The following is a 230,686-nucleotide window of genomic DNA, read 5'->3' as shown; positions in this document are numbered from 1 at the left end:
AAGGAGTACGGCGGAATTTCAACGACCTCGTTTTCATCAGGCAAATCGCCGCAAAAATGGATTAGCATCCCGGCGACCGTGTCGTAATCACCTTCGGGTAGTTCCCAGCCGTATTTGTCGTTCAAATAGTCGAGTTCGTGTCGTGCGCTGAGCATATAGGTATGCTCGTCGATCTGGCGCTCGGTCCAGTCCTCCGTGGTATCGTATTCGTCCTGGATTTCCCCGAAAATCTGCTCCACTACGTCTTCCACGCTTACCAGTCCCGAAGTTCCTCCGAACTCATCTACTACCAGAGCGATGCTGCGGCGCTCTTCGAGGAAGCGCAGCATGAGATCGCGCGCAGGCATGGCTTCGGGCACGATCAGGATGGGTGTGATAATGTTGCTGATCTCTTTCGGTTTTTTAAACAACGATAATGCATGGCAGTAGCCCAGCACCTCATCGACCGATTCCTTATGTACAATGATTTTCGAATGCCCGCTTGTCAGAAACGCGGTCCTCAAATCTTCTATACTTGCATTGACATTGACAGCTGAAATTTCCGTCCTTGGGATCATACAATCTCGGATGCGCAAATCCTTGAAGTCCAATGCATTGATAAACATCCGCTCTTCGATACTATGATCGTCGAAATCAGGGTCATCGGCTGAAATAATATCATCCCGCAGCGAAGGCGACAGGATGTTTTCCTTCACAAACGGCTCCACAACCCAGTATAGCGGCGTCATCAGCCATTCTCCGAAACGAACGGGGAATGCTTTCAAATCCAACGCCTTTGGAAAAGCCCGTCCAACTTTGACCCAGCTGGAATAACATGCCATCCACAACACCGCCAGCGCCGCAAACAAAGCGATAATCAGCAGCCAGTTTTGCACGCCGGTATTGGGAGAAAATAGTGGAAATACGGTTATTACAGCCATAAAACTGCCCAATGCGACCACCATCAGGCGGATCATCCGGAGTATCCGGCGCCAGTAGAGCGTCTGCTCAACCAACTCGTTTTTCTCGTGCCGGAGCGAATACCTGTCGATCCACACATCGAGCAACACCGATCGCACCGCGCCATAATAACCTGCCAGAATAAAGAAGACGATGGTGGTAACCAGGAATATCGGGTTCATTTCTTGGGCTTTTTACCAGGTTTGGAATGGAAGGCCGACTGCCGACTGCCGACCGCGGATCCCGCAGACGCTGCACCTGCAGACGCTGCACCGGATTTTTTGGACACAGCCTCCGGTTGCCCCGCCCCTTTGGCAAGCGCGGCTGCCTTCAACCGCGTGAATTGGAATAGCAAAAAACAAATGATGCACAATAGCAATAGCCAGTAGCTTTCGAAGAGCCCGGCGCGCCGGAATTCGAGCACCCAAAGCACCAGAAATCCGAATGCCAGGGCCAGGAAAATCGTCCGGATCAGTTTGGAATTCATTAATGAAGAATCTTCTTAAACATCGGGAGCCGCAACCCCACTTTTTCATTGATTTTCAAAGATACCACAGATTGCGCCAAAACGATCATTGCTGTATTAATCTTCGTTTCAACCTATAATAAACCATACATAGCTCGGCCATTTTGGCTAAAATAGCTAACTTGCAGGGATTGCCGTACAATTCCGGGCCGACACTTGAATTGTAAAATTAATTCTTGAAAAAATATCCTTTATTACTATGAGCGAAACGACAAAACGCTTTGCACCCGGTGTTGTAACCGGCGATGGAGTTAGTGAAATTTTCCGCCATGCCAACGAAAACAATTATGCCCTTCCGGCGGTTAACGTGGTAGGTACCAATTCGGTAAATGCGGTCCTGGAAACAGCCAAAACGGTTAACAGCCCTGTTATTATTCAGTTTTCGAATGGCGGTGCTATATTTTATGCAGGAAAAAGTCTTTCCAATGCCAATCAGCAGGCAGCTATTGCCGGCGGTATCTCCGGTGCGATGCACGTACACCAGATGGCGGCATTGTACGAAATCCCTGTAATCCTCCACACCGACCACTGCGCGAAAAAACTCCTTCCCTGGATCGACGGTTTGCTGGATGCGGGCGAGCGTTATTTCGATCAATATGGTAAGCCGTTGTACAGCTCACACATGCTCGACCTTTCGGAAGAGCCTATCGAGGAAAACATCGAGATCTGCGCTAAATATTTCGAACGTATGGCGAAATTAGGCATGACGCTTGAAATCGAACTCGGTGTAACGGGTGGCGAAGAAGACGGTGTCGACAACTCTGACGTTGACAGCTCGAAACTCTATACTCAGCCTGAGGAAGTGGCATTCGCTTACGAAGAACTGTTGAAAATATCTCCGAACTTCACCATTGCAGCTGCATTTGGTAATGTTCACGGGGTTTACAAGCCAGGTAACGTGAAGTTGGAGCCGAAAATCCTTCGTAATTCACAGAATTACATTAAGGAGAAATTCGGAACTGGCGACCTGCCCGTTAACTTCGTATTCCATGGAGGATCAGGCTCATCCCGCGAAGAAATCCGCGAAGCGATCGAGTACGGCGCGATCAAAATGAACATCGATACCGATATGCAATGGTCGACCTGGGAAGGTGTTCTCCAATATTACAAATCCAAAGAAGGTTACCTGCAATCACAACTCGGCAACCCCGAAGGTTCAGATTCCCCGAACAAAAAATACTACGACCCACGCGTATGGCTACGCAAAGGCGAAGAAAGCATGATCGCCCGTCTGAAAGTTGCGTTCGAAGATTTGAACTGCATTAATCAGCTGGGGTAATCTGCGCATTTTATTGAACTGTAAAAAGGCAACCTGTAATGGGTTGCCTTTTTTGTGTTGCTAATTCTGAAAAGATCTGAGCAGATACCAGCAAACAAATTCCCTGCTTCTCACCGTTCGGACATTTCCGGCTAACCTATCGATCAAGCGAATTCGCTCGGAACTACAAGACGACTATTTTGAGCAACATGAATACTATCAGGGCTCAAAATCAAATTCAGCGCTTTTATTTGCTTGACCTTCTTCGTGGCTTTGCTTCGTTTGCCGTTCTGATCTGGCATTACCAACATTTCTTTTTCGATAAGTGCAAACTTCGCCCAGGTTTTAACAGAGAAGAACAACCAGGCTACTTTATCTTAAAGCCTTTTTATGAATATGGAGATCTGGCCGTCTACCTCTTCTTTATTCTGTCCGGGTTCGTTTTCTTTTCTTTCTATTCTAACGGGATCGTTCGTCGGTCTGTATCGTTGAAAACCTTCGCATGGAATCGATTCTCGCGACTCTACCCCTTACATCTGCTAACGCTGTTGCTTACTGCCTCTCTTCAATTCGTTTATTATCAGCTTTTTAACTCGTATTTTGTATATGAACATAACGACCTTAAACATTTTATGCTCCAATTGGCATTCGCCTCTTATTGGGGTTTGCAAGACGGACATTCATTTAACGGCCCGATATGGTCGGTATCGATAGAAGTTCTCTTATACGCGTTATTTTTCGTCTTTTGCAAATTCGTACCATTGCGTCCCAGGTACGTTGCAATAATGAGTTTGATGGGACTGGCAATTGGCGGAATACACGTCGGTGCTGGTATTTTCTGTTATTTTCTTGGCGGTTTATTGTATTTGTTATTCGACCATCAGAGTACGAATTCATGTTTTGCCAGCAGCAAGCTTCCCGCGGTTGGTCTTTGCGTGGCTGGCATCGCCTTTTATCCATTTACTTTTATGCAACATCATCATCCAAAAGTATACGTCGCTTGTGTAACCATACTGCCAACATTCGTGTACTTTCTGACATGGCTTCAAGTTCGCTCTCCCGAAAGTGGAAAACTGTGGATAGGATTTGGTGATTTGACTTACAGTTCCTATCTGCTGCATTTTCCATTACAAATAGTGTTTCATTCTCTGTTTCTATTGTACGGAATACTTAATCCAACAAAAACGGAAACGCTGGTCATCTTCATTCTATCCACTTACACAACCTCCTACCTAATCTATCGGATTTTTGAGTTACCAGTCAAACACTTTCTTAGAAAGAAGCTAAGGCAAATTGCATGGTAAAGTGATGTGGTTTTAAATTATTTTATTCGACTGGGGTCATCATCCGCTTCCCATGCGACACGCCCCAGTCGCGTAGCCTCTTGATCACGATTTCTAGCGAATGCCTATACTCCGTCAGCGAGTACTCAAGCACGACAGGATCAGGCTAAATTTAAATGGAATGAGCGCGGCTCAATACCGAGCTCATCACACTAATCGTTAAATCTTAACTAGTCCAACTTTCGGGGTTCGATCCAGCGGGGGATACTTTTTTTATTTATAGTTCACTAGGGTTAGCCTTTTCAAAAGCGCCCCGTTTCTCGGAACTCTTTACTTTCACGATAACAACTCCGAAAATAGTTAAAAAGCCCCCTACAACTGTCATTGTCTTAACCATCTCTCCCTGTACCAAACCAGCTATAATAATCGTAACGAGTGGAATCAGGTACAAAAAAGTCGCGACCTTCGAGGCTTACATTCTCGACAATACATATGCCCAGCACAAATAGCCAATTATTGACGGGAAAATACCTAAATAAAGAACTCCCAGATTGGCAGATAATGATGCCTTTCCGAACGCGTATACTATTCCATTGGCAAATGGAAACATACAAATTGTTCCCGTCCAAATGCTGAAGCAAATCAGTTCGAATACTGAGTATCGGCTTAAAAGTGGTTTTTGAAGCACAAAAAATGCACTTTGGCATGATGGAGCCAAAAGTAACATCTATGATGATGGTATAGCCAAATGTCCTTCACCAATGGCAATTACACCAATTCCAAGAAAAGCTATCAATATCCCGACAGCTTGGCGGAATGTAACTTGTTCATTTAAAAATATTGACGATAGAATAGCCGTAAAGATTGGAGCTGTATTGACTACAAAACTGGCCGTACTACTTGACGCGAATTGCTTGCCATAGTTTAGTGTAATATTATAAAGCGCAATTCCTATCATACCCATTAAGACTATTCTACATGCATCACGTGTTGTAGGGGGTTTGAACCGTCGCCCAACGCTTAAAGGGCTAATATCGAGGAAGCTATCAGAAACCGAAGGAATGCGACTTGTGTTGGTGTGTATGATCCGAGCGCAACTTCTATTCCTATGAATCCAGAGGCCCAAAGAATGACAGTGGTAAATCCCGCTGCCAACAACTTATACTTAGATATAGATATTCCTTTTTCATTGCTTATACTACTGGCTGTATGTTATGTGTTTGACAAGTATTTTAAGACCTCGAATCAACTCTTCATCACTCCGAACATTTCCAAATGCAATCCGTAGTCCGCCAGGGCCCGGCACATTGCTAACCTGACAATCCCTGCTACCGAGAATATCAACTTCATCATTTTTGATACCTGTTACAATGCGGTCAATATTGGGTGCATTGAGCGGGAGCCAGATGTGGAAAGCAGAACTTTGAGAGACAAAATCATAACCATACAGAATTTCTCGCACTATTTGTTGCCTCCGATTTGCAACTTGTCTTTTCTTATAGGACAATGAATCGAGTAAACCGTTCTTAATCCATTCGATAGTCAGACGCTCGAAGAGCTGGCTAGGTTCGCCTGCCCCGAATTCAATAACACTGCGTGCCTTCAAATAGCATTCAGGGGGCGTATACAACAATGCAATCTTGAAACGCGGGTCCACTATTTTTGTAAGACTGATTATTGAAAATGTCCTTTCCGGAGCAAGATGCATAAATCGACAAGGTCCACCTTCAACTAAAAAAGCGTACGCGTCGTCCTCAATAATCCTAACGTTGAATTTGCGTGCGACTTGAACGATTGATTTCCGACGCTCCGCAGGCATTTGGAAGGCCACAAAGCGGATTATGGATAGTTGGTATCATATAAAATGCCTTTACGACACACCTCTCACAAATTGCGGTTAGTTCGTTCGGTACAAATCCTTGATCATCAATAGGACATACAACTAATCTGATCTTAGAAAGAAATGCCAGTCGGATAAAGCCATGATAGGTCAATGGATCAACCACCACTACTTGTCGCACAATATCAGCTACCTGCGCAATTACGGATAGCGCATGACTCCCTCCATGGGTCGTTAATATTTGGCTAGAGTTAACGCGGTGCTCTGGCTGGGAAAGCCACGTTGCTGCGTGAGCGGAAAGTGTTTGCAAATGTTGAAGCCTGTCAGCATTTGCCTTCCCAGCTTCAATAGCTAAACATTCACTTAAATGGGCATACTGACAATCCAGATGGGGATAGTTAAAGCGAAGGTCGATCAAGATGATTTTGTTTAAAAAGAATAGGCAATTTGAAATTCACAATTGGCTTCACTTACTTTTATCCAGCAAGTGGCACGTTTTAATTATCATGTGAAATAAATATTACCGGATCAACGTCAACGACCCCATCATTTCAGGGCTGTTCTCAGTAAGCCGGATCTTATACGCGTATACACCCGGCATTTGCAATGCCCCTGCGACCGTTCCGTCGAATGCATTTTGATAGCCGACGGAATGGAATATCACTTCGCCCCAGCGGTTGTAGATCGTCACCCGGCAATTGGGATAAATTTCAATGCCTTTTAATTCCCAGGTTTCGTTGATACCATCCTTATTCGGCGTGAATGCGTCGGGGATGAGGATATTTTCGATGATCTTAACCTTCACCTCGCGACGGCCTACGCAGCCGTACGCATTTGTAGCCGTAACCAAATAAGTAATGCCTGCGGAGGGCGTGCATGTGGGATTCGCGTAAGTAACGCTGTTCAAATAAGCAGGCGGTGTCCAGCGGTAGGCCACATCCAGCGAGTCTTTGACGCCAATGCGAATCGGCTTATCTCTTGAAGCATACAGAATATCTACCAGATCGATCACCGGCGTCTGACTCACAATGACATCGCGCTTCGCAACCGAAGTCGGGCAAGCCTCCGAGCCTTCGATCACGTATTGAATTTCGTGTGTTCCTTCACCGGCTATTTTCGGATCAAATGTATTACCCGTTACACCTGCCCCGGTAAATGTTCCGCCCGGCGGCGTCGCATTCAATACAAACGGAAGCGTTGTGTCGCAAATGGGCGGTATGCTATCCATCTCCGCACCGGAAGATGTGATGCTTACATTGACAGTTTCAGATTCGAAGGAATCCGGGCAACCGTTTATTTTCTTCACTAAAAGCTGATATTCACCAGCTTCCGAAATGGTAATGCTTTGCGCATTAGCGCCCCAGATGGTTTTGCCGTTTCTGGTCCATTGGAATTCCGGCTGCGGATTGGGGAAGGTTTGTTTGGAGGTTAATGTGGCATGCGAGCCTTCGCAGATGGTGAGGGTTTGGATGTCGGTGGTGTCTTTGTAAATGTCCTTATCCCATGCCTGCTGCTCGTTACAGTCCACGACTGTGAGGGTGTAATAGAAATTGACGGTGCCGATCTTCACTCCATTTCGATATTCATCGACAGAAATGCCAATAAAGTATTGGCCTTCCTCGCTGGGTTTGACCGTGAGTTCGCCGGTGTTTTCGTTGATGGTTAGGGCTGGGTTTCCATGCATTTGGTTTTGGTCGGTGTACCCATTTGCCCAAAATAAATCGCGGGTAGTTATTGTCTTTTGTGGGATACTCCGGCTGGCCATTACGATATAAGGCTTCGACAATTTGTATTTAAGATTATCGCCATCGCTATCGACTGCCGGCAATTGAATAGTTGCAAAATCATCGATGCATACGAAGAACTTGTTTACATTTCCGATTACAGGGCTCGAATTTCGTATGCTACCTCCATTCCTGGACATGGGGGGAATGAACGTTGTCACCCACTCAAACGAGCCTGTTGAATTAGTACAGTTATTATCCTTTCCATCACGAGTACCAATCGAATGCCAAGCTACGATAAAGCCGTTGTCCGAAGGTAACTTTTGCACGCCGGGAACCTGAATCGTTGTTTCGTAGATGTTCACGAACACATGTCGCTGCCCTTCGAAATCTTCCCAGGGGCCTGTTCCAGCGCAGGCAAGTGTATCCTGCTCAACTTCCCGCGAGGAAATTTTGTCCAAATAAAAGAGGCCAAAGTAGACCCACTGTCCAGCTGTCTCCCAGTGTTTGTCATCGTGAAAGAGGTAAATGTATTGTTGTTGCTGTTCCAATTCGATACTGGTCGCATCGAGATAGAGCGTTAATCTTACCTTGTATTCGTCATTTGAGCCCGGCACAGTTTGCCATTCGAGGTGGCTCCCCATAACAGAAAGACTAAATGCTTTTGAACAAATACACAGTAACACAATGATTTTGAAGAGCTTCATCATTTCCACTGACAGAGATTAAAACGTAATAGGTCGTAAAACCGAGGGTGAAAGTCGAGGGTGACATTCATGTACATTTTAATAAATCTGTTTGTGAAGACTTGAAAGCGATGTGCAATGGGGCCTTTTCAATTATCAGACATAGTCCGGCAATGTAATTTTACCGTTTGCTCATTTCCAGTTAGCCTGCTGATTACGCGAATTCGCCTGGGAGCATATAGCAATTACTTTCGAGGAAAATAAACCTACTTAGTTCGATGATCAAACTCTTCCTCAAAGCGACAATTCTACTGGTTGTCAGTCATCATGTCAATGCGCAAGAAACGTCAGGGCGAATAACCGCCAAAATCGCTAATAATGACCTCTTTATAGAAGCCTATGTCAATGAAAAAGGCCCGTTCAACTTTTTGGTGGATACGGGAGCATCCGGAATAGGCCGTATCGACGAGCGCATTGTAAAGGAGCTTGGACTCACCGCATCCGACTCAACGAAGAACTTTGACGGGAGCGGCAGATATAAGATTATACCTGTCTTCACGGTGTCGAGTCTCCGAGTTGCTGGATTGGCAGAGCAAAATGTTGAGCTTCTGTCCAGAAATTACAATGGCAATCGCAGCAACGGCAGAATGCTTATTTACGGAATTGTAGGACGAGACTTTTTCCGAGATTATCTCGTGACTATTGATTCTCCACGCGGAGAGATTACCTATTCAAGAGATTCTCTGAATGCCGCTAATGAGGGAGTGATTCCCTATCAAAATGGCTTTGAAATTAATGCAATGGTTGGAGACACGTCTGTAACGCTACATATTGATACCGGATCTACTCTTGCTTTACATTTTCCGAAATCCGTGATGGACAGGCTTTCTCATACTGATACGAAGAATAAATCTGTTGCCCGGCGAGCCAATTCCGAATACTTCATTCAGCAAACTATTCTGCATTCATCGGTTAACGTAAGTTCTGTCAGAACTAAAAACCGGCTCCTTAAAATTGAATAAACGAGGCCAACTTCTATTCCGCCACCATCATCCGCTTCCGATGCGCCACGCCCCAATCCCGCAGCGTCTTGATCACAACTTCCAACGAATGCCCATACTCGGTCAGTGAATACTCCACTACCACGGGGATCGAGTCGTAAACTGTCCGTTTTACCAGGTCGTTAGATTCCAGCTCGCGGAGTTCTTTCGAGAGCATTTTGTCGGTAATACCGGGCACTTCCTTCGCAATCTGCGAGAAGCGTTTGTTGCCAAACATGAGGGATATGATAATGGGCAGCTTCCATTTGCCGCTTAATACTTCCAATGCGTCGCGTACCGGGAGGATGCTTTTTGTGCATTCGCCGAGAGTGGGCAGGTGCGATTCCTTTGTCTTTTCCATAGCCGATTTTTCACTATCCTTTTGTATACTACTTACAAATGTATAGTAAATTTATTTAAGTTTGTATGCCGGTTAATCATTGGCGCACCAAACTTAGATAAAAATGAGCGAGTTAATAGAAAAATTGAACTGGCGATATGCCACCAAACGCATGAACGGCCAGACGATTCCCCAGGAAAAGCTGGACAATATCCTCGAAGCCATCAAGCTCTCGCCTTCCTCAGTAGGCTTGCAGCCTTATAATATTGTCATAGTAGAAGATAAAGTACTCAAAGACAAGATATACCAGGAGGCTGCAAGCAGGCAGCTTCAAATACCCGACGCTTCACATTTGCTGATTTTTGCAGCTTGGGAAAAGCTGACTTCGAAGCATGTGGACGACTTTATCAAACTTGTCGCTACCACACGGAACGTAAGCCTCGAATCGCTGGCCGCCTACCACAGCAGCATTAATGGCGGTATCCTCAGCCGTAGCGAGGATGTCAATTTCGATTGGGCTGCACGGCAGGCATATATTGCGCTTGGCCACGGACTGGTAGCGGCCGCCACGGAAGAGGTAGATGCTACACCGATGGAAGGTTTTGATGCTGCTAAACTGGATGAAATCCTGGGGCTTCGCGAGAAGGGGCTTCGAAGTGTGGTGATCCTGGCATTGGGTTATCGTGATCATGAAAAAGATCCGCTGGTAAATGCGAAGAAAGTGCGGCGGGCACATGACGAACTTTTTATATCCATTTGACCTTTTTGATAAGGTGAATAGTCAGGGATTATCAAGAGTGATCAGGTGTAATCAAGTATTGTTAGGACTTTCGGGCAACAAATTAAAGTCCCTGAAAACAGTTGACTAAAACGACAACACCTGACAACAAATGGCTCTCTCAAATGAAACAATAGAGAAATACGATATCATGAAAGTCGAAATATGGAGTGATGTAATGTGCCCGTTTTGCTATATCGGCAAGAGGCGGTTTGAGAGTGCATTGGCGGAGTTTCCACAGCGGGATCAGATTCAGGTGGAGTGGAAAAGCTTTCAGCTGAACCCGCAGATGAAAACGGAGCCGGGAAAAAGCATTAACGAATATCTGGCCGAAACCAAAGGCTGGACACCGGACTATGCACAGCAAATGAATGATCATGTGACCAATATGGCTGCCGAAGCCGGATTGGAATATAATATGGACAAAGCTGTACTGGCCAATTCGTTCGATGCGCACCGTTTTTTGCAGTTTGCCAAAACGAAGGGACTCGGCGACGCGGCGGAGGAGCAGTTGTTCAAAGCTTATTTTACGGATGGAAGAAATACGGCCGATCACGACACGTTGATCGAGCTGGGAACGGCGATCGGGCTGGATGGTGCTGAATTGAAGGCGATTTTGGAAGGCACTCGTTTCAGCGAGGATGTTCGTAAGGACATTTACGAAGCGCAGCAAGTAGGAGCCCGCGGCGTTCCGTTCTTTGTACTCGATCGCAAATATGCGGTTTCCGGAGCACAACACACCGAAACATTCCTCGGTGCATTGCAGCAATCATTTGGCGAGTGGGAAAAGGCCAATCCGAAACCACTCGTGAACCTGGCCGATGGCGCAAACTGCACCATTGACGGGGAATGCGATTAATAGCGTAATCCTCCTTCGAAAGCGGCATGTCGAACGTTCGGCGTGCCGCTTTTTTTTAGCGCGCCGCATCACTGGTACGGTTCTATATGTAAAGTCAATAGCGGGGTCTGGAATGTCATGTAATTTGTGCTAATTGCGATAATTTGTTGCACAAAATACCACGCCTCCAGTTACCGCTATCAGCACTTTATACCCGACTACATGCGTTTTCTAGCATTTATGCTCGTCTTTCTGGCTATGCAGCAGCTCTCCCAGGCCGGGGGGTTACGGGGACGCATTACCACAAAAAATGGCGAAGCACTTCCCTATGCGGGCATTACTGTGAAGGGCACAAGCAATGGTACAATGGCCAATGAAGAAGGCGAATATGAATTCGGTCTCGCGCCCGGCAATTACGAGATTATCTTCCAGTACCTGGGTTTCAAAAGTATTTCCAAAACGATAGCAGTCGGTAATGATTTTACCGAACTGAACGTGACGATGGAAGAACAGGCCCTCAGCTTGCAGGAAGCCACTATTGGGAAGGCAAAGGAAGATCCCGCTTACAGCATTATGCGCCGGGCGATTGCAAAAGCGCGTTTTCACCAGTTGCAGGTGCGTGGCTACACGGCGAAAGTATACTCACGAAGCACTGGCGTAGCGACCAAAATTCCCTTTCTATTACAAAAACGGCTGAAAAAAGAAGGTGTGCAGCAAGGCAAAGCTATTCTTAACGAAAGCGTAGCGGAAATCAAATACCGCCGTCCGAACAATTATAGCCAGCGCATTATCTCTACCCGCAACAGCCTCGATAACAGCATTCCTTCTCCGAATGAATACATACTGGCTAGTTTATACAGCCCCGAGATTGCGGGCACTATTTCGCCCCTGTCACCCAAATCGTTTGCCTATTACAAATTTGAATATGAGGGCTATTTTGAAGAAAGGGGCCAGATAGTCAATAAAATAAAAGTTATTCCAAAAGCTTACGGCGAAGGGGTTTTCAGGGGAAGTTTGTTTATCCTGGAAGACCGTTGGGCGATTCATAGCTACGATTTGCAAACTACTACCAGCGGTTTAAACATTTCGGCGAAACAGATTTTCAGCCCGGTGCAGGGCGTCTGGATTCCGGTGAACCAGCAGTTCCGGCTGAATGGCAGCTATCTGGGCTTTGCAGGCGAATTCCGCTACCTCGTTTCGCTTTCCTATGAAAAGCTCGACGTCGATCCCAGCCTGCGGGAAGATATTGTGATCGCCGACCATAAGAAAGAGGAAACGGCGAAAGTCAAAGGTGGCAAAGACCTTGAAAATCTGATCCAGGCGCAGAAAGAATTTTCCACCAAAAATTTCAGGAAACTCACCAAACAATACGAGCGCGAGCAGAAAAAAGAGCAGAAAGAACAGCTCGGCAACGACCGGCTTGTTCGGCAGGATTCCATCGTGATCGATTCCATGGCCAACAAGCGCGACACTACCTACTGGCAGGTGCTAAGACCGATTCCCTTGACCAAATCCGAGGTTTCAAGCTATGTTACACAGGATAGCATTAAGGTAGTCAAGGATTCGATCCGGGTCAAAACCAAGCCCGATTCAACCCACTTCAAACCCATTCACCTGTTAATCGGAAATACCTATGCATTGGGCAAGCGTAATTCTTTTTATTTCAAAAGTCCTTTGCTGTCCATTAGCTATAATTCGGTCGAAGGGAATGCCATAAATTTCATCACAGAATGGCAGAAGCGATGGAAAAAATCGTCGTATTTTAGTCTCCGGCCGCTGGTGCGTTACTCGTTTGGGCGTAAAAAGCTTTACGGAAATCTGGAAACGAACGTCGGCAATAACCGCTGGAACCTCTCGCTATCCGGCGGGGAAATGGCTTCTCAGTTCAACAACCGCGAACCGATTCCGCCATTGCCTAACAGCATAGCCGCTCGCTTTTTCGACCGTAGTCTCATGAAGGTCTATCAAAAACAATATGGTCATATTCAATACACGCTCCGGAACATTGGCGACATTCTGAGCTTGAATGCGAGCTTGGATTTCGAGCGTCGCAAAGAGCTTTTCAATCAGGAAAGTGCCCGGCCAATCATTTTTTGGAGCCAGTTCGGGTTCACGCCTAACCGGCCTTCTAACCGTGAACTTTCCAACACTGGTTTTGAAGATCACAACGCATGGCTGCTCGACCTGACGGCTACATTGCGACCATGGAGAAGATACCTCATCCGCAATGGCGAAAAACGCTATTTGAGAAGCAGAGGGCCTTCTTTTAGTATAAATTATAAAAGTGGATTGGGATTTGCAGGCGATGTGGATTATTCGTCGCTGCAAGGCACGATACGGCAGGATTTGAGCCTGGGGCCTCGCAGCAATCTGGAATATCTGGTCAACGGGGGCGGCTTTTTAAGTACTAAAAAAATGTACTTCCCCGATTACCAGCACTTCATGGGTAACGAATTCTTCTTTCAGTACGTCTACCCGCCCGACCAGTTCCGGATGCTGCCCTATTACCGGTACAGCACGTCGCAATGGTTTTTTCAGGCGCACCTTACATGGACCATGCAGCATTTCGCGCTCACACGCATCCAGTCTCTTCGTGTAACCGGACTTTCCGAAACACTCCAACTGCATTATCTGCGGGTGCCAACGATCCGAAACTATTCAGAAGTGGTTTATGGGATTGACAACATCATGCGGATCGTCCGCTTGGAGGCCGTTGCGCAATTCCATGGCTCCCATTTCGATGGGATGGGATGGCGCATCGGTGCCTCCTTTCGGTTCGGACGGTAATCATTTCGCTTTGTTGGCTTTGAAGCGCGGTGTTGTTTTTAGCACGGATGGCCAGACGTTGTTATCTGGATCGATGTCCGCCATGCGCTGGCTAGGGTCAATGACGATCGCATGAATGTCCGAAATGTTACGATCAATCGTGAACGAATACTCGGGATAGGTCCAGCCCCAGTCAACCATTTGTGTGGTTTTGGAATATAGCTTCTCATCCTTTTCACCGCGCATGATTTCAAGCGGAATATAAAAACTCTCCTGTGTACCATCTTTATAACTTACCACCACATCCAGGGGCATCGGTATCTGTCCGATCCTTTCGAGCACCACATCGGTCTTGCTTGCATTAGCCACCACTTCACGGATACTGTAATCGATCGTTTTGGTTGTTCCTGCAAAATTCTCCCAGAACCAATCCAGTTCCAATCCCGATTCCTTTTCCATAATGCGCTTCAGGTCCGTCGGGTTGGGATGTTTGAATTTCCATTCATTGAAATACCGCTTCATACCACGCCGGAATGTTTCCTTGCCCATAATGTAGTTCAACTGATTCAAAAAAACAGCGCCTTTGGAATAACTGGCAATGCTGTAAGCGCGATTGGTATTATAATGGTCGGCGTGGGTTGTCAGCGGCTCTTCCAGGCCCGATTTGACCAAGCTTACGTAGCTGGTCGTCGCAGCACGCTGAGGATCGCCTTTGGACGGGAACAACTCGGCCATTACGATGTTCTGCGCATAAGTAGTAAACCCTTCATCCATCCAGGAATATTTGGATTCGTTTGTTGCCAAAACACCCTGGAACCAACTGTGAATAGACTCGTGAACAGTGACGCTCGTCAACGCGTGCAGGCCGAGGCGGCCAGTGATCAGCGTCGCCATCGGATATTCCATTCCGCCGTCCCCACCTTGTATTACCGAATATTGTTTGTAAGGATAGCGCCCGAACTGCTCGTTCATAATCTTGAAAGAACGCACTGCGAGCGGCTCCATCTCCCTCCATGAATTAGCCAGTGTGTCGGTCTGGTAAAAGAAATGCAGGTCTAAGTTATCATCCACTTTTACAATGTCGTGCTTATAATCGCGGTCGGCGGCCCACATGAAGTCGTGAACTTCGGGTGCAACAAAATGCCATGTAATGCGATCGCCGGGTTTGTGGGTAATGTTTTTAGTAGAATAGCCATGACCTATTTTATCAGGGTTTTGCAGATAACCTGTCCCCGCAATGGTATAAGCCGCATCCATCGTAATCTTCACGTCAAAATCACCCCAGATTCCATAGAACTCGCGACCAATATAAGGATTAGAATGCCAGCCTTCGTAGTCGTATTCGCACATTTTGGGATACCATTGCGCCATCGAATAGTCGATGCCCTCGCTGTTGTTCCGACCGGTGCGGCGGATTTGCAACGGAACCTGTCCTTCGAACTCCATTTCAAATGTATGCTGCGATTTGGGAAGGATTTTCTCGTTCAAGGTCACTTCGAGGATCGTCCCTACGACTTCATATTTCAGCACTTTGCCGTTCTGTTTAAGGGAAAGCACCTTTTCATAACCGATTTCAGTCGGCGACAATTTCGAAATTAGGTCCTTTACACGGCTGTCCGGATCGCTGATAGAACGCGAGCGCACGTCCATCTGGCTTCCCGGCTGAAATGCATTGAGATATAAGTGATAAAATACCTTTTGAAGCGTATCGGGGGAATTGTTGATATAAACCAGCTTTTGGGATCCTTTATACTGGTGTTTGACCGCATCAAAATCAATCTCCATCTGATACTTCGCGCGCTGCTGCCAACGGTCACTTTGTGCTGAAACCCGGAACGCCAGCGTGACCAGCAACAGCACAGAAAATTTAAACTTCATTCGTAATCGGGTAATTTGGTTAAAATAAAATAACATAATTGGCGGGTGCCCGGAAACTAATTAACGATTTCACGGCGGCAGAAATTCAGAAAACATCATTTCAACACTTGGAACTGTGCATCATTCTCCACAAAAAACCTCATTTTTAATCGATTCCAGCAATCAGGCCGCTATTTGGAGCAAATTCGCCGCTGGCACAGAGTTGGTAATTATTGAATCAGAAATCAATATTCGAAAACCTAAATACTTGTCAATCATGCTAAGATGGACCGTAATTTTTCTCGTTATTGCTATCATTGCCGGTATCCTTGGATTCGGCGGAATAGCCGCAGGTGCAGCCGGAATTGCTAAAATTCTTTTCTTCGTATTCCTCGTTCTTTTCGTATTGAGCCTATTGAGCCGTGGTGTCGGGCGATCCTGACGGCATTCGGAGATATAACTAATGAAAAAGGCGGATTTAATATCCGCCTTTTTCATTTTATTCCCATTCAATCGTAGCAGGCGGCTTGGAGGAAATGTCGTAAACGACCCTGTTCACCCCTTTCACTTTATTAATAATGTCATTCGAAACTTCCGCAAGGAAATCGTACGGCAAATGAGCCCAGTCAGCAGTCATACCGTCTACTGACGTTACCGCGCGGAGAGCGACCACGCGCTCGTAGGTGCGCTCATCGCCCATTACACCTACGCTTTGCACAGGCAAGAGCATCGCGCCAGCTTGCCAAACGTCTTTATACAAATCCCATTTGCGCAGCCCGCCAATAAATATGGCATCCACTTCCTGCAAAATCGCGACTTTTTCAGGTGTAATGTCACCAAGGATACGGATCGCAAGACCGGGTCCCGGGAATGGGTGACGGCCAAGGATTTTTTCGTCGATCCCCAATGTACGTCCTACGGCTCTAACCTCGTCTTTGAACAATGTGTTCAGCGGCTCCACGATTTGCAATTTCATAAAATCGGGCAAACCACCCACGTTGTGGTGTGATTTGATCGTCGCCGACGGACCTTTCACCGAAACCGATTCGATCACATCAGGGTAGATAGTGCCTTGTCCAAGCCACTTCACTTCCTCGATCAGATGTGCTTCCTGATCAAAAATATCGATGAACGACTTTCCGATAGCCTTGCGTTTCGCCTCGGGGTCAGTCAGTCCCGATAATGATTCATAAAAGTGCGATTTAGAATCCACACCTTTGATATTCAAGCCCATATCTTCATAGGAATGCAGGACTTGCTCGTACTCATCCTTGCGTAGGAGTCCGTTGTCAACGAAAATACAATACAGGTTCTGGCCAATGGCGTGGTGGACCAAAGTAGCAGCAACTGTTGAATCCACACCGCCCGACAATGCCATTACGACCTTATCGTTCCCCAGTTTCTTGCGAAGCTGTTCAATGGTATGTTCTACAAATGATTCGGAAGTCCAGTCTTGCTTGCAACCGCAAATATTCACTACAAAATTATGCAGCAACTTCTTGCCTTCGGTTGTGTGCGTCACTTCGGGATGGAACTGAATACCGTAGGTCAATTCATCCTCCACTTTGAATGCAGCGACTTTCACCGATTCCGTAGAAGCGATCACGTGGAAATTCTGCGGTGCGCGGACGATCGTGTCGCCATGTGACATCCAAACCTGCGAAGATTCCGACAAGCCAGCCAACAATGAAGAATCGGAATCATCGATTTCCAGCCTTGCGCGGCCATATTCACGGTGCTGTGAGGGCTTCACATCGCCGCCAAGCTCCTGCGCGAGCAGTTGCGCGCCGTAGCATACGCCCAGCAGGGGTATTGTTTTGCGAAACTTATTGAAATCGATCCGGGGAGAATCCTCATCCCTTACCGAACAGGGGCTTCCTGAAAGAATTACGCCTTTGACGTTGGGAGTGAGATCGGGGAAGTTATTGTATGGGTGGATTTCACAATAAACATTCAGTTCGCGGACTCTGCGTGCAATTAACTGGGTGTACTGTGAGCCAAAATCTAAAATAAGAATTTGTTCAGTCATATATATGCTATCTAAAACGCAAAGGTAGGGAGATTGGAGGAAACGGAAAAATGAAGTTGAAAGATCGGCACTTCCGGTCGTTCAAACTGGTATTTCACCATTCAAACTTTTTTTTAACCCATATGCAACTTCCCTTTATCTCTTTGTATCTATAAGCCGAAGATAGACCACACACCATTTATATAGCATACCAACCATTTATGTAATCAAAGGTTCTATGCTATACCAGGTACCTATCTTTGCAGTGTACTCATCGGACAACATATCTCGGGTACACTGAACTTTAACTATTAGCCATGAAATTCTTAATGAACCTAACTGCAGCGCTGCTGCTGGGCAGTGGATTTGTGCACGCACAAGCTCCCCAGCCTCTTACCGGAAAAGGAAATATCACCGGCGCGGTGCTGGACGAAAAGTCGCAGCCGTTCCCGTTTGTGAATGTCTTGCTCTTGCAAGCCAAAGATTCGGTGCTAGTAAAGGGACTTGCAGCCGATGAAAGTGGCAAGTTTGCATTCGATCAGGTGGCCGCCGGCAAATACCTGACGCTCATTTCAATGGTGGGTTATCAGAAAAGTTACAGCGAGCCCTTCAACGTCAAAGATTCTCCCGTAAACCTGCCTGTTGTCACCCTTAAATCGGATACGCAATCGCTGAACGAGGTGACGGTCGTGGCGAAGAAACCATTCATCGAACAAGAAATCGACCGGACGGTTATCAATGTGGAAAATAGCATTGTCTCGGCAGGTGCTACGGCGCTGGAAGTGCTGGAACGTGCTCCCGGCGTGACGGTTGATCAGCAGAATGAGCAATTGAAGCTGCGTGGCAAAGAAGGTGTAATTGTGCAAATCGATGGAAAACAGACCTTTTTATCCCAACAAGAACTCATAACCTTGCTCCGTAATACACCAAGCGACAACATTGAGAAAATTGAGCTGATCACGAATCCATCGGCTAAATATGACGCGGCCGGTAACTCCGGGATCATCAATATTAAGATGAAGCGCAACAAGAACTACGGCACCAATGGGAATATCAATGTAGGCGGCGCCTGGGCCAAATACGGCCGCGCCAATGTAAACGGAACGCTCAATCACCGGGCTGGCAAACTGAGCTCTTTCATCAGTGCAGGCGCATTCTACAATAAAGGCTTCAACAACAACGACATTTACCGCCGGATTCCCTACGAGGACAAAGTGACAATCTTCGATCAGAAAACTGAACGGATCAATGAGTCGCAATACTATAATGTGCGTGCCGGGCTGGACTATTCTGCAACAGATAAAACTACGGTAGGCGTATTAGTTTCGGGGTTCTATAACGACTGGAGCAACCCGTTCGGACAGACCAATACCCGGATCCTGAATGAAGATCTAAGTCTGCAACGGACATTCCGGACGAACGTTTTCAATGGGGGCAAAATGAATAACATCAGCTCAAACCTAAACCTCAAACACCAGTTCAACAACAAAGGCAAGGAGCTGACATTCGATCTGGACTACGTGCATTATGGCGGCAAAAAGGAGAGTAATCTGGACACGCGTTATTTCAATGCAGATGGCACGCCCGATGCGGATGATACCGAAACTGTACGGAACGATATGCCTTCGGACATCAACATTGCCATGGCAAAGCTGGACTACACGCAGACCATCGGCAAAGGCAAATTTGAAACCGGCCTGAAATCAAGCTTCGTGACTTCGGATAATGATATGGTTTTCGAAACTTTTGTAGATACCTGGCAGCTGGATCCTACCCGATCCAACCGCTTCAAATACTCTGAAAATGTGAATGCGGGTTATGTGAATTACGCCGGTGCAATTTCAAAAAGGATCAAATACCAGTTGGGCGTCCGCGCTGAGCACACACATTCGATCGGCAACTCGGTTACATTAAACCAGAAACGCGACAGAAACTATATTAACCTGTTCCCAAGCGTGTTTTTGTCGAACCAGCTGGATACCAATAACGTGATCAACATCTCATACAGCCGCCGTATCGACCGTCCGAACTACCAGTCACTGAACCCCTTCGAGTTTTACCTCGACCCATATACATTCCAACGCGGTAACCCGAACCTTAAACCACAGTATACCAATTCATTCCAACTCGTACACGTTTACAAAAACACCATCAACACGACACTTGCTTACAGCCGCATCAAAGACATGATCGCGGATGAACTGCCCCAGCAGATTGCTTCGGAAAACAAAACATTTGTAACATCGGACAACCTCGACAACCAGGACAACGTCAGCCTGACCGTCTCGTTCCCGATACCGGTCACTAAGTGGTGGCAGGTGCAGGCGAACTTTACGGGTGTCTACAACCATTACAAATCATATTACCTGGAACAACAGCTCGAAATCAAGCAGGCGTCATGGAATATGTATGCAAGTAACCAATTTACTATCGGCAAGGGATGGTCCGCTGAGCTCTCGGGCTGGTATAATAGCAGGGCATTCTACGGATTGTATGCCGCGAAGCCGATGGGAATGCTCAATGCAGGTTTGCAGAAAAACATCCTGAACAAAAAAGGAACGATCCGTCTCAATGTTAACGACATCTTCTGGACCAACCGCTTCAACGGAACGGCCATCTATAAGGACATCGATTTCAAAGTACGTTCCGAATGGCCAAGCCGCCAGTTCAGATTGACCTTCACTTACAACTTCGGCAACCAGAATGTGAAGGGAGCCCGCCAGCGCAATACAGGTTCCGACGATTTGCAGAAACGCGCAGGTGGCAATTAAAAGTGGAATTCCGGTCAATCGTGACCAGTGTTCATAAATTAGTTAGGTTTGTTATGCAGAAAATCCATCCCGCGATGTGCGGGATGGATTTCTTTTTTGATATAACCTAAAAAAGTGAATGCTTATGCTTCCAGCGCAGCAACACCCGGAAGTACTTTGCCCTCCATGTATTCTAGCAACGCACCACCACCAGTCGAAACGTAGCTCACCCGATCACCATAGCCTGCGTTGTTAATAGCCGAAGCCGAGTCACCACCGCCGATAAGCGAGAATGCGTCGTTTTCTTCGGTTACTGCAACTACCGCCTCAGCGATTGCGTTGGTTCCTTTCGCGAAGCTAGGGAATTCAAAAACGCCCATTGGACCGTTCCAGAGAACAGTCTTGGAGTTCTTTATGATATCAGCAAAGATTTTCGCTGTTTCAGGACCAATGTCCAGACCTTGCCAGTCGTCGGGGATGTCGCCTGCCGATACCACTTTATGTTCGGCATCGGGCGCAAATTTGTCAGCGATTACGGTATCAACCGGTAGGATGAGGTTTACACCTTTATCCTTAGCTTTCTGAACCAGTTCGAGTGTCAGGTCTTGTTTGTCGGCTTCGAGGAGCGACTGTCCGATATTTCCACCTTGCGCTTTGGCAAATGTGTATGACATACCTCCGCCGATGATCAAGTTATCAACCTTGTCGATCAGACGCTCGATGATCAAAATTTTGTCGGAGATTTTAGCACCACCCATAATCGCCGTGAAAGGTCTTTCTGAATGTTCAAGAAGTCTTTCCGCGTTATCCAGCTCGGCTTGCATTACATAACCGCAAACTTTATCGGCAAAGAACTTTCCGATTACAGCAGTGGAAGCATGCGCGCGGTGTGCGGTACCGAATGCATCCATCACCCACACGTCGCCGAGTTTCGAGAGTTTCTCTGCGAATTCTTCGTTACCTTTTTCTTCTTCTTTATAAAAACGCAGGTTTTCGAGCAACAGAACCTCTCCCGGTTGTAATGCAGCCGCGAGCTCCGTTGCACTTTCACCGATGGAATCCTCGGCAAACTTTACCGTCTTTCCGAGGATAAGCGACAATGGGTTTACCAGGTGTTTCAGAGAGTATTTTTCGGTTGGACCGTCTTTCGGACGTCCCAGGTGTGACATTAAAATGACGGAACCGCCGTCATTAAGAATCTTGCTGATTGTAGGAATGGTCGCACGGATACGGGTATCGTCCGTGATCTCAAATTTGTCATTAAGCGGGACATTGAAATCCACGCGGACCAGGGCTTTTTTCCCTGAAAAATCATAAGAATCTAATGTTGTCATGGGCAGGTAAAATTGTTTTCCATAGAGAGCAAATGTAAACCAATTTCTTAATTATATACTATGCATTTCGGAAAAGGCGGCATTCATCATAGGCATAATCCAATTTTTACCTTTCATTTTTCTAAAAAATAAGCATTTAACCAAATTTTAATATAAATCATCCTGCACCAAGCATTTCATGCCGTCATCCTACTTTTTCCCGACAAAGCGCTGATAATTTTAATATCCGGAAATAGATATTTTTGGTAACTTTATTCCTTCATCAACTTAAAAATTAGCCGTTTTGTCTGCCGAGTTGCCCGATCCGTTTGCCCAGGAACAGGTGTTTCCCACGGATTTACCGCCCAAGTACTACCTCGATTATTTCAATTACGTGCTCGCTTTTGTACGCAAGCGCTATGCTCACATCCTGCACGAAAGCGAGCTGGAATTTCTGGACGATTATGCGTCGCTTTCGGAAGACGCGCAATGCCTTTTTATCCGTTTCAGCAACCGGCGAAAGTCTTTTTTCCGCAGTAATGCCCTCTCCTACTCCGAAATTGAAGACGTGGCTGCCGTGCTCACCGAGCTGCTGGATCGTGACTTTATCGAAACGCTTTGTGAGGCACACGAAAGCAGATTTGCCGAGGTGATCGACCTTTTCACCAAACCTGAACTACTGGAAGTTACGAAGCTTCTGGAACCGGATATTATGCCGGCCAAAAGCATTAAAAAGCCGGATCTCGTGCGCTGGCTGCTGCATGAATATGATTTTGCCGTGCTTTGCGAGGTTTTGAGCGAAATAGAGCCGGTTGTGAAGGTCTCGTTCGAGGCGGAAGTAATGCTGATGAAGTTCCTATTCTTCGGTAACCGCAATGCCGATATGACCGAATTTGTGGTACGCGACCTCGGGCATGTGCGGTTCCAGTCGTTCGATGAGCAGTTTTTGTCCATTCAATTCGATACCAGGAAGGATGCGGATGATACATTGATGGTGTCTTTGATGAAGGAAACTTTCGACGTCATCAAACACAACCTGCCGCCAGAGGAAATCTTCGACTGGTTTATGAACTGGCACGTCGTAAGCGGCACCGGGCTCAGTCATAAGGCATTACCTTCTTTCAACACATTTATATTGCGGGTAAGCGCCTGGCTCGAACGCAAGAAAATGCTTTCGCAGGCCCTCACTATTTACCAGCTTACCGGCGATGCGCCCGCCCGGGAGCGACGTGTCAGGCTGCTTTATAACCTCGGCGAGATCGACGAGGCGCTTGCATTGTGCGAGGAAATTTCCGAAAGTCCGCAAAATGCCGACGAGCGCTATTTCAGCCTCGATTTTTATGAAAAAATTAAAAATAAAAAAGCCCGGACCGTCAAGCGGACGACCCAGGCTTTGAAAGCTGCGGAGGCAATAGAAGTACCGGTTTCCTATCGTTTCCGGGTGGAATTCGGCGCGTTAACCTACTATCAATCGCAAGGCTATAATGCCTTTTTCAGCGAAAATGAACCCTGGCGCGCATTGTTCGGGTTGCTGTTTTGGGATATTATTTATGATACCAATGTGCAGACGATCCATAACCCGCTGCAACGCATTCCGTCGGATTTCTTCCTGCCCGATTTCTATTTCAAACGGGCTGAGCAATTGAAAGAGCGCCTCGCCGCGGCGCATTCACGTGAAATTATCGACGAGCTCGTTACTCGAACTTTTGCAGACAAATACGGCATTACCAACGTGCTCGTGCCCTGGTACGACGGCGCTCTGGAAAAGGTATTAACCCTGACTTCGCTCCTCAGCCCGGAAAAAATCCACAAGATCATGCTCGAAATGGCATTGAACCTCCGCGAAAACACCCGTGGCTTTCCCGATTTGCTCGTTTGGAATGATACTGACTATGCCTTCCTCGAAATCAAATCACCGACAGACCACCTCTCGTCACGGCAGCTGCATTGGCAGCACTTCTTTGCCGAACATGGCGTGCAAAGCCGGATTGTGCGGGTAAACTGGCTTCGCGACGAGGTTAGTCCAATGTAAACTCGGCCGTTACCGGCAAGTGATCCGACGCATATTTTTCGTCGATTACCGTCGTATTGGCGCTTTTGAGTTTGCTACCTTGCTTGTGCATAATGAAATCAATGGTCTTTTTGGGCTGCTCCACGGGAATGGTCGGCTTGCAATCGGTGCAGGTACGGGTGAAATACTTATCGAAATAGGCGATTACCGGGCTTTCGGGCGTCGCATTGAAATCCCCGGCAAGGATCATCGGCAGTTCTGTGTTGCCGAAATGCTTCATAATGGTTTCGGCCTGTTGAATGCGGTTCGGTTCTTTCAAACCCAAATGCGTGCTGGCGAAAATCAGCTTGCGCTTGTCGGGCAATGTTACCGTCACCGCTGCAATGGTGCGGTCCTCCTCTTTCAGTTCCGGGCGGATCGGCAATGCAAAACGTGCCGAATCAACGATCGGGAATTTGGTTAGCACAGCCACGCCATAGTCGCCACCCTGATGGTCGATGGCTTTCGAAAAATAGCACTTCATACCGGTAAGCTCCGCCAGTTGCTTCGCCTGGTTTTTGCCTTTCCCTGAACGCTCGGTATTTACATCCACTTCCTGCAACGCCACAAAATCCGGCTTTTCAGCATTAATAACTTTCGCAATGGCTTCCACATCGATCTTCTCCCCGGCCGACGGCGGGTTACAGTGATGAATATTGTAAGTCATTACTTTAAAACGCTGCTTTTTGGCAGGCTTGTCGGACAACGTACCTGCTTCTGCGTTAAGCGTTAGCAGCGTGAGTAAAGAAAATAAGTACTTTTTCATTGGGTGGTACAAAGGATTTAGATCAATAATGCGCCAAAAATAGCGTTTGAAATCAGAATTAATGCCGCCTGGCAATCCATTTAAGTTTATCATTTGATCAAATTTCGACCGGTCGGGCATTTTCCTTATCATTACACATTCATTAACAATCCCTGCTTCATGAAGCTCCGAAAATTACTGCTCGCCGCGGCTGCAATGTCCTGCCTCGGCGTCGCGCATGCACAAACCAAGCCGGAGGATGTGAAAACCTTCACACTGAACAACGGCATGAAATTCCTTGTCCTGGAAGATCATTCGATTCCCACCGCCAATATGTACCTTTTCTGGAAGGTGGGTTCGCGCAACGAAGTTCACGGCATTACCGGCCTCTCCCATTTCTTTGAACACATGATGTTCAACGGCTCGAAAAACTACGGCCCCAAGCAATTCGACCGTGTGATGGAGGCCAACGGCGGCTCCAACAATGCCTACACGAACGAGAACGTGACCGTATACACCGACTGGTTTCAGAAAGATGCATTGGAAACCATTTTCAAACTCGAATCCGATCGTATCGGCCATTTGTCCATCGACCCCAAAATGGTGGAAAGCGAGCGTGGCGTGGTGCTTTCCGAGCGCAGTACCGGACTAGAAAACAGCAATTACAGGCTATTGGGTGAACTGGTACAATCCGTTGCGTTCCAGGAGCATCCTTATATGTTCCCGGTGATTGGTTTTGAATCGGATATCAAAAGCTGGACACAGGCCGATTTGGAAAACTATTTTAAAACTTATTACTCGCCCAACAATGTGACCGTCGTGGTGGTAGGTGATATTAAACTTGATGCGGTAAAAAAACTCGCAGACCAATACATGGCACCACTTCCCGCACGCGGCCTGCCGCCTAAGATCCGCACAGTAGAACCGCCACAAAATGGCGAACGCCGCGTGACTACCTACAAAGACATTACCACACCGAATGTTCTCCTGGCATATCATGTCCCGGAAACCGCGCATGCGGATTACTATGCATTGGACCTGTTCAGCAGTCTGCTAAGCTCGGGCAACTCTTCCCGTCTGGTGAAGTCGCTGGTGATGGACACCACCCTTGCTTCCAGCGTGAGCACCGGTCTCGACAATGGTTTCGACCCGACGCTGTTCGCTGTTTTTGGCGTGGCAGGCGACAATGTATCGGCTCCCGATCTCGAAAAAGCGATTGAAAAACAGATCGATATGATCATTCAGAATGGCGTGACCGATGCCGAATTGCAGAAGGTCAAGAACCAAAAAGTGATGGAATTCTATCACACACTCGAAACCATCAACGGCAAAGCCAACAGCCTCGGGACGTATGATGTGTTTTTTGGTGATTATAAAAAGATGTTCGAAGCGCCGGAGAACTATAAGAAAGTGACGGCAGACGACATCAAGCGCGTGGCAGCCAAGTACTTTACCGACCGGAACCGCACCGTAGGTTACCTGCTTCCCGAAAAATCGAAATGACCAGCATTCAAATCTGAAATACAGAATGAAAAATATCATCCTTTTGCTACTGGCCTTTTGCCCCTTTTCGGCAATGGCGCAGAATAATTTTAAAGTACCGCCTTACGAGCAGTTCAAACTCAAAAATGGGCTCACCGTGTACCTCATGGAACAGCACGAGGTGCCGCTGATCAACGTTTCGGCCGTATTCGATGCCGGTTCCATTAACGACGGCGAGCGCTACGGCCTCGCGAGCCTTACCGCCGATGCATTGCTTTTCGGCACGCAGAAATATACCAAAGCGCAGATCGAGGAATTGACGGATTATGTTGGCGCCACCCTTTCGACTTACGCATCTAAAGACAATGCAGGACTTGCAGCTTCATTCGCGGTGAAAGATCAGGAAAAACTCTTCGAGATCATCCAGCAGGTGCTGATGTACCCCGTTTTCGACGCCACCGAATTTGACAAGCACAAACAACGCACATTGCTGGAGCTCGCCCAGGCCAAGGAAAGCCCTCGCTCGGTGATCGGCAACTATTATAATGCATTTCTGTTCAGCAATTTTCCCTATGCAACGCCCACGACCGGTAGCAAATCGACAGTAGAAAAGATCGACGCGGCTTCTGTAAAGGCATTTTACCAAAGCAACTACACCACGGGCAAAGGCGCGGTCGCCATTGTCGGCGATTTCAAAGCGGCGGAAATGAAGAAAAAGGTGACCGCATTGTTCGGTGAATGGAAAACCGCCCCCTCAAGAATGGTGAAACGAGTGGCGCCTAACCTGGAATTCGAAAAAAGCAGGGTATTGCTGGTTAACAAGGAAGACGCCCGCGAGACTACTTTCATGATCGGAGGTAAAGGGATCGACTACAATTCGCCCGATTATGTGCCGGTAGTGGTAATCAACACCATTCTCGGCGGCCGGTTTACGTCATGGTTGAATGATGCGTTGCGCGTCAATTCCGGACTTACATACGGTGCAGGCAGTCGTTTCAACCGCTACAAGTATGCGGGCACATTCGGGATCAGCACATTTACCAAAAACTCGACGACCGTTCCGGCGATCGACATGGCATTGAGCGTACTCGATAGTCTGCATAAAACGGGTATCAATGAAGAAATCCTTGCGTCGGCGAAGGCGTATGTAAAAGGAGATTTCCCACCAGACTATGAGTCGGCCGGGGCATTGGCGAGGTTGCTTACCGATATGTTCATCTACAATTTCGATGAAAGTTTTATCAATACCTTCCAGAGTAAAGTGGATGGATTGACGGTGGCACAGGCAAAGGACATTATTGCCACCTATTTCCCAAAAGACAAGCTGCAATTTGTGTTTGTCGGCAAAGCTTCCGAGATCAAAGAGCAGGTCAAAAAGTATGGCGAACTGAGTGAAAAGCAGATCAAGGCCGACGGATTTTAGTATATCAATAACAGGTATTGCTTTAAAGTAGGACCGGCTCACCGGATGACATGTTTTTGGCAATACTATCTAAACCATTCCATAACAATGACAATGAAAAAACTAATCGTTCTAGGCTGCCTGGCGGCTGCATTGCTGGCGGGCGAAAGCGACCTTTTCGCGCAGGGCAAGGTGTACACCGCGCCAATCGGCTTGCAGGCATATACTTTCCGCGGCAGTTGGGGCAAAGGCATCGAAGCGACGCTGGATACCATCAAATCTCTTGGAGTAACCGAGTTGGAAGGCGGCCCGATCGCCGGCATGACCACCGAAGAACTCCGTAAACAGCTCGACAAGCGCGGCATTGCAATGCGGTCGATCGGCGCGGATTATAAGAAATTGAGCGAAAGCGCCGAGCAAACCATTAAGGACGCCAAAATCCTCGGTGCGAAATACGTGATGGTAGCCTGGATTCCTCATGAAAAAGGCAATTTCAACCTGGAAACTGCGAAAAAAGCCGTGGCTGATTTCAACAAAGCCGGTAAGGAATTAAAAGAAGCAGGCATTGAGCTCACTTACCATAACCACGGCTACGAGTTCGTACCTTACGAGGATGGTACATTGTTCGACTACATTGTGAAAAACACCAATCCGGAATATGTGAACTTCGAAATGGATGTACTCTGGACCGCATTCCCGGGACAAGATCCAGCGAAACTACTCTTGAAATATCCCACCCGCTGGAAACTGATGCACCTCAAAGACCTCAAAAAAGGCGTAAAAGGCGACCTCTCAGGCGGCACACCCACCACCAACGACGTAGCATTAGGTACCGGCCAGATCGACATCCCGGCTACTTTGAAAGCTGCCAAAAAGGTGGGTATTAAGCATTACTTTATCGAGGACGAAAGTCCATCCTATCTGAAACAGATTCCGGTAACGATCGCTTATATAAAGAGCATTAAGGAATAACGAATTCAATAACTGACAACACCTGACCAAAAATGACTAAAATGTCATCATGGTCAGGTGTTGTCAGTTGTAGGTTCCAAAGTTTGCCAAGTCTGTGGATACTTTTTACTTTGCATCAAAAAAGCAATCAACATGGAACCAGCACTATTGAATGAGGTCCCTTCGCTCGATTTGGCCGATTTTACATCGGGAGATGCCCAGCGAAAGCAGCAATTTGTAAAAGACCTGGGTGCGGCGTTCACCAATATCGGCTTTGTAGCCATTAAAAATCACGGACTAAGCGACGCGCTGCGCGATGATCTTTACGCAAATGTGAAAGAATTCTTTTCACAGCCGGACGACATTAAGAGGAAGTACGAGTTCCCCGAATTGTTCGGCCAACGCGGCTATGTGGGCAAAGGTAAGGAAACCGCCAAAGGCTTTAAAGTGGCCGACCTCAAAGAATTCTACCACATAGGCCAGCCCGAACCGATCGGAAAAATGCCTAATAATATTTTCCCGGAAGAATTGCCTGCGTTCCGGAAATATACCCTGGAGGTTTATAATACTTTCGAGAATGCGGGCAAAACGCTTTTGCGTGCCATTGCCCTTTACCTGAATTTGCCGGAAGATTATTTCGAAGACAAAGTCAAAAACGGGGACAGCCTGCTTCGCGCATTGCATTATTTCCCTATCCCAAATCCCGAACTGGTGCCGGAAGGCGCGGTAAGGGCGGCTGCACATGGGGATATTAACCTCATTACATTGCTAATGGGCGCCAGTGCCGAAGGCCTCGAAGTGCTCCGCCGCGACGGCGAGTGGATCGCCATCACCGCCTTACCCGACCAGATTGTCGTGAACGTAGGCGACATGCTCGACCGTCTCACCAATCATAAACTCAAATCGACCATTCATCGGGTGGTAAACCCGCCACGTGAAAAACTGGGGACTTCCCGATACTCGATTCCGTTCTTCATGCATCCGCGTGCCGACATGGACCTGACCAGCCTCGAAAGCTGCATTACCTCTGAACATCCAAAGCTGTATACCGACATGACAGCCGGCGAATTTCTCGATGAACGTTTGCGGGAGCTCGGTTTAAAAAAATAAAAGTATCCTCAGCTTGTCTTACCCACCTATCCGTCGTTTCCGTTACATCATTTATCTGATGGACATTCTCCTGCTGTCGCTCACGGCATTCGGAGGACCACAAGTGCATTTAATGATGATGATTGAACGGCTGGTACACAAGCGCCGGTATGTAACAGAAGAGGAATTACTTGAATTACAAGCACTTTGCTCCATTCTTCCGGGACCCAGTTCAACCCAAACCGTCACGGCAATAGGCCTTAAAATAGGCGGGCAACCGCTCGCCTACCTTACATTGCTCGTGTGGTCGATCCCCGCTATGGCGCTTATGACACTCGCGGCCATTGGCATTCATTACCTCGAACGGCATGCCATTTCCCTGAATTTCACGCGGTTTGTCGGACCAATGGCTGTTGCATTTCTGATGTACGGTGCCTCCTCCATTGCACGGAAGGTCATTCACAACACGCAAGGCTGGACCTTCCTGCTCATTTCGACCATACTGGCATACCTCTATCCCTCACCTTACATGACACCGGTGCTGATCATTTGCGGCGGCGTTGCGGCGTCGCTCAATTTCAAAAAGCACGAGAAGATGGAGAAAGGTGAAATCCGCATCAAATGGCGGCCCATTATCTTCTGGATTTCGGTGCTGATCGTGGCTGCGGCGATCGGAAAGGTAACGAATTCGTTGCCGGTGAGGCTCTTCGAGAACTTTTACCGGAACGGCAGTCTGGTCTTCGGCGGTGGGCAGGTGCTGATTCCGATCCTTTACAACGAGTTTGTCACATTCAAGCATTACCTGACCGAACAGGAATTCCTGGCGGGCATGGCGCTCACGCAGGTCGTACCCGGGCCGGTTTTTTCCATTGCTACATTTGTCGGAAGCGTCTCGCTGCAATCGCACGGCTGGTTCGGGCAAATTGTGGGAGGGTTTGTGGCTACTGCAGGCATATTTCTTCCCGGCACGTTCTTTATCTTTTTTGCCTATCCTTTCTGGGACCAGCTCAAACGTTACCGTGGTATCCGCGCCTCGCTCGAAGGCATTCACGCCGCCAGTTGTGGCCTCACCATCGCCGCCGCCATCTCACTCTTCCAGCCAATGATGACGAGCATTCAACCTGTCGTGACGGTCATCGCAACGCTCATTGTGGTTGCTTTCGGCAAGGTTCCCTCATATTTGATTATCCTGGCGGGGTTGTTGCTTGGGCTGGTGTTCTAGCGCAGGGTTACTGGAAGAACCGAAATCGTTGTGTATATTTACTTAGACTTCATTAGTCCATCACTTAATTTTGAAATATGCTTTTGGGACTAAATGATAAAGTGGTCAACAGCACCGGGCTCAACGAAGACGAGTTACGGATAGAGTTGGCTGTGCGTTTGTATGAAGATGGAAAAATTACCGTTGGTCAAGGCGGCACTATGACGGGGCCTGGTCATGTAAGATTTTAGCGTGAGCTGGGAAAACGTAAAATTGCAATGCACTATGACACTGAAGATTTTGAAGCAGATTTAGAAACACTAACAAGGCTTTCTGGTGATAGTAGTAAGTGACCTCTGTTATCAGCGGACTTGTTCAATCGGGACATCTGCATGTCCTCCAAAATCTCTACAAGAAGATAATAATTCCGAACAAAGCGTTTCTGGAATTGCAAGACTTGAATGTCGCTTTCCGGCATAACCTTGCGTTCGACTGGATCGAGATTAAAGAAGTTTCAAACATTTCACTTTTAGATGAACTATCCGAAGTACCAAGAATAAGTATTCCCAAACCCAATGACCAGACACCACCTAGCCCTAGTTACACTCCTTTTCCTAACAGCATTTACCGCAAAAGCCCAGATCAGTACGCCTCCTACATTTCTGCACAAGAATAAGCAATGGGTGGATTCTGTTTTTGCTTCACTTACACCCGATGAACGCATTGCCCAATTGATCATGGTGGCGGCAGTTTCGGACACCAAACGTGCATTAATTGACCCCAAAACCAGTAACCCGACCGCTGTCGAGAAACTGATCCGCGAGAATAAGGTGGGTGGGATTGTTTTCTTTCAGGGAGGGCCAATGCCGCAGGCAAGGCTGACGAACTTTTACCAGTCCATTTCAAAAGTGCCGCTCTTGGTGGCGATGGATGCGGAATTCGGCCTGGCGATGCGGATCGACAGCACGGTCCGGTATCCCTACCAGATGACGCTCGGAGCTATTCAGGGAAACAACGATCTCATTTATGAGATGGGAGCACAACTGGCCAAACAAGCTCGTCGCCTGGGAATGCATATCAATTTTGCACCAGTTGCGGATGTGAACAACAACCCGAACAATCCGGTGATCAGCTTCCGGTCCTTTGGCGAAAACAAATACAAAGTCGCTGAAAAAGCTGTGGCGTATATGCGCGGAATGCAGGATAATGGTTTGCTAACCAGCGCCAAGCATTTCCCCGGTCACGGCGATACCGGCACCGATTCGCATTATGATCTGCCATTAATATCACATTCCGCAGCGCGCATCGATTCGCTGGAATTATATCCTTTCCGGGTGTTGATCAACAACGGCCTAAGCGGTGTGATGATCGCGCATTTGAGCATCCCGGCGCTCGATAAGACGCCTAACCTGCCGTCTACATTATCCAAACCGATCGTTACCAATCTGTTGCGCAGCCAGCTCGGCTTCGAAGGGCTGATTTATTCCGACGCCATGAACATGAAAGGCGTTACCAAATACTTCCCCGATGGCAAAGCGGACGCCATGGGCCTGGAAGCCGGAATGGACCTGCTGGAATTCACCGAAGACGTGAACAAATCCATCGCTGAGATCAAGAAGAGCATTGCCGAGGGCAAGATCACACAAGCGGAAATCGATTACCGTTGCCGGAAAGTGCTCGAAGCAAAGGCCTGGGCGGGTCTCAACCGTTACAAACCGGTTGACCTTAACAATCTTTACGAAGACCTGAACCCCAAAGCCGCTGAGCTAACAAACCGCCTGCTGACCGAAAAAGCATTAACCATCCTTAAAAACGATAACAATTTGCTGCCGTTGCGGGAGCTGGATACCCTGAAAATCGCGTCCATTTCGATCGGTGCCGATTCCATCACGACTTTCCAGAATACACTCGGACTTTATACAACCGTGGATCATTTTCAGATTCCCGCAAAGGCAACCACCGAGCAAATCGAAGCGGTCCGCTCCAAGCTGAATGCGTACAATCTCTTGCTGGTAGGCGTGCATTTAGGCAGCATTTCCCCTCGTAGCAACTATGGCCTTACCGAGCCGATGAGCAATGTTTTACAGGAACTGATCGCTACTAAAAAAGCAGTAGTGTCCGTCTTCGGGAATCCTTATGCTTTGAATAAAATGCCAAAAACCGACGATGCAAAGGCATTGCTCATGGCTTATCAACTCACGCCTTACACGCAGGATTTGTCTGCTCAACTGATTTTCGGGGCTATTCCGGCTCAGGGCAAGCTGCCGGTGACTGTCAATGCGCAGTATCCTTATCATACAGGCATCGATACTCCCGTGCTCGGACGTTTGAAATACACGATCCCCGAAGAACTCGGCCTGGATTCAAAGGTCATTACATTCAAAATCGACTCTATTGCCAATGCGGCCGTTACCCAAAAGGCAACTCCCGGCTGCGTAGTACAACTGGCGAAAGATGGCAAAGTGTTTTTCCGGAAGGCGTATGGCAAGCAGACCTACGAAGGCAATCACCCGGTAAAGGTGACGGATCTGTACGACCTGGCCTCGGTAACCAAAATCACAGCATCTACATTAGCGCTAATGAGTCTTTGGGACGCGAAAAAGTTCGATCTGGACGCGACGATGAAGGATTACCTGCCCGATTTCGAAGGTTCCAACAAGGCCGACCTACATTGGCGGCGCGTCCTCACGCACAGCGCGCGCCTGAAAGCGTTCATCGTACTGTGGAAAGAAGCACAAAAAGCGGACGGTAGCTGGAAAAAGAAAACTTTCAGTACCAAACTATCGAAACGCTATCCGACTTCCGTGGTGGGAGACAGCCTGTTTATTTTCAAAAATTATGATAAAACCATCTTCAAAGCGATCCGGGATTCGCCTTTAAATGAAAAGGAAGGCTATGTGTACAGCGACCTTTCGTTCATTCTTTACCCGCAGATTGTAAAGCGGCTTTCCGGGGAGAATTTTGAAGATTATCTTAAAAATCACTACTACCATAAACTCGGAGCCAATACACTGACGTTCAACCCAAAACGCTTCTACAAACTGGATGAAATCGTACCCACCGAGCGTGACACTTTCTTCCGGATGACGCAACTGCATGGCCAGGTGCACGATGAGGCGGCAGCGATGCTGGGTGGATTGAGCGGCCACGCGGGCCTTTTCGGCACTTCCAACGACGTCATGAAAGTATGGCAGATGTATTTGCAGAATGGTTATTACGGCGGTCAGCAGCTATTAAGCAAGGACGCATTGATCGAATTTACACGTTATCAATATCCTGAGGAAGGCAGCCGCCGCGGGATCGGGTTTGATAAGCCTACATTTAAATATTCGGGCAATGCGCCGCGGTATGCAAGTCCGTCGAGCTTCGGGCACACTGGATATACGGGCATTATGACCTGGGCCGACCCGGCGTGGGGCTTGAACTACGTCTTTTTATCAAACCGGGTGTACCCAACACGCGAGAACAACAAGATCTCAACCATGAACATCCGTACCTCCGTTATGGATGTGGTGTACGAGCAGCTATTAAAAAAGTAAACCGGTTACTCGTAGCGAGCTCTGATCTCGCTACCTTTGTACTACTCACGAACAACGTTATGGCAATGCACTATCGGTTTGACAAAGAAAAAGCGTCCCGACGGCCCGGAATCACGCCGTTGAAGGAAGCCATCGATCAAATGCTCGATAGGTACAAGCTCCGTAGCCGTTTCGACCAATCTTATGTGGTCGCGCATTGGGACAAGATCATGGGTTCGGCCATTGCCACCCGCACCAAAAAGGTCTATATCAAGGACGGAATCCTGTTTTTACAAATAGAGTCCGCCCCGCTGCGGAACGAACTGTTCCGCGCCAAAAGCAAAATCATCGAGCTGATCAACCGGGAAATGGGGAGCGACTTGGTGCAGGATGTTGTATTTATTTAAAGTTGCATATCAGGCGATCAGAATTCTTAGGAATGATCAGAGGTTGTCAGGACCAGTTTTTTTGAGAAAAGATGTAAATTCAAGTCTGGAATAGAATATTAAAAGACATGAATAGTCGCCTACAAAAAATGACCATTTTGCGGTTGCATTGCCAAAACAATTTTTGGTAAAAGTAACCTACCCACAATCCAAGTGAATGAACCCAATCCAATTTCCTGCATTTCTGAAACCCGGTGACCGAATCGGGATTGTTGCTCCTGCCAGCATTGTGAAATATGAGGACCTTGTCCCCGGCATCCAGCTTTTTACGGAGCAATGGGGGCTGGAAGTGGTCGAAGGAAAAACGCTCAGAACATCATTTAACCAGTTTTCAGCTTCCGACGAGGAACGCCTTGCTGATATGCAGCAGATGCTGGACGACCCTTCGGTAAGGGCCATTATAGCCGCGCGGGGAGGTTACGGATGCTCGCGAATCGTGGATCTGCTGAATTTTGAGAAATTTAAACGAAACCCGAAATGGATCGTCGGCTTCAGCGACCTGACAGCCTTTCTTTCCCGGACCTATCAACTCGGTTATGCCAGCATCCATGCGCCAATGGCTAAAACCATTACGGTTGCAGGCGCCGAAGCCGCGGCCGAATCACTCAGAAAGATGCTTTTTGGCGAGCTACCGGCATATGACGTCCCTGCTCATGCATTGAACCGCCCGGGACATGCCATAGCGCAGGTTATAGGGGGCAATCTTTGTCTTCTCGCACATCTGATAGGCTCGGAAACGGAAGTCGACACAACCGGCAAGATCCTGTTTATCGAAGATATTAATGAATATCTGTACAACCACGACCGTATGATGATCCAACTCAAACGGTCGGGTAAGCTGTCGGGACTCGCCGGGCTGATCGTGGGTCAGTTTACAGACATGAAGGATAACAGCAGCCCAACGTTTGGAAAGGATTCTTACGAAATCATTCACGAACATGTGGCGGAGTTCGGATATCCGGTCTGTTACAACTTTCCGGTTGGCCATGTTGGCGACAACCGCGCGATGGGCGTTGGAATGCAGGCGGAACTAATTGTGTCTCCGGACGCTGTGCATTTCCGTTTTTTACCAATCTCGACCGCTAACAGCTAGGAATATGACTGATTTCAAAGATAAAGTAGTCTGGATCACAGGTGCATCGTCGGGTATTGGCGAAGCATTGGCAATGGCTTTTGCGAAGGAAGGTGCACGGCTCGTACTCACTGCGCGTCGTCCCGAAGAACTTGAAAGGGTAAAGAGACAAACTACGTTACCAGAGGCCAATGTGCTGGTGCTTCCGATGGACGTCACACAGCTGGACCAGGCGAAACCCGCTGCCGAAAAGGTAATCGCCCATTTCGGCCGGATCGACATGATGGTGCATAATGCAGGCGTCAGCCAGCGCTCCTACGTCAACGATACGGATCTGGAAGTCTACCAGAGTTTAATGAATGTCAATTTTTTCAGCACGGTCGCGATTACCAAGGCCGTCCTGCCCTATATGATGGCCCAGCAATCGGGGCATTTTATTGTAATGAGCAGTGTAGCCGGGAAGATCGGCACCATCATGCGCTCGGGTTACAATGCAGCCAAGCATGCATTACAGGGCTTTTATGATTCGCTACGTGCCGAAGGTTATCAGCATCACGTCAAAGTCACCACAATTTGCCCTGGTTATATCCGGACAAACATTTCTTTAAATGCGCTGAATGCGTCCGGCGATAAGTTCGGCAAAATGGACAGCAACCAGGCGAAAGGTATTCCTGCCGATGTTTGCGCACAGAAAATACTGGCTGCCGTGAAAAAGGACAAGAAGGAAATCTACATCGGCGGTTTTAAAGAGGTGGCCGCCATTTATCTTAAAAGGTTCTTCCCGAACCTGCTGTTTGATCAGGTCAGGAAGAACATTCCGGAGTAACATTACTTGGTTTTCGCCTTGCTTTTTTCAAGATAATCGGTGGCCAGGCGGGCGATTGAGCGCACACCGAGCACGAGGCTACCTTCATCGACATAAAAATCCGGCGTGTGGTGCGGAGCGGCATCAGCTACACTTTTCCCTTTTGGCATACCTCCCAAAAAGAAGAACAGACCCGGTACTTTCTGCTGATAGTAGGAAAAATCTTCTGCGCCTGTTTTAGCCGGGATCACATTAACATTCTCCTTACCCGCTACATCTTCCAGCGTCGTGATCATTTTCGCCGTCAATGCCTCGTCGTTGAAGGTGACAGGGTACATAATATTGATATCGACTGATGCAGTTGCCCCGGCACTTTCGGCAATGTTTACCGAAATTTCATTGAGGCGCTTGTGTACATATGAATGCATCTTTTCGTCGAAAGTGCGGATGGTACCGATCATTTTAACCGATTCCGGGATGATATTCTGCCGTACCCCGCCGTGAATTGCGCCAATCGTTACCACCGCAGGTGCTTGTGTGATGTTCAGGTTTCTGCTCACGATGGTTTGCAATGCACTCACGATCTGTGAAGAAGTCACGATCGGATCGACGCCCGACCACGGGTAAGCACCGTGCGTTTGTTTTCCTTTTACATCAATACTAAAAAAATCCACCGCAGCCATTGTCGCGCCGGGGCGGTAGGCGATCTTGCCCACTTCGATCTGGGAGTCGATATGCAGGCCGAAAATTGCTTCGACCTTCGGATTGTCGAGCACTCCTTCCTTCACCATCAGTTCGGCCCCTCCCTCCTCTCCTTCCGGCGCACCCTCCTCGGCAGGCTGAAAAATAAACTTAATGGTACCCGGAAGTTCACTTTTCATAGACGCGAGCACTTCCGCAACGCCCATCAGGATTGCGATGTGCGTATCGTGCCCGCACGCGTGCATGACCCCGGTATTTTGTCCGTTGTATTCGGTGGTAACTTTGGATTTGAATGCAATATCCACCCGCTCAGCTACCGGCAAACCGTCCATATCGGCCCGCAAGGCAACGACGGGGCCTGGTTTGCCACCTTTCAGGATTCCAACCACGCCTGTATGCGCAACGCCGGTTTGGACCTCAATGCCTAGTTGTTTTAAATGATTGGCTACTTTCTCCGATGTTTTGAATTCTCTGTTACCCAGTTCAGGGTTCTGATGAAAATCGCGGCGCCAGTCGACCAGCTTCTTTTCGAGCGTCGCCGCCTTCTGGTCGATCGATTTCGAAAGCGGCGATTGCGCATGTACCATCTGCCCCGACAAGCTGACTATGAAGGCCGCAGCCGATATTTTAAAAATTTTGTTTGAAATGCTTTTTGTAAAGGGAGATCTCATATTGAATCGGCGTAATAACGAAGGTCAGATTTCAAGATCGGAAAGATAATCCACAAAAAAAAGGCCCTACCCGCTTGGGGTAAGGCCTTTTAGAGCTTTTGTTAAAATCAATGCTCGTCTTCCAGAAATCCGGTACGACGGTAACCTGCATATTCATACTGCTCTCCCGGCACGGTTTTGAATTCGAATTTTACATAAATCGAATCTGTTTTGTTGCCTCCGGGTGTAGTTGCTACGCCTTTGATAATCTTTCCATCCAGGATTGACACTGCGCTTTCGCCTGTATTCAGGTTAGTGAGGTCAGTCGTTGGATTAAAAGTCATCCCGCCAAGGCTAACTTTTGAAATAACCTTGATCGGAGGATACTCATAAGGGGTCAACAAGCCGTGATCGTCCATAATGAGGTCTGTCTCATTGTTGTCCGCAGTGTTTGCTGTAGTAACAAGGTGATATCCAAGACCCTGATCTTCACCTTCCGCGTAGACTTGTACCCACCATTCGCCGGCCATGGCTTTCAACTTTGTGCCCTCGATGTCGGGCTCGGTGCCAAGATCGCAGGATACAAGTGCAAACACCAATAATATCAGAGAATACTTTATATATTTCATAACGTTCATTTTATTGTTTTTCAAAAACACGAAGCGCTGTACCAAAGCCCGGATTAATCACTACCCAACTGTAAGACACGCCTTCTTTGATAGAAGCATTTGTTGCTTCAAATGCATTACCGGGTGTCAGCTGATAAGGTACACCAAGTTTCCCTTTATCAAAGTAATAAAAGAAAACCGCTTCGCTTGGTGAAGGCACTGCCACACCGCCCACGTTATCAGCCTTGTATAGATTACCAGCCACCCTTGTCACTTTTGAGACGCCGAACGCACCTGCATTTCTCTTATAGCTTCCCGTGATGTCGGCCGTCGCAGCAGGTGATATTACTCCAATATAACGGTACTCAACAGACGAATAACCATCTTTATTCACCGATTCGTATTGAATGACGTATACCCCAGGGGTTTTGGTATCTACCGATCCGCTCACCTTCACGTCGATCTCCGTTTCGCCTTCGGTCGCGATGGCACCAGGATCTGTGAAACTACCTCCCACAGCCACCTGATTCCATTGCTCACCTTTTAACGTGATAACAGGATAATTGGTGATTGTCGAAATACCTTCCGTAACCTTATCCTCTTCGCACGAAAACGCCGCAAATAAGGTCAAGGCTATCATTATAAGTTTTAGTCCTTTTTTCATAATATCAGTTATCAATGACCTCCAATTATTTCATCCACCAAACCTTGGCCGTAACCGGTACCAAAGGAGGGGTATTCACATTTCCGTCGCGCGAAGAAGAAGTATATGGAACACGCTTCGGAAGTGCGTTACCTACTACCGATTCCGCTGCAACAGTCCATTGTCCTGGAACGTAGCCGGCAGACGTAGTAGTAGCAACAGGTGATTTCTCAGGATAGCCCGTACGGGCCTGATCCCAGAATGCCTCATATCCCTGACGGAACATCGCGACCCATTTCTGGTAAATGATGGCTTTCAGCTTCGTCTCCAAGGTCCCGGTCGACGGGTACTCGTAAACTCCGCCTTTTGCAATCTTTTTCGTGTCGAATGCAATATTGAATTTCGCATATGCCTCAGCCACCGCCTTGTCATAGAATTCTTTCGCCTTGGCGTCGTTTCCGATGCGCAAGTATGACTCGGCAAGCATAAAATAAACCTCATCGATACTGAAAAAATAGAATGGGTCGGTAGCGGTCATTCTCGCTACGCTGGGCGTGTTAGGCCCAATGGCTGTATTGAGGAAATCCCCCTGTTCGAGACCTGACTGGCCTGTTGTGCCGGGCGTGAAGTAAGCAGCAAGCCTTGCATCGTCCGCGTTTGCCTGCAAGTAAGTTTGAAGAGTCCTACTCAAACGCAGATTAGACGACACGTTTAGTTGGCGTACATTATTCTCGTACAACGGATTGCTACGGTTGGGTTCGTCCACGAACTTGGTCACTGCTGCATCATCTTCCAAGAATGGTGTATTTGCATCGAGCATTGCTTTGATAGCCGCGATAGCCTGGGCAGAGTTAGCGCTGGCAGTCTGGCGCAGATACAATTTCAGCTTCAGTGTGTTCACAAAACGTTTCCACTGATCAATCTGATTTTCCGCGCTCAATCCCCCATAAACGAGGTCAGACGCTACCGCAGTTGATTTGCCGTCGCTGAAATCGAGTGCCAGAGCGGCATCGAGTCTTTTCAGCAATTCGGCGTAAACAGCCGGGCCTTCATCGTATTTCGGTGCTTTGATGGTCTCAACCTGCAATGCTTCGCTCAACGGAATTTTATCAAACCAGTCGGCCAGCATCTGATAACCATAAGTCTGCACAGCTACCGCCTGCAATACCATATTGTTGTTGCCGATCACGGTAGCCTTGTTCTTCACATCCTCAAGGTCGTTCAGCCCACCCGCATACAGCTCAGTCCATGCGATATTGTAATCTGATGGTTGGAGGTCGTACGAATCGATACCGCGGTACTGGGAACTTGCGTTGGATTGCGTCCAATGCTGCGCCCACAGACCACCGATGATCGCAAAATCCCCTCCGACGACCCCTACCACAGATGCCTGTGCAGCGGGGAGCACAAACTCGGGCGATACGTTGGTCGGATTGTTAGGATCTTCGTTTACATCCAGCCAGTCGTTGCAGGAGCCGAGTGAAAGCGCCGCAAGAAGCAGAATACTATTTTTTATTTTACCTTTCATTTGAATCCTAATTAGAATGATAGATTTAACTGAGCACCGTACGTTGCGGTAGATGGACCGGCTGCGAATTCACCATACAGGTTTTTCAGGCTGGTTCCGTACGTATTGGCTTCCGGATCAACGACGTGGTTTGCCTTTGGCGTCCACATGACCAGGTTACGACCAAAAATACCCACGGAAGCTCCTCTTATAGGCAGTTTTTCCAATGCTTTCTTGGGTATCGAATATGTGAGGGACACGTTTCTGAGCTTGAAGAACGTCTTCGGCAGAACGTGGTTGTATTCGTTGGCCGATGTAGATCCGCCATAGTAGGTGAAAACATCCGCACGCGATATAGGAGTAGTATTAGGCGCATAGCTATTCTCGCCAACCTTTACAACGGAACCTGGCACAACGAACGGCTCCCGATCATTGTATTGCGACAGATAGGAGTTCCCGTTGAAGTAGTTCAAACGAGCGGTATAGGAATAGAATACTCCTCCGTTACGATAATCACCATTTGCACTCAATTTGAAGCCCTTGTAATCCAGGTAAGTTGAAAGACCCAAGCTGTAGTTCGGGTTGACTGAACCTCTGTATGTTTCTTCGGAGCTCACCAGCGGAAGACCGTTTGCTGGGTTCACGATCGTGTTGCCGTTCGGGTCGCGCTGTACGTCGGGCGAGTAAATTGCTCCCAATGGCTTGCCTACCACCGCACGCAGTTTCACGTTATAGCTGCTGTTCAGAAGGATGTTCCCCGATCCGCCTTCAAGGCCAAGGGATTCAACTTCGTTCCAAATCTTGTTGTAGTTCACCGTCACGCCCCATTCGAATTTCTCAGTACGAACTGGAATGAGGTTCAAAGCCAATTCAACACCTTTGTTTCTCACGCTACCCAGGTTGACTGTCTGCGTGGTCGCACCCGTTGCAGGTTCAAGGGCGAGGCTGATGATCTGGTTTTTAGTCAGCTTGTTATAATAGCTCAGGTCGAGACCGATACGTCTTCCGAGAAATCCCAGTTCAAGACCACCTTCGTATTCGGTCGAGATCTCGGGTTTCAAATTCAGGTTTCCGAGGTTGTTTGAAACTTCATAAGCGTTCAAACCGCCAAACGGGAAGTTGATGTTACCAAAACCACCCGCACGTATCGAACCTGGCACGTATACCGAGTAAACCTGGTAGGGATCAGCGTCGTTACCCGCAGAAGCAGCCGCAAAACGTAATTTCACGAAAGGAATTTCCGCCGGCAGCTTGAATACATCCGATAACACGGCACTGATGCTCGCGCTTGGATAGAAGTAGGAATTTTTTCCTTTTGGCAGCGTGCTGGTCCAGTCGTTGCGAGCACCAACTGTCAGATACAACCAGTTGTCAAAACCGAATGTAGCCTGGCCGTAAATACCTACCAGACGACGTTTGGTCGTGGTAGCGAATGTTGTTGGCGTTACGGAGCTGTTCGACAGGCTATAAAACCCGGGAAGGTCGAGGTTGGTAACTTTCGCGAAGTTGGTCTGCCCGGTTCTTTCGTTGAGGTTATGTCCCAGGAACGCCTGCACATCAAACCGCGAACCGAAATTGTGTTTGTAGTTAAAGAGCAGATCGCTGTTGAACTGGCGGTTCTGTTTCGCAAGCTGCGAAACACCCCCAAAAACGTCGTTGGCAGTGCTGTTTGGGGTGCCGTCCGCGATTTTACCCACGTTACCCCAGTCTTTCTGGAATGCATCGGAATAGTCACCGCCAACTCTGAATTGTACATTCAGGTCTTTTAATAACTGATAACCGAACTCGATATTACCATAGATACGGTCTTCATCGTAATTGTTACCCTGATTGTACAGCGTCCAGTAAGGATTCTGAGCGTATGGTGTAAAATAGTTATCCAACGTCATGAATTTATAGTATGGGCTGCTGGGGTCCAGCAATGCTTTCGAGTCAACGATCGAGTGGTCGCGCGGAATCTGGATGATCTCCTGCCACACCACTTTACCGCCGCCCGCATCATCACCCTGTCCGGTCGCAACCGCTTTCTGGTTTTTGTGGACGTAGTTGATATTCGAGTTTACCCAGAATTTGTCCAGCTTCAAACCACCGGCCAAGCTCAACGTATTACGTTTGTAAGAGTCGGCATTGGTAGGAACTACACCGTCAGCAGTCGCATTCGAGTATGCCACGCGGTAGTTGGCAGTTTCGGTACCACCCGACACGGCAATGCTGTTATTCCATTCGTATCCTTTGTCGAAGAAATCTTTCAGGTTGTCTTCCTGTGCCGAGAAAGGTTTCAGCATCTGCGAATTATCGACCACGTTACCCCACAGACGGTTCTTGCCGTCGAGCCTGGGGCCCCATGAACCGTTTTCAATACGGTCGAACAAACCGCTCCAACCCTGGCCATAATTGTTTTGCAGGTGAGGAACGCGGAGTACCCTCGATTGCGCGAACGAAGATGAAATATCAACCTGGGTTTTACCGGATTTACCTCTTTTTGTAGTGATCAGGATCGCACCGTTGGCGGCACGGCTACCGTATAAAGCGGATGCCGAAATACCTTTCAGCACGGTCATGCTTTCGATCTCGTTGGGGTTGATATCGTTCATCTGGTTACCAAAGTCCATCGAACGGTTGAAGTCATCGTTAGCGTTTTGCGCGTTGCTTGACGAAGTGTTACCGCGGTTGTTCATCGGCACACCGTCGATGACAAATAGCGGCTGGTTGTTACCGGTCACGGAGTTGAAACCGCGGATGTTCAGTACCGTCGACGCGCCCGGTGCTCCTGAAGCGGTGTTTACAGAAAGACCTGGCACGCGTGCATTGAGCGCATCAAGCGGGCTGGTGTTTCTGGCTTCCGTAATAGAGGTATTGGAAATGGTGGCGGTACTGTACCCGAGTGATTTCCTTTCGCGGGAAATACCCAATGCGGTCACGACCACCTCACCAAGTTGCTGGGCATCCGAAACCAGCGTGACGTTGATGGTCGTTTTGGAACCGACCACGATACTCTGGCTCAAATAGCCCACGAAGGAGAACACAAGGGTTCCCGAAGAGGGGACTGAAATGGTGTACTTGCCATCGGTATCCGTAGTGATACCCCGCGTTGTACCTTTCAGGGTGACGTTTACGCCGGGAAGCGTGCTGCCATCGTCGGCCGTGACAGTTCCCGATACTTGTTTATCCTGAGCAAAAGCCTGCCAGCCAGGAATCAATAAGCACCCCAAGAATAGAAACAGTAGAGTCTTTCTCATACAAAGGATTAAAGTTTGTTTAAATAGGTAAAATAATTGCGTCAAGGTTACAAAACTAATTGTTGTCTAAATCATTTACAACGCCTTGCAAATCAATGTTCAGAATATAATTTGGCATAAACAAGTTTCCATTGCCAGATTGTTAGCCAGAACCAGAAAAATACAGACATAAACGTATTTGTTATAAGTTCATTTTTTCTGGCACAATTACCACCAAAATTGCAACATCCCTCACCTTTCCTTAAATAATTTTCAAACAATTCAAATATTTACTGAAAGTGGCTGACCCAGAAAGCATAGGTTTTTACCTTAAAAATACCTGTACTGGTCGAAAAATATTTCATTTCAAGCTACAAACAATATTGGAAAAATCCTAATATTTATTCAAAATAACTGCATCCGAAGCTCCCCTCGCCCCCGGCCAACCGGATACTGATTCAATTTAGATTCATTCTTAAAAAATGCTGCGTATACATATAGCGTGCTACACTGCGGCCATTTTGCACGGCTCCATAGCATTAACCTCTATTTATGCAAAAACCTCAAAAAAAGGAGCCTATCGTTAACATTTACATAAAATCGACCGACTTTTTAAAAATTTCACATATTTAAAAAAATTGCAAAAAAAGTCGACTTATGCATATAATATTTCCCCAATGAACCGGTCTAACCAAAGTAAATTTTGAAATTTCGCAATGAAAAGATTGTAATGGTTAAACTAATAGTTATTTTTGCAACATTATGTTTACATAACAAACCTAACTTTTAAATTAATTTATGAGGAAGACTTTATGCTCCTTAATGGGGTGTTTGCTGCTATTGCTGACGCAGCTTCACGCCCAGGATCTCGCAGTGACCGGCAAGGTCACCGCCGAGGATGGCTCGACACTCCCGGGCGTTAACATTTCTTTGAAAGGTACTACTCGCGGTACGACTACGGATACCGAAGGCAAGTACCAGATTTCATCCTCGACCGGGTCCACACTTGTTTTCAGTTTTATCGGTTTTCAATCACAGGAAGTCATTGTTGGGAACCAAACCGTCATCAACGTTTCACTAAAAAACGACGTTAGCCAGCTCCAGGAAGTGGTAGTAACCGCCCTTGGACAAGAGCGCAAGAGAAATGAACTTGTATACGCGGCGCAACAGATCAGCAGCGAACAAATTGTACAGGCGCGTAACCCGAACGTCATGAACGCGCTCGCGGGCAAAATTGCCGGTCTCGATATCAAAACCAACAACAACATGGGTGGTTCGACCAGCGCAATTATCCGTGGCTACAAATCCATTACCGGTAACAACCAGGCCCTTTGGGTAATCGACGGTGTGCCTGTGACCAACGCCAACAACAACACCTCCGACCAGCAAAGCGGTCGCTCGGGGACGGACTACGGTAATGCTGCTTCGGATATCAACCCCGACAACATCGCGTCCATCAACGTACTGAAAGGTGCTGCGGCTACCGCACTCTACGGTTCGCGCGCATCCAACGGTGTGATCCTGGTTACCACCAAGCAAGGCCGTAAAAACAGCTTTGACGTAACCGTAAACAGCGGCGTTACCTGGGGTAAGATCGACAAAAGCACTTATGTAAAATATCAGAAAGAATATGGTGCGGGTTATGGTGGCGACGGTGCGGCTGATCAATTCTACCGCGGCAACCTGGGTTCTGGAGAAGGTGATATCGCAGTATTTGATGCGGATGCCTCTTTTGGTGCGAAATTCGACCCAAACAGAATGGTATACCAGTGGGATGCGTTTGACCCATCCTCGCCGACATTTGGCAAAATGACCCCATGGGTTGCAGCCAAAAACGGCCCGGACGCATTCTTTGAGACCGCGGTAACTTCCAACCAGAGCATCAGCATCCTGGGCGGTGGTGAAAACACCACTTTCAAAGCAGGTTTTACCCGTAGCGACGAAAAGGGTGTTCTTCCCAACAGTAAGCTGGGCAAGAACCTGTTCAACTTTTCAGCATCATTCGATTTGACCAAGAAACTGACGATCTCTGCCAATGCCAACTACTCACAAGTAAAAGGCGTAGGACGTTACGGAACAGGTTATGACGGTAAAAACCCGAACCAGCAATTCAGACAGTGGTTCCAAACCAACGTTGATCTTCTCGACCAAAAGGCGGCTTATTTCAGAAACAGACAGGATGTAACCTGGAACTGGGGAAGTCCAACCAAGCCTTTCGATCAAAACGGTCCGATCTACTCTGAAAACCCTTATTTCTCCCGTTACGAAAACTTTTCGAACGACTCCCGCGACAACTTCTTCGGCTATGCTGCGGCGGTTTACAAAATCGCTCCGTGGGTTGACGTGACCACCCGTTTCGCTTACAACGGGACACAGGATCTGCAGGAAGAACGCATTGCATTCGGAAGCTCGGACCCTGCACAGTATAAGCGGTTTAACAGAGGATTTAACGAAACAAACCTTGATGTAATCGTTAACTTCCGCAAAGCCATTACCAAAGACATCAATTTCTCCGGTTTGGCTGGTGGAAGCATGCGCCGCTCGACAGAAAATTCGATCCGTGCCCAAACCAACGGTGGTATGGTCGTACCAGGTTTATACTCGCTTTCGAACTCGGCCAACCCGATCGAAGCACCCATTGAAGCTTACAGAAGAATCGGTGTCGACGGTATCTATGCACAGGCATCCTTTGGCTACAAAGACCTCGTAAACCTTGACCTGACTGCAAGACAGGACAAATCGACTACCCTGAGCAAAGACAATAACACTTACTTCTATCCGGCGGTCGGTGCAAACTTCAACATCTCTAACCTCGAAGGATTAAAGAGATTGAGCTGGCTGACCATGGCGAAAATCAGCGCCAACTACGCAGAAGTAGGTAACGACGCTCCATGGGGAAGTACTATTGACGTGTACGACAAACCAACCGGGCTCGGAAATGTTCCTTACTTTACGTTAAGAAACACAAAAAACAACCCGGACCTGAAATCAGAAAGAACGAAAAACTACGAATTCGGTCTTGAAAGTGCATTTCTTAACGACCGCGTAGGCTTTAACTTCACTTACTACCGCTCGGCAACGCTTGACCAGATCCTTCCAGTATCGATCACAGCTGCAACCGGCTATGCATTCCGTTATGTAAACTCAGGAGAAGTACAGAACAAAGGTATCGAGATCTCTGCTTATGTAACGCCAATTAAAGTGCAGGACTTCTCCTGGACATTGAATGTGAACTTCGCAAGAAACCGTAACAAGGTGATCAGCCTGTACGGCGAAGGTGCTACCAAAGTAACGAACGTACAAATTGCCAGCCTTCAGGGAGGCGTTTCCATTAATGCTGCGGAAGGTGAGCCATTCGGTATCATTCGCGGAACCGATTTCGAATATCTCAACGGCCAGAAAGTGGTAAGATCGAACGGTTTGTACGCTGCTACTTCGGCGTCGGACAAGATCATCGGTAACCCAAACCCGGACTGGATCGGCGGTGTAAGCAACACATTAAAATACAAAACGCTCGCATTGAGCTTTCTGCTCGATATCCGCCACGGCGGCGACGTGTGGTCACTTGACCAATGGTATGGTGAAGGAACCGGTTTGTACCCTGTAACCGCGGGCCTCAACGAACTTGGCAATCCTAAGAGAAACCCCGCCTACCTGTATGATAAAGATGGTAAAAAAACAGGCAACGCGCCTAATCAGGGCGGCGTGCTGTTCCCGGGTGTACAGGCAGACGGCACGCCAAATACCGTACGTGCTGAAAACATAGACGGAAACGGTGCTACCGCATACGGCTACCCTGGCAACCCGCCAAGAGCAATGTACATTTACGATGCGAGCTACATCAAACTGAGAGAAGTTGCGCTTACCTACGCGCTTCCGCAAGCTATCGTTAGCAAACTTCGCGCATTCAAAGAGATCGACATTTCGGTGATCGGTCGTAACCTTTGGATCATCCACAAAAACATGGACTTCCAGGATCCCGAAGAAGGATTGGGCTCAGGTCTGTTGAACGGTGCAGGTGGTTACCAAAGCGGTGCTTACCCGGCTGTAAGAAACTATGGTTTTAATGTTAAATTCCGTTTCTAAGCAATATGAAAAAATTAATCATTCTTTTTCTTCCGTTCCTCATGCTGACGGCCTGCGTCGACAGCTTGGACGACTATAATGTGGATACCAAACGCCCGTCCACGGCGCCGCCGGCTACCCTGTTCTCGAATGCGTTGAAGGGCCTGGCTGATACACTTACCAGCCCTAACGTCAATGTAAATAACTACCGTCTGTATGTTCAGCAATGGACTACAACCACTTACCTGGACGAGCCGCGCTACAACGTTACAGCCCGTATCATTCCGGAGTCGTTCTGGCGTGGACTTTACAAAGGTGTGATCTCCGATTTGAACGAAGCGAGAAGAGTAATCAACGCCGACGCGCTGATGGGACAAACAACGAAGGATGTTCAACTTGCGCAGATTGAAGTAGTGGAAGTTCTGACCTGGGCTGCATTGGTCAATACATTTGGCAACATTCCCTACTCGGAGGCAATGAACCCCGAGAACCCGCTTCCGAAATACGACGATGCTAAAACGATTTACGATGCGATCCTCGCACGCCTGGACGTAGCACTTCCAAAATTGCAAGCAGGCGGAACGCCAATCGGTGACGGCGATTTGCTTTACGAAGGCAACATGGCACAATGGGTAAAGTTCGGTAACTCGCTTAAACTGAAGCTGGCGATGATCATCGCCGACAGCGATCCCGAAAAATCGAAAAAATTGGTAGCGGAAGCGGCGCCGAAAGTCTTCACCAGCAATGATGACAATGCGAGATTCCCTTACATTTCGACCCCGCCTAACTATAATCCGATCGCGCAAAACCTGAACTCGCTTTACACAAGCCGTCAGGATTTCATTGCAGCAGAAACGGTGATTAACCCGATGAACGAACTGAATGACCCCAGAAGACTTCAATTCTTCACTACTGCTGGCGACACAGAAAAATATATTGGTGGTAAATACGGGATGCTCAACACTTATTCGAGCTTTTCACACGTAAGCGATCTCATTATCGAACCAGATTTCGAGGGGCTATTGCTGGACTACTCAGAAGTTGAGTTCCTTCTGGCAGAAGCGGTGGAGAGAGGTTTCATTGCAGGATCAGCTGCCGATCACTATAAAAAAGCGGTAACTGCCTCGATCGAATACTGGACAGCATTGGATCCGGACGAGAAAGTTTCATCAACTGGTCCAGCACGCGCCGCTGCATACCTTGCACAGCCTAACGTAGCTTACGCTACAGCAAAAGGTACCTGGAAAGAAAAAATCGGTTTTCAGAAATGGTTGGCCCTGTACAACAGAGGCTGGGAATCATGGGTTGAATGGAGGAGACTCGATTACCCGAAACTCTCCCCTCCGGCAGGCGGGAACGTACCGGCTGGCCTGACGATCCCTGTACGTATGATCTACCCGATCGTAGAGCAAACCCTCAACGGTGCTAACCGCGAAGCTGCGGCCGGTGCCATTGGAGGTGACCTTGCTACCACCAAATTGTGGTGGGATAAATTCTAACCAATTCGTTATTGGTAAATGGCAAAGGCGGGCTTCGGTCCGCCTTTGTTGTTTTACGGTTATTTCAAATTCTTGTGGTATAGTATACCGGTTAAAAATCCAGACCTGCCGCCTGCTGAATAAATGCTGGGTATGCCCCTTTGACGGTTGTAATTCGGAGTCATAAGGTTTTCGAAAACCCTTCACCACAAACCTGACTTTTGGATGAAATCACTTTTACTTGCATTTGCATTCGGGGTACTGCTATGCCCTGCGCATACCATCGCCCAGAGCCGTGAGATTACTGGAAAGGTAATGGCAGCCACCGACAGTTCCTGGCTCCCTGGCGTCTCCGTCAGAATCGCGGGAAGTCAATCGGGAACACTTACCAATGAAAACGGAGAATTCAGGATCAATGCGCGACAGGGGCAGACGCTGCTGTTTTCCTTCGTCGGTTTCCTCAACCAGAGCATCAAAGTACCCGCTTCCGGCCATGTGAACGTGAAACTCGACCAGGACGAACTCTCATTGAACGAAGTGGTCATCACCGCCGGCGGCCTCACTGCGCAACGCAGGGAACTGGGTAGCCAGTCGACAACACTGAAATCGCAGGAACTTACACAGGGCAAACCTACCAGCGTTGCCGCCAGTCTTGCGGGGAGAGTGCCTGGCCTCCTGGTAATGGGCGTCAGCAGCGGGATCAATCCTGCTTTCAGGCTCGTTCTCAGAGGCAACCGGTCGCTGACAGGCAACAATCAGGCATTGGTAATCATTGATAATATGATATCGACCAGCGACATTTTAGCCAATATCAACCCCGAGGATATCGACGACATCCAGGTACTCAATGGCGCGGGCGCAGCTGCATTATACGGGTCTGACGCTTCCAATGGAGCATTGATCGTCACAACCAAAAAAGGGAAATCGGGCAAAACCGAGATCAGGGTTTCGCATACCGCTACCATCGAAAAAGTTAGTTTTCTACCTCAGCTTCAATCCGGTTTCGGTTCTGGTACAACGCCAGACGACGTTCCCACCTACACACCTTACGAAAATCAGCAGTTCGGCCCTGCATTTGACGGCTCGATGGTCAACATCGGCAAACCTTTACAGGATGGATCCATTCAAACCGTTCCCTATTCGGCAAAAAACTCGCGTGAGGATTTCTGGAAAACGGGCCTCACCAATCAAACCGACCTTAGCATTTCATCGGGAGACGAAAAAAGCACCTATTATCTTTCAGCTCAATACACAAATCAGCATTCTACCATTCCCTATGAGGCCTTTAAACGTTACAGCGTCCGTGCCAACAGCAGCCGCCACATTTACAAAAACCTCACAGCCTCGTTCAACACGAACTTCGTAGCAACACGAAGCGATATGAGCAATGCAACGGCAACGGCGTATCAGAACCTGCTGATGTCGCCTTCACAAGTTGATGTAACGCAGTACAAGGATTGGCAAAACAATCCTTTCGGCAACCCCAATGGTTATTTCAATGAATATGCTCCCAACCCTTATTTTTCACTGGCCAACAACCGGGCATTGGCACGATATGACTATTTCCAGGGAAACATGGAATTGAAATGGAACCCGATAAAGCCTTTAAGCTTCCTCTACCGTGTGGGCGTGACCACAAAAAATTATTCGGGCAAGAGCCGCATCGGAAAATTCACCTACTCCGACTATACTAAAAGCATATCAGGAAGTTCCAAAACAGACATTCCGGGAAACGTGTCGGATTTCATCGGTTTCAATACACAACTTGTCAATGACTTTATTGCTGAATTTAAAACGAATCTTACCCAGCATCTCAGTTTTAGCTCTGCACTTGGTACCACCTTCCGGGAAAATGGCAACAAACTTGTGTTTGTTGCGGGGACGGGGCTGGTAATCAATGATCTCTATAACATCGGGAACAGCCTGAGCAATCCAGCGGCTGCAGAGGAAAACTACAAAACGCGCCAGATTGGCGTCTATGGTGAAACGAGATTCGGATTTAAGGATTTCCTTTATCTCCATATCACCGGCAGAAATGACTGGCGCTCTATCCTTTCCAAAAGCAACCGCTCGTTTTTTTACCCTTCGGCAGACATATCTTTCATAGCAACGGATGCGATACCCGCATTAGGCGAGTCCGGCTTTTTGAGAACACTTAAAATACGGGGCGGGTACTCCAAGGTTGGGCAAGTGAATCTCGGGAACGTGTTTAATCTGGGCGCCTATTCGCTAAACAGTACATTCTCTCAGGGGTTTGGTTATCCCTATTCGTCCGGTGCCGGCTTCGGTCTGGACAACAAGCTGGTGGCCGCTGATATCAAACCGGAAATGACGATTGGTTCAGAGGCCGGGATTGATTTCGAAATTGCGCCGCTTTCTGTTGCCGGTGGTGTTACTTTTTACAAAACCAACACTTTCAATCAAACCATTTCCGTCCTGGTATCCGCTGCCACAGGTTACCAGAGTCTGACCACCAATGTGGGAGAAGTACAGAACAATGGAATAGAAAGTTACCTGAATATCACGCCTGTCAAGCTAGCGAACGGGTTGGAGATTTCACTGGCCGCCAATTATACGTTTAATCGTAACAAAGTTTTATCACTCTCTGACCAGTCGGAACAATTGCCGCTTGCCAATGACGGAACGACCGCGAGGATTCTTGCCAAAGTAGGTTCGCCATTTCCCCTTTTGCAAACCACCCGGTACAACCGTGATCCTGAAGGCCGTATTATCGTAGACCCCGTAACCGGCTATCCCGCTACCAACGGCACTTTTTATGATGTCGGCATTACAAATCCTCCGCATATTCTGGGCGTAAACGGAACAATCAAATTTAGGAAGCTGCGCTTTAACGTGCTGTTTGAATACCGCAACGGGCATTATATCTATAATTCCATTTCTACCGGGTACGATTTTTCAGGCGCCGGGTTACGGACTGCCTGGTATAACCGTGATCGCTTTGTCATCCCCAATTCTTCCTATAAAAACGCCGACGGTCAGTACGTTGCCAATACCAACATTACCGTCAGGAGCGGGGGTGCCGATTTCTGGACTGATGCTACACGGAACCGTAGTATCGGTGAAAACTACGCCAATTCCGCAGGCTTCTGGAAACTCAGAGAGGCATCTCTTCGGTATGATCTCCCCGCCTCCCTACTTTCCAAAACCAGTTTCATTCATGGCATAACCGTCAGTGCACAGGGAAGAAACCTCTTCGTATGGGTTCCTAAGTCGAACCTGTACACCGATCCGGAGTATAGTCAGAATGGGGTCGATAGCAACGCGGTCGGTTTTACGAACCTGGCGCAAACACCTCCGGCCAGGTACTTCGGCGGCACTTTATCATTCACCTTCTAAAATCCTTGCAGATGAATAGAATACTTAAACATTGCGTGTGGGCCTTAATGCTGCTCGCAAGCTTTTCCTGCGATAGTTACCTTGATATTAATGAAAACCCGAATGCAGCCACGAGCGCGTCTGCCTTACTAGTCTTGCCGCAGGCCATAACAGGATCTGCCGCCCTCTCGAACGCCTATAATTCCTATGGGGCGCATTTCGGCGGATTCATGGCCAATGCGGGTGGTTTTTCCGGGTTTGGAAATCTCTTCAATTATCAACTCGTCCCTGGAGATCACAACACACTCTGGATCAGCACCTACGACAATTTACAGGATTTTCAATATGTGATTGAACAAACCACTGGTAACGATGAACTGGCCTACGCGAATGCAGCAGCTAAGATCATGACTGCCCTCACCTACCAACGGCTTGTGGACGCTTTCAACGATGTTCCTTATTCCGAGGCATTGAAAAGCAATGCGAACCTTACGCCCAAATATGATAATGCCGCTGTCATTTACCAGGACCTGATCGACAAACTGGATGAGGCGATCGGTGTCATTAATAATGCCAAATTCCCAAAAAACCTGAGTGCTTCGTCCGATCCGCTGTTCAGCGGTAATATGAACAAGTGGAAGCAATTTGCCAATACGCTGAAACTGCGGATGCTGATCAGAGTCTCCGGCGTTGCCACACTTTCTGATTTTGCGCAAAAGGGCATCAAGAATATTGATACGACCATCGGTTTTCTCACCGACGACGCCATTATCAATCCCGGATATGTGAAGGACAAACCCAATCCACTCTGGAACAGCTGGGCATATTCTCCCACAGGGACGCTTTCAAATTCCTCACGCACCGCTACCAAGTTTGCATTTGGTTTCTATAAAGGACAGAAATTGACCGACAATGGCCGGGGAAGCGTCATTTATAAAAATTTTGAAACCAATACCCCGGTAAACCAGCTAGGCAATGAAGTGGACGCCCCAACTGTCGTAACTAACTACTCCACCTGGTACACCGGTACATTCAGCAGCGCATCCAGTATTTCGTCATCATTGGGCGTCATGAAAGGACCATCGCAGGGACAGCCATTATTACTGGCAGCAGAAGCGCATTTCCTGCAAGCCGAAGCAAAACTCAAAGGTTATCTGACAGGAGAATTTGCCGATAGTTTCCAGGATGGAATAATTGCTTCCTTCCGGTTTCTGTACAAGGATGTCACTAATGTGGTTTCTACAACGAAAGACGTCAATGCGGATGCGGCCGCTTACAAAAAGGATAATCCCGACAGCTACCTTGTTAACCTCTCACTCGCAAAAACGTCCGCTGAGAAACTTGAAGCCATTATTACGCAAAAATATATTGCGTTGAACATGATCAACTCCGACGAAGCGTGGAACGAATTCCGGAGAACGGGATATCCTGTTACTAATCCCAACGGCGATGCTTACCACAATATAGCCTCGCTGCTTTCGAACTCTACCCGCCCGGATAAAATGCCTTCCCGCATTCTTTACCCCTCATCCGAGCAATCCTATAACACAGCCAATTACAAGGCCCTCAATCAATTCTCCGACCTCATTTTCTGGGACGCTAACTGATCAAACCATGAAGAGAATATTACAATGGACCATACTGATTGCCTTTTTTGGTGCTCATATATCCTGCCTCAAAGATGAAATGACGCTGGATCCCGATAAATCGGTTAATGTAATCGAATTCAAAAACCCGTCCAGTTTTGTCTCACCAGCGGGTAGCAAATATGCCTTGTACACGAAAGCATTCGATCTGGCGGATGAAAATGAGTATCCGATTACGATCAGTTACTCCGGCGCGCAAGTGGCCCCGGAAGATATCACCGTTAACCTGGGTATCGACGCCGCGGCTTTAAGCCAATACAATGCCGAGCAACATAAAGAATATGATCTGATCGACGAAAAACTATATACAATGGTAGCATCCGTAGTAATACCGAAAGGAGAACGAACTGTTGTCGCTAAACTGAAATTCAAAAGCAATGCATTCGATTTCAGCAAAAAATATGTGCTTCCGATTCAGATCCTGTCTGCCTCGACGGGCATTGTTAGCGGAAACTTCGGAACAATCCTGCTGAATGTGAACGCGAAAAACAAATATGACGGGGTATATTCTGCAACCGGCAAGATGTCCGACGCGACTAACGCTGCTTTTATAGGCCTATACACTGCAGGCAAGAAAGCTGAATACACGCTTGAAACGATTTCGGCAACGGAGTGCGTAATTACCGACCACATCAATTGGGGTGGTGCCGCATACGTGCCGTTCTGGACTGGGACGGGAATCAGCGGTTATGGTAGTTTTTCACCCGTGGTCGAGTTTGACCCCGCCACAAACAAAATCATCAGCGTCAAAAACTTTTATGGACAACCGGCCGCCAACACACGTTCGGCGCAGCTGAACCCTGCGGGAATCAACATTTACGATCCCGCCGCTAAAACCGTCAAAATCAGTTATTGGATGTTACAGCCCAGCGTAGTAGCGGCACCTCCTCACATCCGGACCACCTGGGAAGAGGAATGGAAATTTTCCCGTTCCAGATAATTACAAGTTTCCCTGTATTCTATTTTCAGCCGTGCGGATCGCGCGGCTGAACTTCCTTTTGTCGGAAATTTGGACAAAATCTGTAAAACAATGCCTCTATATCAATCCATCAGTGATTTTATTTAACTTTGAGGGTTATCCAACTCTTGAAAAAAATGGAATTTCTAAAAAGCGACCGTCTGAATCATCTGAAATACGAGATCCGCGGGGCTACCTACCAGAAAGCGTTAGAGCTTGAAAGCCAGGGCTATAAAATCCATAACCTGAACATCGGCAACCCCGCACCGTTCGGTTTCGATTCGCCCGATGAGATCGTCCACGACATTATCATGAACATCCGCAATGCGCAAGGCTATTCGGATTCACGTGGTCTGTTCGCGGCGCGGAAGGCGATCATGCACTATACACAAACGATTGGTATTCAAGATGTTGAAATCAATGATATTTTCATCGGAAACGGTGTCAGCGAGTTGATCCTCCTTTCTATGCAGGCATTGCTCAACCCGGGTGACGAAATCCTGGTGCCTTCTCCCGACTATCCGCTTTGGACAGCAGCGATCTCGCTCAGTGGCGGCACACCGGTACATTATATATGTGATGAAGAAGCAGACTGGAACCCCGATCTGGATGATCTTGAAAAGAAAATCACTTCCCGCACCAAAGGGATCGTGATCATTAATCCTAACAATCCAACCGGCGCAGTTTACGATAAAGAAGTACTTTCCCGTTTGGCCAAAATAGCCGAAGAGCATGGGCTAATTGTTTTCTCGGACGAGATTTATGATAAAATCCTCTACGATGGTGCCGAGCATTATCCAATGGGTTCGTTTGTGACTGATACACTTTGCGTGTCTTATGGCGGTTTGTCCAAAAACTACCGCTCCGCAGGTTTCCGAGGCGGGTGGATGATCCTCAGCGGCGCGAAACAAAAGGCTAAGTCCTATGCCGAAGGGCTGCTTCTGCTTGCAAGCATGCGCTTGTGCGCGAATGTGCCTACCCAATACGCGATCCAGACTGCCTTGGGCGGTTACCAGAGTATCAAAGAACATGTCGTACCGACCGGCCGTTTGTACAAACAAATGAACCTGGTTCACGACAGGCTGACGGCCATTCCAGGCATTACGTGCGTAAAACCCAAAGGCTCACTCTACGTTTTTCCAAAAATTGACCTGAAAAAGTTCGGATTCAAAGCGGATGACCAGTTTGTATACCAGCTCCTGGCCGACCAAAAGGTACTGGTTGTCGCCGGAACGGGTTTCAATTACCATCTGGAACCGCATTTCCGGATTGTGTTCCTGCCTACCATCGACGAGCTAAACCAGGCGATGGACAAACTGGAATTTTTCCTGACCAACCGCCGTGTAATGTCGACACGCACCGTTGAAGACATTATTGCGTGAACAAAATTTAAACCTAAACCTCCACTGAAAGTACATATTGCCCGATGACCATCCCCGACAGAACCATTCAGGAGGCCAAACGACAACGCCTGTTCCTCCTCCTTTGCGGTATCTTTTTGACCAACGCGCTCATCGCGGAGATCATTGGCGGCAAAATATTTTCAGTGGAGACACTTTTGGGCATTGCCCCGGCACAATTGCCGATCGGCGGTCAGAAGCTTGACTTTAACATGACGGCCGGGGTCATCAGCTGGCCGGTTGTGTTTATTACCTCGGATATTATCAACGAATATTTTGGGCGGAAGGGTGTCAAAAGAATATCCTACTTCACTTCGATCTTGATCGTTTACACGTTTCTGATCATTTTTACTGCCACAAAACTCCCGCCCGCTCAGTTCTGGCTCGACCTTAACAACACCGATACGCACGGTAACACATTCAATATCAATGATGCTTTTTCAAAAATCTTTAATCAGGGATTGGGGATCATGATCGGCTCGATTACTGCCTTTTTGCTTGGTCAGCTGCTGGATATCGTCGTGTTCTCCTGGCTTCGCAGAAAAACCGGCAGCCGCTTTATCTGGCTGCGGGCCACTGGTTCGACCATGTTCTCACAATTGATCGACAGCTTCGTTGTGATCGGGATTGCATTCTATGTTTTTGGAAACTGGGACCTGAAACTTGTCTTTTCCGTAGGGACGATCAATTACCTATATAAAGCAGTAGTGGCGATTTTGTTGACGCCGCTTTTGTACGTTGCACATTACTTTATCGACAATTACCTGGGCAAGGAATACGCCGAAGAGCTTTCGCACAAGGCCGCGCACGAATAGCAGGCGCTATACAGGCACCTGCCTTCTCATATTATCGAGCATAACGGCCGTCGCGATGCCGACATTGAGCGATTCGGCGGCTCCAAACCTTGGGATCATGATCTTGTCGGTCACAAAAGCCTCAACCTGATTTCCAATACCATTTGACTCATTGCCCATAACGATGATCCCGCCATTGGCCGGAAATGCAAAGTCATATAAGGAATCACCGCCCAGAAATGCCCCCATGACCTTTTGATCCAAGTCTTTTATTTTTTCAAAATATTCGGCCAAATCGGTGTAGTAGATGCTTACGCGGGTAAACGAGCCTTTGGCGGCGGCGATCACTTTGGGGTTGTAAAAGTCGGTGGTGTCACGCGAGCAAATTATCTTGGTAATGCCGTACCAATCGGCCACGCGGATGATTGTGCCCAGATTACCGGGGTCCCTGACGTCGTCCAGCACAAGCATATATTCAGTCGGCGCGGGAGACAAAAACACATTTTCCTTCGTTTTAGCCACAGCCAGGCAGGAATCATTTGTTTGAAAAGACCCAAGCCCTTCCAACTCCTGGATAGTCACCGTTTCAACGTCGGAGTTATGCCGGGTTAAAATACTTGAGTATTTTTGCTGAAATTCCTGTGTTACCAGTACAAACTCGGTTTCAAAATCAGAATCAAGCAGTTCCAGTACACTTTTGGCGCCTTCTACCAAAAAGGCCTCATGAAGCTGACGGTACTTCTTGATTTTAAGCGAGTTAATATATTTAATACGATTTTTTGACAACATTGAATATTAATTGTAGGACTATATACGGCTGGTTGATTTTCCTGATCCTGACGGGACTATTTTCCTGCGCCCCCAAACCCACTTCCAAAGGTTTTTTGCTCGGCAATTCTTCGATCAAAGGAAATCGCGTCGTGAGTGATTCAGAGCTCGACGCGCTGATTCCGCAGAGGCCAAACCGGCGGTTGCTGGGCTTCCCAATCTTCCCTTATCTTGGCCTTTACCGTTTCGGCGAACTGTTTTATAACCGTGAGGAAAAGCAGCGAAAGGTGATCGAGGTGACGCAAAATTACCAGAAAGAATCCCAGGATCATGCAAATTCACCCCGAAAGCTCGAAAGAATCCAGCGCAGGTACGCGAAGAAGCTGGAAAAAGCGCAAGCTCGGGCTACCCAGGGAAACTTCTGGATGCGCGTACTCGGCGAGCCGCCTGTATTTTACTTGCAGGCAGACGTTGTTCAGAATGCCGAGAAAATGCAGAAATACCTGTATAACAATGGCTTTTTCGACGCGAAAGTTACTTTCAAACCCGATACGATCTTCAAACGCATCCGGGTCGCTTATCTGGTTACTGAAAACCGCGCGACCATGATACGCAACCTGCAATATCAGGTCAATAGCGCTCTTGCCGATAGCCTGATCAAGGCCGATTCGAAGAATGCCGCACTACTGCCTCGCAAACGGTATGATGGCGATGCATTTGAAGAAGAACGCATCCGCATTGAAACGTTGCTTCGAAATGAAGGTTATATGGGCTTTTCGAGGCAGAATGTAAGTTATATCGTAAACGACACGGTGACCAGCCGTGCAACCGATAGTCTTTTCAAATCCGTGGATGTGACAGTGCTTGTCGACATGCCACCGGTGGCGGTGAAACGCTATTCGATTAATTCGGTCAATTTTGAGGTCCTTCCGCCATCCGGTGTGCCCGACTCTATTTTTCGAAAGGATACGAGTACGTTCGCTGGCATCAAATACATGTTTTCGGATAAAAAGTTCTCTACAAAAGTACTCGATACCAAAATTCAGGTCCGACCGAAAACATTTTATAGCCAGAAAAAGGAACGCGACACTCAACAGCAATTGTCGCTCACCGACCAGTTCCGTTTTGTGAATTACAATTATTCGCTGGACTCAACCGGCCAGGGTATTAACAGTTACTTTAAAGCGATCCCACTCGATAAATACCAGATTTCTACCGACCTCGGTTTAAACGTGATCCAGTTGCAGGGCACGCCGGGCCCGTTTGCCAACCTGTCGTACAAGATCAGAAATGTGTTCAATGGCATGGAGAACTTCGAAGCGAGCATACGCGGGGGGATCGAGCTGGTGCCGAATTTTGTAGGAAACCGGCAGATTTATAAAAGCGAGGAGATAGCGGTGAATACGTCGCTTACTTTCCCGCGCCTGCTCACGCCGCAGAACCTTTTCAAGCGAAAAACGGCCAACCTTAACCCCCGGACGCAGCTGAATTTGGGTTATAATTATGTGAACCGACCGGAATATACCCGGACGAATATTAAGATCAATACAACCTATTCCTGGCAGCCCACCACCACCACGCTCGTTAACGTTTCGCTGATTGACCTGAACATCCTGAACACGACCCGTAAACGGGGAGATTTTGATTCACTTCTGATCGCATTGAAAGATCAGGGTAACAACCTCATTTACAGCTTTAATCAGTCATTCGTATCGGATATTAACCTGAGTTTCGTTTACAATACTAACCCAATTGCAGGACCTCCGAAAAACGCGCAATATTTCCGGGTTGCGTTGGAATCTGGCGGAACGTCGCTGAATGTGCTACCGCGCCAGCAGGAAGTAATCAGAAATATTTTCGGCAACGATTCTCTTCAATTTTATAAATATGTTCGCTGGAATGCCGATTACCGCCGCTACTGGGCAACCGGCCGTCGTTCGTCCTTCGTTGCCCGCATCAACGCCGGGGCCATTTTCAGTTATGGCGACAGCACCAAAGTGCCGCCTTATGAGAAATACTTTTTCGCAGGGGGCTCAAACAGCTTGCGCGCATGGCTGCCTCGCAGGCTTGGTCCGGGTTCGGCTGCGCCTGTAACGTACAACAATCTATCTATTGAATCGCCAGGAGAGTTCCTGCTCGAAGGTAACCTGGAATGGCGCGGTTTTCTCGCGAAATTCTTTGGCGATATCAATTACGCATTGTTTATCGATGCTGGAAATGTATGGCGACTGGCCAATGCCACTTCGGATGATCAGAAGTTCAAAGCCAATAAATTACTGCGAGAAATGGCCGTCGGAACGGGCTTTGGAATCCGTTATGACCTTTCCTTCTTTGTCCTCCGCTTCGACTTCGGCGTAAAAGTGTACGATCCGGCGTTAGAGCGTTTCGTGCTCGACGAATTGAAATTCAAACACCTTTTCAGGCGCACGGAAGCCAATTCGCTGAATATCAACCTTGGCGTTGGCTATCCGTTTTGATCTCTCCCCAGGCCCTCCATTGTATGACAGTTTGTCAGTTTTCATCCAAATTTTCCTATCTTTGCACTTTGAGCGTTTAAGATTTCCTTCTCATGGAACAAAGAATTGCAGATTCACTAAAAATATTGACGGAGGCGGACAAGGAAGCCTGCGAAACAGTGCGAGTTTCGGAAAACGAACCGCTATCAGGAAAAAAAAGGCTGTTTATCGAAAGCTATGGCTGTCAGATGAATTTCTCAGACAGTGAGATCGTGGCCTCCGTGATGCGCGATGCTGGCTTTGTCACTACTTCGGACGCCAATAATGCGGATCTGATTTTTTTGAATACCTGCTCCATCCGTGATAATGCCGAACAAAAAGTAAGAAACCGTCTTAAACAACTCAATTTCATCAAAAAGAACAGGCCCGGAACGCTGATTGGCGTATTGGGCTGTATGGCGGAACGGCTTAAAACAAAGTTTCTGGAAGAGGAAAAAATGGTGGATATCGTGACGGGCCCTGACGCTTATCGCGACCTGCCGCGATTGGTGGAAGAAGCAGAAACAGGTCAAAAGGGCGTAAATGTGTTCCTTTCCCGTGAAGAAACTTACGCTGACATTTCGCCGATTCGCCTCAACTCCAACGGAGTATCCGCATTTATCTCGATCATGCGAGGCTGTGACAATATGTGCAGTTTCTGCGTGGTACCGTTCACGCGTGGCCGCGAACGCAGCCGTGACGCTTATTCTATAGTTAAGGAAGCCGAAGACCTGTTTCGTGACGGTTACCGCGAAGTAACGCTTCTTGGCCAGAATGTCGACAGCTACAAATGGAAGTCGGAAGGAAATGTGGTAGGTGAAACTTCCGGCCAAATGCTGGTGAACTTTGCCAATCTACTCGAAATGGTTGCCCAAATTAGTCCTGAACTCCGTGTGCGGTTCAGTACTTCGCACCCGAAAGACATTACCGACGAGGTGTTGTATACCATCAAAAAGTATGACAACATCTGCAACCACATACACCTTCCTGCACAAAGCGGCAACACCCGCGTGCTGGAAATCATGAACCGGACCTACACCCGCGAATGGTACATCGATCGCATTGATGCGATCCGCCGGATATTGGGCGATGACTGCGGTGTTTCGCATGATATGATTGCCGGATTCTGCACTGAAACCGAAGAAGAGCACCGGGATTCGATATCGCTGATGGAATATGCCAGATTTGATTTCGGTTATATGTTTACGTACTCTGAAAGGCCGGGAACATTGGCCGCAAAGAAGTTTTCGGACGACATTCCGGAAGACATCAAAAAGAGAAGGCTTGCCGAGATTATCGAAGTGCAGCGACGCCTTTCGCTCGAACGCAATCAACGACTGTTGGGTACCGTTCAGAGAGTGCTGATCGAAGGGCCTTCCAAAAAATCGGATGAGGACCTGAGCGGACGGAGCGACCAGAATAAAATGGTGGTGTTCCCACGCGAAAATTATGAAAAAGGGCAATATGTAAACGTGCTTATTACTGATTGCAACGCCGCTACCCTGCTGGGACGCGTGCTGCAACCCGAGCTAGTTTTGGGTTAATGCATTGTCCATTATTTTAAACCCGTTTTGACAATCAACTAAAGGCTTTCGGTCAGCCGGAAGCCCTCAGCTATTTTATGGATTCATCGGAAATACAAGCAATAAAAAACCGCTTCGGGATCATCGGCAGCTCGTCGGGGCTGAACCACGCGATCAATGTGGCCGTACAGGTCGCGGCGACCGACCTGACGGTATTGATCACCGGTGAAAGCGGTAGCGGAAAAGAATCATTTTCAAAGATTATACACAGCCTGAGTTCACGGAAACACGGTCCGTTTATCGCTATTAACTGCGGTGCGATACCTGAGGGCACCATTGATTCCGAGCTCTTCGGGCATGAAAAAGGGGCATTTACCGGCGCGTTGGATGCACGCAAAGGATACTTTGAGACGACAAACAGCGGGACGATTTTCCTGGATGAAGTGGGTGAAATGCCGCTTGGTACACAAGCCAGATTGCTTCGCGTCTTGGAAAACGGGGAATATATTCGAGTAGGATCGTCCAAAGTTTTAAAGACAAATGTCCGCGTTGTAGCGGCCACTAATGTCAACTTGCTCGACGCGGTGAATCATGGCAAATTCAGGGAAGATTTATATTACCGCCTGAATACCGTCCCTATTTACGTACCGCCTTTGCGCGACCGCGGGGAGGATATTTTACTTCTTTTCAGGAAGTTTACTAATGACTTCTCCGAGCGGTACCGCACCAAGCCGGTAAGGCTCGATGGCGAAGCACGTGATCTTTTGGTGCAATATGCATTTCCGGGAAACATCCGCCAGCTCAAAAATATCGCCGAGCAGATCACTATTCTGGAAACGGATAAAGAGCTCCCGATTAGCATCGGAACGCTGAACCATTACCTGAATCCAGTGCAGCCCGCGGGTCGGAAGGCATTAGTCCCATTACGCACCGGTGGCGACGATGCCACCTCATTTTCGGAGCGCGAGCTGCTATATAAAATTCTTTTCGACATGCGGCGGGATATGACGGAATTGAAAAAGCTCGTGAGGAATGTACTGGAAAATGAAAAATATGGTGGCGATATCCTCAAAGATCACCAGGAGCTATTCAGTTCGTTGAATAATTCCGAGCCGACCATTACCACTCCTACCATCGAACCAGCACGCCTGCTCACGCCGCCTCCCTCACGGACCGTCGACCTCGATCGATATTCTGACGAGCGCGACGAAATCGAGGACGTGACGCACGTAACCGCCGAGGAGGAATCACTTTCATTGGAAGACAAGGAGAAAGAAATGATCATTAAAGCGCTTCGTAAGAATAATAACAAACGAAAATATGCCGCGAATGCATTAGGCATTTCTGAGCGTACGTTATACAGGAAAATCAAACAATACGACATTGAAGAATAATTGTAATGTGCTTGCCAGATTTGGCCGGAGGTCGAGTCGGAAAGTGTGGGCGTTGGTCTTCCTGATTTGTCCGGTCTTCCTGTCGGGCTGCGGGGTATATTCATTTACAGGGACCAATCTCTCGCCTGACATTAAGACATTCAGCGTGCTGAACTTCACCATGGGCACTGCGGGCGGTCCAAGCGACTTGCCGCAGCGCGTTACGGAGGATTTGAAAGAATATTTCCAGCGAAATACCAGCCTCGTGAGCCAGCCGGGCGGTGGCGACCTTGTTTTAGAAGGGTCCATTACCGGCTATGACGTAACCCCGGCGGCGCCGACTGCAAATGACCAGGCAGGTCTGAACCGCTTGAATGTGACGGTACAAGTGCGTTACACCAATGCAAAAGACGAGACGAAAAACTTCGACCAGTCGTTTACATATTATGCGGATTTCCCTCAGGATCAAACACTTAACCAAAACGAAGCGCGACTCCTTCCAACCATTCGCGAAAACCTTGTGCAGCAGATCTTTAATAAATCCGCAGCCGACTGGTAGGAACCGCCCTGCCTGATCTTTCAATTTCAACATCTCGACTTTCTCATTAACACCCGGAACATGGCGCTCATCGATAAGGAAACATTTGATCAGTTGGTGAAAAACCCTGGCCTGATCACCGCCGATGTGATCCCGCAACTGGAAGCCACGATCAAGGCATTTCCTTATTGCCAGATCCCCTATTCGATGCTAGCCAAGGCATCGAGCCTAGCCGGAACCGAAAAGCTGGAACAAACCCGTCCGCGGGCAGCCGCTTACGCCCTCAGCCGTGTCGCATTGCAACAACTGGTCGAAAGCGATAATGAACGCTATGACGCTACTGTGGATGTGGACGACATTCTCGAACCACAGGCACCTGAGCCGCTCAATAGCGACGACATCCTTATAAGTACCGTAGAACAGCAGGCTTCCGCCGAATTGCAACGGAGTGAAGAGCAGCGCAGGCAGCAGCAGATCATCCAGGGTTTCATGAAAAAGAACCCGCGTATTGCCCGGCAGGATAATAATCTGGAGCCGGTTATGCTGGACGTGAGCGGCAGGATTGGGGCTGGTGGAGACGGCGGCGTTGAGACCGAAGCATTTGCCAATATCCTCATCCGGCAGGGAAAAATTGAAAAGGCAATAGACGTCTATCAAAAATTGATTTTGAAAAAACCAGAAAAAAGAAATTACTTTGCAAAAAAATTAAGCGAATTGTACGCACGATCATCATAATTAGGAGAGTTCAATAGTCAGTAAGTTAATTCACTCATTCACACATTCACTCATTCACTCATTCAAAATTCGTCTAAAACATGTATTTGGGTTTAATTATTCTGGTTGCCATTGTTGCAGTATTGTTGATTTTGGTCGTTTTGGTCCAAAATTCAAAAGGAGGAGGGCTTTCAAGCGAGTTTAGTGGCGCAGGAACTACCCAAATGTTTGGTGTTAAAAAGACGACTGATTTGTTGGAACAAATTACCTGGGGCCTTGCAAGCGCGGTGATCCTTATTTCACTGGCATCTTACATTATGGTGGGCGGAAGCAACGCTGGTACCGGTATCAAAAGTATTAACGTGGAAAGAGCACAGAATGCAGTAGTTCCAGGTGGCAAGATCGCCCCTGCACCCGCACAACAGGAAGGCGCTGCACCTGCCGGCCAAACCGCACCGGCTGGCACAACCACACCAGCTGCTGCACCTGCCGACACAACGAAATAACAAAGAGGCTTTAGCCCGAAAAACAAAAACCTGTGACCAACATCGCAGGTTTTTTTATGCGCCAATAAAAATCATCTCACGCGACGTTTTCACGCGACGTTTCACGCGACATTAATCTCCCGTAACATCAGCCGCTCCGCAACCGGAAGCAGCGTTTCCTGCAATGGATAATCATATTTTGACTCTACTACATAAGTAGCAGGATTTGGCATTGTACGGTTTCGCTTCGTTAAATCGACCTTGATTTGCGAGACTGTATTGCCGACGCCAATCCGGACGGTTTCCACATAATGTGTTTTCAGATAACGTTCTTTCAATGCATTGTACAATGCAAGCTGATATTGAAAAACACTGACCAGCGGTTGAAAAGTGTGCAGGAAGAGCAGGTAACCCTCCTGCAAATGCAGCGGAACAATACCCACCGGCGAAACCCGCACATTCTCTTCAACTTCCGAAAACCGCTCCGTTCCTTCCTCGATGGATTTTGAAAAACGGGGGATCGCAAAGTCAAGAATGTAGTTCAGGTCCGACATGAACGCGTCGTCCTGATGTATCTCTTCGTATTGTAATTGCCAGGTACTGACGTCGATACCGGTTAGATTTTTGGGTAAACCCGTTTTGATCCTGCTTTTGTTTTTTTGAATGCTGACACATGTGTCGAGATGCTGCTTCAATTCTGGCAGGTAGGGGTGCAATCGGTTGTGTGTGAACTGGTCCCTGATGTGCTGGAAGTAGCCCATGAGTACATATTTTTTGTATTCATAATCAAAAATTCCTTCGGTAAGCCAGTTCTGATCAAGTTCTGCCATTGGGTTTTCAATTTGGTGCCGATAAAATTTAGTGAATTCAATCGCTGAATGCAAGATTTCAGCATTCCTGACACACAAATGACATTATAGTACCATAACGACACGGCTGAATACAAATTTGTCACATTTGCCGGAAAAAATGTCAGAGCAGAGCGCCTGGCATAGATTGTGCTATCCGGATGGGAGTCTAATCATTACTGACAATTAAAATAAACGTTTAATATTTATGTCAACTTTAGCAGAAATACAAGTGAATGTACAACCGCTAGCTGACCGCGTTCTGATCGAACCTGCCCCAGCCGAAGAAAAAACAGCATTTGGTATCATTATCCCTGATACTGCAAAGGAAAAGCCACAGCGCGGAACTGTTCTCGCAGTTGGCCCCGGTAAAAAAGACGAGCCGCTTACAGTAAAAGTTGGAGATACCGTATTGTACGGTAAGTACTCAGGCACTGAATTGGCATACGAAGGAAAAGATGTCCTGATTATGCGTGAGTCGGATATTTACGCCGTTATCGGCTAATCCAAATACTCAGATTCAATAGTTTCTCTTAAGGTTTTTTCAAATTATTAATTGTTATGTCTAAGAAAATATTTTTTGACACAGAAGCACGCGACAAGATCAAAAAGGGCGTGGACACATTGGCTGACGCCGTTAAAGTTACATTGGGACCTCGCGGCCGTAACGTTGTAATCGACAAGAAGTTCGGTTCTCCAAGCATCACCAAAGATGGTGTTACTGTTGCCAAAGAGATCGACCTGAAAGATCCTATCGAAAACATGGGAGCTCAACTGGTGAAAGAAGTCGCTTCTAAAACTGCTGACTCAGCTGGTGATGGTACGACTACTGCTACTGTTCTTGCACAGGCGATCTATTCGATCGGTGTGAAAAACGTAGCTGCCGGCGCTAACCCGATGGATTTGAAACGTGGTATCGACAAAGCCGTTACGATCATCGTAAAGGACCTCGAAGCTCAGAAAAAAAATATCTCTACTTCCAAAGAGATCGCTCAGGTTGCTACAATTTCCGCTAACCATGACGAAGAGATCGGTCAGATGATCGCTGAGGCAATGGAGAAAGTAGGTAAAGAAGGTGTTATCACCGTTGAAGAAGCTCGCGGAACTGAAACAGAAGTTAAAACTGTGGAAGGTATGCAGTTCGACCGCGGTTACCTGTCTCCGTACTTTGTAACCAACACCGAGAAAATGGAAGCTGAACTGGAACGCCCGTTCATCCTGATCTCTGAGAAGAAAGTCTCTTCTATGAAAGAACTTCTTCCTGTATTGGAAGCAGTAGCTCAAACCGGCCGTCCGTTGCTTATTCTTGCAGAGGATGTTGACGGAGAAGCATTGGCTACATTGGTAGTGAATAAAATCCGCGGTGCATTGAAAGTAGCTGCTGTGAAAGCTCCTGGCTTCGGTGACCGTCGTAAAGCAATGCTGGAAGACATCGCAAAAGTTACTGGCGGAACAGTAATTAGCGAAGAACAAGGATACAAATTGGAAAACGCCACTTTGGACTACCTTGGAACGGCAGAAAAAGTGATTATCGACAAGGACAACACAACTATCGTTAACGGTAGCGGTGCTCCTGAGGAAATCGCAGGACGCGTAAACCAAATCAAATCGCAGATCGAAAACACAACTTCTGATTACGATCGCGAGAAACTTCAGGAACGTCTGGCTAAATTGTCAGGTGGTGTGGCTATCCTTTACATCGGAGCTGCAACTGAGGTTGAAATGAAAGAGAAAAAAGACCGCGTTGACGATGCATTGCACGCAACCCGCGCTGCCGTTGAAGAAGGTATCGTTGCAGGTGGTGGTGTAGCTTACATCCGTGCTACTGCCGCTCTGGAGGGCGTTGAAGGCTCTAACGAAGACGAAAAAACCGGCATCAATATCATCCGCGTTGCTTTGGAAGCTCCTTTGAGAACCATCGTTTCTAACTCCGGTCAGGAACCATCTGTGGTTGTTCAGAAAGTGAAAGAAGGAACAGGTGCTTACGGTTACAATGCGAAGGACAATGTTTACACAGACCTTTTGGAAGCTGGTATCATCGATCCTAAGAAAGTATCCCGTCTTGCTCTGGAAAACGCAGCCTCTATTGCAGGTCTGTTGCTTACAACAGAATGCGTGATCGCTGACGAGCCAGAAGAAGCTCCTGCTGGCGGTGGCCACAGCCACGGCGGCGGAATGGGTGGCATGATGTAATCAAGCCTCCGTATCTTCGGAAAATATAAAACCGGCTGTCAGGAAACTGGCAGCCGGTTTTTCATTGTAACATTAATCCATCCTGCATGACTAATCTGCGGTCGGCCATTTCGGCCAGTTCCTCGTTGTGCGTTACGATGACGAACGTCTGCCCGGTTTCGTCACGGAGTTTGAAGAATAGCTTATGAAGATCCAATGCATTATGTGAATCGAGGTTGCCGCTGGGCTCATCGGCCAGGACGATGGCGGGACGGTTCAGTAATGCACGTGCCACTGCTACGCGCTGCTGTTCGCCGCCGGAGAGTTGGGAAGGTAGATGGTCGGTCCGGCTGCCGAGGCCGAGCAGGTCGAGCAGCTCTTTGGCGCGGCCCTGGATCTCCTTTTCATTGACATTCCCATTGATATAACCTGGCATACAAACGTTCTCCAAAGCCGTGAACTCCGCCAGCAGATTATGGAACTGAAAGATGAACCCGATCTTCTCGTTTCGGAAGCGTGCAAGCTCTCTGTCCTTTTGGGTGAAGACATTAATACCGTCGATAATCACCTCTCCGTGCTCCGGCCTGTCCAGCGTTCCGAGGATGTGCAGGAAGGTACTTTTCCCCGCTCCCGACGGCCCGACGATGGCCACTACTTCGCCCTTTTTTACTTCGAGATCAATGCCTTTTAAAACCTGCAAAGAACCATAAGTACGCCTGATCCCACTCGCCCGAAGTAGCTCCATAATGAAAAGATAATTGCGCCTAAAACACGCCCGTTTTGATTAATTCCTTAATTTGCCGTGAAAATACCAATTTACTTTTATACTCATGAATATTCACGAATATCAAGGCAAAAGCGTTCTTAAAAAATACGGTGTGCGTATTCAGGAAGGCCTCGTAGCCGACACTCCGGATAAAGCTGTGGAGGTTGCACGTGAGCTCAGCCAGCAGACAGGCACCAAGTGGTATGTTGTAAAATCCCAGATTCACGCAGGTGGCCGCGGCAAAGGCCGTATCGTCGGCAGCGAGCAACGCGGTGTTGCATTGGCTAAGTCCGTTGAAGATGTCAGGACCATCTCCAACAATATCCTGGGCAAAGTATTGGTAACGCACCAGACTGGTGCAGAAGGCAAGAGAGTAAACAAAGTCCTGATTGCAGAAGACGTATACTATCCAGGCCCAAGCGAGCCGAAAGAATATTATCTCTCGATCCTCCTGGATCGTGCCAGAAACTGCAACGTGATCATGGCCAGCACCGAAGGTGGTATGGACATCGAAGAGGTTGCGGAACATACTCCTGAAAAAATCATGAAGGAATGGATCGATCCCAAAGTTGGATTGCAGCCATTCCAGGCACGTAAAGTGGCTTTCGCCCTCGGTTTGGAAGGCGATGCTTTCAAGGAAATGGTGAAATTTATCACTTCTCTTTACAAGGCCTATATAGAAAGCGATTCGTCGATGTTCGAAATCAACCCGGTTTTGAAAACATCCGACAACAAAATCCTCGCCGTAGATGCCAAAGTTGACCTGGACGACAATGCACTGTACCGTCATCCGGAACTGGCCGAAATGCGCGATACTAACGAAGAAGATCCATTGGAAGTAGAAGCAGGTGCTAATAACCTGAACTACGTAAAACTGGATGGAAACGTAGGTTGTATGGTAAACGGAGCCGGACTTGCCATGGCAACAATGGACTTGATCAAACTTTCGGGCGGTGAGCCTGCCAACTTCCTCGATGTTGGCGGTGGCGCGAACGCACGCACTGTAGAGGCGGGTTTCCGTATCATTCTCAAAGATCCGAACGTGAAAGCGATCCTGATCAACATCTTCGGTGGTATCGTTCGTTGCGACCGCGTTGCTGCGGGTGTGGTGGAAGCGTACAAAGCGATCGGCGAAATTCCGGTCCCGATCATCGTTCGTCTGCAAGGCACCAATGCGGAAGAAGGTGCACGCATTATCAACGAATCCGGTTTGAAAGTATCTTCTGCGATCGAATTCAAAGAAGCAGCTGCTAAGGTTTCAGAGGTTTTGGCTGAGTTGGGCGTTTAAGAAACAAAGCCTCAGGCTGATATAATGATACAACGTTATGTCACCCTGAGCGAAGTCGAAGGCTATTTGCATCACGCATTTCACTTTGGCTTCGCTCAGGGTGACATTTGTTTTTATCAATCCATATTTTGTGAATGGACTAAGATGAATTCGACACGCATGAGATTAAAGCGCTCAGCCCAGAATCAAGTACAATACCATCGTCGTGACAAAACTTGCAATACCCTGCAATCCTGTCAGAATCGTATGCGTGCGATAGGTATCCTTCGGTGAAATGCCGGTAAACTGCGACACGACCCAAAACCACGCATCGTTCGTATGCGATACGATCATCGCGCCGCTGCCGACTGCCATAACTACCAATGTTATTTGAACGGGCGTTACAAAACCGAGCGACGCCAGTAGTGGTGCCAGAATGCTGGTGGTTAGTACCATCGCCGACGTGGTAGACCCCTGAGCAGTTTTAAAAAAAACAGCAATCAGGAAAGCAATCGCAAGCAAATACGCTCCCGACATTTCATTGTGCAGCAGCCATTCACTGACCATATCCTTCAAAGAAGTTTCCTTTAAAATAGCGCCGAATGCACCGCCCGCCCCTACCAACACGAGCGTGGTGCCGCAATGTTCGATACCACTTTTAAAACAGTCCATCATGCGCTGGGAAGCATTTTCAGGAAAGAGAGAGTAACTGAAAAAGATGGCAAGCAGGAACGACACCAGTGGGCTACCGAGGAAATTCAGCCAGCGCGTCAACTCATCAGGGAAATGCAGGATTTTGGCAAATGAGGCCAGAGTAATAAGCAAAATAGGTAGTACAATGGGCATGAAAGCTTTCCAGGCTGGTGGTAACAGCTTTTCGATCATCACAGGCTCTTCCACAGCTGCATCCTCCACCAGCGTAACTTTGGCCGCAAACCTTCCTGCAAACCAGGTCGAGAGAAAAAGGCTGGGAATGGAAACAATCAATCCTATCAATATTACCAGACCAATTGAATCGGGAATACCCAGGTTACCTGCCGCAGACAATGGGCCGGGCGTGGGCGGAACAAGTGTATGCGTCGCGAAAAGGCCTCCGGAGAGTGACAATGCAATGGTAGCCAGTGGCTTGCCTGTTCTCTTGGCAACGATCTGGTTGAGTTTGTGTAAAATGATAAACCCGGAATCACAGAAAACTGGGATGCCCACGATACCGCCTATCACCGACATGGCAAATGCAGGGCGTCTTTCACCAAAAAGTTTCAGAATTACGTCCGCAACCTTAATTGCAGCACCCGACTTGTCCAAAATAGCACCTATGACGCAGCCCAGAATCACCATCAGGCCAATCTTGGACATCAATTCACCAAAACCTTTACCAATGGTCTCCGCCAGCTTATCAATGGGCAGTCCTGAGAAAACACCTACACCCAGCGCAGCAAGAAGTAGCCCGACCAGCGGATGCATTTTGAAAACAGTAGAACTGAGGACGATGAATGCAATGGCGGCCAGTACAATGACGAAAATCATAGGCGCAATTATAAAAGTTTGAGCACCGCTTCGTCACCCATTACTGCGTTAGTCGGACGTGGATGGCTCGTATTGAATACCGCCAGGTCTTTTTGTTCCAGCACTTTCGCGGGCTCTTCGTCGATTTGCCCTTCTTTGTTAGTCACTGCTTTCAGGTCCAGTTTCAGGTGCTTTGCCGTGAATGCGTACATTGCCTTGCGCTTTGACGGGCCGTAGTCATGCTTTTCGTTGGCTAAATGCACGGCTTCGAGGTTATCCTTCTTGCCATATAGTGCGTAAACTTTTTGCATGAACGGATATTCCACATCGGGCGTGTTCTTAGTCCAGTCGCCACCGTCGGAGATCATAATCATCGGGCGCGGGGCTGCCAATGCGGCTATTTCGACATTATTCGTCTGGTAGTCGCCTTTTTTGTGAATTGGCAAGCCGCTTTCGCAAACGCAGCCGCCGAAGAAATAGGCCGATACCATCACCACCGGTACTGAAACTTTCACGCGGTTATCCAATGCAGCCAACAGGAATGCCTGAGTTCCCCCACCCGATTCGCCGGTGCAGGCCACACGGTTGGGATCGACGCCGGGAATCGACAGCAAAAAGTCCAGGGCGCGGATGCTGTTGATCGTTTGCAGTTTTAGTGCTTTGGCCATTTTGTGCTCGCATTGCCTTGAATCGCCCTGCCCTACCATATCCCAGACGAACACGATCGCACCCATGCGAGCGAGCGTGGCGCAGCGCTTTTGCGTCTGCTCGCGGAAGCGCCCATGCGGGTTCTCGCCATGCCCGTGCGGCGCGAGGACCGCCGCGTACGACTTTTGTTTCTTCAACGGTTTATACAAATTCCCCGTCACGTAAATGCCCGGCATACTCTCAAATGCCACGTTTTCTATCGAGTAGCCATCCATCTCCTTTCTGGAATGGATGATTGGCGCTGAGGTCGGCTTTTCGGGCAATGTCTGCAAATCCATCCCGTCGCGGATCTGTTGTCGGATTTGCGCGGCCCGCGCTTCCCACTCCACTTTAGACGTTGGGATATGCTTTTCTAGGAATACTTTACCTTGCTCTTCGGTAAAGTAAGCGCCCTGGCAGAGCTCGGGTTGCTGGGCAAAAGCGGAGGACACAAGGCCGAGAATGGCGAAAAGGATGGTATAGGTGGTTTTCATTGGAGTAGCAGTTTCGTCAGAAAAGCGTGGGAGGCTGACGGGATACTGTTGGTGGAGGGTCTTTTGGCTATTGAAATGTGTTTTTCGACGGCCGACCGCCGGATACGGTATGATGGACGATACACGTACCGTCCATAGACAATGGACCGCAAACCAGATTAGCGTAATCCATGGTCTATGGTCCATCGTCCATGGTCAGCGATTAACCGTCATTCGGCCTCCCGCAACCCCACAGGAATCGCTACCCTCACGTAGGCCGGTAAAATTATCGCTTCGAGCTCCTGCACAAGCCCTTTGTATTCCCCGTCGATCTGAAAATGAGCGGCTTTTTGTACACATTCGATCTTTGCCCTTTCGACGGAGATCACCTTCATGATCTCGGGATTGAAATCGGTGCTGCCGGCCAGAATCTTGGCTGTTTCGATAAAATCCAGCTTTTTGGCGATGACGAGCTCAAAGAAGCCGTCACACATGTCGCCGATGGGATTGATGCTTACGCCCGTGCCGTATTTTTGGGCATTCGCGATGATCACGATTAGTGCTTCGGTTTCAAGCACTTCGTTTTCAGTCGTGATCTTTACGTCGAAGTTCTCGTGCTCGCTCAATGTTCGTAGCATTTCCCGCGCATATCCGAGCTTGCCGCGTGTGTCGCTATCTTCATAGTTTTTGACCAGCAATGCATTTAAACCAATGTCGGCCAAATGCAGGCTGATTTCCCCATTAATTGATACGGCGTCGATCGCCGACATCTCGCCTTCGAATGCAACTTCCAAAGCCTGATCAATGGAACCGGATAGCCCAAAATCAACCGAAAGACCGTTGGCCGAGCCCGCCGGGAGAATGCATAAGATACTTTCCGTACCGTGCAATGCCTGCGCTACCATCGAAATGGTACCGTCACCACCGGCAACCAGCACACGCTCAGGCCTGATATTTTCAACCATTTCCCGGATGGTCTGTTGATCGTCCTCGCCAGTGGTGGAGTAAATGCGCAGGTCGCAACCCTCCGCTTCCGATTTTTCAATCACTTTTTCAAAAATAACATCCTTGTTTACGTCCCCGGATATAGGATTTACTACCAGCAAAACTTTCAGTTGTGAAGACATATTCAATAAATTAGGGACTTGAAGTCGTCGAGGATAAAGATAGTTATGAAACGTTGTGACTTAAAACTGTACCGTGGCTACGCCAATAAAAGGGAACTTGTTGTATTCGGCCATGTGGTAAAAAAATACCCATCAGGGGACCGGAAATATACCAGACGTGGCTTTCGCTACGCCAAGACCATCATCGAGCTGTTTTCCATTAAAACCATTCCCTTTTTAAAGATTACCCTGCATTTGGGTGAAAAAACGTTCGAAACAACTGCGGAATCTGACGGTTATTTCCGGTTTCAGATACCTTTTACCGAAGAAATGCCGAGTGGCTGGCATACCTACCGGGTAACGATAGACGACGAGATCAACGGTAAAAAGTACCATGCGGAGAGTTCGGAGGAATTTTTCCTGCCTTATAAAACTTCGTACGGAGTAATTTCGGACATCGACGACACTTTTCTAATTTCGCATAGTCGTCGTTCATTCAGGAAGTTATTTGTTTTACTTTCTAAAAACGTGCAGGCGAGAAAGCCATTTGATGACGTGGTGAAGCACTACCAATTGCTTTCGTTCGCCAGCCGAACGCATCCGCAGAAGGAGAGTAACATTTTCTTTTATGTATCAAGCAGTGAATGGAATTTATATGATATGATCGTCCGGTTCGCCGAGTTAAACGGACTTCCAAAAGCAGTCCTGAAACTGAGAAAAATCAAATCGGGGCTTGACGATTTTGTGATGACAGGCGGCGGTTCACATGAACACAAGTTGCGAAAAATCCACAATATCATCACTTTCTATCCCGAATTGCAGTTTATCCTACTCGGTGACGATTCGCAAAAAGACCCGGAAATTTACGAGGAGATCTGCCGGATCTTCCCGCAAAGCATCCGCGCCGTGTACATGCGCCAGACGCGGAGGCGGGCCAAGCTTGAAACGACCGAACTGCTGAAAAAAATCCAGGACCTCGGCATCGACGCCTGCTATTTTGCGCACAGCAACAAAGCCATTATCCATTCGCTTGACACCGGCATTGTTTTCCAGACGCCGGCAGAGCCCGAGGTTAAGGAAATTGTGTCAAAAGCCATTTCCTGACTTACTTTTTTGAAAAGCGAATAACTACCTGCTATTTTGGCAAGTATTGGCTCTTTTGTAACTTGATCCGACTCTTTTTAGCATATCCATGAAAAAAATCCTGATCGTTGAGGACGACCGCAGGATCGCCCAGAATATCTTCCGCGGACTGGCCGCCGAAAATTTTGAGGCTGAAATCGCGTATGACGGCATTACCGGCAAGCAAATCGCCTTGGAGAAGAAATTTGACCTGGTGTTGCTCGACGTCAACCTGCCGGGAATGAAAGGCTATGACGTTTGCCAGCAGATCCGTATTTACAAACCCTCGCTGCCGATCATTATGCTCACCGCATTTGGTGAGATCGAGGACAGAGTGGAAGGGTTAAACAGCGGGGCCGACGATTACATTGTCAAACCATTTGATTTCAGAGAGTTGCTGGCCAGGATTAATGCAGCATTGCGGGTATCGGAGTTATTAAATCCCGAAACTACCGATAAGATTCTGCGAATTGCAGACCTCGAAATGAACCTCGGCACTAAACAGGTGAAGCGCGACGGAACTGTGATCGACCTCACAGCCAAGGAGTTTGCACTGCTGGAATATTTCCTGCTGCACCGCGGCCGCGTAGTATCGAAAATGGATCTCGCCGAACACGTCTGGCACCTCAATTTTGATCCGGGGACTAATGTAGTGGAGGTGTATATCAATTATTTACGCAAAAAAGTGGACAGGGACTTTCCTACCAAGCTGATCCATACCCGGCCGGGGATGGGCTACATTATGAAAGAAGAATAGCCTCCTATGAAGATTAAAGACCGCATCGCCCTTCAATTCACGCTCTTAGTAGCGGGGGTGCTGTTGGTGTTTTCCATTGCGATTTACAGCGTTTCTGAACATTACCGTCAGGAGGAATTTTATGACCGCCTGCGCAGCCGTGCCCGGACAACCTGCCGGTTGCTGGTAAAGGTGAAAGGTATTGATAAAGATCTGCTCAAAGCCATCGACCGAAATACCCTTTCGGAAATGCTCGATGAAAAGGTGCTCGTTTTCGATTCGCGCAATGAGCTGATCTATTCCAGCGTGGACGACAAGTTGCTGACTTACCACACATCTCTGCTCGATGAAGTGCGGCTAAATGAATACATGGAATTCCACCAGGGAGAGAACGAGGTGATCGGCCTGCTTTACCAGGAGAGCGACGATCCGCTGGTAGTACTGGCTTCGGCCTACGACACATTCGGACATAGCAAGCTGCAAAATTTGAGAAGCACCCTTGGCTGGGGACTGCTCGCCGGAATCACCTTGACGATCGGGCTGGGCATTTACTTTGCCGGTAATGCATTGAAGCCCATCAGCCACATCAATGCGCAGGTGTCGCTCATCACGGCTCAAAATTTATCCCAGAAGTTAGATGAAGGCAATCGGAAAGACGAGATTGCACAGCTAGCAATCAACTTTAACACAGTACTTTACAGACTTAATAAGGCATTTGAACAACAGAAGAGTTTTGTATCCCATGCCTCACACGAGCTGCGGACGCCGTTGGCTGCATTGAAATCTGAAATACAGCTTGGACAGCGTTTTAACAAGGATAATCCTGAAATTGAGGAGGTCTTTGCGAATTTGTTTTCTGATACGGAAAGGCTCATCAGCATCACTAATAACCTACTTTTTCTGGCCCGATCCTACGAGAATATGGGCAACATGAAAATGTCCCAGATCCATATCGAAGACCTTGCGTTCGCAGCCAAAGAAGAACTGCTCTCCTCTCATCCTGATTATAATGTGGTGATCGACTACGAAAGCATTCCCGAAAACGAGAACGAAACCGTGATCCAGGGCAACGAGGAACTGCTGAAACGGGTTTTCACCAACCTGCTCGATAATGCCTGCAAATATTCGTCCGATCATAGTGCGCAGATACTGATCTCGTCTGACGACAAATCTTGCACTGTCAAAGTGCGCGACAGGGGCATCGGGATCAGCGAAGACGACTTGCCTCATATCTTCAACCCATTTTTCAGGTCGTCTAACGCGACGGAGCTTCCCGGCTTTGGTATAGGGCTTTCCATTTGTCAACGCATCATCGAACTGCACCAGGGCACTATTTCTGTTGCAAGCGAGATCGGGAAAGGAAGTGAATTTATGGTCCATTTGGGCCACGTTTGAGGTTACACGGGCATTCTAATTTTTTTCTAAGGTTATTTTAAGGCTGGTGTAATACCGGTGTCGGAATATCGCAGCATTCTAACACGGAAATTATGCGAACCTACCTCACCGGGCTCTTTGTACTACTGGCAACCGCCTTACACGCACAGGACACACTGCGGCTCTCAATCCGGCAGGCCGACAGCCTGTTTTTACAAAACAACCTTGAAATCCTGGCCGAAAAATACCAGATAGACATCGCGAAGTCGATAGAAATTCAGGACAAGCTTTGGAATAACCCCACTTTTGGCGTCGAAATCAGCGCCTATAACCCTTCACGCGGAGCGCTGGATGTGGGCAAAAACGGTCAGAAAGCATTTACAATCCAGCAACTCATTACCCGCGCCGGCAAACGCAACAAGCAGGTCGCACTGGATGTAGAATCGACACGCAAAACCGAATATCAATTTTACAACCTGATCCGCACTTTAAAATTCGAGTTGCGCCAGATCTTCTTCGAGTCGTATTATCTGGAACAAACCATTGCATTGTACGATAACCAGATCGGAACGCTTACCACGACCGTCGGTGCTTTTGACAAGGAATACAACCGCAAAAATATTTCGCTGAAAGAGGTTGTGCGACTCAAAGCACTCCTTTTCGAGCTGACCAATGAGCGGGCCAACATTCTTTTTGAATTACAGGAAAACCAGCGCGACCTCCGCACATTATTAAGCACAGAACGTCCTGTAAAATCCATTGTCGACAGCACGGAAATCCAGCGCTACCACCTGGACCGATATAACATTGCTACATTGAAAGAAAAGGCATTGCAAAGCCGCGCCGATCTGAAAGTAGCACAATCGGAGACAAAACAGGCGGAATTGAACTACACATTACAAAAAGCATTGGCAAAACCCGACATTCAGGTGGGCGCAGTGTATGATCAGGCGAGTAATTATGTCAACAACTACTTCGGTTTAAATGCCTCCATCGATTTACCCTTCTTTAACCGGAACCAGGGTAATATCCGCGCGGCCAAAAGCAGTATCAGCTATTACAAAACAGCCGAGAATGCCAAGCAGAACAGCGTAACCAATGAGGTCGATGCTGCTGTGCAAAAAGTTAGCATTGCAGACAAGGCATTCAAAAGCGTCGAAGGTCAGTTCACGGATCAGTTCCAGCTTCTGAGCAACGGTATTTACGACAATTTTCAAAAAAGGAATATTACCCTCCTCGAATTCATTGACTTCATCGAGACCTACAACGAGAGCATCAAGGAATATAATCGCCTTCAAGCCGACCGCATTAAGGTATACGAAGAGCTGAACTACGCCGTAGGCGAGGAGCTATTCAACTAACCATTCAAACTGAACACAACTTATTCACGGCATTGCCATTAATGCATTTCCCAATGAAAAATACACTGTATGTTGTCGTGCTGGCCACCGTGAGCGTGTGGCTGACCTCCTGTGAACAAAAGAAGGTCGAAAACGACGAATCGAAGGCATTCATGCTTTCAGATACCATGATGAGCCGCATTCAACTCGACACCGTGCAGACGGAGCCGGTGCGCAATGAGCTTACATTGGTAGGGAAGGTTGTACCGGATGAGAACCAGGTTATCAAAGTATATCCGCTTGTGGGTGGTAATGTGGAGGAAGTGGATGTGGAACTGGGTGATAATGTCCGCAAAGGCCAGAAACTCGCTACGATCCGTTCCGGCGAGGTAGCCGATTTTGAGCGTCAGATGATTCAGGCGCAATCCGACTTGCTCATTGCACAGAAAAACCTCTCGTCTACGGAGGATTTGTTTGAAAGCAAGCTTGTTCCCGAGCGCGACGTGATCTCTGCGCGCCAGATTGTGGACAAAGCCCAGGCCGAGCTGAACCGGGTAAAGGAGGTTTTCTCCATTTATGGTTTAGGTAAATCCACCAACTATACCGTGAAATCGCCTATCAACGGTTTCATCATCGACAAAAACGTGAACCGTGGTATGCAGCTTCGTTCCGACAACTCCGAGAGCCTCTTCACCGTAGGCCAGATCGCCGACGTTTGGGTGATGGCGAATGTGAATGAAAGCGACATCCCGCGCATTAAACTGGGTATGCCCGCAGACGTGCGCACGATCAGTTTTTCGGATGAAGTATTCAAAGGAAAGGTTGATAAGATTTACAATGTCCTCGACCCTGAAACCAAGGCAATGAGAATCCGTATCCAGTTGCAGAATGTGGGTTTCAAACTTAAACCGGAAATGCACGCCACTGTTTCCCTCAACTTCGAGGAAGGCGAGCAAATGCAGGCGATCCCATCGCAAGCCGTCATTTTCGACCGTAGCAAAAATTGGGTAATGGTATACCACAGCCGCAGTAAAATCGAAACACGCCCCGTGGAAGTATACCGCTCCCTCGCCAACCGAACCTATATCCGCGAAGGCCTGAAACCAGGCGAGACGGTGATTTCCAAAAATCAGCTGCTCGTTTATGACGCGTTGAATGATTGAATTTTCAATGATTGAATGTGCCCCCGTGGAACGGGGAATGAGTGAATATCGCTTACGCTTGATTTGCCGCTCATTAATTTGACCCTGTACCAAAAACTCAATAACACCTCTTCATTCCGTCATTCAATCATTCAGTCATTCAAATTCCCTCATTCCCCGTTCCACGGCGGATCATTCACTCATTCAATCATTGACACATGAACAAATTCATTCGGGGCATCGTGGGCTTCTCGCTCAAGAACCGGTTCTTCATATTTTTTATGACAGGCCTGCTGATCGTGTCGGGCGTTGTCAGCTACCAAAACACGCCGCTGGAAGCGTTTCCGGACGTGACCAATACACAGATCATCATTGTAACGCAATGGAACGGACGCAGCGCCGAGGAGATCGAGCGCTTTGTAACTGTGCCGATAGAAGTTGCGATGAACTCCGTACAGCAAAAGACCAATGTACGGAGCACTACCATGTTCGGTTTGAGCATTGTCAAAATCATTTTCGATGACAAAGTCGAGGATTTTTTCGCACGGCAGCAGGTTAACAACCAGCTAAGGACTGTGTCATTGCCCGACGGCGTCGAACCCGACGTGCAGCCGCCATACGGTCCAACCGGGGAGATTTTCCGTTTCACCCTCCAGAGCAAAGACCGCGACAGTCGCGAGCTGCTCACATTGCACAAATGGGTGATCGACCGCCAACTGCGCAGTGTGCCGGGTGTGGCCGATGTGGTGGCATTTGGAGGCCGCGATAAGATTTACGAGGTGCAGGTGAACCCCACCAAGCTGGTGAAATACAATATTACGCCGCTGGAAGTGTACGAGGCTGTCACGAAGAGTAATGTCAATGTCGGCGGTGATGTGATTGAGAAGAACGGGCAGGCGTATGTGGTGCGCGGGATCGGACTTTTGAATTCGATTCCAGACATTCAGAATATTATTGTTGAATATGTAAAAGACTACCCCGTACTGGTCAAAGATGTGGCTGATGTGCGGGAATCGGATATGCCGCGTGTGGGGCAGGTGGGGCTGGATGGCAATGACGACGTCGTGGAGGGGATCGTGGTACAGCGCAAAGGCGAGAACCCAAGCGAGGTGCTGGCGCGTGTGAAGGACAAGATCGAAGAGCTGAATACCAAGATCCTCCCGCCCGACGTGAAGATGGTCACATTCTATGATCGCGATAACCTGATCGAATTTTGCGCCCATACCGTCAAACATAACCTCATTGAGGGGATCGTACTCGTTACCGTAATCGTGTTCGTTTTCATGGCCGACTGGCGTACGACGGTCATCGTTTCAATCATCATCCCGCTCGCATTGCTGTTCGCATTTATGTGTTTAAAACTGATGGGCATGTCGGCCAACCTGCTTTCCATGGGCGCGATCGACTTCGGTATCATCATCGACGGGGCCGTAGTAATGGTCGAAGGCATATTCGTCGCGCTCGACCACCTCGCCCACCGGAACGGCATGGACCGGTTCAACAAACTTTCCAAAATGGGGTTGATCAAACGGACGGGCGGCGAGCTCGGTAAGGCTATCTTCTTTTCTAAACTGATTATTATTACCGCACTGATCCCCATTTTCAGTTTCCAGAAAGTGGAAGGCAAAATGTTTACGCCGCTGGCTTACACCCTCGGTTTTGCATTGCTGGGCGCATTGCTCTATACGCTCACATTGGTACCGGTGCTCTGTTCTATTTTACTCAAGAAAAATGTACGTGAAAAGAGCAACCCAATCGTCCGCTTTTTCGATAATATGGTTACCAAAGGCTTTGAATGGTGCTACGGCCACAAAAAACTGAGTGTGATCTTAGCGACAGCCTTCTTGGGCGTCAGCCTTTTCTCCGCAAAATTCCTTGGCACCGAGTTTTTGCCTACGCTCAACGAAGGCGCATTGTGGGTAGAGGCCAAAATGCCGATGAGCAGCTCTTTGGCCGAAACAACGAAAATGGTAACGACCCTGCGCGCGAAGCTGAACGAGTTCCCCGAAGTGAATGGAGTGCTTTCCCAAACCGGCCGTTCCAATGATGGTACTGACCCGTCGGGTTTCTATTACGTGCAAATGCAGGTAAACCTGAAACCGAAATCGGAATGGAAGCGCAAGATCAGCCAGGATGATCTGATCGAGGAAATGGATACGAAGCTCAAACAATTCCAAGGCATTAACTACAACTATTCACAACCCATTATCGACAACGTGGCGGAAGCCGTGGCAGGCATGAATGCGAGTAATGCGGTGAAAATTTACGGTGACGATCTGGAAACGTTAAACAATAAGGCCAACCAGGTGCTGGAAGCGATTAAGGACGTGCCGGGCATTAAAGACGTGGGTATCCTCCGCAATATCGGCCAGCCGGAGATCAGCGTGATCCTCCACGACCATAAAATGGCGCAATACGGCGTGAGTACCGCCGATGCCCAGGCGGTAATCGAAATGGCAATTGGCGGAAAGACTGCCTCTATTCTTTACGAGGGCGAGCGAAAATTCGATATAAGATTACGCTACGAGCAGCAATACCGCCGCACGGTAGATGATATTCAACAACTGATGGTGCCTACGCTGACCGGCGGTAAGATCCCTTTAAAAGAAATATCTTCGATCCGCACCGTCACCGGTCCTGCATTTGTGTACCGCGATAACAATAAGCGATTCATCGGCGTGAAATTCTCCGTCCGCGAGCGCGACTTGGGCAGTACCATCGCCGACGCACAGTCGAAGGTGAAACCATTGCTTTCTTCATTGCCAAAAGGCTATTCGGTAAGCTGGTCGGGAGAGTTTGAGAACCAGGTGCGGGCAACAGCGCGGTTGGGACAAGTGGTGCCAATCAGTTTGATCGGTATTTTCATCCTGCTCTTTATCATGTTCAGCAATGCCAAAGACGCCGGTCTGGTGCTGATCAATGTTCCTTTTGCATTGATTGGCGGTATCCTCGCGCTGCATGTTACGCACATGAACTTCGGTATCTCGGCGGGTGTAGGGTTTATAGCACTTTTCGGGCTTTGCGTCCAAAATGGGGTGATATTGATTTCAGTATTCAATAAGAACCTGGCTGCGAGAATGACACTGGACGAGGCAATAAGGGAAGGTGTGAAATCGAGAATTCGACCGGTGATCATGACGGCCCTGATGGCGGCTATCGGCTTGCTTCCGGCGGCAGTGTCGACGGGTATCGGCTCTGAAACCCAAAAACCGCTGGCAATCGTCGTAATCGGTGGACTGATTACGGCTACGGTGCTGACTTTATTGATTTTCCCGATCATTTACGGTTTCTTTAACCGGAAGATCAGGGCTTCCAAGTATGCCGGACCGAGGAGTTAGTGAAGCAGTTGCAAGGAAGTAGGGCCAGGCTTTGCTGTCGCCCTGAGCGCAGTCGAAGGGCATTTGCGCTTGTCACCCTTCGACTGCGCTCAGGGTGACAAGCGCGCCCAGCGTGACAAGTGCGCTCAGGGTGACAAGTCAATTATGCTTCAAGACAAGGGGCCACTATATTTTACCGCTGTTGTGGCCTAGCGGGGAGAAGTCGTAACCGATATGAAAAACATAGCGCAGCGAAATGCCAAAATTCCAGCCTGTGCCGTCACCTTCGATCTGCGCCCGCTGCGTTTCCACGCCATTCACTTTGTACACCAAATCGGTCGTGATCGATTTGCCCATTCCCCATTGTTTTCTGGCAAAAAGCGATAGGTCGATAGATTTCGCAACCTTGATCACATACTCCGCAGAAGCTTCCACCAGTCCTGTCATCGACTTGCTGATATGGGTATCACTCGACATGTAGAGCGTATCGACACCCGATCTCCGCCCTCTTTCCCGATAGCCCGAAAATTCCATGAAATCTCGGGCCCTTCCTGAGTTCGGGATCAGTCCGGCACCGGCGCCAATCCAGAATGCAGATTTTCGAATGGAAGGTTTTCTAAAAAGCAGCCGCATCTTGCCACGCAGGACCAGGTTGTTTTTATCGTTTTCCATCTGATAACTAAGCGGATTATCACCATAGATCAGTAAAACGTTGTGAATGGCTGAACGGTCGTAAGCGAGCTCGATATTCCATTGCTCTTTAAAAATCCAACCCGCCGAAACGCCCCAAGCCGACACCGTGGGTGACTGCGTGCCGATCAGGCCGTCGAAGTCAGCACTGATCGTGTTTTTGTCGTTTCTGACAAACCCGTCTACTCCAACATACCAGCGGTCGCGGACTTTTACATCTCCGAATTGTTTAAGTAATGATTCGGTATTGTAAGGCTTCGAGCCGATTGGTTTGGTATAAATCTTCCGGTAATAATCGGCGTCCTGGGCCCGGACGTGAAGAAAGAGGCATAGAAAGAGGAAAGTAAAAATGGGTTTCATGGGAGAGCGCCGGTTTTTTTCTTCCCTTACGCGCGTCACTCTCCGATCGTTGCATGGAAAAAGCCGCCATGGCCTCCACCGTCCGCGATTATTTACTGATTTGGAAACTAATGGTAAACGTAGTCCCTACCCCGACTTGCGACTCCACATCTATTCGCCCGTGGTGGGCATGAATAATGCTCATGGTAGTGGACAAACCGATACCCATCCCATTATTTTTCCCGGTGAAATAGGGCTCGAATATCTTGTCCATATGCTCCTCGCTAATACCGGCACCGTTATCGGAAAACAGGACCTGTATCAGGTCGCCATGCCCTCTTGTGCTGATTCTAAGTATTCCCTTGTCCTCTTCCATTGCCTCGATGGCATTGGTAATAAGATTCAGGAAAGCCATTTGCAACGAAACACGGTCCAGTGGTATCACCAGTTCGTCCTCAGCGAACTCATTGACGATCTGTATTCTTTTGAGCTGCACCCGGTCCAAAGCTGCGCTGATCGCCTGACTGAGTACCGAATGTACCGAGCTTTCGATCAGTTCAAGGTCTTCCGATGTAGAAGGTTGGAGCAACTGGGTGATGAGGTCGTTGATACGTGTGCAGTTACGCTTGATGATTTGTGTGTAAAACTTCTGGTCTTCATCGGTAAGCTCCATTTCGAGCTGCTCCGCCGAAAGGTTCACATTCGTAAGCGGGTTGCGAACCTCGTGCGCCAGCATGCGTACAAGCCGGCCGGTAACCGCCATCTTTTCAGAGAATAACCTTTCTTTTTCTGATTGCTTGCGGGCCGTCATGTCATGAAGCCGCCCCTGGATATACGGATGGTCGTCGTCAACCTCTACCGAAGCGGAAAACAGGCAGTACTTCCTTTCGCCGTCCTTTGGCAGCAGTCGTACTTCATGGTCGTGGATCGGTTGATATGTAATATCTTGCCACAAAGCGGTAAAATGAGGATCTTCCACCAGCTCCGTTATTTTTTTTTCTTTCAATTGCTCACCCGAATAACCCGTCATGCCGCTAGCCGAGTCATTAAAATCAATGATATTGCCTTCCGGATCGCAAATGAATAGAAAATCACTGGATTCTTCGAAAACCCGACGGTAGCGTCGTTCGCTGTGGCGCAAGGCTTTCAAAACGGAAGTCCGTTCCAATGCGTAACGGATACTTCTTTCGAGCTTTTCGGCGTCAAGTTCACTTTTAATCAGGTAATCGGCCGCTCCCAGCCGTAAGGCCTCAACTGCGATCTTGGTATCGCCCTTACCTGTTAGCAGGATGATCGGCTCTTCGCAATCGAATCTGCATGCAAGTTCAATCAGGTCAATACCAGTACTTTCTCCGAGGAGGTAGTCGAACAGGTACAGGTCAAACTTGTTATCCTTAATCTGTGTCTCCGCTTCCTTAAAAGTAGCGCACCATGTAATGTCGAACTTCCAGTTGACAAGATCCTGGAAATACTCCCGGGTCAGGAAGTAATCGTCCTCATCGTCATCCACCAACAATACCCGGATCAGTTTATTATTCATTCCGCACTAGCTGTTCCGGTGGTCAGATATCGAATTGTTTCATTTTGTTGTAGAGTGTCTTCCGGTCAATATTCAGCAAACGCGCAGCTTTGCTTTTGTTGAAATTAACATCACGGAGCACCTGCATGATCATATCGTATTCCGCCTCGTTGGCGACGGTTTTCAGGCTGGGCTTGGATTCTTCTCCGTCGGTAAAGTCGGTCGCCGAAGATGAAACCGAAGCGCTCGCGGAAGCGGGTTCGTCGTCAAGGTCCTTTAACCGCTTATAGTTAACGATCTCGAACGGCAAAGCCTTTTCCTCGATCAGCTCACCGTCGGAAAGCAGCGTCGCACGCTTGATCACGTTTTTCAGCTCGCGCAAGTTACCCGGCCACGAGTAGCTCAGAAAATCGCTTTTAACGTCCTCTGAAAACCCTTTCACATTCTTGCCCAATTCCACATTGGTTGTATCCAGAAAAGCACCTGCAAAAAGCATCAGATCATCCCTGCGATTGCGTAATGCCGGCACTTCGATCGTAAATTCGTTGAAGCGATAGTAAAGATCTTCCCGGAACTTGCCGTTTTTCGCCGACTCCAGCAAACGCTCATTACTCGCGACAATGATGCGCACATCCAGATCGATCTCTTTGGATCCGCCAATCCGGCGCATTTTACGTTCCTGCACCACACGCAACAAGGCTACCTGGATTTCATACGAAAGGTTGGAAACCTCATCCAGGAAAAGCGTTCCGCCATTGGCCAGTTCGAAATGTCCTATTTTTGTCTGTAACGCACCGGTAAAGGATCCTTTTTCGTGCCCAAACAACTCGCTGCCAGCCAATTCTTTCGAAATGGCACCACAGTCCATCGCAACAAAAGGCATATCCTTCCGTTTCGAACGGTTGTGAATTTCCTGGGCGATTGCCTCTTTGCCCGAGCCGCTTTCGCCGTAAATGATGACGCTGAAATTGGTCGGGGCTACCAGATCAACCTGCTTGAAGAGGTTATCCGAAACGTCGCTATTACCCATCACATAGCCCGCCTTGGTGCGTAACAGGCTTTTACGGGTCGATTTCACCGGTTCAGCACTACCATCGGAAGAAGTCGGAGCAATATATTGCTGATCGTCGTTTTGCGCTGCCTCGGCATCCGCAATCGCCTTTTTGACGGTGACCAGAATTTCGTCGGGGAAAAGTGGCTTGGTAATGTAGTCGTAAGCGCCCAACTTCATGACATTGACTGCTACTTTAATATCAGAATAACCCGTGATAATCAGTACCGGAACATTCGGTCTTTTGGATTTGATGGCTGTCAACAGTTCAGTGCCTGTAATATCACCCAGTCTGAAATCGGTCATGACCAAATCCGGCGAAATGGATTCGATCAATGCAAGACCATCCTTGCCATTCTGGGCTGTTTCTACTATAAAATCATTCTTTGATAAAAAACGCTTCAAAAGGAAGCAAATATCCGCTTCATCATCTACAACAACTATTTTTTTCATGCCGGGTAAAAGGGCTTTAACTTGGTTCATTTTAAATAGTAACTCTTAACCTCGCGGTGGGTATATTTAGTTGCTCGCGGTATTTGGCTACCGTTCTCCTTGCAACGGAATAGCCTTTTTCTGCAAGCATATCTGTGATCTGTTGGTCGTTATACGGGTGGCGTTTGTCTTCGTCTACCACTATCTCACGGATCGCCTCCTGGATTTCCCGGTTCGACACCTCGGTTCCGTCCTCATTCGTCACTCCTTCGGTGAACAGATCTTTTAGCAGCACGATACCGAATGGTGTCTGCACGTATTTGTTGGTCGTTACTCTAGATACGGTAGAAATATCCATATCGATTATCTCGGCAACGTCTTTCAGGATCATCGGACGAAGCTTTTTGATATCGCCCGTCTGGAAATAGTCATATTGCAGCCTTACGATTGCTTTCAGCGTATTGAGCATCGTATTCTCGCGTTGCTTAATCGCGTCAATAAACCATTTGGCCGAGTTCATCTTGTTTTTGAGAAACTGGTTGGTGGCCTTATCCCGCTTCTCCTCTGCCATTTGGGTAAATACCTTGTTTAGCTTCAATGCAGGGCTGTTACCCCAGGTAAGCTGCACTTCAATCTCCCCATCCTCGGTGTACCAGAGCATAAAGTCTGGCTTGATGCTTTCATTTACGATAGAGTCGTTACGCAGCCCCGATGCCGGTTTGGGATTAAGCGTTGTAATGAGTTGTATCGCCTTTTTCAGCGATTCTTCATCCAGCCCCGTGATCCGCATAATCTTATCATAATTACGCGAACCCAACTCATCAAATGCATCAGAAACGATCTTGTACGACCATTTCCAGACATCGTTCTGATTTTCCAAACGGTTGAGCTGGATGAGAAGACACTCCCTCAAACCACTGGCCGCGATGCCCGGCGGGTCCAACTGCTGGATGACTTTCAGCATTGTATTCACTTCCTCGGTGTCGATAAACATGCTGTTCGCAAATGAAATATCGTCCGCAATCACATCGCTTTCCCGCCGTAAAAACCCGTCCTCATCAAGCGAGTCGAGGATGAAGTCCGCGATTAACTGCTGACGTTCATCCAGTTGCAGAAAGTGTACCTGCTGTTTAAGATCATCCCTGAATGAGATGGTCTCCACCATCGGCCTTGTATATAATTCGTTATCTGCCGACTGATTGTTTGCATACGTTTTATAGTCTGGAATGTCGTCGTCCCTGAACTCATCCCAATCATAATAATCTTGTACTGAACTGTCTTCTCCGCCCGATGAAAGATCTGCGTCGTCAAACTCTTCCGGCGCATCTTCTGATGTACTCTCTTCTTTCCCCTCTTCCAACACAGGGTTTTCTTCCAATTCTTCCTTAATCCTTTGTTCAAGCTCCATTGTGGTCAGGTGCAGTAAATTCAGCATCTGAATTTGCAAGGGAGAGTATTTTAATGTCTGTCTCTGCGTCTGCGTCTGTCTTTGCATATAGCAACTAAGGGTAAAATTTAAATATTCTTGGTGCTTTAAATTTACGATTCTTTATCCAATCTTAACTCAACGAATAGGCGCATAACCGAAGATTGCGTAGTTATTTCCACATACTGAGTATTATAATTCGGAATGTAGCGCGAATCCCCATTTCAAAACGCCTTCTTTACCGCCATAGACAGCATTCGCAACCTTACAAACAACTCATTTAGGTACCCATACAAGTTTTACCGTTGCCCCTCCGACCCAGTTTGCACCCCGCCCCATCTGATTGAAAATCAAACGATACCGCTATTTTTTTTGAACGTCCAGCTCCGAATTTTCAGATGCAGGGACTACCTCTCTGCGGCTCGCATTACACCGCTTGCTATGGTGAGTATAGACTATACGAAATGCAAAACCCTTGCCGACCCATAAACGACAAAACCCTCCGAATGGGGAGGGTTTTGATAGTCAGTTCATATGCGCCGGTCAGGCAGGCTGTAATGGCTCGTCGTCGGTCGCCTTTTTAACCCAGTACAACCCTTTCAGTAACAGCTCCCTGCCTTCTTCTACGCCATACTTCATAATAACCTTCTCGATAAGCAGTGGGGCAACTACATTAAGCGGCACCGGCAGTCGCCTTAGCGCCGTGCGGGCTAATATGGCACCCAGGCCAATTTCGGCCCCGCGGCCCGCAACACCGCCAGGACCCGCTGCCATGAGGTCTTTGAAGTAATCGACCGTATCTGAAACGGATATTTTTGCTTTCTCCGGCTTGGTTTGATCATTCGTCGATTCCATCCATTCTGAATTAAAGGTTTCCTACCTGTGCCCGTGCGGAATCAACATATTCTTCGGCCTTGCCGGTAGCCTCATCGGCGTATGACTTTCCGTCCTTTTTAAGATCGGCTACCACGTCGGTCGCTTTGGCTTTACTTTTCTCCAAGGCAGCGATCAGATCACCCGCTAGGCTGTTCGTTTTCTTTCTAAGCTTCTTGATAGTCTTCTTACTGTCTTCGGGTGCAACGAGCAGTCCGATTACAACGCCGGCTACCGCCGCCCCTACTATCCCAAGGATGATTTTATTTGCTGACATAACTTACTCGATTTATGTGGATCATTTGGTTCTTTCTGGAATTGACGAAAATCCTGTACCAAACGCACAGTTCAATCCTTCTTTCACACACTAAACTAGCAATGAATACATTATAGAGAAAGCATAAGTGTCAGAAATATTCTACTGCGGACCCCGATTGTAAAATTAACGCCCTATTCGGTGTAAAAATGTTACATACCGGATAAGCAGAAAATCGGCCTTCATCTTCCCATATGGCAGGATTATTGCCTAATCCTCACAAAGGTTATTCATATATCCAAAACGCTACCTGATAGCGCCGGGATAATACCTCCACTACCGATGGCTGAAATTATTACTTCTCACACAGCGCTATGAAAATTGTTATTATTGAAGATGAAAGGGATTTGGGAGTGCTGATGCGCAATTTTCTAGTAAGGCAACTGAATATTAAAACACCCGAGGGTTCGATCAGGGTAGTTGCTTCTTTGACAGAGGGTTTGGAGTGCGTACGGGATATGTGTCCCGATTGGATATTCATTGACAATAACTTACCGGATGGAAAAGGCGTTGAAGCCATTATGAATATACGCGAAGTTCATCCCAGCAAACGCGCAAAGGTAGTTATGATGAGTGCCATGACTAACCTGAGAGATGAAGCATTCCGAAATGGTGCAGATTTCTTTCTTGACAAGCCGATCAGTTTTGTAGAAGTCAAGAATATCTTCACAAAGCTCAATGGTGAAGCATGAATCGAAGTCTTCGGCATTTGAGTAAAATAGTGGAAAAACTTACATCAATTGGGGATTACTCCCGATCGGTAGTGGAAAACTTTACTCAAATCGCAGAATGTTGTGGGTTAAGTGCCAGTTAACTTCTAAAATAGTATAGGGCATTTCGTACCTGACCGTCCCCGCACACCGGGCATCCTGACTTTTTGGCTGTGATACCGAACGTGCTTTTTCTTGCTGCCATCAGTCTTCTTCTTTTCGTAGGCAATCAATTTAAAATCATATTCAGGAATGAAATAATCTTCCTGATATTCCGCTACCGGCAACGGCATGTAATGCCTGCCCGGAAAGCTCAACACGTCATAGTCGTAGTCGTAGAGGTAAATTGTCACAAAGCCGTCGCGACTGTATTTGATCCCGATGTCGGAAAAAGGGCTGTTTTCATCAGATGACGCAACAAGCCGCATCATTTCCTTTTGCTTGCCCTTCACGAGTACCGTCATGTTGTATTGAAAAACGCGGTGCAACGAATCGATCTGGATGGCAATGCCAAGGTAATATTTCGCGTCTTTGAGCCGCTCCTGGCCAGCATACATTACCGCCGTGTTATTGAGTGCACTTTTATCCTGATAATTCTGGTAGCTCAACTTCGCATCGTCGAAGCGTTCCATATAACGGTACACATTCCCTTGATTTACATTGTAGAACTTGCGACCTGGTGCGGCGGCCATAGCAAGTTTGAAATCCTCAAAAGCACCATCGTAACGGGCATTTGCTTCGTTAACCTGATGCTTCTGAGCGTGGCGGTTCCCAATGTACGCCTGCACGATCCCATGGTTGTTATGGAGGAAGGGTAATTCCGGCTTTTCACGAACAAGACTGTCGAAAACAGACATGGATTTATCGAGCTGGTCGTTTTCAAGCAACACGATCCCCCAACCGTTTTGGGCATTGACGTTTGCCGGATTTAATGAGACGGCCTTTTTGAAAACCTGATAGCCCTTTTTGAACATGTCGAAATGCAGCAGCAGGTTTCCATAGTTGCTCCACATCAAATCATAACCTTGTTCAAATTGCAATGCCTTGGCCAGGTACTGCCCAGCCTCAGAATATCTCTTTTGGTCGATCATAATGCCGCTCAATCCGGCCAGTGCTTCATATCGTGCCGGATCGAGTTTGATGGCTTTCTGAAAGTCCTCCTGAGCCTGCGCGCCTTGTTTCAGGTAATATTCCGAAAAGGCTTTGGTTACAAACAGATCAGCGAAGAATGTGTTATCCTCATTGAGCGCCTTTTCGCCTTTTTTGAAGTCTTTCAGCGCCAGATCATATTTTTTCTGACCATAATTGGCCACCGCGCGGCCGAGATATGCGGGCAAATAGGTCGAATCTTTTTTGAGAACACGATCGAAGAGGGTAAACGCAGTCTGATACTCGTGCTTGGAAAGGTGGGTATTTGCAATGCCCGACTGCAATGCAGGTGTTTCGCGTTTCAAAGTGGAAGCCAGCTTATAGTAGCGTTGTGCCTCGCTGATTTGTTTAAGTCCATAGGAGGAATGCGCCATTCCGAGATAGGCGTCGCCACGGAAAGTCCGGTCGTCGCTTTCGAGGTATTTTTCAAAAACAGCTTTCGCCATTCCGAACTGGTTTAGCGATAAGAGCGCGTTCGCATAGCGGATCTGTGCCTTCGGATGAGTGCGCGCCACTTTTTCAAAATCCTTCACAGCCCGCTTTTCATTGCCGGTGCGCATCAGGATGTCACCGCGCTGCAAGCGGTAGGCCATTTCGTCCTTTTGACGGATCGCAGCGGTAATCTCATCGACTGCCTCTTCCATTCTCCCACCGTATTTGTGGGCCATCCCTACATTAAAATTCCATTTACCCCCTGTGTTTTTAGCCGAGTTATCACTTGCGAACCCGGCCGCTTCCTGGTACTTTTTCTGCTTACCAAACGACACCAACGTGTTCAGTTTAGCTTCCGAATTACCCGGTGCATCGGCAAAATCATCGCGGGCCGCTGCAAACTTGCCCGAAAGCAATGCAAACAACCCCCGGTTGTACTGCATGTGCGGATCGAGCCCAGCCAGATTCAGCTCTTCCATGATGTGCAATGCTTTCTGATAGTTCCCCGTAAGGGCCAGGATCACCGCCTCGTTGTTCATTCGCTGTACCGAATCCGATGGCTGGAATGCCAGCTTATGATAGGCGGCATAAGCGGCTTGAAGGTTCCTGACGCCTCGCTGGTACTCTTCACCACGAAGCAATGCAGGACTATTTTCTTCGAATGATTTATTAAAAACAGGTAGAAGTTCTTTTACAATTCGCTGACACTCACTAAAATCCTGAGCTGATACCTGCTGAGGCAACAACACCTTCAACATCAGCAACATACCTGTCATTACAAGTAAGTAGATTTTCTGTACCATGGGTGCGGTGAATGGCTCAAAAGATACTAACCTACAAGTAATCCAGGGAAATTACAATTATTGCTTTAACCGTTTGCTAAATTTCAGGATAAATATAATTTTTTAAATAAATATCATCATCTTAAGTAACTATTGGTAATTAAAGTTGCACCGAAGCAAGGGCATCGACAAACACCTTTTGATCATTAACCCAAACAGTGAGAGCGGTTTCGGAGGTATTTTCAATAGAAATAGATTGTTTTGACACCGTAACCTTCAACAGACTACCACGGAACCCGATCCTGAATGAATAACCCGCCCATTGTACCGGAATGTAAGGTTTGAATGTAAGCATACCGTCCTTCACACGCTGGCCCGCAAACCCTTTTACAACGCTCATCCAGGTTCCGGCCATCGAAGTAATATGCAATCCATCCTCGGTATCGTTGTTGTAATCGTCGAGATCGAGGCGGGCGGTGCGCAGGTACATTTCGTAAGCTTTCTCCCGCAATCCCAAACCCGCTGCCAGGATGGAGTGTACACAAGGCGAGAGCGAGGATTCGTGAACTGTCATCGGTTCATAGAACTCGAAATTGCGGCGGATAGTAGCTGCATCGAATTCGTGCTCGAAGAAATAGAGCCCTTGCAATACATCGGCCTGCTTGATAAAGCAGGAACGCAGAATCCGGTCCCATGACCAACGCTGATTGATGGGGCGCTGCGGGGCGATATCGGCGACGGTAAGCAGCTGTTTATCCAAAAAGCCCTGCTGCTGTAAAAACACCTGTCGGGTTTCATCAAACGGGTAATGCATATTGTCGACAATATGCTTCCAATCGGCCAGCTCGGTATTGAGTTGCAGGTTTGTACGAAAAATCACCTCGTTCAGTTTCCGGGAATCCTCTTTCCACAACTTGTCGATCACTTCCAACGTGTAACGGAGCGTCCAGCAGGCGATGTAGTTGGTGTACCAGTTATTGTTGACGTTGTTCTCGTACTCATTCGGCCCGGTGACGCCCAGCATCACATACTGCCCCTTATCCTCCGACCAGTTGATGCGTTGTTTCCAGAACCGTGAAATGCCGATCAGGACATCCAAACCCCAATCATTAACATAGCTTTCGTCGCCCGTATACCTCGTGTAGTCGTAAATGGCGTACGCTATTGCCCCGTTCCGGTGAATTTCCTCGAATGTAATTTCCCATTCATTATGGCATTCCTCCCCATTCATGGTTACCATCGGATAAAGCGCCGCTCCATCGGTAAAACCGAGCTTGGCCGCATTCTCGATCGCCTTTTGCAGATGTTTGTAACGGTAAACCAGCAAGTTGCGGGCTACTTTGTCATCAGCCGTCGAGAGGTAAAATGGAATGCAATAGGCTTCCGTATCCCAATAAGTGCTGCCGCCATATTTTTCACCTGTAAAGCCTTTCGGACCGATATTCAGGCGCTCGTCTTCGCCTGTGTAGGTTTGTCCCAAATGGAAGATATTAAAGCGGATACCCTGCTGGGCCGCTACATCGCCAGCGATAGTAATGTCGTTTTTTTCCCATTTTCCTGCCCAGGCAGCCGCCTGTTCTGCATACATACGGTCGAAGCCCTTCTCCGCAATGCGTGTAACGTAGGCCTTAGCTTTGGGAAGCAGTTCGTCGTGGGCATGGTTGGCCGACGAGAGGTTTACGGCATATTTATAAATTGTGACCTGCTGACCCTCCTTCACTTCCAGCTGCACTTTCCCATCGACGTATTTTTCGCGGGATGCGTGCTGCACGGTTGAGCTCACCGGCATTCCATTCAATCTAATATCAAATCTCATCCCAGTAGCGACGCGGAACTGCTCTACCTGATAAGGATTACTTTTCGTTTCTAATACAAGGTAGCCCTCCTGCCCCATGGCCTCGTGCGCTATACCATCCCAGAACGACTCATCATAATTTGAATCGCGGTTGCGGATATTGCCGTCGAGGAACGGGGTAATGGTGAAATGGTCAGTAAAATTGAGAGGGACCATGCTGTAAACGATCGCGGCGGATTCATCGTCGACCATGCTGCAAAAACGCTTGGAATAGATGCGCAATTTTTTCCCGCCGGCCAATGTGACAGTGGCTGTACGCTCGAGCACGCCCTCTTTCATATTCAGCACGCGACGGAATTCCTCGATTTTGCAGGTATTCATGTCCAGCACCTCGGTACCTATACGGATACCGATGCCCGTCCAGTTACAGGCGTTGAGTACCTTGGCAAAGTAGTTGGGATAGCCATTTTTCCACCAACCCACCCGTGTTTTGTCCGGGAAATAGACCCCTGCCACATAATTACCCAGGAGCGTTTTCCCCGAATATCCTTCCTCGAAATTGCCGCGCTGGCCCATCCGGCCGTTCCCGAGGCTCATCAGGCTTTCGGTGATTTCGTTGTGCTCAGGATGAAAGCCATCTTCTACGATGCTCCATTCATCGTGTGTAATATAGTTTTTCATGCGTTTTCCAATTGTGCTAAACCAAACCCTTCGAAACCGGGAACGACGATATCAGCCTCGGTAAGTACCGACGGTTCTCCGATGCCGACCGAGAACATTCCCGCCGCATTTGCCGACTGAATACCCGCCACCGCATCTTCAAACACGGCACAATGCTCCGGTGCAACTTTCAAATCGGACGCACCCATGAGGAAAACCTGCGGATCGGGCTTGCCTTTGGTAATGCGGGTACCGTCGACGATCGTATCGAAATAATGCAGCATATCGATTCTTTCAAGGATCACTTTCGCATTCTTGCTGGCCGATCCCAGGCCGCTCGGTATTTGATTCTGTTTAAGCTCATCCAGGAACTCGCGGACGCCGGGTAAGGCGTCGTCGGATGTCATTTGCATGCACAGTTCGAGGTAACGGGTATTTTTCACAGTGGCACGGTGGATTTTTTCATCTTCCGATAGTTCAACACCGCCGATGGACAATACGATTTCAAGCGATTCCATCCGGCTGATCCCTTTTAATCGTTCGTTTTCTTCGCGGGTCAGGTCAAAGCCGAGGTCCTGAGCCATTTCCCGCCAGGCTATATAATGGAACTGCGCAGTGTCGACGATTACACCGTCGAGATCAAAAAGGCAGGCTTGTATTGAGGGCATACATATCAAATTTAATATCTTGCAAAATAGTAAAAATTAGCAATTTGCAGCGCCAAGGGCCAAATACGGGGCATAGGACTAGCCCCACGTCGACGCGCAAGTATCATAAAAGACATCAAAAAACCAGCATAAAATGACCGCTGTCAATCAGGATAAATTCATTATATACCAAATATTTACACGTCTCTTCGGCAACCGAAATACGACTAATAAAGTTTACGGCACGATCGAAGAAAACGGTTCCGGGAAATTCAACGACATCGATGACGTAGCGCTCGGCGCATTGAAAGAATTCGGCGTCACGCACCTGTGGTATACAGGCGTGATTGAACATGCGACGCTCACCGATTACTCGCAATACGGCATCCATCCCGACCATCCGTTGATCGTGAAGGGCATTGCAGGTTCGCCATACGCAGTAAAGGATTATTACGACGTGGATCCCGACCTCGCGGTGGATGTCCCTAACCGCATGCAGGAGTTTCAGGACCTTGTGGCCCGAACCCACGCGCACGATTTGAAAGTAATCATTGATTTTATTCCCAATCACGTAGCAAGGCAATATTGGTCCGATATGCGGCCGGAAAGTATCCGGGATTTTGGGGAAGATGATGATCATACTGTCAGTTTCAATCCTGCCAATAACTTTTATTATATCCCTAACCACGACTTCGTGGTGCCGGAAGGCCACACTCCGCCGCTGCCCGTTGCCGCTCCTTACCATGAACGTCCCGCCAAAGCCACCGGTAACGATGTGTTCCAGGCACAGCCAAGCCAGTACGACTGGTACGAAACCATCAAGCTGAACTACGGCGTCGATTACCTCAATGGCCGCACCACGCACTTCGACCCCATCCCCTCGACCTGGCTCAAAATGAGGGATATTCTTATTTACTGGACACGAAAGGGTGTCGACGGATTCCGGTGCGATATGGCCGAAATGGTGCCGGTGGAATTCTGGGGCTGGGTGATCCCGGAAGTAAAGAAGGAAAACCCTGCGTTGATTTTCATCGCAGAGATTTACAACCCGTATGAATACCGCAATTACATCAATACCGGCAAGTTTGACTATTTGTATGACAAGGTCGGGCTATACAACTCACTGCGGCGGATTATAGAAGGCAACGGCACAGCCGAAGACATTACGCGGGTTTGGCAGCAGGAGTCCGGGGATTTTAGCGAACATATGCTCCGCTTCCTAGAAAACCACGACGAGCAGCGTATTGCCTCGCGGTATTTTGCGGGAAACCCGTGGACGTCCCTGCCCGCAATGGTTTTGAGCGCCACATTACATACCGGTCCGTTGATGATCTATTTTGGGCAGGAACTGGGCGTTGACCCTACCCAGCAGGAAGGCTTTCAGGGCGAGGACGGCCGTACAACCATTTTCGATTATTGGGGCGTACCCGAGTTACAGCAATGGGTGAATGATGGTAAATTCAATGAAGAATTGCTTTCGACTGAACAAAAAGCATTGCGCGATTATTACCGGAATCTCAATGCATTCGTGCTGAAAAACGAAGCTGTGTATGCAGGCGGATTCTATGATCTTCAATATGTGAATGTAGATGGCCAATCTGCCAATTACGACAAAACATTCATTTACAGCTATCTGAGATATACTGAGAAACAAAAATTGCTTTTTGTATACAATTTTAACGAATCGCGGAGCGTGGAAACGACGGTCAAGATACCGCAGGACGCCTGGACCAACGTGCTTAAACTGGGCAATACGGGTTTGTACAAATTGAAACCCGTTTTTCCTCCTGAAACAACCCAGGTGCAACTGCGGGCGGCTGAGATCACTTCTACCGGTGTCCACATGGAGCTTCCACCGATTTCGGTATTTGCTTTGGAGATCGTACCGAAATGATACTGCCTGTGGCCATGCAGGAAATTGCAAAAGGGGCTTTTGATCATTAATTTTACATGAATCCCGAATTTGTGGCCTATTTTGCCTTGCAAGTTTTCTTGACGCTAACGTACCCTGGTTTAAAAAGAAATTAAGTATGATCAGATTTGCAGTGCTTTCCATTTTGTTGCTGGCCTCTATTGTCTCCTTCGGGCAAGCCAGCCTGCAAAAGACCTTTGTGCAGAAAATGGAGCTACCCGCCAGTCCGGACATCGGGACACAGGTTTTGCGGGTCAGTGAGTCGTTCCTGGGAACGCCCTACGTGGCGGGTACGCTGGAAGGAAACCCGACCGAACGGCTGGTTTGCAAGTTCGACGGACTGGATTGTACCACATTGGTTGAAAGCGCGATTGCCCTGGCCGTAGCCAAAACTGAAAACTCTACATTCGAAGAATATAAGAACGAACTGACCAGGCTGCGTTACCGCGACGGGATCATCGACGGCTATCCGTCACGCCTGCATTACATTTTGGATTGGATGTACGAAAACCAGAAGCGCGGACGGCTAGAAGATATTACCGCGAAGGTTGGGGGTGTACCCTACGCCAAAGAGATTAACTTCATGACGACCCATGCCAATTTGTACCCGTCATTGGCAGCGAGTGAAGCATATGAAAAACTAAAAGAGCAAGAGGCAGCTATCAATTCGAGAGAACATAGCTACATTCCTAAAAGCGCAATCCAAAAGGCGGAACCGATGCTTCACGACGGCGACATCGTGGCGTTTACCTCATCGGTAGAAGGCCTGGATGTGAACCATATGGGCATTATTTCGAAAGTGGGTAGCCGTGCCTACCTGATCCACGCGTCGCTGACGGGCAAAAAAGTCATCATGACGAATGTCCCTCTGGCCGAATATGTCGCTTCTGTTCCAAAACATACGGGCATGATAGTCGCCCGGCTCAACGATATTTGAATAGTGAATGGATTTTAACGACCTGATTAATTACCGGAATTCCCCCTGGCTGTTGCTGTTGCTGAGCGGCACCCTTGGTTTGGTCATCAGCACAATCGTCATCAGTGCAATCAGAGTAACAGCATCGAGGAAAGAATGGAGTGCCTTGCGCGCGATCCGCGAAAATCTCACCAGTGTGCTGAATTTCTTCATACCGATCGTTCTGATCACCACTGCAGCGAAAGCTTATTCTTATTCCAATCCGCAATATGAATGGGTTTTCGCATTGAGCAAAACTACGCTGATCGGTATCACGACCTGGCTCATGGTCAGTATCGTCATTATCGTCGAAAAGGTCCTGATCGACAAGCTCGATTTCAACACACCCGACAATAACCAGGCGAGGCGGCTATTTACCAAGATCAAATTCATCAAACGCATTGTCGTGATCATGGTCGTCACGATCGGCGTCTCGATATTGTTGCTCAGTTTCGATAGTGTAAGGCAATATGGTGTCGGGATCCTCACCTCGGCCGGTATCGCGTCGGTAATTATCGGTTTCGCCGCGCAGAAATCGCTCGCTAACCTGATGGCCGGCATACAGATCGCATTTACCCAGCCCATCAAGATAGACGATGTGGTGATTGTGGAAGGCGAATGGGGCCGCATTGAGGAAATCAACCTTACTTATGTGGTCGTCAATATTTGGGACTTGCGGCGCATTGTTTTGCCCATTACCTATTTCATCGAAACACCTTTTCAGAACTGGACAAGAAATGACAGCGCATTAACCGGCGCAGCATTCTTCTATCTGAACTACTATACGCCTGTTGATAAGCTACGCGCAAAATTGAAGGAAATCCTCGAAAGCACTCCACTATGGGATGGCCGGACGTGGGCATTGCAAGTAACCGATACGCAAAATCAATTAATGGTAGTGCGGGCACTGATGTCGGCTCGGAATTCAAGTGAAACTTTCGATCTGCGCTGCTTGGTAAGAGAAAAACTCATCGAATTCATTGCGAATGAGCACCCTGAGGCCTTGCCGGCAACCCGCGTGGAAGAACCGGTCCAGATGAAATTCAAGCTGCCCGACGGGGGTATTTAAAAAATTGGCCTCCGGAATGTCCGAAGGCCAGTCTTTTCTTACTACTCACCTAACTCAATTTAACTCAATACAGTTTTTCTTTGATATTTTGACCCTTTCTTTCTACCGACCAGTTCATCTTGCTGCGAGATGAATGCTGGTAAAAAATGTGGGAATGAACGGCTGGAAATGTCTGCCAACTGGTGTAAACAGGAACGTACGATTTACACTACAAAGGAGCTTTTCCGTTGTTAAAGAGGCATTAACGCTGAATTAAAAAGAAATTAAAAAGGAGGAAATTTAAGAATGAAGGTCGTGCCGCTACCCAATGCGGACTCTACTTCGATGCTGGCACCTTGCATGTTGATAATGCGCTTCGTCAAAGCCAGACCGATGCCATAACCCGCCTTGCTGATCGTGGATTGGCTGCGATAGAAAGTATCAAAAATATAGGGTAGTTCCTCCTGCGCGATCCCGATCCCCATGTCGCGGAAGTAAATAATGATCAGCTTGTTTTTGATTTCGAGGTAAACGTTGCAGGTTTTGTCGGGCGAATATTTGCAGGCATTGTCCATCAGGTTCAAAAATGCTGTGCGGAGAAGACTTTCATCACCAAAACGTTTGAGCTGCTCCTCATCCTCAGGAATTTTGTCATAATGGATACTTACCTCATAACCCGGGTTTTTCTGCTGGACTGAGGCCTTTGCCTGCCACAGCACCTCGTCTACCCGGATTTTTGAGAACGTCACCCTGAACGCATTTTCTTCGGTACGGGCCAGTTCGAGCAGGCGACTCACGAGCTCGTTCATTTCCTTCGCTTCCGACCATATCCCCTTTAATGCATCCTGGTACTCGGTGGCAGTACGCTCTTTCATGAGGCTCAGTTCGGCCTCGCTCATGATCAATGCGAGTGGCGTGCGCAACTCATGCGATGCATGCGAGACAAAATTCTTCTGCGCTACAAAAGCAATTTCCAACCTTGTCAGCATTTGATTAAATGTCTCCGCGAGCAGTGCCAACTCATCCTTTTCCCGTCCCACCTTCACCTTTTCATGCAGGTTTCCAGCCGAGATGTTGTTGACCTGATCGATAATATCGGAAACCGGCTTGATGGCGTCATTAGAAAACTGCCACCCCGCCACCCCCACGAGGATCATCGATAACAGCCAGCCGATCAAAAGGATCTCACGCAGGCGGTTCAACTGGTTCATCCCCAGATAATCGTTTGCAATCACCGCTACGACCCATGGTTTGCGGTGATCCTGTAAAATATGCCGAATGATGATTACCTCTTTTTTTTCGTGTTTGGTATGAATTTCCTTTCCCGCCCGCGCTTCTGAAAGCATCATTTTAGAAAGCCTGAAATTCTCCCTGCCGCTCACGAATATGACGGAGTCGGAACCGTCGTAAATGGTGATTTCTTCGTCAAGCAGGATGGTCTTATTCTCTTTTTCGATCTTTTCGATATCGGCCTTGCTGATCCCATGGCTCGCTTCCACGAGTTGAGCGATGGTCTGCCCGCGTTCGTTCAGAAAGGAAAGGAATTGCTTCTCGCGGTACTGATCGTAAAAAAAGTAAATAGCAACACAAAACAACGCCATAATGGAGCCTACCAGCATGGTAAAAAGCAACGTCAGGCGCGTCTTAATGTTCATTCTTCCTTGAAGATATAGCCCATGCCCACAACGGTATGAATGAGCTTGGTAGGATAGTCCTTATCCACCTTTTTACGGAGAAAATTGATATAAACGTCGATCACGTTCGTGCCGGTGTCAAAGCGGATGTCCCAGACCTGCTCGGCGATGTCCACGCGTGAGACCACCCGCCCGCGGTTGCGCATGAGGTATTCCAACAGCGCAAATTCCTTTGCTGTGAGATCAATGCGATTACCGCCCCTTCTGGCTACCTTTTCATCGAGGTTCAGTTCAAGATCCGCCAGCATGAGCACCTGGCTGGATTGCTCACGTGTGCTGTTGCGTTGGGAAAGTACTTTGATGCGGGCGATGAGTTCGCGAAACTCGAAAGGTTTTACAAGGTAATCGTCGCCACCGGCTTCGAAGCCATCCAGCTTGTCGTCGATAGTACCTAATGCGGTCAGGAAAAGAATGGGAGTGGTCAGGCCGTCGGCGCGGAGCTGCTTGGCAAGGTCGTAGCCGTTAAGCAAAGGGAGGTTTACATCCAGAATAATCACGTCGAACCGGTAGTTGGAAGCCATTTTCTTACCGACTTGTCCGTCGTAAGCCAGTTCCACTTCCCACGATTGTTCTTCGAGCCCTCTTTTCAGAAAGCCGGCCAGCTTCGGTTCGTCTTCAACGATAAGTATTTTCATAGGATGAGCAAACAGTTTAAGGTGCCAAATGTTGCACAGATTTTTTGCTTAAAAAAAGGCTGTCCGAAATATCGGGCAGCCTTTTTGTCTATATCCACACCATTGGAACGTTGGCATTTCTCAACATCCTACGTTCTATTATAATGCAAAATATAAAATTTATATTATAAACAATAGGTAGCCCCCTATTTTTACAAAATTTCATGTAAGTATCAGTAATAATCTGCGGAATTGTCATAGTCCGGGCGATCACCGTGTGTACCGTATTCGTCGTCCTCCCCGACACGCATTGCCTTCGCTGCTTTTTTAATGAGTCCGACCTGCCCTGCATGGTAAACATCGTGCTGGATCACTCCGTGGATCATTGTATAATAGGAATAATTACGGCCGGGCACAAATTCTTCCAGGAAGCTGTCGTCCTCGATCTTTTCCAGCTCAGAAACAAGCTCCTCTTGTGAAAGGCTTAGTTCCATCTGGATTGCCTCCCATTCGAACTCATCCACTACCGGAAACTTCTTCCAGTCCTTATCCTGCGTTTTGATATCAAACTCGGCATCTCCCTGTAACTTCCGCACGGCAAAAATCCGCCATGTGGTCATGTGGTACACAATTTCGGCGATAGAATGGGTATTTGTACTCAGGCGCGTCTCCGCCATTTTCGGGGTTACATCGCGCAAAGCCTCCACTACCGACGGGCCGTACCAGGCCTCTTCGCTTTCGTAGGTGTCGTTAAGTACATCTATGATCCTTAAAATCTCTTCTTTTGATTCCATATCTTTAAATTAAACAGCTGCAAATTTACATCGTTTCGGACGAAGATTCTCCAAATGCGTTTTCAATATTAAAGAGACATTTTGCCGAATTCCATACTCTCCGCGCCCGCCTTCCAACCATTTACGGAGTGACACCGTCACCTTTGTGTATTGATGAGTTTAGAGTTTATGAGTTTAAAGTATCTTGTTTGGAATCATTGTTCATCGAGCTGAGTCTCATCGGCTCGTCAACTTTAAACTAATGAACTCATAGACTCATAAACTTTAAGCATTTCAATTTTCGTTTATTTAACAAATTTTAAATTACATACTCAAATGTTCAAAAAAGCCTCTTTCCTCCTACTGATAGTCGGCCTGGGGTTGATGTCGTGCTCCAAGGACCCGATCAGCGACCTTTCCAATGAGGAATCATTGGTATACATCACAAACCACGATCAATCCGCTAATTTCAGTCAGTACAAAACATTCAGTATCGTGGATTCGGTGCTGATCGTCGAAAATAACCGCGCTGGTACTTCGCTGGATGAGATCGACCGCGCGATGCTTCAACGGCTCATCACCAATATGCAAAATATGGGTTATAAATATGTGAGCAAAAATCAGAAGCCGGATGTCGGCATTAATGTCTCCTGGATCACCAATACGTATCTCAATGTGGTCTCCCAGCCGCTTTCATCCTACTACGGCGGTTACTGGGGTGGTTATGGTTATGGCTCCCCAAGCTATTACAGCTATTATGAAACGAGCGAAAGCTCATGGCTGATCTCGATGCTCGATTTCAAAAATCCGCAGACGACACCGTCCGGTAAAACTTTTAATGTGGTTTGGGACGCTCAGATCCGCGGCGCTGCCATCGGCGACCAAAACCTCATCGACAAAATGGCGGATTCCATTTTCGGACAATCCGATTACCTCAAAATCAAGTAACCCAATGAAACGAATCATCATTATTGCCCTTTTTCTTGGCAGTGTTCTGCCCGCATTAGCGCAGGAAAAACCGAAGTTATACACCATTGCCTCACCATTTGAACGCTACACCCACTACCTGGCCACTGTCCGTTACACCGGTGCCGTGCCAATGGGCTCATTCAAGGATAATTATATCGATAAGTCATCCTTTCAAAACGCGTCCATATCTATTGAATGGGTGTTAAGAAATTCGCCGCTCTCCGTTGGTGGCGAAATCGGTTCTTCGTATTTCGAGAAACGCGTGCCGCGGGCTTTGTACGAGGGCGAGGACGGAACGATATCAGCGGTGCAAACCCGCACCGTATCGCAATATCCTGTGGAACTATTCGCAAACTATCTCTTTCTTCCCAAAAATTCTACTGTTCAACCGTACATTCAGGTCAGTGGCGGCGCTAGCATTCTCGACTATACGATTTATTACGGAACGCTGTCGTTGCAAGACCAAAAAGTACGCTTCAAATATGGCGTAGGGGCCGGTTCCAGATTTTTATTCAAGAGGGACGGGACGTTTGGGCTCGATGTGCGTGTCAAGTATGATGGAACCGCTTACAAATTCGACTACATCGACAAAGGCATATCATCTGTGAGCGGTTCGATAGGACTATTCTATCGTTGGTGGTAACAAACGCATCGTGACACAAAAAAAGAAGGTTTTGACCAAAACATCATTTCTCTGGATCAGTGGCATCCTCGCATTCCTGATCGGTTCCGGGCTCTGGGCCTGGAACAGGTTCGGGCCAAGCGGCCACAAAAGTTACGTGCAGGTTACAGAAGGCTTTCCTACGGCCCGGACGCTCGACTCAGCATCGCATGCCTGCGATCTCGTGATCAGGAGATACCGGCAGGTCGGCCGCGAAATGCAGTTCGAGCTCGCTGCCAATGCGGGTGGCCTCTCCCCTTACGACGTAAAGATTACCCAGAATGGCCAAACACAAACCTTCCAGGCCGTGGCGCATCGCTACGGCACGTGGCTCACGATCCCCGATGTACAAGCTGCCGGTGGTGAAGCGCGGATCAGTGTAACCAGCCTCGGCCAGCAAGGCTGCCAGACTACGGCCGCATTCAACTTCGAAGGCTCTGTGGTCAACGAAATCGTTGATAGTAAGGACTGGATCCGGCAGGGTAGTAAGGATAACTGGCTAGACGTACGCCCGGTGCGAAAAGATGGCAAACTCTTCCTCCGCGACTTCGCCAACTATAACGACAACCGCACCAAAGTGGTTATGATTGACGGCATCGTCGTGAATGGACTGGAAAACGGTATCGAGGTGCAACCCGGCTATCTCTACTCGGTCATTGCCCGCTGGATAGATGCCCCATATAATGACTGGTGGAATGCAGCCAAAAACAGGTCGGTACGCCAGCAAAATATCTGGATAGCAGGTAAACCGGCGCAAACTGCTTCCAATGCACTGACCCGCGTGGACATTCCGGACTGGTTCTCACCTTCTCGCGGCATTAATGTCGATTTCGACACGAAGTTTCCCGAATTCGAGCCCATTAAAGGAAAGCTGGTGATGCAGTACCGGCTCAACAATTATGTGCCATCTGATAATTATTATAAACGCGGCATTTCCTATTTGTCCAACACAGAAAAGGAATATCCCGCCGAAAAGATGCATTACACGGCCACTCCCAATTATTTCGGCGACAAGGACGAGAAGTGGTTTGCAAGCCTGTCCAAAGAGCAGGTAGAGGCATTGGTAGGTGTGCCCGGCTTTGGTGTGTATGCTTATGACTTTGAATTTTGGAGCCAGCATTATCCAAAGGAAGTGATTCAGCGGCTCATATGGTTTTCTAGGGTGGTTAAAAAAAACCATCCGGATATGCACTTGATGGATTATTGGGGTGGCGGGGCTTACACTAACCCGCATATCAACACCGTCGGCGGCGCAGATCCAAAGAAATTTATCAGCGAATATTCAGCCCCAAAATCCAATAACCCGAATTTCGACCCATTGCCAAACGGCGACAGTTTCCGCGAAATATTCAATACCACGCCGATCGACGTGTATCCCAAGCCCATGTTTGCGACCGACAATGCCGGTAACTCGCCCAACAATTTCGTACTGCTCTCGGCGATCCACTCGTTGCGGATCAACAAACTTCTGCCATATCAAAAGAATAACAAATTCATCTTTTATGGCTGGAACCGCTATATGCCGTTGTACAAAGATCCGATTGTACCCTGGAACTACCAGCTAACCGATCCCAAGGGAGAGCTCATCATGAACCAGCTCGAAATGATGCCGGCCAGCCAGGCATTGAGCTTTTCTTTATTCTCATTAATCCTGTTTGACGGCTATTACCTCTGGCATGACGGCGCACCGAGTGCCCAAAATCCGAACGCCTACAAGCTTTCCAAAGATATGTGGGGCTGGGGCTACGAATGGTATCCCGCCGACGGAAAGACGCCCGAAAACGAAGTAGGGCGCAACACCAACGGCGGAACAGCCGCTCCCTACTGGGACTTCCCGACCGAATATTACGCACTAGGTAACTGGATGGCGAAGCAGGTGGAAGACGTACTCACCGGAGGCCAAAATCGGGACCTGGCATTTCAAATGAATGGCCAGTGGATACAGCCCAAGAAAGAACAGGTACTGCTCGCCATCGACGGAAAGCAACCATTTATTACTTCCATTGTAAAAGGGAACCAGATCGTGGTACTTGCAGTCGATTCGTTTCAGCAGCCGTCGGCGCAGCGGAAAATGAAAGTGCGGTTGCCTGACGGCGTGGAAACGGAAATTGAATTGTACGGCAACTGGCCTTCGCTGTACCGCGGGACATTGAAAAAGTAGTTTTAATGCATGATAAAAGCAGAAAAGCTCACTATCGAAGTGCGCTTTTCTGCTTTCAAAAATTCTTGCTATGATACTCTTACATAACTACCCAGCCATTTTAAATGCGTCCCATATTTGTGCATGATCTCCTGCACCCGCAGATCGTCCATATGTCCGAGGAACTCTACCAGGAACCACGCGCGGAATGACGCTTCGCCGCGCAACGGCCGACTTTCGATTTTGGTAAGGTTAATGCCGCGATCGTTGAAATCTTTCAGAAACTCGAATAGTACGCCGGGCCTGTTAGTATTGGGCAGGTTCGCGATGATGGTCGTTTTGTCATCGCTGCTCTTCACGTTTGTAAAATCTTTTGCTAAAATCAGGAAGCGTGTCTGGTTCTGGTCGCTGTCTTCAATGTTGTCAAAAAGAATGGGTACCCCAAACAGCCGTGCGGAAATAGACGAGCAAATGGCTGCTGCTTCCGGTTCTTCGGACGCCAGTTTGGCCGCTTTGGAGGTGGAATCTACCGGGATAAGCTCGACGCCCATACCTTCCAGATATTCATGAATAAATTTTCCGCATTGCCGGAAGGCAATGTCTTTCGAATAAATTCTTTTGATCGATTTCAGACTATCGGACTGTGATGCAAAGGTAAAATGTACCTTTAAAAGCATTTCCGCCACAATCGAAAGGTTCTTTTCCCGCAAAAAATCCACTGTTTCAACGACTATTCCTTCCTGGTTGTTTTCAATCGGCACTACACCAAACTTCGCGCGACCAGTTTCCACACTTTCAAAAACGGAATGGATTGTTGGCAACACCAGGTATTCGCTCATCGCCCCGAAACGCCCTTCGGCCGCCTGGTGTGTAAAACTTCCTTCCGGTCCGAGATAGGAGACCCGCTCCGGAAGTTCCAGATTACGGGATACCGCAAAAATTTCAAAGAAAATGGCGTCGATTGCCTGACGGGTCAGTAACCCGCTATTATGCCTTGCCAGCCGGTCGAGGATCTGCTTCTCCCGTTCCGGGCGGTAGATAATCGATTGAGAGGACCGCTTCAATTCCCCTACCGTTCTCACGAGCTCCATACGCTCATTCAAAAGGCTCAGTAATTGGTCGTCCAACCCATCGATCCTGTTCCTTAATTCCTGTAATTCCACAAAGATGTTTTAAATATGATGATCAAAACCGGGAGGCGCATTTACACTGCTGGATAAAGGTCTTCCCGGTCAGATATTACTTGACACTCCCAAAGATAATGCACGATGGCCCTACCCAGCGAGCGCCAACTCCTCTACATTCTTCTCTACTTTCAGATTATCAATGATAAACCGTTGTCTTTCAGGCGTGTTCTTGCCCATAAAATAGCTCAGTAGTTTCTGAATGGACGTTTCCTTTTGAAGGATTACCGGCTCTACCCGCATGTCTTCTCCGATAAACTTGCCGAATTCCTCCGGAGAAATCTCTCCTAATCCCTTAAAACGGGTAATCTCCGGTTTGTTCCCCAGCTTGTGGACAGCCGCCTGTTTCTCTTCCTCGCTGTAACAATAAATGGTTTCCTTTTTATTACGGACCCGAAATAATGGCGTCTCCAATACAAACAAATGCCCATTCCGAACCAGATCGGGAAAATATTGCAGGAAGAAGGTCATTAGCAGCAACCGGATATGCATTCCGTCGACGTCGGCATCCGTGGCGATGATAATGCGGTTAAAACGTAGGTTTTCTACTCCGTTTTCAACGTCCAAAGCATGCTGTAAAAGGTTAAATTCCTCGTTTTCGTAAACGATTTTCTTAGTTAGCCCAAATGAATTGAGTGGCTTACCCCGTAAACTGAACACAGCCTGCGTCTGAATATCGCGTGATTTCGTGATTGAACCGCTGGCGGAATCCCCTTCTGTAATGAAAAGAGTGGTTTCATAGCGTTGATCACTTTTCAGATCGGTCAGATGGAGACGGCAGTCACGGAGTTTTTTATTATGCAAATTGGCTTTTTTCGCGCGGTCGTTAGCTAGTTTTTTGATACCTGCCAATTCCTTCCGCTCCCGCTCCGATTGCTCGATGCGCTTCTTCAATGCATCGCGCGCTTCGGGGTTCATGTGCAGGAAATTATCCAGCCTTTCTTTCACAAAATCATTGACAAACGTCCTCACTGTCGTGCTGTTAGGATCAGGCGTGATGGTGTTGGAACCCAGCTTGGTTTTGGTCTGTGACTCAAAAACAGGCTCCTGGACACGGATGGCAATAGCCGCGATGATCGACGAACGGATGTCTTCCGGCGCATAATCTTTATTAAAATGTTCACGTACCGCCTTCACAACTGCTTCTCTGAATGCAGCGAGATGGGTACCTCCCTGTGTCGTATATTGACCATTCACAAATGAGTAATATTCCTCACCATATTGGTTGCCATGAGTCATCGCCATTTCAATGTCCTCGCCCTTCAAATGAATGATCGGGTAACGGAGCGTTTCCGGGTCGGATTTGCTTTTCAAAAGATCGAGCAAGCCGTTCTGGGAAAAATATTTCTGACCGTTGAAGTTGATCGTCAACCCGGCATTCAGATAGCAGTAGTTCCAGATCATATTATCGAGGTACTGCGGAATGTACCGGAAATTCTTGAAAATCGTACCGTCAGGCTCAAACGCCACGTGCGTACCGTTGCGCTGGCTGGTTGTCCCCTCATCCGACTCGGTCAGAAGCGTTCCCTGGTTAAATTCCGCACTCTTGGTTTTGCCGTCGCGATACGACTGCACTTTGAAATGGCTGGAAAGCGCATTCACCGCTTTTGTACCCACACCATTCAACCCCACCGACTTCTGAAACGCGCCGGAGTCGTATTTGCCGCCTGTATTGATCTTCGAAACGCAATCCACAACTTTGCCCAACGGAATACCCCGGCCATAATCACGCACTTCCACGCGGTGCTCGGATATTTTAATCTCGATCGTTTTCCCATTGCCCATCATGTGCTCATCGATCGAATTATCAACCACTTCTTTCACCAGCACGTAAATTCCATCGTCCACCGACGAGCCATCGCCAAGCTTTCCAATATACATCCCAGGCCTCAGGCGGATATGTTCTTTCCAGTCGAGCGACCGGATACTACTCTCGTCGTACTGAACATTTGTACTTTCCATATTTATAACTATTCTTTTAGGAGATTCCTGCTTTCGGAACTTGTATTTTAATAAATTGAATCTTTTGTCGTTACCCTGTTATAACTTTGCGGGGCTTTGTGTGAACGGAGCCCGATTAATAGAAATTCTTTAAAAATAGGAAAAATCTAATTTACTTTGCCATGATATACACTACCAGAATATTGCGTGTACTCGAATCCCGAATTCAAAAATACTAGTCTTACACATAGTTTTAATGAATTTTCAGACTTTCAATAGTACAATAATTCTTCTTATGAACAGATCCAGGTTGGCTAAAAGTTATAAATCTATACTTCCCTTTTTCCTGAGTTTAATCATTTCGTTACCCACTTTTTCACAGGTTACAGCTCCACCGGCACCGTCGGGCACGGCCGCTCCTTCTTCGACGGGGGCACAAGGCACGTCGCAGTCGGGTCCGAGAGGTAACACTACGGGCAACACCGGCACAGGAAACACGCAATCTGGCCCCGGCGGTCAGCAAGGTGCAAACCAGCAGGGTGGTGCGCAGCAGGGCAACCAGCAATCGGGCAACCAGCAGGGAAATGATGGCCAGGGAGGAGATAAAGGCAAAAATGCTGCGAACCAGAACGGTCAGAATGGAGAAGGTGGCGATCAGAGTAAGATCAACAAAAGCACCAGCACTACGCTGACACCCGAACAACAGCAGAAAGAAGCATTTCGTCAGAAAATCTATGGCTACTCAATCTTCGCCGACAAAAATCTTGCTCCAATCCCTGACTTACAGATCGTTACACCTACTACTTACGTGGTAGGACCTGGCGACGAGATGAAAATTTATCTCTATAATTACGCAGAGAGCACCTTCGAAGTTGTTGTCAACAAAGACGGTTTTATCAGCATTCCGCGCGTTGGAAATGTGATGGTAGCCGGCCGCACGATTGAAGAAATCAGAAAAATCCTGATCGATAAGTTCTCCAAATTCGTGCCCGGTATGATCGGTACAGGGGGCGAAACAGCCCGCACAAAACTCATGGTTACCCTTGGTGACGTACGCTCTGTAAAGGTTTTTGTAACAGGTGAAGTTATCAATCCCGGTACTTATACGGTATCGTCGCTCTCATCGGCATTCAATGCACTGTACCAGGCCGGCGGCCCTAATGAAATTGGATCTTTCCGCGAAGTGCGTGTAGTGCGCCAAGGCAAGGTCGTGTCCAGGATAGATATTTACGATTACCTCGTGAATGGCAAGATAGACGGTGACATCCGCGTGCAGGAAAATGACAATATTGTAGTGGGATATTATCTGAAGCGCGCCGAAGTTGCTGGTATGGTGAAACGTCCGGGTATTTATGAATTGAAACCCGAAGAAAAACTCGGTGATGTGCTTCGGTACTCAGGCGGTTTCAACGACAAAGCGTACCGCGCCCGAATAAAAATCCAACGTATCACTTCGAAAGAGCGTAAGATCCTGGATGTTGCCGAAAGCCAGTACGACACGTTTGAAATGGCAACAGGCGATTCCATCAATGTAGAAACCGTACTTGATCGCTACGAGAATATTGTTACCATCGAAGGCGCGGTAATGCGTCCGGGCGAATATTCCCTCGATAATAGCCCTTCACTCAAAGTACTTATCGAAAATGCGCAGGGAATGCGTGAGGATGCATTTGTTGGCCGCATCAATGTGCTCCGCACGCGTGAAGACCTGACTATCCAGACCATTCCTATTAACTATACAGATGTTTTAAACGGTGTAACGCCCGATCTCATTTTAACGCGCCTCGACCAGATAATAGTCCCTTCGAGATTTGAAATGGCCGAAACAGCTTACGTAAGCGTGGAAGGTGAGGTAAATAATAAAAAAATCGGTGAGAACGATGGTAAATTCCCCTACACCACAGACATGACGCTCGAAGATGTGCTGGTGCAAGCCGGTGGTCTGAAAGAATCGGCATACACGTCAGAAGTAGAGGTAGTACGGAGGAAAAGAAATTCAATAGCCGGTGCAGCGAATGCTCAGATTTCAGAGGTCTATAAGTTCAATGTCAATCGGGACCTGTCAATGAACGCTAAGGCAACCAACTTTGTCTTATTCCCGTTCGACCAGGTGATCGTTCGTAAATCTCCCAACTACGTTGAGCAGCAAACGGTGTTCGTTGAAGGTGAAGTACTGGTTACCGGGCCTTACACCATTATCAACAAGAACGACAAGATCAGCGACGTTATCAAAAGAGCCGGCGGCCTTACGGAACTCGCTTATCCGGAAGGTGCTACCCTTCTACGTCGTACGGTCGTGAAAAACCTCGACGAGGCCGTAGATTACGAGCAGGTACAGCAAACGGAAAAAAGCATTAAACAGGGGACCCTCACCGGTGACCTGCCTAATGTAAAAGAAGAAAAAATCGGTATTGTACTGAAAAACATTTTGAAGAACCCTGGTTCTTTCGAAGATCTGGTAGTACAGGAAGGCGATATCATCCGCATTCCGAAGCGTTTGGAAACTGTTCAGGTAGCAGGCTCGGTGTTATACCCAACAACCGTGAAATACGGTAAAGGGATGAACTTCACCGATTATATTTCTCAGTCAGGAGGTTTTACCGTACAGTCGCTCAGAAAGAGCTCATACATCAAATATCCAAATGGCAATATCGATCGTACGCGAAGATTCCTTTTCTTCAATGTGTATCCCAAAGTACAGCCCGGTTCTGAAATCTTTGTTCCGACCAGAGCCGCTCCGGTACTGAACCCACAACAAACTATTGCAACCGCTACCGGTTTATTAGGTTCGGTAATGTCATTAATTTTAGCAGTATTAGCTTTCCGTTCAATTAACTAACCATGGCGACAGCGACCACGCATCAAATTCCGGAAGACGAGCTATCCCCGAAGGAAGTCGTCGAGAAAGTATTGGTAGTCAAAAATGCACTGATCCGTAACTGGAAATGGCTTTTGCTTCTGCCGGCCGCAGGTTTTGGTATCGGCTATGCCATGGATACCTATCAAAATAAGCCACCTAGCTTTGAAGCCAACGTCGTGTTTAACCTCGGTGCCGCTGGGCAGAGCTCGGGCTTGGGGGATGTAGCCGGCTTGCTGGGTCTCGGCTCGCAGCCGGACGCGAACATTTTTACTGGAGACAACTTCTTCTACTTTGTAAAGTCGCGCCCGGTACTGGAAAGAAATCTTATGAAGGAGGTAGATGTGAATGGTAAAAAGGAACTCCTGGCAAACTTTTACATCGATTCAAGCGGTATCAAAAATTCGGACTGGGAAGATCGCCCTGATCTTCAGAAGTTCCATTTTGAGACCAACGACCTCAAAAAAATGGATCTCAGCTCGCGCATGATCCTGAATTCAATCGTGAAACGCGCGGCTGAGGCTACTGAAATTGCGGCGCTGGACCGAAAGTCGTCGTTCACATCACTTTCCACCAAAATGGAGAATGAACGCCTGGCAGGACTTTGGGTGACCACCCTTTTGGAAACGGTAGAAGAAATGTATACCGAAAATCAGACCCAGAAAACACGGAAAACTCTCCGCCTGCTGCAACATCGTGCCGACTCTCTTGCGAGTGTTTTGGGTATCGCAGAGCATAGATTGGCCAGAGAGCTCGATTACAGCGAGCAAATCATGATGCCTGAGGCCAAAGTCTCTGCCAAAAGCATGGAAAGAAAATCGTCCTTCCTGCAACAACTCTACTATGAGGCAATGGCCAATGCGGAGAAAATGCGTATTTCACTCGTAAAAGAAGCCCCTCTTTTCACCGAGATCGAAGGTATCAAAGTACCCCTGGACGTAAAATATGAAGATAAGCGGAATGCTAAAATCGGAGCGTTGGCAGGTTTGATGATCGCGCTGATCCTGATCTATTTCAGGACCGTATTTTCTTCTCCCACCACCACGACTACCGTACGTAAGGAAGTAGTAACGGCATAATCATGGCAACTCAACACTCTATTACTATCAAGGCGGGCGGGTCTGAAAAGGACTATTGGAAAGACCTCTGGCTCAACCGGCAATTGCTCTGGATCCTTTCCAAAAGGGACATTTCTGTCCGCTACAAACAAACATTGCTCGGCGTAGCATGGAGCGTTTTGCGACCGCTCATGACGATGACTGTCATGGTGTTTGTTTACAGTTATGTTGCCAAATTAAAAGCAGACCCCGGTGTTCCGTACCCTTTAATGGTACTTGTGGGGTTAACGATCTGGACGTTTTTTGCCAACACATTCACCCAAATCAGCAACAGTATCCTCATTAACCATAACCTGGTTTCAAAAGTCTACTTCCCTCGTCTGCTCATGCCAATGAGTTCCATTGCCGTTGGTTTTGTGGATTTTCTGATCACTTTCGGCATTTATCTACTGGTTACGGCATTCTTTCAGTATCCTATTAGCTGGCAGATCATCTTTCTTCCTTGCTTCGTTTTGCTTACATTTATTACTTCAATGGGCTTCGGCCTGTTTTTTGCAGTGCTGAATGTACGCTTCCGGGACATCGGTCAATTGATTCCCTTTATGGTTCAGGTGGGCATGTATGTATGTCCAGTGGCTTATTCGAGCAGCCTCGTTCAAGGCACCTGGTACGAGAAATACTACAATCTGAACCCACTGGTAGGGATTATTGACGGTTTTCGCTGGTGTCTTCTGGGGAGCAAATCCTATTTCAACCCGCAGAGTTTGTATTCAACGGTTATTACATCATCGATCATTTTGGTTATTTCGGTGATCTATTTCCGTAAAAAAGAGAATACTTTCGTAGACCATATCTGAAATAACTACTCTTGGGCATGTCTGTAATTGTAGCTGAAAACATCAGCAAAAAATATATCATCGACCATCAGCGTAAAACTGGGTCATCCAGCTTACGCGACATTGTTTCCGATAAAGTCGATAAGTTGTTTCGTAGACCGGGAAGAAACGGTTTTGCCGAGAAAGAAGAGTTCTGGGCGTTGCAGGATGTGAATTTCAGCATCGATCAAGGTGATCGCATCGGAATCGTAGGCCATAATGGTGCAGGTAAATCCACCCTGCTCAAAATCATGAGCCGGATCACTGAGCCAACCACCGGCCAGATTAAAATCGACGGTCGCATTGCCAGCTTGCTTGAAGTAGGCACAGGCTTTCACCCTGAGCTGACCGGCCGCGAAAACATTTTTCTCAACGGTGCCATTCTTGGCATGTCAAAAGGTGAAATCCGGCAGTCGTTCGATGCTATTGTTGATTTTGCGGGAGTTGAAAAATTTTTAGATACGCCTGTTAAAAGATACTCTTCCGGGATGTACGTCCGCCTTGGTTTCGCGATCGCCGCACACCTCAATCCTGAAATCCTGATTGTAGACGAAGTATTGGCCGTGGGAGATACAGAATTTCAGAAGAAGTGTCTGGGTAAAATGCGGGATGTTTCGGAAAGTGGCCGTACGCTCCTGTTCGTAAGCCACAATCTTACCGCCATTCAGGCGCTTTGCAACAAATCATTCTATTTTGAAAAAGGACGTCTGATCGACCAGGGCGAGACTACGCACATTGTAACGAACTACCTTAGCAAAGTTTCGCACAAGTCGTTGGAAAAGCATTGGGATAATATCGAAGCGGCTCCCGGAAACGACCAGGTGCGTGTGAAGAGCTTCAAACTTTTCCCGGAATATCAGGACGATCTGACACATATCGACGTTCGTACGCCAATCAACTTCCAATTTGAATTCTGGAACCTGGTGGAAGGCGCTTCATTGAACCTCAGCATGCACCTGTACACATTTACGGGAGAATGTATTTTCAATGTGGGCACTGCCGCTGAGAATTTTTCAAAAGGGATCGTCCGCGGCACCTGCGAAATCCCAGGCAACTTCCTGAACGATGGCTCTTATGTAGTTTCTATGATGATTGTAAAAGATACGAGCACCGTACTTTACAACATGGAAGAGGCCCTAGTTTTTGATATTGAGGATTATCGTGAAAATGTGACCTGGTATGGCAAATGGCCCGGATATATTCGCCCTCAACTCAATTTTTCCATTCGCCAATCTGAACACGTAGTGAATGATTAACGTCACTAAAACCTTTCTACCTGACCAGGAAGAATATCTGCAATACGTCCGTGGAATCTGGGAACGTGGTTATCTGACCAACAACGGCCCGCTTTTACAACAGCTTGAAGAACAGCTAAAAGAATATCTGAACGTAAATCACCTGTACTTTTGCGGTAACGGAACGATCGTTCTTCAAATCGCTATTAAAGCTCTCGAGTTAAAAGGAGAGATCATCACGACGCCCTTCTCCTACTGCGCAACTTCGAATGCGATTTTGTGGGAAAACTGCACGCCGGTCTTTGTTGATATCGACCCGGCCTCATTTAATATCAACCCCGGGCTGATTGAAGCCTCCATTACACCTGAAACGTCGGCTATTCTGGCGACCCACGTTTATGGAAACCCCTGCGATGTGGAAGCTATCGAAGCGATTGCTCAAAAACATAACCTGAAAGTCATCTACGACGCTGCACACGCATTCGGCGTGACCTATAAAGGAAAATCACTCCTTGCATTTGGTGATTTGAGCACATGCAGCTTCCATGCTACAAAAGTGTTTCATACCATCGAAGGCGGCGCTTTGATCTCCAACCATCCCGAACTTGACCGTAAGCTGCATTTACTGCGCGCATTCGGTCACCAGGGCGACGAACATTACGAATTTGCCGGAATTAACGGCAAAAATTCCGAGTTTCACGCGGCAATGGGGCTGGTTAATCTCCCGCACGTGCCCGCGATCATCCAGGCACGCAAGGACGTTTTTGCGGCTTATGATAGTCTTCTCAATTGGGATGTTCTTTATAAACCTACATTGAGCGCCGATATTGAATATAATTACGCTTACTATCCCGTGGTGTTTCCTTCCGAAGAGGTTATGTTCCGGGTAATGGAGGCATTGAAGCTCGAGGATATTATTCCGCGCCGGTATTTCTATCCTTCCCTGAATACACTTTCTTTCATGCCAAGGCAAATTGCGTGTCCCGTTTCCGAGGATATCGCGGCAAGAGTATTAAGTTTGCCATTATATGTGGGGCTGCCTTACGAGGACATTGAGCGCATTTCCCGCATTATCAACGGTCATTTATCGCGATAATCGCATGGTCATTTTTTATTGGCTAACCTTTTTCCTGTTTTTATACGGCATCAGCTTTGTTGCAAAAAAGATTGCTCAACCTTCGCTTTCAGAGCTGATCATCATTTTCTTCCTGCTTTTCACCGGTAGCATCATCCCTGCCGGCTTTGTACTGTCGGCACTGGACCTTACAGCTAATGTTTTTGCCTGGATCGGTGGCACTTATATGGTTCTGGGCCTGCATTACCTGCTCTGGACGAGACTTGTCCCGAATAATGCGTCTTATACCATCCGGGGCCTTGTAGCCAACCGGACAGCTACTTTCAGGCTTTGGACCAGAGAGTTGTCCGTGTATCTCAAAGTCATTTTCGGGGCCATGTTCCTGACGTTCGCAATTATCGGGATCACCAACCTGATATTGGTCCTGTTCACAGCTCCCAATGAATGGGACAGCATGACCGGCCACCTCAATAGGGCCATTCGCTACATCCAGCGTGGGACAATGGAGCACTTCGGCGGGGCCAACTGGAATATGGATACGTATCCAAAGAGCCTCACCACGATTCACGTCTATTCCTACCTGATTAGCGGGGACATTGAAAATGCATTCAAGCTCATTCACCAAATGGCCTATTATGTAACGCTGGTGTCTGTTTTTGGGATCGCACAAAGGATCGGAAGAAACCTGTCGGCCAGCTTTTTCTGCGCTTTGGCATACAGCATGTTCCTCGATTTCCTGATGCAAGCTGTCACCACCGAAACAGACATCGTGCTGACGGCCTATCTGAGCTGCCTGCTTTATTTTCTTTTTACCTTTTATACCAGCCGCGACAATCGTTATCTCTACCTCACTGGGATTGCGTTCGCCATCGTCACAGGCCACAAAGCGACATTCGCACTGCTTATGCCCTCGGTGTTTGTGATCATGATCTATACCGTTTTCCTGGCTCCTGATTTTAAAGTGTTTTTTGAAAGGACCTTGCGACTCGGCATTGCGATTGTCTTATTTGCTTTAATTTACATATTGCCTACGGGCTACATCCGTAACATTCAGGTTTTCGGCCACCCGATCGGCCCTCCTACGGCACGGTACCACCAGTCGTACGAGCGGGCTGGCGGCGCGGCCAATCTGTTCGAGCAAGGCAGCCGGAATGTGGTCCGCTATACCTACGATTTTTGCAACCTCGACGGCATCAGGAATGCGCAATGGGGCTATGACCTAAACACCGCTATCCGTAAACCGCTGGTAGTCCTGGAAGATAAATTGCGCATGCGCCTCGACGAAGAGACGGATTTCACCATTGTTCCATTTTCATTTCAGCGAGGGTTCTATTATTACAATGCTAATCCTTACTGGGGAGCGTTCGGTTTTGCGCTGATCCTACCGATCATGCTGTTGGTATTGTTCCGCGTTTTCAGGTCACGGGTTCATTTCTTTTTAGTAATTGCATTCTGCCTTAACCTGGCCGCGATTTCTTATTCGGCAGCCTATGACCCGTTCAAGGGTCGATATTTTATGGAAGCCGGCATATTCGGCGTGCTCTTCCTGCTTTTGTTATTCTCCCATCATCGCCTGTCCATTATCAAGCCGCGCAGAAACGTCTGGAAAGGCTATATCATGCTGGTGGTGGGGCTGGCTTGTATTTCTGCGATAATGGCGGTGTATCTCAACATTCGCTGTCTTCCACTCCCGTCATTTGGAATGGAATCTGCATTGACGATGGATCGCATTCCCTATCAGACATTTGCGAGACCCGACATCACCAGAGCATACGTCCGCTTCGACTCTATAGTACCCGAGAATGCTACCGTGGCACTGGCTACCGTGAACAGTGACTTTGAATACCCGCTTTATGGCAAAGACCTGACCCGGAAACTCATATCCATCAATCCTTTCGAAGAAGGCCTGCGCCCGATCCCAAAAGACGCCGATTACCTCTTTTACGCTCGCAAGGTGATTAACGACACCAGCAAAATCCGTGCATTGCCTACCGACATCCGGTTGGGATCGGATACGACCTTATATCACCATATCTTTTTGAGTGAAAAAGGCGAAGATTATTATCTGCGAAAACTCAAATAGCCCAAACCATGACTATTGCTATCATGCAGCCGTATATTTTCCCATATATCGGCTATTTCCAGCTGATCGCTGCCGTGGACAAGTTTATCATTTATGACGATGTAAACTTTATCAACAAGGGCTGGATCAACAGGAACAACATTCTGGTAGGCGGGAAAGCTCATATGTTTACCATTCCGCTCAAAGACGCGAGTCAAAACAAATTGATCCTGGAAGTGGAGCTCGCCAGGCACGAGCAGTGGCAGAAAAAGTTATTAAAGACCATTCAGCAGTCCTATCAGAAGGCCCCCTGTTATCAAAAGGTTTTTGATCTGATTGAAGAAATCGTAAATTTAGACGTTGAATCAATTAACGAGCAGTCTATATACGCATTGCAGAAAACTTGCGCATACATGGGTATAGGCACGGAGATTGTTCCCTCTTCAACAATATATAACAATAAACACCTGAAAGGACAGGACCGGATCCTGGATATCTGTAAACGGGAACAAGCAACCCATTACATCAATCCGATTGGCGGAGTTGACTTGTACGACAAAGGGAAATTTGAAAAAGAGGGAATAAGACTTGACTTCATAAAAAGTATATCAAGCCCTTACCCCCAATTTAAAAATGCTTTCGTACCTTGGTTGTCTGTTATAGACGTTCTGATGTTTAACGGTCCGGATGATATCAGGAAACAATTAGAGGCATACGAACTAATTTAGGAATGGCGAAGATTATCGTTTTTGGAGTACTCGACACAGCAGAACTAGCGCACTACTACCTCACTCATGACTCTGAACATGAGGTTGTTGCATTCACTATCAATCGCCAATACATCGAACAGGACAATTTCCATGGCTTGCCCGTAGTAGCGTTCGAAGATGTAGAAACCATTTTCCCGCCTTCGGAATACCAGTTCTTTGCCCCCATGACCGGCCGTAACATGAACCGCAACCGGGAGGCGATTTACAACCACGCCAAAGCAAAGGGCTATCAATTCATTTCCTATATCAGTTCCCGTGCGACACTTTTTGATAATGTGATCGGAGAGAACTGTTTTATCCTGGAGGACAATACGATTCAGCCATTCACGACCATCGGTAACAATGTTGTGATGTGGAGCGGTAACCATATCGGCCATCACGGCCAGATTAAAGACCATGTTTTCTTTACGTCACATGTGGTGCTTTCAGGGCATTGTGTGGTGGAATCGTACTCTTTCTTTGGCGTAAACAGTACCATCCGCGATTACACAACTATCGCACAAGGAACGTTGGTGGGAATGGCTTCGGCGATAATGAAGGAAACAGAAGAATGGGGAGTGTATGTCGGAAATCCTGCGAAAAAAGTTCCCGGAAAGATGAGTTACGAAGCCTATTAAAGGGTCCGGCCAACCCACAGTCTGAGCTAGCTAATATCGGTAATGGAGCAGAAGAAAATACTTTTTGTGAGTCATGATGCTAACAGGGCAGGAAGTCAATTGCTGTTGCTGCAGTTATTAAGGCTATTGAAAGAACGGGGCGTTCCCATGCATCTGCTACTCTGCACCGGAGGCGAACTGGAGGCTGAATTCGAGGAAGTGGTAAGTGTTACGCGTCTTTATCAAAACAAAAAAATTACCACGCCTCCCTTCACTGGTAAATTGCTCCGAAAAACTAACCTGCTGAAACTCTACGAAGAGCGATCGCTGCAAAAAGGTAACGAAAAAGTCCTTGCGGAGCTGGAGCAGCAGAATATTGGCCTCATTTTCATCAATTCCATTGCTAATGCGGAAGTTTACTATGATTTCCTGAAATCATTTCATCATTTGCCTTTAGTGCTTTTTGTGCATGAGCTGGCAATGTCAGTGAAAATATATACGCAGGAGAAACAACTCGCTTTTCTGCTAAAAAAAACCGATCATCTGATCGCCGTTTCCAATGCAGTGGCAGACTATTACATCCGCAAATACGATTTCCCCGCCCACCACGTCAGCACATTCACGCTCATCGATCATGAGCATATCGACCAGCGACTACAATCTGTCCAGCACGATATTCTTGAAAAAACCTATAAAATCCCGGAAGACGCCATTGTAATCGGCGGCTGCGGGAATGCCGAATGGCGCAAGGGTAACGACATATTTAACTGGATCGCCAGCCGAGTGATACGCAAAACCCAGCCACTGCCTGTTTACTTTGTATGGGTGGGCGCCGGGCCACAGCATGAGATCTATGAGTTAATTGAAAGCGACATTCGCCTGATGGGGCTGAGCGACAAGATCATCCTCGTTCCGCCAACGCCGCGTGCGCTGGATTATATTAACCGTTTCGACGTATTGCTGTTGAGTTCCCGTGAGGATCCTTATCCCCTTGTGGTTATGGAAGCGGCTTTACAGGAAATACCCGTGGTATGCTTCGAAGATGCAGGCGGCGCGCCAGAACTTATCGAAGACGATGCCGGGTTTGTGGTTCCTTATATGGATATTTCCGCTGCTTCGGACGCGATCATCCAACTAATCCTCGACCCGTCGCTGCGGAACACAATGGGCGAAAATGCCCGCAAGAAAGTTTTGGAGAGGCATAACACCGACAAAAGCGTCGCAAGCATCGAAGCCATTATTCAAAAGTATTTACCTTTGCAGGTTTCGGAACAGCACAATCAATGACCATTGCCTTTACCATTTGCTCCATCAATTACCTCGCGCAAGCCCGGACACTAGGAGATTCGCTCAAAGCGACCAATCCGGATGTCCGGTTCTTCATTGGTCTGGTGGACACCCTTCAAGGCGTAGCATTTGAAGATGCCTACACGCCAGCCTACCCGATGATCGAGATCGATAAGATCGAGATCAGGGATTTTCAGGAAATGTGTGCGCGCTACAATATTACAGAGCTTAACACCGCGGTAAAACCTTTCTATTTTACCTATTTTTTCAAACACTACCCCCAGGCGAATAACGTCATCTATTTCGACCCGGATATTATTGTTTTCCAACCATTGACAGGCCTCCTGAACTCACTGGCAAAGAACAATGCCGTGCTGACGCCGCATATCAACACGCCGATCGACGACCGGCTGACACCCAACGAACTGCATCACCTCAATACCGGCGTGTACAACCTTGGGTTTGTGGCATTCAGCCGCTCCGAGGAAAATGACCGCTTTATTTCCTGGTGGGAAGAAAAACTACGTTACGAATGCCTGATCGACCTTTGTAATGGGCTTTTTGTAGATCAGAACTGGATGAATTTCCTGCCGGTCTTCGTACCTAATACATACATTGAAAGAAATCCCGGCTATAATGCGGCTTACTGGAACCTGCACGAGCGCACATTTACGGAACGCGACGGCCAATGGTATGTAAATGAAGAGAATCCATTAATATTCTTCCATTACAGCGGCTATGATCCCGCCAAACCGGATATTTTGTCGAAATACCAGGACCGCTTCGAATTAAGTCGCCGCAGCGATCTGACGGATCTTTTCAAATTATACAAAAACAGCCTGATCGACAATGGGAACGCTTACTACCGCAAATTCCCCTGCTCGTACATCAAGCCTGCGCCGGTGCGTCGCTATCAGCGCGTGAGAAAATACCTGAAAATGCCTGTGAACTATCTGATCGGAAAGCTTCAGACGATCTGATGAAAGAGCTGGTAACCGTTATTATTCCTATTCTGGAAACCCGGATCGACCCGACGGAGGAAAAACTGCTGCATCATGCTTTAAATATTCTGTCGGAACACCCGATCGTTTTCATCGCCGGCGAAGGTACCGACCTTTCGGTTGTGCACGAGCATGCCGAGCATATCGATGTAGTGCATTTTCCGAAGCGCTTTTTCGAATCCCGGCAACATTTGGCGCCACTTTTCCTGATGCAGGATTTTTACGAGCGTTTCAACTGGTGCGATTTTCTCCTCATCCACGAGCTGAACAGCTGGGTGATCAAAGACGAGCTGCATTACTGGTGCAAGCAGGGTTATGATTACTTCAAAGCCAGTCCGCTCCTACCCGACCCAGCCAATGCACCAAGTTTGCTGAAACGCGTTACGGGGCTTTCAGATGAGGAAAAACGATTATACGGGTCAGGTTATACCGGCAACGGGCTTTACCTTTGCCGGATCGAGCGAATGACCGGCATATTGAAAAGCAAAAGGCAACTTGCCCATCAATACCGTCACAACGCGACCATACCCCATGTTGATTCCGTGTTCTGGGAGCTGGAACCGAATCGGTTTTTACCGAATTTGCGGAAACCGACGGACGTCGTACGCAGCCATTTCGTACAATATGGTGTCCAATATCAAAATGGCACAACATTACCTTTTGCTTTAACCGGCATTTCCAGACACAACATCGACGAAATCGCCTACTTTAAAAATTTGCCTGAAACGGAATAGTTGTTCATGAATATTATATACACAGTTTGTAACCGAACCAATCTGGCGCATGCACTGGCTCTGGCGGATTCTGTGTTACAACACCAGCCGAACGACGGTTTTTACATTGGCCTGGTCGATGCCATTCAGATTGATCACTTGCCGGAGCACGTCAAACTGTTGCCCGTAACCGCATTGGCCATTCCTGGCTTTGACGAAATGGCGGTCGGCTATTATGATTTTGAGTTACTACCGGCTTGCCGTCCGTGGTTCGCACTTGAATTGCTGAAAACACATCCGGAATGCAAGCGGCTGACTTTCCTTAGTCCGACAACACTTTTGAAAGCCTCATTCGAGGGCCTGTTGGATGCGAACTCTGAAATGTTTTTAACACCCAACATTTCATCTCCATTGAAACGATCGGCCATTCTGGACGATAAGCGAATTCTTAATGCAGGAATGTACCATTCGGGAAGCTGGGTGCTAAGACCTTCGGAGAAAACCGTTGCCATGCTCAAATGGTGGTCGCATCGAACTATCGACCGCGCGAACTTCGACCTTTGCAACGGCATGAATACCGACCAGCTTTGGCTGAATTATGTACCAGTGTGGGTTCCTGCGACAACAACGCTTCACAATCCGGGCTGGTATTATGGTTTGAATGCGGTTTTGAATAAAAATCTTGTGGCAAATGATAATGGTTACGAGGTGGATGGGCAGCCACTGATTTCGCTCAACTTTGCGGGACTTGGCCATTTCGACCCAATCTGGTCGGATCATGCGGGGTTAGTTACCGAAAACAAGGCATTTCAGACATTATTCATGGAATACCAGCGCATTGTGGTGAACAAGAGATACGAACTGCCAGCGAGCGGTCAGCCGGCATTCGGGAAACAAGCCAATATCGCTCCCAACCGATTAATGAGAAAAGGCATTGCTGCCAAATTGAAAGAGTTAACCGCATATATCGATCAGTTTTAAACAGGATTCCATGCATTTTTTAGAACAGACCACACAGGACCTGCGAAACTTCGTATCAACACTGAGACCGGCGGCAACACCCACCGGCCATGCGCAGAAATATCCGAAACTGACCATTATCACCCCTTCGTACAACCAGGCGGCGTTTTTGGAGAGGACAATCCTGAGCGTCCTCAACCAGAACTATCCCAATCTCGAATACATTATTGTGGACGGCGGCTCGAACGACGGCAGTGTAGAAATCATTAAAAAATATGAAAAACACCTCTCCTGGTGGATTTCCGAAAAAGATCGCGGCCAGGTGCATGCGATCAACAAGGCGCTGGAACGGGCCACCGGCGAGTATATAAGCTTCCAAAATTCAGATGATGTATATTTCCCAGGTACTTTTGCTCGTTTTGGAGAAGCAGCTTTGAAATACCCGGTCGATATCCTTTACGGCGACCTGTACATGATCACCACCGACGACGAAGTGACTGAAATACTTAAAACTACGTCCTACGATTTTGATTGCCAGGTTCTGGAAGGGATGCAGATACACAACCAGTCGCTATTTTTCAAACGTTCATTGGTGGAGAAATACGGCTTGTTCGACGAAACCTTCCGTTTTGCATTCGATTACGACTTCATCACGCGGTACACCTCGCACAAAACGACCACCACGAAAAAGATCGATGGACTTGGGGGCGCATTACGCGTACATGCGGAAGCGAAGTCCTCGACCATCGCGACGACCATTGGCAGGGAGGAACATGCGAGGGTACAAAAATTGTACATTTCAACGAACGCATCCCCAGTAGTCAACAAAATCAAGTATCTTTGGTGCCGTGTTCGTAAAATCGCCTATTTCATTCTGCGATTAGATATTCAGTATATCAGATTCAGGCTTTCCAGATGAATTGGAGCTTATTTAATGTAGCCAATAATTTCAATTATCTCCGATATTCGATGGGCATCGCAATGATGTTCAACGGGTTTCCGCTCATATTCTTTATACGCGACACACTCGGTGTAGGGCCTGCAAGCAGCGTTTTTACAGCCATTTTCTTTTCGCTGGCATTGCTATTAATGGTTCCCCCCACGCTTTTCAAGCGCCTTTACAAGCCTAACACTATCCTGATCAACCTCGGACTGGGCTTCCTGCTATTGACGCTTTATTACTTTTTCTTCATGAACCACCAGGGAAAAGCGGTGGCTGATATTGGAAACTTTGTTTTCACATTCGGGTTCCTTGCCTTGCTCATCCACGTCCCTAATGACGTGAAAGACACGTTGATACAAGTACTTTTCCTATTTTCTTTTTTTACAAATATCACCCTGGTTTACTCCCTCATCACCGACCCCAACTGGACGCCGGGGATGCGTGCGGCAGTAAATTTTGCCAATGAAGGCGCCCAACCGGGCGGTAACCCACACATTACGGCACGTAACGGCGTGATCACACTGCTTTCGGCCCTGGTTCTGCTGGGTAATACCAAACATTTGCTTACCCGGTTGTTTCTGTTTTTCTCGGTGCTGTTTGGAATGGGTGTGGTGGTCCTGTCACTTGCCAAATCCAGCTATCTCGGCTTAGGCATTGCGTTTGGGGCTTATTTCCTCTTTCATTTCAAATTTTCCGACATTACTTCTGCCATCGGCAGTGCATTCAAATTCAGGAATGCGGTATTCATTATATTGATTTTATTAGTGATTAATTACTTCCTGATGCGCTACGGCGATGTTCTGAACCTGCTTTTAGGCTATTGGGATATTTTCGAAGACCGCATCATGAACGTGATCTTCACCTCAACAGGTGTAAGGCTATCGGAAGAAGCAGATGTCGATTACTCGGCTATGGGACGCGTGAGTGGTTTCGGAGAATTCATGAAAACGTTATTTTCCTGGGACATCTTCCTCGGCAGGGGTTATAAGAATGATTATCTGGACGTTCCATTACTTGAATCCTGGGTAAATCACGGAATTTTCGGGTTCGTATTTTTCACAAGCTTCAATTTCTTCCTGTTCCTTTACGTGATTCGGGAAGTGCGTCGCCATACCAATCCACTGACGACTTTCCTGGCTTATTTCTTCCTATCCATGGTGGTGTTACTTTTTACCGGTGGCCGCCCTTACGACATTGCTTTCTGGTTCCCCTATTCGGTCATGATTCGCTTCCTGGGTATCAAATACCTCGATGCGATTCCAAGAAGAAAGGTAACCCGACCGAAGCCAGAAACATTAAGTCCCATAACCACCTGATACGCTCCCTGAGCAATGGGACCTTCGTGCAAGGCTCCCATCATTCCACACATGAAGAACAGAGTTGAACAACTGGATGGGTTAAGGGGCATTTTTGCGGTCCTGGTGATAGCCCATCACCATAATGCATTCAAAGAGTCGATTCTGTACAATAACTTCTTTGTCATCAATGCAAGCTTGTTCGTCGATTTCTTCTTTGTACTCAGCGGCTTCGTGATCGCATTCAATTACGTCGATCGCATCCATAACGCTGGCGATTTCCTGACTTTCCTTAAAAAACGATTTATCAGGCTTTACCCTTTACTGTTTTACACGGAAGTTGTTTTCGTGCTTGCCAATCTGCTCGGCGAGCATAGCCCGATGAAAAATGTCGGTGGGCTTGGATTCAGCTATTACTTCTATACTTCCTTTGACACCCTAACTTTTATGGGATCCAGCACGGTGTTTGGTGCCTGGATCAGCAACAATTACCCCTCCTGGTCTATTTCCGCAGAAATGATCTCCTATGTCGTGTTCGGATTAGTGGTTTTGATTCTTTCCCGGTTCAAATACGCGGCTTTCGCGATTATAGGGCTAGCCTCCGCCATCTTCATCTATTCAAGAGGCGAATACCTGCTCGCTTACGATTATGGCTATATTCGAGGACTTCTGTGCTTTGTGCTCGGCATCTTCACCCAGCGTTTGTTGAGCCGAAAGACTTTTCAACTATCGGCATTCGAAATTCCTTTCCTGTTTTTGATGGTTTTGGCCATGTATTTAGTCCACCATTGGGAGCTTAATCTGTGGAAGCTGGTATTCCCCTTCATTTTCTCCATTGGCGTTATCGTTTTTGCGAGCTCTACCGGCATTGTCACGCAGGTACTCAACAGCAAACCTTTTCAATATTTAGGTAAAATCTCCTACTCCATTTACCTGAACCATGCTATTGTCTTGATTTTCGTAAATATTGTATTGTTCAGGTACCTTAAATCGCCTGAAAATGAGGTAATGTTTGGTATTTCCCTGATTTCCTCGATCGTTCTCACCATTCTCTATTCCCATGTTACCTACGAATTTGTCGAAAAGCGCGTCGGTAAGTTTCTGAGAGATAATTGGGGATAATGGCATAATCTTTACGTCTTCCGCAGTAACCGGGTTTGGATTAAACCTTTCGGTGCCTGTATGGGTTATCATTTCAGACAAAACACTTGGAGTCATGGCAACATTCTCAGAATTGATCAACAGCGATAAACCGGTTTTAGTGGATTTTTCGGCCGAATGGTGCGGTCCGTGTAAAATGATGAAACCGATTCTCGAAAAAGTAAAGGCCGATCTTGGTGATTCAGCGACAATTATTAAGGTCGATGTGGATAAAAACCAGTCGGCAGCACAGGCTTACCGAATTCAGGGCGTTCCAACACTGATCGTTTTCAAAAACGGCAAGCCGCTTTGGCGCCAGTCGGGAGTGGTACAGGCCGACCAGCTCAAATCCGTTATCCAGCAATACATTTAATACCTCTTTGGCTCAATGCGTAATACCCGCAATTTTGACATTATTGAAAATAAGGATTTTAGCATTGAGCCATTGCTTGAAAGTAGCTACGAGCAGGTGCATTTCAGGCAATGCTCGTTTACAGATCTCTCAGGGATCGATCTGATCGATTGCGTTTTCGAGGAGTGCAACCTGAGTAATGCGTCAGTGAAGAATTGTAAAATATCCGACGTCGAATTCGTCAGTTGCAAACTGACGGGCGTTAATTTTTCGGAAAGTAAAGACTTTGCATTTGCCGGGATTTTTGAAAACTGCATTTTGGACTATGCAATTTTTGAAAGAAAAAAGCTGAACAAAACCCTTTTCAGCAGCTGCAAAATCCATAATGCGGATTTTACCCAGACAGACCTTTCCAAATGCAAAGTCCACAACTGTGACTTCTGGGACGCGGTTTTCGATGGTACCAACCTCGGCGGTGTCGATTTTTCGACCAGTAAAAACTTCACGATCGATCCCACTTCCAACAATATCCGCAAAGCCAAATTCCTGTCGTCCGACCTGGCCGGGCTTTTGACAAAATTTGATATAATTATCAAATAGTGCTTTGAACGGCTGACCATTTTTTGTTTCTTCGGCGCATCTAAACCTAGCGCCGATTATGTCAACCCAGTTCTTTGCAGAGAAAGTTTTCACCGGAAAAGAAGTCCTTTTTAATCAGATTATCGCCGTTGAAAACGGCCGCATCCAAAGCGTAGAAAGCGGTACACCCAAAACCGGCATGCCGCAGGTAACCAACCTCGCGCCAGGACTTTTCGACAGCCATATCAATGGTGGAGAGCAATTCTATTTCACCGAGCGCGCCGACGAGGAAACGATCGACGATATTTACCAGGCGAGTGTCAACACCGGCACTGCTTACGTGCTCCCTACCCTCATTACCTCCCCACACGACAACATTCTGAAAGGTATCGAGGCCACGCGCAGCTACATGGAGAGCAACCCGGATTCGGGCGTATTAGGAATGCATTTGGAAGGGCCATTTTTGAACCCGATCAAACGCGGTGCACATTTGGCTGCATTCGTGCGCAAGCCTACCAATGCCGAACTGGAAGAAATCATTCAATACGGCAGAGATGTGATCCGGCTGATCACGATCGCACCAGAAATGTTCACCGAAGACCAGCTTCAAATGCTGCTCGAATCGGGCATTACCGTTTCCGCAGGCCACTCCAATGCCACTTATGCAGAAGCCATGACGGCATTTGATCAGGGAATTCAACTTGTAACCCATTTGTACAATGCGATGTCGGCATTCGGTCATCGTGCGCCAGGGCTCGTAGGTGCGACTTTCGATACCGAGTCCGTTTACGCGCCGGTTATTATCGACGGGACGCATTGCGACTTTGGAGCGGCAAGCGTGGCTTACAAGATTAAGCGCGACAAGTTGTTTCTTATTTCGGACGCGTTGTTTTTGGGGCAGAAAGTCACCCAGTTCAAATGGGGGGAATTTGATGCTTATTTAAAAGACGGGAAGTATATCAATTCCGATGGTAACCTTGCTGGTGCCACTATTTCGCTTGGCGACGCCGTACGTAATGCTGTTGAAATCATTGGGATACCCGTGCAGGAAGCCATTGAAATGGCGACAGTTCGCCCGGCTACCGTATTAGGTTTACAAGACAAGATCGGCAGTATTGCACCGGGTTACCCGGCCGTCTTTACCACATTCAACGACAATCTTGAAAATTTTGAAGTGCTACGTTACTAACCGTTACAGCACCAGCATACCACCATTTTTCAACTCCTGCCAGGTGCGGGAGTTGAGAAAGACTTCAAAACTGCCTAATCCCGCCGCATCGAAATCATTTTTGAATTGTTCGAATGCATACGGTTCTGCATTTGCGATCAGTAGTTTAGGCAGTATTCCGGTGAGCCACTCGCCCATCTCCACGTCCGCCTCCACTGCCCATTCCTTTTTCTTGTTATAAAAAACGAGTTCTGCTATTTCACGTACTTTTTTGCCTTTTCTTTCTTCAAAAACAGCCATTTCGGGTAAACTGCCCGTCCACACAATCACGGCATTGGGTCTCGCTGCCGCCTCTGCGAGCTCGTGGATGTTTTTTTCGATGTAATCAGGAGGAATCGACGTGGCCGGGACCCTGAAATCAAACCATTTGGACAATGGGAAATCGAGGCAAACGCCGTGCATATAATTGAAGAGTGATTTGCGTAAACCTTCCGCATATTGATCGTGGTCGGCACCGAGCGGGTCTTGATGTTCCAAATCGTTATTGGCGAATTTACCGGTATCCGGGCCCAAACGCATGACATCGAATTCCTCGGGATGCAAACCAACCGGACTATGGGCCGTCATCGCAAACCGGTGCCAGAAACCCGACTGTACAATACCCAATTGAAAAAGCTGGCGCACCATTTCGAGCGCATCGATCGTCTCCTGCGCAGTCTGTGTCGGGAAACCGTACATTAAATATGCATGCACCATAATGCCCGCTTGCGTAAATGCATCCGCCACGCGCGCCACCTGTGCCACCGTCACGCCCTTTTTCATGCGTTCGAGCAAACGATCGGAAGCTACTTCCAGCCCGCCGGAAATGGCAATGCAGCCGGACGCTTTCAGGAGCAGACAGAGATCATGCGTGAAGTTTTTCTCAAAACGGATATTCGTCCACCAAACTACCGTAAGCTTGCGGCGGATGATTTCCAAGGCCAGATCGCGCAGTAAGGCGGGCGGAGCAGCTTCGTCCACGAAATGGAAGCCGTTTTGCTGCGTTTGTGCGATTATTTCCTCAATGCGGTCGCAAAGTAGCGAAGCCGTCATGGGTTCATACCGACGGATGTAATCCAGTGAAATGTCGCAAAACGAGCATTTGCCCCAATAACAGCCATGCGCGAGCGTCAGCTTATTCCAGCGGCCGTCGCTCCACAACCGGTGCATCGGGTTTACAATCTCGATCACAGAAAGGTAATCGTGCAATGGCAGGTCGCTATAATCCGGCGTACCTGTTTCGCGCTGTGGCACATCCTTTTCCTTTGCGCCATTGTGATATATCACTTTACCGTAGACTCTCGAATATACCCTTTTCAGGTTCGTGAGCGCACGTTCACCTTCCAGATATTCGAGTAATGACAGCAGAGGTGCCTCCCCATCATCCAGGCACACAAAATCGATATAGTTGAAAACCCTCGGCTCTTCCAGCGAACGCAGTTCCGTATTGGCAAACCCTCCGCCCATGACTATTTGAATATGCGGATAATGCGCTTTCAGATACTGACCACATTTGAAACCACCGTATAAATTGCCCGGAAACGGCACAGAAATGCAGACAATATCAGGCTCATACTGCTTCACCTTTCGTTCCAACACATCTTTCAACGTCTGAGAAAGTAACGTATCCGGCGTTTCCAGCGCGGCTTCCAATTCATCAAAACTCGTTGCCGAACGCCCCAGCCGCTCGGCATACCGACTGAACCCGAAATGCGGGTCCACCGCCTCCTGGATCAGGTCGCCAAGGTCTTCGAGGTACAATGTCGCCAGATGCCGGGCTTTGTCGTGGATACCCATTGTTCCAAATGCCCAGTCGAGGTCTTCGAGTTGCTGGAAACGGCTGGCTTCTGGCAGGTAAGTCCGGTCGCAAATGCTATGGGCGAGTGTGGGATTGCTGTTTTTTAGAAACCGGATGACGGGATCGATCGTCGAAATGTATTCGTCCCGGAGGGCATAAATGCGGAAACTATTGTCTGTAAGCTCGATATCCGACGCTTCAAGCATCGCAAAAAGCTTTTTCAATCCTTTGGAAGAAAACAACTCCAGGATCACGTCGATACCCAAATCGGCCTGATACGACTCCCGACCCAAAGTATTCAAAAAACCTTTGAGATAAGCAGTAGCGGGGTAGGGCGTATTGAGTTGGGTAAATGGCGGGGTGACCAGGAGTATTTTCTTTTTCACGGATGCGCGTTTTCTTCGGGGCAAAGGTAGGGGTTTTTGGAATTGAAAGAATACTGGTAACTTGGCCGGTTGCAGTTTTAGCACTTGCTCTGTCGCCTGAAGATCTTATCGGATGCCTCACTCGGAAACTACCGTAGCCACCTTGGTATAGACCTTGCCGGGGCACTTATGCTTCGTTCATCCATTTGCTATTCGTTTGCATCCACCCATTCAACGACGGCAACGGCCGGGCCGGACGATTACTTGAAAAGTGGTTTCTTTCAGATAAACTGGGACCGGTTGCGTGGCACATTCTGTCGGAGCAGTATTAACAATCAGCATGTTGACGAATACTACCGGAATCTGAACAGGCTTGGTATCTTTTATGAGCAGCTGGATTTCAGGCAAGCTGAGCCGTTTTTGAGGATGCTGCCTGCGGCGCTGGATAATTGAGGCAGGTCATTTGGACATTTGGCCTATCAAGCCCTTTTCCAGCTACCAGATAATCCTAACTTCGCGCTACCAGCAAAACTTACACACGCTATCTATGCGCCCTCGCTACTATCTTGATACTTCTGTGTTTGGAGGAGTTTTCGACTGTGAGTTCGAAAATGAAAGCCTGGCAATATTCGAAAAAATCAATGCAGGTCAAATAACATGCGTTTACTCCGGACTGGCCGAGAGTGAATTAAAACGCGCTCCGGAGCGGGTAAGGGGTTTCTTCCAAAGTCTCGACGAAGAAAATCTCGAAAAAGTTGACGTCGACAGCGCTGTTCTTCAATTGGCACGAAAATACATAGAATCGAATGTGGTGGGGGAAACCAGTTTTGACGATTGTGTCCACATTGCCTTGGCAACCATTAATAAAGTTGATATGTTGATTAGTTGGAACTTTAAACATATCGTAAACAAAACCCGAATTCCAGGCTATAATTCTGTAAATTTATTATCAGGCTACCAGTCGATTGACATACGGTCACCACGAGCTATTCTACACCTATGAAAACGAAAGAACACAAAGTAAAGCAGTTTGACGCCGTGAAAACATTTCGCGAAATCAAAACTAAAATATCGGAAGAAATCAAGGATATGAATTTGGAGCAACTGCAAAAGTATTTGGAAGAAAATAAACTCCGTCCTTAAAGTTCGATTTCCTTTACAAAAACAACCTTCGCTACCAACTAATCAATGCGGCTCGGGATGTTCCAGATAATCATGAAAGTTAACCCGCCGCGCCCGCTTCCCTCGATTCGGATCCTTGTATTGCGAGAATGCCCATAACACATAGGAAGTAATGTCCTGATAAAACTCAGAACGGAGCGGAAAAAGGCCGTCGCCGTTGCGGAGCGCATTGGTGAAAAGTACGACCGTAATATCTTCTGGGCAATGCATCCAAACGCTCCTGAAACCTTTTGGATTGAGAACTGTGATACCCGAATACCACCAGCCGTCGTGGTAGCTGAATTTCCCTTCGGGCATAACGGCACTGTAACTACCCAGGCCGTTCGTAATAATTTCGTCGCGGATATCTTGTGTGATGACGGTATTATTCTCAGTCGAGAAGAGAGCTGCATATAGCTTAACACCCTGGCTAGCTGAAAGATAAATACCATAACCGCCGGTGGTCGTGCTAAAATCGCCCGGATCGAAGCCGAATTCGCCTGAGTAGGGAAAATCATAGCCAAATGTGGGCGTTGGGAAACTGTTGGTTAGGAACTCATCTGTAACAATGCCCGCTTTTTGGAATACATTTTTTTGGACATATTCTTCATAGGCCCGTAAAGCAAAGAGTGCATCATTCTCGTCGTTACCCGAGAATTGGAGGCCATTAATAGCCGGGATCAAAACTCTGAAAAGTCCGAAATTTGCATTCTGATAGCAACTCGATCCGTGGTTTTCCTTTCTGATCCCCATTTGGATCAGCAGTTTCAACCCATACCAAACATTTTCAGTATAAGCGCCATTCCGGCAATTTTCTCCCATCCCTATAATGCCGCTTGTGTGCGTCAGGAGGTCTTTGAATGTAATCAGGTCGATATTCGGACCTTTAACCCAGGTTCTGGGAAGGTAATCGATGATCTTGTCGGTTGTTTTAATACCCTTCTCTTTGGCTAATTTGAGAAATGCGGCCGCGGTAATGGTTTTGGTCATGCTCGCAATCTGCATTTTGGTATCCAGCGTGACCGGTTTGTCCTCCTGGACTTCGACTTGCCGAGCATAATAGCCGCCCACCCCGGAGCCGATTAGCTGGTCTTTTTTATACACCGCAAAGCTGTAACCGAAACCTTTGTCTTTTAAGGAATCGTCAAGAATCCTCACAAACTTCATCGCCGGATCTTCATCGACGGGATCGGGATCTTTGTCCTTTTTACAAGCGAGCACCCCTGCCAAAAACAGGCATAGGCTCAAAATCAAGGGTAAATACCGTTTCATGGCCTGTAATGTTATCAAAATGTAAAATGAAGATAGCAACTAGCCCGATTGCTTTCCAAACGGGTAATATTGTGACCACAATTTGCACAATGCTCCTATGCAGTCTTTTAACAAATTATATTTCAAATTCCTTTACGCAGGAATTCTACTGAGTGCTGGTGTCGCGCCTGCATACGCTCAGCAAAATAAAAGTTATCCGCCTACCTCTTTTCCCGATCGCGTGATACTGGGTTATAAAGGCAATCCGGCAACTTCTCAGGCCGTCAACTGGCGCACCGATTCAACGGTGACGAACGCCATTGCTGCCATCCATGAAGCCGATCCCTCCCCAGATTTTCCATCCAAGGCACGCACCGTTCAGGCGGCTACGCACAAAGTTGTGCTGGATGGTAAAACGGTGCACTACCACGAAGCCAACTTCGGCGACCTGAAACCAGCCACACAATATGTTTACCGCGTTGGCGATGGCCAATCGTGGAGTGAATGGTTCCATTTTAAAACGGCTTCCGATAAGCCTGAACCAGTTTCATTCCTTTACTTTGGCGACGCACAGAACGATATTCGCTCGCTATGGTCGCGGGCTGTACGCGGAGCATTCGCTACATTGCCCAAGGCGAATCTGATGATCCACGCCGGCGACCTGATCAACAACTCTAATGTAGATTACCAATGGGGCGAATGGTTCGAAGCCGGGGGGTGGATCAACGGTATGGTTCCAAACCTGGCGACTCCCGGTAACCACGAGTATTTCCGCGACGAACAAAAGAATCTGTTTGTATCGAAACACTGGAAACCGCAGTTCGCATTACCGGAAAACGGCCCCGAAGGACTTTCAGAAACGGCCTATTACATCGATTACCAGGGTGTCCGATTTATTTCTCTTGATTCACAAGCAGCTATTCTGGATTCAACGACAATGAAAAAACAGGCTGCCTGGTTTGAGCAAGTCACTACTAATCACCCAAACCGCTGGACGATCGTCGTACACCACCATCCGATTTATTCCACCAAAAACGGCCGTGACAATGATGAATGGCGTGACAAAATGGAGCCATTGTACAAAAAGCATAAAGTAGACATCGTTCTGCAAGGCCATGACCACACCTATGGTCGCGGGCTCAACATTCCGGTCGGGCAGAGCCGCAAAAAGCCGAATGGTCCGATTTATGTGGTTTCGGTAAGCGGACCGAAAATGTATGATATCGGCCTGCAAAACTGGATGGACCGCGCCGCTTCCAACACCCAGCTGTACCAGGCTATTACAGTCGATCAAAACAAACTTTCATTTAAAGCGTTCACCGTCAATGGCGACTTGTACGATGCGTTTGATCTCAATAAGGATAAAAACGGTGTCAATACACTGGTTGAGCTTTCGAATACTTTAAAAATGAAGGAAAGGCTCGATTTGCCGGAGCATTATCTGAAGACTTTCAAGGAAGAAGAATTGAAGGAGTATAATCAGCGTTACCAGGAATACAAGAAGCGCAAGGGTATTAATTAGGCCTAAAAATGGCTGGCATTCGATCAACAATGCCAGCCATTTGAATTTGCTATTTTACCCTGATTGCATACAAGCCATTCCGGCCGGTGATGAACAATGTATTACCATTTTCCCCGGCCAAAACAATCGTCGATGGCCTCTCTGGCGTCTCAATTAAATTAATCTCCTTTCCGGAAGGGTCAAATACATAAATCTGTCCGTCGGCGATATACACATTGCCTTCGCGATCCACTGCCGAACTGAATTCCCCCTTCTCCGCGAATAATTGTGGTTCGGACAAATGGCCTTTCGGCCCGACGTTGAAACGGAATGTTCTTTTCAGATATTCATCGGTACCATATAGCACTTTGCCTGGATAACCTTCAACCAGCGCATTGGAACGCGCCAGATCGTAAATTTCCGGCACGATGGTCACCAAATCGGGCGCTACCCAGCATGTGTTGAATTCATTGGTACTTACTTTCAATAAATCACCCGAATCTCTTCTGCGATTCGAGGGATTTAAGGTTTTAACAATGTCTTTCTTCTTACCGAGCGGCAACCACAAAAGTCTTCTTATAGTTTCCTCCGGCTTGTCTGTATTAATGGAGTATACTAACGTCCCAAAACCATTATTCCCCCATCCACTGAAAGAGGTCCCGGCGGCATCAGGCGGGTTAGGAAATGTCTCTGGTCGCCCATTCCTGATATAGCCCTGTTTCGGAACATATTTAAATACCACCAGCAAGCTATCCTTTGTATCCACACCCAGCGAAAGCGGCTCCCATGGAAAATCGGCCACCAGGCTCAATGTATTTGTTTCTACAGACCATTTATAAATCCGTCGGGCGCGCGATTCGCTGAAATACACATTGCCTTTGCTATCCCGGCAAATGCCGTCCGCGAATTCAAATCCTTTTGCCAATTGCACCACTTTCCCCGGTTGCAAATCAATGGGTTTGGGTTTGGGATTGTCGATAATGAGCCTGTTAAACTCCCACGGACGCACTTCAAGTCCCGAATTCACATCGAAGAGCGGAACCGTCGACGGGTATTTTGTCTGGCTGTAATTATGCACGTTCAGGAATTCCAATTTCCGATTATTCCACGACCGGATGGAATGCGGATAAGGTGTGCTTACGCGGATCACCCGAAACATGTACAAATTTGCAAACACCATATTGTCGCAAGACTCGATTTCGAGCGGCTGACAGTTTGAACTTTCCTTACTCTCCTCCTCCAATTGCAAGGCATACACTTTCCAGTTCGAAACATTTTTGAACCGCACCTCATTACGAACATGATGCTCTACCGACATCGCATAAATACGTCCGGGCGTGGACGTGTTCGACACATAAGTACCCGCGGAAGCGAAAGTATTCGCCGTCCAGATATTCTTGAATGTTCCACCGCCGCCATTAGTTATCCAAAGGCTCCAATATTGCGTATCCCAATGCTGTTCATTGCCTACATGCGACGCATTGCTCAATACTTCTTGCCCGGGTCGTTTTCGCATAATATTGCCATGTCCGCCCAGAAATTTCACATCATTGACATACGAATTGCCTCCTGCTGTCCATTTCAAACCAACAGCGCGGGTATTACTGGCAGCCGTTGAAATACCAATTCCAGTGAGAACATTACTGCCGCCCTGGGACGACTCTACCATCGGTTTCGGTGGCCCAAAACTTCCGAACGCTTCTGTGTTATCCTGCAAAATGAATTGGGTCGAAACCGGATTGAGACCGATAAGCATTGTTTTTTCTTTCAGTTTCAATGTTTCCGTAATGCGGTACCAGCCTTGCGGGACGTAGATGGCACCATGCTGGTCAATGGCCGCTTGTATTGCCTTTGTGTCGTCGGTAATGCCGTCCCCCTTCGCACCTAATGCTTTCAAATTCACCCAGGTCTCCATAGCCGGGAATGCGGGAATGTCCCTGGCGGCAGGGACTGGTTCGATTTTCAGTGTTTCAATTTCCTGTGTAGTAGTATGAACCGGTTTTGCGTCAATGGCTGCCATTTGCAGACCGTGGTTGAAAGCTTTTATCCTGAACAGCTCCCCCTTACCGGCAATTTGCTTTCCGCTTTCGCGAAAACTCACGAGTACCGGCACCTTTTTACAATCGATGTGCCGCAAACTGATTTGTGTATACGCATTGTTCTCATTACTGATTACCAGGGCCGGACCGCTTATGTTTTCGAAGCGGCTGTCTTCGATGAACAGTTTTTCGTAAAAATTAGGATTGACCTCTAAAACCGTTGGTACATTCTTAACCGTCATTCGCACAATGGTAAGACCGGATTCTTGCGAACGGATCGCCGCTTTGCGCTGTCCTTCAAAATAGGTGTCCACCATCATAAACTGCCATCCCGGCGATGGCTTGAAGGTATAGATACCGTATTCTCCACCAAAAAAGCGCACGTCCTCCATTTCATTACCCACATCAAACATGCCTGCCTTGCCGTCGCCCGCGTAAATATCGACGTGTGAAATAAAGCTGTGTTGCGCAAAATGTGTCCGTAACGCTACTGCCGAAGGGTTACCGGCCCCGATCCGAAGATCCACATTGGACATAGCGCTATAAAAAGTGCTGGCGCCGGCGTCGGGAATGGGTTGACCTTCTTTAGGGATCGATGAAGTAAACCAAAACATATATTTGGCATTACCCTTATCCTGCGGGTATTCTTCCTGAAAACCCGGTGCATTGTTAGCCAGCACGATCTCTGGTCGCTTTTTACCATAACCGATCACGCGGACGGCCGTAGGAATGTAGATAGTCTTGCTAATCTTGTAAATACCCTCGGGAATGAAGACGATCCCGAAATTATAGTTAGTCTTTACTTCATTAATAGCCCGTTGCAGCTCATCGGAGACGTCGGTCTTACCGTCATTTGTGATTTTGAAGCTCTCTGAGGTGAAGTAAACAGCATCGTCGTCCTCCAACCCGGCCTGGTAAAACGACTTGCTTTCAGAGGTTTTCGCGTTCACCGACTTTTTCTTTTGCGCAAAGCAAACCTGCTGCACTGAAATGATCAGCACAGCTAATAAAATTCTTGTTAACATATCCGGTTATTTTTTGGCAGCCCAGAGAATGGCGTTTTTGAAAATGGTTTTGTAAACGTCGCTTTCGAAAAGTACTGGCGAATGCCCCATAAAAATGTAGACATTCTTAGCCTTCTTTTTAGGATTCGACCAAATAACCGGGTGATCCCCCATTTTGATCTTCGAATCGGGCTGGTAAGTTGATTCGTCGACGCCCGCAATCACATCTACATTCGCCCTTGGGCTTTTGTCGTAGATGTACCATTCCTCTTTTTTTACTGAAAAAGATGCGGGTACCCCTTTCATGATCGGATGCTTGCTGTTTTCGATTTTCACCGTCGCTTCCGCGAAATCCGCAATGTAGTTTTTGTAGCGGATACCGCCCATGAAATCCGAAAACCAGGGCCATATTTTATACCCATCGAATTCCCCCAGTAAAGTGGCATGATGAAAGCCGATCCAGCCTCCCTTGCCTTCATCGATATATTTTTCAAATGCGGCCATTCCCTCGGGCTTCCATGCATAAGGCACATAATCGAGCTGGATAATGAGCTGATATTTGGCAAGATATGCTTCGTTAATCGGGTCGGCTTTGTCAATATAATCAATGCTGAAATGTTCTTTCTCGGCCAGAGAGTCGAGCCACGGCCGCGCCGCTTTAGAGTAGGCAATATGATGGCCGCCGGGTTCTGCCATTACCAAAACATGAAATTTGGGCTTCGTCTGTGCACAAACACCCATCATGCTGGCGGCGAACCACAGCACAAAGCAATAAACCGGGATTCTCCCGAAAACAGTTTTCATTGGATTTAGGATTTTAAAGGATTTAGGATTAAAAGGGTATTATTCAAATGATCAGCGCATTACAGGCAAAGTAATACTGCTAGGGTTCTTTGCATTATGATGAATGGTGATCCGCGACTTCTGGAAATCGGATTCCGACGCTTCAAAAATATTTATGAACTTCTGCGGGTTACGGTCAACCAGCGGAAACCAGCTGCTTTGCACCTGCACCATAATCCGATGGCCTTTCTTGAAGGTATGCGCCACCTCATTGAGCTTAACCGTCACTTTCTCGATCTTGTCCTTTACAAATGGCTCGGGTTTCGAAAAACTGTTTCGGAACTTTCCCCGCAGCACTTCCGCGCGAACCATTTGCTGGTAACCGTCCATAGCAACCGGCTTCTCCCCCTCCTTAGCTGCCACAATCGTCGATCCCGCCGGCCAAACATCGATTACCTTTACAATGAAATCCGCATCCGAGCCGGTCATCGACACCATCAGGTTCGCGACGATCTCGCCGGTCAAAGTCACATCTTCCGTCAACGAATCGGTTTGAAAGCTCAGCACATCCGGTCGTTTGGACGCGAAACGCTGGTCTTCGGCCATGTATTCATTATTCCTATGACCGCTTGTGACGCTCGTGTAAGGCACTGGATTCGCCGGATCGCTTTCATAGCTGGTCGATCCTGCATCGTTTGTCAACCTCGCAACGGCCATTTTCCCCTTTGGCCCAAAATTATAAGTAGTCGGCTGGATATTTTCGGGCGGCCACACATCATAATGCTTCCATTGATTAGAGCCTGTCTCAAAAACAGTTACCTCCGGCTGGTCAAATGAGCCTTTCCCTTTGAGATAGTAATTGAAAAACTTCGTTTCGATTTCTTCCTGATAATATTTGTTCACATCTTTCCCAAACTGATATTGCGCAAAGCCCTTCCAAACCGGCGCCGCCCAGCCACCGTGCGTCCATGGGCCCATTACCAGCCGGTTGTTGTTGCCCGGGCTCTGCTTTTCGATCGCTGCATATGTTTTTAATGCACCATACAGATCTTCGGCATCGAACCACCCACCCACCACGAGCACCGCGGGTTTAATGTTTTTCAAATGCTTTTTAACATTCCTCGACTGCCAGAACTCATCATACACCGGATGCGCGGTAGTCTGTCGCCAGATCGAATTCGGATCGGCAAAATAGGGAGCGGCATTGGTCTTTTTCAACGGACCGAAATCGAGGAAATATTTGTAAGCATCATTGTATTCTGCATCGAAGTGGCTCTGATAGGCCGTCCCGTCTTTACTTTTCAGTCCATCGAATCCACTGTAAAAGCCGAAATTATCCATCAGGAAAAATGCGCCGTTGTGGTAGCAATCGTCCCCGATGAATTCGTCAGACATGGGTGCCTGTGGGGAAACGGCCTTCATCGCCGGATGTGCGTTCGGTAAACCCGCGGAAGAATAGTAACCGGGAAATGAAATGCCCCATTGGCCTACCTTCCCATTGTTTTTGGTATTTTTCAAAAGCCACTCCACCGTGTCGTAAGTATCGCTGGACTCATCCACGTCCCTATTGCTTTTTTTGTTCTCAATAGCCGGCGTCATTTCCCGGAAACTCCCCTCGCTTTTGTAACGTCCGCGTGCGTCCTGATACACAAAAATGTACTTCTCCAGCATGAGCAATGTATTAGGCCCGAGAGCGCGCCGATAGTTGTTTTCACCGTACGGCCGTACCGAGTACGGTGTCCGCTGCATCATGATGGGGTAGGTTTGTGAATCGTCTTTGGGAGTGTAAATGGCTGTAAAAAGCTTCACGCCATCGCGCATTGTAATGTATTGCTCTGTTTTCGAGTAGTTGGTCTTAATCCAGCTTGTGTCGGGAGCGGCATTTTGGGCAACCGCCACCCATGATAAAAGATATAGGAAACACAGCAATGCATTTCTTTTCATATTACCTGGTTTTTTGTTTGGATAAGTAAAATCAAAAATACGTAAGAAACCGTACATTCGTCCACTACTTGATTTCATACCCTTCCACATACTATGGCTAAACGGATCATTAAATTTTCCTTCATGATATTCTTCATCATCCTGGCATTGGTAGTCATTGCCGCGGCTATATTCATGCAGCAACCGCAATTTGGAAAACACCCTTCTGGCGCACGGCTCGAAAGAATCACAAAATCTCCCCATTACCGCGACGGGCAGTTCCAGAATGAAAGTTTCACACCCGACCTCGCTGAGGGCAGCAGTTATTTGAAGGTTATCACTAAATTTTTCTTCGGTAAAAGCAAATACAACATCCCCGGGACATTAATCCCTTCGCAAAAAACGGATTTGCTCCACTTGAAACCGGAAGAAGATGTGCTGGTATGGTTTGGGCATTCGTCGTATTTCATCCAGATCGACGGGAAAACCGTCCTGGTCGATCCGGTTTTCAGCGGCAGCGCCTCCCCCATCCGGTTCACGACACCTAGTTTCAAGGGAACCGATGTTTACAAAGTGGAGGATTTCCCTCCAATCGATTACCTCTTCATTTCGCACGATCACTGGGACCACCTCGATTACGACACAATTCTAAAACTCAAATCCAAAGTCAAAAAAGTGGTGACCGGCCTGGGCACCGCCGAGCATTTGGAATATTGGGGCTACGATGCTGCGAACATTATCGAAAAGGATTGGAACGAGGGAGCCGATCTTGGTGATGGGTTTAAGGTAAACATCACTCCCGGCAGGCATTTCTCCGGACGTGGTTTCAGACGCAACCGCGCATTATGGGTCTCATTTGTGTTACAGACGCCTACCATGAAGATCTTTATCGGAGGCGACTCAGGTTACGATAATCATTTCAAGAAAATCGGGGCGGAATTCGGGCCATTCGACCTGGCATTGCTGGAATGCGGCCAGTACAATGAAGCCTGGAAGTACATTCACATGATGCCCGAGGAAACCATTACTGCCGCGCGTGAACTCGGTGCCAAAAAGCTAATGCCCGTCCACTGGGCCAAATTCGCTCTCTCCATCCACGACTGGAACGAACCTATCCTCCGCGCCAGTGCCGAGGCCGAAAAGCAGCATATGCCGCTCGTAACACCGCTCATCGGACAGAAAGTTGATTTGAAGGGTGATCAAATATTTGCGCAATGGTGGAAAGAGGCGCAATTGCAGCCGGAGGAGTAACCTCTTATACTTTTATCAGAGTAGGGTCATCCACGTATTCAAAATGAATATCAGCAGGTTGCAATGAGTTCCACTCCGGGTATGTACTACCCTCGTTATGAATGTAATCATCGAGCAATTCCCGCAAGTTTTGCTCGATTTCCTCGCTGTTTGCCCCAGAGGTGACTGGCAGGTAGTCAGGTACGTTTTCGATACGACCCCAAATCTCGCCTTCGCCTTTCTCGATGATAACTGTCAGTTTCATAAAATCCCTATTTAAGTCCGGCCAGTTTTAAGATTCTGTTCAATGTCCCGGAAGGAATATCCTTCCTTCCTTCCGTGGTAGGGTACCGGAATTGCCTGAGGCATTTGCGGATGCTTGAAAATGCGATGACTACCTCGGCATCTCGCCTCTTTCCAACCATTTTGTTCAGGAATCTTGATCAATTCCTTTGCGTTCATCTTGTTATAGTGCGTGTGTCAAAATAAAGGTCGCAAAAACGCGACTTTTTTTGCAATGGGGTTCGACGTCATTTATACTGAAACAAAAAACAGCCGGATCGTTAAACCCGGCTGTTCTGTAAATCTCAAACTAATTCCAATCTTACTCAGCCTTAACAAACCGCAGCTTGGTTGCTTCGCCCGCGTGATTGATCTTAATAAAGTAATGTCCGCCAGCAAGCTTCTTCACATTCACACGATGATTATTCTTCCCTTCCGAAATGTTGATCGCTGAATTGCTAATCGGTTGACCGGCGAGGTTATAGATCGTTACGTCCGAAGCACCCGCCTTGCGCGACGAAAATTGAACGTTTACATAATCCTGCGCAGGGTTCGGCGCGATGATTGTGCCGGTGATCACACCAGGATTGATCGCGATGATCTTGCTCTTGGTATAAGAGCCGTCGATATCAATTTGTTTCAATTGGTAATAATTAGTCCCCAGCAACGGCTGCTCATCCAGGAAAGTATACTTTCCAACCCGCTCATCTGTCAGCGCTACTTTACCGAGGATTTCTTCATTCTGCATGCGATCGTCGTAACGAAGAATTTCAAATTCCTTTCCATCTTCCTCAGCTACCACGTTCCAGGTCAATTCCACTCCCTTTTCAACTGCTTTTCCATCGAAATTCGCTACATAGATCGGGAGGGGCACACCCACACCAAAGGGCTTGCTGGTGACTGCCGATTTACAATTACCGCCTTGTATCTCGAGAGTGTATGCGCCCGTCGCCAGTGCATTATAATTGATTGCAGGCCGGTTGCTTTGTGGAGCAACTCGATTCTGGCGGATCACTGTACCATTTTGCTTAATTCGCCAGTCGATCGAGAAAACGTTCTCCCCGTCAAACAGAAACGAAAGCGTTGTTTCCTCCGACGTCAAAACCGCTTGAAGTTGTGGTCCGCGGGGACATGCCGTGCGGGTATCGGTAGCCGATACAGTAAAACTGCGTGTCGCTACTGATGCCGCCTTGCAATCCTCCGCTTTCAATTCGAAAGTGTATGTGTCATTTTGCAGGTAGTTGAACGTCAGATTCGTTGAATTGGACGTAAGAGTGCCTGTTTTACCACTCGCCACCGCAGAACTGCCTTTCAGTATCCTCCACGAAAACACATGGAGGTTAGTACCACCAAAGTTGATGGTCGCACTGCTGGGAGTAATTGCGGTGACACTGGCCACCGACGGTCCGTTCTGGCAGTCGGGAACAGTCACCACCGGCTCGTTGATCGTAAATGAACGGCTATTTACCGTCGAAGTGCAATTATTCCCTTCGATTTCCAAAGTATAACCACCCGGAGCGAGCGAGTTGTAAGTCAGATTCACACTCGTAGCACTGCCGAAATCGTTCGTAGTACCCGATCTTACTTCAGTTCCGTTGGATTTGATACGCCATTTAAGGCTGCTAACACCAGAACCGGTGAAAGCGAGCGTCAATGCAGTTTGGCTAATGCTGGTAATGTTGCTAATTGTCGGGCCGGATGTGCAGTTGTTATCAGGCAGTGGCGTCGCAGCCTTGGGGTTAGTAGGCCAGAAGCAGCCATTCACCATATCAGGTGTGAGCACCCCTCTCCATTGTGGATCCAGAAAGCTTCCGTCCTTACCCTGAATAGTCTCAATGAGCACACCCATGTAGTAGTTATCCGTACGATCATCAGTTTCTCCCTGTTTGATCATCACGCGCAACAAGCCATTCACATATTTAATAAACTGGTAAGTGTTGCCGGTACTTCCTTTGAAAACCCCCAGCCGGTCTCCGTTCGGCATTACAACCCCTTTACAGGTAATTTGTCCGCTTCCATTACTGCCTAGTAAGTTGACCGGATTTGTGCTCGGGTCAACCGGGTTTACACAACCTTCGATCAGCGCGTCACTGGCAGCGCCAATCGGAAAAGTATTTTCTTTTAGATGATAAAGTATCCAGACATTATCAGGCACGCGGCCATTCCAATTAAGGTAAACCCGATTGTCTTGAATGCGCGTGTACACGGGCTGATCGTCTCCGGTTCTTCCCAGGTATTCTCCGTGCGTCCAGATGCGGCCACCGCAGGAAACCCGGGTAGCCAGCGGCGCCGGGGCTTCGGAGGTAATTGTGTAAGGTTTTTCTACAGACTCCGCGTAGGGGTTCCTGATGTCGTAAGAGCCATTCAGGTCAATCGCGATACTGCTTTCTACATTAGCGCTGTCGACACGCGCTAAGGTGCCTTCGGCCTCGTTAGGAGCTGCTGCTACTGAGCTTATCACTCCTCCCGCAAAAAAAAGTTTCAGTAAAAATTTCATAGAGCGTAAAAAATTAGTGGGCAATGTTACCGATGTGACCGGGTTAATACATTTAGAATCAACCGCATCGTTCGTTTCAAATATACTACAAAGGCTTAGAAAAATTTTTATACTTGTAGAATAATATTGCCAAATAAACATGTCCTAATTCCTATATTTTACACAGAATCTTTTTAAAAGTAGCTTAGAAGCACTTTATGCCTTATTTTTTGACACAGATTTTATGACAGGAGCGTCGAAGATTTTTAGAGAAGATGAAAAGCAAAAAAACCGCCCAGAAATCTGAGCGGTTTTTGCAATGATTGAAAGTGCTATCGCACGGTTTGTGACCCATAGGGGAATCGAACCCCTGTTTCAACCGTGAAAGGGTCGTGTCCTAACCGCTAGACGAATGGGCCGACTGGTCTCCTACTTCGCGCGTTTTACAAGCACTTTCTTTCACTTTTCGTTTCCCTGTTCCGAAAACGTGGTGCAAAGATGCAGGGTTGAATTTGAAAAAGCAACATCACGGCGCAAATAAATATCAATTAATTTTTAGTTGACTCATTTTCAGAATATTCAAATCGAAAGTTTTTTTTATCCATTCCGCAGTGGCCGTAAATTCAGGCAACTTTCTAAATTTGGGTTGACCGACTTCCACTACTTCACTTCCTATGGCCAAACTGATCCGCTACTTACTCTTCTTGCTTTCTGTACAATCTGCATTTGCGCAAACTCCAACTCCCGATCAGTTCCTTGGCTTCCCGCTCGGGTCCCGTTTTGCCTATCATCATTTGATCATCGACTATTTCAAATCTGTACAGTCACGAAATGCCGACCGGATGAAGCTTGTTCAGTACGGAAGCACCAATGAAGGCCGGCCTCTCATGCTGGCATTTGTTTCATCGCCAGAGAATATCGCGAAACTCGAAAAGATACGGACCAATCACCTCAAAAGTACCGGCTTGCTTCCCGGCACTCCGGACGCCAGTGTCCCCCCGATCGTTTGGCTGAGCTACAATGTCCATGGTAACGAGTCTGTATCAGCAAATACGAGCATGAAAGTGATTTACGAACTACTCAACAGGGATAATGCATTAACGCAGGATTTCCTTAAAAACATGGTTATCCTTATAGATCCGTGCATTAACCCCGACGGCTATGAACGATATACGCAATGGTACAACCGGGTGCAAAATGCGATGCCCGACGTGACGCCTTTTGCACTGGAACATGACGAACCCTGGCCAGGCGGTCGATTCAACCACTACCTTTTCGACCTCAACCGCGACTGGGCATGGCAAACACAAAAAGAAACTCAGGAACGCATTGCAGTATACAATCAATGGATGCCACATTTCCACGCCGACTTCCATGAAATGGGACCTTCACGGAGTTATTACTTCCCACCTGCCGCCAAGCCGTATAATAAGGACGTAACAGCATGGCAAAGGCAGTTCAACGAGCTAATTGGTGAGTACTGCCGCAAATACTTCGACAAAAACAATTGGGCTTATTTCACCCGTAATGATTATGATCTCTTTTATCCTAGTTACGGCGACACCTGGCCGACTGCGAACGGTGCTATCGGCGTTACCTACGAGCAAGGTGGAGGCGGGCGGGCGGGCCTGGCATTCGAACGGGAGAACGAACATGACACGCTAACGCTGAATAACCGCATTTCACATCATTACGCTACTACATTAGCTACATTGGAAGCGGTAATGTCCCAAAAGGAAAAAGTAGTGGCGGAATTCATCAGGTTCCACCAGGATGCCGCGAATGCGCCAGCCGGGAATTTCAAAACTTATGTGGTTAAAGCGGGTAGCAATACGCGGGCATTTAAAAATTGGCTTGACCGACAGGGCTTTTCATTTGGAATGGCAGGCAAATCAATATCCGCCAAAGGCACAGAGCTTACTTCCACGACAGAACAGGCATTAAAGATTGAGCAAAACGATCTGCTGATCAGCGCCTATCAACCCAAATCCAATCTGCTTCGCATTCTCTTTGATCCTAAACCCGCATTGGAAGACTCGGTGACGTATGACGTTACCAGTTGGGGACTTGCCTATATTTTTGGGTTAAAGGCCTACGGATTGAAAGAAAAGCTGAGTCCGTCGACGGTTAATGCTCAGCCTATCAATAATCCTCTTCCTGCCACCGCACCGTACGCTTATCTCGCAACCTGGTCCGGCCCGGAAGACGCCGCTTTTCTGGCAGAATTACTAAAAAGTAGCGTGCTCGTCAAAACCTCCAACACGCCTTTTGAGATGGATAGGACGACGTACGCGGCGGGCACGTTGATCATCACAAAAAAAGGGAACGAAGGATTGGCATTCGATAAACTCGTGACGTCGGCTGCTAACAAGCATTTTGTCAAGCTCACGCCTGTTAAAACCGGTTTTGTTAGCACAGGTCCCGATTTTGGGAATGACAATGTCGTAGCCCTCAAAGCCCCAAAAATAGTGGCAGTTGCCGGCGATGGCATTTCCGCTACCGCGTTTGGCGCGGTCTGGCATTACTTCGAACAACAAATCAAATATCCGGTAACAATCATCAATGCTGCTAAACTTGCGGATCTGCCGTGGAATGAGGTGGATGTTCTGATACTTCCTGATGGTCGGTATGGCGACATTATCGGCGAAAAACACCTCGAAGCGATTCAAGGTTGGGTTAAAAGCGGCGGTAAGCTGATTGCCATGGAGCGAGCGACAGACGCATTTGTGAACAAAACCGGTTTCGGCCTGACCAAAAAGTTCTCAGAGAAAAGAAAGGACGAGGATATCTTCAAAAAATACGGTGCACAGCAGCGTGAGGACGCCAGCGACTCATCGCCTGGCAGCATGTTCGAAGTAACCATGGATGCCACCCATCCCCTTGCATTTGGATGCAGCGAGGAGTATTTCACTATCGTACGCGACGCTTACGAACGCGACTATCTCAAAGAAGGCTGGAATGTGGGTTACCTCAAAGAAGACAATTACAAAGCTGGGTTTGTGGGTAAGAAAATGTCGGGCAAGCTGAAAAACACGCTCATTATCGGTGCGCAGGAAATCGGCCGTGGCCAAATCATCTACCTCATGGACGATCCCGTATTCCGGGCGATGTTACAGAAGGGAAAGGTCTTGTTTGGTAATGCGGTGTTTAGATAATGAGTGAATCACTGAAAGTACCTGACCGCTAACTCATATCCCTTCAACCCCAATCCGCAAATCATGCCTTTACAACGCGCCGTGAGATAGCTATGGTGCCGAAACGACTCGCGTGCATGGATATTTGAAATATGAACCTCCACTGCTGGTGTCGTTACCGACGAAAGTGCGTCGGCCAGGGCTATGGATGTATGCGTGTAGCCGCCAGCATTGATCACGATCCCGTCGAATGAGAAACCTACTTCGTGAATCTTGTCGATCAGCGCTCCTTCGTGGTTGGATTGATAATAATGCAGCTCCACATCAGAAAAAATACCTTTCAATGCTTCGAAATAGTCCTCGAAAGATTGATTTCCGTACACGCCAGGTTCTCTTTTGCCCAAAAGATTCAGGTTAGGGCCATTCAGGATCAATATCTTTTTCATTTGCTTTGTAGCATTAATCATTTCTTCCTTCGCTATGTGGCAAAGCTACATCAAACATTTCAAAAATTACCTCCGTCTCGAACGCTCGCTATCCGGCAATTCGGTGGAGGCATATGTGCGGGATGTGGAGAAGCTTGAAGAATTTCTGGAATTGAATAAAATGGCCCTTGCGCCCGCCCGTGTGCAAGAGGAGCACTTGTCGGCTTTTTTGAAATACATCGCCGAGCTCGGTCTTGCCGCACATTCACAGGCCCGGATGCTCTCCGGGATCAAGGCGTTTTTTAAATACCTCTTAATGGAAAACGAGATCACCGAAGATCCGACGGAACTGCTTGAGTCTCCTCACCTGCCGCGGAAGCTTCCTGATGTATTGTCGTATGAAGAAATTGAGACCATGCTCGATGCGATCGATCACTCTACCCCGGAGGGCACACGAAACCGGGCCATTATCGAAGTACTGTACAGTTCGGGTTTGCGCGTTTCGGAACTGACAGGCCTACAACTTACCAACTGCCATTTCGATATCGGCTTCTTACGTATCATAGGGAAAGGAGACAAAATGCGCCTGGTGCCGATCGGAAAAGAAGCTATTAAGTACACGCAAATTTACCTGGATCACGTTCGTGGCGAGATCGCTCCACAGAAAGGAAGCGAAGACATTGTCTTTCTGAACCGCCGCGGCGGTCAGCTTTCACGTGTTATGATTTTTCTGATGATTAAGGACACGGCCGAAAAAGCGGGCATTCACAAAAACGTTAGTCCGCATACCTTCCGGCATTCATTTGCAACGCATTTAATTGAGGGTGGTGCCAGTTTGCGTGCGGTGCAGGAAATGCTCGGGCACGAATCCATCACTACGACGGAAATCTATACCCACCTTGACAGGGATTATCTGAGGCAGATTATCACCGAATTCCATCCCCGTAGTTAAGCCACTACTTCTCCACTTCTTTGAGGAGCGAGTCCAGTTTCAGCGAATCTGCATCCGGTGTCGCTCCCGGCAATGCCCTTTTCAGTTGCTTTGGCCTATTCCATGGCGCAGTTGTCCGACTCGACATGTCATATGAGATGTACGCAAACAACGCTACAAAAGCGATAAAAACGACGATGAATATTGTTCTGTTACGATTTGGCTTCCCCATTTCACTCTTCTTCTCTTACCTGCTTCGGCGTCTTGTAAAGCACCAGATCACCGGTTTTTGCAGATATTTCTTCCCATTCCTGATCTTTAAACTCTATAAAAGCCGCGCTTCCCTTTTTCATTGAACCAATACTGGCACCCGACAAATACTCCGCAAAATAGGTAATATCAGGATTGTGCCCGAAAAGCAACAAAACAGAATGCTCCTTTGGAACTGTCGTGACCGCTTGGAGGTACGCTTTCGGGCCGCCGTCGTAAATGCCCGCCTGCGTCTGAATGGCATTCACCGGAACCTCATACTGAGCTGCGACGATCTCCGCTGTTTTGAATGCGCGGGAAGCAGGGCTCGACACAAAAATATCGGGTTTAATACCCTCCTGAACCAGCCATTTCCCCATTACCAGCGACTCCGACAGACCTTTGTTGTTTAGATTCCTGTCAAAATCCTTAATCCTGAAACTCTGATCTTCGGCGGTCGCGTGGCGTACTAGAATGAGGGTCTTTTTCATTTACTGATTTTTTTTCCAAAAGTAAATAATCTGCTATTGTAAAACTGCTCAGAACGTCCGAAAAATTGGAACGGCCATTTCAACCACTTAATGGGCGCAAACTACCTTTTGACATTATTTCATCGACAAACCGCGACAATTAATATGTAATTTTGTTCCTTGATCAACTTATAAAGAAGAAATCCATTAGCAATATATTATGTTACAATTCCTTAAATATGTCCTGGCGACATTCGTAGGCATCATCCTCTTTCTTTTCCTTTCCTTTTTTATCCTTGCCGGCATTGGTTCCTTGTTTTCTTCGGAAGAAAAAGTGTCGCTCGACGACAAGTCGGTGCTTAAACTGGATCTTAACCAGCCAATTCAGGAAGTGGGTGTCGATAACCCCCTGTCAGAATTTGGAGTGCCATTCAGCGGTGAAGAAAATGTGGTTGGACTAAAAGACATTCTGGAAGCATTGAAAAGCGCCCAGAAAGACGATAAGATCAAAGGCATTTACCTCAAAACAGAAGGCCCGGAAGCGGGTTGGGCCACTTTGGAAGAAGTCCGGAACCAGCTGCTGGAATTTAAAAAATCGAAGAAATTCATTGTTACCTACGGCGAGAGCTATTCCGAAAAAGGATACTACATCGCTTCCGTTGCCGACAAGATTTACCTTAATCCCGCAGGCGGCATCGAATGGAACGGGCTTTCCGCGGAATACAGTTTCTTCAAAGGCACATTTGATAAGCTTGAAATCAAACCATTGGTATTCCGTGTAGGCGAGTTCAAAAGTGCCATCGAGATGTTCTCGCGCCAGGACATGAGCGAAGCTAGCAAGAAGCAGTCTATCGAATTGATTGGCGCTATTAACAACAACTTCCTGAAAAACATTTCGGCATCTCGCAACATTCCGGTCGAAGAATTGAAAAATCTCGCTGACTCGCTGGCAGTTGATAATCCTAAATCCGCGTTGAAATACAAATTCGTAACTCACCTCGGCTACCAGGACGAGCTTGAAACTATATTGAAAAAGGAGCTAAAAGTTGAAGAGAAAAAAACGATTTCTTACGTTGGCGTGAATAAATATTTGCAGGGTGCCAGCTCGACGGAGTCAGGCGATTTCAATACGCGCGTGGGTGTGCTGGTAGCAGAAGGGGAAATTACCGGCGGTGAGGGCGGCAACGGAAATATCGGTTCGGAAAAATTTGTTAAAGAACTGAAGGAAATCCGCGAGAACGACAAGATCAAAGCGGTCGTGATCCGCATCAACTCGCCCGGCGGCAGCGCACTGGCTTCCGACGTCATGTGGCGTGAAATCCAGCTAACAGCTAAGAAGAAACCGGTAATCGCTTCGATGTCCGACGTGGCAGCTTCCGGCGGCTATTATATGGCCATGGGATGCGATACGATTGTTGCTCAGCCGAACACCATCACAGGCTCTATCGGTATTTTTGGATTGATATTCAATGTAACCGATTTTATGAACAATAAACTCGGAATCACTTTTGACGGTGTAGGCACTAGCCCTCACGCCGACTGGCCTACCGCAACACGGGAAATGACTGAGTTCGAGAAAACGATGGTACAGAAAAGTGTTAACGAAGGCTATGAAACCTTCACCCGAAAAGCAGCCGAAGGGCGCAAAATGTCAGTCGAAAAATTAAAAAGCCTAGCACAGGGACGGGTATGGTCCGGTGCCGAAGCCAAACAAAATGGACTGGTCGACGTACTGGGCGGCGTGGATGATGCGATCAAGATTGCCGCAAAAGCCGCCAAACTCAAAGAAGGTGACTACCGCGTGCGGTATTATCCGGAGAAAAAACGGCCGTTCAACGAGATGATCGACAAGTTACTGGGAGATAATGAGGAAAAAGCAACCACAAAAGCCCTTGGCGACCTGGCCCCTTATGTTAACATGTATAAAAAGTTGATAAACATGGGGGGGATGCAAACCAGGATGCCATTTGAGCTGGTAATCCGGTGACAGCTTAAAACATAATCTTACAGGTCTGCAGTCAAATGCAGGCCTTTTTTATTCTACAATTTGAGCACCTGTTTTTTTATCGAGCTCCTGCCGGATAATCAGCACCGCGTGTTTGTTAGGTGCTATGGCAACACCATCCAGACGGGCATAAACCTTAGTAAATTCGGCTCCGAAATAAAGGATAATCGAAGAGTAGTAAATCCAGGTCAATAAAATAACGATGGACGCGGAGGTACCATATGCGGCTCCAAGATCAGATTGGCCCAGATAAAAACTGATGACAAATTTCCCGATCAAAAATAGAATAGCCGTAAACGAGGCACCGACGATACATTCTTTCCAGCGAAGGTCGCCATCCGGTAATACTTTGAATATTACGGTGAACAGCGCTGTAATGATCGACAGTACCAAAGCCAGATTGACAATATAAAAAACTACCACCGAAGCTTCCGAAAACAATGCTTCGAGGCGACTACTCAACAAATCGACCAATGCACTGGCACCCAGCGAAACCACCAGCAAGAAACCCAGCGTTAGGATTAACGAAAAGGAAATCAGCCTGTTTTTTAAATATTGCAACCAGCCCTTTTTGGGTTTAGCTTTAATAGCCCAAATAAAGTTGATGGAATCCTGCATTTCCGCAAAAACCCCCGTAGCACCTATCAGTAGGGTTCCGATGCCCATAGCAGCCGCCACTCCCGACTTATTCGACAGTTCGGCATTTTTAAGGATTTCCTGTAACTGAGAAGCCGCTGACGCGCCTACGAGCCCGCTGATTTGTCCGAACAATTCTCCCTGAATCGCATCCCTGCCAAAGAAAATACTAAAAATCGAAATGATGACCAGCAGCATCGGTGCCAGCGAAAATATCGTGTAATAGGACAATGCGGCACTGAGTTTCATTCCATTATCATTGAGGAATTCGTTAAAGCTGTCTTTAAGTAAAGACCAGAAGAGTTTGATGCGTTTCATAATCAATTGATGCATTTGCGTGTTAATTAAGGACTTCTTAAAAATATTTGTGCCAAAAAAGCAAATACAGGTTAAGTCGGCAATGCCACAAAACAAAAAAAGAGCACCTGATGTGCTCTTCCTGCTAAAGAATATCTCTGACCCTATAAAAGCAATCCAGCCAATGTTGCCGACATATAAGAAGCTAACGTTCCGGCAATTAACGCTTTAAATCCCAAACGAGCCAGGTCGGCCCGGCGCGCAGGGGCTAATTCTCCAATCCCTCCAACCTGGATCGCAATGGAACTGAAATTAGCAAAACCGCACAACGCAAAGCTGGTAATGACTATGGTTTTGTGATCAAGCGTGTCTTTTATTTTAACCATATCGAGGTAAGCAACGAATTCATTGATCACCATCTTAGTACCCATTAACGAACCGGCCGCTTCAATATCCTTGGCGGGAACGCCCATTGCCCACGCGAAAACGGAGAATATCTTGCCCAGAACAAAATTGAAACTCAATTGCGGAAATGCAAAAATTCCGCCGATGTAACCCAGCAGGTAATCCAGCAATGCAACCAACGCGATAAATCCGATCAGCATCGCTATTACATTAAAGCCGACTTTTAAACCCTCTCCCGCTCCTGCAGCAATGGCATCGAGCAAATTCGCGTGTGTCTTTTGGATTTCAAGTTTGACCATTCCCTTCGTGTCTGAATGGATAGTCTCAGGAAACACGATCTTCGAAATAACCAATGCGCCGGGAGCAGCCATCAAACTGGCCGCGATAAGATATGGAGCCGGCACGCCGAGTGAAATGTAAACCGCCATTACCCCGCCGGCAATACAGGCAAAACTTCCGGTCATCGAAGCCATCAGCTCCGAATTGGTCATGTTTTTCAGGTATGGCTTGATCATGATCTGTGCCTCTACCTGGCCCACGAACGTACTCGCCACATTAGAGAGCGCCTCAGCCCCGCTCACGCCCATAAGCCAGTATACCCCACGCGCAATGACCGATACGACACGCTGCATAATACCCAAATGATAGAGAATATTTACGAGCACAGCCACGAAGATGATTGTAGGGATTACTTTGAAAAAGAAAACGAAGTCGTTCCCCGGCCCGAATGCACGCTGCATGAGATCGGGCCGTACGAGTGTACCGAAAACGAAATCGGCACCTTTATCTGAAAAAGAAAGTAGTTTCTGGACCTTTTCACCCAGCCATTGAAAGACAGACTGGCCAATGTCGGTTCGGAGGATAAAGACTGCAAGCCCAAATTGAAGGCCCAGGCCAACGGCGACGGTACGGTAGTTGATAGCCTTTCTGTTGTTCGACATTGCAAAGGCAATGCCCAGGATCAATACGATACCCAGCAATCCGGTAAATCTCTCCATGCGCAGTTTGTTGTCACCTTTAAACCAAAGCTGCAAAATAACAACAAATTAGTTGGATGGGCGCTACCAACTCAAAATATCAGGAAGAGAGGCAACTATTTAGCCGTTTTGTCTGATTTTGCAACAGATGCGATAGGGTCGGCGTGGCGATGAGCAATCTTCCAGACATTATTTTCTTTCCGGAAAAGTATTGTTACATGAAGATCAGCCCTGCGGCCGTCGGCGAAACGATAATGTTCTTTCTGGATAAGATAACCTTGGGTCAATTCTTCCTGGCTAGCGATTTTTTCGAATGTGTAAACCACTTCCTGCGCAGGAACGTGGCCCGCATTATTGAGACTCGCCTCCACGGCACTCCATCCTTTTGAGTCGGCATTTCCAACGCCGCCGAAGATCGTAACATCATCCCGATGCGACCATAAAGATTTAAATAGTGCTGGATTGCCTTTGGCCAATTCGTGATTGGCCTTTTGAAGATCCGCAACAGCCGCGTCCATGGATGATTTTACCGCACCTTTTGGATAAGCAGGACTGTCATAACCGGCGGTAATGACGGGTTGTGTGATCGCTCTAGTCTTCGTCCTATATTTAAAGGACGAAGCCAGAAGGATCAGGAGAATGAAGACAGAGATATTTCTTTTCATGGCTAATAAACTATTAAGTTCTCACTTAAGGTAATGCAAATATCCGCTGTAAAATATTTAGAAAATAGCGTATAAATACCCGATTGAAGTGCGGTATACCACCTAATTACGCCGTTCTGATAAAAAAATTATATTTCAGGCACAAAAAAAGGAGAATAGTAACGAACTATTCTCCTTTTGCACTTTTCAAATATTTGAACCTTAATATCCCAGCACCGGTGAAAGCCATTTTTCGATCTCTTCGACCGGCATGTTTTTGCGGCGCGCATAGTCTTCTACCTGGTCTTTATAAATCTTTCCAACCGGGAAATAGCGACTGTCAGGATGTGAGAAATACCATCCACTGACACTGCTTGCAGGATACATAGCAAAGCTTTCCGTGAGGGTAATGCCCAACTTTTCGGCATCCAGCAAATCAAACAAGTCACGTTTCTCTGTGTGATCAGGGCAAGCCGGGTAGCCCGGTGCAGGACGGATACCCTTGTATTCTTCCTTGATTAATTCTTCATTTGTGAAGCTTTCATTTTTGGCATAACCCCACAGTTCCCTCCGCACTTTTTCGTGCATCAGTTCGGCCAATGCCTCCACGAGACGGTCGGCAAGAGCTTTAACCATGATACTGTTATAATCGTCATGATCTTTCTCAAATTTTTCGAGCAAAGCTTCGATTCCAATGCCCGCTGTAACCGCGAAACCACCCACGTAATCGGTATGACCGGATTCCAGCGGTGCCACGAAATCGGACAGACAGTAATTTGGCAAATTCGTGGCTTTCTGACTTTGCTGGCGCAAATGGTGCAATACCGCGGCAGTATCCGCTATCAATTCGCCGGCATTCAGGTTTTCAACTCCTTGCTGACTGATCTTATATTCGATGTGTTGATGCGAGCCATGACGTTCGCACAGCACTTCGCGGGTCTGTTCATCAAAATGGTGCAGTACAATGTCGTCGCCGATTGAGTTGGCCGGCCAAAAGCCTACTACCGCACGGGCCTTCAAAGTTTTGTCACGGATGATCTCTCCTAAAAGAACAGCGGCGTCCTCGAACAATTTCGTCGCTTCTTGCCCTACAACCTTGTCTTCAAAAATTTTCGGGTATTTACCGTGCAACTGCCAGGTTTGGAAGAAAGGCGTCCAGTCGATAAACTTCGAAATCTCGGCCAGATCATAATCGTCGTATACCCGCGTGCCCAGGAATTGCGGCTTCACCGCCTTAAACTCGCTCCAATCGATCTTTACTTTGTTACTCCTGGCATTTGCAATGGTCACGTGCGCCTTTTCACCGCCTCGTTTAGCGTGATCATCACGCAGTTTAGCATATTCCGCCTTGATATCAGCCAATACTTCTGCCTGGCTTTGCTCGCTCTGAATAAGCTTCCCGGCAACTGGCACCGAGCGCGATGCATCAAGTACATGGATTACGGCCCCTGAGTAATTTGGATCGATTTTCACGGCCGTATGAATGCGGGAAGTAGTTGCACCACCGATTAGCAAAGGGATCTTGAAATTCCTGCGCTCCATTTCTTTGGCAACACCTACCATTTCATCCAATGACGGAGTAATCAATCCCGACAAACCGATAATGTCTACCTTATGCTCTTCGGCTGCTGCCAGAATTTTGTCTGTCGGCACCATCACGCCCAGGTCGATGATTTCGTAGTTATTGCAACCGAGCACCACGCCGACGATATTTTTGCCAATATCGTGCACGTCGCCTTTTACCGTCGCCATCAAAATCTTGCCTGCTGAAGAATTCCCTTCCTCTTTTTCAGCTTCAATAAAAGGTTGAAGATAGGCCACTGCCTTCTTCATCACCCGGGCTGACTTCACGACCTGTGGCAGAAACATTTTACCTTCTCCAAAAAGATCGCCGACGATGCTCATGCCATCCATTAAAGGACCTTCAATTACTTCCAGCGGGCGGCTGAACAAATGACGGCATTCCTCGATATCTTCGTCTACATAATCTGAAATACCTTTTACTAATGCATGTGAAATACGTTCTTTAATAGGAAGCAGTCTCCACGAAAGGTCAGGCCCGCTCTGTGTTTTGCCTTTGTCCTTTACCGTTTCCGCATAGCTTACAAGTCGCTCGGTAGAATCAGGGCGGCGATTCAGCAGCACGTCTTCCACCAGCTCCAAAACATCCTTTGGAATTTCATCATAGATACCGATCTGACCGGCATTTACGATACCCATGTCCATACCGGCCTTAATCGCGTGGTAAAGAAACGCCGTGTGGATCGCTTCACGAACCGGCTCGTTTCCACGGAAACTGAACGAAACGTTGGATACCCCACCTGAAACCTTCGCATGCGGAAGGTTCCCTTTGATCCACCGCACGGCATTGATAAAATCGACGGCGTAATTATTATGTTCCTCCATTCCCGTTGCAACGGTCAGGATGTTAGGGTCAAAAATGATGTCTTCTGGCGGAAAACCAACTTCGTCCACAAGAATTCTATAAGCGCGTTCGCAGATCTCGATGCGGCGCTCGTAATTGTCTGCCTGCCCTTTTTCATCGAAAGCCATGACCACCGTTGCAGCACCATAACGCAAAACTGTCTGTGCCGACTCTTTGAATTTCTCTTCCCCCTCTTTGAGAGAAATCGAGTTTACGATGGATTTCCCCTGCACGCATTTCAAGCCCGACTCGATCACCTCCCATTTGGAAGAGTCGATCATCAACGGCACTTTAGAAATATCAGGTTCGGAAACGATCAGGTTCACGAACGTTTTCATCGCTTCTACGCCGTCGATCATACCTTCGTCCAGGTTCACGTCGATTACCTGCGCGCCGCTTTCTACCTGCTCGCGCGCGATGCTCAATGCTTCGTCGTACTTGCTTTCCCGAATCAATCGTGCAAACTTCTTGGAACCCGTAACATTACAGCGCTCTCCGATATTCACGAAGTTGGTTAATGCATTAATTTTTACCGGTTCGAGGCCCGACAGTTTCATCACCGTCTCGGTCTCGGGAAGTGGTCTCGGCGCATATTTTTGAGCGGTTTCAGCGATTACGCGGATATGGTCCGGCGTAGTTCCGCAGCAACCTCCAATAATATTGACCAGGTTATCTCTTAGAAATCCATCAATCACCTCGCCCATTTGCTCCGGCGTTTCGTCATACTCACCCATCTCGTTGGGCAGCCCCGCATTTGGGTGGGCAGAAGTATAAAACGGCGATTCCTTAGCCAGGATCTGAACATAAGGACGCATCAAATCAGCCCCTAATGCACAGTTCAGACCAACCGATAGCAGAGGTAAATGTGACACCGAGGTTAGAAAAGCTTCTGTGGTTTGACCAGAAAGCGTTCTTCCCGAAGCATCCGTAATGGTACCCGAGATCATGATCGGCAATGCCTGCCCCGGTTCGATTTTCCAGGATGGAAGATGTTCTACCTTGCCCGCCTTCGCATCGGCAAAGAACTGATCGATCGCAAAAAGTGCCGCCTTTGCATTCAACGTATCAAAAATCGTTTCAACAAGCAGCAGGTCGCAACCTCCATCGGTCAGGCCCTTTACCTGCTCGTAATAGGCCTCCACCAACTGATCAAAACTGATCGCGCGGAATCCTGGATTGTTTACATCTGGTGAAAGTGAGGCCGTACGGTTGGTTGGACCGATAGAACCAGCAACAAAACGTGGTTTATGCGGCTCGCGCTCCGTAAATTCATCCGCTACCTGCCTGGCTAGCCGCGCTGATTCGTAGTTGAGTTCATATACAATCTCCTCCATACCGTAGTCGGCCATGGCAATGGTCGTTCCCGAAAATGTATTGGTTTCGGCAATGTCCGCTCCTGCCTCGAAATAGGCGGCGTGTATTTCCTTGATAATGTCGGGACGCGTCAGTGAAAGCAAATCATTGTTCCCTTTCACATCACGCGACCAGTCCGCGAACCGTTCCCCCCGGTAGTCGTGATCCTGCAATTTATACCGCTGGATCATCGTACCCATAGCTCCATCCAGTACCAAAATACGGTTTTTCAGAATTTCGCGGATATCTGCTTTTTGAGTTGCTACCATAAGTGTTTTAATATATGATTATCATTTCGCCGGAAAAGCACATGCTTTTGAATTGACAAATTTAAGTTAATAGATGTTTTGTTCAATTAAATTGAAAAATTTAGATTAAAAGTCTAACACTTCCAGTTAACCCTAAATTATTTATCTATCTTCGAGGACATCTTGAAGTGAATAAAGATATTCTATCTATGCATAATCTGGACGATATCGATGCCAAAATCCTGCATTTGCTGCAACAGGACGCTACCTTGAAAACCCGCGAATTGTCGGAAAAGTTAAATCTTTCTTACACGCCTGTATATGAACGCGTGCGCCGGCTGGAAAAAGAAGGAATTATCAAAAGGTATGTCGCGCTGGTCGACCGGGAGAAGGTGGGCAAGAAGCTGATGGCCTTCTGCAACATTGCTCTGAAAGAGCATTCAAAAGTAATGGGGGAAAAATTCGTGAAAGCTGTATCGGCTATGCCGGAAGTAATGGAATGCTTCAATATCTCCGGGGATTATGATTTCTTGCTGAAAGTGGTGGTAGATGACATGTCGCAGTATCAGCAATTCCTGATGCAAAAACTGGGCTCGTTGGAAAATATCGGCAGCACGCACAGTCTTTTTGTGATGGGTGAAATCAAAAATTCGTCGGCACTGGAAATGCTATCCTCGAAAAAATAAATACGGCCCCGGAAAATCCAGCACCGTATTCCAACTCACCCCTAACAAAATTCGATTAACGCTTTCCAGGACGACGTTTCACAGGTTTTTCAATTCCTTGCTGAAAGTCCCGTCCACATTGAACAACAATATTTTAACTGAATTGTCCACCGTAATGGCGACAAATACTTTATTTTCTCCTTAAAGCCCCGTTGGCATTGAACAAAAGCCCCTCGCTGTACCTATCGACGCGCCTTAATGCCACGACGGTCTTTTTGAAATTGTCGGACCATTATCTGCCTTTACGCCCCCTCCAAAGCCCATGTTGCATGGTAAGCGCTTTTTTTTCGTTTTTTTCACATCATCAGTATTCCCGAACGCGAAAAACTTTTCGTATTTTATTGCAACAGTTTTGCGAGTAGGGACGTATTCAAATGTGAGAAATTCTATCCCTGACAACTTGAAACCCTGACCTTGCTTTTTAAAAGAAAAATATCTTTTAACGAAAACGACTTTGAGTCGGTCGTAACGGCATGTATTGCCGGGGATAACCAGGCACAGAGGCACTTATACAAACAGTTTTTTGGCTATTCAAAAAGCATATGTCTACGATATACTTCCACGATGGAGGAAGCCGAAGAGGTTTTGAATGAAGGTTTTCTAAAAGTATTTAACAACCTGGGAAAGTACGACCCCAATCACCCTTTCAAAGCCTGGCTGCGGACGATCATGGTGAACACGGCGATCAGCTATTACCGGAAGCACAAAAAGCACACCGAAGATGTGATTGCCCTTGAAGACGCGCCTTATCCTAAATTCGATGAAGACATAATAGGTCAGATCACTGCCGATGAAATACTGGAATTGATCCAACAGATCAAGCCGGTTTATAAGAATGTATTTTTGTTATACGTGGTGGATGGCTACAATCATCGTGAAATAGCAGACCTGCTGCAAATCAACGAGGCAACGGTAAGATCGCATTATGTGCGTGCCCGGGCTCGCTTGCAGCATTTGATCAAACAATATTACCCACATCTCTTCCCAAGTGATTGGGCTGTCAAGTCATTTAGAGGCAATGAAAACTAATAAATTTGAGAACACTATACGTCGCAAATTAGAGAGTATCGAACCGGACTTTCAAGAAAAGGACTGGGTCCGTATGCAAAACTACATGCAGGCCCACACACCACCCTCGTTCGTGCAACAATATGGTTCCTGGATCGGGTACGCCGCCGCCGCGTCTGTGACGTCGGTAATGGCTTATCTGTATGTCGGTCAGCTCTCGCAAAACGACCATCTGGTGCAGGATGTGAAGAGCCTGCAAAGCCAGATAGAGGTGATACGAAACCAGCCGGCGCAAATCGCTAAAACGGACACCGTTTATGTGCTGCAAGCTACGCCTGATGGGCAGAGCTTACAGGCAACGGAGCTCGCGCATGAGTTTTACCCGAAGGTGAAGCCACAACAGCCCTTGCATGTGGCCGATGAGCCTACCAACGCAATCGCGGCAGGCTTACCAAACCGCGCAGAATTCTCCTCAATTGAGAGGCCTGCCACCGCAACACCTGACAAAACCAGGCAGTCGCCGTTTGAAGCGCAACAGACCCTAGAAAATACCGCCTTTCAATCTCAATATGGTACGACGAATCAGCAAATTGGAGTAAATGCTAACTCTGTCGATACTCAGAATGTACCAGCTTCGGGCAATAGCGGTAGGACTTTTGGCAGCGATTTCCAGTTAAAAGCTATCGAGAACTTTGCTGAGATTGGCAACAGCATATCTTTGACGCGGAAAATGCAGTACGAACTCGCCAATAAGCTTTCAAACCGGCAGGTACAAAAAGCATTACTTGCTAACATGCAAATTGCCAAAGCAGCGGTTTCCGGCAAAAAGACCGAACAAGTCGCTCAAGCTGAAAGCGTAATCCCCAAATTACCACTAAAAACACCTTACAGATTCGGCGCCGGGTTTCAGGTGGAAGGAAATGGCTCGGGTAAAACTGTGTTGGGAGAAGTTATTATCAGGAAGAAATTCTCCATAGCAGCAGGCATTACCTGGCTGAAAGTGAAGCCTGCGGAATTCTTCAATGAAACCGTTTTTAGAGAAAAGAACCGCAGGGATTTCAAAACGACGCATCCGGGCGAAGTGCCGCTTATATTCAATCTGTACAATATCAAAATCGACCAGAGCATCGTGCAGATGCCACTTACTCTGGCTTTTAGAAATACGGTCAAAGATGACTGGGCGTATTACGCAAGCATGGGAACGAATATCAGGCTTTCGTCCAAAGAAATGATTTCCTTCGATTGCCGTGGTCCCAAAAACGAATTCTTCAACCAGACTATCTCTAAAAAAGGCGATACTTCCCCAATTACTTCCATGAATTTCGCACTAGGAATTGAAAAGTCATGGCATCCGATCGTCGTGCAGGCGGAAGGTTACTGGGTTAATTATTTCAAAGCAGTTACCCCCCTGAAACACAGCGCAGGCCCCGGCTTAAAGGTGAAGCTTTTATATCAGATTGGTCATCAAATGTAGTTTTTACATATGAACTTTCGCGGGCAGGTATTGAAACTTGTCCGCGAAAGTCTATTTTTGGCCTTTATTAACTCCCCTATTTAACGACCTTTTGAAATTCGCAGCCATCGATATCGGATCCAATGGTGCCCGTATGCAAATCTCATCCGTTTTGCACGACGAAGGCATTTCACGCTTTAAGAAGGTTGAATATGTTCGCTTTCCGCTTCGCCTGGGACATGATGTTTTCACACAAGGGCTCATTACCCCACAAAGCGAGGACAGGATGATGAAACTGATGCTGGCCTACCAGTTGCTGATGGAACTCCATGAGGTCGACGACTTTATGGCCTGTTCCACCTCCGCCATGCGTGAAGCCGCGAACGGTCAGGATGTCCGCGATCATATCGAACGACGCACGGGCATCCATATCCAGATCATTGATGGACAAAAAGAGGCCGAGCTCGTCAACAACGTGGTAGTACAATCTCTGGGTGAGGGTCAGTATATCCACATAGATGTTGGTGGTGGAAGTACCGAACTAAACTTGTATAAGGATAAACAGAAGATTACTGCCAAATCCTTCAAACTCGGGTCTGTACGCCTTTTGGAAGGGAAAGAATCCAAGAATTCCTGGTTGAAGATTAAGGAATGGATCAACCAAAATGTCGACTACAGTCAACCCATACAGGCAGTAGGTACTGGCGGCAATATCAATAAACTGTTCGACCTGTCATCCAAATTGACGGAGAGCTCTACCAGCCTCGAAGAAATCCAGCGGATGCGCGATTATATTGATCGATTCTCACTCGCCGACCGGATCAACAAACTGCAACTCAACCCCGACCGTGCAGACGTTATTGTACCGGCAGGTGATATTTATACCTCAGCCATGCGCTGGGCAGGCGCCAACATCATACATGTTCCGGATGTCGGGCTGAAAGATGGGATGCTTCAATTGCTTTACGATCGCGCATGTCGCAAAAAAAAGGCCTGAAAACAGGCCTTTTAGGTTTAAGTATTGCTATTTACGCCTACCAGACCTGTTCGAGATCTTTCGCCGAATATTTGTGATTACGTTCCGTAAAGACAGTATTTGAATCTTCCTTTTTCAGGTGAAGCGGGTTTTTCTTGGTTAATCTGGCAAGCAATGCAACCGGAAATAAGACAACGAAAAAGACCACCGAAAGCAGGATCTTCCCGTTTATTGCACCTAATACTTCGGCTATCTTATACCAAAGTTTGACGATCAAATCACCAAAAACAGGGATTGCAATGCTCAAAACGCCAATTGCCGCCGCCGCAATCAACAAATAAGGATATTGGGATTTAAAAATAAAGTACAGGACAACCAGCCCTGTCACGATCACAAGCTGGGCTTTGACTTTTTCAGATTCACTCATTTTAATAATTAGTATTCCTATCGGTAGCAATGCCTGTTGCAATGCTACCGAGCGAAGGTTTCAGATATGATTTGGATTGATCTGCGTTGAACTGAAAGAATCAGAACAATGTGTAGATGAAAGGTGCAACCGCCGAACCACCACCGATCACGATGAGCACACCAATAAGGAGCAGGACGATAATCACAGGAGCAAGCCACCACTTCTTGCGCTCCTTCATAAATGCAAATAAATCTGTTAAAAAATCCATTTTAATAGAATGTTTAGAAAATCAAATGTAAGACTTAATTACTTTTAATGCACAAGCTGTACATTAATAATGAGTTATCGTTTGTTGATTGCCTCGTAAAGCCTATCGGCGATCAATTGATTGAGTGTCGCGCTTCCATGACCGTCATTTTTGCCTACAACACGCTCTTTCTCCGGTATTTTCACCACTCCGTCATTGATACCAACAGTTGTTACGTTTTTTGAGCGCAAGTATTGTTCAACCGGCTTGGTATAACCAGCACTCTTGTCGACCTGGAAAAGAAATGGAATGAACACAGCGTACATTTGCGCCTTGGTGCTATCGCGATAAGCGAGCATTCCTGAAAGGTCTCTCAAATGCGCATTAAGCACTGTTGTATCAGTATATGCAGTTTGCACAAATTTTTCAAAAGTGCTGAATCCCGTGTGCGGTAATTGCCAGTAAATGAAATTCGGCAAATAAAAACGCTTCACAATTGTTGCCATCGGGCCTTTCAGATCAGCATATGGTTCCGCGCCTGTGAGCGTCAAACCCTTTTCACGGCCCACTTTTTCAATATCATTCGGGAAATATTCGAGGATAATAATGTCCGGCTTAATGGGAAAATCCTGCAAGCGCTTTACCTCATCGCGCGTATCTGCTCCTGACATTCCGAGGTTATAAATTGTGTATTTGTCGGGACCCAACTTCGCTTCGAGCATATTTGAAAAGCGCTCGTTTACATCTTTAAGCCCATGTCCCGCAGCAAATGAGTCGCCAATTACAAGGATTTTCTTTTTTCCTGGCTCATTCTGGATTTCCTTGTCGTGATACCCCAACGAGTTGACCGGCTTCCAGTATTTCTCCCACCATATCTGCGACGCTTTCGACAGCACACCTTCGTGACTTTGAGGCACATACATGAAAATGATTTCCAGGAATATGAGTACGACAATGAGCGGCGTCAAAATCGTCCCAACGTTAGCCACCAAGCCTTTGGTCTTGCTTTTCACCACGCCATAGTAAAACATGCGCAGGATCTCAATAATCAGCAAAAACCAGAACGCAAGCTTGGCCAGACGAACATGCCAGCTATCACTTTGAGGGTATCCGGGATAGTCGAACTTGATATGAAACCTGTCCGGATAAAATAGGAACACAAACAGCAGTCCAAGGAATAGAATGCGAACAATACTGGTAAAAATTTTAGATGCCATTACTTTGAGCGCTCAATGAATAGAGGGTTAGTCAAGAACGAATTCTTCCTTCCAGTTATCTTTTTCCAGCCATTCGGGCTGCTGTTTTTTGTCAAAAATATAGTTACCAACTACTAGATAGTCCATTTCGGTACGCATGAAGCAGCGATAGGCATCATTTGGTGTGCAGACGATAGGCTCGCCACGTACGTTAAAACTGGTATTTACAATCACCGCATAGCCCGTTAAAGCCTTGAATGAATCAATCAGCTCGTAGTACCGGGGATTTGTGTCTTTATGTACCGTCTGAATACGGGCAGAATAATCGATGTGGGTAATCGAAGGCAAGTCGGAACGTTCGAAATAGAGCTTTTCCCGCAAATCAAGTGAGCCATAGTCGGACGGGACCGGTTTGCGGCGACTTTCGGCAACGGGATGAACGAGCAACATGTAGGGCGAAATCCCCTCGTAATCAAAATAATCGGAACAATCCTCCGCCAATACAGAAGGAGCAAACGGCCGGAACGATTCCCGATATTTGATCTTCAGATTCAGTTTTTTCTGCATTTCTGCATTACGCGGGTCACCAAGGATACTACGCCCGCCAAGTGCACGCGGCCCAAACTCCATCCGGCCCTGAATCCAGCCTACCACATTTCCTTCTGAAAGAAGCCGGGCGGCTTCCTGCGTCAGATCTTTAAAGTTCTCATAATAGGTATAAACGGCCTTGTATTTCTTAGCGGTCAATGCAACATCCAGGTCGGAGAAAGTCGGGCCCAGATAAGAGCCGCGCATCGCGTCCGCTTTCCAGGTAATCTTTCTTTCCTGACCAAAAAAGATGTGATAAGCAGCCTGTGCCGCGCCTAACGCGCCACCGGCATCACCGGCAGCTGGCTGGATGAAAATATCTTTGAATATATTGGCTTTTTGCAGCTTACCATTTGATACACAGTTCAATGCAACACCACCAGCCATGCACAGATATTCGGCACCAGTAAGTCGTTTGGCTTCCTTCGCCATTCTCACCACCGCCTCTTCAGTAATATTCTGGATGGCAAGACCCAGATTACAATGTATTGCTTCGAGTGCATCTTCGGGCTTACGCGTTTTAAAACCGAACAATGTTTCCCATTTATGCTCATTGACCATTTTCAGGCCCGTTGCGTAATCGAAATACTCCTGATCCAGCCAAACTGACCCGTCTTCTTTCAAATCGATCAGTTCGTTGAGGATAATGTCTTCATAGCGTTTGATATCCGGCGACGACGGATTACCATAAGGCGCAAGTCCCATTAGCTTATATTCCCCCGAGTTTACACGAAAACCAAGGAAATAGGTAAATGCGGAATACAACAACCCTAGTGAATGCGGGAATCGGAGTTCTTTCAAAATACTGATGTCCTTTCCTTCACCAAGACAGATCGATGCAGTAGCCCACTCACCGACACCATCGATTGTCAGGATTGCCGATTTTTCAAAAGGAGAAGGATAGTAAGCGCTGGCAGCGTGCGACAGGTGGTGCTCAGGGAAGAGCATTTTCACCTTCTTCTTTTTATCGTAACCCAGCTTTTCCAGTTCTTCGTTGATCAGCCGTTTCAGGAACATCTTTTCCTTGATCCAGACCGGCATTGCCGTAAGAAACGAACGTACGCCCTTAGGAGCGAATGCGTAGTAGGTTTCGAGCAATCTTTCGAATTTTAGAAGCGGTTTATCGTAAAAAACGATAGCGTCGAGCTCATTAATGGATAATCCGCCGTATTCCAGACAAAATGCGACTGCATTGGAGGGGAAGCCGGGATCGTGTTTCTTACGGGTGAAGCGCTCTTCCTGAGCTGCGGCTACTATTTCACCATTGTCAATGAGAGCCGCGGCCGAGTCATGATAGAAAGCCGAGATGCCTAAAATTTTCATTAAAGCGTATTTAATTTGCTATGTTTAGTTTCCGTACCACACCGTTCAAAAGGCGTGCAAGATAAGCATTTTGGCTAATGACACCCGGTTAGCTATTCCAGTATTTTACACCGTATGATAAATTCTGCAATTTCATGGGCAAAACGCTGGGCGCCCGGTTCGCTCACATGGCAAACATCGCAGAAGAGTTTGGGGTCTTTCGGCATCTCGTTTTCCATATCGAGGAATAGCGTTTTGTGTTGTTTGGCAAGCTTACGTATAATGCTGTTGTGCACGCCAATGCCCTTTTTTGTATTCTCTGGCTTACCCCAGATCTTAACCGGCGACGCAAATCTGCATCCCGCAAAATGTTCTGAATCCTTGTCGTCGCCTGTCAGTATTACATTTTCCGGGAAATAGGACGCATAACTCAACAGGAGCAATTTATCACCACGTGATTGCGCAATCTTTATAATTCCACTGATATTACTGTGATAAGGACCGGCGGTTTTGATGTCGGAACCGAACTTTTCGAATTGCGGGTCCACTTTTTCATGACTTACATAAATCCGATGGGTCAGCTTGTCTTGGATAGCACCTACCATCTTTTGTAAAACATAAGGGATGACCGTCAGGTTTATTTCGGAACGACTTCTCAACAACTCAATGTCACGATACCACCCGATATGTGAGTAATCCTGTTTGAAATACTTAGCGGGAATATTATTGGCGCGGTTCTCATTGATTGCTTCATAATAGATCACCAAATCGAACCGTTTGTCGTCCAGCAGGTTGTATTTTAAAAGAATATCCCTCGATGTCTGGCCTGCCGACGCTATATTGTAAAAGGCGTAGCGATTTCCCTTGCCGTAATGCTTTTGCAGAATTGTATCTAATCGGCTCTCCATGTGCGACCATGGCGTACTAACCACTGAACCGCCCAGGATCAACACATTTTTTACGTCGCCGTTTCGCTTAATTTCTTTTTCCCGGACTTCCTTCATGTTGTCGTAAAACGCGGAATACAGGTAGTCGGAGGGCCGGAAGAAGGGATAGCCGAAAAACAAAAGACCAATACGGAGCAGGATTTCGGTTAACAATAACAAAAACACGGCAAAAATGCCCGGAAAGAGAAAGTAACGTGATTTCAAAGTGACGTGATTTCATTGTACATCGATACGCATAGCGCCCGGAAATACTAATATAACTGTCCAAAAAAATCTTTATATTATTAAATTATCTTTCGGCTGAAAAAACTTTCCAAAGGTATTGTTACAGAAGCCTGGCTTCGCTTAAGATTCTTATCCAATGCAACGAAGGTAAAAATACCTGTCACTGCCTCTTCCCGTCGATTTTCAACACGCGCTATTCCAGCAATTTCTGTTGTATGATAAATCCCGAAATCTCATGTGCCAAACGTTTTGCCCCAGGTCCGCTCAAATGACAAACATCGCAAAACAGTTTTTGGTCTTTCGGCATTAGATGCTCCAGGTCAAGAAATAACGTGTTGTACTTGCTAACCAGCTCTCTTAAAACCCGGTTATGTACGTCTACACCTTTTTTGACGTTCTCCGGCCTGCCCCACATCACGACCGGCGTAGCGACAAATCTGTTGCATCCTGCAAAATGTTCCATATCCTTTTCTTCACCGGTCAGCACGACGTTTTCGGGAAAAAAAGATGCATAGCTCATTAGCAAAAGTTTGTCACCCCGCTTTTTGGCAGTGGCTATAATCTCCTCTAAATTTCGCCGATAGGTTTCTTTCGTCTTGATATCCGAACCATATTGCGCGAACTGTGGGTCGACCTCCCCATGGCTAATGTATACGCGATGTTCCAGGCGGTCTTTAACATTGCCTATCACCTTATCGAGCAAATACGGTATTACGGTAATATTGATCTCCGGATGAGCTTGCAGAAGGTAGATATCGCGATACCAGCGCATGTGCGAGTAGTCCTGGCGAAAGTCTTTTGCCGGAACATTGTTAGCCCTGTTTTCGTTAATCGCCTCATAGTATAGTACGAGGTCAAAGCGTTTGTCTTCTAATAAACTGTATTTCACAGCATTGTCCCTGGAAGTATGGCCGGCATCTGCTACGTTATAAAAAGCAAATCGTGCCCTTTTTCCATAATGCTTTTGCAGGATCGTGTCCAGCCTGCTTTCCATATGCGTCCAAGCTGAACTTACCACCGAACCGCCCAGGATCAACACATTTTTCACGTCGCCCCCTCGCCGGATTTCTTTTTTACGGACATCTTGCATATTATGATAAAATCCCGAATAAAGGTGATCGGAGGGCCGGAGGAAAGAATAGCCGAAAAACAAAAGACCGATACGAAGCAGGATTTCGGTTAACAATAACAAAAACACGGCAAAAATGCCCGAAAAGAGAAAGTAACGTGAGTTCATTGTACAGGATACGCGTAGTGCCGGGAAACGCTAAATATAACTGTCCAAAAAAATCTTTTTATCTTTCGGTTGAAAAAACTTTTCTAACGGTATTATTACGGTAAAATTCGGGTTGGCTTTTGATTTTCATCCAATGCAACGAAGGTAAAAATACCCGTCACCGCCTTCTCCCGGCTCTCCTCATACATTTTCTCGACAAAAATGTCCACCCGTACCTTCATACTGGTATTGCCAACAGTTTCAACCCGTCCCACCAGCTCGATAATAGTACCGGCCGGGATCGGATGTGTAAAATCAATGCGGTCGGATGAAACGGTCACGCAGCGCAATCTCGAGAAACGCGTTGCGGCGATAAATGCGACTTCATCCATCATCGATAGCGCCGTCCCTCCGAAAAGCGTGTCGTAGTGATTGGTGTTGTTAGGAAAGACAGTTTTGAAAACCCGGGTTTCCGATAGGGTTATTTTTTCTTCGAGTGTCAAAATGAGTTCTTGCGATTGATTTGGTGCCCGCAAAATTACTTCATTGATCAATATTTCACGGGAAATGCCGGTAAACTTCTCGCCTATGAAGCATTCTCGCCAGTAAGTTTAGAACATCTAAACCATTACGAGATCAACTCCGCGGCATCGGCATCGAGGATAAAGTCCGCGCTCAAATGATTCTGCAATACCGTTGCCGGGAAGTCTTTTGAAACCGGAAACGCAAGCGCTCGCTCGATAACCGGGGCTTTTGCACTACCCGAAGCCAGTAAAATGGCCGAGCGTGCTTCCAGAATGTGCCGGATACCGACGGTGATGCCGCGAGTAAGTACGGTCGGTTGGTTGAAATATTTTTGCCCTACTTCCTTTGTGATGGTATCAAGCTCGGAAATATGCGCATAGGTATCCCAGGAAGTGCCCGGCTCATTGAGCGCAAGGTGGCCGTTCATACCCACGCCTAGTACGATCAGGTCGAGACCGCCGAGGCTTTCCACAATTTTGTTGACGCGATTGCATTCAGCTTGCGGATCGAGCGCCTTGCCGTCGAAAAAGACGATCTGAGCATCCCGAAGGCCGATAGGTTTCAAGAAATCGCGGTCAAGAAGGTCGCGGCAACTGCCATCGTCGCCGGCACCAAGGCCTATCCACTCATCGAGACCAATGAATACGCATCGGCCGAAATCGACCCGGCCTTTCTGGCTGGCTGCCACCAATGCATCAAACATTCCTTTTGGTGTGCTCCCCGACGGAAAGCAAATGACCGCTTCGGGTTTGTGGTTCATCAGGTCGATGACGCGCTCCGCGGCAGCATAGCTCATCATGGCGTAATTCGGATAGATATCGATTTTGGGAATCATAAAAGTGGTGTTCAGGATGTCGGCGCGCCAATCTAAACATTCTTTTTTCAGACCTGAACATTTATCCACAAAAAACACCAAAAACTGCAAGCCCGATCCTAACTTTACCGCACATTGTTCATTTACATTATCATTCTACTTCAAATGGAATACCGTATAGAAAAAGACACGATGGGCGAAGTGCAGGTGCCTGCCCATGTATACTGGGGCGCCCAGACGCAACGCTCGATCCAGAACTTTCCTATCGCACAGGATATCAATAAAATGCCGAGGGAGATCATCAAAGCCTTCGCATACCTGAAAAAAGCCGCCGCTATCACCAATTTCGAGGCGGGCATTCTCCCACAAGAAAAAAGCGACCTTATTGGCAAAGTCTGCGATGAAATCCTTACTGACCAGCTCGACGACCAATTCCCATTGGTAGTATGGCAAACCGGATCGGGAACACAGTCGAATATGAACTGTAACGAGGTGATCGCCTATCGCGGCCACGTAGTGCAGGGAGGAGATCTGGCTGATAAAACCAAGTTTTTGCACCCGAATGATGACGTGAACAAATCGCAGTCATCGAACGACACCTACCCTACTGCGATGCACATTGCGGCTTACAAAATTCTGGTAGACGTGACGATCCCGGGCATTGTGAAGCTGCGCGACACATTGAAGGCAAAAGCGGAAGCATTTAAAAACGTAGTCAAAATCGGTCGTACCCATTTTATGGACGCGACGCCATTGACGCTTGGCCAGGAATTTTCGGGCTACGCCTCGCAACTGGATCATGGTTTGAAAGCCATTCACAACACATTGTCGCACCTTTCTGAGCTCGCATTAGGCGGTACTGCAGTTGGAACTGGCATTAATACACCTCCTGGCTATTCTGAAAATGTAGCGCGCCACATTGCCGCATTGACCGGATTACCATTTATTACCGCTGAAAACAAATTTGAAGCGCTCGCAGCGCACGACGCGATCGTGGAAGCGCACGGTGCATTGAAAACCGTTGCTGTGAGTTTGATGAAAATCGGTAATGACATCCGCATGCTTTCGTCGGGCCCACGCTCGGGTATCGGCGAGATACATATTCCTGATAATGAGCCAGGTAGCTCTATCATGCCAGGTAAGGTGAACCCAACCCAATGCGAAGCGATGACCATGGTGGCCGCGCAAGTAATGGGTAACGACGTGGCAATCAGCATTGGCGGATCGAATGGTCATTTCGAATTGAATGTGTTTAAACCTTTAATGGCTTATAATTTCCTGCATTCGGCGCGTTTGATCGGCGATGTGTGCGTCTCTTTCAACGACAATTGCGCTGTAGGTATCGAGCCATTGCATGAGAATATCAAAAAGCACGTGAACAACTCGCTAATGTTGGTTACCGCATTAAATACCAAAATCGGTTATTACAAAGCTGCTGAAATCGCACAGACTGCCCACAAGAATGGCTCTACATTGAAGGAAACGGCTGTTGCATTGGGTTACCTCACACCGGAAGAGTTCGACGCGTGGGTGAAACCAGAAGATATGGTCGGTGAGATCAAGTAATTGATCGGTTCGACAAATTGCGAATGCCCTGCGGAAAATGTGGGGCATTTGCATTTAACATTTGCTCTATGGATATCCGACACGAACTGCTGGCAGATCCGTATCAATCCAAATGGAAGGCGACGAAGGTAGCCGAATACGCCTGCACCTCTCCGGAGGCATTTAAGGGACTGATGCATTGCTTCGAATCCGATGAATACCGGCTCGCACAACGCGCGGCATATAGCGCAAGCATTGCGACACGCGAGCGGCCTGAGCTCATCAAGCCGTATATCGGCGTGCTGATCAGCCAGTTGAAACGCACCGATGTCCATGACGCTGTTGTCCGAAATAGTGCGCGGATTTTGCAGGATATTTCCATCCCGGCCGAATTCCATGGCGAATTGATGGACGCGGCATTTGTGCTGGTTGGCAACCGACAGCTTGCGATCGCGATACGCGCTTTTTGCCTGACCATTCTGTTCAATCTTTCCGAGATTTACCCCGAGATTAAAAAGGAATTGCGCGTATTCATTGAGGAATCGATTGAGTTCGAGCAGCCCGCATTTGTGTCGAGGGCTAAGAAAATTTTGAAAAAGATTTAAAATGGCAGAATTGTGTAGAATAAAAGCCCGTTTCCCGCCTGTGACTAGCGGGTATTACAGGTAAATCATTTTACCTTGCTTCTTTAAAACAAAAACAATCAATGATCATATACTGCCATTCCTTACTCGACGACTCGCTCAATACCAAGCTCAGCGAAGCGCTTACAACGCAGCATCAGATCCACTTCCGCACAGAAACCACCAGTAATGAAGAACTGAAATCCTGGTTTGCGAGCGCCGATTATATCCTCGGTAACCCACCGGTTGCCTGGTTCGAATCAGTCCCTGCCAACCTGAAATTTTGGCAACTCGATTCGGCGGGATTTGATCAATACGCTTCCATCACCATTCCCGATCAAATCAAAACCGCCAATATGGGCGACTGGTTTGCACGTCCGTGCGCGGAGTCGATCGTAGGTGGCGTGCTGGCATTGTACCGGGGCATCGACCGGCTGACACTTTTGAAACAGAAAACAGAATGGATCGGCACGCCGCTTCGGGCTGAATTAAAGCTCTTGTATAAACAGAATGTGATCATACTTGGCGCCGGGACGATTGGCCAATCGGTTAATGCGATCTTGAAGGGGCTGGGCTGTACGACGCATTTAATGGCACGCACATCTCCCGAGGCCGATCTTCGCAGCAAAGAGGACCTTTTCAACGAGCTTCCAAATGCCGATCTGGTTATAAACACTTTACCAGGCACGGCACAATGTTTTGTGAACGCTGAGTTCATTTCTAAAATGAAAGAAAAGAGTGTTTACGCGAGTGTGGGACGGGGCAGTACTACCGATGAAAATGCATTAATAGACGCTTTGAAGTCAAATAAACTGGATGGTGCTGTACTCGATGTAACGGAGATCGAGCCGCTCCCGGCCGAAAGCCCGCTTTGGCAAATGGACAATGTTATTTTGACCCAGCATACCGGCGGCGGGCACAAAAATGAACATATGGGTAAAGTAGATTTATTTCTGAACAATATTTTGGCAATACAAAACGGCGTCGCCATCGCTAATGAAGTGAACCTTGTAAAAGGATATTAAATCGACCGAAACTGAAATGCTACTAACAGAAACCGATATCGCAGAAGGTATCCAGGACAAATATTTTTTAAAATTCGGCACCGCTACGCGTGAAGAGGTGCGTGTTTTCCGCTCACCAGGCCGCATTAACCTCATCGGCGAGCATACCGACTATAATAATGGCTTTGTATTACCCGCAAGTGTGGACAAAGCTGTGTATTTCGTGATCGCTCCACGGGAAGACGACCAGGTGATCCTCTATGCCGCCGACCTCGACCAGACTTATTCCTTTGCACTGGATGATCTTTCCAAACCTGAAAAATCATGGCCACATTATCAGTTGGGCATTATCGAGCAGATTTATAAAAAGGGTTTAAAAATCGGTGGATTTCAGGCTGCATTTGGCGGTAATGTGCCGGTTGGTGCAGGACTATCGTCCTCAGCGGCGCTGGAATGCTGCCTGTTGTTTGCCTTAAATGAAATGTATGGACTGAACCTCGATCGTTTCAGCATCGTCAAAATGTCTCAAAAGGCTGAAAATGAATATGTAGGCGTACAATGCGGCATCATGGATCAGTTTGCTTCCGCATTCGGCAAAGAAGAGTCGGTAATCCGCCTCGATTGCCGCTCGCTGGAATACGAATACTTCCCTTTCCCGATGAACGATTACCTCATCGTGCTTTGCGACACATTGGTAAAACATTCACTGGCAAGCTCCGAATACAATACCCGCCGACAGGAATGCGAGAAAGGAACGGCTATTATGCAACAATATGACCCCAAAGTGTTGAGCCTGCGCGACGCAACTCCTGCATTAGTGGAAGCGCATAAAGCGGAAATGGGCGACGTTGTTTACCGACGCTGCAAGTTCATGACCGAGGAAATCCAGCGCGTGCAGGACGCCTGTGACCTGCTCGTGCAAGGTAACCTCCCGGATTTTGGCAAGAAAATGTATGAAACCCATTTCGGGCTCCAAAATGAGTACGAGGTAAGCTGCCCGGAACTCGACTTTCTGGTTGAACAAACCCTGGACGACGATTCGGTGCTCGGCGCGCGGATGATGGGAGGTGGTTTCGGAGGTTGTACAATCAATTTGGTAAAAAAAGATGCTGTGGATACGTTTGAAACCAAAATGAAGCAAGCTTATCTTGAAAAATACAAAATTGACCTGCCTTGCTACCGAGTGAAAATCACGGACGGTACCGAGGAGGTTGCGCTGGCATAATCTGACCATTTACACAAACTCTGAACCTTTGACCATGAGAAGAATCCCTTTTTTACTCACCGCGCTGGTTGGCTTGGCCATTTTCAGCTGCTCAAAAACCAAGAACGAAGAAAAAATGATCAGTACTATTTCCAAAGAGGCTTTCGGCCAGCTTCCCGACGGCCAGCAGGCTGACCTTTACACGCTGACAAATGCCAACGGTATGACCGTCAACATTACCAACTACGGTGGGATCATCACGAAGCTGACTGCCCCTGATAAAAAAGGCGAATGGGCGGATGTTGTGTTGGGTTTTGACTCATTGCCATCTTATTTGAGCGGTCATCCTTTCTTCGGCGCGCTGGTGGGTCGTTATGGTAACCGTATTGCCAAAGGGAAATTCAAACTGAATGGTCAGGAATACTCACTGGCGATCAACAATGGCCCGAATGCATTGCACGGCGGCACCAAGGGCTTCGACAAAGTGCTTTGGAAGGCGACGGAGATCAAACAAGATTCCACCGTTGGGTTGCAACTCGAATACACCAGCAAGGATATGGAAGAAGGCTACCCAGGTAACCTGACCGTGAAAGTGGTTTATACGCTGGATAACGAAAATAGTTTGACGATCGACTATACCGCAACGACCGACAAACAGACCGTTGTGAACCTGACGAACCACTCGTACTTCAACCTCACCGGCCTGAAACGCGACATTCTCGACCACGAGGTGACTATTCTATCGGATAGCATTGTACCCGTAGACACCACATTGATCCCGACCGGAAAATTGCGCGCTGTGGAAGGAACCCCATTTGATTTCCGCAATGCAACCAAAATAAGTGCTGGTATCAATAAAACCGAAGATGAGCAGATTAAAGCAGGCGGAGGCTACGACCATTGCTGGGTGATCAAACGCAGCGGCGACGGCCTGGTCCAATTCGCTACCGTGCACGAACCTGAAAGCGGCCGTGTGATGGAAGTTTTCACCACCGAGCCAGCTGTACAGTTCTACACTGGCAACTTCCTCGACGGCAAACTGACCGGAAAAGGCGCCACCTACACAAAACGTTTCGGCCTATGCCTCGAAACCGAGCATTACCCCGATTCACCAAACCAGCCGCAGTTCCCGACGACCACATTGAACCCTGGCGAAACCTATCATACGACTACGAAGTATAAGTTTTCGGCGAAGTAAGTAAATTATCCGTTTGATTAGACGGGCGTTGCCGGCAATGAGCAGCCGGTAACGCCCGTCTTTTTGTGTGAGTCTTTTCGATAGTTTTGGCTGTACTTATCACACAGACTATGCCAAAGTTCTCGAATATTTCGGAATGATGTTTTATTTTTATTCCAATGAACACCTCCCTAATTACATTCACGTTTCTTACAATGCGTATGAAAGTGTTTTCGAAATATTCTTTGAAAATGGTACTCTAAAGTAAGTGCGGTTGCGAAAACCATGCGGGCAAAACCTCTTCCGGCTCCTAAGCTTAAAGAAGCACAAAAAGTGGTCGAACATTATGCGCAGGACATTGTGAATAAATGGACTGATTTCTTTGTTCTCAAAAAGAAAATTAAGAGTTTAAAGATTACCAGAAGATTATGACAAAAATTGTTAGCGCCGAATATATCTCAGAATACAAAATTCTGATCGGCTTTCTGATCTGACGCAGCAGGTTGTCGACTTCGAGCCCTTCCTGATAGAGCACCCCCATCCGCAATACAATAAATACAAGAAGGCAAGTCATTTCAAAAAATTCAAAATCGAACGAGGTAATATCGTTTGGGGCAGAGACTGGGACCTTATTTTCCCGGTTGAAAAGCTCCATGCAGGAAAGATTGAATGATTATAGCGGGTTTTGCCTAATTTTGCTGAACCATGTTTTGAACATCCGGACGACGATCCGCATCTGCAAATTCTCAATGCTAACTAAAACCGTAAAAATCAGCAATGTTACCAACCTCTCCGACGCGCGCTATTGTGCGGGAATGGGCGTAGAAATGCTCGGTTTTTCTATTGACGAAGATTCTCCTAATTATATTTCTCCCAAAAAATTCGAAGATATCTGCTCCTGGCTGGCTGGCGTGACGCTCGTGGCGGAGACGGCAAAGACCGATCCGGAAGCGATTTTAGCTACGCTATCGGAATATCCCGTTCATGCCGTGCAAGTAAATGATTCAGGGTTGCTCAACTATCTTCGTGCGGAACTTGGCGTGCCGCTGTTGCTACGCATAAGTGTTGATTTTTACGATGTCGATGAGATCATCCCCATTTTGAGCCGCTACGAAGGCGAAGTGACGCATTTCCTGCTCGAAAGCGATAACGAGGCGGAGTTATCCGAAGCCTGGATGCAGATTTTGGGTAAAATAGAAGCCGACTATCCTGTGCTTGTAGGTTTTGGACTTGATAACGAATTTACCGTCAGCGCGCTAACCGAACTTTTGCCGAACATCGGCATCGCATTACGCGGAAGCGACGAAATCCGGCCAGGCTACAAGGATTTTGGCTCGATGATGGACATCCTCGAAGCACTCGAAGAACAATAACGCCGTTTTTCACGCATTTAAAACACATTCTCACCAAAAATATCCGCTTAACACGCCCTCCCGCCGATAATAATTTTCCGGTTTACAGTATCTTGCATTACATACTACCTTTGATTACAAATAAACACTAAACTAATCATGGAAAAGAAATTGCACCGTATACCTGACCAGGCAGTTTTCGGAGGAGTTTGCTCGGGAGTAGCCCAATATCTGCAAATTGACGTGGTAATCGTCCGCGTGATTTTTGTCGTAATGGCATTACCTATTTTACCTCCCGGCTTTGGAATGACCGGACTGCTATATATTATTTTGTGGGCTGTGCTGCCAACCGGCCCCGCAGAAACATATACATCGCACACTACATTTAGCTCCGAGCCTTCCAAACCATCAGAACCGCTGTTCGATAAAAAGAAATCGGATCAAACCATGATGATCCTCGGTGGTGTGCTGATTTTCTTTGGCGCTTTAATGCTCGTAGATGATTTTCCGGTTTGGTACCAGTTCAAAAAATACTTCTGGCCGATCGTCCTGATTGCCGTCGGTGCATTCCTGATCCTTCGCCAGCGCGACAAGCAGCAGGAGAACAACACGACAGTGTACCCGACAACGCCACCTCCCGTGGAACCGATCGATCCCGGCCCCGATCCGCAACCTTACACGCCATTTTCACCAAGTCCCACCTCCGGAGCGCATTTCCCCGAAGACCCTGAATTGAAAAAGCCGAACAATGGTGATGACGATGTTATCAAGGTCAACTGACCATTACCTCCTGCATTTACCACAAAAACATATAGCCATGAATTTCAAAAACATTTTCTGGGGTGTAATCCTCATCGTTATCGGGTCACTGTTCCTGGTAGAAGAATTAACTTCCTTCGATTTCGGACGCTTCTTCTGGCCCATTATGCTGATAGTAACCGGCGGATTACTCCTTCTGCGCAATTTTCTGAATTCCGACAGTGCTAACCGATCAAACATCTAATGATCATGAGAAACTCACGTGGTATCGTTTGGGGTGGTTTACTGATCATTCTCGGAATGATCTGGCTACTCAGGAGTATGAATTTGTTAAATATAGATTGGGACGCGGTACTTCCCTACTGGCCCGTGCTTCTGATCCTCGCCGGAGCGATCCTGATGGCGGCAGGCAGGGAACGTGGCTCAGGTGGCATCGTTGCATTGCTTATCACGCTGGCTGTTTTTGGTGGTATCGTTAACAAAACGCACCAGGCAATCGACAACCACGGCGACAACTGGCATTTTGACTGGGATGACGACGACGATCATGATTACGGCTATCATCACGACGACAACGGCGATGACGAGGATAATGAGGATGGGCACGACAATGATTATCAGAAAGAGCGTTGGAAAGATGGTGACAAGCCTGTCAACGGGTCTTACAATTATGAGATGCAGGATTTTATCCAAAAAGCCAATTTCAGTCTCGAAGGCGGCGCAGGATCATTCTCGTTGAACGGCAACACCGCCAAACTTTTCGAAGCAGCCACCAAAAGCACTGTTGTTGGTTTCAGGTCGAACACATCGATCAATAAACTGGACAACTCGGCAACAGTTTCCTTGAAAATGGAGGAAGGAAATGTCAAAATTAAAAATGGAGAAATTTCGAATCAGGCCAAGATACAACTGAATGAAAAGCCAATCTGGAACATCGATCTTGGCATCGGCGCAGGAAAGGGTGATTTTGATTTCAGCAATTATAAGGTTGAAAAACTGGAAGTAAGCACCGGTGTCGCAGATATGGATATCCGGCTCGGTGACAAAATATCTACTACTAATGTCGACATAGAAGCAGGTGTCGCTTCGGTAACGCTGGAAATTCCTGAATCCGTCGGCTGCGAAATGCGCATGGACGGTGCATTGAATGCCAAAAATATGGAAGGTCTTAATAAAGTCGGCGATGGACATTACCGCTCCGCCAATTTTGACACGGCTGCCAAAAAGGTGATTGTACATTACGAAGGCGGCCTGACCAGCATTAACATCAAACGATATTAGGCTACCCCATCGATCCAATCAAAAAAGAATATCTTTGCACCCCTTGCAGAGATATTTTTTTATGGTCAAACCCACACTAAGCCTACTGCTGCTTGCCCTGGCTCCGCTTCGAAGTATCGCCCAATCATCGCGCCCACTTCCGGTTATCGAACAAAAAATGATCGAAAGAGGGTTACTAGACGTCCAGAAACTAGATCCTGATATTTTGGTAGAATTAAAATACTCAACCACCGATAACTTCATCGGGCGCGATGTGTACGGCGAACTCAGACATGCATATTTGCAACCCGAAATGGCTAAACGGCTTACCAAGGCTAATGCATTGCTAAAAAAGGAAAAATCTGGTTATAAGCTCCTTATCTACGATGCCGCTCGCCCCAACTCCGCCCAATACGATCTCTGGAATGCATTGGATCATCTGAATATACCGGCACGGAGCAAAACGCAATATGTAGCAGATCCCAAAATAGGGTCCAATCATAACTTTGGTTGTGCAATAGACCTTACAATCGCCGACGACAAAGGGAATCCGCTGGATATGGGTACTAAGTTCGACTATTTCGGTCCGCTGGCATATCCGCGTTCGGAGCAGGAAATGTTAAAAAAAGGAAAGCTGACGGTCAAACAGATTGAAAACCGCCAGCTTCTACGCAAAGTGATGACCAAGGTGGGATTCAAGGTCAATACCACGGAATGGTGGCATTTCGACGGCATGTCGAAGGCGCAGGCCCGGGCTAAATATGGGATGATCCCCTAAAAATATTAATCAGCCCGGACATTACTCCCACCAGAAACCTCCTTTTCTACTTTCGGATTGCCACGATAACGGACCGTGCTCGCGCCGGAAGCCTTCACCTTTAGCAGCCGTGTAATCCAAATTTTCGCATTGCTCGCGCCCGACACTTCGAGGTCTGATTCCTCGGTTTGGAGATCGAATGCATTCAATTGGGATGCGCCTGAGGTCTCTCCATCGAGGTATTTCATTTTGCCAAACAAATTAAGTTGTGAAGCGCCATTGATATCGAACTTCAAATTAGTTCCGGAACCTTCAAAATCACATTGTGACGCACCTGAGAGGTCGATTTCAATACTTGGCAGATTTTCAAAATCATCGATCGTGGCATTGACCGCCCCGGAAAAGTCGACACCCGTCAGGTCAGGCATGGTAATGTCGATATCCATTCTCTGCCGCTTTCTCCATGAATTATTGTAGCGCGCAGTAAGCTTGCCATCCTGCACAAAAATGTTGAGATCGTCGAGGTCGTTACGTTCGCCGGTGGCCTCTACACTAAACGACGATCCTGCGATTACATTCACGCGAATGGCATCGCTTACTTCAAGCTCATCAAAATTGCGGAAATCGTAAGTCCTGGTCGTCTCGCCGCGCGGTGGAATGTCCTCGTCCTTATTAATATAAACGCAGGATTGAAAAATGAGCGCAAGACTCAGAGTGATGGAAATTTTAAGAAAAATTTGTTTCATGGCTAAAAGATATTGTTTAGGGTAGGACAACCGGACCCTTGATTCCCCCTATTCAAAAAAATAAATTTTTACGATAGGGGTAGGCGACTGGTAAGTTGTCCTACTCCAAAGGACATTTATAATGACCGCTCTTCTATATCAGGAACCGCTAATCGAAAGAGATTATCTATTTTTGACCGAAAATCAAAAACAGATAACGGTGCACTCTTCCGACCCAGAAATAGTCAGCGCGATACGGCGCGGCGATGAACAGGCCTTTGAGCAGACCTTCCGCACTTTTTATCCGCGGTTGTGCAATTACGCCTGCACGATGCTCAAGGATGAAGAAGAATCGGAAGAGGTCGTCCAAACGGTCTTTTTGACGATCTGGGAAAAGCGGGAAGATCTGGAAATCACCCTTTCGCTCAAATCCTACTTGTACCGGGCGGTGCATAACCATTGCCTCAATCGCTTCAAACACGCTACGGTACGTGAAGCACACAAGGATTATACGTTGAATTTCACCAGCCAATCATACGACTCGGTAACCGAGGTGATCCATGCGAGCGAACTGGAAGAGCGTATCGAACGAGCAGTGAGCACGCTACCCGAGCAATGTCAGAAGGCATTCAGGTTGAGCCGCTTTGAGGAATTAAAATATCAGGAAATAGCAGATCAGTTGGGAATATCCATTAAAACGGTGGAAAATCAGATAGGAAAAGCGTTGAAGATCTTGCGTACGGAGCTGGCGGATTACCTGCCGGTAACACTTTGGTTGTTTGGTAGTATTGTTGAACAGTTAATCAGATCGTAACCATGAAATCATCTCATGCAAACATATCGGAGGAGCTGTTAGCACGTTACCTGGCCGATACAGCTTCGGAATCCGAAAGAAATGAAGTAGAAGAGTGGCTCTCCGAATCGGAAGCCAATGCACGCGAACTGGCCACTTACCGGCTGATCTGGGACCATACCGCATCCATGCAGAAATCACGGGTGGCTGTCGATACAGATGCTGCCTGGAAAAAGATGAAAGGTAAAATGGCCGCGGGTCAGGCACCAGCCATTTTGCCGGAAGCATCCGCTCGGGAAGCCTCCGCTCGGGAAGCAAAAACGATCGAGTTCAGGCCGGAAGTGCGACAAAGGAAATTGCCGGTTACAGTTTGGGCCGCTGCGATGATCGCTCTTCTAGTAATGGCTTTTGGATGGTTCTTCCTGATTGTGGACAAAACACCGGAGTCGCTAAATGTAGCAACGACCGACAATACGAAGGAGCAGATCCTACCTGATGGCACGAAAGTGTTTTTGAACTACAATTCATCAATCACCTATCCCGAAAATTTTGCCGGCGACCTTCGGACGGTTTCATTGCAGGGAGAAGCATTTTTTGATGTTAAACCGGATGCTAATCATCCATTTGTAATTCAGGCGAATGGAACTGAGATCCGTGTTTTGGGTACTTCTTTTAATGTAAAAGCATATAAGAAAACGCCCGTCCGGGTTGACGTAGCGACCGGAAAAGTTCGTGTGAGCAAAGATGAACATCGCGTCGAACTCGTTAAAGGCGAAAGCGCAGAAGTCCTCGCCGATTCTATTCGAAGTCTCCGCGCCAACATCAATATGATGGGTTACCGCACACAAGTTTACGAATTCAACGCTGCCGATCTGCAAGATGTCGTGAGCTCCATACGCGACGGTTACCATGTGGATGTCCGGCTTTCCAACGACAAAATCGCACAATGCAGGCTGACCATCCGGTTTGAAAAAGAACCGGTAGATGCCACGCTATCCGTCATCGCCGAAACCCTCGACCTCAGCCTGCGCAAAGAAGGCAAAGTGTACTGGCTCGAAGGAAACGGTTGTCAATAGAAACTACAAGCTATCCCGTTTTGAAACTATTTTACAGACTTGCATTCTGGTGTATCTGCATTTGCTTGCTTCCGGGCCATATTTCGGCCCAGGATTTGCTGGAAAAGCGTATTACACTCAAAGTGACAAACCAGCCACTCGACGAAACGCTCCAAAAAATCGGTAATCTCGGCGGGTTTAGCTTCTCGTACAGCCCGGATATGATCGACGTTAAAAGCCGTGTTTCCATCCAGGCGGTTAACATGAGCATCAGAGAAATTTTGGCGGCCATTTTCAAAGATAAGGTCACCTTCAAAGAACGACGCAAGTACATTATCCTGCAAAAAAATGCAGAAGCCGACAAGCCTCTGGCACCCGAGGATTTTGACCTCAACGGGTACATTATCGATAATAAAACGGGAAAAAAGCTGGCGAATGCTAGTATTTACGAGTCGGCTACGCTGGCTTCCGCTGTAAGTAATCAATACGGTTATTACAAAATCCGCCTCCCGGCCACACGTCCTCAACTTCGTTTGGAAGTGAGGAAAGAGGATTATATCGGCAAGTCAATCCCTATTCCAACCCGGAAAGATGGGTATCTGCAAATTTCGCTTAATCCGGATACCTTGAAGCCCATCGCGGGAAAGGTGGCTACCCACACGCCGGTACAGGTTGATTCGCTGCACACAAGGGTCGCTATTCCTCAGTTTGAAATGGCAAAAGTGGACCTGCCCCGGGATACCATGTTTCTCGACAGCAGCACCAACATCCGCACGATGTCCTGGCCCGATTATGAAAACCTTAGAAAAAAGGCCCGCAACGTTCAGAACAAGTTTGTAAGTGCATTCGCGTCGGCTAAGCAGGCGGTACACACCCGAAACATTGAAGACACATTATATGCGCCATTCCAGGCATCGATTTTGCCTTTTCTCGGTACAAACCGCGAGCTGAGCGGTAACATTGTAAATGATTATTCCATTAACCTCATAGCCGGCTACTCATTGGGCGTGTCCAAATTCGAAGTCGGCAGTTTGATCAACGTCGTTCGTGGGAATGTGAATGGTTTTCAGCTCGGTGGCGTGGGCAATTTGGTAGGTAATAATGTGAATGGCTTCCAGTATGCCAACGTATTGAATTTAACCCTCGGGAATGTGCGCGGGTTTCAAGGCACCAACTTCATCAACTATATCGGCAAAAATCTGTCCGGGTTTCAGGTTGCGGGCGTTGGAAATGTGGTGGTGGGTGCTCTGGAAGGTTACCAGTTTTCTGTGGGATACAATTATGCGCACACCGTCAGAAAAGGCCATCAAATCGGCTTTGTCAATTATTCCGACTCTACCGCGACAGTTCCTTTTGGCTTGTTCAGCTGGGTACATAGCAATGGATACCGACGCTACGAGTTTTCCTATGATGAATTCAACTACTTCAATACGGCATTCAAAACAGGCGTAGAACGGTTTTACAACATTTTCAACCTGGGTTTCAATGGGGGCGCAAAAGACAAACCACTGCTGACAATCGGTTATGGATTTGGTACCGCGCAACGTCTGGGCAAAGGTTGGAGGGCCAACGCCGATCTCACCGGCAGCATTGTGCTATTGAACACCGACCGAAACGACGAAATCAACCAGGGAATCGTAAAATTTGCCTTGGCTATCGAAAAGAAAATTGGATCCCGGTTCGCATTGTTCGCCGGCCCGTCGCTTAACACTTTTTTCGCCAAAGATTCTGGCCTGCTCAATACAGAAGCGAAAAAAGGTATTTCGCCAATCTGGATTGGCCAGAAGCCCGACAGTTCTACAAGAAACTATGGCTGGGTTGGATTTCAGGCCGGGATCAGGTTTTTGAATAAAATCTAGGACTGGTTCTATTTGACCTTGGCGATAAGGTGGTTCAAATCGGCCTCCGGTGCTAAAACCCGATCCGCTTCCTCCCATTCTGCACCGCGACACCATTAACATAAGCCCGTAACTCGGCCAATTCCTTCTCAAAACCACCCGACAAAATCGGAAAACGGCACCACGAACGCGGGTCGAGATTACGGTCGTCGAGGTGAAATGATGGCGCGTAACGTTCGCGCTTCCACTGGTTCCGGCTCCAAAGTTTGAAAAACCGTTCCGTCCAGCTGAGCAGTTGATCGACACTATAAATGCCCTTGTAGCGAACGTATAGGTTCCGGTATGATTCCACAGGCGACTTTTTGTCCCGGATTGCCAGTCCTTCCAGATCATTCAAGAATTCATAAGGCATCAGATCGGCTTCATCCGTCTGCGTTTGTGCCAGCGGTCTTAGCTCGGCTGTTGGTTGAAGGCTGTTCACTTTTTTTAGACCTTCAATGCGAATGTGCTTCCCTTTCACTTCACAACCCGCCGTTTCAAGCCAGCGAAGCCACTGTCGCAGGTAATGCTTGTCGATCCCCGCCAATGGACTGATGCTGCCTGAGGTATCCCCATCCATGGTCGCGTAACCAACCGCAGCTTCTGAACGGTTGGAAGTCGCTAGCAATAGGTTATTTGACAGGTTCGTCAGCAACCAAACGCTCGGAGCACGAACCCTCGCCTGAATGTTTTGTAGTGCGATATCATCCTGCTCCCAGCTCAACTTTCTACCAATCTGGTCTTCTATCAACCCCTTGTAAGTCTCGACAAGCCCATTAATATTTACATTATAAAAAGTAGAACCAATGGATTCAGCCAGCGATTGCGCCGATTCCAACGTGTCGGACGAGCTGTTTTCAGTGCCCTGATAGATATTGTGAATCAACACTTTGGCAAGATCCTCTTCTGTTTTGGCAGACTGGATATCCTTAATATAAAATAATTTCTGTTTGAAACGCTCCATACCAATACTTTCATCAGCCAGCCGGATCATCAACCCGCACAAGGCTGTACAAGCACAGGAATCAGCACCTCCCGAAAGCGAAATTGTAAAACCGTTCGAACGGCTTTTACGCAGGTAATCAAACAATGCGAGGCATTCAGCCCTCGCAAATTCCTCCTCTTTCAATGCCCCACCCTTTTCAAATGGCTCGATATCCGGGATTTGCGGCAATACCGGCTCAATGTCCGGAAAATCGAAGCGCGCAGGAATCCGCCATGTGCGATCCTTCGAAGGAACCGCAATTTTGCTTTGTAGCTGGCTTAAACGGGTATGTTCCGTGTCGATCACAGCAATTGTAATCACATAATCCTCATAGCTGAACCGCGGACTCGATGCCAGCAGGTCACCGTTGGAGGCAATCATCGCATCACCATCGTAAACTGCGCGACCGGCCTCATTGCCAAGCAGATTCGTATAAATATAGCTGCAAGAAAATGAGCGCGAAGCATCCACAACAAGCTTCTCACGCACCATAAATTTATTGAATGCAAAATGGCTGGCGCTTGGATTCAGAATGATGTCAACGCCCCGCTCGTAATGCCTCCGCGCAGGGCGGTTGGCCACCCAGCCATCTTCGCATATTTCAAATGCAATCTTCACACCACGCGATCCACCCAGGATCGGCCCGGATGCAACATCAAAAATCACATCACCAATCGGATAAAACATTTGATTTACTTCGATGCTTTCGACTACGCCCGGCTGCCACGGTTTGAACCAGCGCGCCTCATAATGGATGCCATTGTTCGCAAGATTTTGCTTGCAATAGAAACCCGCAATCTGTTTGTTCGAGATTAGGCAAGCAGCATTATACAAACTTCCGTTATGCCGTAACGGAAGGCCCACCGCCACGATCATCCCGGAAGTTTCTTCGACAATTTCGAGCAGGCTATGCTGCGCTTGGTCGACCATGTCGGGCGCAAAAAAATAATCGTCGCAACCGTAGCCCGATATGCACAACTCCGGCAAGCATAGCAAGCTAACATCCTGCCTCCTTGCTTCTTTGATCGCGTCAACGATATTACGGGTATTGGACTCCCAGGCCATGGGTGTCTGGTTTACAACTCCGGAAGCTACTTTGATCAATGGCATGGAACGTGGGTTTTCTGATTCGAAAATGTGTTCTTGTCAAAACAAGGCCGGCAACTTAATAAAAAAATGCCTTTCTCGAACCGCGAAGGTTTTTTCCTATTTTTGTCAACAACTAATTTAAAGAACAGATTCCTCTTGCAGTTCCCCTCATTCATCGCCAAACGCATACGCCATAACGAAGCAGGATCATTTTCTGCGACCGTTTCGCGGATAGGTGTGGCCAGCATCGCGATCGGCATTGCCGTAGGGATCATCGCTTTTGCGGTGCTGTTGGGTTTCAAACAGACTATCCAGCAAAAAATATTCCTTTTTGGGGCACATATTAATGTGAATGCCTTCTCACAAGGCAATACTTATGAAGAAGGCCCCCTTCCGATCAAAAATCCGGTATCCGAAGTGTTGCCGACAATTCCTGAAGTGAAACGCTGGCAGGCTGTGGCCCACAAATCAGGCATTTTAAAAACACCTGAGGAGATCAAAGGGGTAATTCTGAAAGGTGTAGGCAAGGATTATGATTGGGATACTTTCAAACAAAGCCTCGTTGAAGGCAAGCTAATCGAACGAAACGATTCGTCTTCCATTAATTACGGTTACTCATCTCAGATCCTGATCAGCCGCAAGATCGCCTCTCAAATGCGGTTGAAACTAGGGGACGATGTCATTATGTATTCGCTCCAAAACCCGCCACGGCCGCGCAAGCTGACCATAGCGGGTATTTACGAAACCGAAATGGAGGAATTTGACAATAACCTTGTTATTGGGGACATCGGTCTGATACAAAGGCTTAATGGCTGGGGAGCCGATTCTGTCGGCACCTACGAGATTTATCTCAAAGATTTTCACGATCTGGATTTCGTGACGCACCAGCTTCGGCGCGAGCTGCCTCCCGGGCTGTATTTACAAAAAGTGACCAGCGTCTTTCCTCAAATTTTCGACTGGCTCATTCTCCTCGACCGCAACACGGCCGTGTTCCTGACGCTGATCCTTTTCGTGGCATGCTTTAATATGATATCGATTTTACTGGTCATGATCATGGAGAGAACGCCACTGATCGGATTGCTCAAAACCCTGGGCAGCCCGAACCGGCAGATAAGAATGATCTTTTTCCGGGTAGGCATCAATATGGTCCGCCAGGGCCTGGTTATCGGCAACATAGCCGGGCTGCTCCTCTGCTGGCTGCAATTCCAGTTCAAACTGATCCCACTCGATCCGGTTAATTATTATATGGATACCGTCCCCATTGTATTTGACTGGGCTATTTTCGCCATGGTCAATGTGGTAACCGTCATTATCACCGCGTTGATCCTGCTAATTCCGACGCTCATTATCACGCGGATCCAGCCTATTAAGGCATTGCTTTTTAAGAAGTAGGTGGTTTACCAACTTGCTTTGCTCAATAATCCGGCAGCTTTCAGCAAAGTCTCATCGTGCTTGGCAAAGCAAAATCGGAGTGTTTTATAGTCCGTTTCTCTGGTATAAAATGCAGATACAGGTATCGAAGCCACACCAGCCTCCCGGGTAAGCCGCTCGGCAAGCGCTACATCATTTTCGTCGGAAAGATTGGCATAGGAAACATTTTGAAAAAAACTACCCTCGGAAAGTTTTAAAATAAAGCCGATATCGCTGATGGCACCAATAAATAGATCCCGCTTACGCTCGTAGAATGCAGAAAGCGCAAGATAATGCTCAGGTTCGGCAAGGAACTCGGCTACGGCGAACTGTAAGGGTGTCACAACACTAAAAACAAGGAATTGATGGATCTTCCGAAACTCGACGGTAAGCCAGGCAGGAGCCAGACAAAAGCCCAGTTTCCAGCCAGTGGTATGGAAGGTTTTACCAAACGATCCACAGACAAAGCTGCGTGTGGCAAGTGATGGAATGGACGACGCAGAAATATGCTCACGGCCATCAAAAACAATGTATTCATACACCTCGTCGCTGATCACATACAGATCGTGCTCGTCAGCCAGCGTCGCAAGCGCCTTTAAATCGGACGCAGCCCATACTTTGCCTGTCGGGTTGTGTGGGGTATTGATAATCATTGCGCGGGTTTTTCCGGTAACATGGGATTTCACGACTTCCCAATCGATCGCGTCATACTGCGGGTCCAATGTCACAAAAACAGGAATACCTCCACTCAGCTCGACCGCCGGCACATAGCTGTCATATGCCGGTTCAAATATGATCACCTCGTCACCAGGATGTACCACTGCGCTGATTGCCACGAACAATGCTTCCGTCGCGCCACTGGTGATCGTAATTTCAGTTATCGGATCATATTCATGTTGCGAGGCTTCCTCTGTTTTCTTCGAAATGGCCTCCCGCAACGGCAATGCACCAGGCATAGGCGCATATTGGTTTTTACCTGATCTCACATATTTGTCGACCAGTTGCTGCAATTCCGGTGCACAGTCAAATTCCGGGAAACCTTGTGCAAGATTGAGCGCACCGTGCGTTTCGGCAAGTGCCGACATTTTTGTAAAAATAGTAGTGCCGACCTGGGGAAGCTTCGACTGCAATGTTTTTTTCAGTAACATATTAAAATCATATAAAAATACCGTGACAGCGGCAAAACCAAATATAATGCATGGCTGCCAGGCTGACACGGTAGGGATGCCAAAGTATGCAAATTCCGGCTATCTGCCGTCGTGAATTGCTTTCAATATGGCTTTCATGTCCGGAGTATTGTCAAAGTTTTCATCCACAAATGCATAACCGATGCGACGGTCACGGCCAAGGACGAAAAGGGAAGGAGTAAAAACCTCATCTGAAATCCCGGCGATACGGTCCCAGATCGGCGAGGTTTCTGAAAACACACCGTAGGAGCGTGCCACATTATAATTTTTGTCGTGGTAAATCGGTAGCTCAATTTCTACTTTCCTGGCAATCCGTCCAATTTCCTTTTGTGATTCATTCGTCAGGATCAGCAGTTGCCCGCCCAGCGCCTCCACTTTTGGAGCAAGGGTTTTGACCGCCTCTAAATGCTTTGGTGCGTAGCTTCCCCAGCAGTTGCAATAAAAACTTAGCACAAGCGGCTTGAAACGGACCACATCCAGAATCGAACGCGATTCGCTGTCCGGTACGGCGTTGGTCAGTGATGTCACAGGAAACCCTTCCTCATTCCTAAGATAGAAAAGCGGCGCCAATTCGCCACTTTTAGGCGGTTCAACCTGCTCTTCGGCTACACGTTGTTTGAGTTGTAACGTGGAAACGTTGCCTAGTTCGTCTTCAATTTCGTAGTACATAATGCCAGGGGTCTTCTGATTTCGGAGTTCGAATTTACTTATAATCTACATATCCTACAAATTTAATAGACTTATTTACCACGATAATATTTTTAGTATAAAAAACCATTCAAGTCTTATTATGCTGATAAACGAGCTATTGTACATCATGCGCCACCAGAACCGAGCCTTTTCCATCCTGTTTTTGATTTGTATTCCCACACTGCTTTTCGGGCAAAATATCACCTGGAAAGAAATCTACCCCGGCGTCTGGAAAGGTACGGCGGGCAAACCTGACGCTTATGATCTGCTCAAAGCGGCAGAAACAACGGCATCTCCCGCATTAGCTAAACTAGTCAGCCAGGATTTCCCACTCGATAAAACAGCCATTACCTTCCAAGTTAACAATGGCAAATTATACCTGCGCCTGCCTTTACAACGCAATGAGCAGCTTTATGGCTTTGGACTCAACTTTCAAACCATCCACCAGCGCGGCCGCATTATGCAACTCCATGCCGATCATTATGGCAAGTCCGATAATGGCCGCACACATGCGCCGGTGCCTTTTTATGTGTCGTCGCTGGGTTATGGTGTTTTTGTCAATTCCGCGAAGTACATAGATGTTTATGCTGGTTCCGGTGTGCGCAGGGACAGTAAGAACCCGCCGGAGATCATGGACCGCAACACCGATAAAAACTGGGAAGCACACCCCTATTCCGATGCTGTGGAAATGCTGATACCAGCCGAGGGCATCGAAATTTACATTTTTGCCGGCCCGAAGCCGGTCAATGCGATCGAGCGCTTCAACCTGCTAAGCGGCGGGGGTTGCCTGCCACCACGCTGGGGGCTGGGTTTCACGCAACGCGTTCATCGTCTCTATACCGATCAGCAGGTTAAGCAAGAAGCAAAGGCATTTGAAGAAAAGGGCTATCCACTCGATTTCATCGGCCTCGAACCCGGCTGGCAAACCAAATCCTACCCGTGCACATTCGAATGGGATCGCTCACGTTTTCCTGACCCAGCCGGCTTTGTCAAAGATATGGGCCAAATGGGGGTGAAGATTAATCTCTGGACAAACCCATACGTCTCACCGGATGCGTCCATTTACAAGGCTATTGCACCCTATACCGGCACACACACAGTGTGGAACGGCATTGTACCCGACCTTTCCATGCCGCAAGCCCGCAAAATACTATTTGATCAGTTTGAGAAAGAACACGTTAAGATCGGTGTGAGCGGCTACAAGATCGACGAGGTCGATGGATTCGACTCCTACCTTTGGCCTGATGTAGCCACATTTCCGTCGGGCCGGTCTTCGGAACAGATACGGCAAACCTATGGGCTCCTCGTCCAAAAACACAGCTTTGAAATGTTTCGAAGGAACAACATGCGCACCTATGGCCTCGTGCGGGCTTCCAACGCCGGTGGAGCATCGTTCCCATATGTAATTTATAACGACAATTACAGTCACGAAGACTTCATTACGGCGTTGATCAACAGCGGTTATGCGGGCGTGCTATGGACACCCGAAGTACGCGCTTCCAAAACCGCCGAAGAATGGCTACGGCGGTTCCAGACAGTCTGCTTTTCACCCATGGCGATGATCAACGCCTGGTCGAGTAGCATGCAGCCCTGGACATTCCCGGAAGTAGCGCCACAAATCAAGGCCCTTGCCGAACTCCGGATGCGGATGATGCCCTATTGGTATTCCGAATTTGCCAAATACCATTACAACGGCACACCGCCATTTCGGGGGATGAACCTCGAAGAAGGCTTTGGTATGAATATAAAAAAGGAGAAAACGGTTACCAACCTGGAAGAAAACCCTTACGAAGAAGCTGTTACGCGGGAAGTCAAAGATCAATATATGGCTGGTGAATACTTGCTTGTCGCGCCGCTATTTACCGGCCAAACGACCCGCAAAGTGATTCTACCCAAAGGGAAATGGTATGATTTTTACACCGGAAAACTGGCTGGCGACGGCGAGGTGATTACTATCAGCCCGACAATGGACCAGATTCCCGTTTTTGTAAAAGACGGTGGCATTATTCCAATGATGCCTGCCCTGCTACACGCGCCCCGATCGGGGCAGAAAACGGATATCGAAATCCGGCATTACGGGCAAAAGAATGGGACTTACAACCTCTACGACGATGACGGCGAAACATTTGGCTACGAAAAAGGGGTATTCTCGTGGCGCACGATACAAGTTGAACGACAGAATGGTCAATTAAAAGGCCGCATTTCGGCCCCCGAAAGCGGTAAACCGAATACGATCGGAAATGTAACGTGGCGATTTATGACAGAATAGCACCCGCAGCGTCAAGGTCGAGGTAGCCAGCGTTATAATGCCCTTTTTCAAGAGGATTTTTTACTAATGCATCGGCCAGAAATTCCGGGTAAGTGCGGATGGAATGTAAGTCGGCTAAGTCGTGCCAGTGAAAAAGCAGCTCGTCTTGACCTTCTGAGCCCAGGAAGTCGCCCTGGTTTGGAAGATCTTTGATATGCATTTCAAAATAGAACCCTATCTCGTGATATTTATCACCGTTATAAAGGAAGAAATTTTCGGAAACCCACAACATTTCGCCCGCCTCTGCGTCCAAACCGGTTTCTTCGCGCATTTCGCGCTGCACAGTGTCTTTTGAGAACTCGAACAGCTCAGCACGGCCGCCAGGTAATGTCCAGAAATTATCCGTGGGAGTTTTATGGAGGAGCACCTTGCCATTCAGGATCGCCACACCGGCCACCCTGTAATTGAACAACGCGCCATTAATAGGCAAACTGATCATCTGTAATGCAGTTTTTCCGCTAAACTACGGTTTTTCCAACAGACGACGCCCTTATCGTCAATGCAGTTTTGAGTGAACGTGTCTCGAACTTGTCGGTTTTCTGCGGATGTTCGATGAGCCGGATCAGCAACTCTACCGCTTGCTGCCCCATTTCCATAGCGGGTTGCATAACAGTTGTAAGTGGCGGATTAAGCAGCTCGGCTACGCTGATATTGGTAAAACCCACAATCGCTATTTCTTCGGGCACGCGGATACCCTTCCGCTGCAGTACCGACATACAGCCGGTCGTAAGCCGGTCGCTCGCCGTAAATATCGCATCCGGCGGCTCGGGGAGGCTTAGCATTTCTTCGATCGCAGCTTCATTCTCCGCTTCGATTTTGCCTCCGTACAGACAATATTTGACATAAGATTCGTCAAAGGGGATACCGTAATCTTCCAGAGCCTTTTTATAACCCGCCAGCCGTTCCGTGGTGATGGATAAGTAAATAGGGCTGGTCAAATGCGCAATGCGCTTCCGGCCGGACAGAATCAGGTGCTCAGTAGCCTCATAGCTTCCTGTGAAATTATCCGCAACAACTTTATGCGTCTCGATGTCATTTGGCACACGGTCAAGAAAAACGATAGGAAGCCCTTTTTCCATCAACTCCTGAAAATGAACGAGGTTAGTAGTAAGGCTCGCAAGCGAAACCAACAAACCATCCACTCGCCTGGAAACCAGATAGTTGGTATTCGCAACTTCCCTTTCATAAGAATCATGGCTTTGAAAAATCACCACATGATAACCCAGATTATAGGCAATGGACTCGATGCCATTGATCAATTGCGAGAAAAAATGGTTGGCGATTTCGGGAATAATCACGCCAATGGACTTGCTTTTACTATCTTTCAAGCTGAGCGCAATGGGGTTGGGCCGGTAATTCATTCGCTCGGCATATTCCATTACCAGTTTCTTGGTTTCCGGGTTGATCTCGTAGCTATTTCTTAACGCACGTGAGACCGTTGAAGTCGACAGGTTCAGTGCCTTGGCAATATCCTTGATGGTGATGGCTTCCAATGGAAAAATTGGTTTATTCCAACTTATTATTTGTTTCAAAATACACTTTCCGCCGCTACCGTAACTCGTCGGACTGCTATTTGGCCCTAAAATTTACATCTATCCGGCTCAGCTGACAACGTTCCCGATAACGATTGCACAAAAAAAGACAATTCGTTATTTGATTTTTCTGATTATTCAATCTAACATCGGTCGGGTGAGGTCTATTAACACCCGACGCTAAAATTATCGGATACCCCGAAAAAGACAAATTATAAAACCCATTAATGAATACCGTTAAATTATTTGACCTTACCGGAAAGACCGCATTGGTGACCGGATGCAATCGTGGCATCGGGAAGGCCATGGCAGAAGCGCTGGCAGAAGCCGGCGCCAACATCATAGGAGTGGCGTCATCAGAATTTAAGGAAGGTAACGAAACTGAGCGATCAGTTTTACAAGCGGGGAGGATATTTTATCCATACAGCGCCGATCTGGGTAATCGTGAAAGCCTCTATCAGTTTATCACCCAGGTCAAAGAGGACCATCCTGTCATCGACATTCTCATTAACAATGCCGGCATCATCCTCCGGCAACCTGCCGCCGAACACAGCGACGAATACTGGGACCAGGTACTGAATATCAATCTCGACGCACCATATATACTGGCCCGGGAGCTAGGCAAAGAGATGATCGCACGCGGATCGGGCAAGATCATATTCACGGCATCACTATTGACATTTCAGGGCGGCATCAATGTCCCCGGATACACTGCGTCCAAAAGTGCCATCGGAGGCCTTGTGAAAGCATTGTCAAACGAATGGGCGGGCAAAGGTGTGAATGTAAATGCCATTGCGCCCGGCTATATCAATACAGACAATACCGAAGCGCTGCGAAACGACCCGGTGCGAAGTAAATCCATCCTCGACCGCATTCCGGCCGGCCGGTGGGGCTTGCCGGAGGATTTCAAGGGGCCCACCATTTTCCTGGCATCGGAAGCCGGTTCTTACGTTCACGGAACAATTCTGACCGTCGATGGCGGATGGATGGGGCGTTAGTACATCAATTTAAATCAAGGACATTTAATAAGTAGCCGCAAAATGCAGATCAGATTCGAAAGCAGCCGTAAAGAAGTTTCGCAAATGGATACCCAGGCCTTGCGGGACAACTTTCTGGTCAAAGATATTTTCAGAGATGGCGAGATCCATTTCGTTTACAGTCATTACGACCGCGTTATCATCGGCGGAGCCATTCCGCTGGCCACCCCGTTGGCCATACCTGTGTTCGATGCGCTGAAAGCCTCCTACTTTCTGGAAAGGCGCGAAATAGGCATCATCAACATCGGCGGCGATGGCGAAGTAATTGCCGACGGCGAGCATCTCGCTATCAGCAAGCTGGGCTGTGTGTACGTAGGGAAAGGGACCAAAGAGGTGTTGCTAACCAGTAAAAATCCGTCGGAACCGGCGGCATATTATCTGCTATCCTCACCAGCCCACCAGACTTATCCGACGCGGCTGTTCACCAAAGAGGATGCCACACCAGCCACCGTGGGCAGTATGGAAACATCGAACCACCGCACCATTTACAAATACATTCACCTGGACGGCATTCAGAGTTCCCAGTTGGTAATGGGGCTTACGGTGCTGCAAACGGGGAGCGTTTGGAATACCATGCCTTCACACGTACACGACCGTCGCATGGAAGCGTATTGCTATTTCGATGTCCCTGAAAACCAGAGGGTCTTGCATTTGATGGGCGAACCTTCAGAAACCAGGCATTTGTGGGTTGCCAACCGGCAGGCGGTCATCTCGCCTCCGTGGTCGATACACTCCGGCTGCGGAACATCCAATTACTCATTCATCTGGGGAATGGCAGGCGAAAACAAGGATTACACAGACATGGACCCGGTATTAATCGGCGATCTCAGATAATGGAAGCACTCAAAGGAAGGGAGTTTATTGTTGACGGCGAAATAGCCTGGGAAGACCTCGGAGGCGGCCTGAAACGCAAGATTATGGCCTACGACGACAATCTGATGATGGTGAAAGTGGCATTCGAAAAAGGCGGGATCGGTACATTGCACAGCCATTTTCATACCCAAATGAGCTATGTCGAAAATGGTGAGTTCGAGATCACGATCGGCGAAAGGAAACAGGTGTTGCGGCAAGGAGATGTGTATTACATTCCGCCGCACGTGGTGCATGGTGCACTATGCCTTTCGGCCGGAATGCTCGTCGATATCTTCACCCCGATGCGGGAGGATTTTGTAAGTATTCCAAAACCATAAACCGTTCGATGTCCCCTTCTCTACGCCTTTTACGTCAATTTCCACTCTGGATCGCGTGTTTCACAGCGACCTGCTCCTCCGCACAGGAGTTGCCGCTATCGCGGCAGATGGCCGATTCATTCATCGCCAATCACAAGGATTCGATCCTGGTCGGAAAAAACACGACCACCAAATGGGACTATGAGCAGGGATTAATGCTTAAAGCGATCGAGAAAGTGTGGTACCGCACCGGAGAGGGCAAATACTTTGAATACATCCGGAAAGATATCGACCAGTACGTCCGCGCCGACGGCAGCATCCGTACCTACCGCGCCGATGAATATAATATCGACAACATTCCCCCGGGACGCGCATTGCTGACATTGTACCAGCAATCGCAACCCGATAAGGAAAAGTATAAAAAAGCCGCCGACCTGCTCTGGAAGCAGCTCGAAGAGCAGCCCCGTACCAAAGAGGGTGGCTATTGGCATAAAAAACGTTATCCCTACCAGATGTGGCTCGACGGGCTTTTCATGGGAGAGCCGTTCGCAGCGGAATACAGCGCCATTTTCCATCATCCCGAGCATTTCGATGACATCGTTAAGCAATTTGCATTGATCGAGAAATATGCGGTGGATGAAAAAACAGGGCTTGTTTACCATGCCTATGATGAGGCGAGGGAACAAAAATGGGCCGACAAAAAGACCGGACGTTCCCCGAGTTTCTGGGCGCGTGCCATTGGCTGGTATGCTACCGCGCTTGTGGATGTGCTCGATTATCTTCCCAATGAACATCCAGGCAGGCCGCAACTGATCGGTTATTTACGAAGATTAGCACCTGTACTTGCGAAATATCAGGATCCGGCATCGGGTGCATGGTACCAGGTGATCGATCAGGGAAGCCGGGCAGGAAATTACCTCGAAGCCTCTGCTTCATGTATGTTCGTGTATGCGCTCGCGAAAGGTTCCCGTCTTGGATATATCAATGAAAAATTCGCAGAAACGGCGCGGAAAGGCTATCAGGCTATCCTCCAAAATTTCGTCGAAAAAGAAGATAATGGCTCGCTTAGTTTGAACAAAACGGTGAGTGTAGGAGGCCTCGGCGGCACACCCTACCGCGATGGAACCTATGAATATTACCTCAGCGAGCCCATCCGCAAAAACGACCTGAAAGGCATCGGCCCGTTCATTTTCGCCAGCGTAGAAATGGAGATAGCTGCCGAAAATACAGTCGGAAATGGCAAAACGGTTGGCCTCGATTACTATTTTAATCATGAAACCCGCAAAGACCTGACTGGCGCGCCTGAACAGTTCCATTACACCTGGGAAGACCGGATGCATTCGGGCTTCTGGCTTTGGGGAAATACGTTTCGAGAATTGGGTGCTAAAACCGTTTCATTGCCTTCCGCGCCCACCGCAGCTAACCTGAAAGATATCGACATTTATATTATAGTCGACCCCGATACCAAAAAGGAAACGCCCGAGCCGCATTTCATCGACGACAAATCCATCTCAGCGCTCGAAGCATGGGTGAAAGCCGGCGGTGTGCTGGTACTGATGGCCAACGACACAGCCAATTGCGAAATCCCACATTTCAACAAACTGGCCGACAAGTTCGGCATCCAGTTCACTTCGAAAAACCGCAATATGGTACAGGGTACTCAGTTTGAGCAGGGACGTATCCTGATCCCCGCAGAAGCCCGTTCCGTTTTTAAGACCACCGAAAAAATCTATATCAAAGAGCTTTCGCCGCTAAGCCTGAAATCACCCGCACAGTCGCTCATTACCGATCAGGGCGATGTCATTTTAGGTATTTCAAAATATGGGAAAGGCACTGTGTTCGCTGTCGGTGATCCCTGGCTTTATAATGAATATGTAGACGGTCGGAGGATCGACACCAGCTTCCAGAATTTTGAAGCGGGTAAGGACCTAGCCGGTTGGTTGTTGAAACAGGTTGTAAAAAAGTAAATCTCAAAGCTATGGGCTACCTCTTCCGGGAAAATCTCCGACAGCTCAGGAACCAGTCCGACGTAGTCGTGGCCGATGATTCCGTTTTTCAACTACCCGAAAAGGTGCTGCAATTCGGTACCGGTGCTTTTTTGCGTGGTTTGGCAGATTATTTCATCGATAAAGCTAATCGGCAAGGTGTGTTCAACGGTCGGATCGTGGTGGTAAAATCTACCGACCAGGGCGATACAAAGGCTTTTGAACGCCAGGATAATCTCTACACCATTTGTTCACGGGGCATTCAGAACGGAGAGTTGAAAGAGGAAAACATCATTTCTTCTGCGATCAGCCGAGTACTTTCTGCTAAAACGCAATGGTCGTTAGTGCTTGACCTCGCGAAAAACCCTGCGGTGACCATTGTCATCTCCAATACTACCGAAACGGGCATTCAGCTTGTCCAGGATGATATTTACCAGTGGCCACCGGTGTCGTTCCCCGGGAAATTGCTCGCGTTTCTGTATGCGCGATACGTTGCGTTTGGAGGCAATCCGGATTCAGGCATAGTCATCATCCCGACTGAACTGATCGCAGACAATGGTAAAAAACTCGAATCCATTATCCTGGAACTCGCGCACCGCAACGGGCTGGAAGCCACATTCATCGATTGGATCGAACAATGCAATTTCTTCTGCAATTCGCTCGTCGACCGCATTGTGCCCGGCAAACCCGACGACGCCCGTTTAAAGGAACTGGAAGAGGAACTTGGTTACCAGGACGACCTGCTCATTACCACCGAACATTACCATTTGTGGGCGATCGAAGGAGATGAGCGCATCCGGCAAAAGATTCCCTTTTATGGAATCGATGAAGGGCTGGTGATCGAGCCTGATATCGAACGATACCGTGAGCTAAAATTACGTCTGCTGAACGGCGCACATACATTAGGCGGTGGATTGGCACATTTATGCGGTTTCAAAACAGTGGTAGAAGCGATGAACGATCCGTTTTTTTCGGCCTACATCACGCATTTGATGGAAAGCGAAATAGCACCGGCTATTCCTTACGATGTGCGTCCGGATGTAGCACTTGCATTCAGCCGGCAAGTAGCCGACCGCTTCCGCAACCCGCATATACTTCATAAATGGTTCAATATTAATCAGAACTATTCAGCCAAGATACTTTCACGGGTAGTCCCAACTTATCTCCATTACGAAGGCCAAAATGGCTATCTCCCGGAATATATGACGTTCGGTCTGGCAGTGTATATCTTTTATATGAAGATTGTGAAAAAGGAAGGGGAAAACTATTACGGCAGAATAGACGGCGTCCTTTACCCGGTACAAGACCCCAAAGCCGCATTTTTTTACCAGAAATGGCAAATCGCGTCGCTGTCTGACACAGTACAGGCGATCCTGAAAGATCAGTCAATCTGGGGACGTGACCTTAATAAAATCAACCCGGTACATAGTTCTGTAACCAAATACCTTCAATCGATGACGCAACATGGCGTCGTGGAAACACTTAAAACACTTTTAGAGCGAACCGAATATGCCTTCACCCAATCCTGAACCCGAGCAACTCCAAACAGAGGCCAAAATGACCAGTTATCGCTGGCGGGTAGTAGCGTTGCTATTTTGCGCGACAACCATCAATTACCTCGACCGGCAGGTGCTTGGCCTCCTCAAACCAACTTTGGAGGCTGATTTTGGCTGGTCAGAATCCGATTTCAGCCATATTGTAATGGCTTTCCAAACGGCATATGCCATTTCGCTGATCGGTTTCGGGGCGATGATCGATAAAATCGGCACCAAAATCGGTTATGTCATTTCGGTAGTCGTATGGAGTATTGCCGCGATGCTTCATGCCGTTGCGACGGGCACTTTCAGCTTCGGGTTCATGCGCGCAATTCTGGGACTTGGCGAGGCGGGCAACTTTCCCGTCGCGATCAAGGCAACTGCCGAATGGTTCCCAAAAAAGGAACGTGCGCTGGCGACCGGCATATTCAACTCAGGTGCCAACATTGGGGCCGTTGTGGCACCTATTATGGTGCCCTGGATACTCGGTGCCTACGGTTGGCAGGAAGCCTTTCTGATCACCGGAGCACTAGGATTCATATGGCTCATTTTCTGGTGGCGCTATTACGAGCTTCCGGCGAAACAAAAACGCGTCAGCCAAGCCGAATACGACCATATCCATAGCGATAACGAGCCCGATACGAGCAAGGAAGCACCCGTAAAATGGCTTCAACTATTCAAAATCCGGCAAACTTGGGCATTTGTATTTGGCAAAATGCTCACCGACCCCATCTGGTGGTTTTTCCTTTACTGGCTGCCATCTTACTTTGCAGAAGCATTCAAACTCAACCTTTCCAAGCCCAGCCCTGAACTGGTGATCGTTTACACCGCAACCACGATCGGCAGCATCGGCGGAGGGTATTTATCCGGCTACTTTATCAAAAAAGGCTGGCCTATTTTCCGCGCCAGAAAAACGTCAATGCTCATCTTCGCTTTCCTGGTAATGCCAATTATGGCGGCTCAATACACGACCAACATATGGCAGGCGGTGATCCTGATCAGCCTTGCTGCCGCAGCACACCAGGCTTGGAGCGCAAATATTTTCACAACGGCTTCGGATATGTTTCCTAAAAAGGCAGTAAGTTCGGTCGTCGGTATCGGCGGAATGGCCGGATCAGTAGGAGGCATCCTGTTTCCTCTTTTAGTTGGGATCATTCTGGACAATTACAAGGCAGCCGGAAACATTGGCGGAGGTTACAACCTGATCTTCATCATCTGCGGGTTCGCATACCTGCTCGCGTGGGGAGTAATGCATTTGTTTTCGCCGAAAATGGAACGGGTTGATATTTAGGTGACCGCTGACTGCCGATTGAAGAAGTAACATTATCCTAATTCCTTATTAATCGATGAAAAAAACATTTTTGCTGCTCGCGTTCCTGTTGATAGGCAATGCGTTTGTATTTGCACAAAGCGCCGATGAAAAAGCCGTTGCCGCTACGGTTGAAAAACTCAAAACCGCCATTATCAGCGCGGATGAGGCTGAATTGAAAAAGCTAACCTCGCCCTCGCTTTCCTACGGACATTCGAATGGCCTTTTGGAAGATCAGAAAGAATTTGTTCGTGCGCTCGTAAGCGAAGAATCCAAATTTACCAAGATCGATCTTTCCGAACAGACCATTTCTATCTCTGGCGACGTAGCCATCGTTCGCCACAAGCTTTTTGGCGATACGCATAATAAAGGGAAGGAGCCTGCCCAGGTGAAACTGGGGGTATTCATGGTTTTCCAGAAAGTAAAAGGCAACTGGGTATTGCTCGGCCGTCAGGCATTCAAACTGGTTTAATAGCCTGTCTAACTGATATTTCCAAACGGGTTTGTCATTCACTTGGCAGACCCGTTTTTGTTTAGGCCAAATCATGCTGCGCTAACTTATGCCTGGCAATCTCGACGGCATTGTGCAGCTTCCGTTGCAAAACTTCCTGCGAAGGCAATGCCGTAAGATAATCCGCGACGCGGATGTTACTTTTGAGTAATTGAAGATCGTTAAGAATGACATCTTCCGGTTTTTTGCTGATCGCGGTTCGTTCGTAGAGCATGGATTGGATACGTTCTCTGAATGTTCGCACGCTCCACCTTTCATGGATACACATTTGGATGTAGAATTCTCTTTTAAGTGGGTCGAGAATTGGCAAAATTTCCATAAAATGTGACCAACTTAATTGTCGTATCACTGATACGACAATCTTTTCCTCAGGAAAAAGCTCGGCGAACTGGATCATTCTTCTTAGACTTTTTTCCGAAAAAGACTTTCCATATTCACTTTCCAATTGTCGCGACAGTGTCGCGACAATTTGTTTTCCATATTCAGCGCGCTCTTGTTTCATGATTTCTTGACGAACAACCGTCCCAATTTTCCAATACAGCATACTCATTTCAGCATTCACCGAAACGGCAATATGCTGGCGGCTGGCGAGAATAAGGTCTTTTACAGTACTAAACAGAGCGGTGTTAGTGATCTTGTTCATGAATGAATGTGGTTAGGTACATCCATTCAGACGCTCGATCATCCATTTGGTCACACTGTTCTATAAAAAACTTTTAGCCAAAATATCCCAGGGATTAATGCGTCGGTTTTTTCGGTGCCGGGGCAGATGCGTGGTATTTTCTCTGAACGATAGCGGCATATTTATCCATGATTTCCAGCACCTTATCACGGGATTTCGACCGCACCACCAGTCCGACGTGATGTGGTTCTTCCATGCGCCAGACAACTTCGGAATCATTGAACACCGAGAGGTCGGGCCATTCCTGGCGGGCAAGTGAAATGATAATGCCGGAGTATTCTTTACGCACAGGCGGCAACTTATAGTTTTCACCCTTCGCCTCCGCCGTTTCCATCCGCGCCCACTCTTTCCAGAGGTTGATGCCGGAGGAAGCCTCGACCATTTCGGAAAGGTGCGCGCCGCCAACACGGGAAGAAGTTTCGAGAAAATAGTATTTCCCATCATCATAGCAACGGATCACCTCCGTATGGGAGGCGCTATGTTTCAAGCCAAATGCTTTGAGCAGATCCACAGCCAGCGTCTGCAAGGCGTGTTCTTCCGATGAGTCAAAAGGAACGGTCACTGACCGGAAAATCCCGCCGCCATGTGCCACATCGAACGGCGGCGCGAGATATTTGCTATTCCAGGAGAAAATGACAATTCCGTTGTAAGAAATTGAATCGACATGGTAAACATCCCCCGGCTTGTACTGCTCGACGAGATAAGCATGCCGTTTATCCCCCAACTCATGAATGGTTGCCCAAAGTTCTTCTGCCGTATTCAGTTTTTGAATTCCCGTAGCCGATGCCTCAGATCGCGGTTTAATCATCCATGGTCCCGGGTACTTTTCAATAAAACGATTGATCTGCTCATCATTAAAAAGCGCTGAAAAACCGGGAACCAGAATTCCCGATTCTAATGCTTTCGTCCGCATTGCCAGCTTATCGCGGAAATAGCGGCCGGTTGTCTGCCCCATGCCAGGGATCCGGAAATACTCACGAATATGAGCCGCCTTTTCTACATCGAAGTCATCCAGCGCTACCACGCGGTCGATCGGGCGCGTGCGCATGACATATGCGAGACCCGTGATGATCTCATTCATATTATAAGTGCCGTCCTCGCCTTCCTCTACATAGAAAAAATCGTCCACAGCCTCCCTGACCCACGGTTTGTGTTCCAGTTTTTTCGCAGTGATTAGAAACACCGTGTTTCCGGCATCTTTGAGCGCCCTCAAAAAGTCATTGCCTTTGAAATAGGTGGAAATGCAGAGAAAAGTCAGAGTTCGGGTCATAAAATGGAATTTGGTGGACGGAAGTGGCTTTCACGCATATGCATTATCGCGAAGCATACATTCTCAAATCTAGCAAAAAGAACCATTTTAGCAAGAAAAGCGCGGGTTAAATTTCCGTAATAACCCGAACCTTTATGCTATTACGTAAGCTTCGACAGGTACGAAATAAGCAGCCTGATTCCGTAGGCAGTTCCGGCACGACCGGGAGCAAACTCCGTGTCGCCGAATGCCGTTCCCGCAATATCGAGATGTGCCCAAGCCGGGTGCGCTGCGGTAAATACTTCCAGAAACTTGGCCGCCACAATCGCCCCTGCCAGCGGTTTGCCGTGATAGTTTTTAACGTCTGCGATATCCGAATTGATTTCCTCTTTATACTCATCCCAAACGGGTAGCCGCCATAGCCGCTCTCCGGTTTCATCGCCGGCTTTGATCAAATCTGCCGCGAGGTTATCGCTAGGTGTGAAAAGTCCTGCCGCTTCATACCCAAGCGTCTGAATGACGCTACCTGTGAGTGTAGCAAGGTCGATAAGGACATCTGGTTGGAATTGTTTCAGGGCGTAATGTAATCCATCAGCCAAAATCAGCCTCCCTTCGGCATCGGTATCGATCACCTCGATCGTTTTGCCTGCATAAGATCCGATCACATCGCCCGGCTTCATTCCCACACCGTCGACAGCGTTTTCGGTCGATGGAATTACTCCTACAATTCGGACGGGCAATTTCAATTGCGCCGCCAGTTCCACTGTGCCCAAAACGGCCGCAGCGCCACCCATGTCACTTTTCATTAAATGCATATTGGCAGCAGGCTTAATGGAAATACCGCCGGTATCGAACGTAACGCCTTTCCCGACTAGCGCCACCGTTTTGGTGTAATGCTCCGGTTTGTATTCCGAAACGATCATTACCGGCGGCTCGGCGCTTCCTTTGCTCACAGCCAGCAATGCGTGCATTGCTTGCGCTTCGAGTTGGGTTTTCTCCAATATTTGTACTGAATACCCATTCGCCTCTCCCGACTTTTTTGCCCACTCTGCAAGCGTTTCCGGCTTTTTATAATTGGCAGGCGCATTCATCAGGTCCATGATGCGGGACTGCACCAATGCAGTTTTCTGAGCCGCCTCAGCCGCCACGCTCACCTCCGCATGACCATTACCAACCACAAACAACGTCCCCGATCTGAAAAAATCGCTTAAAGGCTTCGGCTCTGTCTTGTACAACTGCAGGTTATAACCGCCTAAAATGATACCATTAACCGCATTTCCCACCCATTCCGCCGTTTTCCCCCTTGCATCGAGCGTAATGTCCGTGGGCCAGCGGTCTTTTCTTTTAAAAAAAAGCGAACGGAATATTTTGGTAATACCCGGTAACTTAGGCTCTTTCCCCAGCCCGAGCCAAAGTTCCCGGGACGAGTACCACCACATTTCCCCTTTCTCTGCTTTGAACATTTCCTGATTCCCAGGCTCCGAGCCTTGTTCAAAAGGCCGGATGATCAGATGGTCTTCATCGGGCTCTTGTATGATCTTTATCTGCATGTTTGTATTTCGGTTCAATAAAAAAAGCAAAGACAATATATGCCTTTGCTTTCAAAAATGGTTTATCGTACCTGTTAATCCATGCCACCGCGGCGTGTCGGCTTGCGTGGCTCGGGCCATGCGGCGGGTACGCCTTTGGCATCAATAGGTAGAATGCTTTTGTCCCGTGATGTTTTGACAGGATCTTCGCTTGCCTGATAAGCCATGATGGCCGCAAGGATCGCATTACTCCTTACATCGTCGAAAACGATCTTGTCATAAGTATCGCGGTTGGTATGCCACGTGTAAGTGCCGTACGACCAGTTCAATGAACTCAACGAAAATGCAGGCGCACCGGCTGCTACAAACGAAGCAAAGTCGGAACCACCGGCACCGGGAGCCCCGGGAAACCTGGTTTCGATTGGCGTGCGGATCGGCTCAGGAACTTTTGACAGCCAGCGGGTAAGGTATTCATAAGCATTTAGGAAGCCCTGGCCGGAAATGTTAACCACTCTTCCCGTTCCGTTATCCTGGTTAAAAACAGCCTGGATATTCTGCACAATCTCCGGATGGTCCTCCACAAATGCACGCGAGCCGTTCAAGCCTTGCTCTTCGCTACCCCAATGGCCTACGAGGATTGTCCGTTTGGGATTAGGATATACTTTTTTCAAAATCCGCATGGCCTCCATCATCACCAACGTGCCCGTCCCGTTGTCGGTAGCACCGCTACCGCCATCCCACGAATCAAAATGAGCGGAGAGGATCACATATTCATTAGGCTTTTCGGTGCCTTTGATTTCCCCTATCGTGTTGAAAGTCTGACTTACACCCGTTTCTTTGGCATCGGCCTTTACGCTGATCTTCGGTGTATGTCCCGATTCGGCGAGTCGGTAAAGCAGACCGTAGTCTTCCAATGAAATATCAACTGTCGGAACCGTTTTGGTATAAGCGCCAAAAATTTTATTAGCTCCAAAACCTTTTGACCAATATGACATCACCACACCTGCGGCACCTGCCTTTTCTAATGCAACCGGCAATGTCCGCGCAGCGTAACCCGTCTTTTTTACACGGTTGGTCCAAGCTTCGGTTTGTGCGTCACGCTCTTTTTTCATTTTCTCAAACGACTCCTTCGTCGCGAATTCCTGCCAATTGTAATCGGGGCGGCCGGTTGGCTGGTTCATGCTGATCAACACGAATTTGCCCTTTGCCGACGGCAGCCATTTCTGAAATGCCACTGAATCGGCCACGTCTGGCAGGATTATTACGTCTCCAGTGACCGTCTTCCCTCCCGTTCCGGGGCTCCACGCGAGCTGCATTCCTTCGAGCGATTTCACCCGAGGTGCAACCATGTCGATATGCGACACCCCACGCTCCCATCCACGCCATTCACCCCATTTCTCATTTTTGGCGGTGATGTTCCAGCCCTTATACCTGGCGACGGCCCATTCGTGTGCCTGCTGCATTTGCGGCGATCCTACGAGCCTTGGACCGATTACGTCCATCAATTCGTGCGCCAATTTTTCAAGTTGTGAATTTTCCGTGGCTTCCTTCACAATGTTTTCCACGATGGGATCTTTACTTTGCGCAAAGAGAATTCCACTTGAAAGACATAGGGCAAGGATCAAATAGATTTTTTTCATGTAATTGTGGTTTAAGAAAATATCGTTTCCGAATGTAGGAAATAGCGATGAAGCTTTCCACACGCTCTTAAAAAATTCTAAATTGATATTTTAATTATATTATTCCCGCACTGAGGGCGTCCCGGAGGCTGGTACACAGGCAGATATGTTGAACAAGATTATCGCATTTGTATTTTTTGCCAATTATTTCGTCGGCCTGCTGGCGGTAGCATTATCCCTGGAAACTGCCTTTCAGCTGAATATCCCCCTCAACTCACCGGTTTATTATCTGCTCCTTTTTTGTACGACAGTTTTCTATTATACCATTGCCTATTCAGGGCCGGTTATACCAAAAGTTTCCGCTAATCCGCGAACCGAATGGTACCGGCTGCATTACCGGTTTGTCCGAACGAGCCAGGTATTTTTGTGCTGTATTTGCATGTCTCTGGCAGGTTTTTTCCTGATTGCACATTTCAATGCGATCCTGCATTTGCCGCCGCTGTATTGGCTGAGTCTGTCTGTGATTCCACTGGCCGCCATTCTGTATTATGGCTTGCTTCCTACATCTATCATTTCGTTCAATCTCAGGCGGACAGGTTGGTTGAAAGCGTTCGTGATCGGCTTTGTATGGGCCGGATGTGTCAACCTGTTCCCGATCGCGGCGCTTTGGATCGAGCAGGGTCTCACGGTTCCAGAGCCGCAGCTTATGCTTTGGTTGTTCGTCAAAAATTGGATGTTCTGCACAGTCAACGCGATCATGTTTGATATGAAGGATTATGAAGACGACGCGAATATCGAATTGAAGACATTTGCGGTAAGAATGGGATTGCGCAATACCATATACTATATACTCGTCCCGTTACTGCTCATTGGCCTCGTTTCCCTTCTCACTTTTGCGCTCTATCGCGGTTTCGGCGTACCCACTATCCTATTCAACATGACACCTTTCGTGTTCCTGCTCACGGTCGCATTTTCTATGCAAAGGCGGCATAGCATCCTGTTTTATCTTATCGTGATCGACGGTCTCTTGCTGGTTAAGGCGTTATGCGGTATTGCGGGCAGCTTTTTTGCACATCCGATGACTAATCTGCATTGAGCCATGCTGAACAACTACGACCGTATCGCATCCAATTACGACCTACTAAGCAGGTTGGTTTTCGGGAAGTCTATCGTGCGGGCGCAGCAGTCATTGTTGCGGCATATTAAGCCGCACACGCGAATTCTTATCGTAGGAGGAGGCACGGGATGGATATTGGAAGAAATAGCAAAAATCTACCCGTCGGGGCTGTTCATTGATTATGTGGAAATCTCCACTAACATGCTGGATCTGGCCAGAAAGCGGGATTGCAAAGCTAATCAGGTCAGGTTTATTCATACTGCCATTGAAGACCATCACGCAGCCATAGCTTACGATGCAACGATGACGCCATTTCTTTTCGACAATTTCAGTACGATACGCGCTGCCGAAGTGTTTCAAAAAATGAATATAATGCTGAAAAAGAACGGATTGTGGCTATTTACGGACTTCCATATAGATCATGGGATTAACCGTCTCTGGCAAAAAGCATTGCTCCGATCGATGTATATTTTTTTCAAAAACATTAGTCACGTGGAAGCCGACAAGCTGCCCGAAATGCACCGGCACTTTAATGAAAACGGCTATGAAACCATCGCTGACCATTTACATTTCGGCGGTTTCATCCGCTCTGCAGCGTACTGTAAATCAGGCAACTGCGGTGCGGTTTCTTCCGAAAATAAACCGCTCGTTGAATATGACGATCGATAACAGGATCAGCGAGTAAGACGTGATCTGAATGCTGTCGATCGGTTCATGGAAGTAGAACAATGCAATAGCAAAGTTCATCAATGGATTGATATACAACAAAATCCCCATTGTAGAAGACGTTACGCCCTGTAATGCATACAGGTTCATGAACAGCGGCAAGATCGTAAAAACGACGGCTATCAGGGTGATCAGCAAATAAAACATTGGCTCGGTAGGCAAAGCCGCGCTGTATCCTGGATAAAAAGGCAACAATAGTAACGCCGAAAAAATGATCTGCACCGTTAGCACCAGAAACTTGTCGATACCGGTGTTTTTGCGTTGGCTTACGAGGTAGAATGCATAGGACGCCGCGACGATCAGGCTGTACAAAATATCGGATATATTATTGAAAGACAGCAAAAGACAACTTACCACACTAAGCGACACGGCTGTCCATTGCCATTTGCTCAGTTTCTCATTGAGGACGAAGAATGCGATGACGGTCGTCATGATCGGGCATACGAGGTAGGCGAATGACGCCGCTTTCACGCTGATGTGGTTCATCACATAAATAAAGAAAAACCAGTTGGCCGTCAGCAATACGCCGCCGCCCAATGTGAGGAATGCAACCTGCCGTTTCCGCGCCACCGGCATCGCTTTGAATGCCGCAATGCTTTCCTTTAATACCTTAATCCGCACGAGAAGGCTGATTACCGCCATCAGGGCCGCACACATGAAAACGCGGTAAAAAAGGATGTCGAGCGAGGGATAACCTTTCAGCGGTTTGAGGGCCAGGCTGAAAAATCCCCAGATGACGAACGAAATGAATGCGGTAAGGTAGTATTTGGAAAATTTCATCAGAGGCCGCGTAACGTTGTGGTGATGGATTCGTAACAGCTAAAATATGCGGGCGGTTCTCAGCGGGTTCTCTTAATTGTCAAAATTGCAATAAAAGAGGAACCATAGCCGGCTTATTTGACTTGATTAGTAAGACAATACTTAAATTAAGCATGACATTTTCTGACATCCGGCTGGTGGCTACCGATATGGACGGTACGCTTTTAAACTCCAAACACGAAATCCACGAATCGTTTTTTCCAGTTTTCAGAAAATTAAAAGAACACGGGATCATTTTTGTGGCAGCGAGTGGCCGACAGTATTTCAATCTTGCCAAAACCCTCGATGCTGTAAAAGACGAAGTGATTTTTGCTGCGGAAAACGGCAGCTATGTCGTTTTTAAAGACGAGGAAATCCACATTCAGGCGATCGACCCGGAGATTACCCGCGAGCTAATTGTGATCGCGAGGGAGATCAAAAACACCTATCCGATCATTTGCGGAAAGAAAAAGGCGTATGTGGAGAATAACGACGAGGAATTTATCAATCACCTTAAACTCTATTTTGAAAGATATGAGGTCGTAGAAGATTTGCTGGAAATCACAGATGACCAGTTCCTGAAATTCACATTATGCGACCTGGCAGGCTCGGAGGCGAACAGTTATCCGCATTATAAAAAATATGAAGAAGCCCTGCAGGTAAAAGTTTCGGGGCCCATATGGCTAGACATTTCACACAAAAAAGCCAACAAGGGCCGGGCAATGGAAGTTTTGCAGGAAAAATTCAACATTACAGCGGAACAGACGATGGTTTTCGGAGATTATCTGAACGACTTTGAAATGCTCCAAAAAGCGCATTACTCCTACGCCATGGCGAATGCGCACCCGGATATCAAAAAAATAGCCCGTTTCATCGCCAAAAGCAACGATGAAAACGGGGTTGTAGAAGTCCTTTTAGGAATCACGGAGTAAGGCAATGCCCTACTCCGTGTATTTTTTGAATATAGAGGTCGCTGTGTGCCCTCCGAAACCGAAGGTGTTGTTCAGCGCGTAATTCACAGTCTGGTTCAACGATTTGCCTAAAACGATATTCATACCTTCGGGAATAGCCTCGTCGAGGTTTTCGGTATTGATGGTACCCGGAATAACGTCATTCTGCACCGCCAGAGCGCAAACGATGCTTTCAAGGGCTCCCGCCGCGCCCAATAAATGGCCTGTCATGGATTTGGTAGCGCTGATCGCCACCGGATGGTCGCCAAATACCGTTTTCATGCCATGCAGCTCACTCATATCTCCCAATCCCGTCGACGTGGCGTGCGCATTCACGTAATCTATCTGGTCAGGGGTAATGCCTGCTTCATTTAACGCCTTTTTCATACCCAGCGCAGCACCCATTCCATCCGGAGGCGTACCCGTCAGGTGATAAGCATCTGCCGCCATACCGCCACCGACAATTTCGGCGTAGATTTTGGCACCTCTTGCTTTGGCATATTCGAGATCTTCCAGGATCAGAGCCGCTGCGCCTTCACCCATCACGAAACCATCACGGTCCTTATCGAATGGTCGCGAAGCCGTAGCAGGGTCGTCGTTCCTTTTTGACAATGCTTGTGCCGCACTAAAACCGCCCAATGCGGAGTAAATAATCGCCGCTTCGGAGCCGCCGGCTACCATCAGTTTGGCCTTGCCCATCCTGATGGTATCGAATGCGCTGATCAACGCGGTGTTGGACGATGCACAGGCAGAAACTGTACAATAGTTGGGACCATGCAGCTTGTGTCGGATCGAGATCACCCCTGCGGCAATGTCCACGATCATTTTAGGAATAAAGAAAGGACTGAAACGCGGCACACCTCCCGATGCATGGAATTCCATCAACTGGTCTTCAAAAGTTCCCATCCCTCCGTTTCCGGTCGCCCAGATCACACCCATATCATAACGGTCCGTCACATCGATATTCGCAAAATCCAGACCGGCGTCCTTGATCGCCGTGTCGGACGCCGCAATGGCATACTGCGTGTGAAGGTCGAATTTCTTGATCTCCTTTTTCTCAATGTAGTCTTCGGGATTGAAGTTCTTTACTTCGCAACCGAACTGAGTTTTAAATTTAGAAACATCCATTTTCGTAATGGTAGCAGCACCGCTTTTACCATCTACAATATTTTGCCAGAACTCCTCCACAGAATTCCCCAGCGGGGATATGACGCCCAGGCCAGTTACAACTACTCTTTTCATAAGGTTTGATTAATGATGCAAGACGTCAGAAGAGGTTAGTCAACCTCCTGAGTCAGTGTATCTTTGAACATATCGTCCACCAGTTTTTGCACCTTTGGGCCAATCAGCAGGATTGCCGGGATAACGATCAGGTAGGACATGCTCCAAGATTTGAGCCAAATCACCAAAAAATTGGCAACAAATCCAATATTTAAAGAAATCAAAGTAAAGGAAATTATGCCTGTGGTGATGATGCCCATGATCATGGCAAATGCGATTTTCTGTCTCATCTCGGTTGTAATTTTATGTGCCTACCAGTTAATACTTATCGGTTACATTTCATGCTTCTTGCAACTGTACGCCAGGGTTCATGGCTTGCAATGCTGCGGCGGGAGAACTCAAAAAGAGTTGAAAAACATCTGCCGTACGGCCTGTCAAAACTTCATAGGTGTTGTTTTCAAATGCTTCCACGAGCTCATCGGCTACTTGTTTCGGAGGGATACCATTTGTAGCACCGCCTATTTCAGCCGAAAATTCGGTATCCACCAGTGGAGGCAGGATTTCAAACACTTTGATGTTGGTCGATTGACCGAGCGTAATGCGTAGCGACTGAGTGTATGAATGCAATGCGGCTTTGCTGGCAGCGTAAGTTGCCAGGCGGTGGTTCGGTACCAGGCCGGCAATGCTCGAAACTGTCACAATAGCAGCTTCGTCGGCTTTTTGAAGCAGTGGAAGCAGTTTCTGGTTCAGGCGGATAATAGAAAGATAGTTGGTCGTGATCTCTTCCTCGGCCAATGTAGCCGCATCTTCTGCTCCATCAAGAAAGTAATATGACGCTTTACCCGCATTGTTGATCACCACATTCAGGTCTGGGAATTCATTTTCAAGACGTGCCACAAATTCGTCGGTCGCTTTTTTGTCTACCACATCGTAAACGATCGGTGTAACATTGCTCAATTGCGCGGCCGCTTTTTGTAATCTCTCTTCGTTTCGACCTGTGATAATGACGTGATTACCTTTTGCAGAAAATGCTTTCGCGAATTCGAAGCCAATGCCGGCACTTCCGCCGGTGATCAGTATGGTATTTCCAGTAGTTTTCATTGCAGTTATAATTTAAAATATACCAATCGGTATATTAATTTTGGAAATTAAAACCGGGTTTCGCCGGTTGCGTTTTGCGAATTGAAATTCACAGGACAAAAATATACTGATTGGTATATTTTTCCAAATTAAATCATAAAAACTTTTGAAGATTTTCTTCACAACATACAAATAGCGGCCTTGTTATGCACCCGGCCGCTATTCTATCTCCATAGGCTATGATGCTATTTGGCAGTAACGCGCCAAATGACATTACCTGAGTCGTCGTTTACCAGCAGCGACCCATCCTCCATCACCGTCACTCCCACTGGACGGCCATAAACTTTCTTCTCGCTCTCCACAAAACCGGTCAGAAAATCCTCTGGCTTACCCGACGGCTTTCCATTTTTGAATGGGACAAAAACTACTTTATATCCCGATAGCGCCGAACGGTTCCAGGAGCCGTGCTGTCCCACAAATGCGCCATTGCGGTATTTGGCAGGAAATTTGTTTTTATCATAAAACGCTAGCCCCAATGATGCGGTATGCGATCCGACCGGAACGTCGGGAACGATCGTCTTCGCCACGAGATCGGGGCGCTCACCTTTTCTTCTGGGATCTTCATTTTGACCAAAATAAGCATAAGGCCAGCCGTAGAAGCCGCCATCCTTTACGCTTGTGATGTAATCGGGAACGAGGTCGTCACCGAGTTTGTCCCTTTCATTCACGGCGGTCCAGAGCGCATTGGATCCCGGCGCCCAGTCCATACCGACCGGATTTCGCAGACCGCTTGCAAAAACCCGCTCACCAGTACCATCCGGGTTTATTTCGAGAATATTCGCCCGACGCTTTTCCTCGTCAATTCCGTGATCGGCCACATTACTCGCGGAACCGACTGAAATATAAATTTTACTTTCATCCGCATTGGCAAGTAGGTTGCGCGTCCAATGATTATTATAACCGCCAGCTGGCAAATCCACTATTTTCTCGCCTTTGGAAGTAATTTTTGTCTCGCCTGCTTTGTAAGGATATCGGTAAAGCCCGTCGGTGTTGGCTACATAGAAATAGTTTTCCAAAACCAGCATTCCGAGCGGTTTATTGAGCTTTTCCATGAAAACTTCCCGCATTTCGGGCGTCCCGTCCTTGTTCACATCGCGTAAAAGCGTGATCCTGTCAGCGCTCTTTTTTGTACCCGATTCGGCTACGAATATATCGCCATTGGGCGCAATGTAAGTCCAGCGCGGGCCTTCAAACTTGTCGGCAAATTTTGTAACGACGAAACCTTCTGGCGCTACGGGCGTCTTTCCTTCCGGCCAACCAGCCTCCTCGGGACTGTTCTCCACAGATTCGGTCGCGAACGGCGCGGGTAGTGTAAGGCTGTCGGTAACAGTAACCACGGAATCGGGACGGCTTTGCGTAACCTCTTCCTTTTCCTTATTGCCGGAATTGCAGCCCCAGATAGTCGCCAAGGCCAGCATACCAATAATAGTCAGATGATTTTTGGTCATATTGATGAATATTAATGTAAAAAGCTGATCGGGAGCTTTGATTTCCCAACCAGCTTTCTAAATAATAATGCCAATATGGACCGGTTAAATCAGTCCGCGCTCTCTCAAAACGGCCTGCTCGTCGCCGGTAATGTACGCGAACACCTTCAATGCGCCGTTCAAATGCTGCAATAAGTAAATCACGCTGAATTCGATGGAATCGGGTTCGCCATCCTTTTCGTAGAACGACTCCCAGTAAACCTCCACCATATAATGCAGCTCATTCAGCTCGGTAATATCCAGCTGCCTGATCTCCATTTTGGTGATGCCGATGGAGCGGTAAAAGTCGTACCCTTGCGGAACGGCATCCAGAAAACTCTGGTCATTTTTACCACCTGTAATTCCTTGCGGGCTCGCTTCTACGAAGAAATCTGCGAAAACCTTTGCCGTCTCTTCTGCTACGGCAGTACCTGCAAGGCCCTCGGCGAAGCGCTTTTCATATGCTTCAAAAAACTGTTCAATCTCATCATTGATATCCGCCATGACTTTCATGCATTGGTGAAGACATCATTGCGGGAAAGAACTATGCCACTTTGGGTTTCAGAAAGAAACAGGCACTTCCACAATGGTGGTTTCCCAACCGAGAAACATCTTCGCCGCATTGTCTGAAACCTTCTCAAATACTATCGAAAAGTTTTCGATGGGCGCATCTGCTTTTTTCACTGGCACCGTCACACGCAGCACGTCGCTTGCTTCCTTGTATTTGAAAGCGCCCCAGTAATCAAGATCGGAACTAAGAATGATTGTCCACTCCTTTTCATTCGGGATCGCGAACAATGAGTAGGTGCCGGCTTTCACCTTTTTGCCTCCGAAAGTGGCATCCTGGTAAAATTTGATTTCCGTAGATTCATCCGCACCCAGTCGCCATACTTTGCCAAAAGGCTCCTTTTTACCAAAGATCTCGCGGCCTTGCAAAAAAGGACGGCTATACGACACCCTTACCAATGCTTTCTCGCCTTCCTTCCGATCATGCGCAAAATGATCCGGGAAGTACGCAATGTCGCGGGGACTTTTATCCAGCCCTCTGAATTTCTGCGCATTCGCACCGAATGCAATAAGGGTCATCAACATGGCCAGAAAAATGTTCTTTTTCATAAAGTGGTTTTTGTTAAGGTTTTGATGGTTAATGATGATATTCGGTAGTATCGGTCTTCTCTTCCCTGGCTTTATCCTCGTGCTTACTTTTACCACCCATTGCCAATTTGATTTTACTAATTCATGTATTCTCTCATAGTGTGTTGTGTTTAAGTGATTGTATAAATGTAATGGCTGACGATCAAGCCACCACCTTCCCGCTCAGAACCGGCCTTGGATCTTTGGTATTTCCAATAATCGCCAGGCTCCTTTTAAATTCAACCTGCACATTATCGCCTTCAAATTTGCACCGGACTGTTTCGTAATGCGCGGTTTCGATGAAACGCCAGGTCATTTCAAAAGTCGTGTCATCGATCCAGGCGCCGTTCGCGGCGATTTTTGTCTTTTTTTCACCGGGTACCGGGGTTAGTACGAGTTTAAGCGGCATAGTCGACAAATCGGTTAAACCAATTTTCCAGCTGCCTAAACCATTTACCACAAGGTGTTCGCCCTTGTCGTCTGTCACCCGAAACAGGCACCAGCCTTTATCAAATTCAAAGGAGACCTTACTAATCTTTGATTCATTTTCGGCCAGCTTGAAACTCTTGCCATTGATTTTCGATGCGAGCTCAGACGCTGGTTTTCCAGGTGTTAGCGGTAATGCAAGTGCACCGAGCTTCTTCTGCATTTGCGCTTGTACATCTTTGTCAGTTGGAACGCCGGTAGCTTTCACTGCTGGTAAAATGTGGTTCCAGACATGATTCAAAATACCCTGCATATCGCCGGTTTCGCTGGTAATGGCAACGACCATATCTTCTTTGGGCATCACAATGCAATATTGCCCGAAAGCGCCGTCGCCGCGGTAAGCACCATTCCGGCAACGCCAGAACTGATAGCCATAGCCCTGTTGCCAGTCGTCGTCCTCCGGCTTGCGGTTACTGCCTTTGGACATGATGTGCGATCGCGTCGCCTCTTCCACCCACGCTGCAGGCAATATACGCTTGCCATTGTATTCCCCTTTTTGCAAATACAACTGACCAAATTTGGCAATATCCTCGGTTTTCACCCGCAATCCCCAACCACCAGTATTAATGCCCTTTGGATCGACCTCCCAGTCAACATCTTCAATAGCCAACGGCTGAAACAAACGTGGTTTCAAATATTCAAGCAGCGTCTGGCCGCTCAGTTTTTGAATGATAGCGGAAAGCATGTAGGTCGCCCCGCTGTTATATACAAAAAACGTCCCTGGCTCATGCTCAACTGGTTGCGCAAGGAAAGCCCTTACCCAATTATCGGCTCCCGATTCTCTTAACTTGCCCGTCGTATCTTTGTCATGACCAGTTGACATGCTTAGCAAATCCCTCACACGCATGGCAGCGAGGTTGGTGCTTATCGTAGCCGGCTTGTCTTCCGGGAAGAATGAAACGACCTTATCATCCACTTTTAGTTTGCCCTCAGCCACTGCGAAACCAATGGCGGAAGACGTGAAACTCTTGCTTAACGAATACAACGTATGCTTCAAATCCGGTGCGTAAGGTGCCCACCAGCCCTCGGCCACGACCTTTCCCTGACGAAGGATCATCAGGCTGTGCAGATTTAGGCGATCGGCTTCGATGGCATTAGCAAAGTCCAGAATACCTTTGGCCGACATACCCTGCGACTCCGGCGAACTCCTCGGCAATTGTCCGTAGCTGAGGGACGACGCCCATACCGACGCCGGAATGGCGCTGATCACACCCAATTGTAAGGCTCCCAAACCTATTTGTTGAAGGAACTCCCTGCGGTTGTATGACATGATTTGATAGAAAGACTGGTGACTGAAAATTTCTCGCTGATAGCTCCGACAAGTAGCTTTTGCACGGGTAGTCCTATCTTTGTACCGATCATTAACCAAAAACCGCATGACGGAGACAGAAACTTCCTTTCAATCGCTAGGATTGTCCGAACCATTACTAAAAACCATTGCTGAACAGAATTATACTCAGCCCTACCCTATTCAGCAAGCGGCGATTCCGGCCATTTTGAAGGGAAACGACGTATTAGGCATCGCCAAAACAGGCTCGGGTAAAACGGCCAGCTTCGTGCTGCCGATCCTGGAATCATTTCAGAACAGGCCGCAAGCCCTGAACCGGCATATTACCGCCCTCGTGCTGGTTCCTACCCGCGAGCTTGCTGTTCAAATCGGAGTTGTATTCCAAACTTTCGGCGAAAGGTTGCCGCGGAAAGTCAAAACACTGGCAGTATTCGGTGGCGTGTCCATTAACCCGCAAATGATCGCATTGCAAAACGTGGAAATTTTGGTAGCGACGCCGGGACGGCTGCTCGAACTGATTTCGTATAAAGCGCTCAGCTTATCGGAAACCCGCATTCTGGTGCTGGATGAGGCTGATAAAATGTTGAATATGGGTTTTGCCGACGAAATGCGGGATATCTTTTTTCTGTTGCCTAAAAATCGTCAAAGTATTCTGTTCTCGGCAACATTGGGTGACGAAGTTGATAAAATCAATAAAAACCAACTCAAAAACCCGCTCAGGATTGAAATTGAAGAGGAAGAGCAAAATCTTGACCTGATCAAACAAACCGGCTATTTCGTAGATCCGGACCGCAAGGGACCGTTGCTGCGATATTTGATTAAAACCCGGGAAATGAAACAGGTGCTGGTATTCGTTTCGGCGACGCGCACAGCCGATAATCTGGTTGAAAAATTGAAAAAGAACGGCATCGACGCCATGGCGATGCATAGTAAAAAAAGCCAGGGTGCACGCACCGAGGCTTTGAATAAATTTAAATCCGGCAAGCTGAATGTCATGGTGGCCACGGACCTCGCTTCGAGAGGGATCGACATCCAGTTCCTGCCTTTTGTGATCAATTTTGAATTGCCAAGATCACCGAAAGACTATGTTCACCGAATAGGCCGCACGGGCCGTGCCGAAAACCCCGGCGAAGCGATATCCCTGATTTGCCCCGAAGACGTCCACCATTTCAAAATCATCCAGAAAAAAATGGGTAAACCTGTTGAAATGATGGAGTCCTACGACCTCGAATTGCAGGGCTATTGATTGTCATTCCTTGGTTTTAGCAGCCAGATCGACGATATCCTTCTTGCTACCCGTCCAGAATGCGATTTTTTGGCGGTTAAAAGTGTAGGTAACTGCCACCGAGTCGCCCCAACTGATCACCGCCGGGTAAGAGTATTCATCTTCCTTTTTGCCGGTCGCGATATCAATTTTGTCGGTCCAGTTTTGGCCGTCGTCATAAGATAGTATTAGTGAAAGCGGTGAACGGGAGCCCCAGTTGTTGTCATCAGGATTGTAGGCAAGCACCAATGTCCCATCGGTCAGCTTGGCGAGGTCGATGCCGCTGTTCGGATTAGGTAATGCTGTCTTTTTTATTGTCGACCAGGTTTTACCATTGTCTTTGGAATCACTGCGACCGATCACGCCACCCGTTGTCCGCACAAGCATATGCACTTGCCCAGGCTCCGATTCCCACAATGTAGGCTGGATCGCGCCTTTGCCTTTGATTTCAGTTGTATCGATTTTAAAATACGGGCTCGCTGTCCAGGTTTTGCCTTTGTCATTGCTGCGGTCCACAAAAACTTCCCAGCGATTTACCTCGTTGGACGCACCTGCCAGCCAGTCGCCGTTAGAGAGTTCGATCAGCTTGTCTTTGACGGGACCACGGCCTCCTTTGTCGCCCTTCACAAGTTCGTAGGCTTCCGACCATGTTTCGCCGTTGTCTGACGAAGTTTTCACCCAGGTCTCCCATTGGGCTATTTCTTTTCCTACCTTAAAATATAAAATCACTTTACCGTCGGCCGTTTTCTGCAAAACTGGGTTCCAATGCGCATCCTCGCGGATTTTAGCGACTTCTATCGGAGCACTCCAATGGCCGGGTTTGCCTTTCGAAAGCCATATACCGACATCGGGGTTCTTTTCCTCGGTACCGCCAAACCATGCTATCAGAAACTGCCCGTCGTCCAGGCGCACTAGGGTTGAGGCGTGGCATTGCGGGAACGGTCTCTGATCGCCGAAGACAAATTCCTTGTCACTGGTGAGCGAATCGAGCTTTTTGTCATCTGCCGTTTCTGTTTGTTTAGAGCCGCAGGATGTCAGCACAGTGGAGCCGAGCAGCAATGTTGCCACGAGTTGAATGGCTTGCTTTCTATTTGGTAGCATGGATTAATGTAGGTTGAACGTTTTGCAAAATACCCTGAACAGGCGAAAAAGGGCTATTATTTCAGCAGCTTCTTCAACTCGTTCATGATTGCGGCAGGCGTTTGCTCTTCGTAAAGAATACTGTATACCGCACTGGTAATGGGCAAATTAACGTGATAAATCTTGTTCATTTCATGGATACTCCTGGTGGCATAATAACCTTCGGCGATCATCTTCATTTCGAGCTGAGCGGCTTTGACGCTATAACCACGTCCCACCATATTCCCAAACAAGCGGTTGCGACTGAACTGCGAATAGGCCGTCACCAGCAAATCGCCTAAATAGGCCGACGAGCTTAAATCCCGTTCACGCGGATCGAGGGCAGTTACGAGGTGCCCGATCTCCTGCATAGCATTCGATACCAGCACGGCCTGAAAATTATCTCCATACCCAAGCCCATGCGTGATCCCGCAGGCCATTGCGACAATGTTTTTCATGATCGCGGCATATTCTACGCCATAGAGATCGTCCACGGCATTGGCTGTTACATAGCGGCAAGTCATGAGCTGCGCAAAATCTTCCGCTGCCGGGCATTCCGTCGAAGCGATCGTCAGGTAAGATTGTTTTTCCAAAGCAACTTCTTCGGCATGGCAAGGGCCGGCGATTACACAGGTATCTTTCATTTCAATGCCGAAAGTATCGGCCACCCAGTCGGTAACCAGGGCATTTTTTTCTGGCACCATGCCTTTAATGGCCGAAACAATACGCTTCCCCTGCAAATGCTTTGCTGATAAATGCTGTAAAGACTCCTGGATAAATGCTGCCGGAACGGCGAGGATTACGTAGTCGGCCCCTTTTACCGCATCGACGGTTTTCTCAAAAACCTTCACCTTTTTTGGGGAAAGTACCACATCGCTGAGATAACTGGGATTGTGGTTGAAGTTCCGGATATGGTCGATGTCCTTCTGGTTTCGGAGCCACCAGCGGATTTGCACGTTATTTTGTTCGGAAAGGATTTTGATCAGCGCGGTAGCCCAGCTTCCGCCGCCGATCACTGCAATTTTGGTATAATTGAATAAACTCATCCGGAGGTAATGTCAGAATTTAGCTGAAATATGGGGCCAAAATCGCTCAAAATAAAAAATCCTTGCAGCAAAGCCGCAAGGATTTTCTTTTTTAACCTAAACTAAATCGAACTTATTACTTTTTTACAACGCATCAGTTCGGGTTTTCATTTGATTTTTTTCCATCTTTTTTCGGCTCTTCCTTCTTTTTTTCGACCAGGTCACCGTTGTTGAGGTTTTTGGATACAGCTATATATGGTCCTGAGATGATCCTGTCACCCGGTTTCAGGCCGGAAAGGATTTCGATGTTTTCAAAATCACTGATACCCGTTTTCACTTCCTTCATTTCCGCCTTGCCATTGACATCGGTGAAGACGACTTCTTTAATAACTTCCTGTTTTTTAGGCTTCTTATCATCTTCTTCCGCGGCCTGGCCGTTATCCGTGCCCGGGCCCGATCCTGGGATTACCTGCTGCGCACCGCCACGGGTCGTCACCGCCGCAATGGGTACTGAAACAACCCCGTTTTTGCGTTCCGTAATGATTTCGACGGAGGCCGTCATTCCGGGTTTGAATGGGTATGATTTACGCGACCGGCTCGACATGAGGTCTTTAAAGGATTCATTCAGGATTTTGACTTTGACCTGAAATTCAGTCACCGCATCTGCTGAGGTGCTCGCCGCCGATGAAGTGGTTGACGAAGCTGATGCCAGGCCAGCAGCCGTATTGGCGATTTCCTTCACCACGCCTGTGAACTTCCTGCCCGACGAACTATATGCATCCACGTCGATTTCCGCCGTGTCGCCAATAGATACTCGTACAATATCATTTTCATTCACATTCACCCGCACTTCCATGTCGGCCAGGTTGGCGATCCGCATCATTTCAGTACCGGCCATTTGCGAGGTTCCTACTACGCGCTCGCCTGCTTCGACATTCAATAACGATACAATGCCACTAACCGGCGCGAAAATGCTTGTTTTCCGCAAGTTCTCCGCCGCGTCGCGCATGCTCGCTTCGGCGCTTTTGATATTGTAAAGTGCCGCTGCCACGTTGGCTTTGGCCGACTCGACATCTTGCTGCGCTACGCCATAGGTGGAAGAGAACTGTTCAAAATCAGCGGACGAGATCACCTTATCGGCAAAAAGCTTCTTATTTCGCTCAAAATTGGCTTTCGCCTGCACCAACCGCGCCTCCGACTGGGCTACCATGGCCTTCGTCTGCTCGTAATTAGCTTTGCTGGAATTCACGGCGGCCTGCGCCCGTGCCATCAGCGATTCGTAGTTATCCGGACGGATTTTCAATAGTAACTGGCCTTTAACCACCGAGTCACCCTCAGCCACATTCAATGCGATAATCTCACCGGATACGTCAGGACTGAGTTTCACCTCAACTTCCGGCTGCACCTTGCCCGACGCGCTGACCCGCTCGATGATGTCCGATTTTTTGACGACCGTATATTCAACTTCCGTCGTTTTGGGTTTACCGATATAGCCAGCCTGTTTGGCACCAAACAAACCACCAACGAGTAGCACCACGAGTCCTCCCGTTATCCACCAGATCTGTTTCGAAGATTTACGTGCCATATTTTCCTGATTACGATTTAAGATTGGTTACTGAAATGATGGAGAATACTAGAAGTCGGAGAGCGGGCGGTTCATGTAAAAATCCAGGATTTTGGTCCGGAAAACATAGTCGTACTTGGTTTGAACCAGGTTGCCGTTCGCACGATCGAGGTTGGCTTTGGCTATATTGTATTCCACCGAATTGATGGCGCCCACATCAAAACGCACCTGCGACACACGGAACGTTTCTGTCAGTGCCCTTACCTGGTTTACCGTTGCCGAGTATCGCTTGGCCGAATTGGTCATGTCGATATAAGCCTGTTCTACATTCTTGCGAATGGTGAGCTGCACTTGCTGGGCCTGGTATTCATATGTTTGTTGCTGCAATTTGGCGTTGGCCACATTGTATTTCGTCCTGAAATTGTTGAAGATCGGGATCGTCAGGTTCAGGTTGATCGCCGAGTTGCGGTTGAAGTCGAGCTGGTTGAAATAACGGAAGTTTTGAATGGAACCGTTCGGGGCTGTGACGCGCTGTACAATCGGGACTTGCTTGTTGTCGATAATGACGTAGTCGGTTGTCGAAGGGACATCAATCGTTGTGTTGCCGGAGCCGTCGCCGACGAAACGTTGCTTTGGGGCTGCGCTGGAAAAAGCGGTATACACGCCGCCATTCAGGGTAAGCGTAGGCATTCCCGCACCTTTCGCCAGATCTACATTGATTTTTGAAGCTTCGATCCGCATATTAGCCGCCTTCATTTGCGGCAGGTTGGTCAATGCTGTTTCATAAATCTCCTGAATAGTGGCGTCGTAAGCCTGCATGGTCGGGTCCTTCACCGCGATTTTCACCACATTGATCACCTCGCTGCCGGGCATATTCATCAATTGCTTTAAGTTCAGTTTCGCCGTTTCCAGATTGTTCTGCGCATTTACCAGGGTCAGTTCATCGTTGGCCAGCTGCGATTTCAAATCAAGAAGATTGCTTTCCGCGAGCGTACCGGCCTGCACGAGCTTTTCGGTCCGTTCAACCTGTAATAGGGAAGCATCCACCTGGCGTTGTGCGACGATGATCAGCTCCTCATTGGTAACAACCTGCAAATACGCTAAGGCCACATTGAGCATAATATCATTGCGGGTAGCTTCGAGGTCTTTTGCGCTCGCCTGGTAGTTGGCGTTATTGAATTTGATATTATTCGTAATCTGGAAACCGCTGAAAAGCGTCACCTGTCCGCCGAGCTGATAGTTATTGGAGCTTACATTCTGCTGTACGAACTGGTTGGTGAAGGGATCGATGTTACGACCGGAACGGAAACCCTGGCTGGCGCTGAAACTGATACTTGGCCACCGCTGCCATTTGGATTGCTCGTAAGTGTTACCGTTGGTTTTGACCGTAATTTCCGATTGCTTGATCTGCGGGTTTGTTTCAAGGGCGATCCGGATGCAATCTTCCAGCGAATAGGTGTTGGCCGGTTGACTCACATTTTGCTGCGCCTTGACGGTTTCCGGGACTGTCATGCCACAAAACAGTGTCAAAATCAATGCGGAATAGCGTAAAGAATGAAACATAAGCGGTTTAGAGTTAGATAATCAATATTAGTGCTTAGCTTAAAATGCGACCATCCATTTGGTACGGACGGTTGCATTTCCGTGGTAAAGGGCGATTTCCCACGAATACCTTTGAATCAGTGGAAAAACAGGTAACCAAGCCATATTCCAGCGATCACACCGATCAAATCGGCGATCAAACCCGCCACGATCGCGTACCGGGTATTCTTGATCCCTACAGATCCGAAGTAAAGCGCTACAATGTACAATGTAGTGTCTGCCGATCCCTGGAAAATACAAACCAATCTTCCGATGAACGAATCGGGGCCGAATTCCTTCATCGCGTCGATCATCAATGCACGTGCCCCACTGCCACTCAGCGGTTTCATCAGCGCCACCGGCAATGCATCGGTAAAATCAGTATTGAGGCCTGTTGTTGAAAAAATCCATTTTAGACCGTCGATCAGATAATCCATCGCCCCGCAGCTTCTGAATGCGCTGATCGCTACCAGCAGGCCGACCAGGTAAGGAATGATTGTCACCGAAGTCGTGAAACCGCCTTTTGCACCTTCGATGAATGCATCAAATACATTTACTTTTTTGTACATTCCCCAAGCCAGAAATGCCGATACCACAAACAGCAGCACCGAATTCCCCGCCAGGATCGAAATCGTTTCAATTTGCTCTTTGGGTAAACCCGACAAGTACCATAATATCAATGCAATCATTGCTGTAACGCTGCCCAAACCAAGCATTACAGTTCTGTTGAACAGGTTTATCTTCTGCCATGCGGCTGTGATGATCATGCTCACAACGGTGGTCACATACGTACCTACTACGCAGGGAATAAATACATCAGAAGGACTTTCGGCACCCAGAATCGCGCGTTGGGCAATGATAGACAGCGGGATGATCTGCAAACCCGAAGTATGGAGCACCAGGAACATGATCTGTGCATTGGAAGCTGTGTCCTTGCTTGGGTTCAGTTCCTGGAGGCTTTGCATGGCTTTTAAACCAAACGGCGTCGCCGCATTGTCGAGCCCCAGGAAATTGGCAGAGAAGTTCATGATCATCTGGCCGTTTGCGGGGTGGTCTTTGGGAACTTCGGGAAAGAGCTTGTTGAAAAACGGTCCGATAAACCGTGCGATCACGTGAATGATCCCTGCTTTTTCACCCACATTTAAAATACCCAAAAAAAACGTCATGACGCCCGTAAGCGGCAATGCAATGTCCATTACCGCCACTTTAGCCATTTCGAGCATTCCTTCGGTGATGGCTTTGAATGTTTGCACATCGCCTGTCAGAACAAATTGCAACAAGGCAATGACAAAAGCGATGACAAAGAAGGAAACGAAAATATAGTTTAATGCCATAGTGGATTAAGGGGTGCAAAAGGCGGGATTAGTAATGATTTCTTTATAATGCATCGAGTAAAATATTTCTTTTAATGCAAATAACAAAGGTATATTGCAAACAGGTAGGCCTATCAACAAACCTCAACGATTTTCCATGAAGCATTACAGCTTTTTACTTCTTTTTGCCTTATTGTGCTGCAACAAACCTGAAAAAAGCAGCGAAAACAGCACAAGCAGCGACGAACCTGAAAAAGCCATCAACGACACCATCCCGCTTACCCGCGAAAAAGTGGAAAACAGCCCCGTAGCGAGTTACAGCGAAAAAGTAAAAGACGATTTGAACGACTGGCGCCTTGCCGTGGATGTCTACGAAACGAAGCAGACTTTCAAATTCCTGATGAAGATTGAATACATGGTGCAGGAAGCCGAGGACACGCTGACGATCCCGAATTTCGGCATTATGCCCAAAGTAGAAGTGCGAAAAGGGCCCGAGAAAGAATCCTGCATCGTCGGGTTTCTGGATAAACAGGGGGAGTTTAAGGAATATAAATTGATTGCTTTGAAGAACAAGCAGTTGAAGATTTCTACTTTGAAGTATTATGGCCGGGCGCGGTATAAGGTGAGTAAGTGAGGAACGGAGAGAATTAGGCACTTTGCGTGTAATTTTGGTTCATTCCAAAACAAGCCGCACGTTTTCGGGAGAGCCGGCCCGATTGACGAACTGTAAATAGTAGGTTCCTCTCGGTAGGTCGTTAACTTGTATTGTAATGGTCCTATCTTGGCCAAAAGCGGCAGTTGCGTATTGCTCTGCGGCCTGAACCATTCTCACTTCTTTTCCACCAACTTCACTGAATAGTCTCACCACCTGCGGCAATTGCTCTATGGTGTACGCATTGTCAAACTTGATTTTCACCTCGTCTTTCGCGGGGTTCGGGAATACATTGTATATCGGTGTTCCTTTTGCGCAGTTATCAACACAAATCGTAATGCCTTTCTGCACCGAGCCAAAGCAGTTGCTGACGGTAATGTCTATGCCGTAACAATTATTTACATAAGAATTGAAATAAGCGCTACCGCCATTTGAATTAAGAATCGTATTTCCCGGATCGCTGGATGTCCAAATCCCGAATTGCGTTCCCGGCTCTGCGGTATACGCGTTGAGCATTACACCGGCGCCATTGCACATGAAGTCGGGAGAACCGCCGCCGTTTGCGGTTACGAGCAGGGATGCCGGTAATGGGGCGCTTCTTTTTACATTATTGGGCGTGCTACTTGCCGTAGTCATCGCACACACCGAAGAAGTGGCAGAGACCATCACTGTTCCATCTGACACACCGGTGATTTGTGCCGAATTGGTGTTACCCGGAGAATTTGCCGTAATTCCGCCGCTTGAAGTCCAATTATAGCTTGTAGCATTGCTTGCACTGGCAGTTATGGTTTGGGGACTACATAATAATATGTCCGGTGAATTAATTACAGGCTTGGTTGGAATGGGCCTCGTTATTGTAATGGAAATCTTGGTCCTAAAATTATTGCTGTCATTTCGCTTCGCCTCTACTTTAATTGTGCCGCCCTGGTTGACATGCGTGTTGACTGTCACTGATGGCACACTGGAACTTGCCGGTCCTGTCCAACCATTCGGATAAAAGAAATAATAAGTAACCGGCGCACCCGGATCCGTTGAAACTGCGGGAATCGAAATCGTTTTCTGCGCCGCAAGGGTATGAAAGCGTGTTATTGTTACTAAGTGTCGAACCATTAAAAGTGATTGTGGAAGGATCACTAATGTATTTCACCTCGATAGGCTGCGCTTCAGTGGCGCCATTAGCCCGGACGCTGGTGATAGTTTTAGTTTGTTTACTCCCTCCATTAGGTGTCCAAGTAAAAGTGACTTTTAAGCGGAGTGTTTTTGTCGGCACACCACTGCTGTAATTTACAGTGTTGTTCCATTTCGCACTAAAATATGATACTGTTTTAGCACTAACGGCTGTGCCGCCTGTTACGATCCATTCATAACTTGGTACGGCATTTTGTGGAACGCTGGTATTTTGAAGGTCAAATACTACGGTGGGATAATATACATATTCATTATAATAAGTACCTCCACTTGGCTCCAGTCCATAAAAATCGATACCATCAAATATCGAGCTTGCGCGATTACCCTGTATATAGACAATCGGGTCAACAGCCGCCTGAACGGTCACAGACAACAAAATAAAAATAAAATGGAGGATAAATAATTGAATTGCCTTCATAGTGACGTGTGTTTTAAAGATTATAACTAAGACCAATGAAATAGCATGGCACAGGTTCAACAAGCTTCCAGATGAGTTTGCTTCTTGCAATGAACTCATTGTCGAATAAAGACCTGTAACTTTCAATTCCCCGGCTGAACTGAACGTGGCTTTCAACCGAAACCGAAACCCGATGATTCAAGTATATCTTGGCTCCCAGAAATGATGCGAGCCAAGTGATGTGTCTTCGGTAATGGACAACTGACCTCCCCGAAGCTCCACCTTCCCAAGGCGAGGGAGCGTCATAAGCAGTTCCCTTACTCCAATTAAGCACTCCTGCGAAGTCAATTCCCCCGAATAGCATTGTCCTGCCATGAATTCGTTGCCATTCATGTCCAATTGCAAAAAGGGGTTTGAAATTATAGTCGTTAAATACCCGAGATCCTTGAGGCAAAGTGTCATCCGCTGGCACTGTATCATGGTTCCCCAACTGCGGGCTTACCGCAATTCTCCAAGCATGCCCATGGTTACCTTTCAGACGTCTTGAATTCCACTTGACCAGATAAGGATATTGATAGGTGCCCGAGTAACCCAACTTAAATAAATTACCGGCATTCACATTCAGCTCCCATCGATGCCGTTTTACGTCTTGATCAATGTACTCCTTCGCCTTTGTGACAGCATCGTGAGGTTGTCCTCTTGCCATCCCGACGGCCCAAAACAAGGCAGAAGCCCCACACCCAATTACATGCATAATCTTTCTCATATTATTTATATTTTTTGTACAAAGAAAAACAGAACAATCCACACCCATTCTGGGATAAAACAGGATCGTACCTGCAAAAAGGAAGAAAATTCAGCGTCTGGCTTTGAGCTTGCTGACGTAGTTTTCGGAAATGCCTAAATACGAGGCAATGTACTTCTGTGGGACGCGTTGGAACAGGTTCGCGGAGCGTGAACGAAATACTTCCAGTTTTTCCGGGGCGGATAATGTTCGCATTTCACGTAGTAGTTGTAAATGGGCAAGCCAGAAATGCTCTGCGATCATTCGTCCGATACTGGCCGCGTGGGGTTCTTGCTCATAAAGAGAGAATAAATCATCTCTGGAAATGTAGACGATCACGGATGCTTCCAGCGCTTCAATGCATTCGCGGGCAGGGGTTTGGTTAATAAAGCTTTCTGCGGCAAGAAAGAAATCGTTTTCCGCTGCAAACCACTCCGTGAAATCGGTAAATCCTCCGGTGCCGTCATCGGCGATTTTCCATGAAGCATTACAGCTTTTTACTCCTTTTGGCGCTATTGTGCTGCAACAAACCCAAAAACAACGACGAAAGCTCCGCGGCAAATGGCGGCGACCCCTCCAAAGCTATCAACGACACCATCCCGCTCACCCGCGAAAAAGTAGAAAACAGCCCCATTGCGAGTTACAGCGAAAAAGTAAAAGACGATTTGAACGACTGGCGCCTTGCCGTGGATTTCTACGAAACGAAGCGGACTTTCAAATTCCTGATGAAGATTGAATACATGGTGCAGGAAGCCGAGGACACGCGGACGATCCCGAATTTCGGCATTATGCCCAAAGTAGAAGTGCGAAAAGGGCCCGAGAAAGAATCCTGCATCGTCGGGTTTCTGGATAAACAGGGGGAGTTTAAGGAATATAAATTGATTGCTTTGAAGAACAAGCAGTTGAAGATTTCTACTTTGAAGTATTATGCGAGAGCGAGGTATAAGGTGAAGAAGTGAGGAACGTTTGGCATTTCGATTTTTGAACTGGAAAGCTTTATTCTACTACAATGCGCACAGTTTCCGCGTTTCCTGCACGGTCCATCATTTTAAGGTAATAAACACCTCTCAGTAGGTCATTTACTGGTATTGGAATCGTTCTGCTTGTTTGGAAATCAGCGGATGAATAGCGCTCCTCCGCCTCTACATTCTTTACTTCTTTTGCACCGATTTCGCTGAACAGTTTAATGAATTGCGGCAATTGGCTCATATCAGATTCTTTGTCGAATGTGATATTCACTATATCGCTGGCTGGATTTGGATATACTTTATAAACAGGTTTTCCGGTAAGGCAGTTATCAACACATATCGTGATCCCCTTCTGCACCGAGCCAAAGCAGTTGCTGACGGTAATGTCGATACCGTAGCAATTGTTAACATAAGAATTGAAATAAGCGGTTCCGCCATTTGAGTTAAGAATCGTATTTCCAGGGTCGCTCGACGTCCATATTCCGAACTGCGTTCCGGGCTCGGCGGTGTAGGCATTCAATTGAACTCCTGCTCCATTGCACATAAAATCCGGCGATCCGCCGCCGTTGGCAGTTACGAGCAACGAAGCTGGCGCCGGCGCGCTTCTTTTGACATTAATCGGGGTGCTGTTTGTAATACTCCCCAAAATTGAGGCCATCGGTTAAGTTTAGTAACTTGACATTAAACCGATGAGAAAATGAAACAAAGCCGGAGGAAATTCACA

At 47.7% G+C, this 230,686-nt stretch carries 194 protein-coding genes and 1 tRNA gene (1 of these 195 cut by a window edge); 106 read left to right on the top strand and 89 right to left on the bottom strand.

Annotated features, from left to right (window positions below; all coding sequences use genetic code 11):
* Nucleotides 1-1,121: the 5' portion of a hemolysin family protein gene (locus LZD49_RS08250; RefSeq protein WP_234666868.1), read on the bottom strand. It extends 94 nt beyond the left edge of the window; the window shows 1,121 of its 1,215 coding nt (coding positions 1-1,121); the start codon lies at nt 1,119-1,121; its stop codon lies off the left edge, out of view.
* Nucleotides 1,118-1,426 (bottom strand): hypothetical protein, encoded by a 309-nt coding sequence (locus tag LZD49_RS08245; RefSeq protein WP_234666867.1) that lies wholly within the window; start codon nt 1,424-1,426, stop codon nt 1,118-1,120. Before LZD49_RS08245 ends, LZD49_RS08250 begins: the two co-directional genes overlap by 4 nt.
* Nucleotides 1,427-1,664: 238 nt before the next feature.
* On the opposite strand from LZD49_RS08245, the gene fbaA reads away from it, so the two are divergent.
* The gene (gene fbaA, locus LZD49_RS08240) at nt 1,665-2,744 is read left to right on the top strand and encodes a class II fructose-bisphosphate aldolase (RefSeq protein WP_234666866.1); all 1,080 of its coding nucleotides are present in this window, start codon (nt 1,665-1,667) and stop codon (nt 2,742-2,744) included.
* A gap of 188 nt (nt 2,745-2,932) precedes the next feature.
* Nucleotides 2,933-4,027 (top strand): acyltransferase, encoded by a 1,095-nt coding sequence (locus LZD49_RS08235; RefSeq protein ID WP_234666865.1) that lies wholly within the window; start codon nt 2,933-2,935, stop codon nt 4,025-4,027.
* Between the two features lie 451 nt (nt 4,028-4,478).
* Here LZD49_RS08235 and LZD49_RS36015 read toward each other — a convergent pair whose 3' ends face one another.
* The 5 genes from LZD49_RS36015 to LZD49_RS08220 form a co-directional block, all read right to left on the bottom strand.
* Nucleotides 4,479-4,733: an EamA family transporter gene (locus LZD49_RS36015; protein WP_409021305.1), complete on the bottom strand. Its 255-nt coding sequence runs from the start codon at nt 4,731-4,733 to the stop codon at nt 4,479-4,481.
* Nucleotides 4,734-5,132 (bottom strand): DMT family transporter, encoded by a 399-nt coding sequence (locus LZD49_RS36010; protein ID WP_409021304.1) that lies wholly within the window; start codon nt 5,130-5,132, stop codon nt 4,734-4,736. It abuts the gene before it with no gap.
* Nucleotides 5,133-5,204: 72 nt separating this feature from the next.
* A complete protein-coding gene (locus LZD49_RS08230) occupies nt 5,205-5,663 on the bottom strand; it encodes a hypothetical protein (protein WP_234666864.1) in 459 nt (152 codons plus the stop codon).
* A gap of 106 nt (nt 5,664-5,769) precedes the next feature.
* Nucleotides 5,770-6,264, bottom strand: a complete 495-nt coding sequence (locus tag LZD49_RS08225) for an aminotransferase class I/II-fold pyridoxal phosphate-dependent enzyme (protein ID WP_234666863.1) — start codon at nt 6,262-6,264, stop codon at nt 5,770-5,772.
* 102 nt (nt 6,265-6,366) lie between these two features.
* Nucleotides 6,367-8,280: a gliding motility-associated C-terminal domain-containing protein gene (locus tag LZD49_RS08220; protein ID WP_234666862.1), complete on the bottom strand. Its 1,914-nt coding sequence runs from the start codon at nt 8,278-8,280 to the stop codon at nt 6,367-6,369.
* Nucleotides 8,281-8,534: 254 nt separating this feature from the next.
* Here LZD49_RS08220 and LZD49_RS08215 point away from each other — a divergent pair, with 254 nt between their 5' ends.
* Nucleotides 8,535-9,278 carry a retropepsin-like aspartic protease gene (locus LZD49_RS08215; RefSeq protein ID WP_234666861.1) on the top strand — a complete coding sequence of 248 codons (744 nt, stop codon included), beginning with the start codon at nt 8,535-8,537 and terminating at the stop codon, nt 9,276-9,278.
* Nucleotides 9,279-9,291: 13 nt separating this feature from the next.
* Here the strand turns inward: LZD49_RS08215 and LZD49_RS08210 are convergent, their stop codons facing one another.
* Nucleotides 9,292-9,657: a helix-turn-helix domain-containing protein gene (locus LZD49_RS08210; RefSeq protein ID WP_234666860.1), complete on the bottom strand. Its 366-nt coding sequence runs from the start codon at nt 9,655-9,657 to the stop codon at nt 9,292-9,294.
* 103 nt (nt 9,658-9,760) lie between these two features.
* Here LZD49_RS08210 and LZD49_RS08205 point away from each other — a divergent pair, with 103 nt between their 5' ends.
* From LZD49_RS08205 to LZD49_RS08195, 3 genes are all read left to right on the top strand, one after another.
* Nucleotides 9,761-10,396 (top strand): NAD(P)H-dependent oxidoreductase, encoded by a 636-nt coding sequence (locus LZD49_RS08205; protein WP_234666859.1) that lies wholly within the window; start codon nt 9,761-9,763, stop codon nt 10,394-10,396.
* Nucleotides 10,397-10,565: 169 nt separating this feature from the next.
* Nucleotides 10,566-11,273, top strand: a complete 708-nt coding sequence (locus LZD49_RS08200) for a DsbA family protein (protein ID WP_234667185.1) — start codon at nt 10,566-10,568, stop codon at nt 11,271-11,273.
* 201 nt (nt 11,274-11,474) lie between these two features.
* Entirely contained in the window at nt 11,475-14,039 is a 2,565-nt protein-coding gene (locus LZD49_RS08195; protein ID WP_234666858.1) for a DUF5686 and carboxypeptidase regulatory-like domain-containing protein, read from the top strand.
* Here the strand turns inward: LZD49_RS08195 and LZD49_RS08190 are convergent, their stop codons facing one another.
* Nucleotides 14,040-15,896, bottom strand: coding sequence for a M1 family metallopeptidase (locus LZD49_RS08190; RefSeq protein WP_234666857.1), 1,857 nt, complete (start codon nt 15,894-15,896; stop codon nt 14,040-14,042).
* Between the two features lie 256 nt (nt 15,897-16,152).
* Between LZD49_RS08190 and LZD49_RS08185 the strand changes: the two genes are divergently transcribed.
* Entirely contained in the window at nt 16,153-16,317 is a 165-nt protein-coding gene (locus LZD49_RS08185; RefSeq protein ID WP_083769210.1) for a DUF1328 family protein, read from the top strand.
* A 57-nt stretch (nt 16,318-16,374) separates the two neighbouring features.
* On the opposite strand, the gene guaA is transcribed toward LZD49_RS08185, so the two are convergent.
* On the bottom strand, nt 16,375-17,904 hold the full coding sequence (guaA, locus tag LZD49_RS08180; RefSeq protein ID WP_234666856.1) for a glutamine-hydrolyzing GMP synthase: 1,530 nt from the start codon (nt 17,902-17,904) through the stop codon (nt 16,375-16,377).
* A 308-nt stretch (nt 17,905-18,212) separates the two neighbouring features.
* Here guaA and LZD49_RS08175 point away from each other — a divergent pair, with 308 nt between their 5' ends.
* Nucleotides 18,213-20,654, top strand: coding sequence for an outer membrane beta-barrel family protein (locus tag LZD49_RS08175; protein ID WP_234666855.1), 2,442 nt, complete (start codon nt 18,213-18,215; stop codon nt 20,652-20,654).
* Nucleotides 20,655-20,776: 122 nt separating this feature from the next.
* On the opposite strand, the gene LZD49_RS08170 is transcribed toward LZD49_RS08175, so the two are convergent.
* Nucleotides 20,777-21,967 carry a phosphoglycerate kinase gene (locus LZD49_RS08170; protein ID WP_234666854.1) on the bottom strand — a complete coding sequence of 397 codons (1,191 nt, stop codon included), beginning with the start codon at nt 21,965-21,967 and terminating at the stop codon, nt 20,777-20,779.
* A 283-nt stretch (nt 21,968-22,250) separates the two neighbouring features.
* Here LZD49_RS08170 and LZD49_RS08165 point away from each other — a divergent pair, with 283 nt between their 5' ends.
* Complete coding sequence (locus LZD49_RS08165; protein ID WP_234666853.1) at nt 22,251-23,978, top strand: VRR-NUC domain-containing protein; 1,728 nt, start codon at nt 22,251-22,253, stop codon at nt 23,976-23,978.
* Here LZD49_RS08165 and LZD49_RS08160 read toward each other — a convergent pair.
* Entirely contained in the window at nt 23,965-24,762 is a 798-nt protein-coding gene (locus tag LZD49_RS08160) for an endonuclease/exonuclease/phosphatase family protein (protein WP_234666852.1), read from the bottom strand. The two genes, LZD49_RS08165 and LZD49_RS08160, sit on opposite strands and share 14 nt — an antisense overlap.
* Nucleotides 24,763-24,921: 159 nt before the next feature.
* On the opposite strand from LZD49_RS08160, the gene LZD49_RS08155 reads away from it, so the two are divergent.
* From LZD49_RS08155 to LZD49_RS08115, 9 genes are all read left to right on the top strand, one after another.
* Nucleotides 24,922-26,244: a pitrilysin family protein gene (locus tag LZD49_RS08155; RefSeq protein ID WP_234666851.1), complete on the top strand. Its 1,323-nt coding sequence runs from the start codon at nt 24,922-24,924 to the stop codon at nt 26,242-26,244.
* 25 nt (nt 26,245-26,269) lie between these two features.
* Nucleotides 26,270-27,646, top strand: a complete 1,377-nt coding sequence (locus LZD49_RS08150) for a pitrilysin family protein (protein ID WP_234666850.1) — start codon at nt 26,270-26,272, stop codon at nt 27,644-27,646.
* Nucleotides 27,647-27,739: 93 nt separating this feature from the next.
* Nucleotides 27,740-28,597, top strand: a complete 858-nt coding sequence (locus LZD49_RS08145) for a sugar phosphate isomerase/epimerase (RefSeq protein ID WP_234666849.1) — start codon at nt 27,740-27,742, stop codon at nt 28,595-28,597.
* 132 nt (nt 28,598-28,729) lie between these two features.
* On the top strand, nt 28,730-29,686 hold the full coding sequence (locus LZD49_RS08140) for an isopenicillin N synthase family oxygenase (protein WP_234666848.1): 957 nt from the start codon (nt 28,730-28,732) through the stop codon (nt 29,684-29,686).
* A 58-nt stretch (nt 29,687-29,744) separates the two neighbouring features.
* Nucleotides 29,745-30,887 (top strand): chromate efflux transporter, encoded by a 1,143-nt coding sequence (gene chrA, locus LZD49_RS08135; RefSeq protein WP_234667184.1) that lies wholly within the window; start codon nt 29,745-29,747, stop codon nt 30,885-30,887.
* A 554-nt stretch (nt 30,888-31,441) separates the two neighbouring features.
* On the top strand, nt 31,442-34,405 hold the full coding sequence (locus LZD49_RS08130; RefSeq protein ID WP_234666847.1) for a glycoside hydrolase family 3 N-terminal domain-containing protein: 2,964 nt from the start codon (nt 31,442-31,444) through the stop codon (nt 34,403-34,405).
* A 59-nt stretch (nt 34,406-34,464) separates the two neighbouring features.
* On the top strand, nt 34,465-34,791 hold the full coding sequence (locus tag LZD49_RS08125) for a DUF721 domain-containing protein (RefSeq protein ID WP_234666846.1): 327 nt from the start codon (nt 34,465-34,467) through the stop codon (nt 34,789-34,791).
* A gap of 196 nt (nt 34,792-34,987) precedes the next feature.
* Nucleotides 34,988-35,923, top strand: a complete 936-nt coding sequence (locus LZD49_RS08120) for an LD-carboxypeptidase (protein WP_234666845.1) — start codon at nt 34,988-34,990, stop codon at nt 35,921-35,923.
* Between the two features lie 4 nt (nt 35,924-35,927).
* Nucleotides 35,928-36,728, top strand: a complete 801-nt coding sequence (locus LZD49_RS08115) for an SDR family oxidoreductase (protein ID WP_234666844.1) — start codon at nt 35,928-35,930, stop codon at nt 36,726-36,728.
* 2 nt (nt 36,729-36,730) lie between these two features.
* Here the strand turns inward: LZD49_RS08115 and LZD49_RS08110 are convergent, their stop codons facing one another.
* The 5 genes from LZD49_RS08110 to LZD49_RS08090 all read right to left on the bottom strand — a co-directional run bounded on the left by LZD49_RS08110 (nt 36,731) and on the right by LZD49_RS08090 (nt 44,056).
* Entirely contained in the window at nt 36,731-38,080 is a 1,350-nt protein-coding gene (locus tag LZD49_RS08110) for an amidohydrolase (protein ID WP_234666843.1), read from the bottom strand.
* A 107-nt stretch (nt 38,081-38,187) separates the two neighbouring features.
* The gene (locus LZD49_RS08105) at nt 38,188-38,688 is read right to left on the bottom strand and encodes a lipid-binding protein (RefSeq protein ID WP_234666842.1); all 501 of its coding nucleotides are present in this window, start codon (nt 38,686-38,688) and stop codon (nt 38,188-38,190) included.
* 10 nt (nt 38,689-38,698) lie between these two features.
* Complete coding sequence (locus LZD49_RS08100; protein WP_234666841.1) at nt 38,699-39,307, bottom strand: immunoglobulin-like domain-containing protein; 609 nt, start codon at nt 39,305-39,307, stop codon at nt 38,699-38,701.
* Nucleotides 39,308-39,356: 49 nt separating this feature from the next.
* A complete protein-coding gene (locus LZD49_RS08095) occupies nt 39,357-40,838 on the bottom strand; it encodes a SusD/RagB family nutrient-binding outer membrane lipoprotein (RefSeq protein ID WP_234666840.1) in 1,482 nt (493 codons plus the stop codon).
* Between the two features lie 11 nt (nt 40,839-40,849).
* Complete coding sequence (locus LZD49_RS08090; RefSeq protein WP_234666839.1) at nt 40,850-44,056, bottom strand: SusC/RagA family TonB-linked outer membrane protein; 3,207 nt, start codon at nt 44,054-44,056, stop codon at nt 40,850-40,852.
* 777 nt (nt 44,057-44,833) lie between these two features.
* Here LZD49_RS08090 and LZD49_RS08085 point away from each other — a divergent pair.
* The 7 genes from LZD49_RS08085 (at nt 44,834) to LZD49_RS08055 (ending at nt 57,733) form a co-directional block, all read left to right on the top strand.
* Nucleotides 44,834-48,121: a SusC/RagA family TonB-linked outer membrane protein gene (locus LZD49_RS08085; protein ID WP_234666838.1), complete on the top strand. Its 3,288-nt coding sequence runs from the start codon at nt 44,834-44,836 to the stop codon at nt 48,119-48,121.
* Between the two features lie 5 nt (nt 48,122-48,126).
* The gene (locus LZD49_RS08080; protein WP_234666837.1) at nt 48,127-49,599 is read left to right on the top strand and encodes a SusD/RagB family nutrient-binding outer membrane lipoprotein; all 1,473 of its coding nucleotides are present in this window, start codon (nt 48,127-48,129) and stop codon (nt 49,597-49,599) included.
* A gap of 204 nt (nt 49,600-49,803) precedes the next feature.
* Nucleotides 49,804-52,935: a SusC/RagA family TonB-linked outer membrane protein gene (locus tag LZD49_RS08075; RefSeq protein WP_234666836.1), complete on the top strand. Its 3,132-nt coding sequence runs from the start codon at nt 49,804-49,806 to the stop codon at nt 52,933-52,935.
* An 11-nt stretch (nt 52,936-52,946) separates the two neighbouring features.
* Nucleotides 52,947-54,521, top strand: coding sequence for a SusD/RagB family nutrient-binding outer membrane lipoprotein (locus LZD49_RS08070; RefSeq protein WP_234666835.1), 1,575 nt, complete (start codon nt 52,947-52,949; stop codon nt 54,519-54,521).
* Between the two features lie 7 nt (nt 54,522-54,528).
* Nucleotides 54,529-55,500 (top strand): DUF1735 domain-containing protein, encoded by a 972-nt coding sequence (locus LZD49_RS08065; RefSeq protein ID WP_234666834.1) that lies wholly within the window; start codon nt 54,529-54,531, stop codon nt 55,498-55,500.
* A 155-nt stretch (nt 55,501-55,655) separates the two neighbouring features.
* Complete coding sequence (locus tag LZD49_RS08060) at nt 55,656-56,900, top strand: pyridoxal phosphate-dependent aminotransferase (protein WP_304488707.1); 1,245 nt, start codon at nt 55,656-55,658, stop codon at nt 56,898-56,900.
* 44 nt (nt 56,901-56,944) lie between these two features.
* Complete coding sequence (locus LZD49_RS08055; protein WP_234666832.1) at nt 56,945-57,733, top strand: queuosine precursor transporter; 789 nt, start codon at nt 56,945-56,947, stop codon at nt 57,731-57,733.
* Nucleotides 57,734-57,739: 6 nt separating this feature from the next.
* Here LZD49_RS08055 and LZD49_RS08050 read toward each other — a convergent pair whose 3' ends face one another.
* The gene (locus LZD49_RS08050; protein ID WP_234666831.1) at nt 57,740-58,501 is read right to left on the bottom strand and encodes an RNA methyltransferase; all 762 of its coding nucleotides are present in this window, start codon (nt 58,499-58,501) and stop codon (nt 57,740-57,742) included.
* On the opposite strand from LZD49_RS08050, the gene LZD49_RS08045 reads away from it, so the two are divergent.
* The 6 genes from LZD49_RS08045 (at nt 58,501) to secG (ending at nt 65,629) form a co-directional block, all read left to right on the top strand.
* Nucleotides 58,501-60,957, top strand: coding sequence for a BamA/TamA family outer membrane protein (locus tag LZD49_RS08045; RefSeq protein ID WP_234666830.1), 2,457 nt, complete (start codon nt 58,501-58,503; stop codon nt 60,955-60,957). The genes LZD49_RS08050 and LZD49_RS08045 overlap by 1 nt on opposite strands.
* A 92-nt stretch (nt 60,958-61,049) precedes the next feature.
* Nucleotides 61,050-62,519 carry a tRNA (N6-isopentenyl adenosine(37)-C2)-methylthiotransferase MiaB gene (gene miaB / locus LZD49_RS08040; protein WP_234666829.1) on the top strand — a complete coding sequence of 490 codons (1,470 nt, stop codon included), beginning with the start codon at nt 61,050-61,052 and terminating at the stop codon, nt 62,517-62,519.
* 77 nt (nt 62,520-62,596) lie between these two features.
* Entirely contained in the window at nt 62,597-63,892 is a 1,296-nt protein-coding gene (locus tag LZD49_RS08035; protein ID WP_234666828.1) for a sigma-54-dependent Fis family transcriptional regulator, read from the top strand.
* On the top strand, nt 63,882-64,430 hold the full coding sequence (lptE, locus tag LZD49_RS08030; protein WP_234666827.1) for an LptE family protein: 549 nt from the start codon (nt 63,882-63,884) through the stop codon (nt 64,428-64,430). The genes LZD49_RS08035 and lptE overlap by 11 nt, the downstream gene beginning before the upstream one ends.
* A gap of 60 nt (nt 64,431-64,490) precedes the next feature.
* A complete protein-coding gene (locus tag LZD49_RS08025) occupies nt 64,491-65,144 on the top strand; it encodes a hypothetical protein (RefSeq protein WP_234666826.1) in 654 nt (217 codons plus the stop codon).
* 80 nt (nt 65,145-65,224) lie between these two features.
* Nucleotides 65,225-65,629 (top strand): preprotein translocase subunit SecG, encoded by a 405-nt coding sequence (gene secG / locus LZD49_RS08020; protein WP_234666825.1) that lies wholly within the window; start codon nt 65,225-65,227, stop codon nt 65,627-65,629.
* A 101-nt stretch (nt 65,630-65,730) separates the two neighbouring features.
* Here secG and LZD49_RS08015 read toward each other — a convergent pair whose 3' ends face one another.
* Nucleotides 65,731-66,438 (bottom strand): hypothetical protein, encoded by a 708-nt coding sequence (locus LZD49_RS08015; RefSeq protein WP_234666824.1) that lies wholly within the window; start codon nt 66,436-66,438, stop codon nt 65,731-65,733.
* Nucleotides 66,439-66,664: 226 nt separating this feature from the next.
* Here LZD49_RS08015 and groES point away from each other — a divergent pair, with 226 nt between their 5' ends.
* On the top strand, nt 66,665-66,961 hold the full coding sequence (groES, locus tag LZD49_RS08010) for a co-chaperone GroES (RefSeq protein ID WP_234666823.1): 297 nt from the start codon (nt 66,665-66,667) through the stop codon (nt 66,959-66,961).
* Nucleotides 66,962-67,017: 56 nt separating this feature from the next.
* On the top strand, nt 67,018-68,649 hold the full coding sequence (gene groL, locus LZD49_RS08005) for a chaperonin GroEL (protein ID WP_234666822.1): 1,632 nt from the start codon (nt 67,018-67,020) through the stop codon (nt 68,647-68,649).
* 61 nt (nt 68,650-68,710) lie between these two features.
* On the opposite strand, the gene LZD49_RS08000 is transcribed toward groL, so the two are convergent.
* Nucleotides 68,711-69,373: an ABC transporter ATP-binding protein gene (locus tag LZD49_RS08000; RefSeq protein WP_234666821.1), complete on the bottom strand. Its 663-nt coding sequence runs from the start codon at nt 69,371-69,373 to the stop codon at nt 68,711-68,713.
* Nucleotides 69,374-69,458: 85 nt separating this feature from the next.
* Here LZD49_RS08000 and sucC point away from each other — a divergent pair, with 85 nt between their 5' ends.
* Nucleotides 69,459-70,682, top strand: a complete 1,224-nt coding sequence (gene sucC, locus LZD49_RS07995; RefSeq protein WP_234666820.1) for an ADP-forming succinate--CoA ligase subunit beta — start codon at nt 69,459-69,461, stop codon at nt 70,680-70,682.
* Between the two features lie 174 nt (nt 70,683-70,856).
* Here the strand turns inward: sucC and LZD49_RS07990 are convergent, their stop codons facing one another.
* The 3 genes from LZD49_RS07990 to LZD49_RS07980 all read right to left on the bottom strand — a co-directional run bounded on the left by LZD49_RS07990 (nt 70,857) and on the right by LZD49_RS07980 (nt 74,454).
* Nucleotides 70,857-72,188: a GntP family permease gene (locus LZD49_RS07990; protein WP_234666819.1), complete on the bottom strand. Its 1,332-nt coding sequence runs from the start codon at nt 72,186-72,188 to the stop codon at nt 70,857-70,859.
* An 8-nt stretch (nt 72,189-72,196) separates the two neighbouring features.
* Nucleotides 72,197-73,348, bottom strand: a complete 1,152-nt coding sequence (locus tag LZD49_RS07985) for a S9 family peptidase (protein ID WP_234666818.1) — start codon at nt 73,346-73,348, stop codon at nt 72,197-72,199.
* Nucleotides 73,349-73,557: 209 nt separating this feature from the next.
* Nucleotides 73,558-74,454 (bottom strand): diacylglycerol kinase family protein, encoded by an 897-nt coding sequence (locus LZD49_RS07980; RefSeq protein WP_234666817.1) that lies wholly within the window; start codon nt 74,452-74,454, stop codon nt 73,558-73,560.
* Nucleotides 74,455-74,499: 45 nt separating this feature from the next.
* Between LZD49_RS07980 and LZD49_RS07975 the strand changes: the two genes are divergently transcribed.
* The 6 genes from LZD49_RS07975 (at nt 74,500) to LZD49_RS07950 (ending at nt 83,485) form a co-directional block, all read left to right on the top strand.
* Nucleotides 74,500-75,537, top strand: coding sequence for an App1 family protein (locus LZD49_RS07975; RefSeq protein WP_234666816.1), 1,038 nt, complete (start codon nt 74,500-74,502; stop codon nt 75,535-75,537).
* A gap of 88 nt (nt 75,538-75,625) precedes the next feature.
* Nucleotides 75,626-76,312: a response regulator transcription factor gene (locus LZD49_RS07970; protein ID WP_234666815.1), complete on the top strand. Its 687-nt coding sequence runs from the start codon at nt 75,626-75,628 to the stop codon at nt 76,310-76,312.
* A gap of 6 nt (nt 76,313-76,318) precedes the next feature.
* A complete protein-coding gene (locus LZD49_RS07965) occupies nt 76,319-77,686 on the top strand; it encodes a cell wall metabolism sensor histidine kinase WalK (protein WP_234666814.1) in 1,368 nt (455 codons plus the stop codon).
* A gap of 92 nt (nt 77,687-77,778) precedes the next feature.
* A complete protein-coding gene (locus LZD49_RS07960) occupies nt 77,779-79,026 on the top strand; it encodes a TolC family protein (RefSeq protein WP_234666813.1) in 1,248 nt (415 codons plus the stop codon).
* Nucleotides 79,027-79,079: 53 nt separating this feature from the next.
* Nucleotides 79,080-80,168 (top strand): efflux RND transporter periplasmic adaptor subunit, encoded by a 1,089-nt coding sequence (locus LZD49_RS07955; protein ID WP_234666812.1) that lies wholly within the window; start codon nt 79,080-79,082, stop codon nt 80,166-80,168.
* A 197-nt stretch (nt 80,169-80,365) separates the two neighbouring features.
* Nucleotides 80,366-83,485 (top strand): efflux RND transporter permease subunit, encoded by a 3,120-nt coding sequence (locus tag LZD49_RS07950; protein WP_234666811.1) that lies wholly within the window; start codon nt 80,366-80,368, stop codon nt 83,483-83,485.
* A 165-nt stretch (nt 83,486-83,650) separates the two neighbouring features.
* Here the strand turns inward: LZD49_RS07950 and LZD49_RS07945 are convergent, their stop codons facing one another.
* From LZD49_RS07945 to LZD49_RS07920, 6 genes are all read right to left on the bottom strand, one after another.
* A complete protein-coding gene (locus LZD49_RS07945; RefSeq protein ID WP_234666810.1) occupies nt 83,651-84,514 on the bottom strand; it encodes a hypothetical protein in 864 nt (287 codons plus the stop codon).
* 88 nt (nt 84,515-84,602) lie between these two features.
* Nucleotides 84,603-86,033: an ATP-binding protein gene (locus LZD49_RS07940; protein ID WP_234666809.1), complete on the bottom strand. Its 1,431-nt coding sequence runs from the start codon at nt 86,031-86,033 to the stop codon at nt 84,603-84,605.
* Between the two features lie 22 nt (nt 86,034-86,055).
* Entirely contained in the window at nt 86,056-87,516 is a 1,461-nt protein-coding gene (locus LZD49_RS07935; protein ID WP_234666808.1) for a sigma-54 dependent transcriptional regulator, read from the bottom strand.
* Between the two features lie 31 nt (nt 87,517-87,547).
* Nucleotides 87,548-88,990 carry an RNA polymerase factor sigma-54 gene (gene rpoN / locus LZD49_RS07930; protein WP_255720963.1) on the bottom strand — a complete coding sequence of 481 codons (1,443 nt, stop codon included), beginning with the start codon at nt 88,988-88,990 and terminating at the stop codon, nt 87,548-87,550.
* Nucleotides 88,991-89,464: 474 nt separating this feature from the next.
* Nucleotides 89,465-89,776, bottom strand: a complete 312-nt coding sequence (locus LZD49_RS07925; RefSeq protein ID WP_234666806.1) for a hypothetical protein — start codon at nt 89,774-89,776, stop codon at nt 89,465-89,467.
* 10 nt (nt 89,777-89,786) lie between these two features.
* Nucleotides 89,787-90,071, bottom strand: coding sequence for a YtxH domain-containing protein (locus LZD49_RS07920; RefSeq protein ID WP_234666805.1), 285 nt, complete (start codon nt 90,069-90,071; stop codon nt 89,787-89,789).
* 353 nt (nt 90,072-90,424) lie between these two features.
* Here LZD49_RS07920 and LZD49_RS07915 point away from each other — a divergent pair, with 353 nt between their 5' ends.
* Complete coding sequence (locus tag LZD49_RS07915; protein ID WP_234666804.1) at nt 90,425-90,802, top strand: response regulator; 378 nt, start codon at nt 90,425-90,427, stop codon at nt 90,800-90,802.
* Nucleotides 90,803-90,927: 125 nt separating this feature from the next.
* Here the strand turns inward: LZD49_RS07915 and LZD49_RS07910 are convergent, their stop codons facing one another.
* The 3 genes from LZD49_RS07910 to pgmB form a co-directional block, all read right to left on the bottom strand.
* A complete protein-coding gene (locus LZD49_RS07910; protein WP_234666803.1) occupies nt 90,928-93,204 on the bottom strand; it encodes a tetratricopeptide repeat protein in 2,277 nt (758 codons plus the stop codon).
* Nucleotides 93,205-93,343: 139 nt separating this feature from the next.
* Entirely contained in the window at nt 93,344-95,659 is a 2,316-nt protein-coding gene (locus tag LZD49_RS07905; RefSeq protein ID WP_234666802.1) for a glycoside hydrolase family 65 protein, read from the bottom strand.
* Nucleotides 95,656-96,306 (bottom strand): beta-phosphoglucomutase, encoded by a 651-nt coding sequence (gene pgmB, locus LZD49_RS07900; protein ID WP_234666801.1) that lies wholly within the window; start codon nt 96,304-96,306, stop codon nt 95,656-95,658. Before pgmB ends, LZD49_RS07905 begins: the two co-directional genes overlap by 4 nt.
* 133 nt (nt 96,307-96,439) lie before the next feature.
* Between pgmB and LZD49_RS07895 the strand changes: the two genes are divergently transcribed.
* From LZD49_RS07895 to LZD49_RS07885, 3 genes are all read left to right on the top strand, one after another.
* Nucleotides 96,440-98,179 carry an alpha-amylase family protein gene (locus LZD49_RS07895; RefSeq protein ID WP_234666800.1) on the top strand — a complete coding sequence of 580 codons (1,740 nt, stop codon included), beginning with the start codon at nt 96,440-96,442 and terminating at the stop codon, nt 98,177-98,179.
* Between the two features lie 136 nt (nt 98,180-98,315).
* Complete coding sequence (locus tag LZD49_RS07890) at nt 98,316-99,134, top strand: N-acetylmuramoyl-L-alanine amidase-like domain-containing protein (protein WP_234666799.1); 819 nt, start codon at nt 98,316-98,318, stop codon at nt 99,132-99,134.
* Nucleotides 99,135-99,141: 7 nt separating this feature from the next.
* Complete coding sequence (locus LZD49_RS07885; RefSeq protein ID WP_234666798.1) at nt 99,142-100,221, top strand: mechanosensitive ion channel family protein; 1,080 nt, start codon at nt 99,142-99,144, stop codon at nt 100,219-100,221.
* 263 nt (nt 100,222-100,484) lie between these two features.
* Here the strand turns inward: LZD49_RS07885 and LZD49_RS07880 are convergent, their stop codons facing one another.
* The 3 genes from LZD49_RS07880 to LZD49_RS07870 form a co-directional block, all read right to left on the bottom strand.
* Nucleotides 100,485-101,855 carry a HAMP domain-containing sensor histidine kinase gene (locus LZD49_RS07880; RefSeq protein WP_234666797.1) on the bottom strand — a complete coding sequence of 457 codons (1,371 nt, stop codon included), beginning with the start codon at nt 101,853-101,855 and terminating at the stop codon, nt 100,485-100,487.
* Nucleotides 101,852-102,529 (bottom strand): response regulator transcription factor, encoded by a 678-nt coding sequence (locus LZD49_RS07875; RefSeq protein ID WP_234666796.1) that lies wholly within the window; start codon nt 102,527-102,529, stop codon nt 101,852-101,854. The genes LZD49_RS07880 and LZD49_RS07875 overlap by 4 nt, the downstream gene beginning before the upstream one ends.
* A 212-nt stretch (nt 102,530-102,741) precedes the next feature.
* Nucleotides 102,742-103,302 (bottom strand): DinB family protein, encoded by a 561-nt coding sequence (locus LZD49_RS07870; RefSeq protein ID WP_234666795.1) that lies wholly within the window; start codon nt 103,300-103,302, stop codon nt 102,742-102,744.
* A 315-nt stretch (nt 103,303-103,617) separates the two neighbouring features.
* Here LZD49_RS07870 and LZD49_RS07865 point away from each other — a divergent pair, with 315 nt between their 5' ends.
* From LZD49_RS07865 to LZD49_RS07855, 3 genes are read left to right on the top strand one after another with little or no spacing between them, the layout of a single operon-like run.
* Nucleotides 103,618-104,229, top strand: a complete 612-nt coding sequence (locus LZD49_RS07865; RefSeq protein WP_234666794.1) for a DUF4136 domain-containing protein — start codon at nt 103,618-103,620, stop codon at nt 104,227-104,229.
* A 4-nt stretch (nt 104,230-104,233) separates the two neighbouring features.
* Entirely contained in the window at nt 104,234-104,893 is a 660-nt protein-coding gene (locus LZD49_RS07860; protein WP_234666793.1) for a hypothetical protein, read from the top strand.
* Between the two features lie 31 nt (nt 104,894-104,924).
* Nucleotides 104,925-107,072 (top strand): hypothetical protein, encoded by a 2,148-nt coding sequence (locus tag LZD49_RS07855; RefSeq protein WP_234666792.1) that lies wholly within the window; start codon nt 104,925-104,927, stop codon nt 107,070-107,072.
* A 68-nt stretch (nt 107,073-107,140) separates the two neighbouring features.
* Here LZD49_RS07855 and pheA read toward each other — a convergent pair whose 3' ends face one another.
* Together pheA and LZD49_RS07845 are read right to left on the bottom strand one after the other, a co-directional pair.
* Nucleotides 107,141-108,214, bottom strand: coding sequence for a prephenate dehydratase (gene pheA, locus LZD49_RS07850; RefSeq protein WP_234666791.1), 1,074 nt, complete (start codon nt 108,212-108,214; stop codon nt 107,141-107,143).
* 111 nt (nt 108,215-108,325) lie between these two features.
* A complete protein-coding gene (locus LZD49_RS07845; protein WP_234666790.1) occupies nt 108,326-110,197 on the bottom strand; it encodes a DNA topoisomerase IV subunit B in 1,872 nt (623 codons plus the stop codon).
* A 274-nt stretch (nt 110,198-110,471) separates the two neighbouring features.
* Between LZD49_RS07845 and LZD49_RS07840 the strand changes: the two genes are divergently transcribed.
* The 18 genes from LZD49_RS07840 (at nt 110,472) to nagA (ending at nt 130,163) form a co-directional block, all read left to right on the top strand.
* A complete protein-coding gene (locus LZD49_RS07840) occupies nt 110,472-113,015 on the top strand; it encodes an SLBB domain-containing protein (protein WP_234666789.1) in 2,544 nt (847 codons plus the stop codon).
* Nucleotides 113,016-113,017: 2 nt separating this feature from the next.
* Nucleotides 113,018-114,112 carry a hypothetical protein gene (locus tag LZD49_RS07835; RefSeq protein ID WP_234666788.1) on the top strand — a complete coding sequence of 365 codons (1,095 nt, stop codon included), beginning with the start codon at nt 113,018-113,020 and terminating at the stop codon, nt 114,110-114,112.
* Nucleotides 114,113-114,114: 2 nt separating this feature from the next.
* Nucleotides 114,115-114,948, top strand: a complete 834-nt coding sequence (locus LZD49_RS07830) for an ABC transporter permease (protein ID WP_234666787.1) — start codon at nt 114,115-114,117, stop codon at nt 114,946-114,948.
* A gap of 17 nt (nt 114,949-114,965) precedes the next feature.
* On the top strand, nt 114,966-116,222 hold the full coding sequence (locus LZD49_RS07825) for an ABC transporter ATP-binding protein (RefSeq protein WP_234666786.1): 1,257 nt from the start codon (nt 114,966-114,968) through the stop codon (nt 116,220-116,222).
* On the top strand, nt 116,215-117,297 hold the full coding sequence (locus LZD49_RS07820) for a DegT/DnrJ/EryC1/StrS aminotransferase family protein (RefSeq protein ID WP_234666785.1): 1,083 nt from the start codon (nt 116,215-116,217) through the stop codon (nt 117,295-117,297). The genes LZD49_RS07825 and LZD49_RS07820 overlap by 8 nt, the downstream gene beginning before the upstream one ends.
* A 4-nt stretch (nt 117,298-117,301) precedes the next feature.
* Entirely contained in the window at nt 117,302-119,359 is a 2,058-nt protein-coding gene (locus LZD49_RS07815; protein ID WP_234666784.1) for a glycosyltransferase family 39 protein, read from the top strand.
* Nucleotides 119,360-119,367: 8 nt separating this feature from the next.
* A complete protein-coding gene (locus LZD49_RS07810) occupies nt 119,368-120,066 on the top strand; it encodes a WbqC family protein (RefSeq protein ID WP_234666783.1) in 699 nt (232 codons plus the stop codon).
* Nucleotides 120,067-120,068: 2 nt separating this feature from the next.
* Nucleotides 120,069-120,725 (top strand): acetyltransferase, encoded by a 657-nt coding sequence (locus tag LZD49_RS07805; RefSeq protein WP_234666782.1) that lies wholly within the window; start codon nt 120,069-120,071, stop codon nt 120,723-120,725.
* 42 nt (nt 120,726-120,767) lie between these two features.
* Entirely contained in the window at nt 120,768-121,991 is a 1,224-nt protein-coding gene (locus LZD49_RS07800; protein WP_234666781.1) for a glycosyltransferase family 4 protein, read from the top strand.
* A complete protein-coding gene (locus LZD49_RS07795; RefSeq protein WP_234666780.1) occupies nt 121,988-122,971 on the top strand; it encodes a glycosyl transferase in 984 nt (327 codons plus the stop codon). The genes LZD49_RS07800 and LZD49_RS07795 overlap by 4 nt, the downstream gene beginning before the upstream one ends.
* Nucleotides 122,971-123,726 carry a DUF5672 family protein gene (locus LZD49_RS07790; protein WP_234666779.1) on the top strand — a complete coding sequence of 252 codons (756 nt, stop codon included), beginning with the start codon at nt 122,971-122,973 and terminating at the stop codon, nt 123,724-123,726. The genes LZD49_RS07795 and LZD49_RS07790 overlap by 1 nt, the downstream gene beginning before the upstream one ends.
* 6 nt (nt 123,727-123,732) lie before the next feature.
* Complete coding sequence (locus LZD49_RS07785; RefSeq protein WP_234666778.1) at nt 123,733-124,686, top strand: hypothetical protein; 954 nt, start codon at nt 123,733-123,735, stop codon at nt 124,684-124,686.
* Between the two features lie 10 nt (nt 124,687-124,696).
* Nucleotides 124,697-125,584 (top strand): glycosyltransferase family 2 protein, encoded by an 888-nt coding sequence (locus LZD49_RS07780; RefSeq protein ID WP_234666777.1) that lies wholly within the window; start codon nt 124,697-124,699, stop codon nt 125,582-125,584.
* On the top strand, nt 125,581-126,924 hold the full coding sequence (locus LZD49_RS07775; protein WP_234666776.1) for a hypothetical protein: 1,344 nt from the start codon (nt 125,581-125,583) through the stop codon (nt 126,922-126,924). Before LZD49_RS07780 ends, LZD49_RS07775 begins: the two co-directional genes overlap by 4 nt.
* Before the next feature lie 51 nt (nt 126,925-126,975).
* Complete coding sequence (locus LZD49_RS07770) at nt 126,976-128,025, top strand: acyltransferase (protein WP_234666775.1); 1,050 nt, start codon at nt 126,976-126,978, stop codon at nt 128,023-128,025.
* A 94-nt stretch (nt 128,026-128,119) separates the two neighbouring features.
* On the top strand, nt 128,120-128,416 hold the full coding sequence (gene trxA, locus LZD49_RS07765) for a thioredoxin (protein ID WP_041736444.1): 297 nt from the start codon (nt 128,120-128,122) through the stop codon (nt 128,414-128,416).
* Between the two features lie 15 nt (nt 128,417-128,431).
* Nucleotides 128,432-128,995, top strand: coding sequence for a pentapeptide repeat-containing protein (locus LZD49_RS07760; RefSeq protein WP_234666774.1), 564 nt, complete (start codon nt 128,432-128,434; stop codon nt 128,993-128,995).
* Between the two features lie 58 nt (nt 128,996-129,053).
* Nucleotides 129,054-130,163, top strand: coding sequence for an N-acetylglucosamine-6-phosphate deacetylase (gene nagA / locus LZD49_RS07755; RefSeq protein WP_234666773.1), 1,110 nt, complete (start codon nt 129,054-129,056; stop codon nt 130,161-130,163).
* Nucleotides 130,164-130,166: 3 nt separating this feature from the next.
* On the opposite strand, the gene LZD49_RS07750 is transcribed toward nagA, so the two are convergent.
* On the bottom strand, nt 130,167-132,365 hold the full coding sequence (locus tag LZD49_RS07750) for a radical SAM protein (RefSeq protein ID WP_234666772.1): 2,199 nt from the start codon (nt 132,363-132,365) through the stop codon (nt 130,167-130,169).
* Between the two features lie 185 nt (nt 132,366-132,550).
* On the opposite strand from LZD49_RS07750, the gene LZD49_RS07745 reads away from it, so the two are divergent.
* The 3 genes from LZD49_RS07745 to LZD49_RS07735 all read left to right on the top strand — a co-directional run bounded on the left by LZD49_RS07745 (nt 132,551) and on the right by LZD49_RS07735 (nt 133,487).
* Nucleotides 132,551-132,676: a Fic family protein gene (locus tag LZD49_RS07745; protein ID WP_234666771.1), complete on the top strand. Its 126-nt coding sequence runs from the start codon at nt 132,551-132,553 to the stop codon at nt 132,674-132,676.
* Nucleotides 132,677-132,891: 215 nt separating this feature from the next.
* Entirely contained in the window at nt 132,892-133,347 is a 456-nt protein-coding gene (locus tag LZD49_RS07740; protein WP_234666770.1) for a PIN domain-containing protein, read from the top strand.
* Nucleotides 133,344-133,487, top strand: a complete 144-nt coding sequence (locus LZD49_RS07735; protein WP_234666769.1) for a hypothetical protein — start codon at nt 133,344-133,346, stop codon at nt 133,485-133,487. The genes LZD49_RS07740 and LZD49_RS07735 overlap by 4 nt, the downstream gene beginning before the upstream one ends.
* Before the next feature lie 42 nt (nt 133,488-133,529).
* Here LZD49_RS07735 and LZD49_RS07730 read toward each other — a convergent pair whose 3' ends face one another.
* Nucleotides 133,530-134,777 (bottom strand): serine hydrolase, encoded by a 1,248-nt coding sequence (locus LZD49_RS07730; RefSeq protein WP_234666768.1) that lies wholly within the window; start codon nt 134,775-134,777, stop codon nt 133,530-133,532.
* A 97-nt stretch (nt 134,778-134,874) separates the two neighbouring features.
* On the opposite strand from LZD49_RS07730, the gene LZD49_RS07725 reads away from it, so the two are divergent.
* Complete coding sequence (locus LZD49_RS07725; protein ID WP_234666767.1) at nt 134,875-136,278, top strand: metallophosphoesterase family protein; 1,404 nt, start codon at nt 134,875-134,877, stop codon at nt 136,276-136,278.
* Between the two features lie 49 nt (nt 136,279-136,327).
* On the opposite strand, the gene LZD49_RS07720 is transcribed toward LZD49_RS07725, so the two are convergent.
* The 3 genes from LZD49_RS07720 to LZD49_RS07710 are packed head-to-tail and all read right to left on the bottom strand — an operon-like array spanning nt 136,328 to nt 142,027.
* Nucleotides 136,328-139,321 carry a glycosyl hydrolase family 28-related protein gene (locus tag LZD49_RS07720; protein WP_234666766.1) on the bottom strand — a complete coding sequence of 998 codons (2,994 nt, stop codon included), beginning with the start codon at nt 139,319-139,321 and terminating at the stop codon, nt 136,328-136,330.
* A 6-nt stretch (nt 139,322-139,327) separates the two neighbouring features.
* Nucleotides 139,328-140,104, bottom strand: a complete 777-nt coding sequence (locus LZD49_RS07715; protein WP_234666765.1) for a ThuA domain-containing protein — start codon at nt 140,102-140,104, stop codon at nt 139,328-139,330.
* A 51-nt stretch (nt 140,105-140,155) separates the two neighbouring features.
* Nucleotides 140,156-142,027 (bottom strand): CocE/NonD family hydrolase, encoded by a 1,872-nt coding sequence (locus LZD49_RS07710; RefSeq protein ID WP_234666764.1) that lies wholly within the window; start codon nt 142,025-142,027, stop codon nt 140,156-140,158.
* Between the two features lie 123 nt (nt 142,028-142,150).
* Here LZD49_RS07710 and LZD49_RS07705 point away from each other — a divergent pair, with 123 nt between their 5' ends.
* Nucleotides 142,151-143,257: an MBL fold metallo-hydrolase gene (locus LZD49_RS07705; RefSeq protein WP_234666763.1), complete on the top strand. Its 1,107-nt coding sequence runs from the start codon at nt 142,151-142,153 to the stop codon at nt 143,255-143,257.
* Nucleotides 143,258-143,261: 4 nt separating this feature from the next.
* On the opposite strand, the gene LZD49_RS07700 is transcribed toward LZD49_RS07705, so the two are convergent.
* The 4 genes from LZD49_RS07700 to LZD49_RS07690 all read right to left on the bottom strand — a co-directional run bounded on the left by LZD49_RS07700 (nt 143,262) and on the right by LZD49_RS07690 (nt 146,413).
* Entirely contained in the window at nt 143,262-143,501 is a 240-nt protein-coding gene (locus tag LZD49_RS07700) for a hypothetical protein (protein WP_234666762.1), read from the bottom strand.
* A gap of 11 nt (nt 143,502-143,512) precedes the next feature.
* Nucleotides 143,513-143,698: a type II toxin-antitoxin system HicA family toxin gene (locus LZD49_RS36005; protein WP_409021303.1), complete on the bottom strand. Its 186-nt coding sequence runs from the start codon at nt 143,696-143,698 to the stop codon at nt 143,513-143,515.
* Nucleotides 143,699-143,840: 142 nt separating this feature from the next.
* Nucleotides 143,841-146,015, bottom strand: a complete 2,175-nt coding sequence (locus LZD49_RS07695; RefSeq protein ID WP_234666761.1) for a T9SS type A sorting domain-containing protein — start codon at nt 146,013-146,015, stop codon at nt 143,841-143,843.
* Between the two features lie 326 nt (nt 146,016-146,341).
* A tRNA-Glu gene (locus LZD49_RS07690) sits at nt 146,342-146,413 on the bottom strand.
* 255 nt (nt 146,414-146,668) lie between these two features.
* Between LZD49_RS07690 and LZD49_RS07685 the strand changes: the two genes are divergently transcribed.
* Entirely contained in the window at nt 146,669-149,149 is a 2,481-nt protein-coding gene (locus tag LZD49_RS07685) for a M14 family zinc carboxypeptidase (RefSeq protein WP_234666760.1), read from the top strand.
* An 8-nt stretch (nt 149,150-149,157) separates the two neighbouring features.
* Here LZD49_RS07685 and aroQ read toward each other — a convergent pair whose 3' ends face one another.
* The gene (gene aroQ / locus LZD49_RS07680) at nt 149,158-149,574 is read right to left on the bottom strand and encodes a type II 3-dehydroquinate dehydratase (RefSeq protein WP_234666759.1); all 417 of its coding nucleotides are present in this window, start codon (nt 149,572-149,574) and stop codon (nt 149,158-149,160) included.
* A gap of 34 nt (nt 149,575-149,608) precedes the next feature.
* Here aroQ and xerD point away from each other — a divergent pair, with 34 nt between their 5' ends.
* Entirely contained in the window at nt 149,609-150,505 is an 897-nt protein-coding gene (gene xerD / locus LZD49_RS07675; RefSeq protein ID WP_234666758.1) for a site-specific tyrosine recombinase XerD, read from the top strand.
* Between the two features lie 4 nt (nt 150,506-150,509).
* Here the strand turns inward: xerD and LZD49_RS35790 are convergent, their stop codons facing one another.
* Both LZD49_RS35790 and LZD49_RS07665 read right to left on the bottom strand, forming a co-directional pair.
* Nucleotides 150,510-150,632 carry a hypothetical protein gene (locus LZD49_RS35790; protein ID WP_310590474.1) on the bottom strand — a complete coding sequence of 41 codons (123 nt, stop codon included), beginning with the start codon at nt 150,630-150,632 and terminating at the stop codon, nt 150,510-150,512.
* 85 nt (nt 150,633-150,717) lie between these two features.
* Nucleotides 150,718-151,224 carry a histidine phosphatase family protein gene (locus tag LZD49_RS07665; protein WP_234666756.1) on the bottom strand — a complete coding sequence of 169 codons (507 nt, stop codon included), beginning with the start codon at nt 151,222-151,224 and terminating at the stop codon, nt 150,718-150,720.
* 199 nt (nt 151,225-151,423) lie between these two features.
* Between LZD49_RS07665 and sppA the strand changes: the two genes are divergently transcribed.
* Entirely contained in the window at nt 151,424-153,190 is a 1,767-nt protein-coding gene (gene sppA / locus LZD49_RS07660) for a signal peptide peptidase SppA (protein ID WP_234666755.1), read from the top strand.
* 48 nt (nt 153,191-153,238) lie between these two features.
* Here sppA and LZD49_RS07655 read toward each other — a convergent pair whose 3' ends face one another.
* The 4 genes from LZD49_RS07655 to metH all read right to left on the bottom strand — a co-directional run bounded on the left by LZD49_RS07655 (nt 153,239) and on the right by metH (nt 160,214).
* Nucleotides 153,239-154,162 carry a YihY/virulence factor BrkB family protein gene (locus tag LZD49_RS07655; protein ID WP_234666754.1) on the bottom strand — a complete coding sequence of 308 codons (924 nt, stop codon included), beginning with the start codon at nt 154,160-154,162 and terminating at the stop codon, nt 153,239-153,241.
* A 143-nt stretch (nt 154,163-154,305) separates the two neighbouring features.
* Nucleotides 154,306-155,544: a NupC/NupG family nucleoside CNT transporter gene (locus LZD49_RS07650; RefSeq protein ID WP_234666753.1), complete on the bottom strand. Its 1,239-nt coding sequence runs from the start codon at nt 155,542-155,544 to the stop codon at nt 154,306-154,308.
* A gap of 95 nt (nt 155,545-155,639) precedes the next feature.
* On the bottom strand, nt 155,640-156,188 hold the full coding sequence (locus tag LZD49_RS07645; RefSeq protein ID WP_234666752.1) for a nuclear transport factor 2 family protein: 549 nt from the start codon (nt 156,186-156,188) through the stop codon (nt 155,640-155,642).
* A gap of 201 nt (nt 156,189-156,389) precedes the next feature.
* Nucleotides 156,390-160,214 carry a methionine synthase gene (gene metH, locus LZD49_RS07640; RefSeq protein ID WP_234666751.1) on the bottom strand — a complete coding sequence of 1,275 codons (3,825 nt, stop codon included), beginning with the start codon at nt 160,212-160,214 and terminating at the stop codon, nt 156,390-156,392.
* A gap of 188 nt (nt 160,215-160,402) precedes the next feature.
* Here metH and LZD49_RS07635 point away from each other — a divergent pair, with 188 nt between their 5' ends.
* The 4 genes from LZD49_RS07635 to LZD49_RS07620 all read left to right on the top strand — a co-directional run bounded on the left by LZD49_RS07635 (nt 160,403) and on the right by LZD49_RS07620 (nt 164,376).
* A complete protein-coding gene (locus LZD49_RS07635) occupies nt 160,403-160,879 on the top strand; it encodes an Lrp/AsnC family transcriptional regulator (protein ID WP_234666750.1) in 477 nt (158 codons plus the stop codon).
* 453 nt (nt 160,880-161,332) lie between these two features.
* The gene (locus tag LZD49_RS07630; protein ID WP_234666749.1) at nt 161,333-161,947 is read left to right on the top strand and encodes an RNA polymerase sigma factor; all 615 of its coding nucleotides are present in this window, start codon (nt 161,333-161,335) and stop codon (nt 161,945-161,947) included.
* On the top strand, nt 161,937-163,400 hold the full coding sequence (locus LZD49_RS07625; RefSeq protein ID WP_234666748.1) for a hypothetical protein: 1,464 nt from the start codon (nt 161,937-161,939) through the stop codon (nt 163,398-163,400). The genes LZD49_RS07630 and LZD49_RS07625 overlap by 11 nt, the downstream gene beginning before the upstream one ends.
* Before the next feature lie 91 nt (nt 163,401-163,491).
* Nucleotides 163,492-164,376: a Ppx/GppA phosphatase family protein gene (locus LZD49_RS07620; RefSeq protein ID WP_234666747.1), complete on the top strand. Its 885-nt coding sequence runs from the start codon at nt 163,492-163,494 to the stop codon at nt 164,374-164,376.
* 37 nt (nt 164,377-164,413) lie between these two features.
* On the opposite strand, the gene LZD49_RS07615 is transcribed toward LZD49_RS07620, so the two are convergent.
* From LZD49_RS07615 to LZD49_RS07580, 8 genes are all read right to left on the bottom strand, one after another.
* The gene (locus LZD49_RS07615; protein ID WP_234666746.1) at nt 164,414-164,782 is read right to left on the bottom strand and encodes an SxtJ family membrane protein; all 369 of its coding nucleotides are present in this window, start codon (nt 164,780-164,782) and stop codon (nt 164,414-164,416) included.
* A 100-nt stretch (nt 164,783-164,882) separates the two neighbouring features.
* On the bottom strand, nt 164,883-165,032 hold the full coding sequence (locus LZD49_RS07610) for a DUF5989 family protein (protein WP_015812275.1): 150 nt from the start codon (nt 165,030-165,032) through the stop codon (nt 164,883-164,885).
* 74 nt (nt 165,033-165,106) lie between these two features.
* Nucleotides 165,107-166,228, bottom strand: a complete 1,122-nt coding sequence (locus LZD49_RS07605; protein ID WP_234666745.1) for an SGNH/GDSL hydrolase family protein — start codon at nt 166,226-166,228, stop codon at nt 165,107-165,109.
* A gap of 27 nt (nt 166,229-166,255) precedes the next feature.
* On the bottom strand, nt 166,256-168,118 hold the full coding sequence (locus LZD49_RS07600; protein WP_234666744.1) for a carbamoyltransferase: 1,863 nt from the start codon (nt 168,116-168,118) through the stop codon (nt 166,256-166,258).
* Nucleotides 168,119-168,210: 92 nt separating this feature from the next.
* Nucleotides 168,211-169,248, bottom strand: a complete 1,038-nt coding sequence (locus LZD49_RS07595) for a hypothetical protein (RefSeq protein ID WP_234666743.1) — start codon at nt 169,246-169,248, stop codon at nt 168,211-168,213.
* A 214-nt stretch (nt 169,249-169,462) separates the two neighbouring features.
* Nucleotides 169,463-170,506, bottom strand: coding sequence for a hypothetical protein (locus LZD49_RS07590; protein ID WP_234666742.1), 1,044 nt, complete (start codon nt 170,504-170,506; stop codon nt 169,463-169,465).
* 95 nt (nt 170,507-170,601) lie between these two features.
* Nucleotides 170,602-170,988, bottom strand: coding sequence for an acyl-CoA thioesterase (locus LZD49_RS07585; protein WP_234666741.1), 387 nt, complete (start codon nt 170,986-170,988; stop codon nt 170,602-170,604).
* A 125-nt stretch (nt 170,989-171,113) separates the two neighbouring features.
* Nucleotides 171,114-171,845 (bottom strand): 6-phosphogluconolactonase, encoded by a 732-nt coding sequence (locus LZD49_RS07580; RefSeq protein ID WP_234666740.1) that lies wholly within the window; start codon nt 171,843-171,845, stop codon nt 171,114-171,116.
* Between the two features lie 144 nt (nt 171,846-171,989).
* On the opposite strand from LZD49_RS07580, the gene fumC reads away from it, so the two are divergent.
* From fumC to LZD49_RS07530, 11 genes are all read left to right on the top strand, one after another.
* Nucleotides 171,990-173,390: a class II fumarate hydratase gene (gene fumC, locus LZD49_RS07575; RefSeq protein WP_234666739.1), complete on the top strand. Its 1,401-nt coding sequence runs from the start codon at nt 171,990-171,992 to the stop codon at nt 173,388-173,390.
* Nucleotides 173,391-173,458: 68 nt separating this feature from the next.
* Nucleotides 173,459-173,974, top strand: a complete 516-nt coding sequence (locus LZD49_RS07570) for a hypothetical protein (protein WP_234666738.1) — start codon at nt 173,459-173,461, stop codon at nt 173,972-173,974.
* Nucleotides 173,975-174,075: 101 nt separating this feature from the next.
* Nucleotides 174,076-175,017, top strand: coding sequence for a D-2-hydroxyacid dehydrogenase (locus LZD49_RS07565; protein WP_234666737.1), 942 nt, complete (start codon nt 174,076-174,078; stop codon nt 175,015-175,017).
* 16 nt (nt 175,018-175,033) lie between these two features.
* Nucleotides 175,034-176,221 carry a galactokinase gene (gene galK / locus LZD49_RS07560; protein WP_234666736.1) on the top strand — a complete coding sequence of 396 codons (1,188 nt, stop codon included), beginning with the start codon at nt 175,034-175,036 and terminating at the stop codon, nt 176,219-176,221.
* Nucleotides 176,222-176,255: 34 nt separating this feature from the next.
* Complete coding sequence (locus LZD49_RS07555; RefSeq protein ID WP_234666735.1) at nt 176,256-177,398, top strand: aldose epimerase family protein; 1,143 nt, start codon at nt 176,256-176,258, stop codon at nt 177,396-177,398.
* A 136-nt stretch (nt 177,399-177,534) separates the two neighbouring features.
* Nucleotides 177,535-177,645, top strand: a complete 111-nt coding sequence (locus tag LZD49_RS36000; protein WP_409021308.1) for a DUF4160 domain-containing protein — start codon at nt 177,535-177,537, stop codon at nt 177,643-177,645.
* A 481-nt stretch (nt 177,646-178,126) separates the two neighbouring features.
* On the top strand, nt 178,127-178,750 hold the full coding sequence (locus tag LZD49_RS07550; protein ID WP_234666734.1) for a hypothetical protein: 624 nt from the start codon (nt 178,127-178,129) through the stop codon (nt 178,748-178,750).
* 138 nt (nt 178,751-178,888) lie between these two features.
* Nucleotides 178,889-179,509, top strand: a complete 621-nt coding sequence (locus LZD49_RS07545) for a PspC domain-containing protein (RefSeq protein ID WP_234666733.1) — start codon at nt 178,889-178,891, stop codon at nt 179,507-179,509.
* Nucleotides 179,510-179,546: 37 nt separating this feature from the next.
* Complete coding sequence (locus LZD49_RS07540; protein ID WP_234666732.1) at nt 179,547-179,732, top strand: LiaI-LiaF-like domain-containing protein; 186 nt, start codon at nt 179,547-179,549, stop codon at nt 179,730-179,732.
* 5 nt (nt 179,733-179,737) lie between these two features.
* Nucleotides 179,738-180,769: a LiaF transmembrane domain-containing protein gene (locus tag LZD49_RS07535; RefSeq protein WP_234666731.1), complete on the top strand. Its 1,032-nt coding sequence runs from the start codon at nt 179,738-179,740 to the stop codon at nt 180,767-180,769.
* Between the two features lie 61 nt (nt 180,770-180,830).
* Nucleotides 180,831-181,526, top strand: coding sequence for a M15 family metallopeptidase (locus LZD49_RS07530; RefSeq protein WP_409021307.1), 696 nt, complete (start codon nt 180,831-180,833; stop codon nt 181,524-181,526).
* A 5-nt stretch (nt 181,527-181,531) separates the two neighbouring features.
* On the opposite strand, the gene LZD49_RS07525 is transcribed toward LZD49_RS07530, so the two are convergent.
* A complete protein-coding gene (locus LZD49_RS07525; RefSeq protein WP_234666729.1) occupies nt 181,532-182,251 on the bottom strand; it encodes a head GIN domain-containing protein in 720 nt (239 codons plus the stop codon).
* A gap of 172 nt (nt 182,252-182,423) precedes the next feature.
* On the opposite strand from LZD49_RS07525, the gene LZD49_RS07520 reads away from it, so the two are divergent.
* From LZD49_RS07520 to LZD49_RS07510, 3 genes are read left to right on the top strand one after another with little or no spacing between them, the layout of a single operon-like run.
* The gene (locus LZD49_RS07520) at nt 182,424-183,044 is read left to right on the top strand and encodes an RNA polymerase sigma-70 factor (protein ID WP_234667183.1); all 621 of its coding nucleotides are present in this window, start codon (nt 182,424-182,426) and stop codon (nt 183,042-183,044) included.
* Nucleotides 183,045-183,046: 2 nt separating this feature from the next.
* Entirely contained in the window at nt 183,047-184,099 is a 1,053-nt protein-coding gene (locus LZD49_RS07515) for a FecR domain-containing protein (protein ID WP_234666728.1), read from the top strand.
* Between the two features lie 20 nt (nt 184,100-184,119).
* Nucleotides 184,120-185,937, top strand: a complete 1,818-nt coding sequence (locus LZD49_RS07510) for an STN and carboxypeptidase regulatory-like domain-containing protein (RefSeq protein WP_234666727.1) — start codon at nt 184,120-184,122, stop codon at nt 185,935-185,937.
* A gap of 52 nt (nt 185,938-185,989) precedes the next feature.
* Here LZD49_RS07510 and nadE read toward each other — a convergent pair whose 3' ends face one another.
* Complete coding sequence (gene nadE / locus LZD49_RS07505; protein WP_234666726.1) at nt 185,990-188,050, bottom strand: NAD(+) synthase; 2,061 nt, start codon at nt 188,048-188,050, stop codon at nt 185,990-185,992.
* A gap of 135 nt (nt 188,051-188,185) precedes the next feature.
* Here nadE and LZD49_RS07500 point away from each other — a divergent pair, with 135 nt between their 5' ends.
* Nucleotides 188,186-189,421: an ABC transporter permease gene (locus LZD49_RS07500; protein ID WP_234666725.1), complete on the top strand. Its 1,236-nt coding sequence runs from the start codon at nt 188,186-188,188 to the stop codon at nt 189,419-189,421.
* 5 nt (nt 189,422-189,426) lie between these two features.
* Here LZD49_RS07500 and LZD49_RS07495 read toward each other — a convergent pair whose 3' ends face one another.
* The gene (locus LZD49_RS07495; RefSeq protein WP_234666724.1) at nt 189,427-190,587 is read right to left on the bottom strand and encodes a methionine aminotransferase; all 1,161 of its coding nucleotides are present in this window, start codon (nt 190,585-190,587) and stop codon (nt 189,427-189,429) included.
* Between the two features lie 99 nt (nt 190,588-190,686).
* Nucleotides 190,687-191,295 (bottom strand): peroxiredoxin, encoded by a 609-nt coding sequence (locus LZD49_RS07490; RefSeq protein ID WP_234666723.1) that lies wholly within the window; start codon nt 191,293-191,295, stop codon nt 190,687-190,689.
* A gap of 121 nt (nt 191,296-191,416) precedes the next feature.
* Here LZD49_RS07490 and LZD49_RS07485 point away from each other — a divergent pair, with 121 nt between their 5' ends.
* Nucleotides 191,417-193,585, top strand: coding sequence for a TIM-barrel domain-containing protein (locus tag LZD49_RS07485; protein WP_234666722.1), 2,169 nt, complete (start codon nt 191,417-191,419; stop codon nt 193,583-193,585).
* Here the strand turns inward: LZD49_RS07485 and LZD49_RS07480 are convergent.
* Nucleotides 193,572-194,063, bottom strand: coding sequence for an NUDIX hydrolase (locus LZD49_RS07480; protein ID WP_234666721.1), 492 nt, complete (start codon nt 194,061-194,063; stop codon nt 193,572-193,574). The two genes, LZD49_RS07485 and LZD49_RS07480, sit on opposite strands and share 14 nt — an antisense overlap.
* Nucleotides 194,064-194,082: 19 nt before the next feature.
* A complete protein-coding gene (locus LZD49_RS07475) occupies nt 194,083-195,117 on the bottom strand; it encodes a LacI family DNA-binding transcriptional regulator (protein WP_234666720.1) in 1,035 nt (344 codons plus the stop codon).
* Between the two features lie 266 nt (nt 195,118-195,383).
* Between LZD49_RS07475 and LZD49_RS07470 the strand changes: the two genes are divergently transcribed.
* From LZD49_RS07470 to LZD49_RS07440, 7 genes are all read left to right on the top strand, one after another.
* Nucleotides 195,384-196,154 carry an SDR family NAD(P)-dependent oxidoreductase gene (locus tag LZD49_RS07470; RefSeq protein ID WP_234666719.1) on the top strand — a complete coding sequence of 257 codons (771 nt, stop codon included), beginning with the start codon at nt 195,384-195,386 and terminating at the stop codon, nt 196,152-196,154.
* A gap of 42 nt (nt 196,155-196,196) precedes the next feature.
* Nucleotides 196,197-197,027, top strand: coding sequence for a 5-dehydro-4-deoxy-D-glucuronate isomerase (kduI, locus tag LZD49_RS07465; RefSeq protein ID WP_234666718.1), 831 nt, complete (start codon nt 196,197-196,199; stop codon nt 197,025-197,027).
* Nucleotides 197,027-197,383, top strand: coding sequence for a cupin domain-containing protein (locus LZD49_RS07460; protein WP_234666717.1), 357 nt, complete (start codon nt 197,027-197,029; stop codon nt 197,381-197,383). Before kduI ends, LZD49_RS07460 begins: the two co-directional genes overlap by 1 nt.
* Before the next feature lie 107 nt (nt 197,384-197,490).
* Nucleotides 197,491-199,329, top strand: a complete 1,839-nt coding sequence (locus LZD49_RS07455) for a glycoside hydrolase family 88 protein (protein WP_234667182.1) — start codon at nt 197,491-197,493, stop codon at nt 199,327-199,329.
* 11 nt (nt 199,330-199,340) lie between these two features.
* Nucleotides 199,341-200,876, top strand: a complete 1,536-nt coding sequence (locus tag LZD49_RS07450; RefSeq protein WP_234666716.1) for a tagaturonate reductase — start codon at nt 199,341-199,343, stop codon at nt 200,874-200,876.
* A gap of 28 nt (nt 200,877-200,904) precedes the next feature.
* Complete coding sequence (locus LZD49_RS07445; RefSeq protein ID WP_234666715.1) at nt 200,905-202,173, top strand: MFS transporter; 1,269 nt, start codon at nt 200,905-200,907, stop codon at nt 202,171-202,173.
* Between the two features lie 55 nt (nt 202,174-202,228).
* Nucleotides 202,229-202,663, top strand: coding sequence for a nuclear transport factor 2 family protein (locus LZD49_RS07440; RefSeq protein ID WP_234666714.1), 435 nt, complete (start codon nt 202,229-202,231; stop codon nt 202,661-202,663).
* Between the two features lie 61 nt (nt 202,664-202,724).
* Here LZD49_RS07440 and LZD49_RS07435 read toward each other — a convergent pair whose 3' ends face one another.
* From LZD49_RS07435 to LZD49_RS07420, 4 genes are all read right to left on the bottom strand, one after another.
* Nucleotides 202,725-203,345: a DUF1016 N-terminal domain-containing protein gene (locus LZD49_RS07435; RefSeq protein ID WP_234666713.1), complete on the bottom strand. Its 621-nt coding sequence runs from the start codon at nt 203,343-203,345 to the stop codon at nt 202,725-202,727.
* A 94-nt stretch (nt 203,346-203,439) separates the two neighbouring features.
* Nucleotides 203,440-204,654: an acetyl-CoA carboxylase biotin carboxylase subunit family protein gene (locus tag LZD49_RS07430; RefSeq protein WP_234666712.1), complete on the bottom strand. Its 1,215-nt coding sequence runs from the start codon at nt 204,652-204,654 to the stop codon at nt 203,440-203,442.
* Between the two features lie 140 nt (nt 204,655-204,794).
* Nucleotides 204,795-206,183: a M17 family metallopeptidase gene (locus LZD49_RS07425; RefSeq protein ID WP_234666711.1), complete on the bottom strand. Its 1,389-nt coding sequence runs from the start codon at nt 206,181-206,183 to the stop codon at nt 204,795-204,797.
* Nucleotides 206,184-206,257: 74 nt separating this feature from the next.
* A complete protein-coding gene (locus tag LZD49_RS07420; protein ID WP_234666710.1) occupies nt 206,258-207,802 on the bottom strand; it encodes a M20/M25/M40 family metallo-hydrolase in 1,545 nt (514 codons plus the stop codon).
* A 145-nt stretch (nt 207,803-207,947) separates the two neighbouring features.
* Between LZD49_RS07420 and LZD49_RS07415 the strand changes: the two genes are divergently transcribed.
* Nucleotides 207,948-208,877, top strand: coding sequence for a UbiA family prenyltransferase (locus LZD49_RS07415; protein ID WP_234666709.1), 930 nt, complete (start codon nt 207,948-207,950; stop codon nt 208,875-208,877).
* A gap of 3 nt (nt 208,878-208,880) precedes the next feature.
* Nucleotides 208,881-209,567, top strand: coding sequence for a class I SAM-dependent methyltransferase (locus LZD49_RS07410; protein ID WP_234666708.1), 687 nt, complete (start codon nt 208,881-208,883; stop codon nt 209,565-209,567).
* Here the strand turns inward: LZD49_RS07410 and LZD49_RS07405 are convergent.
* Complete coding sequence (locus tag LZD49_RS07405; protein WP_234666707.1) at nt 209,505-210,404, bottom strand: EamA family transporter; 900 nt, start codon at nt 210,402-210,404, stop codon at nt 209,505-209,507. The genes LZD49_RS07410 and LZD49_RS07405 overlap by 63 nt on opposite strands.
* Nucleotides 210,405-210,556: 152 nt before the next feature.
* Between LZD49_RS07405 and LZD49_RS07400 the strand changes: the two genes are divergently transcribed.
* The gene (locus tag LZD49_RS07400; RefSeq protein ID WP_234666706.1) at nt 210,557-211,354 is read left to right on the top strand and encodes an HAD family hydrolase; all 798 of its coding nucleotides are present in this window, start codon (nt 210,557-210,559) and stop codon (nt 211,352-211,354) included.
* 9 nt (nt 211,355-211,363) lie between these two features.
* On the opposite strand, the gene fabF is transcribed toward LZD49_RS07400, so the two are convergent.
* The 7 genes from fabF to LZD49_RS07365 form a co-directional block, all read right to left on the bottom strand.
* The gene (gene fabF / locus LZD49_RS07395; RefSeq protein ID WP_234666705.1) at nt 211,364-212,614 is read right to left on the bottom strand and encodes a beta-ketoacyl-ACP synthase II; all 1,251 of its coding nucleotides are present in this window, start codon (nt 212,612-212,614) and stop codon (nt 211,364-211,366) included.
* A gap of 35 nt (nt 212,615-212,649) precedes the next feature.
* Nucleotides 212,650-212,883 carry a DUF2798 domain-containing protein gene (locus tag LZD49_RS07390; protein WP_234666704.1) on the bottom strand — a complete coding sequence of 78 codons (234 nt, stop codon included), beginning with the start codon at nt 212,881-212,883 and terminating at the stop codon, nt 212,650-212,652.
* Nucleotides 212,884-212,932: 49 nt separating this feature from the next.
* On the bottom strand, nt 212,933-213,694 hold the full coding sequence (locus LZD49_RS07385) for an SDR family oxidoreductase (RefSeq protein WP_234666703.1): 762 nt from the start codon (nt 213,692-213,694) through the stop codon (nt 212,933-212,935).
* A 224-nt stretch (nt 213,695-213,918) separates the two neighbouring features.
* Complete coding sequence (locus LZD49_RS07380) at nt 213,919-215,181, bottom strand: sorbosone dehydrogenase family protein (RefSeq protein ID WP_234666702.1); 1,263 nt, start codon at nt 215,179-215,181, stop codon at nt 213,919-213,921.
* Nucleotides 215,182-215,265: 84 nt separating this feature from the next.
* The gene (locus LZD49_RS07375) at nt 215,266-215,703 is read right to left on the bottom strand and encodes a hypothetical protein (RefSeq protein ID WP_234666701.1); all 438 of its coding nucleotides are present in this window, start codon (nt 215,701-215,703) and stop codon (nt 215,266-215,268) included.
* 57 nt (nt 215,704-215,760) lie between these two features.
* Nucleotides 215,761-216,315, bottom strand: a complete 555-nt coding sequence (locus LZD49_RS07370; protein WP_234666700.1) for a DUF2911 domain-containing protein — start codon at nt 216,313-216,315, stop codon at nt 215,761-215,763.
* A 181-nt stretch (nt 216,316-216,496) separates the two neighbouring features.
* On the bottom strand, nt 216,497-218,089 hold the full coding sequence (locus LZD49_RS07365; protein WP_234666699.1) for a serine hydrolase: 1,593 nt from the start codon (nt 218,087-218,089) through the stop codon (nt 216,497-216,499).
* Nucleotides 218,090-218,195: 106 nt separating this feature from the next.
* Between LZD49_RS07365 and LZD49_RS07360 the strand changes: the two genes are divergently transcribed.
* Nucleotides 218,196-219,353 carry a DEAD/DEAH box helicase gene (locus tag LZD49_RS07360; protein ID WP_234666698.1) on the top strand — a complete coding sequence of 386 codons (1,158 nt, stop codon included), beginning with the start codon at nt 218,196-218,198 and terminating at the stop codon, nt 219,351-219,353.
* Nucleotides 219,354-219,356: 3 nt separating this feature from the next.
* Here the strand turns inward: LZD49_RS07360 and LZD49_RS07355 are convergent, their stop codons facing one another.
* The 5 genes from LZD49_RS07355 to LZD49_RS07335 form a co-directional block, all read right to left on the bottom strand.
* The gene (locus LZD49_RS07355; protein WP_234666697.1) at nt 219,357-220,472 is read right to left on the bottom strand and encodes an exo-alpha-sialidase; all 1,116 of its coding nucleotides are present in this window, start codon (nt 220,470-220,472) and stop codon (nt 219,357-219,359) included.
* A 56-nt stretch (nt 220,473-220,528) separates the two neighbouring features.
* Complete coding sequence (locus tag LZD49_RS07350; protein ID WP_234666696.1) at nt 220,529-221,536, bottom strand: NAD(P)H-dependent glycerol-3-phosphate dehydrogenase; 1,008 nt, start codon at nt 221,534-221,536, stop codon at nt 220,529-220,531.
* 133 nt (nt 221,537-221,669) lie between these two features.
* A complete protein-coding gene (locus tag LZD49_RS07345; protein WP_234666695.1) occupies nt 221,670-223,100 on the bottom strand; it encodes an efflux RND transporter periplasmic adaptor subunit in 1,431 nt (476 codons plus the stop codon).
* A 48-nt stretch (nt 223,101-223,148) separates the two neighbouring features.
* Nucleotides 223,149-224,642, bottom strand: a complete 1,494-nt coding sequence (locus tag LZD49_RS07340) for a TolC family protein (RefSeq protein WP_234666694.1) — start codon at nt 224,640-224,642, stop codon at nt 223,149-223,151.
* A 116-nt stretch (nt 224,643-224,758) separates the two neighbouring features.
* Nucleotides 224,759-225,994 carry a nucleoside recognition domain-containing protein gene (locus LZD49_RS07335; RefSeq protein WP_234666693.1) on the bottom strand — a complete coding sequence of 412 codons (1,236 nt, stop codon included), beginning with the start codon at nt 225,992-225,994 and terminating at the stop codon, nt 224,759-224,761.
* Nucleotides 225,995-226,130: 136 nt separating this feature from the next.
* On the opposite strand from LZD49_RS07335, the gene LZD49_RS07330 reads away from it, so the two are divergent.
* The gene (locus tag LZD49_RS07330; RefSeq protein WP_234666692.1) at nt 226,131-226,607 is read left to right on the top strand and encodes a hypothetical protein; all 477 of its coding nucleotides are present in this window, start codon (nt 226,131-226,133) and stop codon (nt 226,605-226,607) included.
* A gap of 39 nt (nt 226,608-226,646) precedes the next feature.
* Here LZD49_RS07330 and LZD49_RS35785 read toward each other — a convergent pair whose 3' ends face one another.
* The 4 genes from LZD49_RS35785 to LZD49_RS07310 form a co-directional block, all read right to left on the bottom strand.
* Nucleotides 226,647-227,576 carry a T9SS type A sorting domain-containing protein gene (locus tag LZD49_RS35785; protein ID WP_234666691.1) on the bottom strand — a complete coding sequence of 310 codons (930 nt, stop codon included), beginning with the start codon at nt 227,574-227,576 and terminating at the stop codon, nt 226,647-226,649.
* Nucleotides 227,536-228,231, bottom strand: coding sequence for a hypothetical protein (locus tag LZD49_RS07320; RefSeq protein ID WP_234666690.1), 696 nt, complete (start codon nt 228,229-228,231; stop codon nt 227,536-227,538). The genes LZD49_RS35785 and LZD49_RS07320 overlap by 41 nt, the downstream gene beginning before the upstream one ends.
* A gap of 13 nt (nt 228,232-228,244) precedes the next feature.
* Nucleotides 228,245-228,976 (bottom strand): hypothetical protein, encoded by a 732-nt coding sequence (locus LZD49_RS07315; protein WP_234666689.1) that lies wholly within the window; start codon nt 228,974-228,976, stop codon nt 228,245-228,247.
* A 90-nt stretch (nt 228,977-229,066) separates the two neighbouring features.
* On the bottom strand, nt 229,067-229,210 hold the full coding sequence (locus LZD49_RS07310; RefSeq protein WP_234666688.1) for a hypothetical protein: 144 nt from the start codon (nt 229,208-229,210) through the stop codon (nt 229,067-229,069).
* Nucleotides 229,211-229,473: 263 nt separating this feature from the next.
* Between LZD49_RS07310 and LZD49_RS07305 the strand changes: the two genes are divergently transcribed.
* Nucleotides 229,474-229,953 carry a hypothetical protein gene (locus LZD49_RS07305; RefSeq protein WP_234666687.1) on the top strand — a complete coding sequence of 160 codons (480 nt, stop codon included), beginning with the start codon at nt 229,474-229,476 and terminating at the stop codon, nt 229,951-229,953.
* Nucleotides 229,954-229,990: 37 nt separating this feature from the next.
* Here the strand turns inward: LZD49_RS07305 and LZD49_RS07300 are convergent, their stop codons facing one another.
* Nucleotides 229,991-230,620, bottom strand: coding sequence for a T9SS type A sorting domain-containing protein (locus LZD49_RS07300; protein WP_234666686.1), 630 nt, complete (start codon nt 230,618-230,620; stop codon nt 229,991-229,993).
* Nucleotides 230,621-230,686: the final 66 nt, after the last annotated feature.

The organism is Dyadobacter sp. CY261 (assembly GCF_021440085.1).
Taxonomy (GTDB): domain Bacteria; phylum Bacteroidota; class Bacteroidia; order Cytophagales; family Spirosomataceae; genus Dyadobacter.
This window is presented reverse-complemented; position numbering and strand designations above follow the sequence as displayed.

Bases quoted from the DNA above. Each gene is read 5' to 3' on its own strand.
- LZD49_RS07965 (WP_234666814.1), top strand. From the start codon at position 76,319: ATGAAGATTAAAGACCGCATCGCCCTTCAATTCACGCTCTTAGTAGCG.
- LZD49_RS07300 (WP_234666686.1), bottom strand. From the start codon at position 230,620: ATGGCCTCAATTTTGGGGAGTATTACAAACAGCACCCCGATTAATGTC.
- LZD49_RS08215 (WP_234666861.1), top strand. From the start codon at position 8,535: ATGATCAAACTCTTCCTCAAAGCGACAATTCTACTGGTTGTCAGTCAT.
- LZD49_RS07895 (WP_234666800.1), top strand. From the start codon at position 96,440: ATGACCGCTGTCAATCAGGATAAATTCATTATATACCAAATATTTACA.
- nagA (WP_234666773.1), top strand. From the start codon at position 129,054: ATGTCAACCCAGTTCTTTGCAGAGAAAGTTTTCACCGGAAAAGAAGTC.
- LZD49_RS08085 (WP_234666838.1), top strand. From the start codon at position 44,834: ATGAGGAAGACTTTATGCTCCTTAATGGGGTGTTTGCTGCTATTGCTG.
- LZD49_RS08220 (WP_234666862.1), bottom strand. From the start codon at position 8,280: ATGATGAAGCTCTTCAAAATCATTGTGTTACTGTGTATTTGTTCAAAA.
- LZD49_RS07990 (WP_234666819.1), bottom strand. From the start codon at position 72,188: ATGATTTTCGTCATTGTACTGGCCGCCATTGCATTCATCGTCCTCAGT.
- LZD49_RS07785 (WP_234666778.1), top strand. From the start codon at position 123,733: ATGAATATTATATACACAGTTTGTAACCGAACCAATCTGGCGCATGCA.
- LZD49_RS07410 (WP_234666708.1), top strand. From the start codon at position 208,881: ATGCTGAACAACTACGACCGTATCGCATCCAATTACGACCTACTAAGC.
- LZD49_RS08125 (WP_234666846.1), top strand. From the start codon at position 34,465: ATGGCAATGCACTATCGGTTTGACAAAGAAAAAGCGTCCCGACGGCCC.
- fbaA (WP_234666866.1), top strand. From the start codon at position 1,665: ATGAGCGAAACGACAAAACGCTTTGCACCCGGTGTTGTAACCGGCGAT.
- chrA (WP_234667184.1), top strand. From the start codon at position 29,745: ATGGACATTCTCCTGCTGTCGCTCACGGCATTCGGAGGACCACAAGTG.
- LZD49_RS07760 (WP_234666774.1), top strand. From the start codon at position 128,432: ATGCGTAATACCCGCAATTTTGACATTATTGAAAATAAGGATTTTAGC.
- LZD49_RS07695 (WP_234666761.1), bottom strand. From the start codon at position 146,015: ATGAAATTTTTACTGAAACTTTTTTTTGCGGGAGGAGTGATAAGCTCA.
- LZD49_RS07685 (WP_234666760.1), top strand. From the start codon at position 146,669: ATGGCCAAACTGATCCGCTACTTACTCTTCTTGCTTTCTGTACAATCT.
- LZD49_RS08150 (WP_234666850.1), top strand. From the start codon at position 26,270: ATGAAAAATATCATCCTTTTGCTACTGGCCTTTTGCCCCTTTTCGGCA.
- LZD49_RS08090 (WP_234666839.1), bottom strand. From the start codon at position 44,056: ATGAGAAAGACTCTACTGTTTCTATTCTTGGGGTGCTTATTGATTCCT.
- LZD49_RS08145 (WP_234666849.1), top strand. From the start codon at position 27,740: ATGAAAAAACTAATCGTTCTAGGCTGCCTGGCGGCTGCATTGCTGGCG.
- LZD49_RS08190 (WP_234666857.1), bottom strand. From the start codon at position 15,896: ATGAAGTTTAAATTTTCTGTGCTGTTGCTGGTCACGCTGGCGTTCCGG.
- LZD49_RS07600 (WP_234666744.1), bottom strand. From the start codon at position 168,118: ATGAAAATTTTAGGCATCTCGGCTTTCTATCATGACTCGGCCGCGGCT.
- LZD49_RS07320 (WP_234666690.1), bottom strand. From the start codon at position 228,231: ATGAAGGCAATTCAATTATTTATCCTCCATTTTATTTTTATTTTGTTG.
- LZD49_RS07830 (WP_234666787.1), top strand. From the start codon at position 114,115: ATGGCAACTCAACACTCTATTACTATCAAGGCGGGCGGGTCTGAAAAG.
- LZD49_RS08100 (WP_234666841.1), bottom strand. From the start codon at position 39,307: ATGATAGCCTTGACCTTATTTGCGGCGTTTTCGTGCGAAGAGGATAAG.
- LZD49_RS07920 (WP_234666805.1), bottom strand. From the start codon at position 90,071: ATGTCAGCAAATAAAATCATCCTTGGGATAGTAGGGGCGGCGGTAGCC.
- LZD49_RS08060 (WP_304488707.1), top strand. From the start codon at position 55,656: ATGGAATTTCTAAAAAGCGACCGTCTGAATCATCTGAAATACGAGATC.
- LZD49_RS07725 (WP_234666767.1), top strand. From the start codon at position 134,875: ATGCAGTCTTTTAACAAATTATATTTCAAATTCCTTTACGCAGGAATT.
- LZD49_RS07925 (WP_234666806.1), bottom strand. From the start codon at position 89,776: ATGGAATCGACGAATGATCAAACCAAGCCGGAGAAAGCAAAAATATCC.
- LZD49_RS07970 (WP_234666815.1), top strand. From the start codon at position 75,626: ATGAAAAAAATCCTGATCGTTGAGGACGACCGCAGGATCGCCCAGAAT.
- LZD49_RS08195 (WP_234666858.1), top strand. From the start codon at position 11,475: ATGCGTTTTCTAGCATTTATGCTCGTCTTTCTGGCTATGCAGCAGCTC.
- LZD49_RS07790 (WP_234666779.1), top strand. From the start codon at position 122,971: ATGAAAGAGCTGGTAACCGTTATTATTCCTATTCTGGAAACCCGGATC.
- LZD49_RS07935 (WP_234666808.1), bottom strand. From the start codon at position 87,516: ATGAAAAAAATAGTTGTTGTAGATGATGAAGCGGATATTTGCTTCCTT.
- LZD49_RS07435 (WP_234666713.1), bottom strand. From the start codon at position 203,345: ATGAACAAGATCACTAACACCGCTCTGTTTAGTACTGTAAAAGACCTT.
- LZD49_RS07825 (WP_234666786.1), top strand. From the start codon at position 114,966: ATGTCTGTAATTGTAGCTGAAAACATCAGCAAAAAATATATCATCGAC.
- LZD49_RS07650 (WP_234666753.1), bottom strand. From the start codon at position 155,544: ATGGAGAGATTTACCGGATTGCTGGGTATCGTATTGATCCTGGGCATT.
- LZD49_RS07530 (WP_409021307.1), top strand. From the start codon at position 180,831: ATGGTCAAACCCACACTAAGCCTACTGCTGCTTGCCCTGGCTCCGCTT.
- LZD49_RS07340 (WP_234666694.1), bottom strand. From the start codon at position 224,642: ATGTTTCATTCTTTACGCTATTCCGCATTGATTTTGACACTGTTTTGT.
- LZD49_RS07480 (WP_234666721.1), bottom strand. From the start codon at position 194,063: ATGATCAGTTTGCCTATTAATGGCGCGTTGTTCAATTACAGGGTGGCC.
- LZD49_RS07460 (WP_234666717.1), top strand. From the start codon at position 197,027: ATGGAAGCACTCAAAGGAAGGGAGTTTATTGTTGACGGCGAAATAGCC.
- LZD49_RS36015 (WP_409021305.1), bottom strand. From the start codon at position 4,733: ATGTTACTTTTGGCTCCATCATGCCAAAGTGCATTTTTTGTGCTTCAA.
- LZD49_RS07370 (WP_234666700.1), bottom strand. From the start codon at position 216,315: ATGAAAAAGAACATTTTTCTGGCCATGTTGATGACCCTTATTGCATTC.
- LZD49_RS07625 (WP_234666748.1), top strand. From the start codon at position 161,937: ATGAAAACTAATAAATTTGAGAACACTATACGTCGCAAATTAGAGAGT.
- trxA (WP_041736444.1), top strand. From the start codon at position 128,120: ATGGCAACATTCTCAGAATTGATCAACAGCGATAAACCGGTTTTAGTG.
- LZD49_RS07405 (WP_234666707.1), bottom strand. From the start codon at position 210,404: ATGAAATTTTCCAAATACTACCTTACCGCATTCATTTCGTTCGTCATC.
- LZD49_RS07705 (WP_234666763.1), top strand. From the start codon at position 142,151: ATGATATTCTTCATCATCCTGGCATTGGTAGTCATTGCCGCGGCTATA.
- LZD49_RS08000 (WP_234666821.1), bottom strand. From the start codon at position 69,373: ATGGAGCTACTTCGGGCGAGTGGGATCAGGCGTACTTATGGTTCTTTG.
- LZD49_RS07450 (WP_234666716.1), top strand. From the start codon at position 199,341: ATGGGCTACCTCTTCCGGGAAAATCTCCGACAGCTCAGGAACCAGTCC.
- LZD49_RS07720 (WP_234666766.1), bottom strand. From the start codon at position 139,321: ATGTTAACAAGAATTTTATTAGCTGTGCTGATCATTTCAGTGCAGCAG.
- LZD49_RS07740 (WP_234666770.1), top strand. From the start codon at position 132,892: ATGCGCCCTCGCTACTATCTTGATACTTCTGTGTTTGGAGGAGTTTTC.
- LZD49_RS07655 (WP_234666754.1), bottom strand. From the start codon at position 154,162: ATGAAACGCATCAAACTCTTCTGGTCTTTACTTAAAGACAGCTTTAAC.
- LZD49_RS07805 (WP_234666782.1), top strand. From the start codon at position 120,069: ATGGCGAAGATTATCGTTTTTGGAGTACTCGACACAGCAGAACTAGCG.
- LZD49_RS08035 (WP_234666828.1), top strand. From the start codon at position 62,597: ATGGATTCATCGGAAATACAAGCAATAAAAAACCGCTTCGGGATCATC.
- groL (WP_234666822.1), top strand. From the start codon at position 67,018: ATGTCTAAGAAAATATTTTTTGACACAGAAGCACGCGACAAGATCAAA.
- LZD49_RS07915 (WP_234666804.1), top strand. From the start codon at position 90,425: ATGAAAATTGTTATTATTGAAGATGAAAGGGATTTGGGAGTGCTGATG.
- LZD49_RS07875 (WP_234666796.1), bottom strand. From the start codon at position 102,529: ATGAAAATACTTATCGTTGAAGACGAACCGAAGCTGGCCGGCTTTCTG.
- LZD49_RS07425 (WP_234666711.1), bottom strand. From the start codon at position 206,183: ATGCAGATAAAGATCATACAAGAGCCCGATGAAGACCATCTGATCATC.
- LZD49_RS08070 (WP_234666835.1), top strand. From the start codon at position 52,947: ATGAATAGAATACTTAAACATTGCGTGTGGGCCTTAATGCTGCTCGCA.
- LZD49_RS07800 (WP_234666781.1), top strand. From the start codon at position 120,768: ATGGAGCAGAAGAAAATACTTTTTGTGAGTCATGATGCTAACAGGGCA.
- LZD49_RS07715 (WP_234666765.1), bottom strand. From the start codon at position 140,104: ATGAAAACTGTTTTCGGGAGAATCCCGGTTTATTGCTTTGTGCTGTGG.
- LZD49_RS07355 (WP_234666697.1), bottom strand. From the start codon at position 220,472: ATGCTACCAAATAGAAAGCAAGCCATTCAACTCGTGGCAACATTGCTG.
- LZD49_RS08080 (WP_234666837.1), top strand. From the start codon at position 48,127: ATGAAAAAATTAATCATTCTTTTTCTTCCGTTCCTCATGCTGACGGCC.
- LZD49_RS08235 (WP_234666865.1), top strand. From the start codon at position 2,933: ATGAATACTATCAGGGCTCAAAATCAAATTCAGCGCTTTTATTTGCTT.
- LZD49_RS07400 (WP_234666706.1), top strand. From the start codon at position 210,557: ATGACATTTTCTGACATCCGGCTGGTGGCTACCGATATGGACGGTACG.
- guaA (WP_234666856.1), bottom strand. From the start codon at position 17,904: ATGACTGAACAAATTCTTATTTTAGATTTTGGCTCACAGTACACCCAG.
- LZD49_RS07570 (WP_234666738.1), top strand. From the start codon at position 173,459: ATGGATATCCGACACGAACTGCTGGCAGATCCGTATCAATCCAAATGG.
- LZD49_RS07535 (WP_234666731.1), top strand. From the start codon at position 179,738: ATGAGAAACTCACGTGGTATCGTTTGGGGTGGTTTACTGATCATTCTC.
- LZD49_RS07610 (WP_015812275.1), bottom strand. From the start codon at position 165,032: ATGGATTTTTTAACAGATTTATTTGCATTTATGAAGGAGCGCAAGAAG.
- LZD49_RS07905 (WP_234666802.1), bottom strand. From the start codon at position 95,659: ATGAAAAACTATATTACACACGATGAATGGAGCATCGTAGAAGATGGC.
- LZD49_RS07665 (WP_234666756.1), bottom strand. From the start codon at position 151,224: ATGAAAAAGACCCTCATTCTAGTACGCCACGCGACCGCCGAAGATCAG.
- LZD49_RS07910 (WP_234666803.1), bottom strand. From the start codon at position 93,204: ATGGTACAGAAAATCTACTTACTTGTAATGACAGGTATGTTGCTGATG.
- LZD49_RS07960 (WP_234666813.1), top strand. From the start codon at position 77,779: ATGCGAACCTACCTCACCGGGCTCTTTGTACTACTGGCAACCGCCTTA.
- LZD49_RS07375 (WP_234666701.1), bottom strand. From the start codon at position 215,703: ATGGCGGATATCAATGATGAGATTGAACAGTTTTTTGAAGCATATGAA.
- LZD49_RS07615 (WP_234666746.1), bottom strand. From the start codon at position 164,782: ATGAGTGAATCTGAAAAAGTCAAAGCCCAGCTTGTGATCGTGACAGGG.
- LZD49_RS08120 (WP_234666845.1), top strand. From the start codon at position 34,988: ATGAACCCAATCCAATTTCCTGCATTTCTGAAACCCGGTGACCGAATC.
- LZD49_RS08050 (WP_234666831.1), bottom strand. From the start codon at position 58,501: ATGTTGTCAAAAAATCGTATTAAATATATTAACTCGCTTAAAATCAAG.
- kduI (WP_234666718.1), top strand. From the start codon at position 196,197: ATGCAGATCAGATTCGAAAGCAGCCGTAAAGAAGTTTCGCAAATGGAT.
- LZD49_RS07845 (WP_234666790.1), bottom strand. From the start codon at position 110,197: ATGGAAAGTACAAATGTTCAGTACGACGAGAGTAGTATCCGGTCGCTC.
- LZD49_RS07430 (WP_234666712.1), bottom strand. From the start codon at position 204,654: ATGACCCGAACTCTGACTTTTCTCTGCATTTCCACCTATTTCAAAGGC.
- LZD49_RS07815 (WP_234666784.1), top strand. From the start codon at position 117,302: ATGGTCATTTTTTATTGGCTAACCTTTTTCCTGTTTTTATACGGCATC.
- LZD49_RS07870 (WP_234666795.1), bottom strand. From the start codon at position 103,302: ATGGAATCAAAAGAAGAGATTTTAAGGATCATAGATGTACTTAACGAC.
- LZD49_RS07840 (WP_234666789.1), top strand. From the start codon at position 110,472: ATGAACAGATCCAGGTTGGCTAAAAGTTATAAATCTATACTTCCCTTT.
- LZD49_RS07305 (WP_234666687.1), top strand. From the start codon at position 229,474: ATGAAGCATTACAGCTTTTTACTCCTTTTGGCGCTATTGTGCTGCAAC.
- LZD49_RS07490 (WP_234666723.1), bottom strand. From the start codon at position 191,295: ATGTACTACGAAATTGAAGACGAACTAGGCAACGTTTCCACGTTACAA.
- LZD49_RS07730 (WP_234666768.1), bottom strand. From the start codon at position 134,777: ATGAAACGGTATTTACCCTTGATTTTGAGCCTATGCCTGTTTTTGGCA.
- LZD49_RS07890 (WP_234666799.1), top strand. From the start codon at position 98,316: ATGATCAGATTTGCAGTGCTTTCCATTTTGTTGCTGGCCTCTATTGTC.
- LZD49_RS07445 (WP_234666715.1), top strand. From the start codon at position 200,905: ATGACCAGTTATCGCTGGCGGGTAGTAGCGTTGCTATTTTGCGCGACA.
- LZD49_RS08015 (WP_234666824.1), bottom strand. From the start codon at position 66,438: ATGGCAGAACTTGATCAGAACTGGCTTACCGAAGGAATTTTTGATTAT.
- LZD49_RS07350 (WP_234666696.1), bottom strand. From the start codon at position 221,536: ATGAGTTTATTCAATTATACCAAAATTGCAGTGATCGGCGGCGGAAGC.
- LZD49_RS07545 (WP_234666733.1), top strand. From the start codon at position 178,889: ATGGAAAAGAAATTGCACCGTATACCTGACCAGGCAGTTTTCGGAGGA.
- LZD49_RS07775 (WP_234666776.1), top strand. From the start codon at position 125,581: ATGAATTGGAGCTTATTTAATGTAGCCAATAATTTCAATTATCTCCGA.
- LZD49_RS07580 (WP_234666740.1), bottom strand. From the start codon at position 171,845: ATGATTCCCAAAATCGATATCTATCCGAATTACGCCATGATGAGCTAT.
- LZD49_RS07635 (WP_234666750.1), top strand. From the start codon at position 160,403: ATGCATAATCTGGACGATATCGATGCCAAAATCCTGCATTTGCTGCAA.
- LZD49_RS07810 (WP_234666783.1), top strand. From the start codon at position 119,368: ATGACTATTGCTATCATGCAGCCGTATATTTTCCCATATATCGGCTAT.
- LZD49_RS07820 (WP_234666785.1), top strand. From the start codon at position 116,215: ATGATTAACGTCACTAAAACCTTTCTACCTGACCAGGAAGAATATCTG.
- LZD49_RS08245 (WP_234666867.1), bottom strand. From the start codon at position 1,426: ATGAATTCCAAACTGATCCGGACGATTTTCCTGGCCCTGGCATTCGGA.
- LZD49_RS07390 (WP_234666704.1), bottom strand. From the start codon at position 212,883: ATGAGACAGAAAATCGCATTTGCCATGATCATGGGCATCATCACCACA.
- xerD (WP_234666758.1), top strand. From the start codon at position 149,609: ATGTGGCAAAGCTACATCAAACATTTCAAAAATTACCTCCGTCTCGAA.
- LZD49_RS07780 (WP_234666777.1), top strand. From the start codon at position 124,697: ATGCATTTTTTAGAACAGACCACACAGGACCTGCGAAACTTCGTATCA.
- LZD49_RS07525 (WP_234666729.1), bottom strand. From the start codon at position 182,251: ATGAAACAAATTTTTCTTAAAATTTCCATCACTCTGAGTCTTGCGCTC.
- LZD49_RS07645 (WP_234666752.1), bottom strand. From the start codon at position 156,188: ATGAAAAGAAATATCTCTGTCTTCATTCTCCTGATCCTTCTGGCTTCG.
- sucC (WP_234666820.1), top strand. From the start codon at position 69,459: ATGAATATTCACGAATATCAAGGCAAAAGCGTTCTTAAAAAATACGGT.
- LZD49_RS07565 (WP_234666737.1), top strand. From the start codon at position 174,076: ATGATCATATACTGCCATTCCTTACTCGACGACTCGCTCAATACCAAG.
- LZD49_RS08105 (WP_234666842.1), bottom strand. From the start codon at position 38,688: ATGAAATATATAAAGTATTCTCTGATATTATTGGTGTTTGCACTTGTA.
- LZD49_RS07420 (WP_234666710.1), bottom strand. From the start codon at position 207,802: ATGAAAAAAATCTATTTGATCCTTGCCCTATGTCTTTCAAGTGGAATT.
- LZD49_RS07700 (WP_234666762.1), bottom strand. From the start codon at position 143,501: ATGAAACTGACAGTTATCATCGAGAAAGGCGAAGGCGAGATTTGGGGT.
- LZD49_RS08185 (WP_083769210.1), top strand. From the start codon at position 16,153: ATGCTAAGATGGACCGTAATTTTTCTCGTTATTGCTATCATTGCCGGT.
- groES (WP_234666823.1), top strand. From the start codon at position 66,665: ATGTCAACTTTAGCAGAAATACAAGTGAATGTACAACCGCTAGCTGAC.
- LZD49_RS07540 (WP_234666732.1), top strand. From the start codon at position 179,547: ATGAATTTCAAAAACATTTTCTGGGGTGTAATCCTCATCGTTATCGGG.
- LZD49_RS07455 (WP_234667182.1), top strand. From the start codon at position 197,491: ATGGCCGATTCATTCATCGCCAATCACAAGGATTCGATCCTGGTCGGA.
- LZD49_RS08200 (WP_234667185.1), top strand. From the start codon at position 10,566: ATGAAAGTCGAAATATGGAGTGATGTAATGTGCCCGTTTTGCTATATC.
- LZD49_RS08130 (WP_234666847.1), top strand. From the start codon at position 31,442: ATGACCAGACACCACCTAGCCCTAGTTACACTCCTTTTCCTAACAGCA.
- LZD49_RS08160 (WP_234666852.1), bottom strand. From the start codon at position 24,762: ATGAAAAAGTACTTATTTTCTTTACTCACGCTGCTAACGCTTAACGCA.
- LZD49_RS07315 (WP_234666689.1), bottom strand. From the start codon at position 228,976: ATGAGAAAGATTATGCATGTAATTGGGTGTGGGGCTTCTGCCTTGTTT.
- LZD49_RS07950 (WP_234666811.1), top strand. From the start codon at position 80,366: ATGAACAAATTCATTCGGGGCATCGTGGGCTTCTCGCTCAAGAACCGG.
- LZD49_RS07380 (WP_234666702.1), bottom strand. From the start codon at position 215,181: ATGACCAAAAATCATCTGACTATTATTGGTATGCTGGCCTTGGCGACT.
- LZD49_RS08095 (WP_234666840.1), bottom strand. From the start codon at position 40,838: ATGAAAGGTAAAATAAAAAATAGTATTCTGCTTCTTGCGGCGCTTTCA.
- fabF (WP_234666705.1), bottom strand. From the start codon at position 212,614: ATGAAAAGAGTAGTTGTAACTGGCCTGGGCGTCATATCCCCGCTGGGG.
- LZD49_RS07345 (WP_234666695.1), bottom strand. From the start codon at position 223,100: ATGGCACGTAAATCTTCGAAACAGATCTGGTGGATAACGGGAGGACTC.
- LZD49_RS07310 (WP_234666688.1), bottom strand. From the start codon at position 229,210: ATGCGAACATTATCCGCCCCGGAAAAACTGGAAGTATTTCGTTCACGC.
- LZD49_RS07860 (WP_234666793.1), top strand. From the start codon at position 104,234: ATGAAACGAATCATCATTATTGCCCTTTTTCTTGGCAGTGTTCTGCCC.
- metH (WP_234666751.1), bottom strand. From the start codon at position 160,214: ATGGTAGCAACTCAAAAAGCAGATATCCGCGAAATTCTGAAAAACCGT.
- LZD49_RS08115 (WP_234666844.1), top strand. From the start codon at position 35,928: ATGACTGATTTCAAAGATAAAGTAGTCTGGATCACAGGTGCATCGTCG.
- LZD49_RS07550 (WP_234666734.1), top strand. From the start codon at position 178,127: ATGCTAACTAAAACCGTAAAAATCAGCAATGTTACCAACCTCTCCGAC.
- LZD49_RS35790 (WP_310590474.1), bottom strand. From the start codon at position 150,632: ATGTCGAGTCGGACAACTGCGCCATGGAATAGGCCAAAGCAACTGAAA.
- LZD49_RS08170 (WP_234666854.1), bottom strand. From the start codon at position 21,967: ATGACAACATTAGATTCTTATGATTTTTCAGGGAAAAAAGCCCTGGTC.
- LZD49_RS36000 (WP_409021308.1), top strand. From the start codon at position 177,535: ATGATGTTTTATTTTTATTCCAATGAACACCTCCCTAATTACATTCAC.
- LZD49_RS07385 (WP_234666703.1), bottom strand. From the start codon at position 213,694: ATGAAAACTACTGGAAATACCATACTGATCACCGGCGGAAGTGCCGGC.
- LZD49_RS08210 (WP_234666860.1), bottom strand. From the start codon at position 9,657: ATGGAAAAGACAAAGGAATCGCACCTGCCCACTCTCGGCGAATGCACA.
- LZD49_RS07590 (WP_234666742.1), bottom strand. From the start codon at position 170,506: ATGAACTCACGTTACTTTCTCTTTTCGGGCATTTTTGCCGTGTTTTTG.
- LZD49_RS07555 (WP_234666735.1), top strand. From the start codon at position 176,256: ATGAGAAGAATCCCTTTTTTACTCACCGCGCTGGTTGGCTTGGCCATT.
- LZD49_RS07885 (WP_234666798.1), top strand. From the start codon at position 99,142: ATGGATTTTAACGACCTGATTAATTACCGGAATTCCCCCTGGCTGTTG.
- LZD49_RS07985 (WP_234666818.1), bottom strand. From the start codon at position 73,348: ATGAAAACCACCTATACCATCCTTTTCGCCATTCTCGGCCTTGTGTCC.
- fumC (WP_234666739.1), top strand. From the start codon at position 171,990: ATGGAATACCGTATAGAAAAAGACACGATGGGCGAAGTGCAGGTGCCT.
- LZD49_RS07955 (WP_234666812.1), top strand. From the start codon at position 79,080: ATGAAAAATACACTGTATGTTGTCGTGCTGGCCACCGTGAGCGTGTGG.
- pgmB (WP_234666801.1), bottom strand. From the start codon at position 96,306: ATGCCCTCAATACAAGCCTGCCTTTTTGATCTCGACGGTGTAATCGTC.
- LZD49_RS07940 (WP_234666809.1), bottom strand. From the start codon at position 86,033: ATGAATAATAAACTGATCCGGGTATTGTTGGTGGATGACGATGAGGAC.
- LZD49_RS08155 (WP_234666851.1), top strand. From the start codon at position 24,922: ATGAAGCTCCGAAAATTACTGCTCGCCGCGGCTGCAATGTCCTGCCTC.
- LZD49_RS07415 (WP_234666709.1), top strand. From the start codon at position 207,948: ATGTTGAACAAGATTATCGCATTTGTATTTTTTGCCAATTATTTCGTC.
- LZD49_RS08025 (WP_234666826.1), top strand. From the start codon at position 64,491: ATGGCGCTCATCGATAAGGAAACATTTGATCAGTTGGTGAAAAACCCT.
- LZD49_RS08110 (WP_234666843.1), bottom strand. From the start codon at position 38,080: ATGAGATCTCCCTTTACAAAAAGCATTTCAAACAAAATTTTTAAAATA.
- LZD49_RS07495 (WP_234666724.1), bottom strand. From the start codon at position 190,587: ATGTTACTGAAAAAAACATTGCAGTCGAAGCTTCCCCAGGTCGGCACT.
- LZD49_RS07865 (WP_234666794.1), top strand. From the start codon at position 103,618: ATGTTCAAAAAAGCCTCTTTCCTCCTACTGATAGTCGGCCTGGGGTTG.
- LZD49_RS07945 (WP_234666810.1), bottom strand. From the start codon at position 84,514: ATGAAACCCATTTTTACTTTCCTCTTTCTATGCCTCTTTCTTCACGTC.
- LZD49_RS07710 (WP_234666764.1), bottom strand. From the start codon at position 142,027: ATGAAAAGAAATGCATTGCTGTGTTTCCTATATCTTTTATCATGGGTG.
- LZD49_RS08140 (WP_234666848.1), top strand. From the start codon at position 28,730: ATGGAACCAGCACTATTGAATGAGGTCCCTTCGCTCGATTTGGCCGAT.
- LZD49_RS08205 (WP_234666859.1), top strand. From the start codon at position 9,761: ATGAGCGAGTTAATAGAAAAATTGAACTGGCGATATGCCACCAAACGC.
- sppA (WP_234666755.1), top strand. From the start codon at position 151,424: ATGTTACAATTCCTTAAATATGTCCTGGCGACATTCGTAGGCATCATC.
- LZD49_RS36005 (WP_409021303.1), bottom strand. From the start codon at position 143,698: ATGAACGCAAAGGAATTGATCAAGATTCCTGAACAAAATGGTTGGAAA.
- LZD49_RS07515 (WP_234666728.1), top strand. From the start codon at position 183,047: ATGAAATCATCTCATGCAAACATATCGGAGGAGCTGTTAGCACGTTAC.
- LZD49_RS07360 (WP_234666698.1), top strand. From the start codon at position 218,196: ATGACGGAGACAGAAACTTCCTTTCAATCGCTAGGATTGTCCGAACCA.
- galK (WP_234666736.1), top strand. From the start codon at position 175,034: ATGCTACTAACAGAAACCGATATCGCAGAAGGTATCCAGGACAAATAT.
- LZD49_RS07330 (WP_234666692.1), top strand. From the start codon at position 226,131: ATGAAGCATTACAGCTTTTTACTTCTTTTTGCCTTATTGTGCTGCAAC.
- LZD49_RS07365 (WP_234666699.1), bottom strand. From the start codon at position 218,089: ATGTCATACAACCGCAGGGAGTTCCTTCAACAAATAGGTTTGGGAGCC.
- LZD49_RS07835 (WP_234666788.1), top strand. From the start codon at position 113,018: ATGGCGACAGCGACCACGCATCAAATTCCGGAAGACGAGCTATCCCCG.
- nadE (WP_234666726.1), bottom strand. From the start codon at position 188,050: ATGCCATTGATCAAAGTAGCTTCCGGAGTTGTAAACCAGACACCCATG.
- secG (WP_234666825.1), top strand. From the start codon at position 65,225: ATGTATTTGGGTTTAATTATTCTGGTTGCCATTGTTGCAGTATTGTTG.
- LZD49_RS07605 (WP_234666745.1), bottom strand. From the start codon at position 166,228: ATGGCATCTAAAATTTTTACCAGTATTGTTCGCATTCTATTCCTTGGA.
- LZD49_RS07795 (WP_234666780.1), top strand. From the start codon at position 121,988: ATGACCATTGCCTTTACCATTTGCTCCATCAATTACCTCGCGCAAGCC.
- LZD49_RS07770 (WP_234666775.1), top strand. From the start codon at position 126,976: ATGAAGAACAGAGTTGAACAACTGGATGGGTTAAGGGGCATTTTTGCG.
- LZD49_RS07880 (WP_234666797.1), bottom strand. From the start codon at position 101,855: ATGAACATTAAGACGCGCCTGACGTTGCTTTTTACCATGCTGGTAGGC.
- LZD49_RS08055 (WP_234666832.1), top strand. From the start codon at position 56,945: ATGACCATCCCCGACAGAACCATTCAGGAGGCCAAACGACAACGCCTG.
- LZD49_RS08075 (WP_234666836.1), top strand. From the start codon at position 49,804: ATGAAATCACTTTTACTTGCATTTGCATTCGGGGTACTGCTATGCCCT.
- rpoN (WP_255720963.1), bottom strand. From the start codon at position 88,990: ATGCAAAGACAGACGCAGACGCAGAGACAGACATTAAAATACTCTCCC.
- LZD49_RS08175 (WP_234666855.1), top strand. From the start codon at position 18,213: ATGAACCTAACTGCAGCGCTGCTGCTGGGCAGTGGATTTGTGCACGCA.
- LZD49_RS07470 (WP_234666719.1), top strand. From the start codon at position 195,384: ATGAATACCGTTAAATTATTTGACCTTACCGGAAAGACCGCATTGGTG.
- miaB (WP_234666829.1), top strand. From the start codon at position 61,050: ATGGAACAAAGAATTGCAGATTCACTAAAAATATTGACGGAGGCGGAC.
- LZD49_RS07440 (WP_234666714.1), top strand. From the start codon at position 202,229: ATGAAAAAAACATTTTTGCTGCTCGCGTTCCTGTTGATAGGCAATGCG.
- LZD49_RS07980 (WP_234666817.1), bottom strand. From the start codon at position 74,454: ATGTCTTCACAACTGAAAGTTTTGCTGGTAGTAAATCCTATATCCGGG.
- LZD49_RS07975 (WP_234666816.1), top strand. From the start codon at position 74,500: ATGAAACGTTGTGACTTAAAACTGTACCGTGGCTACGCCAATAAAAGG.
- LZD49_RS08065 (WP_234666834.1), top strand. From the start codon at position 54,529: ATGAAGAGAATATTACAATGGACCATACTGATTGCCTTTTTTGGTGCT.
- LZD49_RS07335 (WP_234666693.1), bottom strand. From the start codon at position 225,994: ATGGCATTAAACTATATTTTCGTTTCCTTCTTTGTCATCGCTTTTGTC.
- LZD49_RS07735 (WP_234666769.1), top strand. From the start codon at position 133,344: ATGAAAACGAAAGAACACAAAGTAAAGCAGTTTGACGCCGTGAAAACA.
- LZD49_RS07485 (WP_234666722.1), top strand. From the start codon at position 191,417: ATGCTGATAAACGAGCTATTGTACATCATGCGCCACCAGAACCGAGCC.
- aroQ (WP_234666759.1), bottom strand. From the start codon at position 149,574: ATGAAAAAGATATTGATCCTGAATGGCCCTAACCTGAATCTTTTGGGC.